The following is a 230,686-nucleotide window of genomic DNA, read 5'->3' as shown; positions in this document are numbered from 1 at the left end:
TACTTGAGTCTGAAAACTCTGATTCATCGTTACAAGCGCAGTTAAAAGCCGCAGGTATTGGCGCACAAGATAACAGTGCCAACTCAGTACTTGAGCGTTTAAAAGCTAAACAGAAGTAATCTTATTCAAGCCAGTTAACTACTTTAACTGGCTTTTTTAATAATTGACTATATGGAAATACGATATCAAAGCCTGATTTCATTTGTTCTATAGTATTGTAGTAAATCAGTATTCCCTTACTTCAGGTAGCCTTATGAGTTTTTTTAAAAAGATATTTAATAAATCATCTAACGAATCAAGAAAGTTAACAAAAGTTAATCAATTATTAGTTGGTGATATTATTGTTTTAACCGATAGCTTTGCTTTGCCTGAGTCATTACGAGGGCAAGAGTTTCAAGTTAAAGCCATTAATAGCTATGAATTTGAAGAAAGAGTGCAAACTGAATGGGCCTTAACAGGCAGTAACGCACTAGAAATATTCTTATCATTGGAAGTGGATGATATTACTGAACTTAAATTATCGTTAAAGATTCAACATGACGATGTCGAAACCTTATTTGATTTGGACAGTTTTTCCGAAATTTTTGATGAGCCTGGAAATGCCTTTTTAGAAAAAAAAGCTGACTCCCAAATCACTGGCTTGTGGAGTAGCGAACAATATCAGCAAAGCGTATTTGCAAAGGTTGGCTTTTTTCATCGTAAAGATCATCGTAGTGAGAAGCTGTCTGCCTATGAAGGAAAAGACAGCGGAGAGCAATTTGAATTATATTCATTATATAATGAAGACCAGAGTAAAGGTATTGATATTGAAGTATGGCAAGATGGCGATACTGAAGTGTGCCTAACTTTATTTAGGCCATGTAGTGATATAATTGATATGTATCCAGCAAGTTAACCGGAAACTAATATGGCGAGAAAAATTCCCGATAAATGGCAATCCTCTGTTAAAGCGATAAAGGCGGTGCAAGTCGCTTTTGATATGGATGAAAAAATACAGTTATCTATTCGCAAACAGGCACTTGAAGCAGGCTTAAGCCCTTCGGATCAAATTCGTGATATCTTAGGCTTACCAATAAACAAAAGGCCTAAGCGTCCTCGATTAACGGTGAGTTTAGCGCCTAGTGACTATCAACTTCTTGCTGAAAAATATCAGTTACAAGCTGAAGATCAATTAGAAATCAAAAAGAAACTTATGGATGATTTAATCACTCATATAAATTCAAGCAATAAGGAAGACAAAGAATAGCCTTTCAAAATCGGATATCGGAATATAACAGCTTTGTGAAAGTTTTTTTTTGTGCCATACTGCAATGAGCAGGAATAACTAACAACTTCACAAAGGATATCATTATGTTAAAAAAAATTACCGCAATATCTCTAGCTTTAACTTTAACAGCTTGCGCTAATACTGATGCACTTGATGCAAATATTACTTCTTTAACGAGTAAAGTTGATGCTTTATCAAGCCAAGTTGCTGATTTAGAAGCACAGCACCAGTCGGTATCAGCTGATGTTAAAGCCGCAAAAGCAGCTGCTGAGCAAGCTGCAGCAGATGCTAAAGCAGCAAATGAACGCATTGATAATGTTGTTGCATCGTATAAAAAATAATTACTATAACGAGTGAAATGAGCAAAAGACAATAAAAGCACCTTGAGGTGCTTTTTTATTGTCTTTTGCTAAAATAACTTCTTACTAGCAGGACTAACCTTAGAGATTATTTCGCTAATTCAACGACTAACCCGTGGGGTTTTTCAATGACAGGAAGTAGCTTTTGCCAGCTCTCACGATTTGTACCAACAAACCTTTGCATCGCTTTAGTTAAAATAGCATTGCCTTTAGTTGTCTCAAGGTCAGATAACTGCTGATGTATCTCTATTAGTTGTTTATCCCCGTTTTCAAATGACATTTTTACTGGTTGATTAACCACTCTTACCTTAGTATTCACAGGAACATTTTCATAAAGCCATTTAATATCATCATCATACATTCTAATACAGCCTGAACTAGCGCGCATACCAATGCCAAAACGTTTATTAGAACCATGAATTAGGTATTCACTGGTACCTAACCGAAGTGCATATTTTCCAAAAGGATTATTCGGTCCCGCAGGGACAACATCAGGAAGGTACTTTCCATGCTCAGCAAAATGACGTTCTTGCATTTCTTTGGTTGGACGCCAATCAGGATCTTTTCTCTTTTCTCCGATAACAGTGCTAGTTAGTGGTGTCGATAGCCCCTGCCGGCCTATGCCAACAGGAAAAACATGCACCTTACTTTCTTCCGGTGAAAAATAGTATAATCGCAGTTCCGGCAAGTTAATGACTATTCCCTTCCTCGAAATAAAGGGTAATAACATTTGATTGGGAATGACAACTTCTGAATCTATCTCAAGTAAAAAGGGATCATGTTGTGGGTTAGCGGCCAATAAAGCTAAAAAACCAACGTCATATTTCTCTGCTAACTCTTGAAAGTAATCTCCCTTGACGACCTTATGCACTTTAGGCTCGCCAATAAGACGCTTACTATTACTCTCAATATCGTATACTGTTGCGACCACAGGCTTAACCAGTAGCATTAAGATAACAAGGCTGATCGAAGTTAAAAATAATTTAGTCTTTATCATTTTCTTTATGGCCAGTAAGGTTTCATTGTTAAAGCTTTTGCTGTGGATTGATCTAATGCCGTGATAAGACTTTCACTTTTAGTTGTTAACCATTGAGTCAATTTACTTTCATGTTGTGGTAAGTGCATCAATTGTTGCTGTAATAAATTTAAAGACTGTAACTCACTGATACCCTGTTTAATGTCAAGCCAAGGCATATTGAACCTATTAACAATCTCATTTTCAGCTTCAACAAACAAGCAACTAAACCAACTTGCAGTCAACAGTGCTCTGATCAATAAACTGTGTGCTGTTAAATATAACCCAATAGAGTTAACACTTTGTGTTTTTTTTGCTCTAACTAATTCATCACTTAACTGTTTAGTGCTGCTGGTTAAATGGCTGCGTGCAAATTCTGCTAATGAGCAGTTATTGTTTGCTTTAAGGCTATCAGCAGTACACCTTTTCAGTAACAAAGAGAGTAAATCAATTTGTAAATGATTAAAACGTTCGCTATGTAATAACGCTAAGACTTGTGACTCTTTTGGATATCGACATTGACGTAATTGTAGCTTAGTTATCAGTTCATGTTTAATTTGGTTTTCTTTTTGATATGAACTTTGTTTGTTGATTAGTGAGTGAATATAGCTTGCATTTTCAGCCCAATGAATGGTTCGAATAAAATAACTAAGTTCGTTGCGAATAGCTTTCTCATTTGGAGTTAATAGTTCATCAAACAACCAAAAGCCTTGTCTAAGTAATACGAGCTGTTCACTTATTTTACTGAGCACATTTAGTGAAGGTGTTTCTACATAACGATCAACACAGAGTTGTAGCTCATTTAAGGAAAACTCTATACCGTGAGTGAAAGCACTTTGTAATGTTGCTTTTTTAGGTATTTCAATAATTGGTAATGTTAGTTGTTCAACAACCTCAATGTCATTCGCAGATTGACTTTCAACGTCAACAGTCGATGCAATACTTTCATGATATAAAGCATAGCCACGAGCTGCTTTTGTTAACTGCTCAGGCCTTAAGGCTAACTTACTAAATAGAAGTTTTGTTAACATCAATAATGCGTTAGCATCACCAGTAACCAACTCTAATTCAACTTCATATATGCGTAGTTTATTTGCGTAATCTTGGCAAGCAACCTCCCCACAATCAAAGGCAATTTCAACTTGAGCATCTGCGAAGCTAACAAGCCAAGTATAGCGAGTAAAATGAGTGGAAAATAATTCAACAATCTTTTGTTGTAATAAATTAATATCCATACTTGGTTGAAAAATATTGTCAGGAAATAGTGAAATAATAGGTTTAGCATCAACTATATCAATATTATACTCAGGCCTTTGATGTAAACCGGCAATCACAGTACCTGACGTTTTTATTGTTTGTTCGAATTGTTTAGCTTCATCATCGCATTGAGTGCCACGAGTACGTAAGGCTATTTTATTTTTACGTAATGTGAAATCAGCAGTATCAAAATAATGATTACTCAACTGTTTCTCTTGAAAAACGTAGGTGATCTCGTGTTCTGAGAGAAGTTGGCTGATAATAGTTTTTACCTGCTCTGGTTTTACCTGCTCAACACTTTCTAGTAAAGAATACTTTAATTCTATTTCTGTAACCATTATGTCCTAATTTGAGTGTATATCTATCACCTAACTAGAGTACCGTTAGTGCATGAATATGCCAATAGAGTGTTAACCATTATTTATTGTAAACTTATACCCGTTAGCATTCAAATTGCAGGATTCCAGTGGTGAATTAAATGACTTTAGAAAAGAAAATAATTCAAACATAGTCATTCTATGGTTTGATTATTTAACGCGGTATAAAATCATTTAAAACTCATCGAAGAAGCGCTTAAGCAACAACACTTCATCGTTGCTGGGAGTCTTATAAGGAAATAACCGTTATTTCATCACAACGCCTTGAATTGACATTGCTCAAGCACTATTAAACACGCATCTTGATTGGTAAAGGATATATATAGAGTGCGACCAAGATTAACTCTAGTTTATTAGGAAGTGATGAAACTTATTGATTAACTTAGTTATCACTCATTAAAAGGTATACTTAGTTAATGCGTAAGTAAATTTTTGTAAGTGATGAAGTCATTCTTAGCTTGCCATCAAAGCAGCAAACACATAATATCTTGTCCTCTTTGATTTATTTACTACATTGGTTTTTCTATGAATAACGTAATTAATGTCCTAGCATTTCTTGCTATCACTTTAACCAGCTCGTTTTTTATCTCTGCACAGGCTGCAGATAACAATTACAAGCCAGGGTATATTTCTGATGAATTATTCATATATATCCATACTGGCCCAGGTAAAAAGTATAGGATTTTAGGTACTATCACTGCCGGTTCAAAGGTTCAAATTACCGGTGCGGCAGACGATGGTTATAGTGAGATCATCGATAATAAAGATCGCACCGCTTGGGTTGAAAGTAAATATGTAACCACCCAACCAGGACTGCGCTTTGTTGTTGCAGAACTTAACGGAAAAATAGCCACAAGTAGTGATTATAGTAACCAGCTTGATGGCGAGGTAAATGAGCTAAAGAGCAAGGTTAACTTATTAACTAATGATAAGAAAAAGTTATCTGCAGAGCTTAAAAAATTAACGATAACGTTGGAAAAAACCCAAACTAAAATTAAAGATCAAGATACCAATATTAAGAAACAATGGTTTTTCAATGGCGCACTAGTGTTAGGCGTAGGTTTGATTTTAGGCTTAATTTTACCGCGTTTCTTCACTCGTCGCCGTGGCTCTATGGATAGTTGGTCATAGAGTTGAAGCTATACTAATTTTCTTATAGCACTGCTTTGAGTACTAAAAGCTAAGCTAACCATATTCAACTCTGCTAAATTTCACTCCGATATCAATAATCGTCCTTATTGATATCGGATAGAGAATAGCCCTTCGCTTAAGTTAAAACTATAGCAAAAGGTTATTAAAAACGACTTCAATACCACCTATTAAATTGACGTTTCGACTTTTATCCACTCACTCGGGACTATGCCCATAGAGTCGGTATAATGTATCCATTTATTAGGGCTAATCACTATTTTATTAGGGTTCGCATTTAACCAAGCTCCCCACCAACTAAAACTACTGTTAGCAATAATATTATGGTTACACAAACTCATTAAATGCATGTCTTGGAAAGATTGTTCACCTGAATTCCAATCAACAAACCTTACATTTTCAACATTTATATTTGCTCGACACCAAGTAATATCATCCGAAAAGATAATAAATAATGGCTTATCTACTAAATGCTCTATTTTTTTTATCGCGTTTTGATAATAAGGTAAATCACAGATACCACCTAAAGCTTTATGTTTTAAGTAATCGCCTCTGCGTATGTGTATAGCAACAGTTTCATGCTCTGATATTTCCTGGCACAGCGCTAAACTTTTGGGCTCAGTAAACTTTGGAAAAGTCAGTTTTTCTCTGATCTCGCTGGCAATTGAATTAAAATATTGTGGGTTTTGCCAAGACCCCCGGTAATAAATGGTCGTGTCTTTACTACCTAAATCAACTTCTTGATAGGAAAAGTGTAAATGTTTTTTCTCTTTAATATAGGTGCGAGGAGTGAATGGTGTATATTTTTTTATTTCTTTGCATAACTTAGTAAAAAGATTTTTAGTGCTTTGTACGGTAAGCTTTTCTTCTCTAGAACAATAGTTTTCTTTTAGATTAAAAATTCGCTCTAGTTCATAACCATTATGCAGTTCATAACTCGCCATATCATGTATATCTAGCTTAGTTGTTTCATTAAATTTATGCTTAACTGCTAAATAAAATGCATATTGGAACAATTGGTTACCAAAACCACCACACACTCTTACGACTTTCATAGGATAAATTGCCTAGTTATGATTAAAACATAACACTATATTAACAGCCATTAGTTTCACTACAAAGTGAAGACTTCTTTTATTGACAATTATCATACAATTAAACCAAGATTTACCCTGCAATTATCGTTATAATCAGTAAAATTTACTTGGAATTAACTTCCCTCTTCTAGGAACGTGGACATGACAACAAATAAAGTGGCTCTTATTACCGGTATTACTGGGCAAGATGGTTCATATTTAGCGGAACTTTTATTAGAGAAAGGTTATGAAGTACATGGTATTAAACGTCGAGCGTCTTCATTAAATACCGAACGAATTGATCATATATATCAAGATAATCATGAAAAAAATCAAAAGTTTTTCCTTCATTATGGTGATTTAACCGACTCATCAAACTTAACGCGTATTTTGAAAGACGTTCAACCTGACGAGGTGTACAATTTAGGTGCGCAGTCCCACGTAGCTGTATCATTCGAATGTCCAGAATATACTGCCGACGTTGACGCTATTGGCACTTTACGTCTACTCGAAGCTATTCGGTTTTTAGGTCTGGAAAAGAAAACTAAATTTTATCAAGCCTCTACGTCTGAACTTTATGGCGAAGTTCAAGAAATACCCCAAACAGAAACGACACCTTTTCACCCTCGCTCTCCCTATGCTGTAGCAAAAATGTATGCTTATTGGATAGTAGTCAATTATCGAGAGTCTTATGGCATGTACGCTTGTAACGGAATTTTATTCAACCACGAATCTCCCCGTCGTGGTGAAACATTTGTAACCAGAAAGATCACCCGTGCTATTGCTAATATTGCTCAAGGTATAGAGTCATGTTTATACCTAGGTAATATGGATGCATTGCGTGATTGGGGACATGCTAAAGATTATGTCAGAATGCAGTGGATGATGTTGCAGCAAGAAAAAGCCGATGATTTTGTTATTGCTACAGGTAAACAAATTAGTGTTCGTGAGTTTGTGGTGTTGTCGGCACTTGAAGCAGGGATAGAGCTAACATTCAGTGGTGAAGGCGTAAATGAAGTAGCACGAGTAAGCAGAATTACCGGAGATAACGCCCCAGCATTAAAAGAGGGTGATATTATTATTAAAGTCGATCCGCGATATTTCCGTCCAGCTGAAGTTGAGACCCTGTTAGGTGACCCATCTAAAGCGAAAGCAAAACTAGGCTGGGTACCACAAATTACAGTGGAGGAAATGTGTAGTGAGATGGTCGCTAATGATCTTAGTAAAGCCAAACAACAAGCCATTTTAAAAGCACATGGATACCAAAATTCGACTAGCGTAGAATAATATAAGGATATCAATGAAGATTTTATTAACGGGTGCAAATGGCATGGTCGGCAAGAATATTCTTGAACTAGCTGATCAGCATCAACATGTTTTTCTCTCCCCAAGTAGCAAAGTACTGAATTTACTCGACGCTGTTTCAACACAAGCGTATTTAGATGAACATAAACCAGATATGATTATTCATGCTGCGGGTATCGTTGGTGGAATTCAGGCCAATATGGCTCACCCAGTTAAATTTTTAGTCGATAACATGCAAATGGGGCTAAATATTCTTAACTTAGCTAAGCATTGCGGTATAAAACAATTTTTAAATTTAAGTAGCTCATGTATGTATCCTCGTGATGCTTTAAATCCTTTATCAGAAGAATTAATCCTTAAAGGCGAATTAGAGCCTACCAACGAAGGTTATGCGTTAGCAAAAATTGCCTCGACTCGTTTATGTGAATACATTAGCCAGGAAGAGTCAGAGCTGTCATATAAAACCATTATCCCTTGTAATTTATATGGCCGTCATGACAAGTTTTCTCCTCATAATTCACATATGATCCCTGCTGTTATTCGAAAGATAATTGATGCCAAGCAAGAAGGTTTAACTGAAATAGATATTTGGGGAGATGGTAAAGCAAGGCGTGAATTTATGTATGCCGGAGATTTAGCTGATTTTATTTTTTACGCTATAGAAAATTTTTCCCTTATGCCACAAAACCTTAACGTAGGGTTAGGCGAGGACTTCACCATCAATGAGTATTATCAACGTATTGCAGAGGTTGTCGGCTTTTCAGGTACCTTTAAACATGATTTAACAAAACCTGTAGGTATGAAGCAAAAATTGATTGACGATAACAAACTCAAGGCATTTGGCTGGTCTTACAAAACAGATTTAACTGAAGGCTTGAAAAATACAGTACAGTTTTTTTTAAATGAACAAAATTTAGGTGAGCAAGCTAATGACTAATTATTCTCTGGCAAGTAGTACTTGGGATGAGCGTGAATTTGGCGCAATTCAAAAGGTAATAGATTCAGACATGTTTACTATGGGTAAACATGTTGCACAATATGAAAAAGACTTTGCTGAATTTTTCGGTTCAAAATATTCAGTGATGGTGAGTTCTGGCTCTACCGCTAATTTGTTGATGATAGCTTCACTATTTTTCACCAAGAACCCTGCGCTTAAGTTACAGCGTGGTGACGAGATTATTGTACCCGTGGTTTCATGGTCAACTACCTATTTTCCACTACAACAATATGGCTTAAAAGTTAAGTTTGTCGATATTGACCGTAAAACACTCAACATCGACTTAGAGAAGCTAGCCGCGGCAATTACTGACAAAACTAAAGCGATATTGTCGGTAAACTTACTCGGCAACCCAAATGACTACGCCAAGATGAATGAAATTATTGGCGACCGTGATATCTTTATTCTCGAAGATAACTGTGAGTCTATGGGCGCCACAATTGAGGAAAAACAGGCAGGAACTTTTGGTGTTATGGGCACATTTAGTTCATTTTTCTCACACCATATCGCCACTATGGAAGGTGGTTGCATTGTTACCGATGACGAAGAACTTTATCATATTTTACTCTGTATTCGCGCCCATGGCTGGACTAGAAACTTACCTAAATTTAATCAAGTGAGTGGTGAAAAGAGCGATGATCCATTTGAAGAGTCGTTTAAATTTATGCTACCCGGTTACAATGCAAGACCACTAGAAATGAGTGGAGCATTAGGTATTGAACAACTAAAGAAACTACCCGAATTTATCGAAACTAGGCAAAAAAACGCACGTTTATTCCAAGACTTGTTTGCCAATCATGCCTATATAGAGATTCAACAAGAGACTGGCAAAAGTAGTTGGTTTGGATTTTCATTAGTTTTAAAAGAAAATGCCCCGTACAGCCGAGCAGAATTAGTCATATTATTAACAGAAAATGGTATTGAATGTCGCCCTATTGTTACGGGGAATTTTCTCAAAAACACTCAGGTTTTAGAGTATTTTGACTATGAAGTATCAGGCACAGTAGAAGTTGCAGAATATATCGACCAACACGGTTTATTTGTTGGTAATCATCAAAATGATATTGAGAAAGAAATTAAGCTGCTCGCTAAAGTATTGTTATAACCTTATTAATAACTTTAAACAGATAACCAGACAAGAAGATCACTTTGCAATACGCTTCAATCACCACTAGAAGGATGAGTGTTTATTGACAGGAGCCTTTTTCTGCGTACGTTTGTAGTTATCAGGAACAAAAATGAAAATATTAATCATCCCAAACCGTGGGCGCTCTTATAATGCGGTACGTCCAGAAGCTGAGTGCTATATAGCTTTAGCTGAAGCTGGGCATGACGTTACCATTATGTCTAGTGGTACTAATGCCTACATTGAAAGATACAAAAACTCCAAAGTAACGTTTATTGAGTTGAAAACACTTAAAAAACATAGCTGGGCTGTAATCAAACAAATTCGTCAATATATCAAAGCCAATAATATTGATATTGTTTATGCAACGGAATCAAAGGGCATTCCCAATGCCGCTTTTGCTTGTATAGGAACCAAGGCTAAATTAATAGTTTACCGTGGCACCTCTGGCGGCATGTATAAAACAGATCCGAGCAATTACCTATGTATGTTACATCCACGTATTAACGGTGTTATCGGTGTTTCAAGCGCGGTATCAGCGAATGTAAAAGAAAAAGTAAGAAGTGCTATCAAAGCTAACGTTGAAACTATATATAAAGGCCACGATTTAAATTGGTACAAAGAAGAAGCAGTTGATTTAGAGAGCTTAGGCAGTAACAAAAAGTACTTCAATATATTGTGTGTTGGTAGTCCAAGACATCATAAAGGCACTCACATATTGCTTGATGCCGCAAAAAACCTTAATGACATTGAGGACTTACGTATTATTTTAGTGGGTGATAACTTAAAAAAACAACCCTTTATCGACCAAATTAATAACTCAGGTATGAGTGAGCGTATTTTACAGCCTGGTTTTAGAAATGATGTTCCCGCAATTGCTAAAGCATGTGACCTGTTGATACTGCCTTCACTGAGCAAAGAAGGTTTAACGCGTACGGTATTAGAATCTCTATCAAATGGTACTCCTGTGGTGTCCTCTGCTAATGACGGTGTTGTAGAAACAATAGAAAATGGCTTTAATGGTTACCTAGTGCCTATTGGTGATGTACAGGCTATCGCAGATAAAGTAAGAATGCTTTATAACGATAGAGTATTGCTAGAAAAGCTGTCTCATCATGCGCAAGACATTATTAAAGATAAAATGTCACACCGAAAAACAGTGAAAAACATGAAAGCTTATTTTGAGAAAATTTTAGCACAAACTTAGCTATACACTCAGTAAAAGTTAAAGCAGTCATTAAACAGAAGGGGATGCTAAACATCCCCTTCTTATTTGATAACTAAGTAAAAATAAAGCAAACATTAGACCTGATAAAAGTCGCGATACCAATTGACAAAATTATCAACACCTCGGCTAACAGTCATCGCTGGTTTATAGCCCGTTGCATTAAAAAGATCATCCACATCAGCATACGTTTGATAGACGTCACCCGGTTGCATTGGCATTAAATTTTGCTTCGCTTTGATACCAATTGAGTTTTCCAGTGATCCAATAAATTCAGTTAATTTTATTGGGTTACCGTTACCAATATTATAAAGTTGGTAAGGTGCTGTACTTTGCGCGGCGCTGCCTGTTTCTACCTGCCAGTTTTTATTTCCCTGTGGAATAATATTTTGAACGCGTAAAATTCCCTCAACAATATCATCAATGTAAGTAAAATCTCGACGCATATCTCCATTATTATAAACGTCAATGCTATCACCATTTATAATGGCTTTAGTAAACTTGAATAAAGCCATATCCGGACGTCCCCAAGGGCCATAAACAGTAAAGAACCGTAATCCCGTTGTCGGTACACCATATAAATGAGAGTATGTATGCGACATTAGCTCATTCGATTTTTTAGTCGCTGCATACAAAGAGATAGGGTGTTCAACGCTATCAGAGGTAGCAAATGGTACCTTGTTATTTAAACCGTATACAGAGCTCGAAGATGCATAAACAAGATGTTCTACATCGTTATTTCTACACCCCTCTAAAATAGTGAGATGACCAACTAGATTGCTGTCTGCATAGGCCATAGGGTTGTCAATTGAATAGCGAACACCAGCTTGTGCGGCCAAATGGATAACTCTATGGAATTTTTGCATAGAAAAAAGCTGAGAAACACCTTCTCTGTCGGCAAGATTTAACTTTACAAAACTAAATAAACCTTCATTTTCTAATACTTTTAAGCGTGCAAGTTTTAGATTCACATCGTAATAATCATTTAAGTTATCTACACCAATAACTTGATGGCCTGCTTCACATAAACGTTGAACAACATGAAAACCTATAAAACCAGCTGCGCCTGTTACTAAATATTTCAAAACAATATCCTTTTCAATAATATTTCACACTAATCAGAACCAAACAAATCACGCGTATAAACTTTACTTGCTACATCCGTTAATTCATCAGCCATACGGTTTGAAACGATCACATCCGATTTATCTTTAAATTTAGATAAACTGCTAAAGACTGATGAATGAAAGAATTCTTCTTCATCTAGTTCAGGCTCATAAATAATAACCTCAATTCCTTTAGCTTTAATACGCTTTAAAATTCCTTGAATTGATGAAGCTCGGAAGTTATCTGATCCTGTTTTCATAATGAGCCGATAAACACCTACCACTTTAGGATCGCGTTTAATAATACTGTCAGCAATGAAGTCTTTGCGAGTAGTATTCGCATCAACAATAGCTCTAATCAAGTTATTTGGTACATCACGATAGTTTGCTAACAACTGCTTCGTATCTTTTGGTAAGCAATAACCGCCATAGCCAAATGATGGGTTATTATAATGAGAGCCAATACGCGGGTCTAAACTAACTCCTTCAATTATCTGTTTCGAATTAAGCTTATGTGCTTCTGCATAACTATCGAGTTCATTGAAAAACGAAACGCGCATCGCTAAATAAGTATTAGAAAATAACTTAATCGCTTCAGCCTCTGTTGAATCCGTAAATAAAACGTCAACGTCCTTTTTTATTGCTCCTTGCTTTAAAAGATTAGCCAAGGTTTGTGCTCGTACAGATTTTTCACCGATAATAATACGCGATGGATGTAAGTTATCATACAACGCTTTACCTTCACGTAAGAACTCAGGTGAAAATAGGATGTTTTCACATGAGAATTCTCTTCTAATTCGCTGAGTAAATCCAACAGGGACAGTTGATTTAATCACAATAATTGCATCTGGATTAATAGCAATAACATCTTTAATTACAGCTTCAACAGAAGAAGTGTCGAAGTAATTGTTTTCAACATCGTAATCTGTTGGTGTCGCGACAATTACAAAATCTACTTCTTGGAAAGCTAGACGAGAATCTAATGTCGCACAAAAATTTAATGACTCTTGAGTTAAAAAAGACTCAATTTCTTTATCAGCTATTGGCGATATTTTTTTATTCAATAAGGCAATTTTATCTTCATTTATATCAAGCGCAACCACTTCATTATGTTGAGCTAGCAACATTGCATTAGATAAACCAACGTAGCCCGTTCCTACAATCGCTATTTTCAATTTTTTCTCCAACAAGCCATTTCTTTTAACATTCAGTAGGCTACTAAAACTAATATTTTTTAATTATCTTATTATACCACTGCTTTTTTTTACAAAGGAAAAATTTTTATGACAGAGACTAAAAACTAGAGCTTATAAGACTGTTCTTAGTAAAAATGGAGCACAAAAGTAATAAGAATTGAACTCTGAAAAATCTAATAACAGTTCACACTTGTTATTAATTGGTAAAATGCTCTTTTAATTGGATAACTCAACCTAGCAATTACACTTTTTGCTAGGTAAAATGTTTCCTTTCGCCTTTAGTCAACCAGTGAATCTCAACTTGTTAAATTTATTTAAAATTTTATATTGGGTTATCATAACCTCCACATTCATGATACTAGGTAGTATTAACACTTTTGCCAAAGGGCCATCACCCTACTTGCCATTGCAAATGGAGCCGCTAATCGAGCTTGAGTTACAACGTTTAGCTACGGTAGCAAAGTTACCACTTTTAACAAAACCTTATCATGCCGCAACTATAAATCGTTATTTAAAAACTATTGTAGACACTCACCCAAGTTTGTATCGCCGTATAAACACCTATTTAAAACGATATAAACAAACAGCGGCATTGACCCATGCGACAGTTCAATTAAATTATGCCAATAAAGAGAACATCCTTTTACCCAATCAACGAGGGCAAATGGCTGACGCTAGTTATCAAGCTAGTTTTGCAAGTTTTTGGCAAGCGAACCAATATGTAATCATCAATGCTGGTGGTGTGTATTATGAGAACGGTGATTACCTTAGAAACAATAGTTTTGTCTCTATTGGTGCAGATATTTTTCAAGTAGATATAGGCTACCGTGAGCATTGGCTTTCACCATTTCAAGAGAGTTCAGTGCTGTTATCGACGCAAGCAAAGCCACCACTAAGCGTAACTATTAGCAACCCTAAACTAATAACAGATTTTAAAATAAAGTATGAAATGTCTATCGGCTTATTAGATGAGCAAGAGGGCATCCGGTTCGATATTGACAAGCCCGCGGTTTCAGGTGAGCCAGCTTTGCTTACCATGCATTTCAGCGCACAACCCTTTGATTGGTGGACAATTGGTTTTAATCGTACTTTTATATTTGCTGGTGGCGAAGAGAGTATTTCTTTAGGCGATATTTGGAATGCTATCATAGACCCAGTTAATAGTGATAACTGTGTTAGAGATGGTAGTGGTGACACAGATTTACAAGATTGCAGCGAAGAGTTTGGTAACCAACAAGCTTCTATTAGCAATAAATTTGATCTTAATTGGTTTGATGTGCCTTTTAGCTTATATTACGAATACGCGGGCGAAGACACTAACAATTTTAGTAATTATAAACTAGCTAACTTAGCCAACAGTTTTGGTTTATTTCTACCTTATATAGGTGACTCGCTATCGTTAAATATGGAGTTTACTACTTTTCAAAGCGCATGGTACACCCATCACATTTATGGTGAAGGTTATTCAAATGACGAAGTAAAAATGGGCCACTGGTGGGGTAGCATGAAAGATGCTAATGATTTTGTAGGTGGTGAAGCCGGCAGTGTTCGACTTGATTGGCAAAATACTGGTGACTCTCAAATATCCTTTTTATATCGCACAGCAAACTTTAACCAATCCAGTTATGCTGATTATCAACAAGCACATGAGCTAGAAATGAAGTATCACCAAGTAATTAACTCAAACTTCTTAACTTTGAAGTTATATTTAGGTAGAAACAATTATGGTGAGAATTTTGTGCAAACTGGCATATCATATACTTGGTAGACTTAAACTTACACGTTAGGAGCAAGCAACGATGAGGGTTATCACTTTTGGTACTTACGATATTTTTCATGTTGGCCATGTAAATATTATTGAACGCGCAAAACTGCACGGTGAACATCTAATCGTTGGTGTGTCTTCTGATAAATTAAATATAGCCAAAAAAGGTCGACCACCTATTTATTGTGAGGACGATCGTCAACACATTATTCGCTCGATGCGCTGTGTTGATGAAGTTTTTTTAGAAGAGTCATTAGAGCTCAAAGCTGATTACATAAAGTATTATAATGCCGATATATTAGTTATGGGTGATGATTGGCAAGGTAAATTTGACCATTTAAAAGATATCTGCCAAGTGATTTATTTACCTCGCACCCCTTCAGTTTCAACTACAGAAATTATCGAAGTAGTTAAAACCAAGCGACTATAATTTATTCCGAGCCCACTTATGACAGTTAAACGTTACTTATTTTATATCGCCCATAACTATTCTTTTGAAATACTTAGACCATTGCAGCGTGCGATACTCGCACAAGGTGATGAAGTTAAGTGGTTAGCGATTGGCCGAGAAGTTAACCTAAGTTACTTTCAAAGTAATGAATCTGTATTAAACTCTATTGATGACGCAAGAGCATACAACCCTGATGCTAGCTTCGCACCCGGGAATGAAATCCCCAATTTCATTCCCGGTTTAAAAGTACAAGTGTTTCATGGGCTTGAATGGAAAAAAAAAGGTCACTTTGTTATTCGTGATTTTTTTGACCTTTACTGTACTCATGGTCCAGCAACTACAAGCCGTTTTAATGTCTTAGCAAAAAAACATGGTTTCTTCGATGTCGTTGAAACAGCTTGGCCTAAACTTGACTATTTATTCACATCCCCTTCAATGCCAATTAAAGAGGATTTGCACGCTCTAGATAAAAAAATCATTCTTTATGCGCCAACATTTTCTCCTACCCTAACTTCTGCTCCTGCATTATTCGATGAAATAAAACGTCTAAGTGAGCAGAAAAATTATCACTGGTTAATCAAGTTTCACCCTAAAATGGCGACACAATGGCTAGAGCAATATAAAACGTTAGTGAAAGATAACCTTCAGATAATCGAATCATCAAGCATAAATGAGTTACTACAAACCGCTGACATAATGGTGTCCGACACCTCATCAGTTATCGGTGAATTCTCGTTGCTCAATAAAGTCACGGTAAGTTTAAATAATAAAGAGCCCGGTGATTACCTAGTCAATATCGACAGTGCAGGTCAACTTGAGTCAGCGATTAAGCAAGCACTTAATCCAAGCAAAAAATTAAAGGCAGAAATTAAAGCATATGCTGACGATCTTCATCCTTATCACGATGGTCAGGCGGCTCAACGCATATTATCAGCAACTGAAAACATTTTGACCAATGGTAAACAGGCTACAAAACGAAAACCATTGAATCTTTTTAGAAACTTAAAGCAAAGAAAAAAACTAAAATACTGGACTATTTGAATGAGAATTAACAGTGCATATAACTAAACCGTCTAGCGATAAATTATTTTTCATTTGACATAGTTAGAGTAACTGCGCTATTAATAGTGTACTGAATAGTTTTCTCTTAAAAAAGAATATTTATTAGCTTTCCCCGCATTTTTAAGCAAAGCTAAAAATGAAATTAAATGACTCATATGATTAAATTAATTAAGCGCATTGAAAATAACCTCCTCCTCGCACTCATCATGCGCGTCTAGGTTTTGTTGCTTCTTCAAAAGTTTAATTATTGAGAACTAAGTAGAAATAAAATAAAACCCGCGCTAACAATCGCGGGTTTTTTTATGTCCGCAGTTAGGTTAGTCGTGAATAACTAATAATGCAGACATTAGCAAAAGTTTAAAGGATAAAAAATGAGCAACCCAGCAATTAACAACGATCAAGTTATAATTTTTGACACCACTTTACGTGATGGCGAGCAAGCATTGAATGCTAGCTTGTCTGTTCATGAAAAACTTCAAATTGCCTTAGCGATTGAACGCTTAGGGGTAGATGTTATGGAAGTTGGCTTTCCAGTGTCTTCACCTGGTGATTTTGAATCGGTACAACAAATTGCACGGACCGTTAAAAATGCCCGAGTTTGTGGTTTAGCACGTGCAGTAGAAGCTGATATAGATGCCTGTGGTCAAGCGCTAAAAGTTGCTGATCAATTTCGTATCCATACCTTTATTTCAACCTCTGATGTTCATGTACAACAAAAACTAAAAAAAGAATTTTCTGACGTTGAGGCGATGGCTGTTCACGCCGTTAAGCATGCACGAAAGTACACCGATGATGTTGAATTCTCTTGTGAAGATGCGGGCCGCACTCCTATAGATAATTTATGTCGTATGGTAGAAAGTGCGATTAAAGCTGGTGCCACTACAGTCAACATTCCAGATACGGTTGGTTATACTCTACCTTTTGAATTTCAAGGCATCATAACTAACTTATTTAATCGTGTGCCTAATATCGATCAAGCAATCATTTCTGTTCATTGTCACAACGACTTAGGTTTAGCCGTTGCAAACTCTATGGCAGCAGTGCAAGCTGGAGCTCGTCAAATTGAATGTACCATCAACGGTATAGGTGAACGCGCGGGTAACTGTTCATTAGAAGAAGTTGCCATGATCATGCAAACCCGCCAGGCATTGTTAGGTGTTAATACTAATATAAATCATCAAGAAATTGCTCGTACCTCAAAACTAGTTAGCACTGTGTGTAATATGCCAGTGCAGTTAAACAAAGCCATTGTTGGCGGTAATGCTTTTAGCCATTCATCAGGTATTCATCAAGATGGCATGTTAAAAGCAAGTAATACTTATGAGATAATGACGCCTGAAAGTGTCGGTATCGCAAAAACCAAATTAAATTTAACGTCGCGTAGTGGTCGTCATGTCATTAAACATCGCATGGAAAGTTTAGGCTATAAAGAAAGTGATTATGAGATTGAAGAGTTATATGCTGATTTTTTAGCTTTGGCAGATAAAAAAGGTCAAGTTTTTGATGATGACTTAGAAGCATTAGTATTTAAATTACAGCAAAAAGATTTACAAGATTTTTTCCAGTTAGACACTATTAATGTGCAATGTGGCGATGGAGAGTTTTCTACTGCGAGCATAAAACTGATTTCAGGAGATAAAGAAAACTGCAAGATTCACGCAGCAACGGGTAACGGTCCTGTTGATGCGCTTTATCAAGCAATCAAGCAAAGTGTGGATATTGAATTTGAAGTAAAAGATTATAAAATATCAAACAAAGGCTCAGGTGAAGATGGCTTAGGACAAGCCGATTTAGTTATCATTTGGCAAGGTAGAAATTTCCACGGATATGGTTTAGAAACTGATGTGATTGAAGCGTCAGGCCAAGCATTAATTAATGCACTAAACAGCATACATAGAGCGATGACTATTGCCGATTTGAAATCCGCAAAACAAGCCTAATCGCCTAAAACAAATAAAATTAGCAGTAGCGAATCAATCGCTAAAAAGTTTCTAAAATATAAAAGGTTATAAAAATGTCCAACATAGCAATTCTAGCCGGTGATGGTATCGGCCCAGAAGTCATGGTTGAAGCTAAAAAAGTGTTAAACACAGTAGCGAGCAAGTTTGATTTTGAGATAACAACACAAGATTACGATATAGGTGGTGCAGCCATTGATAATCATGGTAATGCTTTACCTGATTCAACTATGGCTGGCTGTGAAGCAAGCGATGCTATTTTATTTGGTAGCGTTGGCGGCCCTAAATGGGCAAATTTACCACCAACAGAACAGCCAGAGCGTTGTGCCTTATTAGGTTTGCGTAGTCGATTCGACTTATTTTGCAACATGCGCCCAGCAACATTACAACCTTCATTATCTTCGTTATCTACTTTGCGTAGTGATATTTCAGAGCAAGGTTTTGATGTGTTAGTTATCCGAGAATTAACCGGCGATATCTATTTTGGCGAACCAAAAGGACGAAGAGGTGAAGGCGAAGAGGAAACTGGTTTCGACTCCATGTTTTATTCACGTCGTGAAATCAAACGTATCAGCCACCTTGCTTTTCAAGCAGCGCAAAAGCGTAATAATAAGGTAACCTCTGTTGATAAAGCCAATGTATTAGCAACCAGTCAATTATGGCGTCAAGTGGTCGAAGAAGTTGCTGTAGAGTACCCTGATGTTGAATTAGAGCATCTTTATGTCGATAACGCTGCTATGCAATTAGTTCGCGATCCTAACCAATTTGATGTAATGCTTTGCCCTAACCTATTTGGTGATATTTTATCGGATATTTGCGCCATGATCACTGGCTCAATGGGTCTACTCCCTTCTGCGAGCTTAAACAGTGACGGTTTTGGTATGTACGAACCTGCAGGTGGCAGTGCTCCTGATATTGCAGGGATGGGTATTGCTAATCCTATTGCTCAAATATTATCGACTGCATTATTATTGCGTTATAGCCTAAATCAAGACGCTGCGGCAAAAGCCATTGAAGACGCCGTATCAAATGCACTTGATAACGGTATATTAACTGCTGATTTATTACCTGCCAACGAACGTGAAAATGCAAAATCAACCAGTGAAGTGGGTGATTATATCTGTAAACAAATTGAGAGCGTATAAAATGACAATTTCTACCCCGAAAACCATGTATGAGAAATTATGGCAAAGCCACTTGGTTGAAGCAGCTGAAGGTGAAACGCCATTATTATATGTGGATCGACATCTAATTCATGAAGTGACTTCGCCACAAGCTTTTGCAAATTTACGCTTTCATAAGCGCCCAGTACGTCATCCTGAACGTACTATTGCAACGATGGATCATAATATTTCAACCCGTTCAATTAAAATTGATGCTGCTGGTGAAGGTGCTGCTAATCAACTACGTGCATTAGGCATAAACTGTAAAGAATTTGGCATTGAGCTATTTGATATGGGCCACAAGAATCAGGGTATTGCCCATGTTATTGGGCCGGAATTAGGGCTAACTTTACCTGGTACTATCATTGTTTGTGGTGACTCACATACAGCGACACATGGCGCTTTCGGCGCGCTTGCTTTTGGTATTGGTACGTCTGAAGTAGAACATGTATTTGCTACCCAGACTTTACGTCAAAACAAAGCAAAAACGATGAAAATTGAAGTTAAAGGTCATGTTGGCGCAGGCATTAGCGCAAAAGATATTATCTTAGCAATTATCGGTAAAACGGGTAGTGCTGGTGCAACAGGTTATGTAGTTGAGTACTGTGGTGAAGCTATCGAAGCGTTAAGCATGGAAGAGCGCATGACAGTATGTAACATGAGTATCGAATTTGGCGCAAAAGCAGGTTTAATAGCACCGGATCAAACCACTTTTGATTACGTGGAAGGCAAAGAATACGCACCAAAAGGTGAAATATTTAAGCAAGCTGTTGTTGATTGGACGAACCTAAAATCAGATGATGATGCCACTTTTGATGCGGTATTAACGTTAAATGCGAAAGACATCAAAGCGCAAGTGACTTGGGGTACTAACCCAGGACAAGTGATCAGTGTCGATGGTATTGTACCTTCACCGGAAGACTTTAGTGATCCCATTGAAAAAGAATCGTGTGTTAGTGCTCTTAACTATATGGGGCTAACGGCGGGTACCAAAATGACTGATATCCAAGTGAATAAAGTCTTTATTGGTTCTTGTACTAATTCACGTATAGAAGATTTGCGCGCCGCTGCCGGTATTGTTCAACAGTTTCAAGGTCAGCGAGTTGTCGACAATGTAGATGCCATCATAGTACCTGGTTCATATCGAGTAAAAGAGCAAGCAGAAAGCGAAGGTTTAGATAAAATATTCACCGAAGCTGGTTTTGAATGGCGCTTACCTGGTTGTTCAATGTGCTTAGGCATGAATGACGATGTACTTGAAGAGGGTGATCGCTGTGCATCAACGAGTAACCGTAACTTTGAAGGTCGCCAAGGCCGTGGCAGTCGCACTCACTTAGTGAGCCCTGAAATGGCGGCAGCAGCAGCAATAACGGGTCACTTCGTAGACTTAAATGCGTAACAGCCTATAACCTTATTGAGGAATTGAACATGGAAAAATTTAATACACATACAGGTTTGGTTGTACCATTAGATGTTGCAAACGTCGATACCGATCAGATCATCCCTAAACAATTTTTACAAAAAACTGAGCGTATTGGCTTTGGTGTGCATTTATTTCACGACAGTCGTTATTTAGATCACGAAGGTACGCAAGTTAACCCTGAATTTATTATCAACAAGCCCGAATATAAAGATGCTAGTATTTTACTCGCTCGTGAAAACTTTGGCTGTGGATCATCTCGTGAACACGCACCATGGGCATTACAAGAATACGGATTTAAAGTGATACTTTCATCAAGCTTCGCTGATATTTTTTATGGTAATTGTATCAATATAGGCATTTTACCCATTAAGCTTAGTGAAGATGAAATTGACCAATTATTCAAACTATCACCTAATGCTCAACTAACACTGAAGGTAGACTTACCTAATAACATCATTACTTGTGGAGAATTATCGTTTAAATTTAGTTTAAACGAATTTCAACAATATAGCTTAGAAAATGGGGTTGATAGTGTCGGTTGGACGTTAAATAAACTTGATACCATCAAAGCCTTTGAAGAAAAAATGCCTGCTTGGCAATAAGCTAAACCGTGATTTAATACAGACATATCATTAAGTCCATAAGAATAATAGAATAGCCTAGCCGAGTAACTACTTAGCTAGGCTTTTTATTTCCACTAAGACATAATGAAGGTAATAGAAAAAGCTACCAATTAGTCAATGCAGGTAAACTGAATTTTTCACCTCGAAAAGAAAGAATGACTTGTTGCGGTAATATTTTCTCTACAATCAAATCATCAGCTATGTGGTCACCTTCATAGCGATCTCGACCATTTACATTGACCCAGCCCTGGCCATCAGAAGCATAAATGTGTTGTTCAAATTGCAAACTTGGTAAAGCATTTTGTAGCTGTTGCGGCATTTGAGTCAGTGACTTAAATGCAACCTCTTCATTAGAATTGATAGGTAAGTCATATGTATTAGGGTTATTGTCTACTCTAGCACCTTTTGACTGGCTGCCAGAGGTATTTTCTGCGCTGGTTTCATCTATTGCCGCTTGAAAACGCGCTAATAAATCACTAGAAACACCTTCAACTTCGTTAAGCTTATAGTTACTACCTTGCTTACTTTCATCAGGCGAGTTACTTTTTTCACCACTAACTAACAGAGTTTCCTCCTTCTTTGACTCGTTAGTTTTATTGTCAACTGCTTGGGAAATATTTAATTCACTGTCGGCTTTGACCTTATGCAGTTTTTCAACCTTAACACGTGAGATAGTAGAGGGTGAGTGCTCTGTGCTTACATTAGGTGTTTTATCGTGGATATCAATTTCAACTTGTTCTGATTGCGCCTTCTGATCATCTGATAGTCTTTTATCATTTTTTACGATAACCTTTGCCAACTCAGTACCAATCGGCTGTGCTTCAGTCTTGCTTACATCTTCCTGGTTACTCTTTGCCAAATTTTCCTTAACAGGAGTTTGCCCCCACCAAAAACCAGCTAAAGCAAAGAAAGCAGCGACACTCAATATCGTAGAAAACATCAAAATATTATTGTAATGAAAACGACTTTCTTTTCTTGTTACCTCCTCTCCTAATGCACGTTCGCCTGCCGCAATGACAGTTTTCTTATTAACAACACTGTCATTTTGATTATAAGCCAGCATCAATGCGCTATGGCACAATAAATTAATTAGCCTTGGCACACCTTGAGATAATTGGTGAACTTTACTTAATGCCCCTTTATCAAAAAGTGGTCTTACACAATCGGCGACCGTTAAACGATGCTGGATATATTGTGCTAATTCTTGCTTAGTTAGCGGCATTAAGTGATATCTTGCCGTTATGCGTTGTGCTAATTGCCGTAAATCACGACGCTGCAATAATTGCTGTAATTCAGGTTGCCCTATCAATATTACCTGTAACAATTTTTTAGTATTGGTTTCTAAGTTAGTAAGTAAACGTAACTGTTCTAATACTTCGGGTTGTAAGTGTTGAGCTTCATCAATAATCAATAATGTATTGATATCATTTTCATGATTTTTCAGTAATTTTTCAGAAATTTTATCGGTTAAGGTTTTTAAGCTAGCTCCCGTTTTTCGGTGACGAATTTTTAACTGATCACATAAGGTAGCAAGTAACTCTTGGCAAGATAAAGTAGGGTTAAGAATAAAAGCAGCATGAGTATTTTCCGGTAATTGCTCCATTAAACAGCGGCTAATTGTCGTTTTACCTGTTCCTACTTCACCAGTTAATAGTGCAAAACCACCCACCTCACCTAAGCCATAAGTTAAATGTGACAAGGCTTCCTTGTGCCGATCACTCATAAATAAATATTTAGGATCAGGAGAAATTGAAAAAGGTAGTTCGCTTAATGAAAAAAAATTGCGGTACATGGTGTATCTGAACAAAGAAAAGAAGGTACAAAATTAACTGCTTGCATGCTAGATGTCAAAGAGTAACTAAATTTAGAGTAATTGCGCAACATTTAATTGCAAATAAAAACAATTATCATTAAGATGTGGTCAGTTAATTTCTTACCCCAAATACTTAGAAGGAATACATGGTGTTAAAAACATCTATTACGCTATTGGCACTTATTATAAGCGGCCAAGCAGTCAGCCAAGAAAACCTATCTGCAACAAATGCAATGCAAACAAGCTCTGCCGAAAAAGATATTGAGCGCATTATCGTTACCGGTAGTCGTATTGCAGAAAATATTGATGAAGTCCCTGCTTCCATCACCATAATCAGCCAAAAACAAATTGCCGCGCAGCTGAAGGTTTCCTCAGAAATCCAAAGTTTATTGGCAAACCTTGTTCCAGGCATGGCACCTAGTACTGGATCATCAAGTAATTCAGGACAAACTCTTCGCGGACGCTCTCCATTAGTAATGATTGATGGCGTTCCACAATCGACGCCATTACGTAATGGTTCTTTAGGCATTAGAACACTCGATGCCAGTGTTATTGAACGTATTGAAGTCATTAAAGGAGCGACCTCTATTTACGGTAATGGTGCTGCAGGTGGTATCATCAATTACATCACTAAAAAAGCAAATAGTGATAAGAAGCTAAGCGGTCATGCCAGTATATCTAGTCGCTTTAGTGCGGTAGAAACTGAAGATTCAATTGGGCAACGCTTTGAAGGAGGCATTAATGGCGAAATAAATAACTTCGATTATGTTCTTAATGCTAGTTACGAAGAAAATGGCTTACAACGCGATGCAGACGGTGATATTTTAGGTTTAAAATACGGTTTATCAGATGCTGTGATGCAAGATTACTTTGCTAAAGTAGGATATCATTTTGACGATGAAAAATCGTTACAGTTCACCTATAACTATTATCAATCTAAACAAGATGTCGACTTAATCGATCAAGTTGGCAATATCAATACAGGTGAAAAAACGCAAGCTATCCCATTAACTGAAGGCCAAGTCGTCTTAGGAGAGCCACAAGGTCCAAGTAACCATAATATGATGCTTAAATACGTAGATGATGAAATATTTAAGCAAACACAGTTGATGGTAGATCTTTACAGTCAAGAAGTAGACAATACTTTCTTTTACTCGCCAGTACTTGCTAATCCAGATGCAGGTTATGCCGGTGGGCAATCATTAATAAATTCAGAAAAAAAAGGCCTGCGGGTAACCTTTAATTCACTAGTTGATTTCAGCTTTGATAACGGTGACTCACTTGAAGCCACCTTCATTTACGGCATAGACGCACTGAATGATGTTACTTCACAATCTATGGTAGACGGCAGAGTTTGGGTACCAGAAATGGATATGGAAAATCTCGCTGGTTTCTTACAAACCAAGTTGATTTATAATGATGACCTCGTTATTAAATTAGGTATCAGACAAGAAGACATTGATTTAACAGTGAATGATTACAGTACCCTTAAGTTATGCAAAAGCGCTGAGCAATGTTCTGTTCCAGTCGATGTCACAGGAGACACACTAAATTATAAAGCGACCACCTATAATATTGGAATAAAATATAATGCGCTGCCATTATTTAGTCCTTTTGTTAGCTATTCACAAGGCGCTGATATCTCTGACACTGGCCGCTTATTACGCACAGCAACCGTAACCGATATTTCTCTTATTCGTACTGAAGCGTCAATTATTGATAATTATGAACTAGGTTTCAGCTCTGATTTTGAACAAGTGCACTTTGAATTTGCCACATATTTTAGTACCTCTGAGTTAGGAACAACCAATAAATTCAATGAAACTACTGGTGTTTATATGCCTGTACGAGCACCACAAGAAATTTATGGCTATGAAGCGTTAATTAATTATGACATTAACGATGCTTGGGCAGTTAATGCTACTTATAGCTGGGTAGAAGGCAAAAATACGGAAGCTGATGTTTATTTAGGGGCGAAACAAATCAGTCCACCAAAAGCGACAGTCAATGTAAACTGGAACCCTAATAGTGATATCAGTGTAGCTATCAATTATTTATACGTTGGCGATCGCAAACGATTTGAACCTGTTGATGGAAAATATGTAGGAGATCAAGGTCCTATTGATAGTTATCAGGTAGTTAACTTAAGTGGCAATTATAACTTCGCGGATGATTGGTCAGCCTTTGTTGGCGTCGAAAATTTATTTAACCAAGATTATTATCCGACAAAATCGCAAGGTTACACCTACGGTGGTTACAACATCAAAGGTCTAGGAACCACGGTAAATATGGGGGTTAACTATCAATTCTAATGGTTAATTCTAACTATTTGTAACGTTGGGCATGGTAGCCACTCCAGCTGCTATGCCAAACGGACTATCCCTGAACTTATGCTTATCTTATGATACACTTTATTTAACATTCACTTCATTTTGGTCGTACTTTGTTAATCAGCAAACCTGAAATTAAAAATAGCCAACTTAACAGTTACTTAGTCGGTGGAGCTGTGCGCGACAAGCTACTCAATCGTCCGATAAAAGATGAAGATTATTTAGTGGTTGGTGCCAGTGTTGAGCAAATGTTAAAGCTCGGTTACCAGCAAGTAGGTAAAGATTTCCCTGTTTTTTTACACCCGAAAACCAAAGCGGAATATGCCTTAGCTCGTACCGAGCGCAAACAAGGCCAAGGTTATACCGGTTTTAGCTGCTACTTCGCTCCAGATGTTACTCTAGAGCAAGATTTACTCAGGCGCGATCTAACCGTCAATGCCATGGCAATGGACCAAAATGGTGAGATAATTGATCCTTACAACGGCCAACGCGATCTTAATGACCGTATTTTACGCCATGTCAGCGACGCATTTATTGAAGATCCTTTACGAGTTCTTCGCGTCGCACGTTTTGCAGCACGTTATTATAAATATGGTTTTACCATTGCCGATGAAACACTTAACTTAATGCAAGAAATTAGCGCCAGTGGCGAGCTCAAATGTTTAACACCTGAGCGAGTTTGGCAAGAAATGCAATTAAGCTTAGCTGACGGCGGTGCTAATTCAGACATTCATACAGGCAACCCTGAAGTCTTTTTTGAAGTACTGCAACAATGTAATGCCTTAGAAGAATTATGGCCTGAACTTGCTGTTTTGTGGGGCATCCCAAACCCCGCCCTTTGGCACCCTGAAATTTGTAGTGGCATACATACCATGATGGTATTACAACAAGCGGTTTTGTTAACACAAGCCATACCTGTTGAACAAAGTGATCATAGAACGGCAGTACGTTTTGCTGCTCTGTGTCACGATTTGGGGAAAGGTATTACTCCTGATAAATTATGGCCTAGCCATAAAGGCCATGAAAAATCAGGTTTACCCTTAGTTGAACGTATCTGTAGACAGTTAAAAATACCTTCCCATTACAAACAACTTGCTTTGAAAGTTTGCGAATTTCACTTGCATAGTCATAAAGCTTTTGAACTAAAAGCCAGTACATTATTAAAAATGTTTAATCAACTTGATATTTGGCGAAAACCAGAAGAGTTCGACTTATTTTTAATGGCCTGTAAGGCTGATTTTTTAGGTCGTTTAGGTTTTGAAAACCGTGTTTATCCACAAGAGCAATATTTGCAATCCGCAGTTAAAGCAGCCAGAGCAGTGACCGCCCAACCCTTTGTTGAAAAAGGTTTACAAGGCCTAGCGATAAAAGAAGCAATGGCAACAGAAAGGCTTAACGTCATTGCAAAAATTAAAGCTGATTCTGCGTATTTAAACCCCGCTGATCAAGAATAGAATATGACTTCGATAAAACCCCTTTGTTGTTTGACGATAACGCTCGCTGAACAACATATACAAAGCTGTTCCAGCTAATTCACAGTCAAAAAATTGTATAAAATACAAACAACAATTTATTGCAGGACATTTACAAAGGACAACAACTAACTAGCACCCGTTTAATTATTATATTTAGAGCAAGTTAACTAAATAAGGTGATTAATATGACAGTGCAAATACAGTCTTCAAATAACTCCTCATCCGCTTTCATCACGGCGACTATTAAACCAAGTTGGCGTCAATCAGAATTTTATCAAAATTATAATGAACATTTAACTCCTGAACAAAAGAACACGTTACAGCAAGATGCTGATGACAAAATAGCTGCGCAAGTTGAAAAGGTAAAATCAAATTACCAAACAGCCAAAGATATTGACTTAATGCAGTCATACTATCAGCAACAGCAAAAACTTTTTGACGTCTACTTACAGACCAGTACCGATGACAGTGCTGCAACAGTGGAGAGTCCATCTGTTGCCAATAGTAGTGCGGTATCAACATTAACAGCTACCTATGCTGAATTATATCAATTACACCAGACGATAAAAGAAGGTGTCGGTCAACTACCTCGAGTTAGTGCAGCTAACCAAGGGAATGAAACAGAGCTAGGAAACTCAGTTATCCATACAAATGAAGCTATCCAGAGTACTGCTAGTCAATCATTAACCAATAAACAGCTTGATGCTTATAACAGCCTGATGATGCCAAGTACAGCTTCTTATGTTCACCTAAGTGCTTAGCAAATTGCATTTCTTTTGCACTTTGCAATAAAAATGCAATCAGTAAGACCTAATGCTTGATCGCTTTTAACAGGTTCAATTCGAGTAATAAACACTGTGGTAGCCATAACCAGAGGGTTAACGCCAAAACATAAGCAATATTGATATCAAAATAGAGTCCGATCAGACTAGATAAGTAGATTACAACCCGATTTCCGTATAATAAGTAATTCCGTTTCTTTTCAATAGTCATAATGCTCACCTTTAATATGAAGCACAAACATAGCTAACCATAAGTATGACGATGAATTGCTTGATTAACTTTAATGTGCTGTTTGTTTAACCTTGCCATTCAATAAACTGCATTTTTTAAGCCAGTTCACATATTAAATTTGGTTAACATACTAAGGTCATTTAAGTTCTGGTTTTTCTATCGTTCTAAAAGTGAGGTTTATCCGAGGCGCTGAGATTTTTTTAGTCGGGGGTAAGCGGTGTAACCAATGCTGTTGTGTAGTGCCTTTCATTACTAATAAACTGCCGGGTTTAAGTTGTAAGGAAATAACTTCTTTTGAGAGTTTATGCTTAAAAGCAAATTTTCGCTCAGCGCCAAAGCTGAGTGAGGCAATTGCCCCTTGCTCTTTCAAATCAGCCTCACCATCACTGTGCCAAGCCATGCCTTCTTCACCTGAGTGGTAAAGGTTTAGCAGGCATGAGTTATAAGTTTCATTGCTATATTGTTCAACCAGTTTTTTAAGCGTGAGTAACTCAGGAGTAAAGGGTATAGAGTATTTGGTAACTCCTGAATAACGATAGGCAAACGGTTTACCGTCAATTGTATCTGCGCACCAGGCAACTTTTCTTTTCGTTTCGATGATCTTACCAAACACTAACGCTTGATCATGGCGCCAAGCAATAGTATTAAACAGCCGCTCAAAGTAATAATTGCTATCACTATCAGGCATGATCTCGCCGTAGTAATTAACCTCACCGTCTTTTGGTAAAATGTTAATCGGCTCATCGAGCAAAGAAGAAAATAAATCCATCATTATAAGTTATCGACTATGGTTTACTTACCTATTACCCCAAGGGTTTGCGGACGTTGAAGCAGCTGCGCGCTCACGGGTTTTCTTCGCTTGCTTCATTCGTAATTCTTCAGCATCATCAAGGCTCAACGCTTTCGGTGGCCTTTGCTCTAGTCCTGAAGGTACAATGCGGTCACGGGGTGGCAATTCAAAGTTAGCATCATCTGCTTTAGGTAAGCTGTGATATTGATACATATAAAATGCTTCAACCTTTTCTTGTGCCCACGAGGTCTTTTTCAAAAACTTTATACTCGAGGCAATGCTAGGGTTTTGTTTGAAACAATTTAGGTTCATATAAGCGGCTAAGATTTCAAAACCATAATGATCAACTAAGGTGGTTAATACTGTTTCTAGGCTTGTGCCATGTAGTGGGTTATTTTTATAAATGTCTTTATTGATCATGATTATTCCTAAACGGCTTAAACTGGCAATTGTGCTATGGATAAATAACAGCGAATAGACTAATTATACCATTTGCCAGAGTGATGTCATGGTTAATCCCTTTTAGGATAAATAAAAAAGCCCCTTGATTACTTTCTCAAGTAAGACAAGGGGCTTATATTTTCTGCTTAAGTAACTAAGTCATAGTTATTACAATCTATTGCTTAGTAGCATTCACTTCTGCATCGGCATTATCAAGTGCTAGTTTATAACCAAAAGAAACATGGTGATAACGAGCGCTTGAGTAATCGTCATGTATTGCAAAGCCGAAGTTATATACCTTACCAGCTTCAATACTCACATCACCGGCTTTGTCAGATTTAAGCTTACGCTTAACTATTACTGACCAAGTACCATTTTTAAGTGAAGCTTCAACAACTGCGCCCATGCCTTTATGCATATCACGTTCTGCTAAAATTTGACCATCTTCTACTTCTTTGGTGCCTGATTTATAGCGAACAACATCCATAAATAGATTAGACTTCTGCGCTGCATCAATTTCACTTTGATCTTTTAGTTTATCCCAACCACCGAGTGCTTTACCGCCACGACCTTTAAGTTCTAACTTAGTTCGGGTTTCTTTAAGGTATTTAGTAACACCTGTACCTGAACCTGTATCGAATTTAAGGCGTTTAGCTAAATCACTGCCTTTCAGCGTATCTGCATCTGGTCCAAACGGCATAGAGTTAGCATCCGCATGACACGTGCCCCAACAACCTGCTCTGTCGGCATATTCAACATCATCAGTTGCCAGCATAAAGGCGAGTTTCATTGGATTTTCTGGGTCCATTTTCCCACCATCAACAAATGGTACTGCGGCATGTTCACCTTCTGGCCAGCTAAATCTCAAGTAAAGGTTTTCACTATCATGCGTTGCATCAATAGTTACATCAAAGCTACCACGTTTACCTGGAATAACATTTGGCTCTAGGTCTTTTTCACTTTCCCCTGAAACAATGTTGTTGCCAATGTCAGCGATTTCTTCACCGTGACACTCAATACAACGGTCACCTTTAGTAAAGGCACGTTTACCACCATGTTTACGGCCTAATATCCATTCAATAGATGCTGTACCAGGGTAAAATACGCCAATATCTATAGATTTTGACTTACCCCAGTCCACATTGATATTACTTGCAGTAGGTGCAGATTTAGCCTTAGCTGTAACCTTTCCTTTAGCAGCTCCTGCATTTGCTAATGCTTGAGCAACTGCGTCAGAAATTTTTTGCTCATTTTTAGCTTTTTCTGCCATTTTTTCTGCTTTTAGTGCAGCTTTTTCGGCTGCTTCTTTAGCTTCAACACGTGCTAAGCCGTCAATATAAGCTTGTGGCACTTCACGGATATAAGCAGGGTTTGGTGCTTCAATTCTTTCAAGCTCTTCTTCAGAAAGTTTATCGCGAACATCAGTGTGAGCAATACCTTTATGACAATCAATACAAGTTTGTCCTGTTTCAAAAGCATTCATATGCTGTTTACGTGCACGTGGCTTTTGGAATTCAGGGTTCATTGACTCAAAGTTATGACAGTTACGACATTCTCTTGAGTCAGTCGATTTCATTGCATGCCAAACACTTTGCGCTAATTCGAATCGATGTTCATTAAATTTTTCAGGGGTGTCTATTTTACCTGTTAACCAGAAAAACACCTCGCGAGAGGCCTGAATTTTACGAACCATTTTATGTATCCAAGGCTTTGGAACATGACAATCTGGACAACCAGCTCTTACCCCTGTTCGGTTTGTATAATGAATAGTTGGCGCATATTCTTTGTAAACATTGTCTTTCATTTCATGACAACCGATACAAAACTCTGTGGTATTAGTCGCTTCCATGGCGGTATTAAAACCACCCCAAAAAACAATACCCACAACAAAAAAGATAACTGCACCCGAAACAGTGGTGCCCCAAATGAGTCTACGTGACCAAAAACTTGGTTTAAAAAAGATGTTATTTGCCATACTTACCTCTAGGTAACAGACGACTTTTGATAAAAATTATTAGCTTAACTTCGACAAATCAACTAAAAATTCAGCTCTCTTCCCTGCGTTAGCTAGGGAGGTTTTCTTACCGTAATTTCTTATTATTCAAATCACAGTACGTTAAGGCGTAATAAGATCATCACCACCCTTTTTATTTTCACTAACGTTTGTTGTTTTTAAGTAATGAAAATAAAAAGGGCATGGCATCAGCCATGCCTTTAACTATTGAATCAGTAAACGTATTAACTGTTCAGCTATAGGCTGTATCGCTCTATTTAAAGGAAAGAGTACCGAGTTGACGATAGTCAATGAGTACTCTTGATGCCTAAATTGGACGATACAGCAACAAGCTGAATAAGTTAATTAGGTTTTGTGGTTCATACGGTTATAAACGTTGAACTTACCAGTTGGCGTAGTTAAACCTTTAATGCGATATAACTCTTTAAGTGATTTCGCATCGTATACTACGATTTCACCAGTAGGGTTTTTAGCATCTTTACGGTTCCAAACAGATACCCAAACTTCGCTACCATCGTTGTTGAATTCCATGTGAAGCGCTGCTTTACCTGGCTCAGTTGTTACACGGATTGTTTTAACAATTTCACGCGTTTTCTTATCGAAAACTTGTACAGATTGTTGAATTTCTGGCTCAGGATGCTTAAGTTGATCAGCCCAAACGTATTGTGAAGTTTCGTGAGTACGGATAAATGCACCAGCACCATCAGTTTCAACTTCATAACACATTTTCCATGCGTTATCTGGGTGACCAATTGGATCATTACCCCAAACAGATACTAAACCAGTACCTAAGTGAGTAGTACCGCCAACAGGACCACATTTTTCATCAATCCAGTTAGCGCCTGGACCAGGATGAGGAAGTGAATCAACATCAATTTGTGCTTCTAGCTTACCTGTTTCAGTATCAACGATAACCATCTTGTTTGATGCGTTAGCAGCAATTTGGAAGTAACGACCTGATGGATCGTAGAAACCATCATGTAAGAATTCAGAAGATGCAATGCTAGTAATCGTTAAGTTATCTAAATCTGAGTAATCAACTTGCAACATTTGACCTGTTTCTTTAACAGCAACAGTAAATTCAGATTTATTAGGCGAAGTGTAAACTGCAGCTACACGTGCTTCCTTAACGTACTCACCTTTTGTGTTGTAACCACGAGTAGTAACAACTTTAAGTGGGTTTAACGTAACAGCGTCCATGATAACGAAATGCGCAGGCCAGTAACCACCAGCAATTACATATTTACCGTCACCAGAAACTGCGATGTCACGTGCGTCATATGCCATTTTAGTTTCAGCAACTAACATTTTTTCAGGTGTTTGCCATAAATCGATTTTGTTAACTTTACCGTCACGACCAATGGTGTACCAGAAACGACCAACATCTTTTGCATGATCAATTTTATGATGCTCTGTACCTTTGATTACATGTACAGCGTAACCTGTATCAATATGAGCAATAACTTTCTTAGTATCGCCATCAACAATCGCCGCTGTACCTGCATCACGTTCGATTACAACAAAGAAGTTTTTCCAGTTTAAACCATGTAATGGCTTAGTTGGGTAATCTTTCGGAGCTACAAACTCTTTAGTGTGAGAACGCATTTGCTCTAAAGACATTTCCGGTGGAACTGGAGGAGTCATTTGAATGAAGGTTGCTAAGTTAGCAATTTCTTTTTTGCTGAATAAATCATCAAAGTTGTTCATGCCGCCTTCAGTACCTAGAGAAATGATTTTCTCTAAACGCTTCTGACCTTTTTTAAGCATGTTTTTCGGCTCAAGGTTTTTACCCGTTGCACCTTTACGTAAAACACCATGACAACCAGCACAACGTTGGAAGTAATGTAATTGAGCTTTTTCAAAATCAGCTTCAGATAACGTTGGCTCTGCAGCTGATACTGACATACTAACACCAGTAGCAGCCATGCCTATAGCTAAACCAAGTGCTGAAAGACCATATTTTACTTTTTTCATTGGGTACTCTCCAGATATTAAAAATTCTTTAATTATTAAAGGCGTTAAACAAGTTAACTAACCATGTTTTACCTATGCTTAACTTTTTAGTCGTATTCATTTAGTTGATTGGAGCTAGTTTGAGCCAATCGACTGAAATCCTGATAAAAAAGGCATCTTCAGGAAATTTTGTTTACACACTACGGTGTAAAAAGTTGATGCGTCATTTATGTAACTAAATATTACTATCAGCACTATCAGCTATATCCACTTTTGAAAATGTGATTCAGATCAAGTTTAAAAAAAAATAACTTTTAAAGAATAAACAAATTGATCGAGGTCAATAAATTGCGCTTTGAATTATAAAATAACTACTTGTTCATCAGCATTAAGCGCTACTATTCAGCCAACGTTATTAATCATTTAACCATATTTTTTTTAGGGGTATTTCATGGAGAATCGCACTAAGTCATTTATTTATGCGGCTATCATCGGCTTAATTATTGTTGCCATCTTTTTAGGTTTTTTATCAAGTATGACGAACCCCATTTCTTGGATCCTCATAGCAGTGCTAATCCTTATTCCTGTACTTTACAAGAAAAAGTCTAATCCTAATCAAGTGCAATGGCGTGAAGAGTACAGCGTTGGTATCGCCCACATTGATGATGATCATAAAAAGCTCATCAGCTTATTAAATAATTTCAGTATCGCTTATGACTACGCGATGAGTGAATCTTTTGAAAAAGAAGCATTGAACGAATTAATTAGCTATACCAAGTATCATTTTGAGCGTGAAGAAAAAATGATGGAAGAGAATGATTACCCTGATTTAATTGCCCACAAAGCGCAGCATAAAGTGATGATTGAACAAGTTGAAAAATTTGTACAACTATACAATGAAAAAGGACATGATGCGCTCGAGGAAATTGCAAGTTTCTTATCGGATTGGTTGATAAATCATATCAATGGTACCGATAAACAGTATTCTGAACACCTACACAATAAAGGCATTTATTAACACTTAATTACAGATACATACAGATGAACACACAAAAGAGCTTCCTAGAAGCTCTTTTTTTTAGTAAAAGTCAACTCGCTCAAAATGAGCAAAAACCAAGCAAATATTCGTATAAATTCGAATAAAATGATTTAAATCAAAAAAGCCCCGCACTTCCTCATCAAAGTATGATCTTTGACAAAAAACTAATCCCCTAGCCGTTATAAGGTTAAGCCAACTTAATAAAGCATAGTGGAAATAAAATGAGTCCTAATAAAATTACCTTAACCGGCTTAGCTTTCGCTACTTATTTATTCAGTCTTATTCTTGTAACAACAGCTGCTTATGCAAATGAAATCACCAGTGATGAAGTGTTATCTCAAGCACGTAAAGATGAGCTTAACCATACGGTAAAACAAGATTGTGGTTCTTGCCATGGCATGACCTTAAAAGGCGGCTTGGGACCCGCTTTGTTACCAGAAAACCTTGAAGGTAAATCAATACTGTTTTTACAACATACTATTTTGCATGGCCGAGCTGGTACCGCAATGCCACCATGGAAAACACTGTTAACCGAACAAGAAGCCTTTTGGATTTCCCAACAATTAAAAGCGGGAAAAATAACAGACAAGTGAATCAAGTAGTCAAGACAGAATATTTACTGAATATAGAAGCAAAGACTATTAGCAATAATATAGCACCATGAAAGGATAACTGATGAACACACCCTTATTAAAATTAGCAAGCGTGGCAATACTATCTAGCGTGATTGCCGCTTGCGCAAGTTACACTCCAAATGAAGTAAGCCAAATACCAGTTCGCGCCACAGGAGATATGGGTGTTGTTATTGAACGCGCCACAGGTCAAGTGCAAATTGTTAATCATAGCCACCAAGAAGTATTAGCAGAAATAGATGGTTTAGGTGATTTATCTCACGCATCGATTGTGTATTCACGTGATCAACGCTATGCCTATGTGTTTGGACGTGATGGTGGATTAACTAAAATAGACATCCTAAAAGATAAAATAGCTAAACGCATATTACAGTCTGGCAACAGTATTGGTGGTGCTATTAGCCAAGATGGCAAGTTAGTTGCGGTATCAAACTATACCCCTGGTGGCGTAAAAGTATTTAACAGTGAAACCCTTGAACTCGTTGCTACAATCGACAGTTCTGTTTTAACGACTAAACCAAAAAATAAAGATGGCAGCCCAGTTCGATCGAAAGTTGTTGGTTTGGTAGATGCGCCAAACAACAAGTTTGTTTTTAGCTTATTTGATAGCCATGAAATCTGGATTGCTGACTTTTCAACAATTGAGCAAGACAAAGCCCCAAAATTGACCAAGTTTTCTGATATTGGTTTATTCCCCTATGACGCTTTAATCAGCCCTGATGGTCGCTACTACATTGCAGGTTTATTCGGTGAAGATGGTATGGCGCTTGTTGATTTATGGCACCTAGAAAAAGGTGTAAAACGCATTTTACCTAATTACGGCAAAGGTCAGCAGAAATTACCCGTTTATAAAATGCCGCATTTAGAAGGCTGGGCAATTGCCGGCGACTACGCTTTTATGCCTGCAGTCGGTCAACATAAAGTATTAGTGGTAAATACCAAAACATGGGAGCAAGTCACCGCAATTCCTGCGCATAGCCAACCAATATTTGTCATGGCACAACCTGACAACCGACAAATCTGGGTCAACTTTGCTCACCCTGACAACAATACCATTCAAGTATTTAATACCGAAACATTTGAGTTAGTAAAAACCTTAACACCGGGTCCTGCTGTTTTACATATGGAGTTTACGCCGCGTGGCGAGCATGTATGGATGTCAGTGCGAGATAACAACGAAATTCAAATATACGATACCAAAACACAAACATTACAAAAAACACTTAAATCATCAAGCCCGAGTGGTATTTTCTTCACCAATCGCGCACACCAAATAGGCTTGTAACTATGACTAAAAGCATGACTAAAGACACCGCTATTATTTCACAACTACAGCAAGACATTATCAATAATAGCCAAAAAGGGTTTCCACTTACCAGTAAGCCTTATAAAACGATTGCTGAACAACTTGCACAAGTAAATATTGTCGCAAGTGAGCAAGAAGTATTTGATGCGATAGATGATCTTAATAAGCAAGAAGTACTTTCTCGTGTTGGGCCAGTCTTTGATCACAAAAAAGCAGGTGCCAGCACATTAGCGGCCCTTGCTGTGCCAGAAAAAGATCTAGATAAAGTTGCAGGTATTGTTAACCAATTTGATCAAGTGAACCATAACTACGGCAGAGAGCATAGTTATAACCTTTGGTTCGTGGTCACAGCTAGCGATATGGTGGCGCTGAAAAGTACGATAGTAAATATTGAATTACTTACTGGTTTACCTGTTTTAGTCTTGCCAATGGAAGCTTCATATCATATTGATTTAGCATTCAGTATCAATGTTACTGGGGTAGAAAGCCCTTTTCACAGTCAAGAGAATAAACAGTTAAAGCAGTCGAGTAAAATTTCAGGAAGCAACGATGACGTGATCAACCTGAACAATTATGAAAAAGCAGCCTTACGTGGCGCAATTGAAAAAGGCCTACCTACAGCTTTATCTCCTTATCAAGTTATTGCAAAGCAACTTGCATTGACCGAACAGCAAGTGATGATGCAAATAGCTAATTGGCAAGAAGATGGTTTGATCCGCCGCTTTGGATTAGTGATTAAACATAGGAAACTTGGCTATGACGCTAATGCCATGGTTGTGTGGAATATTCCTAATGACGACATGGATAAAGTAGCTCAGAAATTAGCTAAGTGTGCACCCGTTTCATTATGTTATCAGAGACCGCGTCGCTTACCTGATTGGCCATATAATTTATTTTGCATGATTCATGGAACCGATAGAAACTTAGTTTTACAGCAAATACGTCAAATTACCGAACAACTTGGTCTAGAGTCAATTGAAAAAGATGTGCTGTTTAGCTTTAAAGCTTATAAACAGCATGGGGCCCGTTACAGCAAAGCAAAAATTAGCAAAATCAACGCCAGCAAAAAAGACAATAGCAACGAAATAAAAAAACAAGGACAAGCCCATGGATAACAGCAGCAGTCCATCTAAGACAGCAAATTTGAGCAAGAGCCGAAAATGCCAAACCGTTGAACTTTCGGCGCTAGAGAAGCAATTAATCAACCTATTGCAGCATGGCTTACCTGTTTGTGAACGCCCTTTTGCACAAATTGCCAAAGAAATATCAAGTACCGAACAAGACGTAATAGCATGTTTAACCAAGTTACGCAGTGAAAAAGTACTAACCCGCTTTGGTCCTATGTTTGATGCGGCCAGTTTAGGTGGCGCTTTTACCTTAGCCGCTTTAGCCGTACCTGAAGCTGACTTTGATTTTGTAACTGAGCAAGTTAATAGTTTTGAGCAAATTGCCCATAACTACCGCCGTGATCATGATTTTAATATGTGGTTTGTAATCGCTACAGAGTCAACTGAAGAAATTGAGAAAGTTGTACAAGCTATTGAAAGTAAAACGGGATTAAAAGTGCTAAACGTACCCAAATTAAAAGAATTCTATGTGAGTCTATATCTGCCTGTTTAACCAAGCCATTTATTGAGAAATTAATGGTTAAAACATTTGCAGCAACAGCAGCTTATTTAAATATCACATTCAAAAGAGTCTACATTATGTCATCAATCACTCAAGAACAAGACAAACTGACCGATCAAGAAAGACAATATATTTTATTGACACAAAACGGCTTACCTATCATCCAAGAGCCATATCACGCCATTGCAGAACAAATGAACATCAGTGTTGAACAAGTGCTTTCCCTCACTAAAAGCATGCAAGAGCGCGGTATTATTAGGCGCATAGCCGCAGTGCCAAACCACTATAAATTAGGTTATCAATTTAATGGTATGACCGTATGGGATATTGATGATGAACAAGCTGAAAAGTTTGGTGATGCTGTTGGCCAATTACCTTTTGTAAGCCATTGTTATTTAAGACCTCGGTTTTTGCCTGAATGGAATTACAATTTGTTTGCTATGGTGCATGGAAAAACAGAGGAGTCAATCGCCAAGTATCGGGGCCAGATCAAAGAATTGTTAAAAGAAGTCTTGGTCACCCGCAACCATGATTCAAGTCAAAACATTATTACCAAAAGTAATGATATGTTAACCAGCACAGCAATACTGAAAAAAACAGGTTTACGATTAAAGAAGTAAATTAATCAAACCGAGAGCAAAGCCTTAGGGCAAGGTATGTAATACCAAGTCTATTAAGTTATTTCCCGCACAGCGAGAATTAAAAGGCTTAGAGGCAAGGCTTTAATTAAAGGTAATGGTTTTTCCCTTATCAAAATGAAAAACGCAGCATATAAGCATTTTAAACTCGCCCTTGGGGAGCTTATTAGCAAACTGATTACTTCGCAAAATTGGTAAAATATAGAGTAACTATATTTAATCAATTTCACTTGTTCTAAGCTCGCTAATAGTAGCTCTGAGCTGGGAATAAATTTAATAGAATTGGTATAAGATTATGTTTAGAATTTCACAGTTATTAAAAACACTTCATGATGATATGGCTGAATTTAAGCCAGTAAAAGCGGCTAGAAAGATGCCCGGTCCTGTAGTTATCTGGAATCTCATCCGCCGTTGTAACTTACGCTGCAAGCATTGTTATGCCACTTCTTTAGACATTGATTTTAAAGATGAATTAACTACTGAACAAGTTAAAGCCACCATTGATGATTTAAAAGTTGCTCACGTACCTGTGTTAATTCTTTCAGGTGGTGAACCTCTAATGCGCCCTGACATCTATGAAATTACCGCTTACGCTAAAGAAAAAGGCTTTTACGTTGCTCTATCAACCAATGGCACTTTAATTGATGAGTCAAATATCGACAAAATAAAAGCATCTGACTATCAATATGTAGGTATCAGTATTGATGGTTTAGAAGAATTCCACGATGAATTCCGCCGTCAAAAAGGCAGTTTTAAAACCTCAATGCACGCCATTAAATTGTGTAAAGAAGCGGGAATAAAAATTGGCATGCGTCTTTGCTTAACGAAAGACAATAATAAAGACCTACCCGCAATGCTCGATTTAATGGAAGAAAACAAAGTTGATAAATTCTATTTATCTCACTTAAATTATTCAGGTCGAGGAAAACGTAACGCTGAAAATGACGCTATGTTCAAGATGACCAAAGATGCCATGGAGTTACTATTTGAACGGGCATGGTCACATATCAGCCAAGGAATAGAAACTGACTTCGTAACGGGGAATAACGATGCTGACGGTCCCTTTTTATTAAAATGGGCTACCAAACACTTTGGTGATAGTCACCCCGAATGTATTGCCAATTTAAAGCAACGCTTAATCAATTGGGGCGGCAATGCCAGTGGCGTTAATGTGGCAAATATCGATAACACCGGCACTATTCATCCTGATACTTATTGGTGGAATCACCCCATTGGTAATGTAAAAACTGAAAAGTTTTCTGATGTGTGGAAAAACACCCAAGATCCATTAATGCTTGGTTTTAGAGAAAGTCCTCGACCAGTGAAAGGCCGTTGTGGCGAATGTGATTATTTAAATATTTGTGGTGGTAACACTCGAACGCGTGCTTTTGCTCAATCGGGTGATGCATGGGCTGAAGATCCTGGTTGTTATTTAAATGATGATGAAATTGGTTTTGTTCCACCACCATCAAAATTTGCCGATGAGTTAACCAACAAAGAAAACCCGATTCAATTTGTTGAAGTATAAAAGTAATAAGAAAATTTTAAGCACATTGATACAGAACAAACGAATTATTAATGACACGACACTAATTAAGCAACGGAGCCCCTCTTGAAGTGGGCTCAATAGCAATAAGGCGAGAGCATGAACACACCATCAACAAATCAGTTAAACAGCCTAGGCTCAACAGATAACGATAAGATATCAGCAAGAGGAAAATCAGTATTAAACCAAGGAGAAGTAGCCTTAGTAGGCTCTGGTCCAGGAGATGCTGAATTACTAACAATTCGTGCTATGCGCTTTATTGAGCAAGCTGAAATTGCAATTTATGACCGTTTAGTCAGTGATGAAATATTAGCGTTACTGCCTGATAATTGCGAACGATTTTATGTCGGTAAAGAGCAAGCTAAACATTGCGTCCCCCAAGATAAGATAAATGAAATTTTAGTACACGAAGCGCGTTTAGGTAAAAAAGTATTACGCCTAAAAGGCGGCGACCCATTCATTTTTGGTCGTGGTGGTGAAGAAGCAGAATACATGCTGCAACATGGCGTTAGCTGTCATATCTGTCCCGGAATTACAGCTGCTTCAGGTTGCACAACCTATGCAGGTATTCCATTAACACATCGTGGTGTTGCACAAGGCTGTACCTTCATAACAGGTCATATTCAAAACAATGGCCAACTTAACTTGCCTTGGCAAAGCTTAAGCTGTCCAACACAAACTGTTGTGTTTTATATGGGCATTAACACTTTACCTAAAATTGCTGAAAAATTAGTAGAGCATGGCCGTGATATCAATACACCAGCAGCATTAATTCGCAAAGGCACACAACCTGAGCAAAAAACATATCGCGGCACTATCGGTAACTTGGCTGAGCTTGTTGAAAAACACAACATTACCCCACCAACACTTATCGTTATTGGTGATGTAGTTAATCAACTCACAGAACAACAATTGAAAACACCAGGTTTTTTAGATGCCAATGACTATGTTCAACCTGTTACGGTAAAAATAGCTTAAGCACAACTAACGATACTGCCAGCTAACAGTCGTCATTTCAGAGGTTATCGCTCGAACGTGGTATGGATGCTATTTATTAGACAATAAACACGGTACAGGAAGTATCTTATTAGATAATGCAGGAAAATTTCCTCGTCGATATTGTCTTTCAAACATTGCTCGAGTATTGGTGCCTCATTATATGCATTGTGAGGCTGACGACTAAATATCTGAATACAAAAGGTTACCCCATGACTAAACTCCCTTTTTTACTGTCTATTTCTGCCGTACTCCTGTGCAGTTCTTTTGCTGGCAATACGGCACCTACAAAAAAGACAACTATGTCAGCCACTGAAATAGTGGCGGCAAAAAAACTTTATCAAGACAATTGTCAAAGCTGTCATGGTGTAGATAGATTAGGTGCTATGGGGCCGGCCCTATTACCAGAAAACCTTGCTCGCTTTCGCAAAAATAAAGCGATTAAGGTTATCAATACTGGTCGTGCTGCTACCCAAATGCCAGCTTTCAATAAAACGTTAACTGAGTCTGAGATTGCCAGCTTAGCAAATTATATTTATACGCCTTCAAAGGCCTCTTTAAAATGGACGGCTTCTGATATTAGTGCGTCAAAAGTACAGCACTTTGATCAAAGTAAACTGCCTAATGAAGCACAATTTGATGCTGACTTAATGAATTTATTTATCGTGGTTGAATTAGGTGATCACAGCGCGAGCTTATTAAACGGTGATACTTTTGAGCGCTTAGATCGCTTTAAAACCCGTTTCGCTTTACACGGTGGACCTAAATACTCACCTGATGGTCGTTTTGTTTTTTTTGCCTCACGTGATGGCTGGATCAGTAAATACGACATATACAACCGCAAAACCGTCAGTGAAGTGCGCGCAGCCATTAATACCCGAAATATCGCTATCTCAAGTAACGGAAAGTACTTAATTGTTGGCAACTACCTGCCTAATAATGTTGTGATACTCAATACTTCTGACTTATCACCATTAAAAGTGATTGATGCTAAAGACAGCGATGGTAACAGTTCACGCGTTAGTGCCGTTTATAATGCACCACCTCGTCATAGCTTTATTGTCGCCTTAAAAGATGTAAAAGAAGTATGGGAAATTCCTTACAGTGATGCAGGTGGCGTTGAAGTTTATAAAGGTTGGGCGCATGACTATAGAGTAGAAGCGAAAGCGGAAGGTTGGCAGGCCGACTTATCTAAAGAAGATGAGCAATTTCCCGTTCGTCGCATTAAAACCGATGATTACTTGAATGACTTTTTCTTCGACCCTGATTATATCAATTTAATTGGTACTGCACGTAACAGCCACAATGGTCAAGTGATCAACCTAGACACTAAAAAGAAAATAGCCTCGATTGGCTTAACTGGCATGCCGCATTTAGGCTCTGGCATCACCTGGAATTATCAAGATAAAGAAGTGTTTGCCTCCCCTAATATCAAAGAAGGTAAAATTACTGTTATTGATATGGAAAACTGGAACATCATTAAAGAAATTAAGACCGAAGGCCCTGGTTTCTTTATGCGTAGTCACAGCAAGTCACGTTATGCATGGACTGATGTTTTCTTTGGCCCAAATAACGACAAAGTGCATGTTATTGATAAGAGCACATTGAAAATAGTGAAAACCTTATCACCATCTCCGGGTAAAAATGCCGCTCATGTTGAGTTTACCAAAGATGGTAAATTCGTATTGTTAAGCGTATGGGATATGGAAGGTGAACTGATCGTCTACGATGCTGAGACATTGGACATAGTAAAACGAATGCCAATGAAGAAACCGTCAGGCAAATACAATGTGTACAACAAAATTAATTATGAACGCGGTACAAGTCATTAATAGTGCCTAGTTCATAAGTAACTCGCTAGTTAACAGCCTGTAACGTTATACGTCACAGGCTTTTTTTTACCTGTCAAAGTCTTTTCCGATAAAGGATCTAGTGTGTAAAGTTACTGGAGATATTGTTACTATATTGAAATTAGTTTACTCATGGCTGGTTCTTATTTAACTAATCCTTATAAATAGTAAAGCTTAGTCATCATGAACAAATAAACGATCACTAAAAACCTCTTAAACACCACTAAATCATAAAAAGGCCAGCCATTAATGTTATCCACTTTTTTTAAAACAAGACCTATCATTGATGAAACAAGCAAAGAATGGATTTTTGATACCTTTGCCTGGTGCGTAGAGCAACTTGATGGCGAGTTTTTCAAAGAAAAAAGTGAATTAATATTACCCAATAATTCGTTTTATCCCGGGAGTGCCAGCAGCGTAGAAGAAATGGCTGATAAGATTTTTTCTAATACCCTCAATTACACTGGCATGACATCATGGCCATTACACCTTGTGCCTGCCGAGAGTTTTATGCAAAAAGCGATGCCACAGTTATCTGTTAAATCAAGATTGCGCGGTGAAACTGCAAAGGTAAGCACTGTAGCCAATGCGCAGGCGAGCTCTGATACAAATTCGACTATCAGATATAAAATGGAGGGTGAAACGCTAGCACCTTCAATGCCATCGTCAATACAAGCAGAACCTACAATAGATATTGCTTTTCATCCAAGTCAGCTTAATCAACCGCAAGATTTAATTGCCTATTTAGTGCAAGTACAGGCAGGTATTTTAGTTAACCAGCATGGCATACTGCCTCCTGGCGGCGAAGAAGTATTACCGCAGACAATAGATTTGGTTGCCTGTTTTATGGGCTTTGGGGTGATTTTTGCAAATACTGCCTATCAATTTAAAGGCGGTTGTGGCTCGTGCAACAATCGAAACCTCAACCGACAACCAGCGCTGCCTGAGTTAGAAACGGTGTATGCTTTAGCCTTATTTTGCGTAATCAAAGAAGTTGATGTAAAGCCAGTAAAAAAAGCACTAAAACCTCATCTAGGCAAGGCCTTTCGCCAAGCCCATAAGGAAATTTCATTGTATTTACCGCAATCCACTAACCCTAATCATGCACGATTGATCACAGGCTAATGTTAGCTAGCATGTTTTAATAAATTTCGAGCAAGTTATCAACTAATTTAGCCGTTTGAATTCTGTGATGTTTAAGGTAAATTAGTCGTTAAACTGTCACCGCATTAATTCGATTGTCATCAAAAAAATGCGCTATTCACTTAAACGGAGTTAATGTGAAACCACAGGTTGGCGTTATATTTTTAGTGCTAGCAGCCCTAATCGCCATGGGAACAGCAGCTGCACATTTATCTTGTATCTATTTGGGCCCAGAGTGTTATGCCGCTCAAATGGCTCCTCCACTGATTGTAGAGTCAGCCATTAATGGCACCTATTTAGCACCTATAGGAACTATCTTTGCCTCGGGTATTTTTGTTGTGTTAGGCCTCTATGCCTTATCAGCTGCGGGTTTTACCGGCATATTGTTAGATAAACTGCCACTGGTAAACTATGCAATATATACCATAGCAACACTTTGCATTATTCGTGGTGTATTGCCATTACAACTCTGGCTTCGTCACCCAGAAAAAATAAGCGAGAGTATTTTATATGTCGGTATTGTTTGGCTAATTACAGGGTTATTATATTTAGTCGGCTATCGAATATGCTCTACTAAACCTACGTCAATTTTATCGGTATAACATCATGATAAATACTGTATTAAAAACAATGCGCCCTTCCTTTCTCGTGTTAACACTCGCCTGTGTTTTTTTGGGGCTAAGCACCTCAATAGCTACAGGAGCATCAATAGATAAAATTGTATTTTTTCTTATTTTCATTGGTGCTATATCTGCTCATATCAGCGTAAATACGCTTAATGAGTATCATGACTTCAAAAGCGGATTGGATTTCAAAACGATAAAAACCCCCTTTAGTGGTGGTAGCGGTGCACTACCTAATAACCCTAAAGCCGCTAAACTAGTATTGTTACTTGGCTTGTTAACATTGTTTATCACCATCGCTATTGGTATTTATTTTATTAACACGATTGGCATGACAATTCTGCCGATTGGCCTAGTGGGCTTGGTGATTATCGTCACTTATACCCAATGGTTAAATCGATTGCCGCGTTTATGTTTAATATCCCCAGGCCTGGGCTTTGGACTCTTAATGGTGATTGGTACGCATATTGTTTTGACGTTAGATTATTCATTGCTGGTTTGGCTCGTATCGCTGATACCATTTTTTCTAATCAATAACCTACTTTTATTAAATCAATACCCTGATATGCAAGCTGATGCGAGTGTAGGGCGTAATACCTTCCCTTTAGCTTTTGGTATTAAGCGTAGTAACCAAGTGTATGGCCTATTTATGTTGCTAACTTATTTATTAATCTTATTATATGTTTTTACTGGCATCCTACCAACGATAGGTTACATAGCACTACTTCCCATGCCTCTCTCTATTTTTGCATGGCGTGGCGCGATTAGACATAAAGAGAATATCGGGAAATATCCGCCACATTTGGCCGCAAATGTGGCAGCAACCATAGTCACGCCATTTCTATTAGGTCTAGCAATACTGATTGGCTAAAAACTCTAACGTTTCCAAAGGACGTTTATTAGCGCACCGAGCATGATCAAACCACCACCTATGATAGTTGTAGTCATGGGTACTTCGCTAAAGTAAACCCAACCAATAAAGACCGAAAACAAAACTTGCACATAGGCATACGCCGTTGCTTTGTTGGCGTCTGCACTATTGAGTGCCTTGGTTAATCCTACTTGACCTACTTGAGTGAATATACCCACCAAGATCAATAAACCTGTCGCAGCTAAACTAGGTACCACAAAGTCACTACCCAACATAATCATTGAAACTGGAAAGGCGACTAAAGGAAAGTAAAAAATAATGACAGAGCTGTCATCTGTTTTTGTTAATTTCTTGATAATAACATAAGCAACGGCGCTACCGAGTGCTCCCAATATGCCGGAGGTTATACTCACCCACGGATAATGCACCCCAGTATCGAGCTGTAGGTTAGGCTGAATAATAACGAATAAGCCAAGTAGGCTAACAACAATACAAGCGATCGTTGAACGCTGGATAGTTTCTTTTAGAAAGAAAACGGCCAACACGGCAGTAAATACAGGATGCAAATATTGCAATACAGTTGCTTCTGCCAACGGTAACGTTGTGACAGCATAATATACAAACATCAAGGCAAATGAGCCAACTGTGCCACGTGCAATTAAGAGTGCTTTATTATGTCCCCACATCGAGATTTTTTTACGTTTAATGTCAGCGTAACTAATAATGCCCGACACAACCGCTCTTGCCGCAACAATTTCAAGTACCGGAATACCTAAGGTGCTGACTTCTTTTACACAAGCAGCCATTAAGGCAAACCCTAACGCCGAGAGCAACATATACCAAACACTCATTGGCATTGAATTTTTTATAGTCATGAACATTGTCTGTTTTACTCGAATATAGAGGAAGTGAGGTAATACCAAACCGGTTAGCTTGATTAACAGGCGCTATTCTATCTTATTTAATGTTGGGGTGAACTAGCTTGATCAGATTTTTATGGCTAGTTAATCATATCTGATTTGGTTGTCATAAGTTAATAATCATACTAGCGATAAATCATGGTCTGATCAAAATTTACCGCTAACTTTAAAGCGATTATAAAACAATGAGATAGATCAACAAACAGAGAAAAACCAAATTAATAAATGGTAAATTTGACTAACATCAATAAAAGCATCTGTTAAGTGCAAAGTATCACAATTAAAGAGTAGAGTAGTGACTCTATTCAATTCCCTACACTTTATAAGGTTACCCTCGTGATTATTAGTAATCGTGTTAAATCTGTTAGCTTTATCATCATATCTGTTCTCATATTACTGGCGGTTATTCTCAGCTTTTTAACCAACCCTGTTCACCCAACGCCTTGGCTATTAATCGCAGCATTGTGTATGATGCCACTGATAAAGCAAAGACACATCAAACAAATAAAATGGAGCAAAGAATACAGTATCGGTATTGAATATATCGATCAGGACCATAAAAAACTGTTGCACTTGTTAAATCAATTTAGCATTGCATACGTTTATGCTCAGTGTGAAGAATTTGAACGTGAAGCTTTAGAGGAGTTAGTCAGTTATACCAAGTATCACTTTAAACGCGAAGAAAAATTGATGGAAGATTATGGCTACCCTGACTTGCCTGAACATCAAGAAGAACATCAAGCAATGATTGATAAAGTCGAAGAGTATGTTGATATCTATAATGTAGAAGGTCATGATTCACTAAAACAAGTCACCAATTTACTGACTTTTTGGTTAATAAATCATATTCAAGAATCAGATACAAAGTATCGAGATTATCTGATTGAATTAGGTGCTGACGAGTTTGATGTTTAATATCTTCTTTGTAAGCTCTCTACCTGTGTCTGTCGATAAAAACGAAATAAGCTACAGCTATCTCTTTTAGGGTTTAGCTGTAGCTTATTTCTCTTATCACACCTACACCTACTTCAAATTAGCTAGCTTTTCACGTATAGCTTGGTATCTTTGCCGCTCACATAAAGCAAAACCAGATAATTGTCTCACTTTATTACGGCCAAACAATGGTACTGACAAACCAGCAAAAAAGCGGCAATAACTTTCAATAGACAATGACTGATTTATTTTTCCATTCAGTCGCTCAGCTAACTCCCTCATACCTTGTTTTAAAGCGTCATCACTTGGCCATGGAATTTGTGCTTGCGAATGCTCTAACATTGCCACTTTGCCGCGACAAACACTACAATGGCCGCATTGTGCAGTAGTGTTTAACTTACTAACAGGATCAAAACTATTGTCATCGAAGCTATTATCATCAAAGTAACGCGCTAAATTTACCGTTAAACACGAGTCAAGCTGGAAGAAACGTACTAAGGTCGCGATGCGCTTAATTTCTTTTTCTTCATTGGCTTTAAAATAGTTACTCAGTGTTTGACATAAACTAGGATCAGCCAATTCACTGAGGTTGATTTTAAATACCTCTGTCATGCCTTTGCTTTCAAGCACGATTAATTGTTGTTCTTGCAGATATTCAAGGGCAGCAATAACGCGATTACGCTCGATACTTTTATCTTGCAACAAGGTATCAAAATTCAAACTTCCCCAGACTTTTTTAAAGTCGGTTGCATTAAAAATCCTTTGCAAGAAGTCTTTACGCTGCTCATTAAAGCTATTAACAATGTCAGCTTTAGGCTGTAACAGTTTAATTTTAAAATCAGCGAAATAAGCATAAAGCGGCTCAATCACGCCAGCTAACTCCAATTGCACTAACAGCGTTTTTAGCGGTAATTGTTTAATATTAACGGCATTCGATAGCTGTAATATTTGTAACTCCCATTTTCCTTCAGCTGTGCTGTTATGTGCGCTTGTTATAACTTCAGACTTTATCATATCTAATAGCATTTCAATGCTAGTAAACTCTGGGGTATCGCCATAGACGAAGTTTTCAACGGTATTTAAACCATCAAGGTTTGCTAAGGTAAAACACTGTGACGGCTTGCCATCACGCCCTGCCCGTCCAATTTCTTGACTATAATTTTCTATTGATTTTGGTAAGTCATAATGAATAACAAAACGTATGTCACTTTTGTCAATCCCCATGCCAAAGGCAATGGTCGCGACAATTACCTGTATGTTCCCAGCCATAAAATCTTGCTGAATTTGACTGCGAGTATTGCTGTCAAAACCAGCATGGTAAGCACAAGCATTAATACCCTGCAGCTTTAAATATTGCGCCACTGCTTCAGCCGAGTGCTGCAAAGTAACGTAAACTATGCCAGCCCCCTGCTGCGTCATAATGACTTGTTCAAGTTGTTTATTTTTATGCGCTTGACTAACAGGTAACACGGTCAAATCAAGGTTAGGACGATAAAAGCCTGTTTGCACAATATGCTCTTCTTGAATAGCAAACTTAGTCGCCATATCTTGCTTTACTTTGCGCGTTGCCGTCGCGGTAAGTAACAATACCAAAGAAATATTCAGTGCTTGGCAATAACTTGGTAACTTTAAATAATCGGGTCTAAAGTTATGACCCCATTCAGAAATACAGTGTGCTTCATCAACCACTAACATTGAGACGGGTACCGATTCAATAAACTGTCTGAAGCGTTCATTCTTAAAGCGTTCGACTGATACCATCAAGACTTTAATATCGCCATCGCGCACTCCTGCCATAACAGTTTGTGCTTCGTTGCCTTTTAATGTTGAATCAATACTTGCCGCCCTAATGCCTTTACTAGCAAGGAATTCCAATTGGTCTTTCATTAAAGCTAATAAGGGCGATACCACTAAAGTTAAGTGCGGTAAATGTACAGCAGTTAACTGATAACACAGCGACTTGCCCGAGCCAGTTGGGAATATAGACAAACTTGATTGGCCATTAAGCAGCTGAGTAATGGTTTGCTCTTGTCCAGGACGAAAACCATCGAAGCCAAATGATGATAACAGGGACGCTTTAAGATATTCGTTATCAACATAATCTTGTTGCTTGTTCATAATTTAAACCTTAAAACTAATTAAGTACCGCAATAGGTATGATAGTCTTTATCCCCATCGACAGGGGCATCTTGATAGTTTTTGGTATCAGGGGTTTCGGTATAAGGTTGACGTAGTACTGCCAAAAACTTATTTAGCGCAGTTAACTCACCCGTTTCTTGGCAACTCTCTAGTAGCGCTTCCACATGATGATTTCTAGGGATAACTACTGGGTTGCTTTTCATCATTACAGTGTGTGCAGCTTTTTTAAATGATCCAATACGATTATTCCACTGAGGTAACCAATTCTTAAGCGCTTCAACTATAAGCACTTCAATCCCACTAACATTATCTTGCTCAGTTGAAGAGTAAGTTAATGAAGCCGTTAAAAAAACAAAGGTTTGCGTATAATCTAACTTGTGATCCTTCATCAAGGTAATTAAGTCATTGATCAGTTTACCATCACCTTCTGCAGGTTCATCTATTCCTATTTTTCTAGCCATCATGCTCAAATAACCTTGCTGAAGATCTTGATGAAATTGCGTTAATAACGGCTCAATTTTCTCTATCGCTTCATCTTCATCGCCATCAACTAAGGGTAATAATGTTTCTGCTAACCGAGTCATATTCCATTGAATAATGCTAATTTGTTTACCAAAGGCATATCGGCTATTACGATCAATTGAACTAAAAACAGTCTCTGGATGATAAGCATTCATCATGGCACAAGGACCATAATCAATGGTTTCACCTGAGATAGTCGTATTATCGGTATTTAATACACCGTGAATAAAGCCCACTCTTAACCATGAGAAAACTAACGGAATTTGTTTTGCTAACACAGCAGAGAAAAATTTAAGCACTTGTTGACTGCTAATTTCATTGTCAGCTTTATTGTCTTCATCACTTTCCGATGATTTAGCAGTTAACTCAGGAAAGTGACGTTTGATGGCATAATTGGTTAACTTTTTAAGTGACTGGGTATCGCCACGTGCAGCAAAATATTGAAAGGTACCAACTCTAATATGGCTTGCTGCTACTCGTGTCACCACTGCACCATCGTAAGGACGTTCACGGTATACACTTTCCCCCGTAGTCACTACCGCTAAACAGCGTGTAGTAGGCACACCAAGGGCGAACATTGCTTCACTCATGATATATTCACGTAATGCGGGCCCAAGAGCACAACGGCCATCACCTTGACGTGAAAAATTACTAGTGCCTGAGCCTTTCAACTGAATATCCCAATACTTTCCCTGATTATCAGCAATATCACCTAACAAATGGGCACGACCATCACCCAGCTGCGGATTAAAATGTGCAAATTGATGACCAGAATATGCCTGAGCGATAGGTTTACTGCCTTCAATTAACTGATTACCGGAGAAGTATTGTGCAATTAATTCAGCATCTATTTCTTTAGTTAAAGAGATAGTTAACACTTTTGCTAGTGGTTCGTTCCATAATAATAACGATGGCTGAGCCACAGGTGTAGGCGATGTTTGTTGTGAAAATTTCTCACCAAGTGCTTGGTAGCTATTAGAAAGGTTTAAGGACATTTATTTCTCTGAGTAAAATTTGTCTTCAATACGTTGACAAAATTGTACTAGATTTTGGTACCTTTTGGCATTTTTAGTAAATTTACTTTCAAAACCATTATCAAAACGCACTGAAATAAACTCACATAAGTGCGAGTAAACAACGGCATCAAATGAGCTATGTGTGTCGCCAAAAAAGAAGTGTTTATCTGCTAAAATCGTCGATAACGACGATAAACTTTTATCTGAAATAGCGAGAATTTCTTCTGGTGAGTGACGACCAACCCCTTGACCATGAAGGTTTTTCTCAACTGATTTTCGAATAATATTAGGTAAAAACCAACGCAATGCTATAGGTAAAGAGCCAAAAAAAGCATCATTGGTTTGTGGCCAACTTTCATCCATTATCCAACGAGAATAAACCAAACACCAATACAAGCCTTCATCAAGTGACTTAGTTATTAAATGCGCTTGTGCCTGTTGTTCTGCCGTTAACTCAGCATCGATTGTTATCTGATATTTATCAGTTAAATAGCTGATAATGGCTTCAGAATCAGCAACCACTGTACCGTCATCATCGATGAAAGGTAATTTACCTTTTGGTGATTTTTTTAAATATTTGGCGCCGTATTTTACTTGGCATGGAATGTTTGCCATGCGCATAAAGAGTTCTACTTTGACAACAAATGGACTCGCATCCATCACATTAAAGCACTTACCAAAACCATAAAGTGTAATCATCAATATCCCTTACTAAAAAATAAAAAAGACCAATAAGACTGTATCTTTACACAGTATCTTTATTGGTCTTTTTTAACAAGTATTAAAATAAAGGGAAAAATTAATACGAATTTCGTACGAAATTATATTTCTGCGGCAACCACAGATATTTCTACTAATAATGCTTCTCTCGCCATTTTAGCGGCAACGCAGGCACGTGCTGGTGCATGTCCTTCTGGCACCCAAGCATCCCAAACAGCATTCATGTCAGCAAAATAACTCATATCTTTAACATAAATAGTCGCTGATAAGATGTGCTTTCTATCGCTACCCGCTTGCGCTAGCAGTGTATCAACTTTATCAAGCATGGTTTGGGTCTATTCAGTAATATCTTTGCTGGCATCTGCTGCAACTTGACCGCAAAGATATATAGTGCCGTTATGTTTTACAATTCGGCTCATTCTTTGTTTCGTTTCTTGTCTTTCTATCGTCATACGATTTATTTCTCCAACATATCAATAAATTTTTGTGATTGTTCAATAGCAACATTCATATCTTTAATTAGCACGCTAACATCTTTTTTAATGGACAACATTTCCTCTTGCAAAGCACCAACGGCTTTAGCATTTAAGTTATGTTTCAAAAAAAGGCTATTGTCTTTTAACGCGGTTAACACAGGGGCCATTTTGCTTTCTGCTCTGTGCATTGATTTGATCAATGTTTGATAACGACGCTGTGTTTCCTTCAATTTAACTGAACTCTGTCGACTAAGACTCGCACTCGATATTTGCCCTATCTCATCTTCCCACTCATCAAATAAAGCTTCAGAAACATCTTCAACTTTTTCAATGCGTGAGCTAACTAACGCTGCCGCTTCTTTTGAGTTTTCATATTGCTCTTGGATGACATTATATTGTGCTTCAAGTTCGCCACCTTCAAAGTTAGTCAGTGCCGTCATCTCTTCTAAAGCTGATTTAAATTGCTGTTGCGCTTCTTGCTGAGACTCTTTGGCATCAGCAACGCGATCAACCATGATATCTCTTTTGTGTATACCTACTTTTTCCATCGCAGAGTAATAGGCGCTCGAACATGACGTTAATGCGATAAGACTCACAATCACGCATAATTTTTGACTAAAGCTGAACATATAAATTCCCTAATATTATTGTAATTTTTTCACTTAGACCAAACGGATTAATACCAATTCAATTATTTTTCATCATCCCAAGATAAACAGTACAACATCACTGTTAATGGTATATCGTTTATGTGAATTGAACAAAATAATTATTAGTCACACATAAAAAAACCCCAGTGTTTTTCAACAATGAGGTTTCACATCAATAAATTAATTGTCGGAAAATAGTTCTCTTTGCAGATTATTTCCCTTAGTTCAAGGCGGAAGCACGGAGTTGACGTTAGTCAATGAGTACTTCCAACGAAGAAATTAGGTAAAGCAGCAAAAAAGAGCGCTAATTTTTATTCCCATTCAATTGTTGCAGGCGGCTTACCTGAAATATCGTAAACGACTCTTGAAATACCATCAATTTCATTGATGATACGATTAGAAACCAAACCTAAGAAATCATAAGGTAAATGTGACCAACGCGCCGTCATAAAGTCAATGGTTTCAACACAACGTAAAGAAACAACCCAATCATATTTACGTGCATCACCCATAACGCCAACTGAACGTACTGGTAAGAAAACAGTAAAGGCTTGGCTTACTTTTGTGTATAAGTCATGTTTATGTAACTCTTCAATGAAAATAGCATCCGCGCGGCGTAATAAGTCGGCATATTCTTTTTTCACTTCACCTAAAATACGTACACCTAAACCTGGTCCAGGGAACGGGTGACGATAAAGCATGTCATAGGGTAAACCCAATTCTAAGCCAATCTTACGCACCTCATCTTTAAATAATTCACGTAATGGTTCAACTAAACCTAGCTTCATATAATCGGGTAATCCACCTACGTTATGGTGAGATTTAATAACATGTGCTTTACCCGTCGCTGAAGCTGCCGATTCAATAACATCAGGGTAAATAGTACCTTGTGCTAACCATTTCGCATTTTCTAATTTATTAGACTCTTCCTCAAAAACATCAATAAATACATTACCGATAATTTTGCGTTTAGCTTCTGGTTCGCTTTCACCTGCTAGGCGATCTAGAAAACGCTCTTCAGCATCAACCTTGATGATATTTAAACCAAAATGATTACCAAACATATCCATGACTTGTTGGCCTTCATCTAAACGAAGTAAGCCATTATCAACAAATACACAGGTAAGTTTATCGCCAATAGCACGATGTAAAAGCATCGCAACAACTGATGAATCAACACCACCTGAAAGACCTAAGATAACTTCATCATCGCCAATTTGTGCTTTCATTTTAGCGATAGCATCGTCAATGATACTAGCTGAAGTCCATAACTTTTCACACTGACAAATATCAACAACAAAATTCTCTAAAATACGTAACCCTTGCTTAGTGTGAGTTACTTCTGGGTGGAATTGCACGCCATAGAATTTTTTATCTTCATTCGCCATAGCCCCATAAGCACAACTAGGTGTTTGTGCTACGGTAACAAAACCTTCTGGGATAGCAGAGACTTTATCACCATGGCTCATCCAAACGTCAAGCAAAGCGTTGCCATTATCGCCAATGCTGTCTTCAACTTTATTGAATAATGCAGATTGGGCAATTAACTCAACCGCAGCATAACCAAATTCTTTATGCTCAGAACTTTCAACACCACCGCCAAGTTGCTCAGCCATGGTTTGCATGCCATAACAGATGCCTAACACTGGTACGCCAGCAGTATAAACATACTCAGGTGCGCGAGGTGAATTAGCTTCGGTTACTGACTCTGGGCCACCAGCAAGGATAATACCTGTAGGGTTAAAGCCTTTAATTTGCTCTTCAGTTACATCCCAAGACCAAAGCTCACAGTAAACACCAATTTCACGTACGCGACGTGCGATCAGTTGAGTGTACTGAGAACCAAAATCTAATATTAGTATGCGGTGGTCATGAATGTCTTTGCTCATGTGTGTTTTCCTACCTTTAGCGCTCGTTATGAATAAACTTTATACTGCGTTGTTTTCGTAATGAAACAAAATCATTTATAAACCTTATTGATAATAAGATAAGTCATTTGTTTAATCACTCAGCAGCCTTGCCTAAAGCTTATTCATTTAGAGCGAGTGTATAAATAAAGAGGCCAAGCTTTCTCTTGTGAGATTCCAGCTCAGCCTATTTGAATTTGTTGATGAAACGTTTATTTCATCAATGCTTGTATTTTCTATTCACCCCAAGTTGAAAATATTGTAGTCCTAGTTCACGGCGCTAGCGCGGAGCCTAGTTCACTAGGTGAGCACTTACAACGCCGAAATTGGGCAACAATAATTCAACAAAGCTTATCCCATTCTATAGTTGGGTGCTTCTTTAGTGATAGTCACATCATGTACATGCGACTCGCCCATACCCGCTGAGGTAATTTTCATAAATTGTGGTTTAGTACGCATTTCTTCAATAGTGGCACAACCAGTCAAGCCCATTGATGAACGTATACCCCCCATTTGCTGATGAATTATAGCTGAAACTGGGCCTTTATAAGCAACGCGTCCTTCAATACCTTCTGGTACTAATTTATCTGCTTCACCATCAGTTTTTTGGAAGTAACGATCACTTGAACCATCTTTTTGAGCCATAGCACCTAAAGAGCCCATGCCTCGATAAGATTTGTAGTAACGGCCTTGGTAAAGCTCAACTTCACCTGGTGACTCTTCAGTACCAGCTAACATACTACCAACCATGACACAGTGTGCGCCCGCAACAAGTGCTTTCGCAATATCACCTGAGAAACGTATACCACCATCCGCGATAACAGGAATGCCTGTGCCCTTTAATGCTTCTACCGCATTTGAAATAGCGGTTAATTGTGGCACACCAACACCGGTAACAATACGCGTAGTACAAATTGAACCAGGGCCTATGCCGACTTTAACTGCATCAACACCAACATCGGCTAATGCTTTTGCGCCTGCAGCTGTTGCAACGTTACCTGCAATGATTTGTAAATCAGGGTATTTTTGGCGGGTTTCACTTACACGGTCAATAACCCCTTGAGAGTGACCATGGGAGGTATCAATTAATAAAACATCAACACCGGCAGTAACTAATGCATCAATACGCTCGTCAGTTCCTGCGCCAACACCAACAGCAGCACCAACACGTAAGCGACCTAACTCATCTTTACACGCATCAGGCTTTTTCTCAGCCTTTTGGTAATCTTTTGCTGTGATAAGACCGACTAACTTAAAGGCATCATCTACCACTAATATTTTTTCAATACGGTTAGTGTGCATTAAGCCCAAAATTTCTTCACGTGCAGCACCTTCTGTCACCGTGATTAAGTCTTCTTTCACTGTCATAAGTGAAGAAACTGATTTAGTTAAGTCTGTTTCAAAACGTAAATCACGGCCAGTAATGATACCGACTAGATTGTTTTTATCATCGACAACAGGAAAACCTGAAAAACCTAAGTCATCAGCTTTGTGCATGACTTGTTCAATAGTAAAGTCCGTACTTACTGTGACAGGATCTGAAACAATACCACTTTCATATTTCTTTACTTTACAAACGTTTTTCGCTTGTTCTGCAATGGTCATATTTTTATGAATAAAACCTAAACCGCCTTCTTGCGCTAGCTTAATCGCTAGGCGCGCTTCTGTAACTGTGTCCATAGACGCAGAAACCAAAGGTACATTCAAATCAATTTTACGGGTTAATTTAGTTTTTAAATCAGCCGTGTGTGGGAGTACTTCTGAATGAGCAGGTACAAGTAATACATCATCAAAAGTTAAAGCTTCTTGGGCAATTCTTAGCATCGCAACATCTCTCTAAAAGGGTTGGTTAGGGAGTGAATATTGCGGCAGAATTTTAACTGTTTTCTTGTTTTAGGTAAACCTATTTCTATTAACTTTTTATTAAAAGTTTGTAAATGTAAATGCTAAACAAATATAAATGATGGAAATGAATTGAAAGACTATCCTATTCAATAAATAATAGTGAATCTTCTCATTTATTAAGCCTAAATTTCTTTCCACTATGAGCCAACAGCATATTTTACAAATCAGTGAATTAACTAAAAAAGTACGTTTTATTCTCGAGAGCGAACTAAATACTGTTTGGTTAACTGGCGAAGTATCAAATTTTATTGCCGCTAACTCTGGTCATTGGTATTTGTCATTAAAAGATGCGAAGTCACAAGTTAAATGCGCGATGTTTAAGGGAAGTAATAGACGTGTCCGCTTAAGTAGCGGTGCAATGCCAAGTAATGGTCAACAAGTGTTAGTAAGGGCGAAGGTATCATTGTATGAGCCTCGTGGAGACTTTCAATTAATTATTGAGCATATGGAAGATGCCGGCACTGGTTTGTTACGTCAACAATACGAACAATTAAAAAATAAGCTCAATGCGCTAGGCGTATTTGATTTATCGCATAAAAAGCAGCTACCAGCGCATATTCAGTGTGTCGGTATTGTTACTTCACCGACAGGCGCTGCCGTTAAAGATATTTTAACCGTGCTTAAGCGTCGTAATCCAAATATCAAAGCCATTATCTACCCTTCGCTAGTGCAAGGTAGTTATGCACAAGGAGATATTTGTCATGCCATTGAAAGTGCAAATAATCGTAATGAATGTGATGTGCTTATTGTTGGCCGAGGTGGTGGTTCATTAGAAGACCTATGGCCATTTAATGAGGAAAGTGTAGTGCACGCCATCCATAAAAGTGCATTACCGATAATTAGTGCCGTTGGCCATGAAATTGATACGACCTTGAGTGATTATGTGGCCGACTTACGTGCTCCAACCCCCTCTGCCGCCGCAGAGCTGGTCTCAAGTGATAGCAGTGAATTGCTGAATCAATTATTCATCCTTGAACTGCGTCTGAAAAAGGCCCATCGAATCAAGTTAGATTATTTAAACAATGAAAAAAATTATTTGCAACACCGTTTATCGCAAGTACACCCCGAGCATCAATTACAGTTACAGCAACAAAAATCTGATGAATTAAGTTTACGTTTAAAACAAGCTATGCAGCGAAATATAAAACAATTGCAGTATACGCCTGTTCAGCTTAACCAACGATTACTGCAACAGTCTCCCTTAACCATCATCCAAACTAAACAAGATCACATTAACCAAAATACCCATAGGATCACTCAAGCAATGCAAAACTCCTTGCAACATAGCAGTGAAACTTTTGTGCATTTGATTGAGCAATTACAACTTGTGAGTCCACTTGCCACGATAGCGAGAGGTTACAGCGTGACTAGAAATAGTAAAAATGAAGTGATCACGAAAGTTGACCAACTCTCTTGTAACGAAGAGTTTAGCCTGCAGCTTAGTGATGGGCGAATTAATGCTAAAGTCATTTAGTATCTGTTCGCCACTTAACAGGTCTAAGTTTGCGATACAAAACTTACTACCATACAGCACAATAACTGTTATGATCTCAACCTATCTTTGTCAAAGGTAACTAATGTTATGCGTTTTAATTATCGAATTGTTTTCATCATAACTGCCTTAGTATTTACCTTATCAGCCACCCTAACGATAATTAACTATTTAACCTCAATGGAAACAACGCGGGAGCGACTAAAAAATAGTGCTTTACCGCTAACAATAGATAATATCTACACTGAAATTCAGAAAAATATTATTGAACCCAACCTTATTGCCTCAATGATGGCACACGATACTTTTTTAATTGACTGGCTATCAGAAGAAGAAGATGACGTGCAACAAATTGTGCGTTACCTAGAAGCTATTCAACATAAATACCAAATGTTCACTACATTCTTAGTGTCAGACAAAAGTCGAAATTATTACTCCGCTAAAGGAATGCTAGATAAAGTTGATGGTAAAAGTCCTAACAGTCAGTGGTATTTAGATTTTCACAAGTCCTCTGAATTAAACGAAATCAATATCGATTACAATACCAATATGGGTAGTGAACTTATCATGTTTATCAATCATAAAATTCTCAATAATGATTATCATATGATAGGTGCTACAGGTGTAGGGCTGAAGACCTCTTATATCAAAGACATGCTAAAAGTGTTTAGACAACGTTATCAGTTTTCAGTTTATTTTGTTGATGTTAATGGCAAGGTGGTCATTGCTGAACAAAACGTTAAAAAATTAAAAAACCTGAATGACATACCTGAATTAGCCAGTCAATTCACTGATATTATAGGAAAAGGAAGTCAGGTCTTCGATTACACATTAGCGGGGGAAGCATTTTTACTTAACAGAAAATATATTGATGAATTAGACTTATATCTTATGGTAGAAGCCAAAGTTAACAACTTCACTAAGGCTGCAGAAGATACCTTTTATCTCAATATATTTTTCTCGGCAATCATAACTTTACTTATCAGCTTTATCATTGTGCTATATGTGAGAAAAATTCATGTGAAATTAGATAAGTTGGCCAGCCATGATGATCTGACTGACTTGCCTAACAGACGCTGTTTTCATGAAGAGTTAGCAAAACTGTTATTGCTCAAAGAACGTAATAATAGCAAGCTATCGCTTGTGTTTATTGATATAGATAACTTCAAATATGTCAATGACACTAAGGGACATGATATTGGTGATAAAGTACTAATTTCTTTAGCAGAAATACTAAACACTAACGTTAGAAAAAGTGATTTTGTAGCTCGATGGGGCGGTGAAGAATTCATTATTCTTTTGATCGACTCTGATATTAACCAAGCGCAGATAATTGCTGAACAATTACGCTCGCAAGTTGCCCAAAGTAATCAGTTAGCCCACTACGCAGAACAGCAAGTGACTATTAGCTTAGGCGTGACATCTGCTACAGAGAAAGATAACGTCGATACGCTGTTAAAACGCGCTGATTTAGCCTTATATAAAGCCAAATCATCAGGGAAAAACTGTATTGTCTCAAGCTAAGGCTTGATAGAGTAATTCTATTACCTGCTGCTTATTCACTTGATTGAATTTAACACCAAAAGATACACCGTCAACTTGCTGTTTAAAGTTACAAACTGTCGCGTTAAATTTAATATTGTCTTCTCCCTCACTTGTTTCGACTAAAACCTCAACCGTTTTATTTTCCGCTAGCGCTAACTTTTCACCATTGATGATATCTAACTGACCACCATTAACAGATAAATTTGTCATGGTTGTTTGCCAGTAAACATCATCAATTTTAACTTTCGCTACTATCTGAGTTTCAATGCGTATAGAAGAGCGTAATTGTTGTAATGTCACAGTGGTTGGAATGTCTAATACCATAATGCGAGAGGGAATTTGTAAGGTTTGTCTAACAGTACTAATAAAGGCAACCGCGGCACCATCTCGGCCTTCAATAAGACCACGAACGGTAATCACAGTACCTTGACCAATGTATTGAGAAAAAGCACCCAGCTTTGAAGAGTCAGGGTATTCAATTAGGACATACTTTTTAGGCAAGTAACCAATAAAATAGGTGTTAAACTTTCTTTTTTGACCCGCAGGGGTAGATATATCAATAATGATCGGCGCCCCCGCTTTCAAATAAGATAAGTTACGTGCAGAAGGTTTAGTTGGATCAATTAAGATTTCTGGTTCAGCCATATTCTTCGATGAGATAAAACGTTTAGCGTGTTAGTTACCTTAGTAAAATCAAGGCATGAATGCAACTTGCTAGCTATATACCCAAGCCATTTGAAAATGCGTGTTCAGGGCGCTTGAGCAATTCATGCTTAGACCTCCCCGCAGGGCTGGAATCGACATATTCAGGTAGTTTGGGTATATAGTAAGTTGCAGTAAATCCTAATCTTTTTTATAACCTTGCGTAGCACGGGCAATTTTCTTTTGCTCTGTGTAGCTTAGTTTCTTCTTACCGGCAAATGGGTTCAAGGTATCTTTAAACTGGATACGAATAGGTGTTCCCATCATTTTTAATGACTTACGATAATAGTTCATTAAATAGCGCTTATAAGACATGGGTAATTTCTTCGCTGAATTACCATGAATAATGATAATAGGTGGGTTATAGCCCCCCGCATGCGCATATTTAAGTTTAATACGTCGCCCTTGATGTAATGGTGGTTGATGATCAAATACTGCCATATCAAGTATTTTAGTTACCATAGCCGTTGAAATACGTTTAGTTGCAGAAACAAATGCCTCTTCAACTGATTCATATAAATGACCAACACCAGTGCCGTGTAGAGCCGAAATAAAATGTACACGAGCAAAGTCGATAAAACCTAAACGTCGATCCAGCTCAGTTTTAATACGATCTTTTTCATGATCTTCTAATCCATCCCATTTATTGACGGCTAAAACAAGTGAACGACCTGCCTCGAGAATAAAGCCTAACAAGCTTAGATCTTGATCGCTGATACCTTCTTGTGCATCAATGATAAGAAGACAAACATTGGCATCTTCAATAGCGCGTAAAGTTTTGATCACTGAGTACTTTTCCACCACATCAGTAACATTTTTGCGCCTACGAATACCCGCAGTATCAATTAATGTGTACTCACGACCATTACGCTCCATAGGAATATAAACACTATCGCGCGTGGTACCTGGCATATCGTAAACAACAACACGCTCTTCACCTAAAATTCTGTTAGTTAGCGTTGACTTGCCAACATTAGGACGTCCTATTATCGCTAATTTTATTTTGTCATTTTCTTGTGGTTCATCTTCAAGCTTTTTAGCAAGTTCTTCTTCAGTCAACTCAACTTCTTTATCATTAAAGAAGGCATCATCAAACTCACCTTCACTCGCTTCACCTTCAGAGACTTTAGGTTGACCAAGCTCTTCAATATGAGGAGTTAGAGCAAGCGTTAAAAGTTGCGTAACACCACGACCGTGGGCAGCCGCAATTTGATGAACATGCTCACCTAATCCTAATGAGTAAAACTCTGCAGCAGCAGAGTCGCCATGAATGCCGTCAATTTTATTGGCAACCACAAATATTTTTTTATTTTGTTTACGTAGGTGATCTGCAATACCATGATCTGCGGCAGTCAAACCATCACGAGCATCAACTAAGAAGAGTACAGCATCAGCTTCTTCAATTGCCATCAATGATTGTTCAGCCATAAGCACATCTATGCCCTGTTCATCACCATTAATGCCACCGGTATCAATAACAATAAACGGATGTTCTTCTACTTCAGCTTGACCATATTGACGATCGCGAGTTAATCCGGGGTAGTCGGCTACAAGAGCATCTCGACTACGGGTTAAACGGTTAAATAACGTTGATTTTCCGACATTAGGACGACCAACTAGAGCAACTACAGGAAGCATGAGCACCTCAAAGAAATTACCATGCAAGCGAGTAATGCATGGTTTTTCAAACAATTATAAAAACTAAATACCAAAACTTAAAAGCAAAACCACTTAGTCAGCTTAGTTAAAAATGATATTGCTAAAAACAAGCAACGGCTCCTAATGCACTTTGCATAGGAGCCGTTATTAACTTTAGTTGCTTTCTTTTAAATAAAACAACTCATACCAGTACAGCTTATTGCGCTGCACTGACAATTTTTGGTGTACTAATAACTTGTAAATCACCATCACGGGATTGAGTGTATATTATATCATCAACAACTGTCGGCGTTGAGTATATTCCACTACTGTCGACTTGATGACGAGACACTATTTCACCAGTTTCTTGGTTAAGCCAATGTAAATAGCCTTCAAAATCACCCACCACAACATAATCATCGACAACTGCAGGTCCAGTGACGCTCCGATTTGTTAATTCAACATTACTCCAACGCTCAATGCCATTAATTCGATTAAGGGCATAAATATGGCCGCGTGTATTAGTAATATAAATATCATTACGATAAACCGAAATTTGTCTATACGATGAATATTGACGTTTCCACAGAATTCGCCCCGATTTTAACTCAATAGCAACTAAGTTTCCTCGAGCTGAAATGGCATAAACTTTATCACCAAAGACAACAGGCGCTGAATCAACATCAATAACACGCTGCAATTCTGTGGAGCCAGTCGCCTCACCAACTTCAGTTGTCCAACCTGCTTGGCCTTTTTCAAGAATGTAAACGCCTAACTCACCTTTACCAGAGCCTATTATTACGCCACCAGACGCAATAACAGGGGTACTGATACCGCGCAATGTTAAGGCAGGAACATCTTGTTCAACTTTCCATATCTCTTCACCAGTACTCGCATCAAAGCCTTTGAGTACGCCAGAAGCGGAGTTCACTACCAAAATCCCCGAGTCAATAGCAGGTGGAGTAATGACTTCCCCTTTGATTTTAGCTTGCCAGATTAGCTCACCTGTTTCCGCATCTAAGGCGAAAACATCACCATTTTCGGTGCCAAGAAACACTTTTTTCATGCCTGCTACAGGACCACCTGCAACTAAGGCAGAAACACGACTATCCCAAAAACTGCGCTCATCATGAATATCACTTAAGTCAGCTTGCCAAACTTCATCACCACTTTCTTTATCAAAAGCGACAACATCACCCTCTCGGCTGGCACTATAGACTTTGTTATAGGCAACAATAGGTTTTATCCGTGAGAAATAGTCATTAACACCATCACCTACACTTCGGTCCCATACTATTTCCACATCAAAAGCATTATCTAAATCAGAGAGTTCAGCAACTTTAGTGCTCGGGTCTTCTTCATCACTTGACGAACAAGCAAATAGGCTTGAAGACAATAAAATGATGGCGAGGGCTTTTTTCGTACTCAGGCCTTTAAAAATTTTTTTATCAAAACAACGCATAGTTTGCCTTATTAACAACAGTAAATAATCTTGTCAAATAACCTAATTAAATTACTTAACCGCAGGTTCAGCAGCATCGACGCCAGCAACAGGCAATGTCGTTACTTGTGCTAAATCGTCTAATTTAATTTGTAAGCTTGGACTTGTAGCAATACCATCAGCGGCAATTGCTGCTTGATAAGCGCTACGAGCTAGATCTTTTTTACCCTGTTGTAGGTATGCATCACCTTTGATTTCTTCAATTGCAGCGGTAAATGATTCCGGTAAATTACTATTTAAAGTAGCAAGTGCATCAGAATAGTGTTCAAGTTGAACTTGAACACGCGCTAAACGTAAACTGGCAATCGCTTTAATACCATCAGTAGGTGCAGATTCAATTGCAGTTGTTAATTGTTTTTGAACTTGTGGCCAATCTTTATGTGTGGCTGCTTCTTTAGCAAGTGCCAACGCTGTTAAGGAAACATAGCTATTATCACCATTTTCACTGATAAATTTTTCGCCATTTTCAGTAAAAGCTTTTGCATCTTTTCCACTTTGCTCAATCAACGTTTGATAATTATCTGATACAAGTAATTCTTCTTCAAATTTATTATCTTGATACACATTAAAACCGATGAATCCTGCAAGACCTAAGACAATACCTGCGATAATAGTATTGCCATTTTGTTGCCAGTAACTTTTAATCGCTTCTACTTGTTGTTCTTCTGTTTGATAAATTTCCACTACTTCACCTTGGCCAAATGCCGTTAAATTAATTCAGATAACAAGCTCGAAACTTGGGTAAATTCCACGCTTTCTTGTTCTTTTTGCCCGCGCAAGTATTTCACCATAACTTTCTCTTGGGTAATTTCATCATCACCTAAGATTAACGCGATTTGCGCACCGGATTTATCAGCACGCTTTAATTGTTTTTTCATATTGCCGCCACCACAATGACACTGCAACCTTAACTCAGGTACTTGATCACGCCATTGTTCAGCTAATTTATTAGCGGCGACTTGTGCATCCTCTCCTAGGATAACGACATAAGCATCTACTTGAGGGCGAATATTAGATACTTCTTCTAATTCCGTCAGCATTAACACTAAACGTTCGATACCTAAGGCAAAACCAAAGGCAGGTGTTGCTTTACCACCAAGCTGTTCAACTAAACCGTCATAACGACCACCGGCACAAATAGTACCTTGTGCGCCAAGTGTCGAAGTAACCCACTCAAATACAGTACGATTATAGTAATCTAAACCACGTACTAAACGTTCATTTAATACATAGTTAATACCCGCTGCATCTAAACGAGCACAAAGCGTATCAAAATGCGCTTGCGTTTCTTCACCAAAATGATCTGATAATTTAGGTGCATTAATTAACGCTTCTTGAACTTGTGGATTTTTACTATCTAATACTCTTAGCGGGTTAGTATGCATACGTCGCTTAGAGTCTTCATCAAGTAATTCCTCATGCTCAAGCAAATAAGCAATCAAGGCTTCACGGTAATTAGCACGTTCTTCATTCGATCCTAATGAATTCAACTCTAGTGTGACAAATTCATTGATACCAAGTTCCCGCCATAAACGAGAAGTTAGCAAAATAATTTCAACATCTATGTCTGGAGTTGCAATTCCAAAGGCTTCTAAGCCAAATTGATGAAATTGACGGTAACGACCTTTTTGTGGTCTTTCATGGCGAAACATAGGTCCCATATACCAAAGGCGTTGCTCTTGGTTATATAGTAAGCCATGTTGGTTGCCTGCACGAACGCAACTTGCAGTTCCTTCAGGGCGTAACGTTAAACTATCGCCGTTTAAGTCATCAAAAGTGTACATTTCTTTTTCAACAATATCGGTCACTTCACCAATACCACGTTTAAACAACGCTGTTGACTCAACAATCGGCATGCGAATTTCAGCAAAACCGTAATTGCTGGCGACCCGACGCAGCACCGTTTCAACCATTTGCCAGATATTAGTTTCACTTGGAAGGCAATCATTCATGCCACGTATTGCTTGTAGAGCCTTTTGTTTAGCCACTGAGCTGTTCTCTCTTTTTATTTCTTTTGAAGGGCTGGTAGCGTCCCTTTCGGGCCTGCTTTCTAGCACTTATTACTGTGTTATACCAAACGGATTAATTTATTAGTCAGTTTAGAGTTACATTAGCGAGTTTAAAAGGTTTACATGCGGCGTTATTGATTTTGACAAGGGAATAACCATTCTCTTCAATCAATGCCTTGCCTCTAAGGCTTTTAATTCTCGCTAAGTGCTAAATAAATCAGTCCGATTGGTATTAAATTTGCGCAGCGCGCAGTATACCTAATAATAGCAATCGAATAAACCACGGTGCTTATCGTGTTTTCATTACCTTATACGATAATTACTGATAGTTTTAATCCTTTGTTTTAATATCAATTCTATTTTTTTCATCTAGACGCTCACTCATCGAACGTGCTTTAGCGCGGATACGCTGCTCTAATTGGTCGACAAGATCCGTATTATCAAAGCGCTCTTTCTGGCGAATGCCATCTAAATAGTAACCACTTTTTTTACTACTGCCTGTTAAGCCAAGATCTGACACCATTGCTTCACCTGGGCCATTGACGATACAGCCAATAATAGATACATCCATAGGAGTCATAATATCTTCAATACGTTGCTCTAACGCATTCACTGTTGACACCACATCAAACTCTTGACGAGAACAACTTGGGCAAGCAATTAAGTTGATGCCTCGGCTACGTAATTTAAGTGATTTTAAAATATCAAAACCCACTTTGATTTCTTCAACCGGGTCAGCTGCAAGAGAAATACGTAATGTATCACCAATGCCCTGCGCTAATAATAATCCTAAACCAACAGATGACTTTACTGAGCCTGAACGCAAACCGCCAGCTTCAGTAATGCCTAAATGTAATGGGTTATCAATTTGTTTCGCTAATAATTTATACGATTCAACCGCTAAAAAAACATCAGACGCTTTAACGCTTACTTTAAATTCATTAAAATTTAACCTATCTAAGATATCAACATGACGCATCGCTGACTCTAATAATGCTTCTGGCGTTGGCTCGGTATACTTTTCTTGAATATCTTTTTCTAATGAACCACCATTGACACCAATTCGAATGGGTATGTTGTTATCACGCGCACATTCAACCACGCTGCGAATTCTGTTTTCATTACCAATATTACCTGGATTAATACGCAAACAGTCTGCGCCATACTCAGCAACTTTTAAGGCAATACGATAATCAAAGTGAATATCGGTAACTAAAGGCACGTCAACCTGCTGTTTGATTTCACGAAATGCTTCTGCTGCATCCATAGTAGGAACACTAACACGGACAATATCGGCACCGACAGCTTCCAGAGCTTTGATTTGCGCAACCGTTGCAGCGACATCAGTGGTCAATGTATTTGTCATTGACTGCACAGTAATTGGAGCATCACCGCCAACAGGTACGTTACCTACCATAATTTGGCGAGAGACACGGCGTATAATGGGTGATTCTTTAAACATAATGTATCTTTATATTTTTCTATATGTGGAGTAGTCGATAATTCAAAAATAACAGCTTAAAAAAGGCTACTCAACAATGGGTAAGTTAAATTTAGCAATATTGCCGATATCAAAAGCCGACATATCTACTGGTTGATCATTAAAAATAATACTGGTCAATTCTGGTTTTCCCACAGTAATACGAAGTGGTGCTTTACCTTGTATGGTCATGACATAACCCGACTTTTTAACACCCCAAGCGATTCGCTCACCTGTTGCATCATAAATATTTACCCAGCAATCACCCTTAAAAGTAAAGATGGCGGTACTGAGTATAGGCTCTTTTGGCTCTGTCGATTGTACGGCTTCATTAACCAATGTATTCGCTGTTGATTCAATAACCTTTGCATCATTACTTGCCTCATTGATTAGCGAATCAGTCGTTGTGTTTAACTCAGATGTTACTTCACTACTTTTTACCTTTGGTTCTGCATCATCATTAATAAACGCTGACTCTTCATTCAAAATGGCTTCAGTAGGCTCTGCTACACTATCACTACGACCTGATTGAGATGTTTCAGTAATTTCAGTGATATTTAATGACTCATCTGCCTGTTGTCTGCTTTCTTGCAGCCACCACAATACAGTTAAACCAATAAAAACCGCCACGATGAAATAGCTCAACCACATTACCCGGCTATGTTCTGCTTGTTTGGAAGTTTCTTTAGAAAAGCTCAACATTTCGCTGCGCTGAATAGTCGCAGCGTCAAGTGCATCATAACTTGCCAGTATATCTTCTACCTCAACGCCCACTAATTTAGCATAGTTGGCTAAATAGCCTCGATTGAACGTCACTGGCATTGATGGGTCAAAGATATCATTTTCAATATCTTTAACTAGTGCTACTTTTAGGTTCAGCTTACTGGAAATAAACTCTTGTGAAAGTGATAAAGCTTTACGAGCTTCACTCAGCATAGTGCCAGGACTCAACATTTCCATGAATTCATCTAGTTCAGTGACTTGTTCAGTATTATCACTTGGTTGTTCTTTATCTACTTGAGCAGCAGGGGATACATCATTAGTCATTAATATTTTTCACTGTTTGAGGATCAACCACATAGAGCTTATCGCCTATCTGGATTTTATTTTTTTCTGAAATATTATTCCACTTACGTAATGTGTTGAGTTTGACATTGTATTCCACTGAAATACTATACAAATTCTCACCTGGTATTACAGTATGTAAAATGTCTTGGGGGTTAGCCTTGTCATTATCATTATTAACTTCGACAGCCGCAATGACTTCAGCTTCTACTACGTCAGTTTCAATGACTTCAGGTAAGGCTTCAGGTAAAGGCACATCACGCGTCGCTGGTATAGGCTGAGTTGACGTTGGTTCACTGGCGATTGAAGCTACTTGTTTAACTGTGCTGACTTCTGTTACAGCAGGTACGGCATTATCTATCTTACTATTACTCTGCACCACTTTATCTACAGTCGTAGAATTATCTATTGGGTTACTTATTTGCTTATTCTTTGTTGAAGCAGTTTTTGCTACCTGAGGAGAGAGCATCACTGTGCCTGGACCATGCGGTGGTGTTGTACTTGTTGTTACCGGTGTGGTAACTACCATTGACGTTATAACGCCAGCTGTTGCTGCTTTGACAGTATTAGTTGAACCAACCGTTGAACTAACGACTTTTACACTGTTGGTAGAGGCTGTTTCCACTGATTTTTTGGGTGAAAGTTTTACTACACGCTTTTTACGAGATGTTGATAAATTTCGATTAGTTTCTTTTTGACTCAATTGATATTTCTTCGCTAAATTATCCGCGTCGATTAGTTCTAATTCATTAAGAAGGTATTGTTTTGCTTCCCATGATTGCGGGTACATCCTAACTAACATAGTAGCGTAATTTCTTGCTGTTCTACGTTGACCTAACTTCCAATACACTTTATAGGCAAGTGATAATGAATTGGCAGTAAAACGTTGTGTACTTCGTTCAAATTTTTGTAGAAAAAGTTTAGCGTCCTTGTAATTTCCCATCGCATATTGCAAACGTACCATTTGAAGTAACGTACTTGATCTATTTGGGCTGTGATAAATAGACTTATTTAAGTACATTTCAGCCTTTTCAAAGTTGTCATTCTGTAAATAACATGAGGCAAGGTTTTCGTAGCTTTCCGATACTAATAAGTAACTTGGTACGGCAATCGCTTTAAGAAATTGAACTTCTGCTGCTGCAACATTATCTTGTCGGCATAAAAAAACACCGTAATTGTTCAAGGTATCGGCACTGTCGGCTTTAATAGATAGAGCTTGTTCAAATGATTCGATAGCGAGAGCTTCTTCACCTACAGTTTCATAATAATGGGCAAATGCTGTATGCACTTCGACTAAATTAGGTGAAAATCGTTTCGCTTTTTCAAGATTAAGTTTTGCCTGCGACATATCACCCATTTTTAAATAACCTAATCCTAAGGAAATTCGCGTTACCGCCATTTCATCACGATTTGCTTGGTTTTTTACAATAGGCTCATTATTTTCAAAGCTTTGGGTAACGCAACCACTTAACAACGTCATAGAAATTGCTGTAAAAATGGTTGGAATTAAATATTTAGCCATAGCTTTATCCAAAATATGCAATGCGGTAACCGCCTCTTATTGTTATTTTTTCACCAAAAATCAGTAGACTATCTAGACTACTTTGATAGAGATAGTGTCAGCTTTGGCTTCATCTTTCAATGAACTTATTTCAGCATTTTTTGCTGCATTTAAAACACTTCGCTTAGTTCTATCAAAAACATCACCCGCTAACTGACCACAAGCCGCATCAATATCTTCGCCACGCGTACGTCTAGTGATAACCGTTAAGCCATAACTTTGTAAAACTTTATCAAAACGATCAATGCGAGAGTTACTCGAGCGAGAGTAAGGTGACCCTGGATAAGGATTAAAAGGAATTAAGTTAATCTTACTCGGCAGCCCTTTTAATGCATGTGCTAATTCATGTGCTTGATCTGTACTGTCATTGATGTGATCAAGCATGACATATTCAATAGTTGCTTGTTTGTTTGCTTTTGAACCATTGATATAACGAGCTGCCGCCGCAACAAAATCTTCCAATGGGTATTTTTTATTAATGGGTACCAACTCATCACGCAATTTATTATTAGGCGCATGAATTGAAATAGCTAAAGCACAATCGATTTTTTCTTTAAGCATATCTAATGCAGGAACAACACCCGATGTACTCACGGTTACTCGACGCTTAGATAAACCATAACCTAAATCGTTTAGCATGGTATCAAGTGCTGGAATGAGGTTTTTCATATTTAACAATGGTTCGCCCATGCCCATCATTACGATATTGGTAATCGGGCGAGTACCTGCAATACGGGTAGCGCCAATATCATTAGCAACACGCCATACTTGACCAATAATTTCAGCCATAGATAAATTGCGATTGAAGCCCTGCTGAGCCGTAGCACAGAAGGTACATTCTAATGCACAACCAACCTGAGATGAGACACACAGTGTTGCGCGGTCATTTTCAGGAATCCAAACAGTCTCTACTTCTTGTCCGCCTTCAAGTTTCAAAGCGTATTTTATAGTACCGTCTTCTGATACTTGCTTTTCAGAAATATCAGGTGCTGAGATTACACAATTACGCTGTAATTTCTCACGTAATTTCTTATTGATATTGGTCATCTGCTCAAAATCACTATAACCAAAGTGATAAATCCACTTCATGATTTGATCGGCTCTAAAAGGTTTTTCTCCAATAGACTCCAAGTACTCACGCATACTTTTGTGATCAAAATTAAGTAGGTTTACTTTTCTGCTTACATTACTCATAGAACAAACTCTCAATAACTAAGATTAAGCTACTTAATAAGTAGCTTAAAAAACAAGGCGCAAATTGTACGCTTTTTGAGCGACAACCGCAATTTTCTAAACGCTTTTAAAGGAAATTACTATCCGCTTAAAATAGCAAAAGGATTTTACTAATTGCTCAGTAAAATCCTTTTAAATACTTAATAAAATATTAAGCAATTAAACATTAACCTTTCAATCACCTACCAAAGTAAGTCAATAAAAAATGTTAATATTAAAATCAAATTAACGAGTGCGTGGGCAAATTTCGTCATCAGAGAAGAAGTAAGCAATTTCACGAGCAGCTGATTCTAAAGCATCAGAACCGTGAGCTGCATTTTCATCGATTGAGTCAGCAAGATCAGCACGGATAGTTCCTGCTAATGCTTCAGCTGGGTTAGTAGCACCCATGATTTCACGGTTTTTAAGAACAGCGTTTTCGCCTTCTAAAACTTGTACCATTACTGGTCCTGAAGTCATGAATTCAACTAAAGCACCAAAGAAAGGACGTTCGCTATGTTCAGCGTAAAAACCTTCAGCTTTTTCTTGGCTCAAGTGAATCATTTTTGAAGCAACGATTTTTAAACCAGCAGTTTCAAAACGGTTGTAGATTTGACCAATAAAGTTTTTAGCAACTGCGTCTGGTTTTACAATAGAAAAAGTACGTTCGATAGCCATGATAAGCCCTTATAATAAATTAAAATTTTAGTGTAATTAAATAGATATCAAGCTAACAAAGTGACATCTACAAATTTTGGCGCGATTATAAACGAATTAATAGCAAACTGCTATCAATAACCGCGGCTTAATTAGTCATAACTTTGTTACATCACCCGGTAAGTATCGATTAACGTTAAAAACACCATTGGATAAGGTGTTAATTGAATAAAACAGCTATTCCTCTATAGCTATGAGTTATCTAGCATAAATCTTTTTAAATCAGTATTCGGAAGTTACTTTACAATGCCATGACCATAGATTAACCATTTAATTTACTGCGATATGACATAACTCATTCGAAACGCGACACATGCTTTTTACATGATCACTTATCAAAAGAAAGCTTTTAATTAGAAATCACGTAGTCATTACAAAACCCTACTATAAATTTTAATTTACATAGAAATCTCAGAATTTTTTGCTTTTTTATCTGGTCCTTTAGTCGTAGTTGTTAGTTAACAAAGCAAAGCATTCGATAACAAAATAAGTAGAACTTTTGCTTTTTGGAGATTTACTCAATGACGCTGTAACTCAAGCTGCTTATACTTTCTTTTCATTAATCGGTAAAAAAATAAAAAAAACTCTCTCCATTTTTCCTCTAAATATCATTTTTAGCTGTTACATTTGGTCACATTGTCGAAAAAATTCTGAAATGCTTTAATAGTTCACTGCAAGTTAAAATTAAACAACTGCAGGAATATCAATGCAATTTATTAAACGTGCGCATGGTGAAGAGCAGCCATACTGGCCAGCAGGACCATTTAAAATTAGATTACCTTTTGTTCATTACCGCTGGGAACTCCCAGAAATGATACAAGGCTTTTTTATGTTCGTGGTTGGTTTGGCCATGATCCCTTTACTTCAAAGCTATTTAGGTATGCCTTATGAAGCAGCATTAGCTTTTACTTTTATTGCAGGTATCGGTTACATTTTACCGGCTGTACTCGGCGTACCCTTAGTACCCGGTTGGATAACTCCGGCCATTCCTGTGGTTTTACTCTATTTGAAAGGTTTTGAACCTGGTCCAGAAGCAATTAGAGCCTTGTTCGCTTTACAAATTGAAGTTTCGCTCATTTTTCTAATTTTAGGCATAACTCGCTTGGGCTCTAAGTTAGTGGATATTATTCCAAACTCACTAAAGTGTGGCATCATTATTGGCGCTGGTATGGCAGCAATGATGGGGGAATTAAAAGTCGGTGGTCGTATTGATGCCACTCCAATTTCATTAATTGTTGGCTCTATTTTTTCAGCCTACATTTTATTTTCTCTATCCTTTAAAAATGTTATTAATGAAAGTTCTTTTGCCCGAAAAATTGCTAACTTCGGCATGGTACCAGGAATGATTATTGCGATGATTGTTGGTTGGTCTGTCGGCGAATACCCATTACCTGTCATAGAATGGGGCATTACTAATCCTAATTTTTCATTAATGTGGGATTATTTACCTTTCACTGTTGGCTACCCTGATTGGGAGATTTTCTTATTAGCCATCCCTACAGCAGTTATTGCTTATGTTATTGCTTTTGGCGACATCCTGGTTGGTTTTACTTTAGTTAAACGTGTCGACCATATTCGCACAGATGAAAAAATTGAAGAAAATGTTGACCGTGTTCATTTAGTTACCGCCATTCGTAATGCTATGCATGCTTTTTTAGCACCATGGCCAGGATTAGCAGGACCATTATTTACAGCTGCCCACGCAACCGTTGCTGAGCGTTATGCTATGGGTCGTAAATCAATGGAATCTATATATAGTGGCGGTGCAACATTTTGGATGAGTGGTTTACTTGCACTATTTGCCTTACCGTTAGTGACTTTATTTAAACCTGTGCTCCCCATCGCACTTTCGATTACCTTAATTCTTACCGCATATATCTGCATTATGGTTGGTATGGAGCAGCTGAAAAATTCTACAGAACGAGGCGTTGCCGGTATTGTGGCCGTGACGTTAGCTATGCCGGATCCTAAGTCGACCATGTATGCTATTTTCATTGGTGTAGTACTTTACGTGTTAATTGAACGTCCTAGACTGATGGGTAAACATGACAGTAAAGATAACATTATTTTTGCTGATGAAGCTCAAGAAGAAGCGGCTGTAGTGACGAGCAATAATTCTTAGTAATAGGAGAACATATAAATGACTGCAATAAACATTTTTGAACAATATTTAGAGCCAAATGAAGCTAACTATATGGCCCTAACTCCCATTTCGTTTTTAGAGCGAGCGGCTTCTGTCTACCCAAACAAAACAGCAACCGTTAATGGTGATATTCGCCATACTTGGTTAGAAGTGTTTCAACGCTGTACCCGCTTTGCTAGTGCTTTAGCAAAACGAGGCATTGGTCGAGGTGATACAGTCTCAGTTATAGCACCAAATATTAGCGAACACTTTGAAGTGCATTTCGGTGTACCTATGAGCGGGGCTGTGCTCAATTCAATTAATACCCGTCTTGATGCAGAAGCTATTGCTTTTATACTCGTGCATGCTGAAACTAAAGTATTAATCACGGATAAAGAATTTAGCCCAATAGTAAAAAAAGCATTGCGCATGATCCCACATAAGCCTTTAGTTATTGATATTGACGATCCTCATTTTAACGAAGGCCAATTAATTGGTTCGTTAACCTATGATCAGTTGTTAGCGGAAGGTGATAGTGACTTTGAGTTGATACGCCCTAATAATGAATGGGATGCTATTTCTCTAAATTATACCTCTGGCACAACAGGCGATCCAAAAGGGGTAGTTTATCACTATCGTGGCGCTTACCTTAATGCCGTCAGTAATGTGATGTCATGGAGTATGGGTGAGCATCCAGTCTACTTATGGACCCTGCCAATGTTTCATTGTAACGGCTGGTGTTTTCCTTGGTCGATTGCGGCAACTGCTGGTACCAGTGTCAGTTTACGTCATGTGCGTGCAGAGCCAATCTTTAATTTGATTCAAACAGAAAAAGTGGGCTATTTTTGTGGTGCACCTATCGTATTAAATATGCTTAATGGTGCTGATGCTTCATTAAAAGCTGACATCAACCATCCAGTGAAAGTAATGACTGCTGGCGCTCCACCTCCAGCTTCAGTGATTGAGGGTATGGAAGCTTCTGGTTTTAAAGTAACTCATACCTATGGTTTAACTGAAACCTATGGCCCTTCTGTTGTTTGTGCTTGGCATGACGAATGGAACGAAGAGAGTGCAGAGAAGCAAGCCAAATTAAAATCACGCCAAGGGGTTCGTTCGCCAATGCTTGATCAATTAATGGTAGCCGATCCTGAAACCTTAGAGCCTATGCCGAAAGATGGCGAATCTGTTGGGGAAATTTTTATGCGAGGCAACCTAGTGATGAAAGGGTATCTTAAAAACCCTTCAACCACGCAAACGGCTTTTGATGGCGGTTGGCTCCATTCAGGTGATATAGCGGTTTGGCACAGCGATGGCTATATTGAAATAAAAGATCGATCTAAAGATGTCATTATTTCAGGGGGTGAAAACATTTCTAGCGTAGAAGTAGAAGATATTTTATATCGACACCCCAAAGTTCAAGAAGTGGCTGTGGTAGCTAAAAAAGATGATAAATGGGGAGAAACTCCTTGTGCGTTTATTACACCAATGCCCAACATTGACATCACCGAAGAAGAAATGATCGCATTTTGTCGCGATAATATGGCACATTTTAAAACGCCAAAAACCATCGTATTTGGTGAACTACCAAAAACATCAACAGGTAAAATACAAAAGTTTGTTTTGCGTGCACAAGCAAATAAGTAGTATGACGACTTTCTAAATAGTAGTTATATACTCGAACGGCTGCAAACTACATGACCCTGTATAGAAGTTGTTTAAGTATAATCCCTCCCAACCTCCTACTATTTTTTGGGCTGGCTTCTGGCCAGCCCTTTTTTTATAATTATTTTATTGTTTAATTAGATACAGGTGATTAATGTTTTTACAGCAAAAACTGTCCCGTACTTTCTTTTCTGCCATCGCCTCTATCTTACTCGTATTACTGATTGGTATTTATTGGTATTCAGTGCCATTAATTAATAAAGAAGTCTACAAAATTGAAAAAAATGCCAGTCGCTTAGTGTTAAATAACGTCTTCGAATTAGCCAGTACGATGCAACTCAATCTAAAACCTCGTAAAGAAGAGGTCGTCCATAGACTTCGTCAAATAATAAAAAATAGTGTCATAGCTAAGACTGGCTATCTTTTCATTTTTGATGAACAAGGCAATATGCTGCATCACCCCAACCCCAATATTAATGGTACTAACGCGTTACTACTTAAAGATCCAAAAACAGGTAAGCCTATTTTGCAAGAGCTTATTGCGGTTGCCGATACAGGAAAGGAACTAGAATATCTTTGGGATAAACCTAGCGATGCCAATAATTATAGTTACCGTAAGTTATCCTTAGTACGACACTTACCTGAATTGGGTTGGTATATTTGCTCTTCAGTCTATATTGACGAATTGCAAAGCAGTGGAAAACTGCTGAGCCAACGCATTTTAACCATGGGTTTTATAGCCTTCATGTGTGCTATTTTTTTAGCGTTAATTTTTTCGTATTGGATAACTAAGCCTATCAATACGCTGGCGCTAATTGCTCGAAAAGTGAGTCAAGGCGACCTAACCGTAACCAGTGGTATATCTCGAGCCGATGAGCTAGGGATCTTGGGTAAAGCATTTGATGATATGGTAGAGCAAATGCGTGAAAACATTGAGATGCTTGATTTAAAAGTTGCCTCACGAACGCAAACATTGGCTACAACCAATGCGCAATTACAACAGGCACTGAGTGAAAGTCAGCAAGCGCAACAGCAATTAGCACAAGTACAACATATCAATGCAGTTGGCCAACTTGCAGGAGGGTTAGCCCACGATTTTAATAACATACTCACTATTATTTTAGGCAACTTGCTCGCTGCGCAACAAGATAATGAGCACAATAAAGCGTTATTATTACGCCTACTTCCAGCAATAAAAGCTTCACGTAAAGGAAGTGACATAACTAACCGTTTATTAGCCTTTTCACGACGACAATATTTGGTTCCCTGTAGAGTAGATATCACCGCATTAATTGAGGAGACCATCGAATTATTGAAGGGTTCTTTACCTAGCAAAATCACAATTAACGCTAATTTTTCCAGTGAAGACTTACAAGTCTATGTCGATGCTAACCAGTTAGAAAACTGCTTAATTAATTTGGTACTAAATGCAAAAGATGCCATGCCAAACGGGGGGGTTATCACACTTATTATTAGTAAACGCATTGTGGATAACGTTTTACAATTTGATGAAGACGTTGCTTTAGGCGAGTACCTTGATGTCACTATTATTGACGATGGATGTGGTTTTTCCGATCAAGCGATAAACAAAGCATTCGAACCTTTTTTTACTACTAAGGATACTCATCAAGGTTCAGGTCTGGGCTTAAGTATGGTCTTTGGTTTCATTAAACAGTCACAAGGCTACATTCGCATTGCCAATCAAGTAAATGGTGGCGCTAAAATATCATTTTTACTCCCCTTACTTAATTGTGAAAAAGAAAAGTTAACGTCAAAAGCAGTATTCGATGATCATAAAGAGATAACGAAGGAGACAGAGTTTTCCAATAAGCTAATATTATTAGTAGAGGATGACCATGATGTTCGCGCTATTATTAGAGAACAACTGATATCATTTGGTCTAAATGTTATCGAAGCAAATGATAGTGATGAAGCAGAACAACTTATTGATACTATCAATGACTTATATGGTATGGTTTCAGATATTAGTATGCCGGGTAATAAGGATGGATTTGAACTGGCTACCTTGCTAAAAAGTCACTCTCCTACTTGTAAAATTGTACTCATGAGTGGCTATTTTCAACAGTACAAAAAGCCAGATGAAGACACGCCTATTTTGTTAAAAAAACCTTTTGCGGCAAGTCAGTTATTTCAAGCATTACAATAAGAAGAGTCGAGGTGATGACACTTGTGAATACTAAACCTTTAATTTACGTTATCGATGACGAAGCAGACATATGTGACTTAGTTTGTCAAGAACTTGAGCGCTATAACTTTACTACACAATCATTCACCACAGGCGAACAAGCCTTAATCGCGATAAAGAAACAATTACCAACACTTTGTATTATTGACCTTGGCTTACCTGATATGGATGGTTTGTCCTTAGTGAAACAGCTTTTTGACGATAAAAAAATTGGTGTCATCATTTTATCTGGTCGAAATAGCTTACCCGATAAAGTACTAGGCTTAGAGCTAGGTGCAGACGATTATATTGGCAAACCTTTCGATCCACGAGAACTCGTTGCTCGGGTAAAAAGTATCATTCGGCGAATTGTCGTCAATGAATTACCAACCAAGACACTTCATACCGCATGTTTTGGTGATTGGACATTTGCCCAATCAACACTCACTTTAGCCAACAACAAAGGCGATAGTTTTATGCTGAGTGCTGCAGAAACAGAAATATTAATGGTCTTATTAAATGCTCCCAGACAGATATTGTCGCGAGAACGTTTATTGAGTGAAGATGCAACGTCTTTTGATCGAAGTATTGATGTGAGAATGTCGAGGTTAAGAAAAAAAATAGAAGATGACCATAAAAACCCAAAAATAATAAAAACAGTATACGGTGCTGGTTATATTTTTACTTTGGACGTTATTTGGCAATAAGAAGTCTAGTTACGACTAAAAACAAACAGAAGTATAAATTAATTGGTTCAGTTTTTCTCTCTTTGGTTTACCAAGTCAGCCCAACTCTGTAAAAACAGAATTGGGATTAACTAGTCATATTCGTTAACTACAAACTCGTTCTACGATACTGCCGATATTCTGGCTTCCAAAAATTATGTTCAATTTTTGCTAACAGCTCATCATTCGTTAATTCCAAGGCTAAGCCTTGTTCAAAAGCAACCTTAGCTATCGCAAAAGCAATATTTTTACTTAACTGTGCAATAGACGTTAAAGGTGGCAATAACTCTGCAGACTCATTATTTGCAAGTGGTGACGCTGCTGCTAAGGTTTCACTGGCAACTTGTAACATCTCATCCGTTATCCGACTAATATTTGCTGCCACAACGGCTAAGCCGACACCTGGGAAGATATAACTATTATTACATTGAGCAATGGGGAATGTTTTTCCTTGGTACTCAATGGGTTCAAACGGACTACCTGTCGCAATAATGACTTCGCCTTGTGTCCAATTAATAACTTGGCTAGGTGTTGCTTCAACTTGACGAGAAGGATTACTTAACGGGAAAATAATTGGCAACTGGCAATGAGACTTCATTGCGGTAATGACTTTTTCTGTAAATAATCCCGCCTGGCCTGAAACACCAATGAGAATATCGGGTTTAGCGCCATGCATAACTTCAACCAATGAGGCAAACTCGCCGGCAATATCCCATGTGCTAATAGCTTCATGGCTTTGTACAAGTTTTTGCTGAAAATCACGTAGATCTTCCATTCCTTGTGTTAATAAACCAAACCTATCCACCATAAATACTTGGCTACGCGCTTGTTCCGCATCAATGCCTTCATTGATCATCTGACTAATGATTTGTTCTGCAATACCACAGCCAGCGGAGCCTGCGCCAACAAAAGCAACTCTTTGCTCTGATAGTTTTTCACCTTTGCTGCGACAGGCTGCCAGCAAAGTCCCCACAGTAACCGAAGCCGTTCCCTGAATATCATCATTAAAACAACAAATTCTATCTTTATAACGTTGTAATAAAGGCATGGCATTAGGTTGTGCAAAATCTTCAAATTGCAGCAAAACATTAGGCCAGCGGCGTTTTACTGCGCTGATAAATAGTTCCACAAATTCATCATAAGAATCTTGATCGATGCGTTTATGTCGAGCGCCCATATACATAGGGTCATCTAATAGTTTTTGATTGTTAGTACCCACATCAAGCATGACAGGCAAAGTATGTGCCGGGCTAATACCACCACAAGCTGTATAAAGAGACAGCTTACCAATTGGAATTCCCATGCCGCCAATACCTTGATCACCAAGACCTAAAATGCGTTCACCATCGGTAACTACAATGACTTTGACTTTATTTTTAGTCGCATTGCGCAACATGTCATCAATATTAAACCTATCTTCATAAGAGATAAATAAACCACGCGAACTTCGGTAGATATCAGAAAATTGCTCACACGCATCCCCCACCGTTGGGGTATAAATAATGGGTAGCATTTCAGCTAGGTTATTTTGAACTAATTTAAAGAATAACGTTTCATTATTATCATGAATTGCACGTAAGTAGATATGCTTATTGATGTTAGTTTGAAAACAGCTGTATTGACGGTAGGCACGTTCGGCTTGTTCATCAATACTTTCAAAACGTGGTGGCAAAAGCCCCGTAAGGTTAAAGCTACCGCGTTCTTCTTTGCTAAACGCGCTGCCTTTATTCAGTAAAGGGGTTTCTAATAATGAAGGGCCGGCATATGGGATATAAAGTGGGCGTTGTGATTGAGGCATTTGGATGACTACTTATTTGTTTTGTGAATAATCGAAATAGGTGAAATTAATGGTGCAAAGTATATACCCGCTCGACTTCAAGATGCAAGTTTGGGAATACTGAGAAACTTCATTTCTAGGTGCATCAATAAAGTCATGGCATTCCTTTATAAATCGATGCAATAACAAGGTGATGTTGCTCTATGTCCCCCTTCAACTGGCTTTTAAAAGACTTTACCCTGCATTATTCATTTTAAGAAGAGAATCACTATTTTTTGCATTGAACACCTCGCCTTAAGCCTGTTAAATTCCCATTGAATTCAGCACCTTGAAGTGGTGCAGGGAAAAGTGATTTTGTTCCTGCTGCAAAACAAGAGAATAATTGAATATATTAAAAAATAAGAATTATGAGCTGAAACAGGTGGAAAAAATTGATTTCACCATGTGAAACTAGCCCCATTTTAAGCAACAATAATTAAAGTGCAGCTAGCTGTTGGGTTAAAACTAACATGGTCAAAGTCATCTGGTAAGCTCAACAGTACTAATCAACTTCTGCCATCCAGGCCAGCTGAATCGCTTCTAATACCCGTTCGCCGCAATGCTTGGGATCATCTTCAAAACGATCCAAATTAAGTACCCACTGCCTTAAGTCGGTGAAGTGCAGTTTAAAGGGATCTACGTCAGGATATTGTTCTATTAAGTCCAATGCTATTTCTTGTGAATCACTCCAAAGTAGTCCTGCAGCCATGATGTTTTCCTGTAGTAAATAGCGTCACTTTAGCCAGCGTATTCTTTTAAGCTAACAATAAGCTTGACACTAAAATAACAAATGAAAGAAAAAGAAATCTACAATTAACATTAGTATAAGCCAAATGAATAGCAACCTTGCTTTTCGACAAAAAGGGCAATCAGTATGCCACCATTTTTTTATATTTTTCTTCATTATCACTCCACACGATACATCTTACCTCAAGGTTAAGGTATTCAGTGATTAAAACCATAAAACTAAATTAGCCGCTAAAGCACAAAAGAAGCAATACAATGCTAACATACATGAGATAAATAGTTTTAAATTCCATTTATAATGAATACGACATAAGCATATAGGGCTGTAACATGGATTCTTTTGATAAGCATATTTTGAGTATTTTACAAAAAGACTGCACTCTATCAACCAGTGATATCGCCGAGCGAGTAGGTTTATCAACGACTCCTTGTTGGCGCAGGATCCAAGCGATGGAGAAGTCAGGTATTATTAAAGGAAGGGTAGCTCTAGCAGACCCAGAAAAATTGAATGTCGGTTTATCCATTTTCGTCATGGTAAAAACCAATCAACATAACCCTGATTGGCTAAATACTTTTGCTAAAGTTGCGGAAGATTTTCCTGAGATTGTCGAGTTTTATCGTATGAGTGGTGATGTAGATTACTTACTTCGCGTTGTGGTACCAGATATGAAAGCCTACGACCGATTTTATAAAGAGCTTATCACTCGCGTCGATTTTTCTGACATTAGTTCCAGTTTCGCTATGGAAGAAATCAAGTACACAACAGCTCTACCTGTGGATTATATTTAACTTTTAAAGATCGAAAACTCTAATGACTGTTAAACAGTATTTATAATACAGTTAATTAGTGACCCTATGAATACCGATAAGTTATTCGATAGGGTACCGCAACTTAATTAACGAGATTATTACTGTTATTAACTACTAGAATTGTGCAGTGACATTGAAATAATACCCTTCGTACTCATTTCTATTTTTTTTGTTAATCACTGAATTATAGCCCGTTTGTACTGAATAATTCTGATTGATGAAGTAATTAGCACTCACCCCATAAGCATCATCTTCGGTAAAGAAAGCTGTGATAGATGTTTTTGTATCATAATAATAACTGCCATTAATACTCCAGTAATCCTCAGAAAATAAATGGTCACTATTATCATGAAGATATTCACCACCAATCATGAGATAACTTTGCTTCCCTAGGCTAAAAAAGTATTGAGATGACAGTTGGTTAATATCAAAATTGTCACTCGCATTATAACTAAAGCCAATATAATCAGTGCCCTTTAGTTGCCAGTTATAGCTCACAGTATAGCCACAAATATTATCAAAGTTTTCTTCACAACCTGCACTGATAAGAAAGTTATCAGAAAATAAATACCCAATTAAAAATGAAAGATCGCTATCATTATGATCATAATTAAAATCATTCCACTTACCTGTCGACTCGTTATAGTCATAGCTAGCACCAATGATGAAACTATTGACTACCCATTGCCCACCGATACCAAAGGTATTAATGCTTGAATCATAATTAGCGTCCCGTCCATGTATTAAAGATGAGCCGTCCCTATTCTGATTAACCGCCGAAGCAAAGACATTACTGCTGGTATTGATGTAAGCAAACTCATTTAACGGACCGAGTGCTATCTTTTCGTCAAAATAATATATACTCGATAAAGCAAAATTATCTGAATCTCCCTTATGGTAAAACCCATATTCTGGTGCATCGGCAAAGTAACTGTCATGAGAGTATGATAGTGTCGTAAATGATTGGTAACTTTCAGCAACAACTTGGTTACTGAGCAAGATAGTCATTAAGGCTGATAGTTTTGATAGTTTCTGCATGTAAGATCCCTTTAATCGTAATATCCATATAAAACAAAGTGAATATGCCAGCTGCTACTTATGCCGTCTACTAATACATTAAAATCTTACACTTTTCATACAATTAGAAGAGCAAAGCAATATAGCTGTATAAGTGCAGCGAAAATGCTCCTTGATTGGCCGCCAGTATAATCATAAAATATCACCCAGCACTTTTTCTTACCTTTTTGCCGATTTATCATGAGCACAATAAAATTCTCGAGCACAGAAATAGAACAGTTAGTCACTAAGATTCAATGTTACTTTGCCAAAGAGTTAGATCAAGATCTTGGTCAATTTGATGCAGAATTTTTACTCGATTTTTTTTCTAAAGAAGTTGGCGGCCACTTTTATAACCGTGGCTTATTTGATGCTCAAGCCGTTATTGCCGCTAAACTGGATAATGTTAGTGAAATGGTACAAGAAGGCATTAGTGAAATAGAAAAGCCTATTAGTTAATACGGTACTAAATAGTACTAAAATCCCTTTAGTATTAAATCCTGCCAATCAATATTAATAGCGGTGATAAAAAAACTCGCCGAAGCGAGTTTTAATTAAATATCAATAACTAGGATGATACTACATTATTAATTATCTTTAACTGTCACAGGCATTTCGACCACTTCTTTTACTGCCTCAACTTCGAAAACGGCTTCTGTAACTTCCACCGCTACTTCTTCTACAATATCGAGCTTGGTTTCTGTCATATTGACAGGCTCAGCCGTTTGAACTGACACAGCTAACGCTTGTTTTTCTGCCTCTTTTTCAGCCTGTTTTTGTAAGGCTAATGCTTGTTGCTCTGCTGCTTTTTTTGCCTTAGTTTCTAGTGCCAGTGCTTCTTTTTTGGCTTGTTCTTTAAGTGCTAATGCTTTTTGTTCTGCTGCTTTTTTTGCCTGCGCTTGTAATAATCGCTCTTTTTCAGCAGCATGTTTACTTTCAACATGTGATACTGCTTCTTTATAGGCCTGTAAGCGGATCAACTCAATATCCTTACTTTGCAGTTGTTTATTAAGATCTGAGTTCTCAATCACCAAGGCATCATATTTTTCATTCAAATTAACTAACTGACTTTTAAATTCAGTTCTAAGACTTTCTGTAGCCGCTGAAGATTGACTGTTATCACTTCGTAAAGCTAATACAGCAGCATTTGCTGTAGTTAATTTATCTTTTATAGTGCTTGCTTGTAATGCTATTGCTTCTACTTGTTTTGTCATTGCTAAGTTACGAACATCAGCTATTTCTAAAGACTCAGAGACTGTATGCAATAGATTTTCTTTATCAAGAAGGTATTGCTCATAGGATTTACTATTGGTCTTCTTTAGAGCATTAACTTCTTTCGAGATATGATAAAGGTGAGCAAGCTCAAATTCAGCAAGTTCTACCGCCGTTTTGATTTCTTCCTTAGCACGAGGAGTAGCAATAATAATTGCATTCGCATTACTTCGTGCTGTTAATAACTGCTGGTGACTAATAGGAACATATTTAGCCAAGCTTTTTTTCTTTATATAGGCAATATCTGAATCAAGCTGACCTAGCGCATTGACACGCACAGTACGCACTTCTAATGCGTGCATATCAATAAGTAATTCGGGCTGTCCTTCTTGTGCTTTACTTACCTTACCTTCATCAATGTACTCAACCAGATCATCAATTCTTTCATTAATTTTATTATAATCTTTAGTGTAAATTTTAGCAGCGCCAATTTCTTTTAATAACAATTGTTGGCTAAAAGTAGCGGCCAAAGTGCTTTCTGCTGTTTCTTTAATACTGTAGGAAAATTTCAACTTTTGATTTGCAAGAGCAATATAGTTGGTGATTTCCTGTTTAGCTTCTTTATATTGCTCAGTATCAGTTTGAAAAACATTTAATGAGGATGTGCCGTTTTGACCAATATCCATATACTCTTCGGTCGCATTATCAAACTCTTCAACCGCTTGTTCAAAAGTACCTGGAGCAAAATAAGCGAGTTGATCTTTTCTACCTTGATTAATATCATCCTTTAACTTGTCGAGGGAGATTTTCGCTTCAACAAAGTATTTAGTTTGTTGGTTAACTTCAGCATTTTTAGTAATTACCGGTTTATCAGTTGACTGACAAGCTGTCAAAATCGATAATCCTACACAAGCCAAACAAATGTTTAAGGTTTTCATTTAAGGTCCTTTTAAGGTCAATTTCTAACAAAAATTTACATATTTTTACAAATTATAACGCGAATACATTTCAGCTATCAAAAAATATTCTACCTATTTTAGTAAAATGACCATTTAAGTGCTTATCTATAATAAAAATCATAAAGAACAATAACAAATGGCATAAAAAAACTCGCTAAAGCGAGTTTTTTTAATAGTGTAATACCTTATACCAGGGATATAACCCATATCGACAGTCAGTGCTTAATCTTCAGCTTTCACCGGAAAACCGCGATCTCGCATTAATGCTTCAACTTTCGCATCTCGGCCTCTAAACGCACGGTAAGCTTCACTCGGATCTACGGCATTGCGAACACTAAATAAATGCTCTACGAGTTTATCAGCAACATTTTTATCGTAGAAACCGCCAGGGGCCTGTGCAAAAGCTTCAGCAGCATCAGACGTTAAAACTTCAGCCCACATATAACCATAATAACTTGATGCATAACCTTCACTACTAAAGATATGACCAAATTGAGGAGTACGATGGCGCATAACAATTTGTTTTGGCATATTTAATTCTGCTAATGTTTCACGCTCAAATTTGTCTGGGTCAATACCCGTTGGGTCAACAGTATGAAACTTCATATCAACTAAAGCAGAGGCTAAATACTCGGTCGTGCTAAAACCTTGATTAAAGGTTGCTGCTTGTTTTATTTTAGCAATAAGCGCTTTTGGCATTGCTTTCCCCGTCTTGTAATGTACAAGGTAGTTATCAATCACTTCATCAGTTGATAACCAACGCTCTAACAATTGCGATTGAAATTCAGTGTAATCACGTACGCCAGAATTAAGTGTTGGGTACTCAACTTTTGAAGCTAAGAAATGTAACGCATGACCAAACTCATGGAAGTAAGTTTCTGCATCCGACCAAGAAATTAACGTAGGCTGACCGGCAATGCCTTTAGAAAAATTAGAGTTGTTCGAAGAGAGTACATTTTTCTTACCATCAAAGGTAGTGTGAGAGCGATAGGTAGTTGCCCATGCACCTGAGCGTTTTCCTTTACGAGCAAACGGGTCTAAATACCATAGACCAATATGCTCACCGGAGGTTTTATCTTTTACTTCCCAAACTCGAACATCTTCATGAAATACAGGTACTGAACCATCAGTCACTTCACTAAACTTAAAGTTAAATAAGCGCCCTGCTACATAAAACATCGCTTCACGTAAATTATTCAGCTGTAAATACTGCTTAACTTCATCTGAGTCTAAGTCATACTTATCTTGACGAACTTTCTCCGCATAAAAACGGTAATCCCAAGCTTGTATTTCTTCTATGCCATCTTGTTTTTTGCCAATCGCTAACATGTCAGCAACTTCTTCATCAACACGTGCAATAGCTGCTGGCCACACAGACTCCATCAATGCGATAGCATTCTCTGGTGATTTAGCCATGCGATCTTCTAAGCGCCATGAAGCGTAGTTTTTATAGCCTAATAAGCCAACGCGTTCATGACGTAACTGTAAAATTTCTGCGATGATGGCATTATTATCATACTGATCACCATTATCACCACGGCTGTAATAGTTTTGCCAAACCTGTTTTCTTAACGCGCGTTCTGTTGAGTAAGTTAAAAAGGGGTCCATTGAGGATCGAGTATTAGTAATAGCATACTCACCTTCATGATCTCTTTCAGTTGCAGCGGCGGCGGCAACATTAATAATAGACTCAGGCAAACCACCTAACTGTGCTTTAGTTAAGTAAACAACATAACTTTCTTCATCAGCTAACACGTTATTACCAAACTTAGTTTGTAACTGCGCTAAACGTTGGTTAATTTCAGCATAACGCTTCTTATCGCTGTCATTTAATGTCGCTCCATCACGAGAAAAACTATTATAGGTTAATAACACTAAGCGCTGTTTTTCAGGGCTTAGTGCTTTAACTTCAACCGAATTATAAACGGCTGAAATACGCTCAAATAATTTTTTATTTTGTTTAATCGTGGAAGAAAAAGTAGATAATTTGGGTGCTAACTCTGTTCCCATCTCTCTAAATTCACTACTTGATTTATTCGAGCGCCAAATGCCGTAATAAGTGAAAATTCTATTTAAATCAGCGCCTGCTCTTTCCATAGCAACAATCGTGTTTTCAAACGTTGGTGCTTTAGGGTTATTCGCGATAACTTCGATTTCAGCTAAATTAATCGCCATCGCTTTTTCCATGGCAGGTACTAAGCCGGCTAACGTCACTTGATCAAACGCCGGAACACCTTGAAAAGGTCCCGTCCATTTAGCTAATAGAAGCGCTTCTGACTCCTTTGCTGATTGAACAGAAGCAATTGTTTTATTGCTCGTGTTAGCTGAAGATTGCTCGTCACTAACTTGTGTTGCTGTTGAACAGCCCATTAAAATACTAGAAACTAAAAATGCTTTGATAAACAGGGGTTTCATTGAATATTCTCTTTTTATAGTAATTGCCATTACTATATCAAGCATCAAGTAGAGGGGATATATCGGTAATAACCGTCTACCGCAATATCTACGCGGTTAATCTCATTTATACCCAAACAACCTCAAGCTCCAGTTTTCTGGCTGGATTAGAAATGCTTTTAGGCAGGACACTGATTGAAGGAATAGGTTACGACGAACAAAAAAGGCCGACTACCTAAATAGCCGACCCAAGGGGAGTGGAATTATAACAAGTCGATGAAGAGACCTTCTCAGTCCTTAAGAAAGTAGACTCAATGATTTGATATGGGGTTGGGAGCTCCCCTAAAACTGTACCGAGCAAATCCTCACTCGTTAATTTCTTACTTTTTAGTTGCCGCTGTCATCGTCGCAGCTTTTTTAGCCACAAAATCAACTAACTCTTGCTCCGTCAATGATTCATCGGCATTACTATCAATCTTTGTAAAAGACTTTACTAACCATTCGTTTTTTCCATCAACAACTTCTTGTCGACTTAACATGCCATTTTTATCCATATCTAACGAAGTAAAAGTAAACTTATCGTTTGGCTCTTTTACCTCTTCAATCGCTTTTTTAATGGCTTCTGCGTTAGCCGTGTTCTCGGCATTTACAACGGTATTATCTTCATTAGTGTAGGCTAAGTCATCGTCAGCATTGACTAAAAAAGATGCCATACTTACGGCTACTACAAATGCGGTTACTTGCGTTAAACTGATGCTATCCATGGTGAATCCTTTTTTAATATGTAAGCGTTTTATAAACGCTGTTAAATTCATTATCATCTAAGGATTAGCATAGACTGTGCCACACACAGCAAGCAGTTGATTTAATTACACTTAATGGTTAATTATCTCATTAGAAACTTGCCAAAGTGTCACCAAATAACAACACAATAAAATATTACGAGTTATTGTAAGATAAAAAACCGACACAAACCAAAATAAAGCACCATTTTACAACAACTTAAACAACAAACATTTACCACTTATACTTGTCGCAAAATAAAGACAGTCTTGTTTTTATGATATTTTTGACATACAAAGAGCATTCAGGTGTAACCAAGGTAAAGAGCTCAGGCTAGATTTTATGACTTCTCATAACGACTTAAAAAAAAGTAAGCAAGTACCAAGAAAATTATCACTTTCTTTTTTTAATTTTAGCCAATCAGTGCTTAATAAAGTTTCTCTTAAGAAACTAACATTAATTGGTTTTACCTTCGTCGCAATGCCATTAGTAATGGCGTTAATTTTTGGCGCAAATAAAGCCAGTGAATTAGCCAAAAAAAGTACTAACGCTATTTATAATGTTGCGCAATTAACACAGCTTAACAGTAAGCTTGATGACACAATTGCCAAACTAGAGCGCTCTGCAAGCCAATTTGTCGTGCTTAAAGACAATGAGTTATTGGCAGTATTTAGTGATCAACACAAAGTATTAAAAGATATCATTCAAGAAACATCGGCTAAACAGCAAGATAAAGTACTAAAAGAGCAGCTAACCTCGCTGCAAGGCGAAAGTGAGAGAATAAAAGAACTGCTGTTAAACGACAGTATCGATGCTTTTTCATTAGAACAAATTCAACAAGAATTTGAGCCATTACAACTTATCAATGCCCAGCTAGACAAACGCAGTACTTTTGTTGTTAACCAGCAGGTTTTAGATATACAACACAGCACCGAAGAGATTAGCGATAACATTCTTGAACGTTTATATATTATTCCGATCACTTTGCTCATTGCCGGTATATTTATCATTTTGATCACAAAACCGTTGAAACGACTAACAGATAAAATTCAACTGCTTGAACAAGGAAATTTTGAACAAGAAATCAACTTACACGGTCCTGCTGAAGTCAGAGAAATTGCGGATGCGCTAGAGAATATGCGCCAACGTCTTCATGCTCTAGAGCTACAAAAGTCGAGCTTTATCCGTCATATATCCCATGAATTAAAAACACCACTTGCTGCAATCAGAGAAGGTACTGAACTTATTTATGATAACAGTGTTGGCCCACTCAATGAGGATCAACAAGAGATTTGCGATATCATTCGCGTCAGTGTTAATCGTTTACAACGACTAATTGAAGACTTACTTGATTTTAATATTGTCCTTGATTCAACCAGCCTTCATGGGTTAGAGAAAATTAGTTTATCTGGCTTAATAAATGATGCATGTAATGTTCGAAAACTTGATATTAAGTCAAAAAATTTAATCATGAAGTGTAATAACAGTCCGTATTTTATTTATAGCAACAGTAAACAACTCAGTGTCATTTTAGATAATATTCTCTCCAATGCGATAAAATATTCCCCAGTAGATGGAGAAATCACCATAACGTATAGCAGCACCAAGGAGTGCATAACCATTAATATAATTGACCAAGGGCCAGGAATAGATCCTTCGCTGAGCGACAAAGTATTCGATGCTTTTTATCAAGGTAAAGCACCAATCAATAGTCAAATAAAAGGCAGTGGTTTGGGCCTTACCATAGTCAAAGAGCTATTACTTCGCCTTAATGGTAATATCAAAGTTGTACCAGCAAGGAAAATTAGCGCTGCCAATGAAAGTGGCGCCTGCATCACTATCACTTTACCTAATACGCAAACAGATATTGAATTATGAAAAGAGATAACCTGAGGGTAAAACAATCAACAAATAAGCCGATTAAACAGTGTTTTTCAATCGTATTTATCTTGCTGTTAACTAGTTTATCAACCGCTTGTCAAGTAACTGAGCCAGCGGTTATTAGGCATATTGAGAATACTGATGCTAGCGATTCAATTGAGTATAGCCAGTACTATTTAATATTAAAGACCCTGAATAATAGACAGCTTTTGTTAGAAGAAAAAAAACTACTGTCCTTAATGGCTAGCCAGTCCAATGACAAAACGCTTAATCAAGGCAAACTCATTTTACTTTATAGTTTGCCAAACCCTGGACTCTATCAGCCCTACAAAGCAAAAAGCTTGCTCAATGAACATTTATTAACCAGTAATAATATGAGCCAAGGTGACTTAGCTTTTATTATGTTATTAAGAGATCAATTAAATATTCAGCTTCGTTTACTTGAAAAACAGGCGCGCTCAGATAAGAAATATAATGAGCAATACGATCAAGATAGCAACACCATTGAACAATTAAAGCAACAACTAGAACATGTAAATAAGCAACTGATACTGCTAAAAGAAATTGACAAAAACATTAATGAGCGTGGCTAACAGAGAGAACATTTTATGAGCCTAAGCAACCAAGCACTGACCAGTAACTCAGCCAAAATACTGATAGTAGATGATGATCCAAGTTTATTACGTTTACTTGGTATTCGTTTATCTGCTGCAGGATATGATGTTGAATCGGCTGCCAATGCAAAAATAGCGTTAGGAAGATTACAGAATTTTATTCCTCAGGTGGTGATAAGCGATCTACGCATGGAAGGCATGGATGGTATGGCTTTATTTGAACAAATTAGAATACAGCACCCTAATATCCCTGTCGTCATTATGACTGCTCATGGCACTATTCCTGATGCCATTAACGCCACTAAACAAGGTGTTTTTAGCTTTTTGACAAAGCCATTTGAAAGCCAAGAGCTACTAGATACTGTCGAACAAGCCATACGTTTACAACCTTCACAGAGTGAGAAAACCAGCGAAACGGAACTATGGCGTGATAGTATCATTAGCCGTAGTACTGTGATGACTTCACTATTACAACAAGCTAAACAGGTAGCTAATAGTGACTTTAGTGTCCTTATCCATAGTCAAAGCGGTACAGGTAAAGAGCTACTAGCAAAAGCAATTCACCAAGCGAGTAACAGAAAAAATAAAGTATTCACCGCAATCAATTGTGCTGCCATACCTGAACAACTGCTTGAGTCTGAATTGTTTGGTCACATTAAAGGAGCATTTACTGGCGCAGAGCGTAATCACCAAGGTCTATTTCAAGCAACGGATGGTGGTACTTTATTCTTAGATGAAATTGGTGACATGCCACTTAGCTTCCAGGTAAAACTCCTACGCGTTTTGCAAGAGCGAGAAGTTAGGCCGGTAGGTAGCACTCAAGCAGTAAAGGTAGATGTTCGCATTATTTCAGCAACGCATGTGAACTTAACAAATGCGATAAAGGCCAATACATTTAGAGAAGATCTGTACTATCGACTGAATGTTGTTGAGTTAGAGTTACCCACTTTGGCGCAACGACGAGAAGATATTCCATTGTTGGTACAATACTTTTTAAACCAAGCAGTTGCTCGCTCAAACGTCCCTATCAAAAGTATCAATCAAGAAGCCATGGAACTACTTATTAGTGCTCCATGGCCTGGTAATATCAGACAGCTTCAAAATGTTATAGAGCAAAGTATTGCACTGTCTAGTGAAAGTGTTATCAGTGCAAATTTAGTAAAAAATGCCCTGCGTGATGACTCAACCCAATTCCCATCTTTTCAGCAAGCACGAGAGCATTTTGAGCGGGATTATTTATCAAAGTTATTAAAAATTACTGCAGGAAATGTCTCACAAGCTGCTCGAATTGCTCAGCGAAACCGTACTGAGTTTTATAAACTATTGAATCGACATCATCTAGTCGCTGAATCATACCGAGAAGAATAATTATCTAAGCCCGCTCCACTTGAAGATGCCCGTTTTAGGTTTATAAACGCTTTATGCTACGTTATTGATCTCGACAATAGAATAACTATTCTCTTCAATCAATGCTTTGCCTAAAAGGCGTTTATAATTCGAGCTGTATGCTGCATCTTCAAATGGAACGGGTATATGTTCATCAGACGAGAACTAAACCTTTAGCGCTCACCTGTCAGGTAACCTATTGATTAACTGTATTAAGTCTCTAGGTTAGTTGTTAATATTTTTTTTACACCATCAAGATAAGCATCGTATTTTTTCCAGTTACCTACCGATTTATTATTAATTGGGCTACGAACTTGCAGCGCACTAGCCGTAGCGACTGGCGCTAAATTTTGATGAATATTAATACAGTCTTCTTGCCAAGAAAGATCACAAAACTCAATAAGCTGCTGGGCTTCTTTGATAGGATCGTTAACCAATTTCTCATAATTAATTAAATAAAAGTTCTCAGGAAAAAGTGCTAACCACAACTCTGCGAGCTGTTTGAATAATAAATAGAATTCTGTCGTAGTTTGCAGATCATACGCATAATTGTAATACGATTGATTGACGGAAAAAAGCTGCCTGAAATTACTGACAATAGTATCCAGTGGATTTCTATCTAAGCAGATAATTTTAGCCTTGGGTAATGCTTGTAAAATGAAACCAACATACAAGACATTTAACGGCATCTTATCAACAAACTTTGCCGTTTTTCCCGTTATCGCTCTCGTACTGTCAATATACGCCTTACCTAACTCTTTAAAATTAATAGCTTTTGTTGCTGCGACTGTCTCTGCATCGATCACACGGTTACTTGTGCTTTTAGTCATTTTTTTAACCAGTAAACCAAAGTGCTGTAATTCCCCTGCGCTCGTCACATCGCTATGTTGTGAAATTATTCGCTCAACCAAGGTTGTACCTGATCTTGGCATACCCACGACAAATATTGCTTCCTTAGTATTAAAGCCCTGAAACGACGAAGCCTTGCTATTTTTAAAGTGCCTTGCAAGGCTCTCAAATAGCGATTTATCTTCATCAATACTGTACTTTAGCTTTTCAAGCTTGAACTTTTTAGCCGCTTGCAAATAGTGAAATGCTTTATCAAACTCTGCTAAGGATTCGTACTCACGTGCGAGGGCATGGCCAATATGCAACCTATCATCTGCATGTTTTGTTTGTTTAAATAATTGCTCAAGTTGCGAGATATGATTGCACTCTTTTGATATGCCGCCTAAACCTGTTAATGCCGAATGTGCTTTATAATAATTTGGCGCCATTAAAATAGTTTTTTCATAGGCTGCTCTAGCACCATCAAAGTCGCCAATAAATTTTAATGACGCACCTAAATTAAAAAAATAAGTTGGATTTTTATCATTGATAGCCACTGACTTTTTAAATAACTGAACGGCTTTTTCATGTAACCCTATTTGGCTATACGTTACACCAAGGGTGTCTAAGGTTAATGATGATTGAACTGTTGATTTAGCAATTAATTTGGCGGCAATTTCAGCAAAGTACAGCGCTTCAACATGATTATTATCAAGGGCATGATGTTTCGCAAGTTGCGATAGATATTCGAGATTATTAGGAGCAAGTGCATTAGCTTGTTTTATTAACTCAATTGCTTTTGCCAAATTGTGATGAACACTAGCTATTATTGCTAATAAAAAATAGGCATCAGCAAAGTATTTATCTTGCTGCAAAATTAACAATAAATGCTGATGAGCTTGTTGATACAAACCTTGATTCAATGCTTGTTGTGCTTGTTGGTGTAATACTTTTATTGTGCTAGGCATGCTTCAACCACTTAACTTTAACTTTAATTTTAATTTTAATTTTAACTAACTGAATAATAGCTTTTTTAAGTTATTACTGCTTATAAAAAAAGGTGCGGTATTATTTAGTAAACTAAAATAATACTACACCTTTGTATGCTTATTGCTTTGAGCTAAGTAAACACTTACAAATCAAATAAGTACTCAAAACGCGCGCCAATTTTACGTGGCGTCACTAAATAGTGACCATAATTACGTTGAATTGCCGGGTCGTTTGCCGTTGTGATATCACCAACATCGCGACGGACCGAACTATAGGCATACTTATCAAACATATTATCTACGTACAAAGTTACCGACCAAACATCTTCAGAGAAGCGCGCCGACATATTACTTAAGGCATAACCAGGCAAAGCTTCACCATTATTTCGTAGCCCAACTTTAGAATAAACATCACTTTGGTAGGTTAAACCATAATTAATGTCTAGACCGGTTCCACCAAAGACTTCAGTAGAATAAGTTGCACCTAGTGAAAATTGTTGCTCTGGTGAGCCCGGTAAACGATCTCCAGTAAAACCAATATCAGGTACATCATCACTAGTCAATTCCGCCTTTGTATAAGCGTACGTTGCATAGGCGATAAGGCTATCAGTCAACATCGCTCTACTAGATATTTCAACCCCTGACGCTTCAGCTTCACCCGCGTTAGAGGTATATGGTTGTTGACCTACTACTGTCGCGCCTTCAATTTGAGCATTGTCCCACTCCACCATAAAGAGTGCAGCATTAAAGTGTAATTGGTTACTAAACCAAGTACTCTTAAAGCCTAACTCGTAGTTTGTGGTGGTATCAGGCTCATACAATAATTCATCTGGCTGTGCACAAACACTCTGTTGCTGTCCAATATCTTCATCGCAAGCTGCGATTCCGTTAGAGCCACCAATTCTAAAACCTTCACTTATTGTTGCGTAGGCCATGACGTCATTACTGAATTGATAACTAGCATTAACCTTAAATAGGCTGCCATCATCATCAGCTGTCGACTCCATTAATTCTATATCAATGAAAGTTGCATCATAACTCGCATCATAAATTGTGTTTAATAAAGGTAAATCAGCATCCGATTGAGCGACGACGTCATATTGATAAAAACGTGCTCCTAGCATTAAGGTTAACTTATCGGTGACGCTATAGGTGATTTCACCAAAAATTGCCGACTCAGTGATTTCTGCTTTATCCACCGAAATATACTCTAAAGAGTCAGGGCGTAATTGCTCAGCTCCAAAGTTATCAATCGCGTATTGATCAAAACCTGGGGTAAATTCACGACTGTCGTTAAAGCTTTCAAATTTATTATAATAAGCGCCAACGATCCAAGAGAATGCCGAATCCCCTGTAGAAACTAAACGAATTTCTTGCGTGAAGTTTTCAGCTTCATCAACTTCTCGGGTAAATGCAGAGAAACCAGGGAATTCTTCATAACTATAATCTAAACGAATGAGTAAATCGGTTTGATCTCTTTGGCCAAGCGCTTCAAATTCTGAGTAACCGGTTGCAGAAGTCAGCTCAGCAAAACCTAAATCAACGGTCATTTCTAAACTAAGCAAAGTATCTTCTTTATCTCTTGGTTCTTGATAACGATAACCAGACTCATACTCCCCCATGACAGTAGATAAAGGGTTCGTTTCACTCAAACTATTGTTATGAACAATAGAACGACCACCAATTTCTTGTTTTTGATAGAAATAAGACAAGGTTGCATCAAAAATATCATTTGGTTGCCAGCGAATCATCGCTTTTGCCGTTGTTGTTTGCTCAAAATTAGCGTCTGGCACTTGCCTCATGTTACTGTCAACGGCATCAGCATCTGACCAATCAGGATCGGGTAATGAAACGCCGCCTTCACGAACCACATAGTTATAATCAATATAACCAGGCTCATCCAAGTAGTTAACAGCAAAACGTACCGCTAATTCATCGTCAATAAGTGGCGTATTAAACACAAAACCAGCTTCACCACCGGTATCATCACTTTCAGATAAGGTGAAAACATCACCATAAAGCGATCCTGAGGTTTCATCTAATATCGGTTTATTAGGTAAATAACGGATAGCACCACCAAGCGTGCCGGCACCATATAAAGTCCCTTGTGGACCAATTAAAACCTCTACACGTTCAACGTCAATAAGCTTCATATCAACAACAAGCGGAATTTCGCCAATGTAAGTGGCAACAGTACCGGCATCAGAATCAGGACCGGAAGAGTTGGTATTTAAACCACGAACAATAATCGGAGAGCCTGTGCGCCCTCCTTGATCAGCAACACTTAAACCCGGGACCCAACGAGCCACATCAGACAACTGAGTGATATTTTGATCTTTCATCACATCACCATCCAGTGCGGTGATATTTAAGGGAGCCTCTTGCACTGTCGATGCTCGGCGCGAAGCAGTCACTTGGATACGCTCAATACCATCCGTGGCAGATTCTTTAACAGCTTCTTCTGCATAACTATTTACGGGTACAGTCAAGGCAGAACTCAATGCTAAGCATATGGCAGACTTGTTAAATACCTGCGATTTTATTACTTTCATGTGGTCTATTCCGAAATTTTATATGTGTGGCTTATAGCCACTTATTACGTTAGTTATTTCACTATTTTATTGTTCGATTGTTTGATTGTTTGATTGTTTGATTCAAACATCAAGATTATTATGAAAGAGCACCATGTCATGATGATAAATTATTGGATTTATGACAGCTATTTCATCTTAACCTGAATTATATATGGTTATGCAGTTTTATTGAATAACTACCTACAGATAAACGTAAAATAAAAACTTTAGAAAATTAGGAAAAAACGCACTATTGAGTTCACAGTTGCTTCAATAAATTTAATCTTTGCTATTTCAATAAGTTTACTGGATTATTTTTTGCGTAACTATTGTTACTAAAGGTACATACAAAGCGGAAAAAAGAATGAGTACTGAGTTAGACACTAATCTCCTGCTGTCTAACACTAATGAAATCGTAGACCGAGTAATAAAACCGAATACCACCACGACTTGAACTAGTTTGCTTAACTCAAGGTGAGCCTTAGCCTTAATTCTACAAGCAGTAGCTTATCAATAAATGCAGGTAGACTACGGGCGATTAGTCCACCTAGACTGCACAAATTAACCTGTTTAATTGGCCGATAAAGTAAAGTCAATTTCTCTCACTTTTATATTCACGCCAGCATCAAACAACGCTTGAAAAAAGTCAGCCTCTTGGCAATATTCCACTTGTCGACAGACAATCACGTATTTAAGTACGCCTGACTTATCACTTTGAAGTGCTGCTTGATTAAACCAATACAAAGCTTGACTGAGATCCTTGTCAATATATTCACCGTTCAAGTACATTTGGGCTAAGTTTACTTGTCCTGGAGCAAAGCCTAACTGAGCGGAAGCACTAAAACGCTCAAAGGCTTGTTGCAGATTATTTTCTAGATAGTCTGATTTAAGCAAACTAAGACCTGCCAGGTTTTCACGCTTACCAGGAATATACAAGTTAGTACTTAACTCTGTTTCAGGATTATTTATATAATTACCAAACAACATATTGTTATCCGGTCTTTTAATCATATAAATTGCACTAGTGTCATGCATTGTCTTGAGCTGCGTTAACGTTAAATCATAGCGTTTAGACTCAAAGTAATCTTTGTATCTTAGCTGACCATAACGAATGCTGTCTTTTAGTGCCTGCTGGCGAAGATAAAATATATTGCCATAAAGTAGGGTAACCACATCGCCGGTGATATCGACTACTTTCGCGATTCTATATTTTTCATTTGGCCTGAGGTTATCACTAAGGATTCTGAAGTCTAAAAAGTATATATCATCTACTTTAGGATTAGCTAGGTAGAATAAACTGTCATCATTTTCTTGTTTAGACTGAGTAGACTTTTTATAGATAAATAAGCATAGTATTAAGAAAGTTATGATTTTTAGCACGTTAGCAACAGTAAAATATTGGCGGTTGAACCAACCATTCTCAGGCCTAATTTTTATTGTTGCCTTTATCGTATTATCCACTCCGCTTCTTTTCCTTACCCTATCCATTCACCATCCCCAATTTTTATGTGGCAATAACTGATACCAACCTGTATAAAAAGCAATAATTAGCCCCATTTCGCTCACAAAATGGGGCTTTGATGACTAATTAAGTAACCTAGCTTGTAACCAAGCTGAAATATCTCTTAGCTGATCTGGTAACACTGAATGATCCATAGGGTAATTTTTCCACGTCACATCATAGTCAGCAGCTGTTAATAAGCTATTTGCCATTTTCCCTGCACTCATTGGCACCACATCATCTCGCTCACCATGGTTTTGTAAAATGGGCGTTGCTGCATTAGCATGATGACAGTTTGCTGGTAATGAGTCTGACGTAGGTAAATAACAAGATAAAGCCAAGATGCCGGCCAAGCTTTGCCCAAAACGCAAACCGGTAAATAAACTTAAAACACCACCTTGGCTAAAACCAGCCAAGACGATATTTTTAGCTGCGATACCCGAATCAATCTGCTCTTGAATTAACGCCTGTATTTTTTCTTCTGAGGCTAAAACACCGCCCATATCAGCACGCTTATGTAAATCTAGACTTTTGATATCATACCAAGACCGCATAACGTAACCTTGGTTAATGGTTACCGCCTGCTCAGGTGCATGAGGGAAGATAAAGCGTATACCGTGATTTTCTGGTAAAGAAAATATAGGGACAATAGGTGCAAAGCCTGCGCCCGAGTCTCCCAAACCATGCAACCAAATAACACAGGAAGTTGCTGGATTTTCAGGCTCTACGGTAATTCGTTCAAGTGATGGTACTGACATAAAGTTCAATATTTATTCGTTAATAAAAAGATGCCACATCATAGCAATCGTTAGTGTCTGTGGCAAAATTGCATTTATAAGCATTCAGCATCATAGTAATTGCCCAACATTGCTTTGAAAATAATCTAAAAATGTTCTGGTTTTACTGGCAACATGACGGCTTTGGTAAAGCACACTTAGGCGCTGAGCAACACTCTCATGACTTAAAGATAGTCGTTGAAGGGATTGCGCAGGTGAACTACTTTTTAAAACACTATTTTTTAACACATAATCAGGTAACTTACACAGTCCTAAGCCCTGTTCAGCCGCACGTAGACGCATTTCTGGACTAGATAAAACCACTCTGCCGTTAACATTAACTTGCTCAATGTTATCGCCATGACGAAAGTGCCATGGCTGACCTTCCTCATCTTGTATGCAGTCATGTTTATTCAGATGCTCTGGCTTAAAAGCTTGCTCTTGAAGCAAGTTGCCTTCTATTCCCGACAACTTGCTCGGTGAATAATAAATCGACTGTGGAAAACTCAGTAGTTCTTTAGCGATCCAGTTTGTTGTTGGTAACGTTTGTTCGTGTAAAACAAAACAAAGATCAAACTTGGGATCAAATTCAGGTACTGATCCTGAGTAATGTTGACAATGTAAATGAATTTTAGGATATCGAGTTAAAAAGTCGCCAATCAACGTACTTATAATTTGATTAAAAAACTCAAGAGGTAATAATATATTCAACTTACCTTGTGGTTGATGCAGTGATGAGGAAAGCTCCTCTTCTACCTTAGCCAGTGCATCTATGTGCTCTTTACTAGCACAAAAAAGTAATCGACCGCTATCAGTAAGCTCTTGCTTTCGGGTTGTGCGTAAAAGAAGTTCACAGCCAAGCTTTTTTTCTAACAATACTAAACGTCGGCTTAACTTCGATTTTGCTATACCTAGATCTTTTGCAGCTGCGGTAAAAGATCCCGCTTCCACTAAACTAACAAACAAATGCAAGTCATCTAAATTACTCAATTTGCTATTTCCTTTTGATTGTTTCATTTTTAGAACAATGAATCTCATTAAACACGTCTAATAATGCAATTGCAACTTCAGTACACTGCAGTTTCTAACTAATCACCGACGAGAACCGCTTGTGAATACAATTTAGTTAGCAAGTAATCAACGATCTTTTACCAAGTATTCGATCAACATTAACTCAACAAACAACAAGGTGGAGAACATCATGAGCACAGAAACATTGATTAAGGTTAAAGAAATCTTAGCGGAGCAATTTTCACAAGAAGTAGAGCAATCTTCAGGTAAGGTATTAATAGATTTTTATGCACCATGGTGCGCACCATGTAAAATGCTCGCACCTGTTGTAGAGCAAATAGCACTCGAACATGAAGATATTAAAGTCGTCAAAATCAACGCGGATAACAGCCAGGAATTAATGGCTAAGTTTGGTATTCGTGGAATCCCAACATTATTGTTAATGAATAATGGCGAGTTAATGGCTACGAAAGTTGGCGCCGCTTCTGTCAGTCAAGTTAAGACATTTGTTCAACAATAATGACTTCCTGGTTTATTGGTTAGGCTATCAATAGCTGCTAGCCTAACTATTTTCGTTTACTCGACAATATTTTTTACTATACCTTGATCTATTTCGGACATCACTACTGACTATTTATTACAATCATTCTTAACAATGATGTCGTAATTATCTTAGATGTATACAAGGCACGAAAATGATGCAAATCACCGATTTAAAAACAGAACAAAAGATCCCACCGCTATTACGCTTAGGTTTTAGACCCTTCTTTCTAAGCGGAGCCTTATTTAGTGTTTTAGCTATTGCCCTTTGGCTTTTAATATATAAAGGAACAATAGGCTTATCTCCATTAGGTGGCGGTTATTGGTGGCATATCCATGAAATGGTATTTGGCTTTGGCGGCGCAATCATTGCAGGGTTCTTATTAACCGCCGTGCAAAATTGGACGGGGGTAAGAGGTGCTCAAGGCACTACATTGCTCGCTTTATTCATACTTTGGCTAGCGGGTCGACTTTTGCTAATAGTACCTGATTTGCTTGGCTCAACACTAACGAGCCTAATTGACTTACTTTTTTTGCCTGCGGTTGCCTATGTCTTAGCAAAACCTATTATTGCGATGAAGCAATACCGTAATTTGTTCTTCGTTCCCCTGCTCGCTTTATTCACTATCGCTAATTTAGAAATGAATTTAGCAATACACTACCCTGAAACCTTTAACAGCGTTTATTCGGGTTATGCTGGGGTTATGTTAGTGACCTTTTTAATGTCTGTAATGGCTGGTCGAGTTGCTCCTATGTTTACAGCCAATGGTACTAAAACCGCAAAAGCAGCACCACTTCCATGGTTAGATAAAGCAGCCAATGGTAGTTTAGCTATTGCCATGTTTAGTCTGTTATTACAGCCTATCGTTGGCTTTTCGGCGACATTCTTTGGCATATTGCTTATCGTTGCCAGTATATTTCAAACAATGCGTTGGGTGAGATGGCGTCCTTGGATCACTTTGCATGTACCTCTTTTATGGTCACTTCACGGAGCAATGAAGTTTATCTGTTTTGGTCTATTTGTGCTTGGCGCAAGTTATTTAATTCCAGAAGTGCCAAGTAATCATGTCTGGCACTTATTAACTGTTGGCGGTATCGGTGGATTAATTTTAGCCATGATTTCACGTGTTTCCTTAGGTCATACTGGTCGCCCATTAACGCCACCAAAATCAATGTCAATTGCCTTTGTATTAATAAACTTGGCAGCGCTAGTACGTGCTTTTGGCCCTTGGGCCTTCCCCGACAAGACATTATTATTTATTGATATCAGTGGCGGTTTTTGGGTTATCGCTTTTGTTATCTTTATTGCTGGCTACGGGCCTATGTTATTAAAAGCAAGAAAAGATGGTCGACCTGGCTAGAGTATCTTAAACTAGGTCTTCGTGCTGGTACAAATATAGAATAATAAGCTAGGAAGTTTCATATAACTCCCTAGCTTTTTTTTAACTAGCGAAATAATACCAAGTCCATTAAGTTATTTCCCACTCAGCGAGAATTAAAAGGCTTAGAGACAAGGCATTGATTGAAGAGAATGGTTATTCCCTTGTCAAAATCAATAACACTGTATGTAAGCCTTTTAAACTCGCCCTTGGGAGCTTGTCAGAAAAGCAATAACTGCACAAATTTGTTATAGCTTTTCTGACTTAGCTCTGAGGTGGGAATAAATTTAATGGAATTGGTATAAGTGATAAAGCAACCCAATATATAAAAAGGTCAACACTATGAACGCTGTTTTTTTAGATAAACAAACCTTCAGTTCTACCATCGATTTTACAGCGATTGAACAGCAAGTAACTCAGTTAGTTTGTTATACCAATACATCGCCTACCGAGGTAATATCACGCTGCCACAATGCAGATATAATTATTACTAATAAAGTACAGTTAACAGCAGAAATGTTATCAGCTTTGCCACACGTAAAGCTCATTTGTATTAGTGCAACGGGTTATAACAATGTCGATATTGATGCAGCAAGTCATTTAAATATTGCCGTAACCAATGTAAGTGGTTATGCAGGCTTATCTGTTGCGCAATATGTTTTTGCTCAATTACTCGAATATTATCAACAAACAAGTCATCATAATAGCAATACGGAACAAGGTTTATGGTCAAGTAATGATACGTTTTGCTACCACGGCAATAGCATTAGCGAGCTAGCAGGAAAAACACTCGGTATTATCGGTTACGGGAGTTTAGGTAAAGCAGTTGCTAATATCGCACAAGCTTTTAATATGAAAGTAATCATTAGTGAACGCCATCAAGCAAGCGCTATTCGTCCAGATCGAGTTTCTTTTGAACAAGTTATAAAAGAAGCCGATATTATCAGTTTACATTGCCCTCAAACATCTGACACTCAAAACTTGATTAATGAAAGCGTATTATCTTGCATGAAAAATACCGCCGTATTAGTCAATACAGCTCGCGGTGCATTGATTGATGAGCCAGCACTTTTGACCGCATTAAAAACGAAGGAAATTGCCTATGCAATTTTAGATGTATTAACACAAGAGCCACCTTCTGCGGATCACATATTACTTCATAACCAATTAAGCAACCTAAAAGTGACTGCGCATATCGCTTGGGCTAGCCAAGAAGCTCAACAGCGTTTAATTGCGTTGCTCAGCCAAAATATTTTGGCTTTTGCCCAAGGTAAAAGATTAAATCGCTTAGCGTAAATTAACTCCCCCTAAAAAGGAATAAGTAAATTTCACTGCAAGTTACTTACAGCTTTGTTATCTTAACCTTGGGATAAACCATTTGCGTAACAAAGCATGAAACTAAAAAAAGATACAATTAAATATTTACCGCTAACCGCAGAATTCTATTCACAAGTTATTAAACTCGCGAATTCAGTTCATGGCGATGGTTATTTAGATAAAAAGAAAGTTGTTGAGTGGACCAATAAAGGAATAGTGAATGATATTAATTGTAGCTATGTTGCTTTGCTCGATGATCAGCTTGTTGGCTTTCGTAGTACTTATTCAGCCAAGCAATGGCAAATCGATCAATGGTGTAGCCCAGAATTATGGCAAGTAGATAGCCATAAGTGTTGTTACTTTAAATGTAATACTGTTGATGAGAAGTACCGTGGATTAGGCATTGGCAAACAACTATTACAACATGCCATTAAAGCAGCACAACAACAAGGCGCTCAAGCGGGTATAAGCCATTTATGGAAGCAAAGTCCGAATAATAGTGCTGTAGCCTATTTCAGTAAATGTGGCGGAAAATTAATAAAGTCTCATCCAGATAAGTGGAACGAAGAGAGCAAACAAGGCTATAACTGTATTTTATGTGGCCATGATTGTCATTGTGAAGCAGCAGAAATGATTATTCATTTTAACATTTTAAAATCCTAACACCTTGATATTTAACAGCTGTCAGTTAAGTGTCACCTATATGTCGTGGTACATTTATCAACTCTGACCTAATAATATGACTGAAAGCAGTCGCAAGTTATCGATTTGATACAACTTTTCTTAACCACTAAATGGTGATGGGATTACTTTCTTTTTAATCCTAATTGGCAATACCTACAATTACCTTTAACGATAATTTATTGAGGCAATAGCCAATCAATCTGTTTAAGGTCATGCTTAGCTAACCAATCATTAGTTTTAGAGAAATGTTGGCAGCCAAAAAAACCTCGATAAGCGGACAGTGGCGAGGGATGTGGTCCCGCTAAAACAAGATGTTTATCTTGGTTTATGTTTTTTCCTTTCTTTTGGGCATGGGCTCCCCACAATATAAAGACACACCCTTGATTATGTTCATTTAAGGCGTTAATAACCTGCTCAGTAAAAGTTTCCCAACCTAATTTGGCATGAGAATGGGCGTTTGCTTGCTGCACAGTTAATACGGTATTTAACAGTAAGACTCCTTGTTCTGCCCAAGATGTTAAGCAGCCATGCTTTGGGCTTTCAAATCCCGCTACATCGGTCGTCAACTCTTTATAAATATTAACCAGTGATGGTGGAACTTTAATTCCCTTTTGCACTGAAAAAGCTAAACCGTGAGCTTGATCTTTTCCGTGATAAGGATCCTGTCCAAGGATAACCACTTTGGTTTCAGCTATATCAATATGTTTAAAAGCATTAAATACATCATCCTCTGCAGGATAGATTGGAATATCGGACGCCCTTTGTTTTGCCACTTCCTTAATTAAACTTTTAAAGTAGCTCTGTTTAGCTTCACAAGCAATTAGCTGCTGCCATTGGGGTTTTATCATCATGCTGTCTTGCCTTTATCGGTATGTTATCTCTGTGCTAATAGCAAAAAAGCTATCACCAATAGTGATAGCTTTTATATTGAACGTTATACCCAAGCCACTTGAAGATACGTCCCCGCAGGGCTGGTTTAGAAGCGCTTTATGCTGCGTTATTGATTTCGACAATAGAATAACTATTCTCTTCAATCCATGTCTTGCCTAAAGGCATTTCTAATTCCAGCTGAAATCTGCATATTCAGGGAGTTTGGGTATATATCTTAATTTATGTAACGCTGTTAACCATTATCAACTCAGTGACACTCCAGTGACTGAGTGTTTATCTAAAGAGCTTAAAGCTTAACGTAAAAGGTAGCTACGTAAATCACTAAAGTTAGCTGCAAGATCTTTCGATAAGATAGGCTCGCCCGCACAATCGGCAAGCTCTTTTGGTAAACCTAGCGGCTGACCAAGAATACTCTCAACAACTTCTTTAAATTTAGCTGGATGTGCAGTACCTAAAAAGACACCAAACTCTCCTTCAACAGCACTGTATTGTAATGCTTTATATGCTACAGCAGCATGTGGCTCACTAATGTAACCTAATTTACTAAGCTGTATAACGGTTGATTGCGTTTGTTCTTCATCAATAGATACTGAGCTTACACAGCCTTGTTCAACAATGCCGTTCTTAAGCATATGCTCAACACGTGGCCAGTTATTTGGATTACTCACATCCATTGCATTTGAAATAGTAGCCACTGTTTCATTAGGTGTCCACTCACCTGTTTCTAAGTAACGTGGCACAGTATCATTAGCATTGGTTGCAGCAATGAAACGTTTAATTGGTAAGCCCATTGCTTTGGCAAATAAACCAGCAGTTAGATTACCGAAATTACCGCTTGGTATAGAGAATACGATACTACTTAAATCACTCTTTGCTCGTGATAACTGCGCTACAGCTTCAAAGTAGTAACATACTTGCGCTAATAATCGACTGATGTTAATTGAGTTAGCCGAATTTAAACCGATAGTATTTGCTAACTCTTTATCATCAAAAGACTGTTTTACCAGTGATTGACAATCATCAAAATCGCCATCAATTGCTAATGTTTCAATATTGCCACCTAAGGTGGTAAACATTTTTTCTTGCAATAAGCTAATTTTGCCTTTTGGGTACATGATGACAACGCGGATATTATCAATACCATGAAAAGCATGAGCAACAGCTGCGCCAGTATCTCCTGAGGTGGCTGTTAATATGGTTAAAGGTTTAGTTTCACCTGTTGCTTTAGCATCCTTAGCAACAAAGGCTTGTAAACATTTGGCCATAAAGCGGGCACCAAAATCTTTAAATGCTAACGTAGGCCCATGGAACAATTCTAAAATGGCACGTTCTGGGCTAATAGGTTGCAACAACGCAGGAAAGTTAAAAGCATCAGTAACGATATCTGTTAACTCGGCTTTTGTTAGATCTTCCTCAACGAAAGGCAGTAATATTTTAACGCTTCGCTCTACCAAAGGCATTGCTAAAAGCTCTTCAATATTATCAAGCTTTGGCATTTCGGTAGGGAAAAATAATCCCTGATTTTTACCTAACCCTTGTTTGACTGCTTGAGCAAAAGTAACCTGCTCATCATTTTCTTTTAAATTATAATATTTCACTGTCGTTCCTAATAATCTGTTCACAAATACTGTTTAGCTATGTGCTTGTATGTTATCAAAGCACATAGTCATTAAATTTCTGTTGCGCCAACATCATCAACTTTACAGACATGGACAAAGCCTAAAGATGTTTGTAAATAGTTGTCTTGTAACCATTGAGCAAACTGCTGTGCTTGTTTTTCACTATCGCAAACACAAAATAGTGTTGGTCCTGAGCCTGAAATTCCAACAGCTAATGCGCCTTGCTCACTCAAATAATCTCGAGAGGTCTTATATTTAGGTAACAAATCAGTGCGATATGGTTCTGCAATCACATCAGTTAGCACTGAAAATGCTTGGTTTTTATCTTGACGGTGGCATGCATCAACAAATGTTGCTAAATTTTGTCCATAGCTGATAACGTCACTACGACTATACGCGGTAGGTAACACGTCTCTTGCTGCTTTTGTCGATACTTCTATGCCAGGGTATGCCATCACATAATAACAATCATCAAAATCGGGTAAAATGCGCGAGATCACATTTTCGTCCGGTACCATTAACTGCAAACCACCCAAATAACATGGCGCTACATTATCATAATGCAAACTACCACTGATTTGCGCTTCCATTTGACCTGTCATTTTTAACACAACATTTTCATCAAAACTAAAGTTATGAAACTTAGCATAAAAAGCATTCAAAGCGGCTAGTGCGGCCACGACAGAACAGGCACTTGAGCCCAAACCACTACCCACAGGCATTTTTTTATCTAAGGTTATGGCAACAAAAACTGGTGATTGCTTGGCACTGATTAATTGCTCATTAAATAATAACAAACAAGACCAAACAATATTATCTTCCTTATTACTTGGTAATTTATCAGCAAAGTTACCAATTACCGTTAGACTACTCTCATTACTGTTTGTTGCATTGACCGTGACTACATCACCTAATAAAGTACCATCAACAGGCTTCACTGCTAGCCCTAACACGTCAAAGCCAACACTAACATTACCTATAGAGGCCGGCGCAAATACCGAAACACATTCGTTACTAACAGACATTAGTGCTGTTGCTCCCAAGCTAAAGTTCTTAATAAATCACCAAAAACACCCGCTGCAGTTACCGCCGCACCAGCACCATAACCACGTAAAACAAACGGTAATGGTTGGTAATAACGACTGTGAATAGCCAAAGCATTTTCGCCATCTTTAATACTATATAACGGGTGATCTGCACCAACAGTTTCAATGGAAACTTGGCATTTTCCATCAATGATATTGCCGATATAACGAAGTACTTTCCCTTCAGCTTTTGCATTGGCTACGCGCTCAGAAAAATCATTATCAAGCTTAGTTAAGTTACCCATAAACTGACTAACATCACCACTAGCATCAAAATCATTCGGTAGTACAGATTCAATATTAATATCTGATAACTCCAATTGCATACCGGCTTCACGGGCCATGATCAATAGTTTACGCGCAACATCCATTCCACTTAAATCATCACGAGGATCGGGTTCTGTAAAACCATTTTCCTTTGCAATAGCTGTCGCTTCTGACAACGTCATGCCCTCTTCTAATTTACCAAACATATAAGATAAAGAACCAGACAATACACCTTCAAAGCGCTGCAATTCATCGCCAGCTTTAATTAAACTTTGTAAGGTATCAATCACAGGTAAACCCGCACCGACCGTTGTTTCATATAAGAAACGACGATTAGTTTTTTGAGCAGTGCTACGAAGCTCTTGATAATATTCCCAAGAATCAGTATTTGCCTTTTTATTCGGCGTAACAACATGAAAACCTTCCGCTAGATAATCAACATAACTCATAGCCAATGTTTCATTTGATGTAGAGTCAACAAAAACGGGGTTAATTAAATGATTATCACGAACAAAAGCCTTAAGATTATCGACATTAACTTCTACCGCTTCGTTCGCGTTTGTCATAACGTTTTGCCAGTTATTCAAATCAATGCCTTCTTGGTCAAACACCATACCTTTAGAGTTAGCAATTCCATATACTTTCAAGACGATATTTTGTTTTTTCAAACTCGCTTGTTGACGAGATATTTGTGCGATTAGCTCACTACCAACAACACCACAGCCAACTAAGAAAACATCAATTGTTGGTTTATGAGAAAAGAAGTTTTGATGGCTTACTTTCATCGCATCCATGCACTTTCGTTGTTCCACAACAACAGAAATACTACGTTCTGATGAATCCTGTGCAATAGCAACCACATTAACTCGAGCTTGTGCCAATGAACTAAAGAATTTAGCTGCCACGCCTCGTTGATGGTGCATGCCATCACCAACAAGTGAGACAATTGATAACTCGCTTTTTAATTCTAAAGGCTCAAGTAAGCCATTTAGCAATTCTAATTCAAATTCATCATGCAAACTTTGTTTGGCTCGTGCTGAATCACTTGAATAAATACAAAAGCTAATGCAATACTCACTAGAAGATTGACTAATAAGCACCAAAGAAATATTTTCTCTGCTCATAGTCGCAAATACACGACTCGCCATACCTACCATGCCTTTCATACCAGGTCCCGACACATTTACCATGGTTAGGTCATCAAGGTTAGAGATAGCTTTTACACGCTTTTGCTGATCATTCTCATTAGAGATTAAAGTACCAGGTGCGCTTGGGTTACTTGTATTCTTAATTAAACAAGGAATGTGGTACTGAGCAATAGGACCAATTGTTTTTGGATGTAAAACACTGGCGCCAAAATAAGATAGCTCCATGGCTTCTTGATAAGATAGATAATCGAGTAACTTTGCCTCTTTTATATAACGAGGGTCAGCGTTGTAAACGCCATCAACATCAGTCCAAATTTCGCAACATTCAGCTTCAGCACAAACAGCTAAGACGGCTGCCGAATAATCAGAGCCATTTCGACCCAATGTAGTAACCTGGGGTACTGCATCATCATTTTCTGCATTGACACCAATAAAGCCCGGCATTAATGATATTTGATTTAATTCAGTATATTCACTGCCAAATTTCTCTTTCGATAGCACTAAATCAGCTACCGCGTTAAGAGATGATTGGTTGGTGTTTAAGAACTTTTCTGGCGATAACAATGACACTTGTATATCAGATGCTTGTAATACAGCATCAAGAATTGCCACACTTAAACGTTCACCAGTACTGATAATACGAGCACGAATATGATCAGGGCAATAAGTCAGTAATGTTGCACCTTGCATATAGCGAGAAATTTGATGTTCATAGTTAGCTAATGCTTGTTCACAATGCTGATTGTTGAAATGACTAATACTTGCGGATAAATCCTCGATAATAGTATTAATTGCACGCTTAAAGTGACCTAAATCTGTAATTACTTTTTCTTCATCGCTAATATTTTCTGCCATCGCAACTAAGTGATTAGTTACGCCTTGCGGAGCTGATACCACTACAGCAAGTTTTGATGATTCGCTTTTATTTTGGATAATATCGGCAACTTGACGAAAACGCTCTGCTGAAGCTAGTGAAGAGCCACCAAATTTAAGTACACGCATGTTTTCTTCCTTTATAAAGAAATAATGAATAAAGTCACTCTCTGCTTTTTGAAATATATAAGCGATTAGAGTTAATACTCTTCATTATAAGCATAAAAAAGCCCGTAACCTTTTCAGGTCACGGGCTTCGATAAAATTTTAACTTTTACACGTTAGCCAGCGACCGCCATCCTAATTAGGGTGGTAGTGATTGTAATAATGGTAATGTGGCTTGTGTTAATTTTCATAGCCTTAAAATGCCTTAAGTTACAGTAACTGTCAATCTTTAATGACAAATAAAACTAAATAAAAAGTTATATTTTATGCATAATAATTTAAAATGCAACAATAACGTGTTAACTCAGACACATACTTATTCTAGGTCAAGAAACCAGTTCAGGAGCACTACACACTTGATTTCGTCCCTGTGATTTTGCTTGATACAAAGCGCTATCGGCTTGGGTAATCAGTTCCTCATAATTTGACTCATTACAACTCAGTTGAGCAACGCCTAAACTAACCGTTACATTGATCACTTGGCTATTATAAGTTAGCGGTGTTGTAGCAATTACTCGACAAATACGATGCGCTAGTTCCATGGCTCCTGCAGAATCAGTTTCAGGTAAAATAATTGCAAACTCTTCTCCACCATAACGACCAAAGGTGTCTTCCACTCTTAATAAAGCGCTTATTAATGCACTTACTTCAATTAACACCATATCACCACCTTGATGGCCATAATTGTCATTGAGTAATTTAAAATGGTCTAAATCAAGCATTATCAATGATAACTTTTTATCATGACGCCGTGCTTTTGCGTATTCTTGCTCTAATGAGTCTTGCCAATGCCTTCGGTTATAAATTTGTGTCAAACCATCTATACGACTTATTTGTGCAATCTCAGCTAAGGTCTTTTGTAATTGCATTTGATAATGACAAGCATCGGTAACATCTTCAATTAAGATGCAAATATGTCTGTCTCTAGTATCACTTTCAATGGGTAAAAAGGTACAGTTTTGTGCCATAAACTCACTATCAGTTGTGATAGGGCGAGTATGCGGTAACTCGAATAGATGATGCCTTTGCTGCCAAGAACAAAAACTCGGTGTATTTAATTGTAAAACGGAACTAAGTTTACGAGATAACCAACGTTGCGGAAGCTCTGGAAATGCAGTAAAAATCGATTTTCCGATGATATTATCTGTAATTTTGTCGGTATGAACTTGCAAAAAGCGATTCCACAGAACAATATTGAAATCAGCATCTAGAACTAAAACACCTGTATTTAATTGGTCAGTGATTTGGCTATTAATTTGTTCAAATACCAACTCATTTACAACAGGTACATTGGCATCTATTGGTGTAGTAAATAGCTTATTATTAGACATTAAAATTCTTCCAAAACACGATCAAGTACATATTTAATATTCGTTATCGCCGTCTCTGGGATCAATATAATCATATTGCAATTAAACGAGTAATCAGTCACTTGATAGTTAATATTTACTTTCAATGCTAAATTCCAAGTAAAGGGCATTTGTTGTAAATGTTCAGATAAAATTTCCTGTACATTAGGCAATAATTTCGGCGCATTATAAGATAATTGATTATCGATTTGTTGAGCAAAAACATTAAGAAAAGTTGTTGTTAGAATTGAACTAATATCAATTAGTTGTTCATCCTGAGATAACTCATCTGGTTCATATCCCAATAAATCAGCAATACGACCTGAATCTTCTTCTTGGTAAATCAATAAAGACTCACCACGAATACCTTCATAACCAAAAAAGCCTTGGCTTACAACCGCTATAGTATTCTTTCGCTGGCTCAACGTGATCATCAGTTCAGAAGCTTCTACACTTTCAATGCTCGGAACTTTCAAATAAACAAAAGTATCAAGATAACGGGCAAGCTGATCACTTGCTTGTCCCATAGCAATATTAATAAGCTCTTGTAAGCAATCTTGCTGGTCTTCAGTTAGGTGAAATTCATTCATATAAGACCATGTTGCTGCAAATTATTAAGTAATGCATCTGATTGTACCGGCTTACGCATAAACTCTTTTGCTCCTAGTGCTTTTACCTTGCTTTGCATTTCAGGTTGGATATCTGCTGAAATAACAAAAACGCTACAATCAAGGTTTAATTTTTGTATACCTTGTAAAACACCAATACCATCAATACCAGGCATCGTCAGATCAAGAAAAAGAATTTCAATACTATTATCACGCAGGATTGTTAGCGCTTCTGCTCCATTACAGGCGATTTGAACGGAGTCTTTCCATTCTTGAGGAAGGCTTCGAAGTACTTGCTTTCTGGCCATGTTTGAATCATCACAAATAAGCACCGATGGGCTCATAGAAGGAGGGACCTTATATTATTTTATTGTAGATAATTTACCCTAAATAAAAGCAATTGTTAATCAACAATTCATTTTTTTAACAAAATTATGAAGATAGTTCATTTAGAAGGGCGAAACGCGTACTTTTTACATGAAATCACTCATGTATATAAGTAAATCGACGACTGCAAATTGAATGAACAGTCATCGTATATTTAAAGGGGAAATCGTGATTTTAAATAAGAGCAATAAATAAGAAAAAAATGTAATGAATTACATCGAAAAAAGGGCGAAAGCACAAGCCAAAGAGAATAATGCTGAGCTGATATACACAGTGAAAATTTTGAGACTATCGAGATTAAATTTCATCACATCACCTTTTCAGTTTAACTAATAAGTAAAAAGAGTTAATGAAGCGATTATAATTTATGGCAACAGTAAAAAGTGTAGTTTACCGTAGTTAAATTGTCTTAGTTTGTGACAAGGATCATTGATCCTCTAGTATTTTAGTGAACTTTAGCAAGGAAGTTGCCAATGTAGTTGCGATTGATAAGTAGAAAGCCACTTTTTGGCGACTTGATAGTTTGGGCAGAATTTTTCAACAAGCTGCCAGAAACTTTTAGAATGATTTAAATGTTCTAGATGACATAACTCATGAATAATTACATAATCTATAACGTACGAAGGCGTCATCATCAAGAGGTAATTAAAACTAACTTCCCCTCTATTATTGCAACTCCCCCATCGCGCTCGATACTGGCGAATATTGACCTTGACAGGTTTCAGCGATATTTGCTGACTAATCAGCTCTAGACGCTTAATGATTATTTGCTCTGCTTGCTGCTTAAAGTAATCTTCTAGCTGCTTTTTAACCTGTTTAGCTCTGGCCAACGGCTCAGTTAACTTAGCGCTAACTTTTTCACTTATCGCAACATTGAGCTGCTTCGCTGCCGAGTGCAGACCATTATTCGACTCTATTTCAGAAATTGCCTCATGACAAAAATAGACTTCAGATTTTTTTGCGACATAGACATTGAGAGAAGCCTCCTCTCCTAAGTAGAGTAAGTTTGAACCATGTCTATAACTGCATGATTTAGGCGTTTCTTGTTGTTCAACTAACTTATTCTTTAACCAAGTTGATTTTTCTTGGATAAAAACATCAATAAAAGCTGTTGTCACATAATAAGGCGCTCTCACTGTCACTTGACCATGCTTCACTTGCAGGGCTAGTGTTTTTCTACGCTTACTGCGAATAAGTTTATATTCAAGCATAGGAGGTTAACCACAACACTTTATATTCAACTAACTGGCTTCACTAAGCTTTGTGGCTGATACTTTAGCTTTACTCTTTTTGGCTTTAACTGCTGGCTTTTTTTCTTCGCTCTCAACAATCTCAACGATAGGTGCGTCAGTTATTTTTCCAACTGACTTTTTGTTAGCTACTTTGGCAGGCTTTTTAGCTAATAAGGCAACAAGTACTTCTTCTCTATGTTGCGCTAAGAAAATACTCAACTCTTCATTGGCATCATCACTTAACTCCACCGAAGATTGAGAGAACATCAGGCTTAAGTTATCAGCCATATCCAACATTTTGTCATATTCATCAGCTGATTTTTTATCCATAAATGTTTTCGCCTCTACCCCGTTTCTAATTACTACAAACCGACTTTCAACTGCCATTAGATTTCTCCATCCCTACATTTTGAATTAATTAATAACTCATAACCTTGTTAAAAAATTAATACTTGAAGCATTAAAATAACGTTTACACAAATAATATTGACAAGAATAGCATAGTCAAGACAAAAACTGTATATAAAAACAGTTAAGTAAAATGGCATTCAATAACATTGCCCATGATAGTTGTTAAAAAACAAGTCAATCATCGCAAGTTCAATCGCTTCTCCCACAGCTTTCCTATGTCAAAATATCACCAAATGTAAATGTTAATGTCACTACTACACAAGGTTTTCTAACGAATAAACAAACAATCAATAACTTAAAGAATATGCATTATTTAACGCTTGATTTTTGCTTACATCCTCTGGGCAAATAGATACAACTTTTAACCAAAAACAGTCCACTATTATGATGTGCCTTGCATAACTAGGCTCAATAAAACGCTAACGATATTAAATAATACTATGGAGAATTACCATGACTACAATCAAAAAAACATTACTTGCTCTTGCCGCTTCTTTACCTTTTTTAGCTGTTAGTTTACCAAGCCATGCAGTAATGACACCTTATATGGAAAATGCCTTAATAAATGTTTGTAAAGCAGCCCAGAGCAATAGTGTTATAAAGCTCAATAACACTACAAAATCATATCGTATAAAAACAAAAACCGTCGCATTAAAATTAATGTGTAACGGTGAAGATGTCATTACTTTTGCAGAGAACAGTGGTGCAGATAGAACGGCAGCCAAATTACAAAAAAGTATAGGTAACGTGCAAATCACCGATGTTGCCGCATTGTCAAAAGTTCAAGTAACTTTTTAAAGTGACGATTAAATAAGAACGCTCAACAGGGAAATATTGAGCGTTCACCTTTTTATCTTTTGCTTAATAATGTTTCTCATCTAACCATTGTACCCATAGACTAAACAATCATTACTCACCAAAAACCCTTTCAAACCAAGACCTATTGTCTACTTTTTCCTGTAAACACTTTTCTGAAGTCATTATACCGTCTCGCACTGCGGGATAAATTATAGTATTGGCACACTTATCTGTTACCGCGTTTCCAGTTTGTTGTTCAAAAAGAGTCACAACGATACTTTCTGGTTTAGCATCAATTTTATTAACAACGCCCTGTTTTTTCATAAAATCTGCAAATAAAGGCAATGCACCACTACTCCCGGTTAACCCTGTTGGTTTATTGTTATCCTTTCCTAACCAAGTTGTTACTAGGTGCTTGTTGTCATAACCGATAAACCAACTATCACGCAAAGCGTTACTTGTCCCTGTCTTACCTGCAACTCTCTTATTATCTAACCGCCATGTTAGTGATCTAGCTGTGCCCTCTTGCGTGACTTTTGCTAAAGCATAATCAAGTAAATAGGCAGTATTTGATGATAACCGCTGCTCAGTTAATTGCTGATTTTGCCAGAGTGTCTCATTATTCGAAGAGAGTATTTTAGTAATGGTATGTGCTTTTTGATAATAGCCATGATTAGCAATTGCTAAATATAACTGGTTAATTTCCAATGGCGACATATTAATGGCACCTAATAAAACAGAAGGGCGCATTTGAAGACTAGATTGGTACCCTAAGCCTTTTATAGCATCAGCTACACTATCTAGCCCTAAACTCATGCCTAAATTAATAGTAGGGACATTCAGAGAATAAACTAAGCCTTCAATTAACGACACTTGCCCTCGATATTTACCATCATAGTTCTTCGGTTGCCACTTTTTGCCTGTACCGTTTCGAAGTGTAATCGCCTTATCATCTAAAATAGTGGCGAAATTATATTGTTGATACTTTTCGAGTGCCGCGGCATAAATTGCTGGTTTAATTAAAGAGCCGATATGACGTTTTGCATTAAGTGCTCGGTTAAAGCCAGCATAACCACTTTCCCTACCGCCAACGAGCGCTCTTATTTCTCCGCTTGCAATATCAGTGACTACCATTGCCGCTTCTAGGTCTTTCTGTTTGTATTTACGTTCTAGCAAAGGTAACTGCTTGGCAACGCTTTGCTCTAACAGTTGCTGGCTTCGGTGAGAGAAGCCTGTAAATACTTTTATGCCTGATTTTTGAGTAAAACTCGATAAGTGCTGATTCAACTCGGCATTAACGAGTTGTAAATAAGCGGGATAATTTTTATTGGCCAATCGCCGACTTGATCTAATAGATAATGTCGACTCTGCTGCCTCTTCAAAATCGGCCAGTGATAATAAGTGCTGTTCAAACATCAATCTAAGAATAAGATCTCGGCGCTCTACTGCACGTTGTGGATGACGCCAAGGATCATAATAACTTGGGCCTTTAACTTGGGCGATCAACAAAGCCATTTGAGCATGACTCAATTCATTGATTTTTTTTCCAAAATAGAACTGTGAGGCTAGGCCAAAACCATATACACCATTGGCATAATTTTGTCCCAGATAAACTTCATTAATGTAAGCTTCAAGGAGTTGATCTTTACTGTATCTAAACTCCAAGATCAGCGCCATGAGTGCTTCTTTAATTTTTCTGGAAAGTGTCCGCTCTCGATTAAGAAACATATTCTTTGCGAGTTGTTGCGTTAACGTACTACCCCCTTGTACTGTTCGACCCGCACGAATATTACTGAACAGTGCTCTGAAAATACCAATAGGTGAAACACCATGATGATGATAAAAATTTCGGTCTTCAATTAACAGTAATGTATCAATTAACTGACTAGGAAGCTCTTCTAACGCCACCAATACACGATCTTCCTTATTATCAGGAACTAAACGTGCTAATAACTGTGGTTCAAGCATCAGTGTGCTAACGGCTTGCTGATCTACACTCAGCGCCACAACAACCCCTTTAGCCACTTCAATACTGAGTTGCTGCGCATAACTCGCACCATCGGCAAAGTCAAAAGGACGTTGAAAAATATTCAAACGATCTGCGGACTGCGAGAATTGTCCTACTCGAGTAGCAAATTTAACTTTATGATAACCATTCACTTTCAATGACTGAGCAATTTCTTCCAGACTTTCCTGTTCACCCAATTGCAGTCTTTTTATTTGGCCATAAACTTGTACTGGTACTTGCCAACGCTGACCTTCAAACTTTTTTCTTACCTTCGCATCAAGGTAAATAGAGAAAATACCTACCGTAAACAAAGTGGCAATCATCAATTTGCCTAACGTTACCGCTATTCGACGTATTAAAGATTTTTCGTTCGATACTGAACTGCTGCGTTTTGTTGCTTTAATTTTTGACATTATTTTTCGATATACGGAGACTGTTGTTTTTTACTGATTATTTTTACAATCGAAAAGTAAAATACTCTTCAACTTCAAAGTTAGTTATTCTTTTATATGACGCTTCATTTTATTGGTTGCCTTAGCGTTGATAGGATCGTCTGGCCAATAATGCCTAGGATAACGGCTTTTCATGTCTTTTTGCACTGCTTGATAGCTTCCAGACCAAAATTTAACTAAATCTTGTGTTACTTGAATAGGCCTTTGCGCGGGTGAAAGTAACTCTAACAATAAGGGTATGCCTTGATTTTGTTTACTTATTCCGGCAAAAACGCCAACACTAGGTGTTACTGTCAGACCATATAATTCTTGCATAGGTAATGAAACTTTTGGAGATTCATCTTGAGAATAACTAATAGGGCAATTTCTTCCGGTAGGTCCAATATAAACCGTCGGCGCAGCCTCTTTTAATATTTTTTGTTCTTGATAATTTAGCAAAGATAATAACATGTGAGATAAATCAAGTTTATCAAGCTGCGCTTTAGTTTTTATACTTCCAACAAAGGGAGCAAACCAAGTTGCGAGTGTTGCCAATAACATCTCATCATCAATAACCGCTAAACCATATTCTGGAAAGTATTTATTCAACCATTGCCAACGTGCCTTTAGTGCTAGATCGTTTGCTTGCCAAGATAAGAAACCAACGCCCTTTCTCATCACTAACTCACACCACATGGTGCTAATTGATTCGGCTGTTATTTCTTGTTTTAATGGCTGCTCTGATAATACTATTGCGCCGAGTGATGTTTGCCTTTTAGCGAATATTCTCCCGCTCTTATTATCAAAGTTTGCTACGTCTTGCTGTTTTATTTGTCCTGCAAAAATATCAGTTATTTCCTCCAGGCTAATCTGACTGGCTAGTCTGACATTTAACTTGCTACCAAGCTGACTCGTTTGAGCGATAACCATAAAGTCTTCACTGGCTAAAGCATCTTGCTCGTTTACTGATGCCCCTTTGCCATTAACACAAATAAAATCGCCATGATTCCCGCGAGATTTAGCGACACGTTCAGGGTAAGCATAGGCGAGTAAAGTACCTGTTTTCACCGCATCAATCGCATGTATACTAAAGCGTAATTGTACATTTTGAGCAAGACTGTTTGCTTGCTGTAAAATTCGTTCAAACAATGGGTTTTTATTACGTTTAGGTTGAATAAGTAGCTGTAAACGATGCATTAGATCACAATCATATTTAGCCTGTTCGCCTTTTAAAATATCACGTTCTTCGAGTAGAGCTGCAATTAAGCAAGCCAATAGCGTAATACTTTCTCCTTGCGCCTTTGCCATTAAGATCATATGAGCAAAACGAGGATGGCAAGGCAAAGCAGCAGCTTCTTCACCGTGTTTAGTCAATAAGTATTTCTCATCAACAATATCTAGACTTTGTAATTCTTGCCATGCTTGATATTCTTTATTTTTACTGGGCAACTCCAATAATGGTAACTCAGCTAAAGCAGTGACCCCCCAACGAGCGGCTTCAATGAGTGTAGGTAGTAAATCGGCTTGTTGAATGTCATTCGCACTGTGCAATGGCCTACGTTCAAAATCATCCTTGCCATATAAACGAATACAATGCCCTGGCATTAAACGTCCCGCTCGCCCAGCTCTTTGCACAGCCGAAGCTTTTGATATCTGTTTTTGCATTAGCTTATTCATCAAACTAGCACTGTCATAAATTGCGACTTTTTCGAGCCCACAATCAATCACAAGGTCAATACCGTCAATTGTCAATGATGTTTCTGCAATATTTGTAGCCAATACAATTTTACGAACCCCATTAAGGCAAGGAGCGATAGCCTGCCGTTGCTCCTGCAAACTCAGCTCGCCAAATAAGGGGCAAATTTTTATACTTTCCGTTTGATGAGAGCGCAAACTTTCAAGTAAAAAATGAATGTCTGCTACACCAGGTAAAAAAACCAAGATTGAGCCTATGTGAGTATGCATTTTATCTTTGATAACGGTTAGTGCATGTTCACGCCAACGTTGATGGCTCTTTGGAGCTTGATAGCTTATCTCTATTGGATAACTTCGCCCTTCACTGTTCATGAGCTGAGCATCCGGTAATGCTTGGGTTAAATAGTCAATATCTAACGTTGCAGACATTAGCAGTATTTTTAAATCTTCTCTCAATGCTGTTTGTACTTCACGGGTAAGAGCAAAAGCTAAATCCCCCTGCAGACTACGTTCATGAAACTCATCAAAAACAACTAATGCGGTATCTAAAAGTTCTGCATCTTTTTGAATGATCTGCGTTAATATACCTTCAGTAATAACTTCAAGACGCGTGTTCGCTGATGTTTTACTATCGTTACGTAACCGATAACCAATCGTTTCCCCTACTTTTTCCTCGAGTTGCTTGGCTAAAAATATTGCGATATTTTTAACAGCCAAACGTCTGGGCTGTAGCAAGTATATTTTCTTATCAGCTAAACTTGGCAATGCTAATAACCATAAAGGTAAACATGTAGATTTACCCGCTCCCGGAGGAGCCGATAAAATAAGGGTATTATGCTGATCTAGGTTTCGGCAGAATTGTTGCTTAATTGCTTCGATAGGGAGAAGAGTAGTTACTGTCATCGACAAAATAAAATTATTGTAAACATACTTACCATCATAACAATTATTAGTCGCTGGGCATATTACCAAACAGTTTAATCAGTTGAAAAAGAAGATTAGCTTGGCAACTAGAGTTAGGACTTGCTTTTCACTTAAGTGAACATGGTTAGCCTTATACTGAGCGACATATTGACACTATGAGGGAGTTTATTGGCCTACCTCTTAATTTTGAGCTAAATAAGTGTAAAAACAAAGGAGAATAAATGGATATTTTACATTTATTTTCCTTACATTTAGGTAAGTTTTTCCAGAGTATATCGGCAGTAACGCGATAAATAGCAACAAAAACATGTAGTAACCTCATAACTACAATAACGGCTGCGAGATAGTAAAAAATCAGTAAGAAAACTTGCAAAAAAAAATATATCTGCTTACTTGGCAAATTAATTAAACACTGTTATTACTAAACATTCCCCTTTTTTAATCAGAAGACAATCAGAGAGGAAAAAGCATGCAACATTCGGCACATGGAAGTTACATCATTGAACAACAAAGTAATATTTTATTGGTTGATGTACAAGAACCGTTTAATGACGTGACTGCTGAAAAATATCACCAAGATATAAAACAGCTAACAGAAAAAATGACGGGTGAACCATGGGGGTCATTAATAACCTTTCGTGGCAATAGTGTTTTTACTCCAGATGCCGAACAACAGTTAAGAGAAACAACACAATACCGACAAGAAAAAGGCATGATTGCTATTGCTGTTGTTATTTTAAATAGTGCCTATGCCGATATGCAACAAATGCAATTACAGCGGATTTACCATGACTGTCAGATAGAGTTTCATGTTTTTAGTGATAATGAGAATGCCACCGACTGGCTCAATGATTATATTCAACAAGCCAATTTATTAACAAATAAGCAACGAAAGGCATAACGTATTAATTAACATGACAATCTGATTAAAAAACTACATTATAATGAGCTACCAACCTAATTAGCTCATTATAATATGATACTTCAAGTAAAACCCGCTACATTGATTAAGCGTTATAAACGTTTCCTAGCCGATATTGAACTTAACGATGCTGAAGAGACAACTATTCATTGTGCAAATACAGGTGCAATGAAAGGGTGCGCAGAGCCTGATGATACCGTGTGGTATAGCACATCAAGCAACAAAAAACGAAAGTACCCTTTTAGCTGGGAGATAACCCAAAGTCAAAACAACCATTTTATTTGCGTCAATACTTTGCGTGCCAACCAGCTAATAGAAGAAGCACTGTACCGAGGTGTAATCAAAGAGTTATCTGGTTTTACTGATTTAAAGCGGGAAGTAAAATACGGCAATGAAAACAGTCGGATTGATTTTTTAGCTACTTATAATCATGTTCCTGACGCTTATATTGAAGTTAAATCAGTCACCTTATTGGACAATGGTCATGGCTACTTCCCTGATGCGGTGACGACCCGCGGACAAAAACACTTACGTGAACTAATGGACATGGTTGCTCAAGGTCATAGAGCTGTCTTATTATTTGCGGTTTTACATAGTGGTATTAATGATGTTGCAGCCGCTAGTCATATTGACCCAACCTATGCAAAATTGCTGAAAGAAGCCTTGCTTGCTGGTGTTGAGATAATCGCCTATAAAGCAACTTTTTCACTAAAACTCGGTGAGGTTGATATTAATGTAGTAGAAAAAATTCCTTTTATTGAACGATAAAGATTGACTAGTCCTAGTAAAACTTGCTAAAAAAGCTTGCTCAAAATTTTTAAATAACAGTGTTAAAAATTTCACTTTCATTAACCTGTTGATAATATTAAATAAAATATTTATTTTAGCTGATTTGTTGATTTTTATCATGAGCGACACAATATAGTCCTGATTCATCGGGTCATATATAACATATTGGCACTTACAACAAAGGCATATTGTCACGTAAAACGTGATATATTAATGAATTGCCTTGGTCTATGTAGCATTGGGAGAATAAGCATGCCAACAAATAAACACAAGCCACTAGGTATCCTTGCCTTAGCAGGCGTTGCGCCGTATCAAGAAAAAGCTGGCGAAGAGTACATGGATGAGCCACAGCAAGAGCATTTTAAGAAAATATTAGATGCTTGGCGTGTACAGTTACGTGAAGAAGTTGATCGTACCGTAACGCATATGCAAGACGAAGCAGCAAACTTTCCAGATCCTGTGGATAGAGCAGCTCAAGAAGAAGAGTTTAGTCTTGAATTACGTACACGAGACCGTGAGCGTAAACTTATCAAGAAAATTGAAAAAACCTTACAATTAATTGAAGATGACGATTTTGGTTTTTGTAAATCTTGTGGCATAGAAATTGGCATTCGCCGTTTAGAAGCTCGTCCTACAGCAGATCTTTGTATTGAATGTAAAACGCTAGCTGAAATTAAAGAACGCCAAATGGCTGGCTAATTGCCAGTTAGCCTTAGCTAGTTTTCACTCGACATAGTTTTGTATGCAAAACGTGCATAACAAGCGACCACTAGAGCCTAGAAAGGCTCAACAATATCGTGGTCGCTTTGCGCCATCTCCTTCTGGTTTCCTTCATTTTGGCTCCCTTATCGCTGCTTTAGCGAGTTTTCTCGATGCAAAAGCGTTTGTTAACGATTATGGTGAGCATGGAAAGTGGCTTATTCGCATTGAGGATATAGATCCACCTCGCGAAAAGAAAGGCGCTAGCGCGGCAATATTAACAACCCTTGAAGCCTATGGGCTGCACTGGGATGAAGAAGTACTGTATCAAAGTACACAATCACAATATTACCGTGACATATTATCTACTTTAGCACGACAAAAGCTAAGCTATTATTGTCAATGCACTCGCGCCCAAGTCAAGGCTATCGGCGGCATCTATCAAGGTCATTGTCGTACCGCTAACTGCCAATCTACTGACAGCGCCACTAGACTCATTAATCAATACGGTTTACATCAATTTAGTGACCTTTTTCAAGGTGAGGTGGTTTGCAATAAAGCATTAGCCAATGAAGACTTTATTATTCATCGTAAAGATGGTTTATTTGCCTATCAACTTGCAGTCGTTGCCGATGATATTGCGCAAGGTATAACCCATGTTGTTAGAGGTTGTGATTTACTCGAACCAACCGCGCGGCAACTGACCTTTTTTCAGACCTTACACAATACTTTTTTACCATGCAAAACGCCACAATACGGTCATATTCCTTTAGCTATAACAAGTGAGGGATATAAACTTAGCAAGCAAAATAAAGCGCCCGCAATTAATAACGCAAACCCACAGCCAGCACTAATTGCAGCACTCAGCTTCTTAGGCCAAGCACCTATGCCAGAGTTAACCAGTGCTAACGTCGAAGAAGTTATTCAATGGGCGATAAATAATTGGCAACGACACCGAGTACCTAAAACTCTCGAGATAAACATAGATTAAGTTCAACGGTACTACGAAACGCTTTATCCTATCTTAATAAAGGAAATATTATGTCTACAAACACACACAATACTATTGTAATTACAGGAGCTAATCGTGGCATTGGTTATGCTATAGCTAGGTTTTGCCAACAACGTGGTGATACCGTTTATGCACTTTGTCGTAAAAGCTCTAAAGACTTAGACTCTCTTGGGATAAACGTAATAGAAGATATAGAAATAACGAAGCAAGACAGTATCAATAAAGTGGTATCAGCACTGAATGGCATTAACATTGATTTATTAATAAATAATGCAGGAATTTTACGAGATGAACAGCTGAGTCATCTAAACAAAGATACGATTATTGAGCAGTTTAATGTGAATGCACTTGCGCCTTTATGTTTAAGCCACGCTTTATTAACAAATTTATCTTCAGGTAGTAAAATAGCCTTTATCACTTCTAGAATGGGCTCTATTACCGATAACACCTCTGGAGGAAGATACGGTTATCGCATGTCAAAAGCAGCTCTAAATATCGCTGCTGTATCATTGGCACGAGATCTTACCGAGAACAATATCTCCGTCGGTATTTATCATCCAGGTTATGTACAAACTGAGATGGTAAACAGTAATGGTTCATTAAGTAATGGTGACATCAGCGCGAACGTAGCGGCTGAGCGATTAATTACCTTAATGGATGATTTAACCATGTCAGATTCAGGTGTATTTAAGCACTCAAATGGTGAAACATTACCTTGGTAACTTTAATATAACGAAAGTCCTATAGGATAGAAAAATAAGCAGTCTTTCTCATGCTTATTTTTCTAGCTATATTTTGCTGGTTTTTCACGCTATTTACCACAACGGTTATTCTCTTTTGCCCTACACTGTTATATCATTGCGCCACTATTTTATGTCTGTATTAAAGGCCTGTGACTATCAAAAGCGTTATTAATTTATGCAAAAAAGTTTTCTCCAAGAAAGTGAGTAAAGCTCCCGCTAAAACGACTCCTAAAAAAGACGCAAAAAAAAGCGCCCGAAGTAACACGACTGTTACCACTGCATCCTTTGATAATCCATTGATTTTCTCGCGCGATCAGCATCCAGTTTCGCGCAAATTTCTTAGCCCCAATGCACTTAAAGTTCTATATCGCTTAAATAAGGGCGGTTTTGATGCCTACCTTGTTGGTGGTGGCGTTCGTGATATTCTATTAGGTTTGAAGCCTAAAGATTTTGATATTGCAACGAATGCCACACCTGATGAAATTAAAGAATTATTTAGAAACTGCCGATTAATTGGTCGACGTTTTCGGTTGGCGCACATTGTTTTCGGTCGCGAAATCATTGAAGTTGCTACTTTCAGAGGCCATCATAATAATGCTTCTGAACAAGCAAAAAGTTGTAAAAAAACATCTAAACAAAGTGAAGATGGCATGCTGTTGCGTGACAATATATATGGCACTATCGATGAAGATGCAGAGCGTAGGGACTTTAGCATCAATGCCTTATATTACTCGGCGAAAGATTTTAAGGTCTATGATTTCGCTAATGGTGTTCAGGATGTAAACGATAGAGTGATCCGTTTAATTGGTGATCCCGAAACACGTTATCGAGAAGACCCTGTTCGTATGCTACGGGCAATTCGCTTTGCCACTAAGCTTGATATGAAAATCTGTGATGAAACTAAGGCACCGATTAAAGAACTTTCCTCATTAATGGCCAATATACCGGCAGCACGCTTATTTGAAGAATTCTTAAAAATGTTTATTTCAGGCAAAGCCGTGGCAAACTTTGAGCAATTACGTCGTTATAATCTCTTTGGTTATTTTTTCCCTGCTGTAGATCAAGCGCTTAACAATGAGCAAAACGAGCAACGTTTTTTACTCGATTTTATTATGTTGGCGATGGAAAATACCGATAAACGCATAAATAACAATCAACGAGTTACCCCGGCATTTTTATTCGCGGCTATGCTTTGGTACCCCTTGCAAAAGCATATTCAGCAAATTAAAGTCACCACTCAACTAACGCCACAGGATCTATTTTTTGCAGCGTTGAATGAAATAATGCCCGAGCAGCAACGTAGTATTGCCATACCTAAAAGATTCCAATCAGTCATTAAAGATATTTGGATTTTGCAAGATAAGTTAGCTCGTCGCGAAGGCAAGCGAGCCTTTAAAGCGTTAGAGCATCCTAAATTTAGAGCCGGTTATGACTTTTTATTATTACGTGCCCAAATAGAAGCAACACCTGAATTGAACGAATTAGCTCAATGGTGGACAGATTTTCAAGACGTGTCCAATGAAGCACGTATTCAAATGATCAAAGGTGTGAAGTTGCCACAAGGTTCAAAACGACGTCCAGCAAAAAAACGCCGCAAACCCGCTGCAAAACCACCTGAATCTTAACGGCAAACAAATGCAAAAAAAAATAATGGCGTACATCGGCTTAGGTAGCAACTTATCCAACCCTAGAGTTCAGGTAGTTAATGCCGCTAAAGCAATGGGTAATATATCGGAAAGTAATGTCATATCATTATCGTCTTTATATTTAAGTAAACCTATGGGTCCTCAAGATCAAGACGATTACATCAATGCAGTCATTGCTTTAGAGACTAGTTTATCGGCGCTTGAATTATTAGATGCTTTACAAGGTATTGAAAACTCAGCGGGTCGTGTGCGCAAAGATAACCGTTGGGGCGCACGAATTCTCGATTGTGATATTTTACTGTACGGTAATGAATCCATAGAAAATGAGCGGTTAACCATTCCTCACTATGGCATGAAACTGCGAGAATTTGTGCTACTTCCATTAGCAGAAATTGCACCTTCATTACATTTACCAGACGGTAGTACAATCAGCGAACTTGCTAGTAAAATCAGTAATAATGGTATAGTAAAATTATCATTATCAACATAATGAATATTAAAACTATAATCCTTAACAGTATACTCATTAACGCTAACCGCTAAATAAACTAATTAACCTATTCGGAAAAGTCATGGCTAAAATCACTACTGCAAGCTTACTCAACATGAAACAGCAAGGCGAAAAAATATCAACTATTACCGCCTACGATGCCAGCTTCGCAAAACTATTTGATCAAGCTGGCATACACGCCATTCTGATTGGCGACTCTTTAGGCATGGTATTGCAAGGTCAAGACAGTACATTACCAGTGACCATAGAAGATATGGCTTATCACACCCGTTGCGTAAAGCGAGGCGTAGAAGAACCCCTTATCATTGCTGACATGCCATTTATGAGCTATGCCAATGAAGAGCAAGCTTTAGCAAATGCTGCCTTGTTAATGCAAGCGGGTGCTAGCATGGTAAAAATAGAGGGAGGTGCTTGGCTTAATGGTACCATCACTGCGCTCGTTGAGCGCGGTGTCCCTGTTTGTGCTCATTTAGGTTTAACGCCACAGTCAGTCAATATATTGGGTGGCTTTAAAGTACAAGGCCGCGACGATAATAAAGCCCAACAAATGATTGCTGATGCAAAAGCACTTGAAGCAGCAGGCGCTCAATTATTGGTGCTTGAATGCATTCCTGCGAGTTTAGGTAAAGCCATCTCGCAAGCGCTTACTATTCCAACTATCGGTATAGGCGCGGGTAAAGATACTGATGGACAAATTTTGGTCATGCACGATGCCTTAGGTATCGCCTGCAACTATATGCCGAAATTTTCGCGTAACTTCTTAAAAGATACCGGTGATATTAAAAAAGCCATTGAGCTTTATATTAGTGAAGTCAGCCAAGGTAATTTCCCCGGTGACGAACATATATTCAAATAATCATTACAAACAAGTAAATTGACTTCAAATCTGTAAATGCACATATACAGAAAAATTAATAAGATACTAACAATAACAAACTTATACCAAATAACGGCAAGAAAAAATTATGGAAACAGTCAGTAAAATTAATGAATTACGTGAACAAGTAAAAGCATGGCGTCAGCAAGGTTTAACCATTGCTTTTGTCCCTACTATGGGTAACTTACATGCAGGTCATATTTCGTTAGTGACTGAAGCGCATAAGCACGCTGATAAAGTTGTTGCCAGTATCTTTGTCAATCCTATGCAGTTTGGTGTAAACGAAGACATTGAGAACTACCCGCGTACCATGGCTGATGATCAGCAAAAATTGACAGCCGCAGGTACCGATTTACTGTTCACACCAAAACCTGACATTATTTATCCAAAAGGTTTAGCAAAACAAAGTTTTGTAGAAGTACCAAATATCTCAGATGGTTATTGTGGGGAAAGTCGCCCAGGTCATTTTCGCGGGGTTGCTACCATTGTCTGTAAATTATTTAACTTAGTACAACCAGACGTAGCATGTTTTGGCTTAAAAGATTATCAGCAGGTACAAGTCATTCAAATTATGGTTGAAGACTTGTCGATGCCAATTAAAATCATTCCCGTAGCAACTATCAGAGAAGAAAGCGGATTAGCCCTGAGCTCCCGTAATGGTTATTTAACGGCAGAAGAAAAGGCGACAGCGCCAGCCTTGTACAAAAGTTTGCAATGGTTAGCAGAACAAATAAGAGCAGGCTATGCTCAGCAAGACAGTATTGATTTTATTGGCTTAGCTAAACAAGCAGCAAAAACGATTAATGATGCAGGTTTACATACTGATTACCTCCATGTTTGCCACGCTCAAACATTGCAACCAGCAAGTGAAGATGATACTCAGTTAGTTATTTTAGCGGCAGCACACTGTGGTAAAGCTCGCTTAATTGATAATTTGCAAGTCAATCTAGCCTAGCCGTCTTTGTTTATGGTAAGCAGTTAACATCGTAATAATGATTGATAGTTCATTAAATCCTTGCGTTATAGTTGCAAAGAAAAATGATAAAAAGTCGATTTTACGTTTCTACAAAGATAACCATTATCCGGCGAGATTCATTGGCTTAGATCGTTGTTATCTGCTTAAGGTAGATAACAATATTGTAGCGAGTGTAATTATCTCACAGGGTAATAAATCGCAGCAGCTAGATCCAAGCATTACAAGTAATAACGAGCTAAATCTGCAGCAAAGTAAAGCACCATATTTTTTACATGCCTTGCTGGTAACGCCAAAGTACCGAAGACTAGGTTATGGTGAATACCTGCTAAGACATGTGATGATGAGGCATCAATCGTTAATTTGCTTTGCACAAGAATCTCATAGTCAGCTGTACTTAAATAATGGCTTTACCAAGATTGCAGGTAATGTATTTAACCAATGCTTACCCCCTGATTTAATAAATCGATTTCAACGATATTCAAAAAAGAAACCTGACCTAAAAGCCTTCATCTGTCATTGCTGAGTGTAAAAAAACCAGCTGACGACAAAAACTATAACCACTGTTTTTCCTCACGTTCTTGCTTATTGGCAATGATGGCGTAAGTTTACTTGCCATTTAACAACAGCAATACTGAGCCAAGTGGTGATGACAAATGGCGCGGTAAATGCAGGTATTGATATCATTTCAAATCCCCTAGTGAGCAGCACAGTAAAAATAAGAGCAAAAAATATAAGCCAATACCTAGTAGGATATCGATCGGCAAGCGCAATTGCGACCAAGCAGCTATTAAAGCTATAGAGCCCTAAAGTGGCTTTTTCTTGGGAGAAGCCAAACGTAGTTGCAACGAGTAAGCCGGTAATCGAGCCCAAAACGACCCATACCACCGTTTTATAAGAACTACACAGCAAGGCACAACAAAACACCACACCTGAAAGCCAGTTACCTTGTAACATAACCTGCCCTACACCACGGAAAACACCAAAAAATAAATCAATGGGAGAGTTTGATATTGGGCTAACAAGCTCTACTGGGCTAACCATTGTTATTCCAAAAAAATCAATGAGTAAAACAATCACCCATATGGTAAGTATAAAGGGTGCTGTCAGTGCTGGAGTGCTAGACATTTTGCTCATCATAATATGCATAAGGAGTGCTGAAAAAGCACCACCAACGATCACTAAGACGAGAGAGATACTGCTAAGCGGCAATAGGGAAAACACTGCAACTCCCACCAGTGCAGCATTGAAACCATAAAAACCTCTTTTTACACAATCAGAATCATAATTGAGTAACTTAGCGGTTACTAAACTCGATAAAAGTGCCAAGACGCCCCCTAATAACATCGTAGGTGAATTGATTCCAATACCAATAATGAATAAAAGTCCGGTGCTAAGGTTTGATTGCAACATGATTTGGGCTGAACTGCTTAAGAAACATTTAGTGAAATGCTCAAGGTAGTGGTTCATGAAAATGTATTACCCGAAACTATTGGTAGGAATATCACTATCAACAATAAAAATATGACAATGACATCTCTTCACGATGACCCCTCAGCAAAAGAGTGCTTTTTTGGGGGTATCAGCCACTGAAAGCGATCAGTAGCTAATGATTAAACGTTCACAATTAGTCGTTACAGAGATATTTTAACGTTGTGATAACTTGTTCAACCGAGGTAGCCCATGCTTGTGCGGAGGCATCCACTTCTTTTAACGGATGAATTAGTTCTTCACTATGAAGGGTGATATAAGGCTTATTTAATGCAGCACAATAACCGGCATCAAAAGCGGCATTCCACTGTTTATATTTATCACCAAAACGGATAATAGCAATATCACAACGCTCAATAAGCGTTTTTGTTCGTATGGCATTCACTTTTGCCGATTTATTATCACGCCAAAACTGCTCGACTTCAGCGCCAAGGTGATCACCTGCACTATCACTGGTTTCATGATGAGTAACCGCAGAAGAAAACACGATATTTAAATCACTTTCTTGGCAACCTTGGATAATTTTATCGCGCCAATCAGTATGAATTTCTCCGGAAAGGTATACATTTAATTTCATTGTTAAGCCCTCATTCTATTTAGCTAAAACTATAGCTATCCATAGTACATTAATTATTAATTATTCAATATATGGTGAGGGTGGAATAACATTTCACTATATGAAAAACAATAAACGAAATGGTATCGATGAGCTAAAAACGGCACCACAAATAAAAAGCCCTTCTATCGCTAGCTAACGATAGAAGGGCTTTAGACACACCAATCAACAAGCATATATGCGTTAATTGTGCCTTTCTTCTAGTTGAGACTTAGGAAGCATGGCATTAAGTGCAATAGCAACTAAGCCACATAGACTAATACCTGTTAGGCTAAAATCATCATTACCAATAGCCATACCACCAATGCCAAAAACTAACGTAGTTGAAACAATAACTAGGTTACGTTGCTCTGCTAGATCAACTTGAGCTTTCACAAGTATATTCATCCCTACCCCTGCAATTGAACCAAAAAGTAGAATTAAAATACCGCCCATAACTGGGGCTGGTATGGTTTGCAGTGCTATACCGAATTTTGCAACAAATGCTAAACCAATAGCAAAAGCAGCAGCCCAAAGCATAATTCTAGGATTGAACATTTTAGTAAGCATTACCGCACCTGTTACTTCAGAATAAGTAGTATTTGGTGGCCCACCAAATAATGCGGCCAGAGAAGTAGCCAAACCATCACCTAATAGCGTGCGGTGTAAGCCCGGCTTTTTAGTGTAATCCTTACCCGTTACACTACCGATCGCGATAATATCACCCACATGTTCAATCGCAGGTGCAATGGCTACAGGTAACATGAACAGAATTGCAGTTAAATTAAACTCTGGCGTGACAAAATTAGGAATGGCAAACCATTCACTATTTCCAATAGCTTCAGTACTGACCATACCCATTACTGATGCCATGATATAACCAACAAAAACGCCAGCCATAATTGGAATTAAACGAAAAATTCCTTTACCTAAAGTAGCAACTAACAATGTAGTTATTAATGCCGACATAGAAACGATTAAAGAGTCAGCGTAAGGAAACAATACCGCTGATCCATCACCCGCTTTACCCATCGCCATATTCACGGCTATTGGCGCAAGACTAAGTCCAATGACCATAATAATAGGACCTGTTACGACAGGCGGCATTAATTTATGCAAAAAGCCGGCACCACGTATCGCAACAATACTGGCAATCACTACATAGACTAAACCCGTAACGAATAAAGAGCCCATAGCAACCTCAACTCCCCAGGTTTGAACTGAGTAGGCAATTGGAGCGATGAAAACAAAAGATGATGCCAAAAATAGTGGCACTTGCTGTTTGGTAATAAATTGAAATAGAATAGTACCTATTCCTGCCGTAAATAAGGCGACACTTGGGTCGAGCCCAGTGATTAATGGCATTAATACTAATGCGCCAAAAGCAACAAACAACATTTGCAGCCCAGCAAGGGCATTACGCCAAGTTGGTTGGTTAAAGCTGCTATTATCTATAGAAGGTTCCGACATGAATCGTCCTATTAAGTGGTTTTATTATTTATTTTTTGGTAACTAATTAACAGCGTTACTTAGTACCAAATATTTTATCGCCTGCATCACCAAGACCAGGGATGATATAGCCACTTTCGTTTAAATGATCATCAATCGATGCTGTATAGATATCTACATCTGGGTGAGCATTTTGAACCTTTTCAATGCCTTCTGGCGCTGCAACTAAAACTAGAGCACGAATATTTTTACAACCAGCTTCTTTTAATATATCGATAGTGGCATTCATTGAGCCGCCAGTAGCTAACATTGGATCGATGATTAAAGCTAAGCGTTGATCTATATCACCAGCTAATTTTTCGAAATAGGTCACAGGTTCAAGTGTTTCTTCATCACGATAAAGACCCACTACACTAATTTTTGCACTCGGCATAAGCTCTAATACACCGTCTAACATGCCTATACCAGCACGAAGAATAGGCACTACGGTCGCTTTTTTACCGACTAAACGTTGACCGGTAATTTCACCGTCCCAGCCTGCCATTTGGAAATCTTCCAGTTGAAGATCTTTAGTTGCTTCGTACGTTAATAAGGAGCCGACTTCCGCTGATAGTTGACGAAAGCTACGAGTGCTCATGTCCTTGGCGCGCATTAGGCTAATTTTGTGTTGTACTAATGGGTGTTTGATTTCTTGTACTGACATGCGTTTTAATCCGATGTGAAAATTTCGCTTATTTTCACATAAATCAGTCTGATATTGGAGTGATTTTAAGTATATTTATCTACTTTAATTAGCAAGATCAAAGAAAGTAAGTAGTGATAATTGCTAACGAGAAAATTATTTCTCGTTAGCAATAGTGGAGTTTTATTTTCTGAGATAAATTTACAATTAATTAGTCTCAATATTGAGTAAGTTTGCAGGAGAAAATTGATCCGTTAGTACCGGGCTATCATCGGGCCAATCTTGATGTATTGCCGTTGACTCAATACTTTTATAAAGTTGTCTTGCATCGACACCAATAGCCAGTAACTGAGTAGCTAACTCATTAATAATATTATTCTTTGCAACTTCCCACTGTTTTTTCTCAAGATTTTCATCGAGCCCGTTATTGCGAGCAAGTATGATTCGATTACTATTATCAGGATTACTTACCTGATAATAATCACCAAAAACAGCTTTGTAAGTGGCTGACTCATAAGCATAGAGCTTACTAGAAGAAAAAGTGTTCGCCGTAAGTATGCCCTGAGGAGAAAGTAAACGTTTGGTTTCTTCTAAGTACTCTTTGGTCATTAAGTGCTCTGGAATATAATCACCATTAAACGCATCAAGTATAATCCAGTCATATTCTTTCTGCTTTAATAAAGCTCTTTTGACAAATACTCGACCGTCTTGACTGTATGTTTTTATCTGATCATTTTCCAAATAGCCAAAGTATTGTTGAGCAACTTTAATGACACTCTTATCTATTTCTACGTTATCAATGTAACTTTCAGGCAATAACTGGTGTAAAGTATTTGACATTGTGCCGCCGCCTAAACCAATGATCAAAATACGTTTTGGTTCAGGGTTAATTAATAAACCGGTAAGCAATTGTTTAGTATAATTAAAAACCAATCGTTGCGGTTGGCTTTTCAGAAAGCAGCTCTGCCGTGTTTTAGTGCTCTTAACATTAAATTTCAAGCAACGTAAATCCCCGTTATCTTCCACGAGAATATTTCGATATAAAGAACGCTCATTATGAATCACCTCAGCCATTGCATTATTGGTAAGCCAAATAGCTAACACAATACAAAGGCTTTTGATAAGTTTACCCGCTGATTTAAGCATGACGGATATCTCGCTCTACTTTCGTTTTAAATAAACTCGCCTTAGCTTTGGCAACGACAATAGTAATGAAACCTAATAGGCTAAGTATAAGACTCACACTGACCACAATGGTGTTTATATCAAACCATAAGACCAGATAAAAAGAAGTAATAATAGTACCTAAAGCACTGCCTAAGGTAGAAACAAAGTATAATTTCCCAGCGACCTGACCACTTTCATTAGAGTTTCTAACTAACAATCTAACCGAATAAGGGGATAACATACCTAAAATAATCGTTGGCACAAAAAAGAGTGCTGTCGAGGCAAGTAGTGAGCCGTAACGAGAGTCTTCAACGGTCAAAAAAATACTCTCCATTAACCAAGTACTTGATGTGGCAATGGGTACTAAGGTCATTCCAGCAATAATGAAAATAGCACCATAACGGGTAAGTGAGGCAGAGCGGGTGGAAAACTTCCCCCCTAGTAAGTAACCTAACGCTAAACTGAGCATAAAAACCGTGATGATACTGCCCCAAATATGGACGCTACTGCCAAAAAAAGGAGCAAGAATCCGACCGGCGAGCAGTTCAATGCACATGATGGAAAAACCACTAGTAAAAGCAAGGAAATAAATAAATAGGTTGCTGTAATTAACTGAATTTTTGAATTCTTGCATGTTTAATATAATTATTATTATGGAAATTTATATAAACACTGTAAATTATTTTTTCGAATTTGGGTAGTCAACAACGTTATCTTGCTTGTTGCTTGTAATACTTAATCGCTACCTGCTATCGCTATATATTCCGTTGAAGCTGGAGTCAAACTTATCAACTCATCTTAAAATAGCCACTAGATTACTGATTATCCTCTCCAAACAAAGCGCTACAATACCTCTATGACCGTGAGGCATCATAACTATCATTATCTTTCCAACGTAACATCACGCGTGTCTACAGTGAACAAATAATTAACTATCTTAGTCCTTGGCGTTAAATATGCTTAATTTCGATAGAAATATGTGAAAGCTGCGGCAAGATTTCCTTTAAAATACCTTCATATTCACCTGAACTCAGTGGCTGCGCAGATGTGACTTTAAGAATAGCTGCTTGGTGAGCTGTCGCTATTGCCCATACATGTATATCATTGACCACAGTGTTTTTGTCGCTTAATGCTTTGGAGACTTTTTCTAATGATGATTTTTTTACCGACTTATCAAGAAGAATATCACTAGACTCTTTAACTAAACTGTAAGACCAGCGTAAGATCACTATAGCGCCAACAACTCCCATTACGGGATCCATCCATACTAAACCAACATATTTTCCCACTAACAAAGCAACAATGGCCAATAAAGACGTTAGCGTATCAGCCAACACATGAAAGTAGGCTGCTTTCATATTGTGATCATGATGGTGATGGTGCTCTCCATGATGATGGTGATGATCATCATGGAGTATAAATACAGAAGCAACATTAACCACTAAACCTATAATGGCAACCACTATCGCCTCATTAAAGTGAATGGATTGTGGTTCTAATAGCCGTTGAACCGACTCTATTATCATCATCAAGGCGACTATAGCTAATGCAATAGCACTGGCAAAACCACCTAAAGAATTTACCTTGCCAGTTCCAAAACTAAAGTCCTTATTGTTTGCATGTTTTTTTGCATAAGAATAGGCGAAAATTGCAATTAAAAATGCGGCAGAGTGAGTACCCATATGCCATCCATCAGCAAGAAGTGCCATGGAGCCCGACCAAGTACCAGCTGCAATTTCAAGTACCATAATCACTGTGGTTAACCAGAAAACAGTTTTTACCTTATTTTCATGGAGTTTATTATCAATACCGAAATTATGAGAATGTTCCCATTGAATACTACTATCACTTTCCATTAAAGATCCTGAATTGTAAAATTTGCATCACTTAGCAATAGCATATATTTTACAGCTAAAATATACTACCCCCCTGTATATAACTTTACTAAAAGGAAAGAGATGTCGCATACCATTTTAGGCAAAAAAAAATTACTCAGTCGCGTTAGGCGCATAAAAGGTCAGTCCATTGCTTTAGAAAGTGTTTTAGAAGGTGAGCCTGACTGTATGGCAGTTTTACAACAGGTTGCAGCTATTAAGGGTGCTGTAAATGGACTAATGAAAGAGGTATTAGAAGGTCATTTGAGAGAACATTTAACTATCGATAACTTGAGCCAAGAGGAAAGAACAGAAGAAGTTGAGCAAGTTATTACCGTTTTAAAGAGCTACTTAAAATAAAATAATAAAAATACACTCTTTAGAGAAATTCTCTGACTTATATATCAGAGATACACTTTTTACACGGAAATAGGCATCGATCAGATTTTGATTGTACAGTGTAAGACAAAGACTGAACTTATTTACTATATAGCAGTGTTCATAACGAAAAGCATTTCGAAGGTTATCTATGTGATTGATACAATAAGAAGTTGAAGTAGGTATTGAAAATGGTGGGCCTTCGCAGACTTGAACTGCGGACCTGCCGATTATGAGTCGGATGCTCTAACCAACTGAGCTAAAGGCCCATTTTCATATGTATGGCCTGGTTTTTCTAATGCGTTTGGCAGTGCAATCAAATGAGTGAACTAACAAAGCGGGTGCAGTATAAGCATTTTTTATTTTGTTGTCACCTAATGAACTTTAAATAATTGTGTTTTTTTACTGACAGCTTATTTCTTAAGCAAACTGAGGAATCTTCGCGCTAAAATCGATAGGTCAATCCGACACTCACCTCACTCTGGACCCAAATATTACTCGAAATATATATTGCGCATACTTCATCACAGAATATTGCGCTATCAGAGTTAAAGAAGGTTCCATAGACACGACCGTCTAGCCTTAGCTTTAGCCGTTCACTTAAATCTATTTTAGAAGCTAAGCCTACATTCAAGGAAAAACGAGTTTCATCACTTAGTTGCTTATCACTAGGAGCAAGGTGAGTTAACCCCAAGCCACCAGTAAGATAAAAAGGCACAGGACCTTCAGAGATAGGGACATTTCCACCTAAATGGACATAAGTAATACCAAGACTGGTATTACTCGCCGAAAAGTCATCCGATTCAGAAAAGTTGGTATTGTAATGACTTATTAATAATTCGCCTTGCCGTTTTCTATCGAACGACCAAGCGGTTAATAAACCGTAACTCACCTCATCATTTAATTCTACACGATTATGTATTTCATTTTGGCTAGTATCAAAATCACCACCAAAACGATATCCAATCAATGGAGTGACTTCAAGCTCTAATGCTTGTTTTGCCATAGTGGGCATAGATATGAGGGAAAGAACACAAAGCATTGCTAACATAACACGCATAGAATTTCCTTATCTTAGAAAGTAAAAAGAGTAAGCTAGGGCTACTAACTTACTCTTTATTATGTATATTTAAAACTGTATTTCAAATATTTTAACTTTATTCACCATCTAAGAAGCTTTTCAGCTGCTCTGAACGAGATGGATGACGCAATTTGCGTAACGCTTTAGCTTCAATTTGACGAATACGTTCGCGGGTAACATCAAATTGTTTACCAACTTCTTCCAAGGTATGATCAGTATTCATATCAATACCAAAACGCATTCTAAGTACTTTAGCCTCACGAGCAGTTAACCCTGCAAGTACTTCATGAGTCGCCCCTTTAAGGTTTTCAGAAGTAGCAGAATCAACAGGCAGTTCGCCACTACCATCTTCAATAAAGTCACCTAAATGCGAGTCTTCATCATCACCGATAGGCGTTTCCATTGAAATTGGCTCTTTAGCTATTTTCAATACTTTTCGAATCTTATCTTCAGGCATTACCATGCGCTCAGCTAACTCTTCTGGCGTTGGTTCACGTCCCATTTCTTGTAACATTTGACGAGAGACACGATTTAACTTGTTAATCGTTTCAATCATATGTACTGGAATACGAATGGTACGTGCTTGGTCGGCAATAGAGCGAGTGATTGCTTGACGAATCCACCAAGTTGCATAGGTTGAAAATTTATAACCACGACGGTATTCAAACTTATCAACAGCTTTCATTAAGCCAATATTACCTTCCTGGATTAAATCAAGGAACTGTAAGCCACGGTTGGTGTATTTCTTCGCAATTGAGATAACTAAACGTAAGTTAGCCTCAACCATTTCTTTCTTAGCACGACGAGCTTTTGCTTCACCAATAGACATACGGCGGTTAATATCTTTAATACCGTGAATGTTAAGGTGTGTTTCTTCTTCAATTTGATTCAGTTTGTAAATACAACGCTCAACATCATGCTCAACATTGCCTAACTTAGCTGAGTATGGATTGCCTGCAGACTTTTCTGCATCAAACCATTCTTTTGAAGTTTCATTGCCTGGGAATATTTTAATGAATGTCGTTTTAGGCATGCCAGCACTAACACAATGCTTCATAATCAAACGTTCTTGAACACGCAATCTGTCCATCATGCCACGCATGTTTTTAACTAATCGATCAAATAACTTAGGAATTAAACGAAATTCTTTAAAGACGTCAGCAACCACATCAATAGCGTCTTGAGCGTCTTTATGACCTCGACCTTTCAATTTAACTATTTTAGTTGCATTCTCATGAGCTTCGCGAAGTAAAGTGAATTTTTCACGTGCTAGTTCTGGATCTGGCCCCGTATCTTCATCTTCTTCATCATCTTCATCATCTTCAGATTTTTCATTATCTTCATTATCAAGATCTTCTTTAGATAACTCACTACCGACATGGGTCGCTGCAGCAGCAACATCATCATCTTCAGCATCAGGGTCTAAAAAGCCAATAATGATATCAGTTAAGCGAACTTCTTCTGCTTCAAAGTTATCCCACATATCTAACAAGTAGTTTATTGCTGGTGGGTATTCAGAAACACTACGCTGAACTTCTTTAATGCCTTCTTCAATACGCTTAGCAATGACAATTTCGCCTTTGCGCGTTAGAAGTTCAACAGTCCCCATTTCACGCATATACATACGTACCGGGTCTGTTGTACGACCAATTTCACTTTCTACCGTTGCAAGTGCTTGCGCTGCAGCTTCTGCTGCATCTTCATCAGTATTCCCTTCGCTCATCATCAAGGTGTCTTGATCTGGCGCATTTTCAAATACCTGAATACCCATATCGTTAATCATACTAACGATATCTTCAACTTGATCAGAGTCGATTATGTCTTGTGGAAGATGATCATTAACCTGCGCAAACGTTAAATAACCTTGTTCTTTACCTTTGGTTATCAGGTCTTTAAGTCTAGATTGAGGGGCTGGTTCCATTGACGAGTGTCCACCTGTATATTATAAATATGGGATGTAAAATATGCGCTGAAAACATTAGTAAAAGCTAATAAATGACGCAATAAAGCCGGAAATTATAGCGAATTATTAAATCAGTTACCAGCAAATATCCTGTCTTAATCGCTTGTTAACATTTAACACTAATATAATAGCGTTAATTTCTTTTATACTTGCTAAGTATAGCTAAAACTAAGAGTTAAGCATTTAATATTGCTTGTAACTCTTGCTTTTCCTCAGCAGTCATCTGTCCAGTTCGTGCCTTTTGTAATAATACTTCAGCGCGTTGCTCAACAAAGTTATTCAATAGCTTTTCAATACTATCAAGAAACACATCAGTTGCTGCATCGGCTTCAACGTGATGCTGCCAACACATCAACTTTGCTAATTGTGAACCTTGCTCCGTACCACGAAAATATTCAAGTAATTGCGGTGACTTTATATCAGGGTTATTCTGACAAACACTCAACACTTGAATTAACAGTGGAATTCCAGGTGCAGTTAAAGGCTTTAACACACTAAGTTCACCTAAGCTATTTGCTATATGGGGATGTTCTAACAATAATGCAAGGGCTAATCTCACCGGGGTAACTTTTGTACGCTTTTGTGATACTTTCTTTTCTGGGCTAGCATTTAATTTTCGCAATTCGATCATACGTTTTTCGCTTGTGACACTAAAACGTGATGCCATTTCATCAATCATTGCATTTCTTAATATGCTGTCCGGCATTTTTTGAATATAAGGCTGAAGTTTATCAATCAGAGCAACTTTTTCTTCTGTACTAGAGGCAGGGTTATCTTCTAAGAATTTATCGAAAATAAACTTTGAAAGTGGCATTGCATGATCTAACAGAGTTTCGAAAGCCTGCTGACCTTGCTCTCGAATAAGTGAGTCGGGATCTTCATCATCTGGTATAAATACAAATTTCAACGAAAATCCATCTCGTATAAGTGGTAAGGCATTCTCCATTGCACGCCATGCAGCATCACGTCCTGCCCTATCACCATCATAACAACAAATAACATCAGGCACGGTACGAAATAGGGTTTGGAGCTGCTCAAACGTTGTCGCAGTTCCTAACGAAGCAACCGCATAATCGACACCATGTTGAGCTAATGCAACAACATCCATATAACCTTCAACAACTATCAGACGCTTAAGTTTTTTATTAGCCTGCTTAGCTTCATGCAATCCATAAAGCTCTTGTCCTTTATGATAAATACGTGTTTCAGGTGAGTTCAAATATTTGGGTTTTTCATCTCCCAATACTCGCCCACCAAAACCAATGACTCGGCCGCGCTTATCACTGATTGGAAACATGATACGTCCACGAAAACGGTCATAAGGACGTTGTTTATCTCCTGAAATTGCCATGCCAAGATCAATCAATTGTTGATTAGCTTGACCATTACGTGAGAAGGTATTCATCATACCATCCCATGCATCACTTATATAACCAATACCGAATCGCTTAACAACCTCACCACTAAGACCTCTGCCCTTTAAATATTCAATGGCGGTCTCTTTGTCACTAGCTACTTTCAATTGTTGCTGATAAAAACGACTGATCTGCGACATTAATTCGTAATCATCTTGTTTTTGTTGGTAAATTTTCTGCTGCCGACGCTGCTCTGCCGGACTGGCTGTATTTTCTTCTCGGACAACTTCCATACCGCAATGGGATGCAAGCTCTTCCACCGCATCAACAAAGTCTAGACGATCAAACTCCATCAAAAATGAAATAGCATTACCGTGTTCACCACAACCAAAGCAGTGGTAAAATTGTTTATCTTGGCTAACAGTAAAGGAAGGTGATTTTTCATTATGAAATGGGCAGCATGCTTGGTGATTTTTACCTGCCTTTTTCAACGGCACTCGGCTATCAACCAACTCAACAATATCAGCTCTGTTAAGTAAGTCATCAATAAATTGTCGAGAAATGCGTCCAGCCATAATGTTTAAGCGTCACCGTCAAAGGAAAATTATACCAAGCGGACTAATTTATTGATCACTTAGTGAGAATTAAAAAGGCTTAAAGGCAAGGCATTGGTTGAAGAGAACGGTTGTCCCCTTGTCGAAATCAATAACGCCGCGTATAAGCTTTTTAAACTTACCCTCTGGGAGCTCATTAGCAAACTGATAACTTCACAAAAAATAGAAAATATAGAATAACTATATTTAAAATATTTTGCTTGTTCTAAGCCCGCTACTGAAGCTCTATGTTGGTCAATAAATTAACCCGCTTGGTATTACACTCGTATTCTACACAATACGAGTAAGAATGTAGTTGGATTTTTTTACTTTCAGTTAAAGAAATCTTAAAAATAAATCATAAAAAAACCGTAACAGCCAAAGCCGCTACGGTTTTATTTAATTCACTAACTATAGTATCAGCAATTAAGCTACAACTATAAACCTTGCAGGCTTGTTCTCACTTGACCGCTTACCGCGCCCATGTCAGCTTTACCTTGCATTAAAGGTTTCAACACCGCCATTACTTTACCCATATCAGCCATAGAAGCTGCTCCAGACTCGGTAATTGCTTTGCTTATTAATTCATTGATTTCTTCTGCACTAAGCGGTTGCGGCATGAAAAATTCTAAAGCAACAACTTCAGCTGCTTCTTTCTCTGCCAATTCTTCACGACCACCTTCATTGAACATTTTAATTGACTCTTTACGCTGTTTAACCATTTTAGTTAATATAGCGATAATATTGTCATCTGTTGCTTCGGTATCATGATCAATTTCTGCTTGCTTAACTGCAGAAAGCGCCATGCGAATAACACCTAGACGCAATTTGTCTTTGGCTCGCATAGCAATTTTCATTTCATCTTTGAGTTGTATTAGAAGTGACATCTATATCAATCTCTTAGAGATAGTTTTACTAAGATAATTCTTAGTACATGCGAACGCGACGAGCGTTCTCACGAGAAACTTTCTTCGCAGCACGTTTAACAGCAGCTGCTTTCTTACGTTTACGTTCCCAAGTCGGTTTTTCATAGCTTTCGCGACGACGAACTTCTGAAAGGATTCCTGCTTTTTCACATGAACGTTTAAAACGACGTAATGCAACGTCAAATGGTTCGTTTTCTCTAACTTTAATTACTGGCATGTACTTTATTACCTTAGTGTATCTATATAAATTGGTGATTGATTTCGGCTCGACAGCAAAATTTTTGCAATGTTTTGCCCCATCTACACCCGCTCTATCAAAAATGGGTGACGTATTCTACTGCTAAGCGAGTACGAATGTAAAGATTAATTTAAGGGTTATCGATCTTTCGTGGGTTGAGTTTAGTTACTTCATCTGGGTTTTTATAGAAAGCTGTATTGATAACTCTTATCTAATTTCCCACTAAATGCTGGCAAATATCAGATGAGTTAATTCCCTTGATATTTAATCTTATAAAATTTAACCAAAGAGAGCCGTTTTTTTAAATCCGCTGGTGTCTATCTTATAAACACAGTAAAATTGCCTCAACAATAATTGCTGTGTTTTGAGCCAGTAATTATTCGTTACTTTTCCTACTTTTTTGAGATTATATTTTATGCGTATTTTGGGTATTGAAACGTCATGTGATGAAACAGGTATCGCCATTTATGATGACGGTCTAGGTGATAGTCCTGGAGGTATACTTGCCCATCGTTTATATAGTCAAATAGCAGTTCACGCAGATTACGGTGGTGTAGTTCCTGAACTAGCTTCAAGAGATCATGTCCGAAAAACTATCCCTTTAATTAAAGAAGTTTTAGACGATGCCAACCTTACCCCGCAAGATTTAGATGGCGTTGCCTACACAGCGGGTCCAGGTTTAGTTGGTGCACTATTGGTTGGCTGTTCCATAGGCAGAAGTTTGGCTTATGGATGGGAATTACCCGCCGTACCTGTGCACCATATGGAAGGTCACCTGTTAGCCCCTATGCTCGAAGACGATGTGCCCGAGTTTCCATTTGTTGCTTTATTGGTTTCTGGCGGTCATACCATGCTAGTACGTGTCGATGCGATTGGCGAATACAAACTACTCGGTGAATCGGTTGATGATGCTGCCGGTGAAGCCTTTGACAAAACAGCTAAGTTACTCGGGTTAGACTATCCAGGCGGACCAGCTTTATCAAAAATGGCTGAAAGTGGTGTAGCTGGCCGTTTCAAATTACCTCGCCCCATGACCGACCGTCCGGGATTAGATTTTAGCTTTAGTGGTTTAAAAACCGCAGCAGGCACCTTAGTACGCAAAGAATGTGAAAATTTATCAGATAGCGATCTTAAACAAACCCATGCTGATATTGCTAATGCGTTTCAGCAAGCTGTGGTAGATACCTTAGCAATAAAATGTAAACGAGCCCTGCAACAAGAAAAGTTGAACCGATTGGTAATTGCTGGTGGTGTAAGTGCAAATACAGCTTTACGTGAGAAACTTGGCGTAACTACAAAGAAGTTGGGCGGTAGTGTGTTTTATCCTCGTCCAGAGTTTTGCACTGATAACGGCGCTATGATCGCTTATGCAGGTTTACAGCGTTTAAAAGCAGGAACCGATGCCGATTTAACGTTTAAAGCAAGCCCTCGATGGCAGTTAGACTCACTGCCTTCAGTCAAATAACAAGCAAGTAAAAGGTACTAAGTACAGCCCTGAGTTTTGCACTACTAACGATACAGGGCGCTATGATTGCTTAAGGCAGGTTTGCAGCGTTTAAAAGCAGGAACCGATGCCGATTTAACGTTTAAAGCGAATCCTCGATGGCAATTAGACTCACTGCCTTCAGTCAAATAACAAGCAAGTAAAGGGTACTAAGTACTGCCCTGAGTTTTGCACTACTAACGATACAGGGCGCTATGATTGCTTAAGGCAGGTTTGCAGCGTTTAAAAGCAGGAACCGATGCCGATTTAACGTTTAAAGCGAATCCTCGATGGCAGTTAGACTCACTGCCTTCAGTCAAATAACAAGCAAGTAAAAGGTACTAAGTACAGTCCTGATTTTTACACTACTAACGATACAGGGCGCTATGATTGCTTAAGGCAGGTTTGCAGCGTTTAAAAGCAGGAACCGATGCCGATTTAACGTTTAAAGCAAGCCCTCGATGGCAGTTAGACTCACTGCCTTCAGTCAAATAACAAGCAAGTAAAGGGTACTAAGTACTGCCCTGAGTTTTGCACTACTAACGATACAGGGCGCTATGATTGTTAGGGAACCTAGTTCATCAACATACTTTGTAGTTTTAGATACTCTACTTTGTTTATAGAGAATTCATTAAATTTTATGGGTGATTTTACTTTCTGTACCTTTGAGCAAGCGCTTAATATTATCTCGATGTCGAAATATTATTAGAGCGCTGAGCATCAATGTTGGATAAACATATAACGGTTTTAAAAAATAAACATACAGTGGTGCAACGGATACCGTAACTATCGCAGCTAAGCTAGAGTATTTGGTGAGTTTCGCCACACATACCCAAGTCAAGATTAATAACCCTCCCAACGTAAAGCCAATAGGTAATAATGTACCCAGTGCAGTTGCTACCGCTTTTCCACCTTTGAAATTGAAAAAAATTGGGTACATATGCCCTAGACAAGCAGCAACGCCAATAACACCTAGGTAAAGAGAATCGATTTTTAAAAAATACGCTCCCCATACAGGGATAGTACCTTTTAAAATATCAAGAAAAAGAACGATTGCAGCAGTAAACTTATTGCTCATCCGCAACACATTAGTTGCGCCTGGGTTATTTGAGCCCGTCGTTCTAGGATCTGGTAAACCTGAAAATCGGCATACTAATATAGCACTCGAAATAGAGCCTATTAAATAAGCAGCAATGATCATAGCGAGCGTAAGTAGCAACATCTAAATGACGAAATCCATCGTTAAGTACTAAAAGGTTAATATTCTATCTTCATCTCTGCTAGTTTTTCTAGCACTTCGCAGGTAAAATCCTAGCTTATTTTGTAACAATTGCCTAAGTACTGCAATAGTTCTTCTAACAACATAACAGGTAAATCATGGATAAGGTGTACATTAAGGGTTTAAGTATCCAAACCACTATTGGCTTTTTTCAATGGGAAAAAGAGATAAAGCAAACCTTGGTCATTGACTTGGCTATGGGTTGGAATACTGCTAACGCAGCGCTGAATGACGAATTGGCAAAAACATTAGACTATGCCGATATCTCAGTAGCGATAGAACGTTTTGCCAACGACAATCCTGTTGACTTAATTGAAACCCTTGCTGAACGCTTAGCTGGTTATCTAATGACACAGTATCAAATACCTTGGCTAAAACTATTCATTGGTAAACCCGGTGCAGTTCATAATGCCCAAACTGTTGGGGTTGAAATTGAACGCGGTAAGCAAAGTATTGAGAAAAGCTCTTAATGGCTCAAATCTATATTTCATTAGGCAGTAACATTAACCGCGAGCATTATGTTAAACAAGGTTTACTCTCATTGGCTGCTGCATTTGAACTGCCTTTTGAACAGTTAACATTATCTTCCTTATTTGAAAGCAAGGCTGTTGGTTTTGATGGCGCCGCTTTTTATAATATGGTGGTAGGCATAAAGTGTTCACAAAATGTTGAAGAAGTAGCAAGTATATTACGCACCATAGAGTTTGCTCATGGTCGTGATCATAACGCTAAGAAGTTTAGCCCGCGCAGCTTGGATCTTGATTTATTATTATTTGATGATTTAGTTATTGATCAACCCGCTCAATTGCCCCGAGAAGAAATAACTAAGAACGCGTTTGTTTTATGGCCGTTGAGTCAAGTTGCACCTGAACTTATCCATCCCGTTGTAAAACAAAATTATCGAGATTTGTGGCAACACTACAATAAAAGCAGCCAACAACTTAGCATTGTCGCTAATTGCTGGTAATGACAATTATCATTAAACTTATTTACCCAAAAAAATAGTAAAGGACAACTAACCTCCCATGAGCGCTTTAGAAATATTTATCCTTGCCTTATTACAAGGCTTAACAGAATTTTTACCCATTTCCAGTTCGGCCCATCTCATTTTACCTTCTCAAATTTTAGGGTGGCAAGATCAAGGTTTAGCCTTTGACGTTGCCGTTCATGTCGGTACATTATTGGCTGTAATGATGTATTTTCGTAAAGAGCTTGGTGCTATGGCAGTTGCTTGGTTAGGGACGGTAGGAGTTGGACCAGAAAAAGGGCGCGGAGGATTTGATGCCAAATTATCTTGGTGGATTATACTCGCAACGATTCCTGCTGGCTTATTTGGCTTATTAGGTAAAGATTTTATCGAAGAGCACTTACGGTCTGCCTTAGTCATCGCCATGACTACCTTACTATTTGGTTTCCTTTTGGGCTTTGCCGACATAAAGGCAGGTAAACGAACTGAACATAAACCTATGGAGAAGTTGGGTCTTAAAGGAGCAATGTTAATTGGTTTAGCACAAGCTGTTGCTCTCATTCCTGGTACTTCTCGTTCGGGTATCACCATGACCATTGGCTTAATGTTAGGTTTAAGCCGTGATAATGCCGCCCGTTTTTCATTCTTACTGTCTATACCAGCTATTGCTATGGCTGGTAGCTATTTAACATTAAAGCTTATTTTATCCACTGAAAGTGTTGATTGGTTTGCTATGGGATTAGGTAGTTTAATAGCTTTTATTAGTGCCTATGCTTGTATCCATTACTTTCTTATTTTACTAGAGAAACTGGGCATGATGCCATTTGTTATCTACCGATTAGCTCTTGGTCTTGGCTTACTTTGGTTTATCTTAGGATAAACCTTAAGTTAGCTAAATTCATCGTTGCCTAACACCCATTGTATATTAACAGAATCAACATTTTACCAACACATTTGAGAATAAAAGTATGATTGCCATTACCCTAGATAATTTTCAGCAAGTCGTTGTTGAAGAATCAAAAAACAAGTTAGTCCTCGTTAGTTTTTGGGCTGAGCAGGTACCAGAAAGTGTTGAATTACGAGATAAACTAGCAGCCAAACTATCAAACTTAAGTGAGCACATCACTTTTGCCACTATTGACTGCCAAAGCCAAGGACAAATTGCACAACAATTTGGAATTCAAGGCTTACCAACGGCAATTTTATTAAAAGATGCCCAGCCTCTCGATGGTATTTCAGGCCAACAAGACGATGCAAGCATAGCTAAGTTTTTAGATAGCCACTTACCCAAACCTGAAGATATATTATTATCTCAGGCAAAAGCCGCACTTAGTGATAATCAACTAATTGAAGCTCAAAACATCATCACACAGGCCTATCAAATCGATAATAGTCGTGCTGATATTAAGTTAGTGCTAATTGACATTTACTTGCAAACAGGAAAAACCAGTGAAGCGAAAGCATTATTAGATACCATAATGATGGTTGACCAAGATAGTGATTATCACGCTTTTTTAGCCAAAGTAGAATTAGCAGAACAAGCTGAAAACTCCCCTGAAATTCAAGCGTTAGAAAGGCAATTAAAAGCAACGCCTGATGATATTAATGTTAGCCAGCAACTTGCTACTCAGTATAGCCAAGTTAATCGTCAAGAAGATGCGCTAATTATACTATTCCGTTTAGTACAAGCGGGCGATGAGCATACAAAAGAAAGAAGCAAAGAGTTATTTCTCGATGTATTAAAAGCTTTACCTGATGGTGATCCTCTTGCAGCCAAGTTTCGTAGAAAATTATATACCCTAATGTATTAACTGCTTATTACTGAAGCCTGTGTTTCATAAGCTTACGAGCAATAATAATATGACACAGGCCTTTAATAAATATTAAGAGACTGGTTCATTAATTTGTGGTGGCCATTGACTTGTCCCTGTATGTACCATGTGATTTACCCCTTGCTCAAATATTTTTTCGCCTACATACGCTGAACGTTGAGGCCTGCTAATAAGGTAGCCTTGGATATTCTTTACCCCTATAGATTTCAACAGTTCTAATTGCTCTACTTGCTCAATACCTTCAGCGACCACTTTTAATTCCAGTTTTTCCGCCATATCAACAATCGAATGTAATATTTTACTGTATTTACTATTCTGTACTGCTTCAGACACAAAAAGCTTATCTATTTTTAGAACGTCAACTGGTAAGTTAGCCAATACTGATAATGAGCTAAAGCCTGTACCAAAGTCATCAATGGCAATCATTACACCTTGAGCTTGAAGTTTTTTAAGTTCATCAAACAATTCATCAGGTGCACTAATAAAACAACTTTCTGTTATTTCTAACATTAAAGCACATACCGGTAGGCCCGTCTTAGAGAGGGTGTCCATCACCCAATCATACAGAGGTTTATGCTTTACCTGAATGGCAGAAACATTTACCGAAATACGTGCCTTTTTCATGCCAGCGCTATACCAAGCCGCCATTTGGCGACATGCTTCCTCTAAAATCCAGTCCCCTAATTCAAGAATTAGAGTAGAGTCCTCTGCAATAGGAATAAACTCATCTGGGGTAATAGTTCCTTCAACAGGGTGCTGCCAGCGCACTAGAGCTTCAAAGTAGCTTATCCCACAATCATCAATATTGATAATAGGTTGAAAGGTTAAGAAGAAATTAGATGAGTCAATCGCGATACGCATTTCATCAAGCAAATAGTGGTAACGACGCATATTTGACCCCATTTCAGGGGAGTAAATACGATAGACTCCACGACCATCTGTTTTGGCTCGATACATAGCAACATCGGCCATTTGTATTAAAGCATAAGGTTTATCAGCACTATCAGGATATATAGCAATACCAATACTTGCACTTATTTTGATGGTTTTGTTACCTAAAATAAAATCCCTTTCTAATTCTTGTAGTACATCAATGGCCACATTAATGGCATGTTCTGGGCTTTCTAGTTGCTGAATAAATAATGTAAATTCATCCCCCCCTAAACGCGATAAATTATATTCAAGCGCACTATCATCTTCCTTAAAGTTAAGCTTTTTTCGACGTACAATCGACTGTAATCGTTCAGCTACCTGAATCAGTACCTCATCACCAAACGAATGCCCATAGGAGTCATTAACCGACTTAAAACCATCAAGATCAATAAAAAGCAAAGCGGCTTTAACTTCTGTGTCAGCTAGAATTGTCAGTTGTTCATTGATATGTTCTAAAAAATGGTAGCGATCAACCAACTTAGTTAGTTTGTCGCTGAAATGATGTTCCTCTGCTTTTAACTTATATTCGTCACTGATCTGCTGTAGGAAGTCTAAGGAGTGGCTTAAAGCATTCAAATTTCCCGCACTTTTTTTTGTACTGTGATTTAGCTGGTAAGTGTTAATAATATTATCAACTTTATGGCAGAGTGGCTCTACCTCCAAGCCCACTTTTTTGCTGTAATAAAATGCATTAAGCACAACTGAAGTCAACGCCATAATAAATAATGCAATAAAAGGAAGTGTTATATCAATTAACGAAGCAATTAAAAGCTTTTCAAAGGAGAGCAAGCTCACTTGAGCGTTTCGTTGCTCCAATGTAATAAAAATTTTGCCTTGATATAAAAAACTCTTTGGCTTTAACAGTACGGTTGTAATTAATTTTTCATAGTTATTTAACGCAATCAGATCTTTTTTATCGACACTAACAGCCTCATCAAGCTGTACTAGTGCTGTATTTTTTTTTGTCATAGATGCAAGCAACAAAACATAAGTTAAAAGTACAAATACTGCTATAAATAGCGCATTTAGCTTCCAGATCTTAGTGCTTGCCAGCCTCATAATAATAATATCCCCATAAGATAAATAATATCTGATTTAATAATGACCATTAAACTACAATAAACGTAGAAACTAAATGCTTTTTAACTATATAATTATTAGGGTAAATGCTCGCTTGCTAGGTAATCATGTGACTGCATTTCTTGTAAACGACTTAAGCAACGCTTAAATTCAAACGCTAAACGGCCGCCACTATATAAATCATCTAATGGCAATTCAGCTGACATAATCAACTTCACATTTCGTTCATAAAATTCATCAACTAACGCAATAAATCGGCGAGTGGTATCATCACTATCAGGCCCCATCTCTTTTACATTAGCCATTAAAACCGTGTGATAAAGTTGACTAATCTCCATGTAGTCCCCTTGACTTCGGGCACTTTCACACAGCACTGAGAAGTCAAAATACACCACGCCATCACTGACTGAAACGGTTTCTAGTGGGCGATTATGAATATAAATAGATTGCCCAGCTTTGCCCTCGTCAGTTGAGAGTTGTTTGAAGTAATGCACTAAATTTTCATCTGCTTGTGCATCAAGCGGATAATGAAAAATCTCTGCTTGCTCTAAGGTTCTTAAACGATAATCAACGCCACTATCAACATTAACAATAATAGTATGCTTGTTGATAAGTTTTATTGCTGGTAAAAAACGCTCTCGTTGTAAACCATTGCGATACAGCTCATCAGGTATAATATTAGATGTCGCGACTAAGGTGACATTATGGGCAAATAGCTCTTCAAATAACGTGCCTAAAATCATAGCGTCAGTAATGTCAGAAACAAAGAATTCATCAAAACAGATAATTTGTGTTTCATCGGCAAATTTCTTAGCAATAATTTTCAGTGGATCCGACTGGCCTGATAAACCTTTAAGTTCCTGATGAACTCTGTGCATAAAACGATGAAAATGCACGCGCATTTTATTGTTAAACGGTAAGCTATCAAAAAAAGTATCGACTAAATAAGTCTTCCCTCGACCAACCCCTCCCCAAAAATACAAACCTTTGACAGGTTCTACTTCTTGTTTTTTGTAAACTTTTTTCCAACGATTAAGTACTTTTTTAAAGCCAGATACCGCTAAGGGTTTACTTTGTAAGTCGTCGTATAACCTTTGCAGCTGAATGACCGCATTTTCTTGTGCTGCATCAAAGAGAAAATCATCTCTGGTTAAATCTTGCTTATACTTATCAATAGGAGATAGCTTTATCATTGAGAGCCTATGTTTTTTGAATCAATTATTAATATGGGTAAATACACTTGAAAAATAAATTATTACTCAGATATTTTTACTAAGTAAATTGTTTAGATGGTAGTATAATCTAACTAAGTGGCATATTAATAGCCGTCACCAGTCAAAGTGCATGGTTTCAATGGAAATTAAAATCGTTTTTAGCGAGTAAATAATTTAAAAATAGTTATTCTATGCTTTTATTATTTAACCAAATATAAAGTGATTTTACCCCAACGAAAAAGCGCTTGATTAGTCATGGTTTTAAAGCAATCGAATTAATTTCTATTTACAATGTAAGGTACACCCTATGAATGTAGTAATAGCTCTAGTCATTTTTATCATCGGCGGCATTAGTGGTTTTTTCGCAAATCGTCTTCTTTCTAGTACAAGCCAAGAACAGCGTAAGTTAGCTGACCAAGTCAGCAAAAGTGAAGCCGCTTTAGATCAATACAAGCTAGATGTTGCCGAACATTTGGACAGTTCAGCCAAATTACTTGACCAAATGAATAATACTTGTCAAACGGCCATGAAGCAGATGCAAGAAAGCACTCAGCTATTGCAAAAAGCCACTACAGTAGAAACTGATGGCATGCCATTTTTCTCGGCTGAAACTCAGCAGCAGCTAGCACAAACAGCAACATTACGTCACCAAAAGCGTGATAACGATACTGCAGAAGCTATTACAGAAGCACCTCTTGATTATTCTGGTAACCCAAGTGGTTTATTTGCCGATCAGAAACAAAAAGTTACAACTGCGGTGTAAATTGATACATGAATAACTGAACTAAAGCTTTTTAGTTCAGTCTATTTAGGAGTATTTAACAAAGTTAACTGAACCGCAGTTAACTTTTTTTATTGGGTTAACAATAAATATCGGAGAGCTCTTGAATATGAAAAACTCATCTAAATTATCTAAATTATCTATCGTCATCAGTGCTGCATTATTCTCATCAACCCTAGCACTCACTAGCGCTCCTGCATTAGCTAATTTGCCTACACAAGTCGATGGCCATGTAATGCCTAGCCTTGCTCCTATGCTCGAACATGCAACACCTGCAGTAGTCAGTATATCGGTTATAGGCACTCAGAAAGTACCACAACAAAATGTACCTGACGCTTTTAAGTTTTTCTTTGGTAATAAAGGTAAAAATCAAGGACAACCTCAACAAAGACCATTTCGCGGGTTAGGCTCAGGTGTCATTATTGATAGCGATGAAGGCTATGTTGTTACCAATAACCATGTCATAGAAAACGCTGACAAAATAATGATCACTTTAAAAGATGGTCGCCAGCTAGAAGCGAAAAAATTAGGTAGTGATGCGAAAAGTGATATTGCCTTATTACAAATTGATTCTGATAACTTAAGTGAAATAAAATTAGCCGATTCAGACAATTTACGTGTTGGAGATTTCACCGTCGCTATTGGTAGCCCATTTGGTTTAGGGCAAACCGTCACCTCTGGCATTGTTAGTGCCCTTGGCCGCAGTAATCTAAATATTGAACATTATGAAGACTTTATTCAAACTGACGCCGCGATAAATAGTGGTAACTCTGGCGGTGCTTTAGTTAACTTACGTGGTGAATTAATTGGGATAAATACCGCAATATTAGGCCCTAGTGGCGGTAATGTCGGTATTGGTTTTGCTATCCCGAGTAATATGATGCATAACCTAGTTACACAAATTATCGAATTTGGTGAAGTACATCGCGGCATCCTAGGTGTATCTGGGCGTAGTGTTAATAGCGAGATTGCCAAAGCAATGGAGTTAGAAACTAACCAAGGTGGTTTTATTGAACAAGTGATGCCAGACTCAGCTGCTGACGAAGCAGGCATTAAAGCGGGTGATGTAATTATTGCGGTAAACGGTAAAGCAATTAAGAGTTTCTTTGAATTACGCGCTAAAATCGGATCAATTGGAGCAAATAAAAAGGTTAAGTTAACCGTCATCAGAGATGGCGATGATAAAATTTTTACCGTTAAGTTAAAGCAAGATCAAAGTGCTGACATTGCTGCCGCGAGTATTCATGCTATGTTAGATGGAACTCAGTTAGAGAATGACACCAAAAAACAAGCAATTATTATAGAGAAAGTTGCCGAGGGCTCTCCTGCTCAAATGGCTGGATTTCGAGCTGGTGATATAATCACTGGTGTTAACCGAAGCCGTATCAAAGATATTGCTCAATTACGTGATTATCTCAAAGGTAAAAGCGGTGTATTAGCACTAAATATTATTCGAGATAACCATGCTCAGTACATAATGATCCGTTAATACATCTTTCGTCATCACTAATCCTCTATCTTAAGCTGATCATGTTGAACCAAGCTATGCAATAGCTTGTAAGATTATGATCAGCTTTTTTATGTTACACTGAAAATATTGGTACAACATAAAATAAGACAGCCTTTGAAACTCTTCTCTTCTATCAAATATACGATTACAGCAATAAGTTACGGCGTACTAATCGCGGTCATATTATTGCTCCTTATACCAGGGTTAGTGCCTGGTTTAAATGACACCAATTTAGCAACAAGTCTTTTTAAAGGTAGCCAAGCACAGCAAGCACCACTTTCGTTTGCCAAAGCAGTGAGTATCGCCAGCCCAGCTGTCGTTAATATTTATTCTCAACAAATTGAAGTAAATCCGCAGTACGGTAGAAAACCACGTAAGAGTACTCGATTAGGCTCAGGGGTTATTATGGACACCCATGGCTATATATTGACTAACTTACACGTAATTCGCCAAGCAGACCTTATTCAGGTGTTACTTCAAGATGGCCAAGTATATCCCGCCGAGCTTATTGGTTTTGATCATTATACTGATTTGGCGGTGCTGAAAGTAAGTGCTAACAACTTGCCAGTCATACCGCAAAAAGAGCAGCAAACTTCGCTAGTTGGCGATATTGTGCTGGCGATTGGTAACCCACTAAATTTAGGTCAAACCGTTACCCAAGGGATAATTAGTGCAACGGGCCGTAATGGTTTGAGTAACACAAGTTATCTAGAGTTTTTACAGATGGATGCGGCTATTAATGAAGGTAACTCTGGCGGAGCACTTATTAATAGCAATGGTATTTTAGTTGGTATTAATTCAAGAAAATTCACCCAGTCAAATCCACAACTATCAATTCAAGGAATATTCTTTGCTGTCCCTTACCAGCTGGCTTACAAGGTAATGAAACAAATCATTGAAAATGGCAAAGTGGTACGTGGCTGGTTAGGCATTGCCACCAATCGTTATCATACAGAGTTAAAAGGCTTTGTTGTTGAAGAAGTCATGGAAAATAGCCCTGCTAAAGCAGCCGGTATACAGATAGGCGATATAGTGTATCAGATCAATAATGAGTCAATTAATAGCGTAACAGACGCACTAGATATTATTGCTGAAACCCAGCCAAACACTGAGTTAACCTTCAAAATTTACCGGCAGGGAAATACCATAGAGGCTAAAGTTAAGATAATTGAGTTAACTAACTAATATCAAGATGATTGGTTATCGTTGAACAAGGAAGTTTTCCAACATGGTTACCCATAAAAAAAGGCAGCTAGTCATTATACAGCTGCCTTTTTTATTAATTTTAACTACTAACTTTATTTAATAGTACTACAAGCTTTTATTGCCTGTTCTGTCTATGAATCTAATTCCAGTAAATATTTAACTAAGTTTTGGTAGTCTTGCTCAAAATTGTTACGATCTAATTTTGCCGGATCAATTTTATATTTACCATTAACAATAATTGTTGGCACGCCGGTTAATGCTCTTTTAGCTGTCATATTTTCCTGATATTTCTTCATTGATTTCGCTTGTGAGTTAACGCTAAAGCTTTTCATCAACTTATCAAATTTATCACCATCAGCACCATTTAATACAAAGATATTGCGTAAATCTTTTTCTGTGGTGATTACAGCACGCTGTACATGAATATAGTTAAATAGCGCACCAATTAATTTATCTGAGTCGCCGAGTTGTTCTGCGACAACAGTTGCTTTAGTGATCATTTGTTGAATTTTAGGGCTGGCTGCGCGAAGAAAATCAACATGGTTGCGTTCAAAAGAAGCGTCCTTAGGTAAACTCTTTTTAAGGTTATGCATAATAGGCTCAAATTTAAAACAATGGCCACAATATACGGAGAAATACTCTCTTACTTCTTTTTTCTTAGTTACCGTCTCATTCACTTTAGTATATTGCTCGCCCTCAGTGTATTGTGCAGCAGTGGCGCTTAACGATAAAGCCAACAACGGCAGTAACAAAAGAGATTTTAGTAATTTATTCATTTTTATTTCCTAAAGTAAAATTGCCCAATCAACATAATCAACATAAGTCACTTATAGTACTTATTTATTATTAGTAATGAAGGCTAAAAATTATTCAAACTTAACGCTGGTTGCTGCAATGCTGACATTTGCTCTTTAAGCATTAGTATTTGCTGTTCCCAGTATTTCTCAGTGTTAAACCAAGGGAAATTTTGTGGGAATGCGGGATCATGCCAACGTTTACATAACCACGCCATATAATTAACAACACGCATCGTCCTTAATGATTCTATCAAGAGAAGCTGATCATTTTCAAACGTAAAGAACTCTTCATACCCCATTAATAGTGTATCAAGTTGTAACAATTGCTGTTGTCTATCCCCTGATAACATCATCCAAAGGTCTTGAATCGCAGGCCCAGTTCGACAGTCATCTAAATCAACAAAATGTGGTCCTTCGTCGCGCCACAATATATTACCGGCATGACAATCACCATGTAAACGAATCTGTTGCATATGCTGAGCTGGTAAATACTGCTCAGTGGCTACTGTAATGACTTGATCCAAAATAGTATAAAAAGGTGTTATTAAACTTTTGGGAACATAATTTGAAGCAAGAATACTCTCACGTGCTTGTAAAAGTAACTCATCACTATTAAAACTTGGCCTATGGTGAAATTCCTTTTGCGATGAGACTGAATGAATGCGCGCAATAAAGCGACCCATCCATTCTAACTGATCCAGGTTATCAACCTCAAAAATTCGCCCTCCTCGACAAGGGAATACCGCAAAGTGATAGCCTTGATGCTCAAATAAACTCTGCCCATTTATTTTAAGTGGCGCAACAATGGGTAATTCTTGCTCAGCCAGCTCAAAAGAGAAGTCATGTTCTTCATATATTTGCGCAAGTTGCCAACGTTGTGGTCGATAAAACTTGGTCACATATTTGACCAAGTTATCATCATGAAATTGATAAACACGATTTTCATAGCTATTAAGCGCTAATAAACCACTATCAACACTAAACCCCGCGCTCTCTAAGCCATCGATAATTAAATCGGGTGACAAGGCACTAAAATCAAATGATGCCATTAGCGTTTATTAAAAAATCGGCTTTCTTGCTCGATTTTCGCATCACCTTCTGGTGATATTTGCTCAACAACAAAAGATATATCATTCATATACCCTTTTAACTCATAAGGATCAACGGAAACACTGATAGGCAATGTAAAAACGGTTGCAGCCTCAACGGTTACTTCTTGCTTGCCATGCCACTTGGTATTCTCAATGCCTTTTACCGACAATTTATAAGTATTATCTGTTTGTGACATATTGAGTATTTTTAATGTATACACATTTTCAATATCGCCATTAAAGTTTTCTCTCGCTAATTCAGTACGATCACGAATAATATCTAACGATAATGGCACACGATTAACAATTTCAAGTATTAACATGGTCGTCATTATGACAAGTAAGACCGCATACCCGATAAGCTTAGAGCGTACTAAATGCACTTTTTTACCTTGCAATTCATGCTCTGTGGTATACCGAATAAGACCTTGCGGATAATTCATTTTAGTCATAACCCCCGAACACGCATCAACGCACGAACCACAGTTGATACACTCGTACTGCAAACCGTTTCGGATATCTATACCTGTAGGGCAAACCTCAACACATAAGTTACAATCAATACAATCACCAAGCCCCATTGCTTTATGATCTTGTTTACGACCACGAGCACCGCGTCCTTCGCCACGCTCCGCATCATAAGCGACCGTTAGCGTATCTTTATCAAACATAGCAGACTGAAAACGCGCATACGGGCACATGTGCAAACAAACGGTTTCTCGCATCCAACCTGCATTACCATAAGTGGCAAACGTGAAGAAAGCTAAAATTCCCGCCATCATTACACTCGTATCTAGCGTGAATACGTCGATAAATAATTCTTGCATCGGTGAAAAATAACCTGCGAATGTCATCGCAGTGAATAAAGAGAATAATAACCAGGCACTATGTTTTAAGGTTTTTCTTATGACCTTATTACTCGTCATTTTTTGCTTATCTAACTTCCTGCGTTGGTTAGCCGTACCCTCAATTTTTTCTTCAAACCAAATAAAAATAAAAGTCCACACGGTTTGCGGACACATGTAACCACACCAAACTCGTCCTAAGAAAGTCGTAACAAAAAAGAGCAGAAATGCACCTAAAATAAAGAACCATGCTAGTAAGGTTAAATCTTGTGGCCAGAGAGTTAGACTCCAGATAGTAAAGCGCTGTTCGCTGATATCGAATAATACGGCCTGATGACCATTAAACTGAAGCCATGGAAGTATCAAAAAAAACGCGAAGTAAACCAGGTTCATACGCTGTCTTAACTTTTGGAAAAAACCCGACACTTTACGCACATATATTTGGTCACCGGGCTTATAACGTTCTTTACCAGTATTTTTACTACCATGAATTTTGACATTTTTTATGGGAATATGCTGCTCTACCACAGGCTTATTGGTCTTAGGCGTAGAGGATGATTGGTCGTTTGCTCTCACGATATATCCTTGTTAAGCGAAAATGATGACTAAAAAATAATGACTAACGAGCTACTAGCTAGTAACAAAAAGATAAATGATTTTATTAACAAAAGCCGACAATAGCTAATAATTTATACCTTAAACCGACTATTTAATATAAAATCCTCTCTTCACATTTTATTATATGGCATCTTATGAAGCATTTATTGATCTTAATCGTGGCCGCATCACTCTATTTACATTTTTACCCAAATGAAAAAGTAACTGAGTTTTATGAGCAGCAGAAGCAATCTTTGCTTGATAACTTCGGCGATATTAATGACACCAAAGCACGTTTGAAGGCCGATAAAATTTACCTAGATTTAGAGGAAGATTTAGCGGGCTTTTCAGAAAAAGAAATTGAGCGTTTGAAAGAAATGACTTCATCAAGGAAGAATGTAAAGGAATTTTACGAAACCATTTGTCAAACTGAGACACGAGATATTGACTTTCATATCACCAATCAAAAGAAAGTATGCTCGACAATAAATCGCTACACCAATATGCTTTAAAGCTTAGATTTAAAGCATATTGCCCAGTCCGATACAGAAAAATTATATTAACTAGCAGATAACCTAATGAGTAAGTTAGCAAAATTATCACTCGCTTGCTCCTGCTCAGCATGCTGTTGGGCTTTTATCTGCCAAACGCCATTCACCATCACATCTGATACCGGGTTTTGCTGACTAGCAAAAATCATACTATCAAGTAAGTGTTGATTAGCATTAGCAAATAACTTGGTGCTATCCATGTCCAGCACTAATAAATCGGCCTGTTTGCCAATGGCTAAGCACCCTGTATTACTATTAGTACTCTGCGCTCCCCCTACCGCCGCTCGTTGCCACAAGTTCTGTCCAACAGAGGCTTCTTCTTCTGAAGCTAAAATAGCGCGTTGTTGTTTAATTAGGCGCTGTGCGTATTCAAGCCAACGTAACTCTTCAATCGGGTTTACTGAAATGTGGCTATCAGAGCCGATGGCAATAGTCCCTTTTTCTGCTAAAAACTCTGTCGTTGGAAAGATACCATCACCTAAGTTAGCTTCAGTTGTCGGGCAAATTCCAGCAATGGCCTCTTTAGTGATAATACCTTTTCGTTCGGCCTCATCAATATGCGTTGCATGAATTAAACACCAATACTTATCGAGCTCTACATTATCAAGTAGCCATTGCACAGGTCTTTTGCCAGCATGAGCTAAACAGTCATCAACTTCTTTTTGTTGTTCGCTAATATGAATATGAATAGGCGCTTGGTTATCTATGTTACGTACATGTTCTACTGCGCTAAGCAATGATGCTTTATCTACGGCTCGTAAGGAGTGCGGCGCAATCCCCACATTCGTATTCGTATATTGTTCACTTAAGGCAAAACAATCACTAACTAATTGATTAAACTGTTTAGTTGAATTAATAAATCTTCTTTGTCCTTCAGTTGGTGCTTTCTCACCAAAACCACTGTGTTGATAAAGCACCGGTAAGAGGGTTAGCCCGATACCTGACTCTTTTGCTGCCTCGAAGATTGCTTGTGCCATGGTTGCTAAACTGGCGGATTTTTCTGCTTTCACACTTGACTCATAAGCACTACCGTCAAGATCATGATGTAAATAATGAAACTCTGCAACCCGGGTATAGCCCATTTTTAGCATTTCAATGTATAACTGCTTTGCAATATTTTTAGCATCAGCATCGGTTAACTGAGCCAAGAACTGATACATTATTTTTCGCCACGTCCAAAAGCTGTCTTGTCCTTCACTTCCTTGCTCACTGAAACCAGCAAAAGCACGCTGAAAAGCATGAGAGTGACAATTGACCATACCAGGGATCACTGCACCTTTGGCGACTTCTGCCCCTTCAATCATGCCAGCATCTATTGCCGTAATAAGTCCCTGCTCTATGGTGATAGTTTGTTTACTTGCCCAACCATCGTTTAATAAAATATTTTCTGCGTATAATTTCATATTTTTCTACTAATTTATGCTACTTAATTTGCTATTTTTATCTAGCTGAGTAATTTACCTAAAAAGACATTCGATCTCGCTATATCAATTACTTATCCTGACTGAAGTCTGCTAAACTCTGCACAAATGCAAGTAATTTCGCTTTCACTTGCTCTGCCTTTAATTCATTATATTGTTCGTTTGATTCATCCATATAGGTACGCTGCGATAGCTCTAATTGAATGGCATGAATATTATTTTCTGGACAACCATAACCACGGGTAATATACCCACCTTTAAAACGACCATTTACTACAGTTGAATAGGGAGATAGGTCAAGTTGCTCAACTTTATCAATCAACTCCGAGCTACAGCTTGCCCCATCGGCATTACCAAAGTTAAAGTCCGGTAGTTGACCTTCAAAAAATCGAGGGACATGAGACAAAATTGAGTGAGCATCAAGCAAAACTACTTTGCCATACTTTGCTTTCATATCACCTAACGTATTTTGCAATGCTTGGTGATATGGTTGCCAATAACATTCAATTCTTCGTTTAATTTCAGCCTCATCAGGTTCTTTACCCTTAATATATAAAGGTGATAGATCAAAGGCCGTTGTCGGGCAAAGCTCTGTGCTATTTGCTCCTGGGTACAAATTTACGCCATCAATATTTCTATTTAAATCGATCACATAGCGGCTGTATTTAGGTTTAATAATTGAAATGCCTAGGTCTTGAGCAAAATCATAGAGCTTGTCCATATACCAATCAGTGTCTGGAACCTTATGCCCAATGCTTGTCATTTTACTGGCTATGTTGTCGGGAATTAATTGCCCGTTATGTGGCATGCTAATCAACATAGCAATATTACCCGTGCTTAAGTCATAACTTGTATTCATACTATCCCCTATAATTGGCCATCACCCAAATTGTATATACAACTTATCAACCCTAATTTATCACGCGTTAGTTACTCTGGGCAAGAACAGATGGAATTCTTTTCTTTTACTCGTTATAGGTAATAAATTTTGATATGTTTGCTAATACACTATTTAATAGGTATTTCCTATTGTATCAATAGATTTAATAGATTTTACTTAAAATAGTTGAGCTATCATAATAGCTGCATCTTAATGAATTGAACCAAGCAACGGCTTGGTAAAAATGACAACTAAACCTAAAGGATTTCAATATGTTTACTGATATTACCGGTCAAAAAGTTCCTTCAGTTACTTTCCCAATCATAGCTGGTGACACATGGATTTCACGCAATTCTGAGGAAATTTTTGCCAATAAAACTGTCGTAGTTTTTTCATTACCGGGGGCATTTACACCAACATGTTCATCATCTCACCTACCACGATACAATGAGTTAGCAGCTAAATTTACAGCCAATGGTGTTGATGAAATTGTGTGTATCTCTGTAAACGATACCTTTGTAATGAATGCTTGGGCAAAAGATCAAGATGCTGAGAACATTAGCTTCATTCCCGATGGTAATGGTGAATTTACCCAAGGCATGGGTTTATTAGTTAATAAAGCAGAGATTGGCTTTGGTAAACGCAGCTGGCGTTATGCGATGTTAGTTAAAAATGGCGTAATTGAAAAAATGTTTATTGAGCCAGACTTACCAGGTGACCCTTTTGAAGTATCAGATGCAGATACTATGCTTAACTTTATTAACCCTGAAGCAATTCAAAGCACTGAAGTAGCTATTTTTACCAAACACGGTTGTTCACATTGTACCAAAGCTAAAGCCCTGTTAGCTGAGCAAGGTTTACAGTATGAAGAATTAGTACTCGGCGAGAATACAACTATTACGGCAATGCGAGCGATTTCACATGCCGATACTACACCACAGGTATTTATCGATGGTAAGCATATTGGTGGTAATGATGAATTAACAAAATATTTTAGCTAGTCGATTTTTACTTACTAGCTGTTAAATACTAAGCTTCCCCAATAAAAACACAATAATGATATACTATCGTTATTGTGTTTTGTGTTTATACGCTACGACTAATTCTGAGTAACTAGTCGTAGCGTGACTTATTGGAATAAATAATGGATAACCAGCCTTACAACCCGCTTCATGGTATAACGTTAAAAACTATAGTCACCGATTTAGAAGCCCACTTTGGTTTCGAGACGTTAGGTCAACATATTAAAATTAAGTGTTTTACTGATAACCCGAGTATTCAGTCGAGTTTGAAATTTTTACGAAAAACACCTTGGGCTAGAGAGAAAGTTGAGCAACTTTATATTAAGAATAAAAATAAAATGCAAAACTAATCGAAACAGAGTCGTTTTGCTTTCTATATGACTTTACAGCAATCATTTGTACCTCAAATAAAATAGAACGGAGAAAGAGCTGTGGCTAGGTGATTACACTAGAGTAAACTTATTTATTGCGCTGCTTGATGTCAATTTATTCTGCGATAAATTAAATACATTTCAGCCCACAGGCTCAACAAACGATTGCTTAGACTAAAAAATTTTCTCAGCTAACTATTTATTCTATGATATATAGTCAGACATGCTATCAAATCACTAGCAATATTTAGCAAAATATCTAATGATGTCTTCAATATCCATTAAAAATAAATAACTTATGTCTTTAGCAACACATTATATTTTAACTTGGCAATGCCCAGACAATAGTGGTGTACTGGCCCAAGTATCACAAAGCCTTTATTCTCACGGTGCATTTATTACCGAAACCTCTCAATATAGTGACCCTTACAGTGAAACTTTCTTTTCACGCATTGCCTTTGACGATCGTAATTTAACAGTTTCCAGTAGTGAGTTTGTCAAAGCATTAGATGAGTTAGCCAAGCCACTTGCTATGCAATATCAATTACGTAAACGTGCAGATGTGCCCAACGTACTTATTGCGGTGTCAAAAGACGATCACTGTTTAGTTTCATTATTAACGAAGTGGCGTGCCGGTGCCTTACCTATCAATATAGTTGGTGTTATTTCTAATCATCAAGATTGCCAAGAGCTCAGTGAATGGCATAATGTGCCATTTTATCATTTACCTATCACAGCTGAGACCAAGCACGAACAAGAAGCACAGATTACTGGCTTAATGAAAGAGCTCAACATCGACTTATTAGTGTTAGCCCGTTATATGCAAATCCTTTCAGATGATTTGTGTCAACAATTACAAGGCAAAGCTATTAATATCCATCACTCTTTTTTACCTAGCTTTAAAGGCGCTCGCCCTTATCACCAAGCCCATGCACGTGGCGTTAAAGTGATTGGGGCAACAGCTCATTATGTAACTGCAAACCTTGATGAAGGGCCAATTATTGCTCAGGAAGTTAAGCCTATTAATCATACTTTTACCATAGAACAAATGGTTCATATGGGTCATGATTTAGAAGCAACTGCATTAAGCCATGCAGTAAGAATTCATGCTGAGCAGCGTGTTTGTGTGAATGGTGATAAAACGGTTATTTTAGCATAGTGTTAACTGAGTCAGCATTGATTCGAATATTTGCACAATATTTAAGCAGGTTTCTGTAAGTAATTTTGTACAGCCGTCAACTCCCCCTGACGGCTAGTATTTTGCTAAATAGAGATAAAATTGGCCTAAGAGTCCGCTTTGTGATTAAAATTAGCTCATAACCTATTTTAATAAAAAGTCCTGCTCATGATTAATATAGAAAAAATTCATCACGTTGCTTATCGATGTAAAGACGCGAAGGAAACAACCAACTGGTATAAAGACAAGCTCAACATGGATTTAGTGCTCGCCATTGCTGAAAATGAAGTGCCATCAACAAAAGCGCCAGATCCATATATGCATATTTTCCTCGATGCAGGTAATGAAAATGTATTAGCATTTTTTGAGTTACCTAACTCACCAACTATGGACAGAGATCAAAATACTCCTGATTGGGTGCAACACATTGCTCTTCGGGTGGCGAGTTATGATGCTTTAGTATCAGCTAAAGAAGAGCTTGAAAGTAAGGGTATAGAAATATTAGGTCCAGTAAATCATGGCGTATTTAAATCCATCTATTTCTTTGACCCAAATGGCCACCGTTTAGAGCTTGCTGCCGATACGGGTACTGAAGAGCAATATAAAGAACTTAATAAGGTTGCGCATGAAATGATTGAAGAATGGTCTGTAACTAAGCGTGCACCGCGCCATGCTGCTTGGTTACACGAGCAAGATTAACTTACTTGTAAGACTTAATTATTCCTCTACTTATTTTTCCTATATAAAACTAAAAAGCACCCTAGTTAATTACTTCGGTGCTTTTTCTTTACTTGGAAAAAGTTAGCGATACACGCTAACGGCCAAAATTACACTTCAAATCCTTTTCATCATTATTTAGCAGTAATGACTATGTCTTCGAACGCAAACTTAGTCTCTGACTATGCCCGTATAGTTAAAACGCAATCAGAATTAACCCATAAAAGCACGCTGCTCGCTATGATAAAATAGTAAATAATAGCGATGATAGAGATACTATCACCAGTAACTCTTGAGCAATTTGCAAATTTATAGGTAAATGAGTAATAAAAAATAATTATTGGAGAAAGCCATGTGGAACCAGACTGAAATAACATTGCAAGCAAGAAAGCGCGGCTTTCATTTAATTACTGATGAAATTTTAAAGCAGCTGTCAGAGCTGAATAAGGTTAATTGTGGCATTCTTCACCTTTTTATAAAACACAGCTCTGCTTCTATCACCCTCAATGAAAATGCCGATCCAACGGTTCGCTCAGATATGGAAGCACATTTTAATCATTTTGTGCCTGAAAGAGCGCCTTATTATCAACATACTTACGAAGGTGATGATGATATGCCTGCACATATAAAAGCCAGCTTATTAGGTAATAGCTTAAGTCTACCTATCAGTCATGGGCAATTAAACATAGGTATTTGGCAGGGGATCTACTTAGGTGAGCATAGAAATCATGCCAGTAACCGAACGATTGTCGCAACTATCAATGGTGAGTAAATCGCTAAGAGATAACAGGCGAGATTCTCGACTACGACTAAAATAATGATTAAAAGTCTATTTTTCCATTATTTTAGTCTTCTTCTAGAACATGCGGCCCAGCATAGTTATCAAAACGAGAGAACTGCCCTTGGAAGGTTAATGGCACACGACCAATAGGCCCGTTACGTTGCTTACCAATAATGATTTCTGCCATGCCTTTAAACTCACTATCATCGTGATAAACCTCATCACGATAAATAAACATGATTAAATCGGCATCCTGCTCTATCGAACCTGATTCACGTAAATCGGAGTTAATTGGACGTTTATCGCTACGTTGCTCCAAGCCACGGTTTAACTGAGAAAGTGCCACTACAGGAACTTGCAGTTCTTTCGCTAACGCTTTTAGTGAACGCGATATTTCGGCTATTTCTAATGTACGGTTATCAGAGAATTGTGGTGCACGCATTAACTGTAAGTAATCAATCATGATCAGGCTGATACCGCCATGATCTCTATGTATTCTTCGCGCTCTTGAACGAACTTCCGTTGGTGTTAAGCCGGCAGCATCATCAATAAACATCTTGCCTTTTTCCATGAGTAATCCCATGGTTGAAGATAAGCGAGCCCAGTCTTCATCTTCTAACTGACCAGTACGAATTTTAGTTTGATCAATTCGGCCTAAAGAAGCCAACATTCTCATCATAATTTGATCTGAAGGCATCTCTAAACTGAAGATAAGTGCGGGATGATCTTGAGTCATAGCAGCATGCTCAGCCAAGTTCATCGCAAAGGTCGTTTTCCCCATCGAAGGACGTGCAGCAACAATAATCAAGTCAGATTTTTGTAGGCCTGCCGTCATTTTATCTAAATCCGCATAACCACTTGGTACACCCGTTACACCGCCAGATGGCGCTGAACAAAGCTTTTCGATACGATCGACTGTCTTCTCTAATACGGTATTTAGGCTTTCAGGGCCTTCTGATTTGTTAGCACGTTTTTCAGCAATAGCGAAAACTTTAGTTTCGGCAAAATCAAGTAACTCAGCACTGGTACGACCCTGTGTATCATAACCTGCTTCAGCGATTTCATTCGCAACACTGATCATTTCCCTGGTAACTGCACGTTCACGAACAATATCAGCATAAGCAGTGATATTTGCAGCACTCGGGGTATTTTTCATCATCTCGGCAAGGTAAACAAAACCACCTGCATCATCGAGTTGTTGATCGTTTTCTAACGCTTCTGATAAGGTAATTAAATCAACGGGTTCACCTAGTTCAATGAGCGCCCCAATCGTTTCAAAAATAAGGCGGTGAGAACGGCTATAAAAGTCATCTGCAACCGCTCTTTCTGCTACGCGATCCCAAGTTTCATTATCAAGTAACAAACCACCAAGTACCGATTGCTCAGCCTCTAGAGAGTGCGGTGGTACTTTTAATTCATCGATTTGTTTGTCTTTAATAAATTGCTGTTCTTTGGCAAATTTACGTGGCTTTTTGTCGGCCATTACCTTTATCCTACTTTGCTACATCACCATACTCGTACTTGTTCTTCCCATTACTTTAATTAGAATAAAACAACACATACGAGTATCTAAAAAGGAGTGCTAATGTAGCAGAATTTGCCCAATCGGAATATAAAAGTTTCGTTTAAAAAAGCCCAGGCGTTAAAAAATTTATTTACTGCTTACTTCGATATTACCGCTAACCGTTGACACTCTTACTAAAGCACTGCCATTAGCCGTTTGAAAATTTAATGCTGCGCCTGGCCCGTATTCATCATGCTCTGTTTCAACCTGGGTAATATTATTGTCTATATCGCCACCAACACTCGATTTTAGACTAAAATCAGCATCGACTCCCTTTTGAAAAGTAAATGCTAAATCGCCACTAACGGTTGAAGCCTTAAGTAAAGCTTTCTCATTTAAGTTGAGCTTTGCTTGTAAATCTCCACTTACCGTTCTGATCCTTAGCTCTACTATTTCAGCTAAATTAAGCTCACTTTGGCCAGAGACATTATTAAAAAAAACTTCCTTCGCTTGACTGTGAATGTCAACGTCACCGCTGACCGATTTAATTTCTAAACGACCTGTAGAGTTTTTATCCGTTATATCACCACTTACTGCTGATAACGCCACTTTCCCGGTCAGTTCATTGCTATTGATATTGCCACTAATACTACTAAGTTCAACATTTTGCGTTACGTTTTTTGCCAAAACATCACCGCTAACTGTTATAACTTCAACCCCGCCGTGCAAGTTTGATAGATGAATATTGCTGGAAACACTCGAAGACTTCATACGTATATTTTTTGGCATAAAAACAGTAATTTTTGAACCATCAGCACTCCAATTATCCATGCTAGAATATTCAACATTAATAAGCACTTGTGCACCTTTCTGTTCAAAAATGAGTTTTTCTGCATCATCGTCGAGTGTGCCAGTAACGGATATTTTATCTTTATTCCACCCCACTACATTAATAAAACCACTGTGATTATTAATCGAAACATTGGTGACATTTTCGCTGGATAAGCTCTTGGCGATTTCAGTATCTGCCATTGATTGTGCACTTAGTAGTATACAAGTAGACATTGTCATCATCGTTGCACACTGCTGTATTATTCTTGTTAAATTTTCCATAAGAGCCTCTTTCGTAGCTATTTATTTCTGTGTTAGCAAAACTGATTTAGTTAACTGTACTTGGCGTTAAGCTGATCATTAGCTAAATTACTTGATATTGGCGATATAACTGCTGTAGCAGCTTTAGTTCTTGTTGCTGTGTAAAGTCTAATAAATTAAGTAAGTCGACATTGTTTTCATCCGTTAATAGGGCTTTTTTTATTGATGCTCTTGCATCTGCTAATTGCTTTAATTCTTGCTGCATTGCAACGGGCAGTTTATCTGTGGTCGGCTGACCATAACTTGCTAATAATGTCTGCTTTTGTTGCTTAAAACTTTGTTGCATAAAATTAACTAACTGTCCCTGCGTAATGCCACTATCACCTTGTGCATTTACCAATGCTGCGCCACTGTTATCCTTTATGTCAGGTGAAAAAGTAAACCATGACAATAGGACTACCAGTGCTATAGAGGCGGCCCAGGCTCCTGGCACAAAGGTATTACGCTGTTGGCCTACCTGGCTTTCTTGGCTTTTCTGGCCAATAGCCCGCTCTATGCCTGGCCACAAATCTCGTTCGGGAATCATTTCATTTGGTAACTTTTCCACTAGCACAGCAAGGCTTTTATCAGATACGACCTTTGCTAAGCCTGCACTTTTTGAAGTTACTGCTTCTTGAGGTATGTCTTTACTCATGGTTTATTTCCTCCTCAATTGATACAAAACCATTTGCTATCAATGATTCTTTTAATAAACTTTTTGCTCTGTGATATTGGGATTTACTTGAACCTACAGCCATTTTTAACATTGCGGCAATTTCCTCATGGCGATATCCCTCTACAGCAAACAAAACAAAAACTAAACGGGCGCGCTCAGGTAAACAGGCAATATGTTGGTCTAACATAGTAAGCATTGAATCATCAGTTAACCCGACATGAGGCTCTGCGACATTTGCCCCTTGCTCTTCAATACTAAAAACACGTTGTAGCCAGTTTTTATGTTTACGTAAGTGGCCTAGCACTACATTGGTCGCAACACTATATAGCCAAGTACTAAATTTACTTTCGCCACGAAAATTATTAATTTTTTGCCACAACACGACAAAAACTTCTTGGCAAACATCTTCAGCACTGTCTTTGTCTGCTAACATTCGCCAGCACAAGGCATAAATTCGTCGATGATATTTTTCATAAAGTTGATAAAAAGCAGTTTGTGAGCCTTGCTTGGCTTCTATTATCCATAACGATTCATCATCACTCTCACCAGAGTGAACAACTTTATTGGCACTTAAGCGCGCCTTTATATCAATCACTTGCTTATCTTGCTTTGTTTGGCTATCCAAAAGCTAAAGTCTCTATCTGATTCAAAATAATTTCCCCTTTTAGCTATCTACATTAAGATGAGATATTAACTAAGATACCTTACACGATAAAAAGGTTTAAAGAGTATTTGATAAAAGGTTGGTGAAAATCGATTAAACATAACTTTACACTACCCTCTTTGTCCTTAGACGTATTAGATTAGTTGATGTTTGTCATTTACAAGAAATATAGAGATGACACAGCCCATCAAATTATGGGCACAAAAAAAGCGCCCGTAGGCGCTTTTTTTTTACGTTCTCTACAAAAGAAGAAGTATTTACTTCTTACCAAGTGCAGCAAAACGTTTGTTGAATTTATCAACACGACCACCAGTCTCAGCAGCTTTTTGCTTACCAGTGTAGAATGGGTGACAAGCAGAACATACGTCTAAGTGCATGTCTTTACCAACAGTAGAACGAGTCTTTACAACATTACCACAAGAACAAGTTGCATTGAATTCAACGTAATTAGGATGGATATCTTTTTTCATGGGAACCTCTATCTCTTTAAAGAGAAATTGGGCGCATCGCCACTTAGCCATTTACTTATTGTTTACTTACAAGAATATATTCTTAGAAAATTGATTCTATCAGGAAACCGAAATGCCAAGCACCATACGTAGTTAAAAATTAATGGGGGCGAATAATAAAGGATAGCCTGATTAACTGCAACATAAATAAGCTCAAAGTGGCTAAAAAAAGACATCTTTAGGTTATTTAGGGCATAAGCGATATTGTTACTTGGCAGTATTCATTACACGGGGCAAAATAGCGCTAACCATTATCAACTATAATCAGTTAATTAACAGTGCCTGAACAATACATTCAAGTTGCCATCCCTGTTCCTATGCGACAGTTATTTACTTATCGAGTACCAGAAACACTAAGTTCTCCCGCGATTAAAGTTGGTGAACGCGTTGCTGTCTCTTTTGGTCCGAGAAAAGTGATTGGTATTGTTATTGATGCACAAGCACAATGTGATTTTGAAGTAAGTAAGGTAAAAGATATTACAACTCGCCTCAACGATAACTTCAATTTAAGTCAGTCACTGGTTAGCTTTTTACAATTATGTGCTCATTATTACCACCACCCTTTTGGCGATGTTTTCCAGCAAGCCTTGCCTATTTTACTGCGAAAAATTGAAAATATTACCTTAAGCCCTCCCATGGTGTGGCAAGCACAATGCCCACGCGATGATACCAATATTATATTAGATAAATTAAAGAAGAAAGCTGCAAAACAATTCGCTCTTTATCAAATAATTAGCAGCCACCATGGTATCAGCTGGGTAGAATTACGTACATTAGGCTATAGCAAAACTCAACTTAACGCTTTACAGAGTAAAGGGTTAATTATTGAAAAAGAACAGCTGGCCGAGCAATATACTTGGCAAGAAGACACGCTTAATCAAGCTGACAGATTAGTACTTTCCAGTGAACAAGCCATTATTGTTAGTGCTATCAACCATTCTTTAGCACAGTTTTCCTGTCATCTAATTGATGGAGTGACTGGCAGTGGTAAAACAGAAGTCTATTTGCAAGCTATGGAAGAGGTTCTAGCCAATAATCAGCAAGTACTAGTGATAGTGCCAGAAATAGGCTTAACACCTCAAACATTAAATCGTTTTGAGCAACGTTTTAATGTGCCCATTGCATTACACCACTCAGGACTAAATGATAAAGAACGTTTGGCCACCTGGCTAAGTGCTCAGCAAGGCAGTGCCGCTATTGTTATTGGCACTCGTTCAGCCGTTTTTACCCCGTTACATCGTCTTGGGCTGATCATTATTGATGAAGAACATGATTCCTCATTAAAGCAGCAAGATAGCTTTCGCTACCACTGTCGAGATATGGCTATTTTGCGCGCAAGACAATTAAATATCCCAATAGTTTTAGGCACTGCCACGCCTAGTTTTGAATCATTACAAAATGCGTTATCGGGAAAATATAGCTACCACCAACTAGTCAATCGCGCAGGTAAAAGTAATAAAGCCAAAATAGCCCTTATTGATATGAACCAGCAACAAGTCGAGTTTGGCTTATCTGGTACGCTTAAACAAGAAATGAAACAAACCTTAGCGCGTGGTGAACAAGTATTATTATTTTTAAACCGTCGAGGTTATGCACCAGCAATAAATTGCCAAGAGTGTCACTGGCTTGCGGAGTGCCAACGTTGTGATAAACCTTATACTTTACACCAAAAGCAGCAACTATTGATTTGTCATCATTGTGGCAGTCAAAAACGTATTCCTCCCCAATGTCCTAGTTGTGGCAGTATTCGTATCGCGCCGCTAGGCCAAGGAACAGAGCAATTAGAGTCTCGATTGGAAGACTTATTTCCTGAGAGCTCCATTGTACGTATAGATCGAGATAGCACACGTAAAAAAGGGGAATTGACAAAATTATTACAAGAAGTCAGTGATAAGAAACATCAATTATTAGTTGGTACACAAATGTTAGCTAAAGGACATCACTTCCCTGATGTCACATTAGTCGCAGTGCTCGATGTTGATGGTGCTTTATTTAGTTTTGATTTTCGCGCAAGTGAGCAAATGGCTCAATTACTCATTCAAGTAGCTGGTCGAGCTGGTCGTGCAAGTAAACCAGGCAAAGTATTAGTGCAAAGTAGTTTTGTTGATCATCCTTTATTACAAGATTTAGTACACAATGGCTACCACCATTTTGCCCATCAAGCACTCACAGAACGACAGCAAGCCCGGTTACCACCCTATACTTTTCAAGCTTTATTACGAGCGGATGCTAATTATCCTTCTTACCCAGAGAAGTTTCTACGAGCTTTAACGCTACAATCATTAGATGGCTGTGAGTTTGCTGGTCCGGTCCCGGCAGCAATGGAGAAAAAAGCAGGGAAATTTAGGTATCATTTGATCATACAAGCGACATCACGAAAAGTTTTACATCGCGGAATATTGCAATTACTAGCACAAATTCCTGACAATGAATGGCTGGGAAAGGTTCGTTGGAGTTTGGACATTGACCCTATCGATCTTAATTGGTAACAAAAAAGCCTAAGGTAACCGTGTTTTTTTATGTCAGCTCGGTTACACTAGCTAAAATTTTCCTCTTAGCGACTCTCCGCACTTCATGGCTAATCAAGATTACGTTTCCCGCGCCCCCGCAAAAAAGAAAAAAAATACTCGCAATGGTAAAAAAGCGTCAAATAACGCTAGCGGCATCCCCCTTAAAGCGAAACTAATTAGCTTATTACTCATAGTACTCATTGGTGTATTTTCATATGGCTTGTGGTCGTTAAAAACAGATCCCAGCACGAAGACACCATTAATTGAACCAATAAAAACGACAAAAGACAAAAAAGCATCAAGTAAAACAGATGAATTACCTAAGCCCCCTAAAGAAAAGTGGACTTATGTTAAAGATTTAGAAACTAAAGAAATTGAAGTCGGTGAATATAAGGTTGAAGAAAAAGGGCCTTACAAAATGCAATGTGGTTCATTCAAAACACAAAAGCAGGCAGAAACCCTAAAAGCACGCATTGCCTTTTCAGGACTTGAAGCGCAAGTAAAAAGTGTGACAGGTAAAAATGGCACTTGGCATAAAGTTTTCTTAGGCCCTTACCCGCGCAAACGCCTTGCTGAAAAAGATAAACACAAACTCAAACGTAACAATATTAATTACTGTCAAATTTGGTTGTGGCGATAATTATACCCGTTACCATTCAAAGTGTAGGATTTCAGTGGGAATTAAAATGACTTTAGGCAAGAAAAATAATCTAAGCATAGTCATTCTATGCTTTGATTAATTAACGCCGTATAAAGTAATTTTAAACCCATCGAAGAAGTGCTTGAGCAACATCACTTCATCGTTACTGTGACTTATAAGGGAATAACCCTTATTACATCACAGCGCCTAGAATTGAAATAGCTCAAGCACTCTGAAACCTGCATATTGATTGATAAAGGGTATTATATTCATCGCACTCCTTGAAAAACCAGTAAAGATCCCAATTACATTAACATCAAAGAATTGAGTTAAAATGAGGTTAATGTGACTACTATCGTTTCAGTTAGACGTAATGGCAAAGTGGCTATTGGTGGTGATGGTCAAGTATCACTTGGCAATACCGTAATGAAGGGAAATGCCCGCAAAGTACGCCGCTTATATAATGGTAAAGTTCTAGCTGGTTTTGCCGGTGGCACCGCCGATGCTTTTACATTATTTGAGCGTTTTGAAAGTAAGCTTGAGCAACATCAAGGCCATTTAACTAAAGCCGCCGTAGAGCTTGCCAAAGACTGGCGAAGTGATCGAGCATTGAGAAAACTTGAAGCTTTACTTGCAGTCGCTGACGAAACAGCATCATTAATTATTACCGGTAACGGTGATGTTGTTCAGCCTGAACATGATCTTATAGCTATAGGCAGTGGCGGCAATTTTGCCCAATCAGCCGCAACAGCGCTCTTAGAAAATACCGAATTAACTGCCAAAGAAATAGTAGAAAAGTCGCTTACTATTGCTGGTAATATCTGTGTATTTACCAACCAAGAACAGACTATAGACGAATTATAGTCTAAGCAGAAACTGATTAATATGCTGCCTGAGTATGAGTAAATAACTCCTTGGGCAACAACGAGGAATAAATAATGTCAAATATGACCCCACGTGAAATTGTTCATGAATTAGATAGCCACATTGTTGGTCAAAGCGATGCTAAACGCGCGGTTGCCATAGCGCTAAGAAACCGCTGGCGTAGAATGCAGCTTGATAAAGGTTTACGTAACGAAGTAACGCCTAAAAATATTTTAATGATTGGCCCAACGGGTGTAGGTAAAACTGAGATAGCTCGTCGCTTGGCAAAACTTGCCAATGCACCATTTATCAAAGTGGAAGCAACTAAGTTCACTGAAGTAGGTTATGTGGGTAAAGAAGTAGAAACTATTATTCGTGATCTTGCCGATATGGCAATAAAGTTAGTGAAAGAAAGTGAGATGGACCGCGTTAAACACCTTGCTGAAGAAGCTGCTGAAGAGCGAATTTTAGACGTTCTTTTACCTCCAGCTCGTGATGGCTTTGGTAATGATGAAAAAAGTGATGATAGCAATACTCGTCAAATTTTCCGTAAAAAATTACGCGAAGGTAAATTAGATGATAAAGAAGTTGAACTTGATTTAGCAGCACCACAAGTGGGTGTTGAAATCATGGCACCTCCTGGCATGGAAGATATGACTTCTCAATTACAAAACATGTTCCAAAACATGTCTAGTGATAAAACAAACAAGCGTAAACTTAAGATTAAAGATGCCTTAAAAGCTTTACAGGAAGAAGAAGCCGCTAAAATAGTTAATCAAGATGATATCAAACAAAAAGCGATTGATGCTGTAGAGCAAAATGGTATTGTTTTTATCGATGAAATTGACAAAATCTGTAAACGTGCTGATAACTCAGGTGGTGGTGATGTCTCTCGTGAAGGTGTACAGCGCGACTTATTACCATTAGTAGAAGGTTCAACCGTCAGTACTAAGCATGGCATGATCAAGACAGATCACATCTTGTTTATTGCTTCTGGCGCTTTTCAAATGACTAAGCCATCTGACTTAATCCCTGAGTTACAAGGTCGTTTGCCTATACGGGTAGAATTGCAGGCATTAACCGCTGATGATTTTGTGCGCATTTTGACAGAACCCTTTGCTTCGCTTACAGAGCAATATATCGCTTTACTCGCGACAGAGGGAGTATCAGTTAACTTTACCGATGACGGCATTAAGGCCATTGCAGATTCAGCTTGGCAAGTGAATGAGACAACTGAAAATATTGGTGCTCGTCGTTTGCATACTATGATGGAGCGTTTGGTTGAAGATTTATCGTTCAATGCTGACCAACACAGTGGTGAGACGATCAGCATAGATCAAGCTTATGTAAATAAGATATTAAGTGATGTCGTTAAAGATGAAGATTTAAGTCGTTTTATTCTTTAATAACAGAGTACTTATCCTTGGTACCTATAGGGCTAATTTACCCGCCATTAGGTACCGAGTAGCTAATAAAGAAAAAGGTTGGATGATTTACTACCATGATAATTACTGGTTTTATTATAGATAATACCTTGCGCAATCTAACGATTGAGTTTTCTGCTGACGCGAATATCGCCAATACTCAACTAAGCTTTGAATATTTGCGTATTAGCGCGGATGAAAATTCAGCTAAAAAGAATAAAGCCGGTCAAATTCAAGTAATTAGTCATAAAAAGAATGTACTTTTAGCCGGTATTGAAAGTGTCGCTAAACATGGTTACCGCTTACGCTTTGATGATGGCCATAGTGCAATATTTAGTGAAGAATACCTGCAAACTTTGACCCTCGAATATGAAAGGCGATGGCAGGATTATTTAAGTGACCTCAAAGACAGCGGTCATTCTCGTGAAGCAATGATAGACTTTAAACAGTTATAAAGTCAGCAAGCTTAATCAATATTAACTTCACGTTTTATACCTAAAAAAATGCCCTAACGCATAATGCGTCGGGGCATTTTTATTTACATTATTGAAAAGATAATTTTATACCGTAAAGCGGCTAACCTCTGTGGTAAGCACTTGCGCCTGTTGAGACAGTTCTTCACTCATTTGCTCATTTTGTTTAGCTGAGTCACCTGATTGCTCAGTTACATCCCTGATCATCACGACATGTTGGTTAACTTCTGAAGCAACGGTGCTTTGCTCTTGTATCGCCGTGGCAATCGCACTATTCATATCCATAATCAACGCAACATCTTGGGTTATTTCATCAAGCATTGCCCCAGCAGAGCTCGCTTGCTCAGCACTTTCTTCACCTTGACTACGACATTGTGCCATCAGGGTAACTATTTCTTGAGTTCGTTTTTGTAATAAACCTATAATTGTTTCTATCTCTTGCGTTGAATCTTGTGTTCTACTAGCAAGCGTTCTCACTTCATCAGCAACCACAGCGAAACCACGACCTTGCTCGCCAGCTCTTGCCGCCTCAATTGCCGCATTTAATGCCAGTAAATTTGTTTGTTCTGCAATACCACGAATAACACCCAAAACCGACGCAATCGTTACACTCTCCTTTTCCAGTTCTTTAACGACATTTTCTGAATCCAATAGTTTATCTGATAGCTGGCCAATTTGGTTTATGGTTTGCTCTACCCCATCTTTCCCTTTACCCGCATTACTATTGGTTAACTCAGCTTTATAGGCTGCTTCTCTCGTATTTGTCGCAATTTCATCTACCGTTGCGACCATTTCGGTTACGGCTGTAGCCACTAGATCTGTCTGTTGCATCTGAGTTTCAACGCCCTCATTAGCATTGTAAATATTTTCAGCTAGATTTCCTGTGGCAGTATTAAGTGTTGTTACAGAATGATTTACTTCTACTATAAGTGATCTAAAGTTAGTTAACATATGGTTAAACACAGTTGCCATCTCAGATAACTCATCTCCACCACTGACATCAACTTCAATCGTTAAATCATTACTTTGAGCAATGTTATTCATAGTAGTTTGTAAGCTGCTGATTCGATTTAAAATACTCTTACCGATTAACCAAGCACTAACTAAAGCAACGACGAGCACAATGGCAAAAAGACTGTAAGCTAAGGTATTGATGAATTTAACATCTTCTTTCACGGCGGCTTCACTATGCAATAGTAATTTTTTCAATTCATTATCGACTTGATAAACGACATTACGCATTTTATTTCTGCTGCCCATTGTATCGTTATAACCGAGTTCTTTTTGAGATATCGCTAAATTTAAGAAAGCATTTTTGTAGGCATTGATAAGTTTGCTAACTTCCTGCTTTTTAGCAAAAGAGAAACTACTTGCTTGCACAGAGGCCAGTAATTTACTCACATTATTATTGAGTTTATCGACATATTTTTCATCAAGACGTAACATAAAATCTTTTTCGTTTCTTCTAAGCTGTAACATCTCACTACGCAGACGATAGTTATCTTTACCAATAAGCGTCTCAACGCTATGTACAGCTACTCGTAGCTCTCCATACAAACCCGACTTGGCATTTAAGCCGATCTTCTTTTGTAACGCGACTAGGTGAGAAAACTGATCTTGATATTGAACAAGAATATTTCCCATACTCGCCAATTCAGGCATAGAAAGACCAACGTCGGCAAAGTCATCCGATAACATATCAATTTGACGTTGCACATTCTTCATCTGCTCATTGAATTGGTCTGCGTTTTTCAATTGCTTGTGAGCAGAGAAATCTTTTTCTTCGTGTCTTAATTCAAGTACTGACGCTTTAATATTACCGATGCTTTTTGCAATATTAATATCATGTTGTAGAGCCGAACTTTCATAATTCAGTAGCACTAACATAAGGATCATGGCCAACACTAAGATAGCAGTATTGGCAATTAATTTATTCTTGATAAGCATAGGGTTTAACCTTAAAAATTTTAACATATATTGTATAAAGCATGAGTTAACGGAAATTTAATCTATTACTAGTCAATTTCTCTTTGTCTTTTTCGGTGTAGTTTCTTGTGGTCGTGGCAAGGTGATACAGCGTTCATTGAGTATCAATGAACGCTTGTAGCGCTTTCAGTATCTACTATAGCTCTGTATCGGTAACTACCAGGTTTTGTTTAGTTTTAAATACTCTATTACAACCAAATAGCTGTTCAAAATCAGTTATAACAAAAAATATATTTTACATTGTTTAGGAATAATAGAGGGTTACAAATATTTCAACTCACTTGTAAACTTGAATTATTTTTTCTTAAGATATCGCACTAACTTACTTTCAGGCAAAGGCTTACTGACAAAGTAACCTTGTACAGCGTCACAACCTAAATGACGCAGTAGGTTGAGCTGTTCAACCGTTTCAACACCTTCAGCTAAAACTCTTTTACCTAAACCATGCGAAAGGTCTACCATTGATTTAACAATCGTCATATCTGAATCATTAATTGCGACTTCATTAATAAAACTTCGATCTATTTTTATTTTATCTATAGGTAAGTCGCGTAAATATGCTAACGAAGAATAACCGGTGCCAAAGTCGTCAATAGAAACTTTAATTCCCATATTTTGCAGTTTTACAATACTATCCATTGCCCTAGTGATATCAGTCATCACTACGTTTTCAGTAATTTCTAATTCAATATATTTGGAAGGGATACCATATTTATTCAGTAACATTTGAATATTGGTAACCAGCTGTTCATTTTGAAACTCGACCGCCGTTATATTTACCGCTATAGCCACACGTCTCTTATATTGTTTGAACCAGCGTTCGCTAGCTAAGCAAGCTTTAGTTAAAATATAGTTATCAAATTCATTGTGCATGCCTAACGATTCAAGTTCAGTTAAAAAGTCTCCTGGTGACAGCAAGCCCTTCTCAGGATGCTGCCAACGAACTAAAGCTTCGACCCCTTCTAGTTTATTGGTAAATAAGTTTAATTGCGGCTGGTAGTAGAGTATGAACTCATCATTTGCAATTGCCGATCTTAACTGTTTCTCCATCAAGACTAAATGTCGCCCTTGCGCCTGCATACCCTCTTCAAAAGCTACGGAAGGAATATTATTGGTCTCAGCGTGATGTAGTGCAAGGTTGGCTTTTTGTAATAGGTCTTCCGATTTATCAGCATCATCAGGGTAAAAACAATAACCGACACTACCTTGAATTGTGATTTCTTGTTGCTCATAACGAAAACAACGCTCGATAAGTTCATGAATATGACTCACCGCTCTGTCGACGTGTGATGATTGTTCAAATTCAATAACAAACATAAAGGAGTCGCCGCTCAAGCGACCGACCGCTTGGGGTATGAATACACTTTGGTTCAGACGATTGGCGATCTCCCCTAATATGTAATCTCCAACTTTTAAACCATAGGTATCATTTATAAATTTAAACTGCTTTATGTCAATTAAAAAAATAGCCAGTTTTAACTGTACCTTATTTCTTTGATTGACCTGTGTCAGCTCTTGCATTTTATCTGACAACTTTGCCATCACTTGTCCGCGATTAAGTGCCCCAGTCAATGAGTCATGCTTACCAAGGTATTGTGCTCTACTGATCGCACTCAATGTGGCAAAGCGCTCAGCGCCTTGCATCCAAATAAGTAAGGTAAAACCAAGGATACTATGTGCGGCAACATCAAAATATAAAAGAAATAACTCTAATTGATGAAACCAAGGCTCCGTAACAGCAACAATTGAAATGAAGGAATGTAATAAAAAGCGCAAGCCAAAAATGGCAGAAAAACACATTAAAACTTGGCTTGAAAAATAGTTCTTTTTGTCAAATAGAAGATAACAGCCTAAAGAAAGAAAAGTACATCCAAAGATGAAACTAGGCAGGCTTATTGTTAAATAAAAGTGATTAAATGCTTGGCTTGGATCAAAAGCAAAAGCGACAGTCGAGATAACGCTAAGTAATACAATGACAGCAACCCCCATCATTAATATTTCTTTAGACAACTCTTTATTTTTTTTTGCTATATAAATGCCAAAGATTAGGAAAATCAAGAAGGAATACTGGCAAATTTGTAGTAATAACTCCGCGAATACTTGCCAAGAATCACTGGAAACATTACGACTAGAATAGGGAACAAATGACTTGATTAAGTAACTAACATTTAGTGCCGCTAAACTCATTAACCAATATTTAACATATTTACGCGAAAAAGTGCGATAAAAAATATAGAAGACAAATATTAGTACTGAAAAAACCACAGTTTGTGTCGAAAATAAAAAAGTTCGTGGTGTTATATATTCAATCATGTAGAAAATTTGGTCATAGCTATTTAATATACCTTTCAGGAACGTCTATTTTGTTAAAGTACTGTAGGCTAATTCTGTAAACACGAGTGCTATTAAAGAGGCTTTTATCTTTAAATTCAAGTCCTAGTCAATAAATATATAATAGGTTTTATTATTAACATAACAATATATACTGACATAGCCCCTAATCTTCAGACTAATGAGAACTGACATGCAATATAATACCTCTGAATTATGTGACTTTTACGCCGATTTGATTGATGTTGTTGATCCCATTTTTTGTAATTATGGTGGGCGGAGCTCATTTGCTGGAAAAGTGGTTACGTTAAAGTGTTTTGAACATTTAGGCTTGATCAATGAACTGGTTGCCTTCAATGGTACAGGTAAAGTATTAGTTATTGACGGTGGTGGCTCGACTAGACGAGCACTTATTGACTTAAGTATTGCCCGATGTGCTGCTAATAATGGTTGGGAAGGGATTATTTGTTATGGCAGTGTACGTGATGTAGATGCTTTAGAGAGCCTAGATATTGGCATACAAGCCCTTGGCGCAATTCCTGTCGGCGCAAGTGAAGAGGATACTGGAGAAACAGATATTGCGATCAATTTTGCTGGAGTGACCTTATTACCTGATGACCATATCTATGCTGATAATACGGGTATTATATTATCACCTGAAGCATTAGATCTTGAATGAATTGCAGCCTAACTACAATAGTGATCTCCGTCTATTCGCTTTAGTAGATAGATGGTCTAACTTCTGGCGGAATAGATTCAGGGTGTTGTAAATACCACTTCTCTAACCAAATTTCCACCTCCTCGGGTACGACGCCTGGGTGAATAATATCTCCCTGAATTAATTCACCTCCCATAGCGATATAAGCCTCCGAGGCATCATGCCTATCAATATCAGTACCAATAAGTGGGATTTTCATACTACGAGTTAATGTCACAAGTGAATTTGTAATGGCCTTATCTACCCGATTACTACTATCATTGGTTAATTGTTGGCAATTTATTTTAAGTTGATGAATTGCCATTTTTCTGACATAGCGTAACGATTCATAACTGCCAGAAAAATTAGCAATGGAAATTTTGATATCCAATGATTTCAGTTGATCGATGATAACTTTAACGCGATGACTGGCACTAAGCATTACTTTCTCACTCAGCTCAATCATCAAGTATTTACCAGCAATGTCATATTCTGATAACTGCTGCTCAATATAATCAACTAAATCCACTTCAAATAAGCTTTCATTAGACAAAGTAACAGAAATACTTTGATGTACGCCTATTCGATGCAAAGTATATAGCGTTGAAAATGCTATGTTAATCATATGTTTTGTTAAGAAATATAGCTCTCCGCTATGCTCAGCAAGCTCTGAAAATTCATCTAACTCTAATGGTTTAATAACATTATTTTCATACCAATGAACCTTTAATTGAAAGCCTGCAATTTGCTGATTCTTGACATTGACTTGCGGCTTTAAATAGCAAAATAGTTTTTCTTCTTGAATATCTTTACGAATGGCTTCCATTCGGGCAAGTTTAACTTGGTTAAATGAAATGCTGCTATTGTCAAAATAATTAATTTGCCGTTGTTTCTCTATGCCATTAAGTAAAGCATCGCCAGCATGAGCGGTTAGTTCATTAAAATCATCACCATTCTCACCTGAAAGAGCAATACCAAAAGCCAGCTCAAAATTTAAAGAAAAGCTTTTAAAGCTCATTGCATCGGGTACACCATCAGCTAATTGGTGACACAATTCATTAAGTATACTTTTATCATCAAAACGACTATCCGTTAAATTATAAATAACCAAAAACTGTAGGCTTTGTAAACGAGCAATGCGCACAGGATTAGACTCAAGTCCAAAGTTTAATAAGCTAATATCTTCTGCAATTCGTTGTTGTAAACAGTACGCGAGCTGCAACAGCAACAAGTCAGAATTATGAAACCCCAGTAAACTATTTACTTGCTGAAAGTTAATAGGCTTGAATACAACAGCAGCATAACGCTGCCCAGTGTCAGCCTTGATAGCTGCTTGAAACGCTTTTAGGGCATGCTGCGCTGTTGGTAAATTTGTTGTCGGATCTTGGGTATAAGAAATCAGCTCCTCAGCACTAAGAGCAATCCTATTGTCATTAAGGGCGCTTGGGTTAAAGATTTTATCAAGACAAAATAAAGTTAAAAACAAGGCAGTAATAACGGCAATGATATAGCAAACGACAACGATCAAACTAATAGGTAGTTTATCACTATAGAGTTGTGCAAAAAGTGAAGAGAGAGCAACAATTACCATTACAATAATCAGTAATGTAAAGTACTTTGCATTTGAACGATTCATAAGTAATCACCTATCCGAGGAGATTATGTCAAGGCAAGTTGCTACCCTAATAAAATAATGACCTTTTGTACAGAGATACTAGTGGCTGTTGAACTTTCGCGGTTAAATTTTGTTCGAGATAAAAGCGTTTTAATCGCGGCGAGTAGTGTGTAGCCTAGTTACTCTAAGCAAATACTATTCAACAATGAGTAAGACGCTTTTAGCCGAATCCTTCGGACAGCGTTTGTTGGTCATTTTGACGGCGTTATCGCCCTTTTATGTGGAATAACCACATGACAAAGGCTCCGCCTTGTATAAATACCCAACAAAACGCTGCAAAAACAATCTCGAAAGATCAACAGACCCTAAATTATTAACGTATTATTTTTGTTGAAGACTCGTCTTATTCTGGCCAGCATTAGACAGCTGAGCGTATTCATCTTCAACAGTTAAAAGGCATCAACTAAAAAAAGAAAGCCATTCAAATTGTCACTAGACCAGTAACGTTTTAACTGCTTATTACTGGTAATTAGCATAGCTATAAATTTTTTATAAGCGGACTTGTCTTGATTTTCAAAACACTTTTGACATATAGCTTTTAGTCGACCTTTTCCTTTCAAGCACTCTTGAAAGATAATACTGTAGTTGTTAATTAATGGACTAATTAACTCGGCATGGATTAACAGTTGTTCCATCTCATTCGATTTGGCATAAATTGATAAACGTTTTAATCTTTCTTTTGCAAATTCTTGCTCACGGGTAGCAACTAGTGTCATCGTATCGACTAATAATTTATTTTCCCTACGGATAGAGGAACTGTCACGTTGCTGTGTTATGAGTTTTCTCTGTAATTTCTCTGAACGAAAAAAGAAGTAAATACTAATTAATACAAAAACAAGTGTTATAACTGAAACAAGAAACATTAAGGTACCTTAGAAGAATTAACTTGCGAGATATTAACAGATTCAGCAATGCGTGCCAAAAATAGATACGGGTCAATATCTTTAAAATCAGCCATATTTACAGAGTATTTCATTGCGACAGTAAAATCGCCTAAATTTGCAAAGGATCTTGTATTTATCGCTTGCACTAGTTTATCAAGTTTATCATTTGCTTCTTGATTACTTTGATGCTCAAAAAGCAGTAAATACTCCCCTTCATTTAACATGCCCACATAATCAAAGTCTTTAATGTATTCGTTGATTACGCTGGCCAAATCTTTAGTCACTTCATCAATACTTTTCTTATTAAAATGAAAAATAATTTCCTGCCAATTTTCAACAACAAGATAACCAACATTCAGAGGGTATTGAAATTTTCTGGCCTTTTTGAAGACTAATTGATAGTTAAACTTTGTTTGCATAGGAGTCGGCATAGCGTAGCTTGGCTTTTCAACTTCCTCATAGGCCAAATTTACTTTTTTCACTCTTAATTTCCAAAACAGTGCAATTATGATGAGTAATAAAATAGACGTAACTGCTGATAAAGTAATAATAACTGCTCGTTGTTTTTGATACTTTCCAGTAAAACTGCTCGATAATTCGCTGCTTTCTGCTAATTTAACAGCAAGCCGTTTTGACTCTTCAACAGGTTCAACTCTGGCTACTTTGCCCACAGCTAGATGAGATAACCCCTGCACTATACTGAAGGATTTCTTTTTATTATTGAGTTTAAAAAGTAATATTTGGCTATATTTGTCCCGCCAGCGATAAGCCAATTGATAATTGCCTTGCGAAAAATACATTTCTGCAACCATTCGATAAAAGCCGGTATATTCCAAAGCGATGTCCTTGCCATTAAGCAGCTTCACTACTTCAACTAATAAGCCATAACCCTCGCTAATTTGGTTATCGCTTAATTTAGCACTTACCAGAGCAACTGACGCCTCTATTCGTTCAGCAAGCATATTATGTTGATTAAAGATATCAATTGCTTGTTGTAAAGGTTCAAATGCCGCACTAAATTGCCCTTGTGCTATTAACACAATGCCTAACCACCTATCGGCATGAGCAGCATTAATCGTTGCACCATTGTGAAGTGCAGACTTTTTAGACTCCCAAAAAACATTATATGCATCATCAAACCGCTGTAAATAAAAATAGGCATACCCTAAATATAAGTAGGTTTGAGCAATATTCTTTTTTTGTCCCATTTCAAATCTTAATTTTAAAATTTTCAACTGCATCGTTAGCGAGGTTTGGTAGTCACCTAGATGGTGATAAGCCAATGCCAAAATAGTTAATAACTCGATATGCTCTGTCAGATCACTTTTACTAATACTCAATTCAACTTGTTGTAAGTCAACTAAAGCTTGCTGGTGTTTTCCTAACATTGAAAATGCGACACTCCGGTAACTTAACGAGAGTATTCGATATTTAATACTACGGCTATATTCACTATTTCTAACAGCTTCTTGAGTTACTTCTAACAGCTTTTTATATTCTTTTTTAGCAACATAGACATCTGCTAATTTGAACAATAGTGCCAGCTTAATTTTTTTATCTAAGCTATTGGCAGCTAATCCCTTCTTGGCAAAGTCAAAAACTTCATTAATATTTCCTTGATTGCTAGCAACCCTTGCAGAGAGTAAATAAACTTTGGCAAGAATATCATTTGAGTAATACTGATGATCGTTAATGATTTTTTCAGACAGGGAATGTACCGTATCAAAGTCAATGCCTTCATCATTTACTTTCGATAGTTGCTGTACTTGATTACTTAAAACAGCTTGCTCTGAAGCTGGTTGAGCAAGCGTTATAGCGATTAAAAAAAAAGAAAATAACTGCACTTTTAACATAAATACAAAAAACAGAAAAAACCTTTTTATCGTCATATCTATACCGTTAGTAATTGAAAAATCAAACATTGGATCTTATCCAATAATACTCATCACTCTTTTTACCTTATAAAGGTAAACAAAAGTAGCCTTTTCTGTTTACATTTATTGGATTCGTCTTATAATAATGAGATTGAGCTACCAAGCTTGATAAGGGCAAATCTAATGAAAGTTAGAGACGCAAAGTTACCGGTCTAAAGGGAAACCTATGATAGCGGGACTGCAATTTTTGATATAGTGGGGGCTTATCTTAATTTGATAATTCACTATCTGTTTCTTCCGGTTTCTTTGCGTGGCCTCTTCCTCGAAACTTCTGAATTTATCACTCGGCTTCCAACAGTAATAATCGATTAACTAAGACTTATAAGTCACTAATAAATATTCTAGTGTTGCATCTACGTGTGGAAGTAAGAGCCTAACGTCATATTTTCTAGAGCAGGCTCACACTAAATCTATCATTACTGCTTAGAGCGTTTACTTTATAGCTTTGTCACACCATTACTTTTGTCATTTATATACTGTGTTATAAGTTTATCCAACATAGACAATGGCATTGAACCATGCTTGAGTAGCTGATCATGGAACTCTCTTAAATCAAAATGTTCACCTAATGTTTGTTCAGCTTCTTTTCGTAAACGCTTAATAGTTAATTCGCCAATTTTGTAAGATAATGCTTGTCCAGGCCATGAGATATATCGGTCTATCTCTGTTTTTACATTATGCAAAGACAAAGCCGTATTACTGGCTAAAAACTCCATAGCTCGTGCTCGACTCCATCCTTGGGTATGCATTCCGGTATCCACAACTAAGCGGCAGGCGCGCCACATTTCATAAGTTAAACGGCCAAAGTTGTGATAAGGATCTTCATACATACCTGCTTCTATGCCTAGGTATTCAGAGTATAACCCCCAACCTTCACCAAAAGCTGAAATGTAAGTTCGATTCCTGAATTTAGCAACATCCTTCATTTCTTTTGCCAGCGATATCTGCAAATGGTGTCCTGGCACAGCTTCATGCAAAGTTAGTGCAGTTAAGACATAAAGTGGTCGTCGGTCTAGTCGATAAGTATTGACCCAATAATTCCCGGGTTGGTCATCTCGTGCTGAACCGGCGTATCGTCCAGTAGTGTATTTAGGTGCAATATTGTCTGGTACAGCCATCACACCATAAGGCGTTCTTGGTAGGGTTTTAAATAAAGAAGGTAGTTTTGCATCCATCTTTTTAGCAATAAAAGAGGCTTCTTTTAATAACTCTGTTGGCGTGGAGGCATAAAATTGAGGGTCTTTACGTAAAAATTCAACAAATTCACTGAAGCTTCCAGAAAAGTTTACCTGTGCAATGATGGCTTCCATTTCAGCTCGGATACGTTTAACTTCTGCCAATCCCTGCTGATGTACTTGCATTGCAGTCATAGGTAATGTGGTATAATGTTCAAGCCTATTTTGGTAATACTCTTTGCCATTAGTTAGTGAACTAGCAGCAATATTATCCCGAGCATTTGGCTGATATTCATTAACCATAAAATCGTAATAAGCCTTATATGCTGGCATCACTTTAGCACTTAATACTTGCTTAGCTTGTTGTCGTAACTCTTCCTTCTGACTTGGCTTAATAAATACTGACATTTTACTAAATGGTTGGTAATACGAACTTTCAGTGACATCTTCTTTTATATAAGCCGCAATTGATTGTTCAAATCCTTCAAGGACTACTTTCGGTTGGCTAATACCTGCTTGCAAACCTTTCTTCATCCAATAAATTTGTTGAGAAAAATACGCAGGTAGTAAAGATAAACGCACTAAATAATCTTGATAATCCGCAAAGGTTTTAAACTCTACCTGCTTAGAAATGTTAGCAATCCACACATGAAAGCCCGACTCTGCGGTAAGCGGCATGTAGTGTTCATTGTTAGTGTAGCTATCTAACTGGTTTTTTAAACTGTAGCTGAGCACAGAAAAGTTTATTTGATTCTCTTGTGTCAACTTTTCATTATCTAATGCGATTAACTGCTGATAAATAGCCAAACCTTGTTGATATTGCGCCAGTAGAAATTCCTCTGATAAATCAGGTAGTTTAGCGTTATTACCTGCAATCTTAGGTTGATTAAACGGACTTGACTTTAAATAAAAAGCTTCATGAGTCTGAATAATATCGGCTAGTTGTTGATCCGTACTAATATTCTTTTCTGTTGAGTTGGCTGCATAGCTGTAATTTATCAGGCAGATATTAAGCAGTAAAAACACTATGTGAGTGGCGAAGTTTTTCATTAAAAGTACTCAAAATAGGAAGGAGCATGATAATGAAATATCATCATGCCAAAATAGGGGTTTAGTAATAAAGCTATAACTTGAAAAAAAGTTCTCTGTATACTTTTAATTCAGCAATTGATTCTTTGATGTCGTCTAAGGCCAAGTGAGCACCTGTTTTAACAACAGACTCTAATACTTCAGGTTTCCACCGTCTCGCCAGCTCTTTTATTGTACTAACATCTAGGTTTCGGTAATGAAAGTGGTCTTCAAAATCAGGCATGTATTTATTAATAAACCGTCTATCTTGGCCTATGCTATTACCACACATCGGTGACTTTCCTTGTGGAACCCATTCTTGAACAAATGCCAAGCTTTGTTCTGTTGCTTGAGCCAAACTCACATTACTGTCGCGGCAACGTTGAGTTAATCCTGAATTACCATGATGTTCAACACACCAAGGGTTCATATTATTCAACACATCATCAGTTTGGCTAATAGCAAATACTGGCCCTTGCGCTAAAATATTTAACTGACTATCAGTAATAATGATAGCGATCTCTAAGATTACATCTTCAGCAGGTTCAAGCCCTGTCATTTCCAAATCAAGCCAAATTAAATTACTGTCGTTACCTGCCATAACCTTCCCTTAAAAAAATGCACAAGCATTCGTATATAATTGTTAGTATAATACGCCAGAACCAAGTCGGGTCAAATTAAATGTTGGATCAAATTAAATCATATGAATACATTACATGGCTAAGGCAAAAAAACTGACCAAGGGTCAGCAAAGGCGTATTAAAGCCAATCATGATAAAAAGCTTCAAGGCAAAAATGCTAAAAATAAAGATAAAGTGATATGGAATGATGATGATTTAGCCGCTCCTGAACATGGGGTTATTATTAGTCGATTTGGCCAACATGCAGATGTTGAAAATGAGCACGGTGAAATATTTCGTTGTAACTTACGCCGTTCCATAGGCTCTCTGGTATGTGGCGATAAAGTACTATGGCGTTTAGGCAAAGAAACTCAGCATAGCATCACAGGTATCATTGAAGCTGTACATGAACGTGACTCAGTACTGAGCCGTCCCGATGTTTATGATGGTGTTAAGCCTATAGCCGCAAATATAAGTCAAATTCTGATTGTCTCTTCAGTATTGCCTGTTTTTAATAGCGATATTATTGACCGATATCTGGTTGCTGCGGAACAAACAGGAATTACTCCTGTCATTGTTTTGAATAAAACAGATTTATTGAGCAGTATTACCAGTGATGAGCAAGAGAAAATAGCCCAGCAATTAAAAATTTATCAAGATATTGGCTATCAAGTACTTTACGCTAGCAGTAAATCGCGAGATGGCATTAGCGAACTAAAAACGCAGCTTTCACAGCACACTAGCATTTTTGTTGGTCAATCAGGTGTTGGAAAATCGACCTTAGTTAATGCACTTATGCCTGATTTAGGACTATTAACACAAGAGGTTTCGGAAAATTCAGGCTTGGGTCAACACACCACAACCGTGGCTCGCTTATACCATTTTGATGAAGGTGGTGATTTAATTGACTCCCCCGGAATTCGCGAGTTTGGCTTGTGGCATTTAACACCTGAACAAGTTTGCCATGGTTTTGTTGAATTCTCTGACTTTCTTGGCTTATGCAAGTTTAGAGATTGTAAACATCAAACCGATCCCGGTTGTGCGCTAATCGCCGCAGGGAAAAATGAACAGATCAACCCAGCTCGCTTAGCAAGTTTTCAACGTATATTAGCCAGCCTCAATGACAATAAATTAACCTCACGCTTTAATAATTAAGGAAAAATGAGTGTCTTCAAAAAATAGTTTTAGCGATAAAATCAAAATCACCCTCCAGTACATTATGCCCAAGCATGCTATTTCTCGTTTAGCAGGCAAGTTAGCCGAAGCTAAAATGGGATGGTTAACCACTAAGCTTATCAGTATGTTTATTAAGGCTTATGGTATTAATATGAATGAAGCCAAGCTCAAAAAGGCCAGTGACTTTGACACCTTCAATAATTTTTTCACTCGCGAACTAGAAGAAGGTGCGCGAACTATTAATAATGACGAAAGCACTATCTGTTACCCTGTTGATGGGGCAATTAGCCAGCAAGGAGATATTATTGACGGCCAGCTTATACAAGCAAAGGGCTTCAACTATAGCGTAACGTCTTTGCTCGGTGGAGACGAAAAAACAGCAGCACCTTTTCAAGGTGGAAAATTCTCTTGTATCTATTTAGCACCAAAAGATTATCACCGGATTCATATGCCAATTGCTGCGACTTTACGAGAAATGATTTATGTGCCAGGTGAGCTATTTTCAGTGAATCCTTTAACCGCTCGAAATGTACCAGATCTGTTTGCGAGAAATGAACGCGTAGTTGCTATTTTTGATACTGAAATGGGTGAGATGGCCATGGTATTAGTTGGTGCTACGATTGTTGCAAGTATAGAAACAACTTGGGCAGGTACAATTACCCCTCCCGCAGGAAAAGATATATTTAGATGGCAGTATCCTAAAGATGGGGCTGATGCGATTACCTTTAACAAAGGTGATGAGATGGGTCGCTTTAAATTAGGATCTACCGTTGTTAGTACCTTCGCACCTAAAATGCTGGCTGATTTTGCCCCTGATGCGGGTCCGGGTAAAGTAACTCGACTAGGTGAAGTTTATGCTTCACTTGATCAAAGTAAAACATAACGGGCAATAAACAGACATCAAACAAAACGGTTGCTCATTTAGTGTACTCAATATAAGCTTAGAGTAAATACGATCTGATTCGTATATTCTTTACGCTTATATTCAATAACTATATAAATAAAATTACAAAATAAGGGACAAGTACATGGCGCAAGAAAATCCTACAGTAAAACCTACACAGGCTGAGTTAACTTTACTTAATGTGCTGTGGAAGATGGGTCCCGCGACTGTAAGACAAGTCCACGAAGTAGTTAGCCAAACACAAAAGACAGGCTACACAACGGTATTAAAAATACTACAAATTATGCATGACAAATCGCTTGTTATACGCGATGAGAGTAATCGTGCTCACGTGTACGCTGCAGCCAACAGCCAAACTCAAACTCAATCATCACTTATTAAAGATTTAATCAGTAAAGCTTTTGGAGGCTCTACTTCAAAATTAGTCATGCGTGCTATTGATGATTCAACTAGCGAACAAGAAATTAATGATATTCGCCAGTTATTAAACTCCTTAGAAAAGTAAGAAAAATAAACTTTAACTATGCTTGAACAATTATTTAACAGTCCTTTTTTATATAGCTTATCGCTGACCTTAGTGCATTTTTTATGGCAAGGTTTTTTTGTGGCATTTATTTTAAAGTCGCTGTTATTTATAATTGATAAAAACAAATCAAAGCTGCGTTACACATTAGCAACATTGGCAATGTTATCAAATGCATTGCTTGCCATGCTCACCTTTACCATGGTGTACCCTGACACGAATGCGGGCATAAATAGTTACCTCAGTCCTATTCCCTTAACAAGCTTAGTTAATGAGTTAACTCAACAAAATGCCCTGTTAACTTATCAGGAACTAATACCTTCTGTTTTAGCTTATTCATTGCCTTATATTTCATTACTATGGTTAGTGACCATTATAATTCTGTCTAGCAAGCTACTCATTGAAATTCGTAATGTAAATAACCTACCAATGCATTCGAGTATATCTCCCTCTTTGGCTTTATCGGCACGGTTTGATGAATTGGCCAAACAAATAAAGTTAGCAAAAACACCAAAACTACTTATTTCTCTCAAAGCAGAAGTACCCATGGCAATAGGATGGTTAAAGCCAGTGGTATTACTACCAGCGAGCATGGTGACTGGTTTAAACTCAGCTCAACTTGAAATGCTTATTTTGCATGAACTTGCACATATCCGTCGCCATGATTATTTAGTTAATTTTTTACAAACATTGATCGAATTACTCTTTTTCTTCCATCCTTGTGTGCACTGGATTGGTAAACAAATGCGTAATGAACGTGAGTATTGTAGCGATGATATTGCTGTTCAACATTGTGGGGATGCCATAGCATACGCACATACCCTAACTGATACTGCCTCTTTATGCGCTAAAAACCACTTTCATACTATTCCAACCATGGCAATGGCAGCATCAGGAGGGGATTTAAAAGAAAGAGTACTTCGCCTTGTTGATCACCATTGTGCACCAACAAATAATACGAGTAAGTGGTTAGCTGCAGCAAGCCTACTTTTTGCGCTTGCATTATTGAGCGTAAATCAATTATTGACTATGCCTTTTGCTCAACAGCTGAACAACCAATTTCCTTGGCAAGAACAATCTATTGTTAGTAGTAATTTTGCCAGCAAAGCCATTACAGCAATGAACTTTAATCAAACCAATAGAGACAATCAGAGTGCAACGCTATTAAATGACTCTATTGCTCAGCAGCTGCTTCGCAGCAAAGACTCACAACCTATTGATTCAGCCACAGAAATAGCCGAACGTCAGCGTATTTCAACTTTACCAGTAAATAATGAAGCTGGATTTACTGCAGCTATTGTAGAACCTATTGCCATCAGTAATGATCAAAACGTCATTAAAACAGAAGCTGCAATTGAATATAATAAGCTCGCTACTATTAAAACTCACAATAAGGTAGCTTCAGCTGATAACCAAGCCTTAGCGAATATAGAAGAAAACATTCCGAGTAATAGCAGTGCAAGCACTCTACTGCCAGCGACAAAGTCTGACTTGTTAAGTGCCAATAATAGCTTATCGTCTTCCACTAAGGTGCAACAACTAACGACAACAAAACCACTAGATACATTAACGCTATCGTCGAATGAGACAAGCAAGTCAATGACACAGACAGCTCTGATAAATGAGCAGGCCTCAAGTAATAAAAAAGATGCATACCGTCAACTTTCTTATAAGCAAGAAGTTTACAAACTAGCAGAACAAAATAAGCGCTATCAAGCTTCAAGTGCCATTAGCAAAGACAATAAACTAGCACCAAAGGCACTTGACGTAGCACCATCGAAAAATGAAGCCGTAAAAGTAGCAACTTCATTTGAAGCAAAATTACTCAATTCTATTAATCCTGTTTATCCAAATCTTGCAAAACGTCGCGGCTTAGAAATGGAAGTTAAAGTAGATTTCACAATAGATCGCGATGGTAAGGTTAAAGACATTAACTTTTCCCAGCAAAGTAAGCTGATTTATTTCAAATCAGCTATTCGCTCAGCTATTCGTAAGTGGCGATTTAGCCCGGCAGTGATAAACAATCGTAAAGTTGAAAGTAAAATGAGTAAAATATTCTCTTTCAGCTTACATGCCTAGTAATCAAAACAAATAAGATTACGCCCAACCGCGTAATATTTTAGCTGTATTTCCTGAAATAACTAAAACCAAGTATTCAGAAAATAGGTATATTTTGAGTAAACACTACATGTTTAATCCACAAAATTGCATCGGTGATAATCAGCCAGATGAAATGTCCCTTTTTTGGCAAAAAGGCCAATTTGAATTTTTTTCTGGAACGGATGGAGTAAACATTCACTATGCCCAGTTTATTCAAGAGAAAGAAGAATACCTTACAATAGTTATTGTACCAGGCCGTTGTGAAAGCTACTTAAAATACCAAGAACTGGCATTTAATTTATATTGCCAAGGTTACAGTATTTTTATTATAGATCATCGAGGTCAGGGGTTGTCAGGAAGAATGCTGCAAAACCCCAACAAAGGTTATGTTACTAAGTTTCAAGACTATGTTGATGACTTAAAATATTTCATCGAAAATATTGTCATGCCTCAATCATTGGAAAAGCCTTACTTATTAGCTCACTCAATGGGTGGTACCATTGCAACACGCTATATGCAAGACTGCCCTAATGCAATCAAAGCGGCTGTGATCTCCTCACCCATGTTGGGTTTTTATTCTGCTTTCTTACCTAGTAGTTTAGCTAAGATGTTGGTAGCAATTAAACTGAAGTTCAATAATATAATCAGCAAGACTCCTTGGTACTTTTTTGGGCAAAAAAACTACGCTCCTAAAGGTTTTACTGAGAATAAATTGACTCATTCTACAGAACGCTATCACTCTTTTGTCAACTTATATCAAAAGAATAAAACCATCCAACTCGGTGGCGTTACCACTCACTGGTTAGCACAAAGCATCAAAGCTCAAAAAGAGCTTTTTGCTAAAATGACTCAGCTTAAAACACCTATATTGTTACTCCAAGCAGGTAGCGATACTATCGTTTGCCAACAAGCACAAGATGACTTTTGCCAGCAGTTGCATACCTTACGACCACAATCATGCCCAAATGGGCTGCCAATTAGAATTGATAACGCCTTTCATGAACTATTTTTCGAAACCAATGAGTTGAGAAATAAGGCAATAACACAAAGCCTTGCTTGGTTTAAGCAGCATAACTAGTGCTTTATAGGACTTTAAACGAGAGGTAAAACGCTATTTAGACTGGCCACTTTGCACTACAGAGCTAGGATCTTGATGAATAAAAACTTCACAAGGTGTAAATGCTTGGCAAATTTCCGCCTCAATCTCATCGCCTATACTATGCGCTTCTAATAAAGATAAATGATCACTTAACTCTAAATGAAATTGAATAAATCTTTGTGCCCCTGACTGTCTCGTTCGAAGCTCATGAATACCCATTGCTTGCTTATGCTTCAAGACAATCGTTTTTATTCTCGACAATTCTTCGTCACTTAATTCGCTATCCATCAACTGGGATACACTTTGGATCATAATTTGGCCTGCACCAAAGACAAGGTAAAGAGCAACGAGTATGGTGAAGACACCATCAGCTTGTAACCATATTCCTTGACTCAATATAACTGCAGCTAAAACCCCCAAATTTAGAAACAAATCAGATTGGTAATGCAATGCATCACCACTGATAATAATTGAGCCAGTACGCTTGATTACGTAGCGTTGAAAGGCAACTAAAATAAGTGTTAATGCAATAGAAATAATGGTTACCCAAATAGCAACTTCACTTCGCATGATCACTTGCGGATTAAGCAACCGAGATACGCCACTAAAAATTAGCAATATAGCAGAGCCAAGCACAAAAGAAGCTTGTACTAACCCCGCTAAACTTTCAGCTTTACCATGTCCGAAAGTATGTTCTTTATCTGCTGGGGCCAAAGCAAATCGTAAGATGACTATGCTCATTATCGAAGCAAATAAATCTAAAATAGAGTCTGTGGTAGAGGCAAGCATGGCACTAGAGTCAGTAACAAGCCAAGCATACAGCTTAATCAATACTAAAATCAAAGCAATAGAAGTGGAAAATATTGCGGCTAAACGAACCCAAAATGCATAATCATCTGTTGTGCTTTTTGTTGCCATAGCTAATCCTTGGAAAATTAAAGTTTGAACGTCAGTACTCGTTAACCGAATATTAATAAAGAGATAGTTAAGGTATTGAATTATAACATCTAAAAAATTTAAATAGTGCAAGATTACTCATCTTTATTGATCCGTTACAAATTTAGCTTTGAAAGAATGCTTGTTGTAAATGAATTGACCATTAAAAGCTGTAAAAATCATCGCTAGATAAATATATATTAAGCGGAGTACAGGTTAGTTATAATAACAAAAATTTAATTACATGATGATTGATATGCTAGATGTTGTTCTTTTTCAACCCCAAATCCCGCCAAATACAGGTAATATAATTCGCTTATGCGCAAACTCAGGTTTTCGATTGCATTTGATTGAACCATTAGGTTTTGATTTAGATGATAAAAAACTACGCCGTGCGGGGCTAGACTATCATGAATTTGCCGCTATACAGCGCCATGCTAGTTTTGATTCATTCATTGAGAAAGAGCAACCTAAACGCGTATTAGCAATCACCACTAAGACCGATAATTTTTATGGTGATATCAGTTTTACTACCGGTGATTATTTGTTGTTTGGTTCAGAAACCGGCGGGTTACCAGAGGAAGTGCGGGCAAAAATTCCTGATGAAAATAAACTTAGAATTCCAATGCTAAAAGAAAGTCGTAGTATGAACCTATCAAATGCCACAGCCGTGATAGTTTATGATGCATGGCGCCAATTAGGCTTCCCTAACGCCGTATAGAAAAAACTTATAAAAATCAAAGGGTAACTGTAAATAAAACTAGTGAATTTACAGTTATTCCAATCAGTATTTATTTACTAGCAAATGAGCTTATTCAAATTTCTTATCACGAGAAAGTAAATCAGCGGCTGCTAATTTGGCATTTTTTCCACAATAAAGTACTTGATAGACTTGCTCAACAATTGGCATTTCAACATCATGTCGCTGAGCTAGCATGTAAACTTCTTTAGTATTTCGGTAGCCTTCTACGACTTGTCCGATATCAGTTATTGCTTGTTCAACTTCATTGCCTTGACCTAGTGCTAAGCCAAATCGGCGATTGCGTGATTGATTATCTGTACAAGTTAATACTAGATCACCTAGACCTGCCATCCCCATAAAAGTCGCGGGTTCAGCATTTAGTGCTAAACCTAAACGAGTCATTTCAGCTAATCCACGAGTAATTAATGCGGTACGAGCATTAGCACCAAAGCCAATGCCATCAGCAATTCCAGCGGCAATAGCGATCACATTTTTTACTGCACCACCAAGTTGCACGCCTATAAAGTCTTTATTAGAGTAGACACGAAAACGCTTTTCGCAATGCAGTAAGTCAGATAATTCTGCCACAAACTCATCATCTTCAGAAGACAATGAAATGGCGGTTGGTAAGCCTGAAGCCATTTCTTTAGCAAACGTTGGCCCAGATAACACAGCTAAAGTCATATTATCGCCAAGTACCTGTCTCGCAACATTCTGCAATAAATCACCTGTTTGTGGATCTAGCCCTTTAGTTGCCCAAGCAATTTTTGCATTGTTGGTTAACATAGGTTTAATTTGCTTTAACATATCCGCAAAGGCATGACTTGGTACGACTACCAATAGATTATCACTAGCTTGCACTGCTTTTTCTAAATCGGCTTCTATCGCTAAATTTTCAGGAAAAGGACAGCCCGCAAGATACTTATTATTTTCTCTATCTTGCGACATAGCGGTGACATGGTGTGCATCACGTCCCCATAATAAGGTTTTATGACCATTTCTGGCTAAACAAATTGCTAGAGCGGTGCCATAAGAGCCTGCACCCAGCACAGTAATTTTTGCAGCTAAAGACATATATAACCCTAATTTTTAAGCTAATGATATTTTTTTGATTATTGCTATTAACTAGTGTGTTTCGCTGCTTTGTGCCACGTTCTCTTGTGTTGCACGTTGTTGTACGTAAGAAGCGTATAAACCTTCAAAATTCACAGGTGACAAGTTAAATTGTGGGAAAGAACCACGGTTAACTAAACTGGCTACTGTTTCACGAGCATACGGAAATAATGTAGTTGGACAGAAAGCGCCAATAGTATGTGCCAATTGTGCTTCAGGTAAATTACCAATTGTAAAGATACCTGCTTGCTGAACTTCAGCTAAAAAGGCGGTTTTCTCTTCAACTGTGGCAGTAACCGTTACCGATAAAACAACTTCGTAAGTATTATCAGCTAACTTAGTTGAACGAGTATCAAGATCTAATTGGATTTCAGGTTTCCAATCTAGTTGAAATACAGCTGGAGAGTTGGGTGTTTCAAAAGAAACATCTTTAGTATAAATACGTTGAATGGCGAATTCTGGAGATTGTTGTGCTGCTTCACTGTTTTCTACTTGGTTTTCTTCAGCCATGAGTGGCTCCTTTAATATATTTTTTTAATTGAATTTATTATTTCGCGTCTAATAGCGCGTCTAATTGATTGGTTCTTTCTAGGCCGACTAACTGATCACAACCGCCAATATGAACATCATTGATAAATATTTGTGGCACTGTATAACCGCCATTACTGCGTTCAATCATGGTGCTACGCATTGCCATATCAGCATCAATTTTAATTTCATTATATTCTGTCTGCTTACTCTTTAATAAGGCAACAGCATGAGTACAATAAGGGCAATATTCTTTAGTATATATTTCAACTTTTGCCATGTTAATCACTCTTTATTTTCGATTTTAAGGATAACGATGATTGCGTTAAATAGGTTATTTAGCAACAGGTAACCCTGCGCTAGTCCAGCTATTCATACCACCTTTAAGCACACTAGCTCGAGTGAAGCCACCTTTATATAGGTCATTAGCAATTTGCACAGCACTCATACCTGCAGCACATACTACTATGATGGGCTTGTCTTTATATTTTTCAAGACTAGTAAAGTCCTTTTTGTTAATTTTTTCACTAGGTAAGCTGATTGCATCAAGGATATGCCCCGCTTTAAACTCCTTTTCTTTGCGGATATCCAGTGCTATACCTTCTTCCTTATTCATCAAAAAAGTTAGATCTTGAGTACTAATTTGTTTAATTGGTGACATTTGCATTTTAATTGTCGTAACGATGATCATGACCACTAAAGCAACCCAAATCGCGCTCAGCATGCCATTATTGCTTGCAAAAGTAATTAATTGTTCCATAAATAAAGCTCGTTTTTATCAAATTTCGAATCGGCACATTATACGCAAATCACTTAGAATTGCGAGCATATACCGCAAGGCCAAACTTAGTAACTCTGTGCGGAACATTTCTATGTTAAATCCTTAGTGAATAAGACATTCTGAGGGTGTACAATACTTGCTCACAAATACTTACGATATTAAATTTAACGGGGAAAATAATGGCGAATAAGAAATCAACGGTACTGATGATTCTAGATGGTTGGGGATACAGAGAGGAAACAAGCTCAAACGCTATTCATCAAGCAAATACGCCAGTGTTAGATGATTTAAAAGCCAACTACCCCAATATGCTGATCGATACTTCAGGCATGGCCGTAGGACTACCTGATGGACAAATGGGAAATTCGGAAGTGGGCCATGTAAATTTAGGCGCCGGTCGTGTGGTATATCAAGATTTCACCCGTATTACCAAAGCAATCAGCGACGGTGAATTCATTGAAAATCAAATACTATGCGAAGCTGTTGATAGTGCTGCATCAGACAATAATGCAGTCCATATTTTTGGTTTACTTTCCCCCGGAGGCGTCCATAGCCACGAAGATCATATCTTCGCCATGATGGAGCTAGCCAAAAAACGTGGTGCTCAAAAGGTTTATTTACATGCTTTTCTAGATGGACGAGATACTCCACCACGTAGTGCACAAGCGTCGTTAGAAAAAGCGCAACAAAAATTTTCCGAACTATTTAATGAGCCTAATGCTGGTGAAGGCCAAATTGCTTCTATCATTGGTCGATATTATGCGATGGACAGAGATCAGCGCTGGGAACGGGTTGAGGCAGCCTACAACTTGATGGTCAATGGCGAGAGTTTACATCAATATAACAATGCGCTGGATGCACTTACTGCAGCATATGAACGTGATGAAAATGATGAGTTTGTAGGCGCTAGTGCAATTACAAACGCGGCAGGTAACACCATCGAGGTAAATGATGGCGATGCGTTAATTTTTATGAACTTCAGAGCAGATAGAGCGCGCCAATTTAGTCGTTGTTTTACCGAGAAAAACTTCAATGGATTTGAGAGAAAACGCATTCCAGCAATAAGCAATTTTGTTATGCTAACCCAGTATTCTGCTGATATTGATGCCCCTTCAGCATTTGCTCCTGCAGCACTCAATAACGTAATGGGCGAATGGTTAGCGAAACATGATAAAACTCAACTGCGTATTTCTGAGACAGAAAAATATGCCCACGTTACTTTTTTCTTTAGTGGGGGCAAAGAAGACTTGTTCGCTGGTGAAGAACGTATATTAGTACCTTCACCCGATGTTGCAACATACGATTTACAGCCTGAAATGAATTCAACGCTTCTAACAGATAAACTCGTCGCAGCTATTGAAAGTGGCAAATATGACTTTATTGTGTGTAATTATCCAAATGGTGACATGGTTGGGCACACAGGTAGTTTTGATGCTGCCGTAACAGCCTGTGAAGCGGTTGATACCTGTGTAGGGCGTGTTGTTAAAGCCGCACAAGAGCATGGTGGTGAATGTTTAATTACTGCTGATCATGGCAATGCTGAACAAATGCAAGATGCGGTATCAGGCCAAGCACATACGGCTCATACCTGCGAACCAGTACCACTTATCTATGTTGGCCGAAATGCCTCACCAGCTACCTCTGGTACCTTAAGTGATATTTCACCAAGTATATTGCACTTAATGGGAATGGAGCAACCTCAAGAGATGACGGGTTCAGTACTTATGCAGCTAATCAAGTGATGATAAATTAAGGTTTAGAAAATTTATAAACTATCACTATGCCACGTTAAGCGGTGTACTTCTTAACGTGGTATTGGTTGAAAAGCGTTCGTTTAGGCGAACGTATCCATGTACTTTTTACCAACACTCTTTATGTAACGTCTTTTTTCAAACTGATAACACAGATAATTTTCAAGCCAGAATTTTAGGGGAAATGAGCCGAGTATTATCATCATTACAGACTTTTTTAAGGGAATTGCCATTGATAAAAAATACACCTTAATTAAAATTATCTCAGACGTCCAAGTACAGCACCTTGATGTCGCTTAGGTATAAGTGATACATTGGCTTTGATTTATTTCCATCATCAATTATGAGACTCGTTTATCCACACGTATTTAGCAAATAAGCGCCTTCCTCAAATCGCGACAGCAATCATAGTAATACTAAGTTTTTTACTTGCTTTACCCTTGCAAGCGGAACAAAGTAGCCGCAATGAAAGTGCGCAAAAAAAGAACCGTGCAAAACTTAGTGATGTGCAAAATGCTATTGCCAAACAAGAGTCCAATATTTTTGATACGAATAAACAACGAAGTAGTTTAGAGCAACAATTAAAAAATGATGACTTAGCCATTGCAACAGTAGCCAAGGCACTCAATAAAATTGAAACTGATTTAGTATCAACTCAAGAGAAAGTGTCTGCTTTAGCAATAAAGAAAAAACAGCTGACAGTTGCTAAAAAAAGACAAGAGCGATTATTATCGCAACAATTAAGAGCGGCCTACACAACAGGTCAACATGATTATCTCAAATTATTGTTAAACCAAGAACAAAGTGAAAAAATTCAACGTACCATTAGTTATTATCAATACTTAAATCAAGCAAGAACCAAAGAGATTGATAGCTTTCAAGCGACTATTGCCCAGTTGCTGGAAGTAAGTACAGAGCATCAAACACAAATTGATCATTTGCAAACACTTAAAGATGAGCAATTGCAGCAAGATGTTAAATTTCGTCAAAGTAAAGCACTACGAAGTCAAACCTTAAAAAAATTAGGCCGCAAGCTACTTTCTAGTCAACAGCAATTAGATAAACTAAAAGCAGAAGAAAACAATTTAAACCAAGCTTTAACTAAGTTAGCAGCACTAATCCAAGCAGAAATAGATTTATCAGGCCTAAGTAAGTTAAAACGTAAATTATCTTGGCCTGTTAAAGGGCGTATTTTGCACCGTTTTGGTACCCGAAAACAAGGTTACTTAAAATGGAAAGGCGTTTTAATTAGTGCGCCAATAAGCAGACAAGTACAAACGATTCATAATGGTAAGGTATTATTTTCAGATTGGCTTAAAGGTTACGGCTTATTAACGGTAATTGATCACGGTAATGGCTACATGAGCTTATATGCCCATAATCAGACGTTATTAAAATCAGTAGGTGATCGTGTTGAAACCGGCGAGCCCATTGCGCTGATTGGTCAAAGTGGCGGTTTAGAGCAATCAGGCCTTTATTTTGAAATACGTCATCAAGGTAAGGCACTCAACCCTAAACTGTGGTGTCGATAATGACGACAGTCATTTTAAATGAAATTGGTCACTATAAATGATGATAAAGCAGATTAACTTGGGTTATTTATTTACATCTTTGCACTAACACTTTATATTTTTTAACTAAATGACTGCTACGCTTTCTTATTATAATAATTAAAAAGATACCTATTATCCTGTGCTTATAACTCTCCTTAACATAATATCTAAACGCTCATTTTTATTAACATGCACTCTATTTAGTGTTCATTGCATTGCTCAAACTGCCCAAGTTGCAATCGTTATAGATGATATGGGCTACCGTTATACCGATAAAGATGCGTTAACGTTACCGGGAGCCATAACTTATGCTTTCCTGCCGCATACTACTTACGGTAAAAAACTTGCACTGCAAGCAAACAGTGCTAATCATGATGTACTTATTCATGTACCTATGGAGTCTGAAAATCAAAAAAAATTAGGTCCTGGAGCACTAACAAGTCATATGGACAAGCAAGCATTTAGCCAAAGCTTAACAAGGTCTTTTGATGAAATTCCGTTTGCTATTGGTATTAATAATCATATGGGTAGTTATCTTACACAGTTATATCAACCTATGGCTTGGACCATGACTTTTTTAAAACAAAATAATTTGTTTTTTTTAGACAGTAAAACTAGCCCGCATTCAAAAGCGCAACAAGCAGCTATTGACTATGGTGTGCCCGTGAAGGCAAGGCATATCTTTTTAGATAATCAATTGACCGATCAGTATATTAGTCAACAATTTAAGCAACTCATTAACTTCGCGCTAAAACACCAAACCGCTATTGCTATTGCCCATCCGCACCCTGAGACAGTAGCAACACTAAATAAACTCATACCAACATTAAAATCACATGGAATTGAGTTGGTGCCTCTATCACATTTATATCAAACATCAGCTAATATGATCATTAATTCTACGGTGACAGAGTAAGTTCTTGGATTTAAGAAGCTTTAGCATATCAATTATATTTTGATATTATTTTCTCGTAAAACTTGATACAAATATTTAACAGGTATCGCATAAGTAATGCCGCTAGGATTACTAATAACCGCCTCTTTAGTTGCCTGTACAAAAACTTTATTGATTATGCCGACTACCTGACCCGTTTTCATATCATACATCGCACTACCGCTATTTCCAGGGTAAGCCGTCGCATCAAGCTGGTAAACTAAATAAGGATTTCTCATACGTTTAAGCATTTTTAAATTTATTTGCCCGGCAGAAGCCGCAGGAATAACGGTAGGAGTAATACTTGCGATCATACCTCTATGAGTGACTGGATATAGCCCCAGTACACCACCTATAGGAAAACCAGTAAAAGCAATATAACTGCCATCTGCATACAAGTCTTCACTGGCTAAAGTCATTGCAGGCAAGGCAGGTCCTGAAACTTTTAAAACGGCTAAATCATATAAATTTGATGTTGCAACAATTTCTGCCTCTCTTACCTTAGCATTTTTACCCGAGCCAACAAAAACTGCCATTTTTTGCAATAAACTTTCATCTAATAAGGTTGGCAATACATGGTCATTGGTCACAATATAACGGCCATCACCGATAACAAAACCAGTGCCACGTAAAATATTTTGTGGTCGACTCGTCGGAGTATGAATTCCGATACCAACAACCGATGGTTTAACTTTAGCAACAACATCAACAAAGTCTGCTTGCGCATATGGCGTAAATAATGAAGTGAGAATGAGCAGTAAGGTGATATGTATAGACATAATTTTTCCTAAGTATAGTTAGCTATAGTTGTTATCGGGCACAAACATTATCTTGCTACAAAATGCTTTATGATTATAGTTGGCATACCGTATTTTTCACGAAAATATCATCAGGTATAAATGGTATAACACTATCGTATAAAATATAGGTGAATAGCGAGTGCTTGATTTTCAAGTGACCGACGAAAGAAGTCTGATCTGTTTAACATTTTGGAGCAAATTTAAAAAGAAGCTATTTAAATCAAGATTAACATGGAAACTAATGATATAGCTCATTAAATTATAAGCATTTATTCCATCTGTTACTTGCCTATGTAATGCTTTCACAGTCATAATAGCGTTGCGAAGAAATGCTACATATTAATTTCAGGACGATAAATGACTTCCTTGGTTCACGAGCTTATAAGCCAAAGTGTACAACGCTCTCCCGAAGCAATTGCACTGCAAGTTAAAAATACCTGCCTAAGCTATGCCCAGCTTTATAAGAAGGTAACTGAAGTGGCGCAAGGTTTTGCTTCACTTGATATTACCCAGGGTGATCGCATTGGTATTTACTTAGCAAAAAATCAAGAAAATGTTCAAAGTATGTTTGCTTGTTCTTTACTAGGCGCTGTTTTTGTTCCGATTAACCCTGTATTAAAAGCTCAACAAGTTTACTATATCGCAAATGACTGTCAGATAAAGTTACTAATCACCAATCGCTCTAGGCTCACAGCACTCGCTGCTCAAATTGATAGCTTGACAGAATTAACGACAATCATTGTAATTGATGCCAATGAACATGAACTAGAAAAAATGACATTTGCTAAGTCTTTTAATCTCATTAGCTGGCAGTCTATTCTATCTCCAATAACAGCTCAAATTAACTTACAGTGCTCATTATCCTCAGACGATCTTGCTGCCATTTTGTATACCTCAGGCAGTACAGGTCAACCCAAAGGTATTATGCTCAGCCATACTAATATTGTACTTGGCGCAAAATCTGTTAGTCAATACCTAGAGATGACAGCTAACGACAATATCCTTGCTCTATTGCCGCTAAGTTTTGATTATGGCCTAAACCAACTCACCAGTTGTTTCTTAGTGGGAGGAAAATGTGTCTTACTCGACTACTTATTAGCCAGTGATGTGGTAAAAGCTATTGCTAACTATAACATTACAGGCTTAGCAGCGGTGCCTGCTCTTTGGATACAATTACTCAAAGTAAGTTGGCCAATAAATACCGCACAAACCGTGCGTTACTTCACCAACTCGGGTGGTGCATTACCTTTAAAAACACTCTCAACATTGCAAGATAAAATGCCAAAAGCTAAACCTTATCTTATGTATGGATTAACGGAAGCTTTTCGTTCTACTTTTTTATCTCCAGCCGAAATAGACAATAAGCCAGACTCAATAGGCAAAGCAATACCCTACGCCGAAGTCCTAGTGTTGCGTGAAAATGGTAGTACTTGTGATGACGATGAAGTTGGTGAATTAGTTCATGTTGGGCCTCTAGTAGCGTTAGGTTATTGGCAAAATGAGACCGCGACAGCAGAAAGATTCAAAGAAACTCCCAAGCAAGCCATTAATATTAACAATGATTATTTAGCTGTATTTTCAGGGGATTATGTTAGGCGAGACAGTAACGGTTTTCTCTATTTTGTTTCGAGAAAAGATACCATGATCAAGACATCTGGTTATCGAGTGAGTCCAACCGAGTTAGAGTCTATACTGTTACAACTGCCTGAAGTAACTGAAGCCGCAATAATTGCCAGCCCCTCTACGGATCTTGGTCAAGCCATTATTGCCATAATAGTCACCACAAATGAAAATCATCAGTCAGCAAGAAAAAGCATAATGAAACATTGTTTATTAAATTTGCCTAATTACATGGTACCGAAAGAAGTTGTTTTTTTATCCGAGCTTCCCCGCAATGCCAATGGTAAAGTTGATATTACATTACTAACAGCAACGCATAACAAAAATTACATTTCAGTTAATTGAGCATAATGGACAACAATATGAATCTATCAACGACAATTTTAACGACATCACTCAAAGATTATTGTTCTTCGAATGGTGAAATTGTCGTGGGCAATCATCCTTTAACTCATATCGAAAAACTCGTTTCAGGAACGCCATTTTATGCCTACGATCGACAACTTATTATAAATAGAGTTAAGCAGCTAACAGATGCCTTACCAGCAAAAATCTCATTACATTATGCGATTAAAGCAAACCCTTTGCCTAGCTTAGTACAGCTAATGGCAACACAAGTATCAGGATTTGATGTTGCTTCAAAAAAAGAAATGTTATTAGCAATGCAAACAGGCATGCCAACAGACAAGATTAGCTTTGCAGGCCCAGGAAAAACGGTTGAAGACATTGAAACAGCCATTATCGCAGGTGTAACTTTACATGTTGAATCTGCAGGTGAAATAGCCAAAGTAGAACTAGCCGCCAAGCAACTATCAGTTAAAGCAAATATTGCCATCAGAATAAACCCTAAATTTGAACTTAAATCTTCAGGTATGAAAATGTCTGGCGGCGCAAAACCTTTTGGTATCGATGAAGAGCAAGTCCCTGATATTCTCCAAAAACTAAATTTAGAGCAAATTAATTTACGTGGCTTTCATATTTATTCAGGCTCACAAAACCTTAATGCCGATGCTATTATTTCAGCACAGCAGCAAACCTTTATGTTAGCTGAAGAATTAGTTGCATTATCACGAAAAATCACCAAAAGAAAAATTGACTACCTTAATATTGGTGGTGGTTTTGGTATTCCGTACTTTGCTAAGGAAATGTCATTAGATGTCAAAGCAATAGCTAATAGCTTGCAGATACTTTTGAAAAAGCATAAAGCATTAGTTGATGATTTAGAAGTAATCATAGAATTGGGCCGATATCTGGTCGCTGAAGCCGGCATTTATGTCAGTAAAGTCATTGATAAAAAGATTTCTCGTGGTACTAACTATTTAGTTTGTGATGGCGGATTACATCACCATCTTGCTAACTCCGGTAATTTTGGGCAAGTAATCCGAAAAAACTACCCAGTAGCAATAGGAAATAAACTCAATGGAGAGGTCCAAGAACTGGTGAACATCGTTGGCCCCTTATGTACTCCGCTAGATATATTAGCTGATAAAGTATTGCTACCTAAAGCAACTATTGGAGATTATGTGGTCATTTTTCAATCGGGTGCCTATGGCTCATCAGCCAGCCCCAAAGACTTTCTTAGTCAGCCTCAGGTCAGTGAGCTTTTACTTTAAATTTTATCTTTGCATAATTACAGTTACGTTGCCTAAACGACTAAACTGAAATTAGCTTAGTTATTTACAATTTCACATGGAATAAATAATGAACTGGAATAAACGATTATTAGACACACCTGTTATTGGTGATATCACCCAAAAAATTGCCTCAGCTAAGGCAAATAGAGAAGCCCATAGCATTTCAGATCATTTCACACAATTTTTACAACCATGTGTTGCCATCAATCAAATTTTAAAAGAAGAAGCATTTAAAATTCGACATAATGTTTACTGTGAGGAACTCGCCTTTGAAGATGTTAGAGACAATGGCCAAGAAGTAGATGAATTTGATCAGCAATCAATTTTTTCTCTAATCAAACATAAACCGTCAGGCACCTTCACTAGCTGTGTTCGACTAGTAACATCAAGTGGTCCGGATGAATTACTTCCAATTGAGAAGTATTGTATGTCATCAATCACTAACAAAGACCTTAGCCCTGAACTGTTTGATCGTGATGAAATAGCTGAAATATCACGCTTAGCTGTCAAGTCTGACTTTCGCCGACGTAAGGCAGATAAATATAAAGGCTCTAGCACAGGAGTAATCAGTGAAGTTAGTTATTCTGAAACCGAATTGCGTTGCTTTCCTTTTATCGCCGTCGGCTTATATATGACGGCAGCTACTATGTGTATAAATACTGGTATTCGTCACGTATATGTCATGATGGAACCAAGACTTGCCCGCAGCATGAAATTTATTGGCATAAATTTTCAGCAACTTGGAGATCCTATTGATTATCATGGCATTAGGGCTCCTTATTATATTAGCCCTGAAATTTTTATGAAAAACCTCTCACCTGGTTATAAAAGCCTTTTTAGCACCATTGAGAAAGATATTGGCTCACAACTAAGCCAATTTAAGTTAGTCTAATAATCACACCGGATAGCCGCTAAGTACCCTTTATGTCACACAAACTAACCTCACTTATAGAAAACGTATTAGCCACACATTCAAGTTTATCATTTGATCCACAGCAACTATCTCAGTTTATGCTTGGCACAGAAGGTTTCACGTGTTTTGAGAGTAAGCAAAGGCAAGTATTTGCGATTATCACACTAACCCACTCACATGAAATCAAAGCCCTACTCGATTTGGCCAATCACTGTGCGACAGATGAAGAGCTGGCTTTTTCACTTTACCCTATTAGCACTGGTAACAATTGGGGTTATGGAACCAGCCAACCTTCAGGCACAGCAAAGAACATTATTCTTTTGGATTTAGGTCAGTTAACCGAAATAAAAGACTTTGACAATGAACTAGGTTTAGTCACTATTGAACCAGGGGTAACCCAACAGCAATTGTGCGATTATTTGCAGTTACATAATCACGACTATATGGTGCCTGTTACAGGAGCAGGACCAGACTGCTCTATTTTAGCCAATGCAATAGAGCGTGGTTACGGAATAACTCCCTATACAGACCATTTCTCTGCGGTAAACAGTATTCAAGGGTATTGGGCCAATGGTACCCCTTATCAGTCAGCGGTTAATGAATTAGATGGCAGTGATGACAAGGTTGTCGATAAAACATTTAAATGGGGACTTGGTCCCTATTTGGAAGGATTATTCACTCAGTCTAATTTTGGCATAGTGAGCCAAATGACCATTCGATTAGCCAAGAAAAAAGCCGATTTCACTTCTTTTTTTATCCAAATGCAAGATGATGCTTTACTTGAACAAGCAGTGCCATTAATACGTCAAGTGTTACAAGACTATGAAGGTATTGTTGGCTCAATTAACTTGATGGATCAACGCCGTTTACTATCAATGTTTGCCAAAAACCCCAAGGGTAATAATAGCCATCAAGTGATGGAAGATCAGGATATTGAGAAGTTAACTAAAGAATTACAAGCACCGAATTGGACCATTGTAGGAAGTATTTACGGCAGTGTCGGTGTTGTCAAAGCTGTTAAAAAAGAAATTAATCGTATTTTTAAGCAGCTACCTTGTAAGCGTATATATTCAAATAGCCTGATAATCGTTGTAGCAAATAAAGTTATTAAATACATCCCCTCATTAATTATTAATAACGTGCCGCCTCTATCCGTAGCCGTAGAGCAACTTGACTCGTTTAATAAGGGCAAAGAAATAATGCTAGGCACACCAAATAAAGTTGCCTTAAAACTCGCTTACTGGCGTCACCCCCGAGCAGAAGAGTTTAATAAAAACGAATTATCACCAGGAAAAGACGGTTGTGGTTTACTTTGGTATGCGCCATTAGTAACGATGAAAGCTAAGAAAATGCGAGAATTTGTCAACTTTGTTAGAGAAACGTGTCCAAAATATAATATCGAACCTTTTATTACTTTTACTAATCTAAAACACGACTGCGTCGATAGTACCATTCCTATTGTTTTCGACTTAAGTAACCCTCAGGCTGTCGCCGATGCGCATAATTGCTTAAAAGCTCTGGTAACAGAAGGGCTAAAGAAAGGGTTTGTTCCCTACCGTCTTAATATAGATCAACAACAGTGGTTACTAAATAAAGACACTGACTTTTGGCAAACAGTTAATCAAATAAAAACTAGCTTAGATCCACACAATATCCTCAGCCAAGGAAGATACAATCCCCACTAATTAACTTAGGTATTGTTTGCATATATATTAACTAAAAAAGCCCAATAAGCTCGAGCCTATTGGGCTTTTGAATGAAACATTTCACTAAGTGGCAGCTTGGTGCTAATAAAGCATTGAAGCACTAGGGTTTAAAATTGACAGCAACCCTAAACGTTCTAAATCACAATAATCAACAGCATTTTCAAGCATTGCTTTATCAATACAAATAGGCTCTAATTGCTCTTTAGTCAACAAGTCACTGTAATCAAGGTTTTGTTCTTTAAACACTTGCTGCTTACTCATTACCCTTTTAGCAATATATAAGAGCTGTGTTTCTACAGTGTACTGACTTAGATCGTCAATATCCTGATCACGAATAGGCGCAAAAATACTATAAGGTAGCTGCCATTGTTTTAATAATTCAGCAGAACATTCTCCAAAAGTAAAGCCTAAGATATCTTGTTGCTTCACCCAAGGTAATAAGTTGATATCCAAACTTTCGCAAGCACGTTGTTTTTCTGTAGCAATTTGATGAATAACTAATTCACCTAAATTATGTAACAAGCCTAAGATGAACAAGCGTTCAGCATTAACAATGCCTAAACTCGTGCCTAAGAACTTCATCAACAACGCACAATCAACACTCTTTACCCAAAACTCATCAAGATAATCTTGGTTTGCATCAATATTTTTAAAAGCTTCTGTCGTAAAATAGGCAATAACAAGATTATAGACTTCGGTAATACCCAACACTAAGACAGCCTTAGATATAGTATCTATTTTACCTGGATAACTAAAAAATGGGCTATTCGCCAATTTTAATACCGTGCCTGAAAGGGCTGGATCAAGCAGAATTACCTCTGAAATATCGTCGATGGTCGATGATTCATCATCAATCAATTCTCTAATTCTAACAAAAGAGTCTGATAAAACAAAAATTTCACTGGCTTGCTCTACATAATCATCCGCGGTCATCTTGTTACCTTTAATACTCAGTCTAAAAATTCAATATATTAAGTTGTCGAACATAAATGTTCGATCATTCACTAGCTATAGAAAGCGCCATTTTCAAGTTCAACTTACTAATAGTCAATACTTATTTGATATGAGGTAAATTTTCTCATATTGATTACCCCTTTATCAAAAATCAAATACTGGCCTTTAATACCTAATAACACTCCAGTAACGGTTTCTGTTTTATCAAAATTAAAAGAACTAATTTTGGTTAAGTACTCACTTACGGGGTAATGAATATCTTGCACACTTTCATTGAGCTCTTGTATTGCATCACTGCCAAATTTGAGCCTGAGTTGTGATAGGCGCATACTAATTTCAGGGATTAACTCCTCTGCTCTCGCTTTAAGATCTATAGGCTCTGGCTCACCTTTTAACATAGCCCGCCAGTTTGTTTTATCACTAATAAACTCTGCCAATGCTGTTTCGACCAGCCCCGACTGTAAGCGAGTACTCACTTTAAATATTGGTAACGCTTGACAAGCACCTTGATCAATCCAGCGAGTAGGCAACTGTGTATGTCGTGTTATGCCAACTTTCAATCCAGAACTATTGGCTAAATAAACATAATGATCAACCATACAATTATTTTCACCCCACTCAGGCTCACGACAAGTACCTAAATGAAAATGACAAGTTTCAGGTTTCATAATACATAAGTCACATTGAGCAAGTTTAGCCATACATGGGTAACAATAACCCTGGGAGTAACTTTTTTTGGTGTGCTTTCCACAGTGTTTACAAGCTATAGTGCCAGAAAAGTGCAAGCTTATTTTTTTTCCTATTAAGGGGTTTAGCTCGATACTCTGCTTTGTACCATCACCATTGAGGCTAGCTAAAGGTAATTGATATTGAACTAAGTTATTACTATCAAGTTGTGCGGTAAGTTTTTCTACTGAACCGACATCACTAATTGGCATAGTTGCTCTCTATTTTTTATTAGGGTTTAATCTTTTTTGTTTTTAATGGGACTTTTCTAACAGATATTTTTCACTAGAACTGTACTTTTTTTCGTGTTTTTTTGATGTCCTTACGATTGGCCTTACCGGTTAATCGTCTTTGCACTGAGCCTTTCGTTGGCTTGGTCGCTCGTCGTATTTTTTGTACAACCATTACCGATTTAATGAACTCTTTCAATCGTTTTAGCGCATCGTCTTTATTCATTTCTTGTGTTCTAAAATTTTGCGCTTTAATAATCACCACCCCCTCTTTAGTCACTCGACTATCTTTAGAGGCTAGTAACCTTTCTTTATAAGCCGCCGGCAAAGAAGATCGTTTAATATCGAATCTTAAATGAATAGCTGTTGCCACCTTATTTACACGCTGGCCGCCATTACCCATTGCTCGTATAGCGCTAAGCTCTATTTCCCAATCAGCTAAATGGACATTGTTTGATATCTCAAGCACTTTTATTTACCATTTAGATACCTTTCACATTGATACTAGTAATTATCACGTTTTATGACAGAGAAAAACAAGGTGAACACCTGGTGGGTTTACTTTTTGCGTTGTAGCGATAATAGCTTATACGCAGGTGTTACCACAGATATCCTTCGTCGCATTGATGAACATAATAACAGTAAACTTGGTGCAAAATATACCCGAGCAAGACGTCCCGTGCGCTTGGCTTATCTAGAGGAGAGCGATAATAAAAGTACTGCATGTCAAAGAGAGTACCAAATTCGTCACCTAACCAAAGCAAAAAAAGAACAGTTAGTAAGTAAATATAGCCAAACCAAGCAGGTCTGATCAGCTAGGTTTATGCACTTTTTTTCGATTTCACACTAAAGTACTGTTAGAATGCTGCGGTCGAATGTCGTTTACTCACCAACTGAAGTTGCAAAGATGTCTATTAAAGAAATGTTTATTGAGAATTATTGTCCCATTAGTGCTGATAGAATCAGCTTTACACGCCAGCAAGGCAGCGATTTTGCGAAACAAGTAGCGGATGACTTTAACCCTCTACATAATATTGATGCTAAACGTTTTTGTGTGCCAGGGGATTTACTATTTTCAATAATAATCGCCAAGTCAGGTCTACACAAAAAAATGACCTTCGATTTTTCAGGCATGGTTAGTGATGATGTCCATCTTACCTTCCCTCAAAACATTGATAATAGTTTTAACATCAAAGATGATAAAGATAAAACGTGCTTAAGTGTTCATGTTAGTGGCGATAAAACACATGAGCCAGCTCTGATTAATGCGCTGACCAAAGCCTATGTAGATTTTTCTGGTCATACTTTTCCAGATATTTTAGTGAAACTAATGGCTGATAATAGCGTGATGATTAACCCTGCTCGTCCAATGGTAATGTATCAATCAATGTCTATTGATTTACATACCTTAGAAGCTGACACCGTTACCTTACAATTAGCGAAAACGAGTTTATTAATTGAAGGAAAACGCGGTGATGCGTGGCTTGAATTTGATTTGTTATCAAATGATAAAGTTATCGGCCATGGTAAGAAACATATGCTATTGAGTGGCTTGCGTAGCTATGAGCAAGAAACGATTGACACTATGGTAAATCAATACCGTGATAGTAAAAAGAATTATCAAGCATAAGGTAATTTACTGAGTATACTTCTGCTCAAATGTCTCTTGCTGTTGTAATTTGTCCTCGCTACAAAAAGCAAAAACGTTAATATTTTTAGGTCGCTGGCACTTAAGAGGTTGCTGATAAAACTGCAACCAAGCCAGCCTTTTATTTCCCTGATACTTTGATTTAATCACTATTGCACTATCTTGGTTAAATATTGCCACCTTCTTCATTGGCTTGAGTGTTATCTTATTTAACTTGGCATAATGGGCAGTACTTTTCTTTTGCTTTTTACTTTTCTTTTTTTTTGTTCCATATTTCGACTTAAAGGCAGACAAAGAGCTATTTTCACACTGCCACCACTTTTCTCTCGCTTTATCTTCCTTTACGCGCAAAGCTTGTCCTCTTTTTAAAGAGTAGCTTTTACGTTGCATCATTTGAGCGTTATGCAGTTTTTCTAATAGAGGTTTACACCTTTTTTTAGCAAATGTATTTGCACTAAAAATCAATAATAAAATCACCACACCGGTATATAGAATCGTAGGAAAGGTAAGGTTTCTCATGATAGCAATCCTTGCTAATGTAAATAACTTCGCCAAATAAAACTTGGCAAATAACTTTAGTATCTAAAGTCTCCATTTTTTAAATATAGGCTAGACTTTACCTTTTACCAAGTATCATTAAAGGGAGTTTAGTGATGAATAAATATGTTCTACAGACTTTGTTGACCTGCATTTTATCAATTCACTGGTCTATAGCTGCACAACAAACGCCTTACAAATTAAAGCCTAATATTCAACATGGCGTGAGCTACCAAAAGGTCGATGACATTAGTCAGTATTATGTTTCTGAAAAACTTGACGGCATGCGCGGCTATTGGGATGGAAAACAATTACTCTCCCGCCAAGGGAATATAATTCACAGCCCTAGTTGGTTTACACAACACTGGCCAAAACTTCCTATGGACGGAGAATTATGGCTTGGCAGGTATAAATTTCAGCTGCTACTTTCTTGTGTAAAAAAGCAAGTACCGGTTGAGAATAAAACCACCAGTTGCTGGAGAGATGTCCGCTTTATGATGTTTGATCTTCCTGAACATTCAGGGGATTTCAATGAGCGTGTAAAGAAGATGCGACTGTTAGTAATGCAAAACCCATCGGTTTACTTAGCCATGATCAATCAGGTGAAACTTAAAAACTTAAGTGATCTAGAGCAAAAGCTTGATGAAGTCATCGCGGTTCAAGGTGAGGGCCTAATGTTACATCTCGCCAGTGCTCACTATCAAAAAGGTCGAAATCCTGCATTAATGAAACTGAAGAAATTTCAAGATGCTGAAGCAACGGTAATTGGTTACAGCGAAGGAAAAGGAAAGTACCAAAATCAACTTGGTGCAATTCAAGTAAAAACAAGCAATGGAATAATTTTCAAGATAGGATCAGGTTTTAGTGATGCTCAGCGAGCCAATCCGCCCCAAATTGGCTCTATCATAACGTTTAAATATAATGGACTAACACAAGCGGGTATACCAAGGTTTGCCCGTTTTTGGCGAATCAAAACAACTGAATAATTAACAGCCCCATTTATCCTCTCACACTGTCCTGTTATTTCGGCTGAAAAGTAAATATAAGCACTTTGAGGCCTTTCCCTTCATGCGCTTCCTTAAATACTTCAGGGTTTTCAAGACGTTGTTCAAAATGACAATCTGAACATTCTCGCGCAACCTCTGCTTTTAAAAAGTTTTCATCTAAATCCGGTGAATTTAAACATAACATCAAAGTAGCCCCCGGATTCATCCACTGTGGAATACGGCGAATGATTTTAGCGTAATCGCGTTGAATATTTACACTCCCTTTTTGAAATGACGGGGGATCGCACACTAAGATATCATAGGGACCATACTTTTTGATCCGGCTATTGGATTTAAAAATATCGACCCCTTCAAAAACTACCTGCTTACCTTGCTTCTTTGCCAGCTGATTAAGTTGATGGTTTTCTCTACCTTTACTTAATGACGCTTTACTTAAATCGATATTAACTGCTTTAGTAGCACCGCCCGCAATGGCGCTTAAAGAGAAAGCACAAGTATAAGCAAAAAGATTAAGTACACTTTTTCCTTCTGAACGCTCTTTTAACCATTTCCTGCCATTACTCATATCCAAAAACAAACCACTATTTTGTGCTTTGCCAAACTCAATATGATAATTCAGTCCTTGCTCACGAACGATAGTATTACTTATGGATTCTCCTAATAATAATTCAGTAGGAGCAAATTTTTCATAACGATGTTGTACTTGCACCGAGCGACACTCTTTAATCAAACCTTTAAGTGCAGCCGCTTGTTCTGCTAGCCAGTTGCTATCGACCGCTTGATATAAGGTAATCAGAATAACAGGAGAAAGCCAATCGACATTGACATGACTTAAATTGGGATAGGCGTGTCCACGCCCATGAAATAATCGTTGAGCGTCGGTAAAGTCTGTGCTGGAAATATGTTCTATCATGGCTAAAATATCAGGTAATTAATAATAAAAAACGCCGAATAATAACATTTACTATTCGGCGTTTATATCGTTTAAATGTTTTAGTTAGAATCCAAAGAGATTAGCAGCAAAAAACTTTGTTGCCACGGTATTAACAAAAATAAGCAGCACAATCACAGGAATAAAAGTCCCTAATGAAAAGTTAATATACTTTTCTACCCAGGAACCTTTGTAGTTTTCGTTACCTATACTTAATTCTTCAGATAACTGCTTTTTCTTCCAACGGTAACTAACAAAAACACACAACAAAAAGCCATTAAGAGGAAGAATAGTGTCATAAAACACATCGTAAATGACATCAAACAACGACTTAGTACCGCCAGCATACGAGGTAAATTCAGTGAAAAATGACACCATACCAAAAGAAGCCGTTGCAAATAAAGTTAAAACACCTGCAGTCACAGTTAAGTAACCTAATGCTTTTTTACGACTGTGTTTTTTCTCAGTGACTAAATATGAAACAGGTACTTCAATAATGGAAACCAAAGAAGTAATCGCAGCAAAAAAGACTAATAAGAAAAAGAATGTAGCTACGGCACTAGCGCCGACATAACCTAATGAGGTTTGCAATGCTAAAAATATTTTAGGCAGGAAGGTAAAAATTAATGATACTGAGCTATCACTTAGCTCACTTGGGTTAACCTCCGGATTAAATGAAAAGACCGCTGGTAGAATCATCAAACCGGCAATAAATGCCACACTAGTATCAGTAATAGCCACTAACTTAGCGGAGTTGGGGATATTGGTTTGTTTATTTATATATGAGCCATAGGTTATTAATATTCCCATTCCTAAAGACAACGAGAAAAAAGCTTGTGACAAAGCCCCATTAACAACACTCGGTGTTATTTTGTCTATCTCAGGTACCAGGAAAAAAGTAACCCCTGCCAAAGCATTATCAAGAGATAATACAAATAGCACCATTAAAATGAGCATTACAAGCAATGCCGGCATTAGTATTTTTGCAGCTTTTTCAATACCGTCTTTTACCCCTGCCGCCAAAATAAAGCTCACGATCCCTGCAACACCGATCAGAGCTATATATAAATAAGGGCTATTAATAAACTCGCCGAATCCCTCGGCACTTGCTAAGTAATCTAAATGCCCTGTTACCGTTAAGGCAATATAGCCGAATATCCAGACCGTGATAACCATATAAAAAACAGCTATCATAAAAGGAGTTAATACCCCTAAAAAACCTGCTGCTCCCCACAACTTGCTACCTTGACTCAAGGTTTTGAATGCTCCTACAGGCTCTTTAGCCGTATTGCGCCCAACGGCCATTTCAGCAATCATCACAGGCAAACATATAAGAAAAACAAATAACGCATACATTAATAAAAATGCACCGCCACCATTTTTAGCGGCATTTACCGGAAACCCCACTAAATTACCAATACCTACTGCAGAGCCTGCAGCGGCTAAAATAAAGCCAATTCGTGAGCTAAAATGCTCTCTAGAAGCTGACATACTTACCCTTTTATAATTATTATGATAACGCGATAAATTAGATCATTTGATGCTAACAAGCTTTTTTAGCTTTGTCTTCTTTTTAGCTAAGCTTTACTTTTACCAAACAAATAACAATGTGTAAATCTGTAAAGTTGAATTGCTTACACTCATGATTTGTAATGTTAAGATTCCTCCGCTTACAAATCATCCAGACTTTCTTATTTGCTCACTTGCCAGTGAATACTCTCTGTTAAAGATGAGGTTAATTATTTATAGTCTGTTTTTCTAGCCTAAACTAAGCCGCTTTACGTTATTTTGAAAATAGTTTTGGATTCATAATAGCTAAAATACTAGTTGCTTCTTTCTCAGCAAATTCAGCAGCTTGAGTCAAGTCATCTACAGTTAAACCCAGTGGTTGGCAGAACGATTCATCAATTACATCAGCATATGAAAACTCTTCGCCATGGCTATCAATAAGCGCTAATCTAGAAGCTAAATTCAAGATTTTTACATCTTTATTAATCTCGATAGAGGATGCAGCATTGAAGTGCTTAATGGGTAAAATTATTTTTTCAGGAATTTGCCAGATTTTTAATAAGTCCGCAGAGATGTCTGTATAAGTAAAACCCAACACATTTTCTTGCAATTGCCACGGCAGCTGAGTTTTATCATATTTTTCACATTGCTGAGCAACTTCTGGGTTTATTTTAGCAACGAGTAGTTCTCCAAAGTTTTGCAACAATCCCGCTACGAATAAGCGTTCGATATCGCGTATACCGGCAGAAATAGATAAATTTTTCGACACCAGCCCACAATAAACACTCATTCGCCAAAAGCGCTTTAAATCAATGGCTTGGTTTTCAAAGTGCTTAAATGCAGTCGCCGCGACATCAACTAACATCATATTATATATGGCTTGTGTGCCAATGATGGTAATAGCACGCGAGATAGTACTGATTTCACCAGGGAAGCTATAAATGGCACTGTTGGCAATTTGTAACAAACGCGAAGTCATCGATGGGTCTATACCAATAACATCAGCAAAATCTGAAATTTCAGAACTCTCATCTGCCATTAATGCTTTTACTTTAAAACAAGCGTCAGGTAAAGCAAACGAGCCGTTAGCTTGTAATGCATAATCATGTGCGTTCATTATCATCCTTAGAAGTTAATCCTTTAAACGAGAGGCGTAAAGTGACCCTCATCAATGTAAACTCTGTAAATATTAGTAAAACCCGCCAGCTTAATTAAACGGTAAGCCGCCATCTTGCTTGATATGTTCAGTTACTATATAAGTACTTGTTTGCGCAATATCAGTGAGGCCACCAATCTTTTCTAAAACAAGTCTATAGCTTTCGATATCAGCAAATCGTATTTTTAATAAATAATCATAGCCACCTGCTACTAAATGACATTCAACAACTTCTTTTATAGTAAGCACTTCTTTATTGAAGAGTTTAAAAGAATCTGACGTTGTTCTGCTTAAGGTTACTTGAACAAATGCACTCATACCAAAGTTCAATTTTCTAGCATTTAAAAAAGCACCATAACGCTCTATATAGCCTTCCATTTCTAAGCGTTTTACTCTATCTAAACAAGGGCTAGCGCTCAAATTTACTTTTTTTGCGAGATCGACATTTGAAATCCTGCCGTCAGCTTGTAAGGTAGAAAGGATCATCAGATCAATACGATCTAAGGGTTTTGTTTTGTTATTACTCATGTTCACACTACTTAGTAGGGAAGTTAAGTGATATTGCCATAGTAAACTCAGTAAAAATAGTAAAAAAAACGCGAACGATACTTTAAAGTATTCGTTCGCGTTTTATTTATTCAAACCCTAAAGCATTGACTAGCATTCAGGTGTTCAGACTATTTAATCTTCTTCGACTAAAGTCATCAATGATGTGTTGCCTCCTGAAGCAGTAGTATCAATACTAACCGTTTTTTCAGTTACCAAGCGCTGAATCATAGTATCAAAATATTCAGAGGTTATTACCGGTAAAATAGCTCCGTGACGTAATGCTAGTTTCTCACTAATATAATGTTTAATTTCACAGCCACTATCAACAACCACCCCCGATAAAGCGGGGTGAGCTAGCATGGCTCCTAAATGGCATTGTTTCGCTACTTGAAAGACATCTTTACCTGCGCCTGTCGCAACAAATTTATCTCTAAATTCCAGTGCTTCTTGATAAAACAAATCAGAAACAACAGCGATAACAGTATTACCCGTGGCCAATGAGGTAACTATGGATTGCACCCAGAAATGGAAGCTGACATTCTCATCTGCGTAACAAATAATGTTACCGCGATTTTCTAAATAAAGAACATTTGATTCCCCCGTTGGACCCGGTAATTCTTGTGGCTTTTTCAAACGTTTTTCAATGTCGATAAGCTGTGTACGTGCTAAAACGAGGGTATGGTTTAAATCGTCAGCTAAATCATCAACAATTTCAACATGCGCTATTTTAGCTAATAATTGGCGAACACACGAAATTCTAGTATTTAACTCTGTTGAACGCCACGCCTTCTCCGCCCAATTAGCTTTATCCATTAAATGATTTGCTTGATGATTCTCAGCAGCATCACCAGATAAAGTCATCACTTTATCTGCAGGAAAGTTGAAATCATCTTCATTGGGTGTTGCTTTCTCTTTCACTAAACGTGTTAAATAATGTGGCCCGCCCGCTTTAGGACCTGTGCCAGAAAGGCCTCTTCCACCAAAGGGTTGCACACCAACAATAGCACCAATCATATTACGGTTTATGTAGATATTACCTGCACGTGATGATTTAGCTAAATTAATAGCTCTATGTTCAATACGCGTATGAATCCCCATGGTTAAGCCAAAACCAGTGCCATTAATTTCATCGACAACGCTTTCAATTTCATTGCCTTTAAAGCGTACAATATGTACACAAGGGCCAAATACTTCTTGCTTTAACACACTGATGTTATCAATTTCATACAAACGTGGCGCAAAGAAGAAGTGGCCATCTTCATCAACAACATCCTCAGAGAATTCACATTGATATAACAATTTACCATGTGATTTCATATAGTCAGCATGAGCATTGAGTGCATCAAGAGCTTTTTGATCTATAACAGGACCAATATCGGTACTTAATTTTGCGGGGTTACCAATGTGTAATTCAGCCAACGCACCTTGGAGCATAGTAATGACATTATCCGCAATATCTTCTTGTAAAAAGAGGACACGTAACGCTGAGCAGCGTTGGCCTGCGCTTTGAAAACCTGATGAAATAACGTCATCAACAACCTGTTCTGGTAAAGCGGTAGAATCGACAATCATGCAGTTTTGACCACCCGTTTCAGCAATAAGTGGCACCTGATCGCCACCACGGTCTGCGAGAGTTTGTGAAATTCGAGTACCCGTTTCTGTAGAGCCGGTAAACATAACTGTTTGAATGCGGCTATCAGGAATAATAGTATTTCCTACGGCACTACCGCGGGCAATAACGGCTTGCACTACGTTTTCAGGTAATCCAACTGACTTCATCAACTCTATCGCTCGAAGTGCAATTAAGCCTGTTTGTTCTGCAGGTTTTGCTAAAACAGTATTACCTGTAGCAATTGCCGCAGCAACTTGTCCTAAGAAAATCGCCAGAGGAAAGTTCCACGGGCTGATACATAACACCACACCGCGAGCCTCTAATCTTTCATCTTCACTTAATTCTATGGCACGCGCCGCATAGTAACGACAGAAATCAACAGCTTCGCGTACTTCATCAATACCATCTTGAGCAACTTTACCCGCTTCTTTGATACACATTGCAATGAGCTCATCCATATGACGCTCTAATATATCACCAATGCGAGAAAGTAAGGCGGCACGCTCTACTGCAGGTGTTTTTGACCAAGTTATAAAGGCAGCTTCAGCATTATCTATCATCACTAACATTTCATCGTGGCTTGCATGGCGATGGAAGCCAATAATTTCACTACGATTTGCAGGGTTCATTACCGCATTGACACCTTCAGGCAACTCATTTTTATTTAAGAGATGATCAACAAACCAATTATCTAACGACGACTTGAGTGGGATTAATTCATTAATATCTGTTAGATCTAGGCCTTTTGAATTATCCCGACCTTTTTCATCTTTCTCTTCACCACGATACAGGTCAATGGGCATGATGATTTGATTATTATACTTGGCTTTGAGGCGTTGCGTTTTTTCTACCGGATCTTCCAGTAATGACTCAACCGGTTGACTCTCATCAACAATTGCATTAACAAAAGAGGAGTTAGCACCATTTTCTAACAAGCGACGTACCAAATAGGCAAGTAAGTCTTCATGATGACCTACGGGTGCATAAATTCGACACTGAATACTTTCTTCTTTAACAATTTGGTCATACAAAGAATCCCCCATGCCATGTAAACATTGAAATTCGAAACCAGCCTTATCATCACCCGCTAATTCAACAATAGTTGCTGCCGTGTAGGCATTATGGGTAGCAAATTGAGGGTAAATGGTATCGCGATATTCCAATAATTTATTGGCACAAGCATGGTAAGAAACATCGGTAGACGACTTACGGGTAAAGACTGGAAAGTGAGTCAGACCATCTTTTTGAGCATTTTTAATTTCAGTATCCCAATAAGCTCCCTTAACGAGGCGAACCATCATTTTTCGTTCAGTACGTAATGTTAAGTCACGCAACCAATCAACAACATGAATTGCGCGTTTTTGATATGCCTGTAGAGCTATACCAAAACCTTGCCAGTCACCAAGATCGCTATCTGAAAATACCGCTTCGATAATATCTAATGAAATATCTAAACGCTCTGACTCTTCAGCATCAACCGTTAAACCAATATTGTATTGCTTAGCTTGTAAACAGAGTGCCTTTAGTTTAGGAACTATTTCTGTCATTACACGCTCTTTATGAGAGAACTCGTAACGTGAATGGATAGCAGAAAGTTTAATTGAGATACCTGGCACTTTACGTGGGTCATTCTTACCTGACGCAACAGCAACTTCACCAATAGCAGTAATGGCATCTTGATAAGCTTTAAGGTAAATACTGGCATCAGCCATAGTACGCGCCCCTTCACCTAGCATATCGTATGAATAAACATAACCTTGCTGCTCTTTAGTAGAGGCACGTTCAGTAGCAGCTTCAATGGTTTCCCCCATAACAAACTGTTTGCCCATTATTTTCATAGCATAATTCATTGATTTACGAATAACAGGCTCGCCTAAACGACCAACAGTTTTCTTGAGTAAACCAAATTGTTCTTTTTTACGCTTATCTGCATAGTCAACCATAGAGCCGGTAAGTAATAAGCCCCACGATGAAGCATTTACAAATAAAGAGTCACTTGCACCTAAGTGTGAGCTCCACTGCCCTTGAGAAATTTTATCGCGAATAAGCTCATCTTGAGTATGCTTATCAGGCACGCGTAATAAAGCTTCAGCCAAACACATCAATACCACACCTTCTTCTGAAGAAAGTGAATATTCATTGAGCAATGAATCGATTGCACCATTGCCTTCTTGATCTTGACGTATTTTTAATACCATTTTTCGCGCTCGTTCCCAAGCACGACTTCTTGCACTAACATTTACTTCGGCAGCAGGTAAAATATGATCAACGGCAACATTTTCATCAATGCGATAGAACTCACGAATCTTTTGTCTTATCGGACAATCTGTAATCAATGAACCAGTAAATAGCATAACGTTTCCTCAAAATGCGACAGGTAATAATCCTGCTTTAGTTATAGTCTTTATTTCCACTAACAAGCATATTATTAGTAAATAATAGTATTGAATTTATGTGCGCATTCTAGGATAACCACCACAGGATGTGCTGGTTATTTTCAGGCTTTTATACCCTTTTATATGGCATTTTAGAAAATTAGCAGTATAAAAAACTGCAAAATATTTTTTTAAACTCTATAAGGGAGATCAGAGAATTATTATTTATGGATCTGATGAGTAATATAATTTTTGAATTATATAATCATTTGTATCTTGAGATGACATAGGCTTGGCAAAGTAGTAACCTTGCCCATAAACACAATCCATTTGTTGCAACAATTCGGCATCAGCACAGCTCTCAATACCTTCGCCAACGGTAGACATTTGTAAGTTATGAGCCAAATCAACAATGGTCCTAATAATGGCACGATGATTATTATGCTCGTCGACATTACTGATAAAGGAGCGATCTATTTTCAGCACATCAATAGGAAAACGATGTAAATAGCCTAGGCTTGAGTAGCCAGTGCCAAAATCATCAAGTAATATTTTCACGCCCATATCTTTCAATGCTTGCATATTAGTCAGCACTATATCGGCATTTTCTAATAAGGCACGTTCCGTCAATTCTACACGGAGATGATGAGGAGCCAAACCAGTCTTTTTTAATACTCTTTCAATGTCTTGCGGTAAACTGTTACTAAAAAACTGCTTAGAAAATAAATTACAACTAACGTAAAGGTCGTCACAGCCTAACTCTTCATGCCAACGTTTCAACTGTTGACAAGATTTTTCGATGATTTGGATATCTATTTCTTTAATTAAATCAGTTTCTTCAGCCAATGGAATAAAATCATTCGGATAAACAAACCCACGTTTAGTGCTTTTCCATCGAGCCAGTGCTTCAAAACCTTTAAGCTTTTGATCATCAAGTTTAATAATTGGTTGGAAATAAGGAATAAACTCCTGCCAAGCAATCGCTTCTCGAATGTCCGCTTCAAGGCTTAAAGCATTCTGTACTTTTTGATGCATACTGTCGTCAAAAATTTCATAGCGCCCTCTGCCATTATCCTTAGCATGATACATAGCAGTATCGGCATCTCTAAGCATAGTATCAGCATCGGTATATCGTTTATTACTAAACGAAATTCCTATACTAGTCCCTGTGTAAACTAACTGATTATCTATGGTAAAAGGTTGTTGAAGGAATGTGGTGATACGTTCAGCTACTTCAAAGGCTTCATCATTACTTTGCAAGTCTTCGATTAGAATAACAAATTCATCGCCGCCTAAACGAGCAACCGTATCTACTTTTCGAACAATAGCCAATAATTCTCGTGCTATTATTTTCAACAATACATCGCCAGCATGATGTCCTAAACTATCATTAACTACTTTGAAGCGGTCTAAATCTAAAAATAAAACGGCGAAAGAAAAGTCATCTTTGCGTTTTGCACAGGCAATGGCATGATTAAGTAAATCAAGGAATACTGTTCGATTAGGTAAACCAGTCAAGCTATCATGAGCGGCGGTGTGTTTTAATAGTTTCTCCGCTTGTTTACGATGGGTAATTTCATCTTCAAGCGCAAGTGTTCTTAGCTTAACTTGCTGCTCTAATAACTCATGACTTCGTCTTTCAAAATCAGCAAGCTCTCGACGTTTAATAGCTGCCGATACATGGTTAGAGACAAAGTTGAGTAATTCGGCATCTTGTTGATTGTAGGTGGTTTTATAATAATAACTCTGTAAAACCATGACACCTAGTAACTGACCTGAATAAATTAACGGTACGCCTAGCCAAGAGTGAATGTCATCTTGTGGCTTTTTAGTTTCTCCTTCAAGGTGGAGTGCCATCATTTCTTGGTAGGTAAGTAATACCGTTTCACGACGCCGTAATACTATCTCAGAATATCGATTTGAAAGTTTTCTCGGTTTAAAGTCTTTGGCTAAACTAGATGATTTTTCATCGACATAATAAGAAAAGCGTAAGGTATCTGTATCTTTTTCATATTTAGCAATATAGAAGTTCTTAGCATTAATCAACTGACCAATAATGTTGTGAACCTTGCTATAAAATGTATCAATATCGAGCTCAATATCAGTCGTTAATTCTGAGATACGATATAATGATTCTTGCAATAACTCTGACTTTTCCCGTTCGCGAATTTGAGCCATCAATTCTTTGGTACGCGCATTAACCGCATTTTTTAAACGTTGTTGATCTTGTAAACGTACCATAGCACCAACAACATGCTGGGCCGCGAACGTAAGTAAGTTCAAATCACTGTCGTTATAACGAATTTTTTCATCATAACTTTGTATTGTGATGGTTCCTATTACTAAACCATTTTGCAGTAATGGAACCCCCAACCAGTCGGTCCCACGAGAACCAAACTGTTTGATTTTATAATGTTCAAATAACTGCTTCTCTAATTCTGGCGTTAATAATAATGGCTGCTTTGATTCAATAACTAAATTTGTAAATGAGCCCTCATAATCTTGATAATCAATGATACCTGCCGGTTTTTCATCCTTTTCATCAAGAAAATAAACAAATTCTAAGGTTTCAAAAGTTTGATCATACAGTACAATAAAGCAGTTTTTCGCGGTCATTAATGAAGCGATAGTACTATGCACTTGCGGGTAAAAGCTCTCAAGATCATCGCAGTCTTGAGACAGTTGGTTTAATTTAAAGAGTGCGGTATAGCGAGCTTGTAAGTCAGCATTTTTTTTCTCTAGAAAATCAACATTGCCAGAAAGATCAGCAATGCTTGCCTCCTTGGCAAGTATTAGCTGTTCTGCTTCTTGAGTTGTGATAGCCTGTTGCTCTTCTGGTTTCAAAATTACCATACCGTTTAATTATTTATTCATACATCTATCAGTACGTTATAAAACAACTATTAAGAATAAGTTACTTATTGCTGTGCGTCGACTTTAGCTGCCTTACTAATTTCTTTTACTCTATGTTTATTACCACAAATAGCCGCTTGTTTTTCATCTCGATAGTAACGTATATCAATACAATCTTGCTGATAACGACGCTCTAATTCAGTACGGATCAGCACGTCACCCTTAGTATTGATAATGCGTTTATGTAAAGCTTGGCATTCTTGAATTTGCTCTGATGCTAAAGTCACATCTTCACAAACATTATCTACACTTGAACAACTTGATAACAAGCCAATAAAAGGTACCACGACTAAAACTATTTTATTCATTTAACTATTCCATTACATTAAGAAACAACTTGTTACTGCAAACTATTATACCCAAGCAAGACCAAATAGCGAGAGGCTAAATAGTTATTAAGAATATCAATTAATTACTACAAAACAACACTTTTACAGCTGAATTTTTAATCATATAACTTAACAATTTATACTGGTTACTTCCGATATATTTAACGCTCTACTTTCACCGTCTTTGAGTAATTTATCTAACGTTATTCTGCCTATTGAGTGACGGTGCAATGCAACAACCGGATTTCTGAAACGTCCAAACATTCGCTTTATTTGATGGTAGCGCCCTTCCGTTAACATTACTTGTGCTTCAAATTGAGAAACAATAAGCAAAGTTGCTGGCTTGGTCGTTATCTTCTCGTAAGAGAAATACATCCCCTTTGCAAAGGCATCAACATAATCTGCTGTCAATGCATTTTCGAGTGTCACTTGGTAACATTTAGAGACCTTGTGCTCAGGTGACGTCAGCCGCTCAGACCAACGACTATCATTTGTCAGTAGTACAAGTCCTGACGTATTGAGGTCCAGTCGTCCAACAATATGCAAACTGTCTAAAATTTCTTGCTCATATTGTTCTGTTAGTAAATCAATCACTGTTTTATGCTTTTCATCCTTGGTCGCACAAACCACACCAATCGGCTTATTCAGCATAATATAGTGAGCTTGATTCGCCTGAAGCACATCACCATCCAAAACAATGTGCGAAAATCGATTTACAAGCTGAGCAATATCAGTTGCTATAGCGCCATCAACATACACGCGCTTTTGCGCTAAAATCAACTTCACTTTTTTACGATTAATTTGGCATAAATCACTAATCAAACGGTCTAACCGCGCGGTATTAATAGCCATATTATTTAAAGAAACTCATTACTTAGATACTAGCCAAAGATTGCTGCTGTGCAATTAAATTAAGAACTTTTCGTAATTTAGCCTGAATATAGCCAGCGAGTACTGCTGGTTGAGTGACTAATAAATCCATTTCTGATGCTGTTATTGCAATCGTACACAGCAATTGCTGAAAGCTCTCATCAAAACAACAAATGACATCATCAGAAAAGTGATGAATGTTAACGCTACTATCCGATGACCGACTCAAGGATTTTTTACATTGAGCAAAACTTGCTGGTGTTTCTAGGGATAATTGAATAGTCAAAATGCTCTCTTCATCGCCGTACCAATTGGCTGTTAACGTTTGAAAATTAAATTGCGCTTCCAGCTTGTTAGTCACTGACGTTATGTTGTTAAATTTATCAACTAAAGCCTTGTTTGCGGTTATTGTTATCGGTAGCGTTTCGGTCATCTTTTTACTCTTTATCTTATATTTTTCAAAATTGCAGACTATTGCTTAAGACACCTCAGCCACAATTTTAATCGCTATTCATTTTAGCCCATATCATAACCGCGTTGCCTACAAACTTCAGCTTGTTCACCCAAAATCAGTAAAGTGTTGCCATTAAACTACTCCACAAAGTAATTGGATAACATTACAGCACATTACAAAAGCAAATAATGATAACCATAGAGATAAGTTAAGAGGGGAAAATAAATCAGTAATCTATAACCCAACTATAGTTACTTCCGAACATCCCCCGTTAAAAGCGAACAAGCTGAGATATAAAAAAAAGCACAAAAACCATAACCAACTGATTTTAAAGAACTTAAATACTTGGCACAGTTATTTCATTATCTTTATCATCAATTAAAGATAACAGTGAACATATATGAAAATAGCATTAACGAAAAAACAGCCTTGGAAAAAGTGGGGCATCATTGTCAGCTTCTCACTAGTACTGTGTTACGCCGGTTATAGCGTCAGTGGTAAAGCAACAAAATCAATTCCTCTGCAAGACTTAAGCTTTCAAACAGTGGTTCAAGGCGATTTAGATATTTTTGCGAATGCTTACGGAGAATTTGCTTCTGCAAAAGAACGCCTTTTAACTGCGCCTGCATTAGGCAAAGTATCAGAAATTTTAGTTCGACCAGGTACTAAAGTTACCCCTGAAACTATAATTTTGCGTTTATCAAACCCTAAGTTAGTACAAGAAGTTAATGCTGCCAATGGGCAACTCGCTCAGCAGTTAGCGCAAAGAGAAGCCTTTAAATATGAACAACAAAGTGAGCGTTTAAACTATCAAGGTCGTATTGCGGATATTGAAGCTGAAATTGAAAAAGCCGAACTTGAGCTTTCAGTGAACATGAACCTGATGGACTTAGGTGTTTCCTCTAAAATAGAATTACAACGTGCTAAACTAGCGGTAAAACAAGAAAGTAAACGACTTGATTTTGAAAAGAAAAAATATAAACAATTTATCGAAATGCAAAGTCACCAGCTAACCCAGCGCGATATCACCATCAAGCAGCAACATGCACAAGTTAATTTACTTGAGCAGCAACTTGACGATATGAAGGTAAAGGCGGGGATTAATGGCTCATTGCAAACCTTAGAAATTGAATTAGGTCAAAGTGTTCAATTAGGTCAATCGTTAGCAAAAGTAGGAAGCGATGAAGTATTGATTGCTCGTTTACGCTTACCACAAAACCAAGCTGACCAAATAGATATTAATGCCCCTGTATTAATTGATACCCAAAAGGGCATTATCAAGGGCCATATAACGCGCATCGAAAGTGTTGTTAATAGCGGCTCAGTGCTCGCAGAAGCCGTCATCGATGAAGAGCTTACTTCTAATGCCCGCCCTGCTTTATCAATTTCAGCACAAGTATTTGTTAGACATCAACAAGGAGCTCACTATATACAGCAAGTACCAGGTTTGCGCCCGCGCAGCAAACAAAGCCTGTTTGTTCGCGATACGAGTAATACATTAATTCAGAGAGATGTCACTTTTGGCCCATTGTCAAAAAATAAATTAGTGATCACTTCAGGGTTACAACCTGGCGACTTACTCGTCAGTAGCGACACACAAAAATACAGTAAATATCCACAACTTCAGATAATTGAATAGCTGCAATGAATTACCAGTGCATACGCAAGCCGTCATTAGACAACGAACGCATTTTGAAAACGTATAAAAATAACAATGAAGCTGCAAGTCAACAGCTAAAAAAATTAAGGAACACCCCATGAAAAATATAGTTACTATGTCAAATATCCACAAACGTTACGACAGCCAGCAAATAGAAACTCATGCACTACAAGGTGTTAGTTTAAAAATCAATCAAGGAGAGTTTGTCGCTATTACAGGTCCTTCTGGTTGTGGTAAGTCAACATTGCTTTCTATCATGGGTTTGATGGACTCAGCGACTGAAGGAGCCTACCAACTCGCCAATATTTCAACAGCAGGTTTAAAAGTAGACCAACGCACACAAATTCGTAATGAGCATATTGGCTATGTCTTTCAGTCCTTCAACCTAATAGATAGCCTGACAGTATTTGAGAATGTTGCCTTGCCACTTGAGCATAGAGGTTGTTCAAAAAGCGAAATAAAAACGCGCGTTGAAACCGTATTAACACAAGTTGATATGTTACACCGCCAGCATTATCGGCCGAATCAATTATCAGGGGGGCAGCAACAACGTATTGCAATCGCTCGCGCACTTGTCGGTAAACCTGATTTGATTCTAGTTGATGAGCCAACAGGTAATTTAGACAGTAAGAATGGTGACCAAGTCATGTCACTTTTAGAGCAACTTAATAAAGATGGCTCTACCATTGTCATGGTAACTCATGATAGTCGATATTCACGTTGTGCTAGTCGTCAAATTCAATTGCTCGATGGTCAAATTGTTTCAGAGATTAATGCGGGGCTCAGTCCACAACGTGAGAACAATGAAAAATCATTACAGGGGGTTGCATGAGTTTATTCAAGAAATCCTTATACCAAGGCATAATTCGAGTATTTTCATTACCTCGCTTAAGTGTTCCGCTAATTTTGACACTTGGCTTAACGTTAGGGGCAGTGTTGAGTGTTATTTCAATTTCATCAACCTTGCTCTATCAACCATTGCAAGGCGTTAAAAATGAGGCACTATTACAAACTTTAGACTATCGTTTCAAAATGTCAGATACCTTAAGTGTTTCCTATTGGAATATGAACCGCTTAGCCGACTTTGGCGAGAAATTTAGCGACTTAGGTGAATGGGCTGGAGTTGCACCTTCAGAGCAAGATGTTGTAGTAAACAATACAACGTTTGCCACGACCCGTTATGATGCTTCAAGTAATATTCTTTCAGTATTGGGTAGTCAATTATTATTCGGCGATAATGTCACTCTTGAGTCGACAGAACAATATGTATGGATTTCAAAGAGCCTTTGGGAAAATGCTTATGCTGGCGTTAAATCAGTCATAGGTAAACAAATCACTATCACCAATCAACAATATATTATTGCTGGGGTTATTGAAGATGTCATGGCGATAAAAAGTACCCGTGCAGTGTTGCCACAACAAGTCTGGTTTATCGCCAATTTAGCCAAAGTTAAAACACAAACTGACTCAGTCGGTAACATTAGTAACGATATTGATACTCTGATTTTAAAATCTGCAAATGGCCAAGCGCAATTGCCATCGCAAGCACAAGTTGATGCCTGGTTAGAAGATTATGTCACCCGAAACGTCGATGGTGATCAGGTGCAAATGTTTATGGACTTCATGAATAATACAACAAAAGAAGCAAAAGGCAGTAGCTACCGAAGCAACATGTTGGGTGAAACTGAAAGTTTACTTATCGCATTATTTACCGCGGTTATTGGGCTATTATTAATGGCAACCCTTAATTTACTCAATTTATTCATCGCACATTATCAAGGAAGAACAAAAGAATTTGCTATTCAACTCAGTTTAGGTGCAAGCTTAACCAAAGTAAGATTATTAGTATTACTTGAAAACCTACCTAGTTTTATTTTAGCAGCCATCACAGGTTTATTGGTCACGGGCTGGGCAATAAAAAGTTTACCGTTGATTGCTGGTGATAGTTTACCAATGATCGACGCCATCAGCATTAATAGCACCACCATGCTCGCCTCAATCGCCATTATTTTTGTGCTTAGTGCACTCTTTAGCGCCCTTGCCTTGGTCGATATAGATAAACAGGCGCTAGGCAATAACTTAAATAGCAGTGGCAAAGGAATACAAGCACAAAGTAATCAATGGTTAAGTCGAGCATTAATGATAGTGCAACTTTCAATTGCATCAATATTACTGACCGCATCTGTAATGATAGCAATGCAAAGTTATCAAGCGGTATATCAAGATACGGGTTACGACATTGGTAATAGTTATGAAATTGGCGTAACGGTTAGTGATGAAGAATATATCACTCAATTGAACACCTTTGATTCTTACGGCAAAAGTGAAGCTAAACAATTTCTTGATAGTATATCAAACCTGATAGAACAAGAAGTAAGCAATAGCCAAGTTATTATCCCTAATTATGGTCCTTTATCTGACTCTTTACGTGTCAATGCCTTTCGTGATGAGGCGTCAGGAGAGCGTGTTATTCACCAAATAAAAACCTTAGGGGCAGAGTATTTTTCAACCTTTAATATCCCCGTGTTAGCAGGGGCGAATGTCAGCCAAGCCCAAATAGATAATGATGAAGATAGAATTGTTATCGATGAGAATATGGCCAAGACCTTATTTTCAAATTTAAGTTACCAAGAGGTTATCGGTAAAACGATTCAAATGAGTCCCGACGGTTCAACGCCGCCATCAATTGTTACTGGGGTGGTAGCCAATACGTTAAGTCAAACAGGTAGTGCCGAAACAATAGATTTACCTTCGGTGTACTCTCATCGAATAAGACCTGGCTCTACTATGCAATTTACTGTGATGTTACCTGCAGGAAGAACCCTTACTCCAGCAATGTTAGAAAGCGAAGTTAAGCGTCAATTCCCACGGTTAACTAATTTAACCGTACAATCATTAAAGGATATTTGGCAGAGGCAGACATTAAATCAACGGCTGAGTTTATGGATAGTGCTTGCGATGACAGGTTTAACGCTGTTTCTTGCTGCTATTGGTGTTGCGGGATTAACACAAATGACCACAAACCACCGAAAGTATGAACTTGCTGTTCGCATGGCAACGGGCGCCAAACAAGCTAAATTGGTAAACTTTATTTTGAAGGATGCTTTGTCAATGTTAGTGGTAGGTTTAGGGCTAGGTTTTATTATTTCTGTTTTTGGTTATCAAAAAATATCACAAAGCTTAGAAATGTTACCT

Annotated in this window: 199 protein-coding genes, 1 tRNA gene, 2 pseudogenes and 1 riboswitch (2 of these 203 cut by a window edge); of the genes and pseudogenes, 99 read left to right on the top strand and 103 right to left on the bottom strand. The window is 37.8% G+C overall.

Annotation, left to right across the window (positions count from 1 at the left end; all coding sequences use genetic code 11):
* The 4 genes from ND2E_RS19665 to ND2E_RS19680 form a co-directional block, all read left to right on the top strand.
* Positions 1–119 carry the 3' end of a PspA/IM30 family protein gene (locus ND2E_RS19665; RefSeq protein WP_033092074.1) on the top strand. Its footprint begins 571 nt before the window's first position, so only the last 119 of its 690 coding nucleotides appear in the window; its start codon lies off the left edge, out of view; the stop codon is at positions 117–119.
* 134 nt (positions 120–253) lie between these two features.
* On the top strand, positions 254–895 hold the full coding sequence (locus ND2E_RS19670; protein ID WP_033092073.1) for a hypothetical protein: 642 nt from the start codon (positions 254–256) through the stop codon (positions 893–895).
* Positions 896–907: 12 nt separating this feature from the next.
* Positions 908–1,246 (top strand): hypothetical protein, encoded by a 339-nt coding sequence (locus tag ND2E_RS19675; RefSeq protein WP_033092072.1) that lies wholly within the window; start codon positions 908–910, stop codon positions 1,244–1,246.
* 104 nt (positions 1,247–1,350) lie between these two features.
* Positions 1,351–1,608 carry an Lpp/OprI family alanine-zipper lipoprotein gene (locus tag ND2E_RS19680; RefSeq protein ID WP_033092071.1) on the top strand — a complete coding sequence of 86 codons (258 nt, stop codon included), beginning with the start codon at positions 1,351–1,353 and terminating at the stop codon, positions 1,606–1,608.
* Between the two features lie 106 nt (positions 1,609–1,714).
* Here ND2E_RS19680 and ND2E_RS19685 read toward each other — a convergent pair whose 3' ends face one another.
* Together ND2E_RS19685 and ND2E_RS19690 are read right to left on the bottom strand one after the other, a co-directional pair.
* Positions 1,715–2,623: a L,D-transpeptidase family protein gene (locus ND2E_RS19685; protein ID WP_033092070.1), complete on the bottom strand. Its 909-nt coding sequence runs from the start codon at positions 2,621–2,623 to the stop codon at positions 1,715–1,717.
* Between the two features lie 5 nt (positions 2,624–2,628).
* Complete coding sequence (locus ND2E_RS19690) at positions 2,629–4,236, bottom strand: CYTH domain-containing protein (RefSeq protein ID WP_033092069.1); 1,608 nt, start codon at positions 4,234–4,236, stop codon at positions 2,629–2,631.
* 564 nt (positions 4,237–4,800) lie between these two features.
* On the opposite strand from ND2E_RS19690, the gene ND2E_RS19695 reads away from it, so the two are divergent.
* Positions 4,801–5,406, top strand: coding sequence for a TIGR04211 family SH3 domain-containing protein (locus ND2E_RS19695; protein WP_033092068.1), 606 nt, complete (start codon positions 4,801–4,803; stop codon positions 5,404–5,406).
* Positions 5,407–5,594: 188 nt separating this feature from the next.
* Here the strand turns inward: ND2E_RS19695 and ND2E_RS19700 are convergent, their stop codons facing one another.
* A complete protein-coding gene (locus tag ND2E_RS19700; RefSeq protein ID WP_033092067.1) occupies positions 5,595–6,479 on the bottom strand; it encodes an alpha-1,2-fucosyltransferase in 885 nt (294 codons plus the stop codon).
* 183 nt (positions 6,480–6,662) lie between these two features.
* Between ND2E_RS19700 and gmd the strand changes: the two genes are divergently transcribed.
* The 4 genes from gmd to ND2E_RS19720 all read left to right on the top strand — a co-directional run bounded on the left by gmd (position 6,663) and on the right by ND2E_RS19720 (position 11,135).
* Complete coding sequence (gmd, locus tag ND2E_RS19705; protein WP_033092066.1) at positions 6,663–7,787, top strand: GDP-mannose 4,6-dehydratase; 1,125 nt, start codon at positions 6,663–6,665, stop codon at positions 7,785–7,787.
* 13 nt (positions 7,788–7,800) lie between these two features.
* Positions 7,801–8,742: a GDP-L-fucose synthase family protein gene (locus ND2E_RS19710; protein ID WP_033092065.1), complete on the top strand. Its 942-nt coding sequence runs from the start codon at positions 7,801–7,803 to the stop codon at positions 8,740–8,742.
* Entirely contained in the window at positions 8,735–9,907 is a 1,173-nt protein-coding gene (locus ND2E_RS19715) for a DegT/DnrJ/EryC1/StrS family aminotransferase (RefSeq protein WP_033092064.1), read from the top strand. Before ND2E_RS19710 ends, ND2E_RS19715 begins: the two co-directional genes overlap by 8 nt.
* A gap of 133 nt (positions 9,908–10,040) precedes the next feature.
* On the top strand, positions 10,041–11,135 hold the full coding sequence (locus ND2E_RS19720; protein ID WP_033092063.1) for a glycosyltransferase family 4 protein: 1,095 nt from the start codon (positions 10,041–10,043) through the stop codon (positions 11,133–11,135).
* Between the two features lie 95 nt (positions 11,136–11,230).
* On the opposite strand, the gene ND2E_RS19725 is transcribed toward ND2E_RS19720, so the two are convergent.
* Entirely contained in the window at positions 11,231–12,238 is a 1,008-nt protein-coding gene (locus tag ND2E_RS19725) for an NAD-dependent epimerase (protein WP_033092062.1), read from the bottom strand.
* A gap of 29 nt (positions 12,239–12,267) precedes the next feature.
* On the bottom strand, positions 12,268–13,434 hold the full coding sequence (locus tag ND2E_RS19730) for a nucleotide sugar dehydrogenase (protein WP_033092061.1): 1,167 nt from the start codon (positions 13,432–13,434) through the stop codon (positions 12,268–12,270).
* 433 nt (positions 13,435–13,867) lie between these two features.
* Between ND2E_RS19730 and ND2E_RS19735 the strand changes: the two genes are divergently transcribed.
* The 7 genes from ND2E_RS19735 to leuD all read left to right on the top strand — a co-directional run bounded on the left by ND2E_RS19735 (position 13,868) and on the right by leuD (position 21,879).
* Positions 13,868–15,223 carry a capsule assembly Wzi family protein gene (locus ND2E_RS19735; RefSeq protein ID WP_190277791.1) on the top strand — a complete coding sequence of 452 codons (1,356 nt, stop codon included), beginning with the start codon at positions 13,868–13,870 and terminating at the stop codon, positions 15,221–15,223.
* Between the two features lie 31 nt (positions 15,224–15,254).
* On the top strand, positions 15,255–15,650 hold the full coding sequence (locus tag ND2E_RS19740) for an adenylyltransferase/cytidyltransferase family protein (RefSeq protein ID WP_033092059.1): 396 nt from the start codon (positions 15,255–15,257) through the stop codon (positions 15,648–15,650).
* A gap of 18 nt (positions 15,651–15,668) precedes the next feature.
* Complete coding sequence (locus ND2E_RS19745) at positions 15,669–16,712, top strand: CDP-glycerol--glycerophosphate glycerophosphotransferase (protein WP_033092058.1); 1,044 nt, start codon at positions 15,669–15,671, stop codon at positions 16,710–16,712.
* A gap of 392 nt (positions 16,713–17,104) precedes the next feature.
* Positions 17,105–18,673, top strand: a complete 1,569-nt coding sequence (leuA, locus tag ND2E_RS19750; RefSeq protein WP_033092057.1) for a 2-isopropylmalate synthase — start codon at positions 17,105–17,107, stop codon at positions 18,671–18,673.
* 74 nt (positions 18,674–18,747) lie between these two features.
* On the top strand, positions 18,748–19,836 hold the full coding sequence (leuB, locus tag ND2E_RS19755; protein ID WP_033092056.1) for a 3-isopropylmalate dehydrogenase: 1,089 nt from the start codon (positions 18,748–18,750) through the stop codon (positions 19,834–19,836).
* A 1-nt stretch (position 19,837) separates the two neighbouring features.
* The gene (gene leuC / locus ND2E_RS19760; protein WP_033092055.1) at positions 19,838–21,253 is read left to right on the top strand and encodes a 3-isopropylmalate dehydratase large subunit; all 1,416 of its coding nucleotides are present in this window, start codon (positions 19,838–19,840) and stop codon (positions 21,251–21,253) included.
* A gap of 29 nt (positions 21,254–21,282) precedes the next feature.
* On the top strand, positions 21,283–21,879 hold the full coding sequence (gene leuD, locus ND2E_RS19765) for a 3-isopropylmalate dehydratase small subunit (protein WP_033092054.1): 597 nt from the start codon (positions 21,283–21,285) through the stop codon (positions 21,877–21,879).
* A gap of 124 nt (positions 21,880–22,003) precedes the next feature.
* Here leuD and ND2E_RS19770 read toward each other — a convergent pair whose 3' ends face one another.
* Positions 22,004–23,692 (bottom strand): AAA family ATPase, encoded by a 1,689-nt coding sequence (locus ND2E_RS19770; RefSeq protein ID WP_033092053.1) that lies wholly within the window; start codon positions 23,690–23,692, stop codon positions 22,004–22,006.
* Between the two features lie 170 nt (positions 23,693–23,862).
* On the opposite strand from ND2E_RS19770, the gene ND2E_RS19775 reads away from it, so the two are divergent.
* The 3 genes from ND2E_RS19775 (at position 23,863) to ND2E_RS19785 (ending at position 28,279) form a co-directional block, all read left to right on the top strand.
* Positions 23,863–26,025: a TonB-dependent receptor gene (locus ND2E_RS19775; protein ID WP_033092215.1), complete on the top strand. Its 2,163-nt coding sequence runs from the start codon at positions 23,863–23,865 to the stop codon at positions 26,023–26,025.
* A gap of 137 nt (positions 26,026–26,162) precedes the next feature.
* Complete coding sequence (locus ND2E_RS19780; RefSeq protein WP_455549940.1) at positions 26,163–27,497, top strand: multifunctional CCA addition/repair protein; 1,335 nt, start codon at positions 26,163–26,165, stop codon at positions 27,495–27,497.
* Between the two features lie 206 nt (positions 27,498–27,703).
* Complete coding sequence (locus ND2E_RS19785; RefSeq protein WP_033092052.1) at positions 27,704–28,279, top strand: hypothetical protein; 576 nt, start codon at positions 27,704–27,706, stop codon at positions 28,277–28,279.
* A gap of 389 nt (positions 28,280–28,668) precedes the next feature.
* Here ND2E_RS19785 and ND2E_RS19790 read toward each other — a convergent pair whose 3' ends face one another.
* From ND2E_RS19790 to ND2E_RS19805, 4 genes are all read right to left on the bottom strand, one after another.
* On the bottom strand, positions 28,669–29,304 hold the full coding sequence (locus tag ND2E_RS19790; RefSeq protein ID WP_223303502.1) for an alpha-ketoglutarate-dependent dioxygenase AlkB family protein: 636 nt from the start codon (positions 29,302–29,304) through the stop codon (positions 28,669–28,671).
* Between the two features lie 24 nt (positions 29,305–29,328).
* The gene (locus ND2E_RS19795; RefSeq protein ID WP_033092050.1) at positions 29,329–29,742 is read right to left on the bottom strand and encodes a VF530 family protein; all 414 of its coding nucleotides are present in this window, start codon (positions 29,740–29,742) and stop codon (positions 29,329–29,331) included.
* Between the two features lie 196 nt (positions 29,743–29,938).
* Positions 29,939–31,738 carry a NapC/NirT family cytochrome c gene (locus ND2E_RS19800; RefSeq protein ID WP_033092049.1) on the bottom strand — a complete coding sequence of 600 codons (1,800 nt, stop codon included), beginning with the start codon at positions 31,736–31,738 and terminating at the stop codon, positions 29,939–29,941.
* A gap of 384 nt (positions 31,739–32,122) precedes the next feature.
* Positions 32,123–33,751: a cytochrome D1 domain-containing protein gene (locus tag ND2E_RS19805; protein ID WP_033092048.1), complete on the bottom strand. Its 1,629-nt coding sequence runs from the start codon at positions 33,749–33,751 to the stop codon at positions 32,123–32,125.
* Positions 33,752–34,181: 430 nt separating this feature from the next.
* Between ND2E_RS19805 and ND2E_RS19810 the strand changes: the two genes are divergently transcribed.
* The 12 genes from ND2E_RS19810 (at position 34,182) to ND2E_RS19865 (ending at position 46,003) form a co-directional block, all read left to right on the top strand.
* Positions 34,182–34,748 carry a bacteriohemerythrin gene (locus ND2E_RS19810; protein WP_033092047.1) on the top strand — a complete coding sequence of 189 codons (567 nt, stop codon included), beginning with the start codon at positions 34,182–34,184 and terminating at the stop codon, positions 34,746–34,748.
* Positions 34,749–34,990: 242 nt separating this feature from the next.
* Positions 34,991–35,362 (top strand): c-type cytochrome, encoded by a 372-nt coding sequence (locus ND2E_RS19815; protein WP_052056178.1) that lies wholly within the window; start codon positions 34,991–34,993, stop codon positions 35,360–35,362.
* 82 nt (positions 35,363–35,444) lie between these two features.
* Entirely contained in the window at positions 35,445–36,686 is a 1,242-nt protein-coding gene (locus ND2E_RS19820) for a cytochrome D1 domain-containing protein (protein WP_033092046.1), read from the top strand.
* A gap of 2 nt (positions 36,687–36,688) precedes the next feature.
* Positions 36,689–37,822, top strand: a complete 1,134-nt coding sequence (gene ahbB, locus ND2E_RS19825) for a siroheme decarboxylase subunit beta (RefSeq protein WP_052056177.1) — start codon at positions 36,689–36,691, stop codon at positions 37,820–37,822.
* Positions 37,815–38,327 carry an Lrp/AsnC family transcriptional regulator gene (locus ND2E_RS19830; protein WP_033092045.1) on the top strand — a complete coding sequence of 171 codons (513 nt, stop codon included), beginning with the start codon at positions 37,815–37,817 and terminating at the stop codon, positions 38,325–38,327. The genes ahbB (ND2E_RS19825) and ND2E_RS19830 overlap by 8 nt, the downstream gene beginning before the upstream one ends.
* Before the next feature lie 86 nt (positions 38,328–38,413).
* Positions 38,414–38,956, top strand: a complete 543-nt coding sequence (gene ahbB, locus ND2E_RS19835) for a siroheme decarboxylase subunit beta (protein WP_033092211.1) — start codon at positions 38,414–38,416, stop codon at positions 38,954–38,956.
* A 313-nt stretch (positions 38,957–39,269) separates the two neighbouring features.
* Entirely contained in the window at positions 39,270–40,502 is a 1,233-nt protein-coding gene (gene nirJ, locus ND2E_RS19840; protein ID WP_033092044.1) for a heme d1 biosynthesis radical SAM protein NirJ, read from the top strand.
* A gap of 117 nt (positions 40,503–40,619) precedes the next feature.
* Positions 40,620–41,498, top strand: coding sequence for a uroporphyrinogen-III C-methyltransferase (gene cobA, locus ND2E_RS19845; protein ID WP_150113688.1), 879 nt, complete (start codon positions 40,620–40,622; stop codon positions 41,496–41,498).
* Positions 41,499–41,728: 230 nt separating this feature from the next.
* Complete coding sequence (locus tag ND2E_RS19850) at positions 41,729–43,348, top strand: nitrite reductase (RefSeq protein ID WP_033092043.1); 1,620 nt, start codon at positions 41,729–41,731, stop codon at positions 43,346–43,348.
* A 267-nt stretch (positions 43,349–43,615) separates the two neighbouring features.
* Positions 43,616–44,491, top strand: coding sequence for a hypothetical protein (locus ND2E_RS19855; protein WP_033092042.1), 876 nt, complete (start codon positions 43,616–43,618; stop codon positions 44,489–44,491).
* A gap of 155 nt (positions 44,492–44,646) precedes the next feature.
* A complete protein-coding gene (locus ND2E_RS19860; protein ID WP_033092041.1) occupies positions 44,647–45,111 on the top strand; it encodes a hypothetical protein in 465 nt (154 codons plus the stop codon).
* A 4-nt stretch (positions 45,112–45,115) separates the two neighbouring features.
* The gene (locus ND2E_RS19865) at positions 45,116–46,003 is read left to right on the top strand and encodes a prenyltransferase (protein WP_033092040.1); all 888 of its coding nucleotides are present in this window, start codon (positions 45,116–45,118) and stop codon (positions 46,001–46,003) included.
* 5 nt (positions 46,004–46,008) lie between these two features.
* Here ND2E_RS19865 and ND2E_RS19870 read toward each other — a convergent pair whose 3' ends face one another.
* A complete protein-coding gene (locus ND2E_RS19870) occupies positions 46,009–46,884 on the bottom strand; it encodes a DMT family transporter (protein ID WP_081961948.1) in 876 nt (291 codons plus the stop codon).
* 375 nt (positions 46,885–47,259) lie between these two features.
* Between ND2E_RS19870 and ND2E_RS19875 the strand changes: the two genes are divergently transcribed.
* On the top strand, positions 47,260–47,838 hold the full coding sequence (locus tag ND2E_RS19875; protein WP_033092039.1) for a bacteriohemerythrin: 579 nt from the start codon (positions 47,260–47,262) through the stop codon (positions 47,836–47,838).
* A gap of 108 nt (positions 47,839–47,946) precedes the next feature.
* Here the strand turns inward: ND2E_RS19875 and ND2E_RS19880 are convergent, their stop codons facing one another.
* The 7 genes and pseudogenes from ND2E_RS19880 to guaB form a co-directional block, all read right to left on the bottom strand.
* A complete protein-coding gene (locus ND2E_RS19880) occupies positions 47,947–49,974 on the bottom strand; it encodes a RecQ family ATP-dependent DNA helicase (RefSeq protein WP_052056176.1) in 2,028 nt (675 codons plus the stop codon).
* 20 nt (positions 49,975–49,994) lie between these two features.
* Entirely contained in the window at positions 49,995–51,512 is a 1,518-nt protein-coding gene (locus ND2E_RS19885; RefSeq protein WP_033092038.1) for a protein adenylyltransferase SelO, read from the bottom strand.
* On the bottom strand, positions 51,513–52,232 hold the full coding sequence (locus ND2E_RS19890) for a glutathione S-transferase family protein (RefSeq protein WP_033092037.1): 720 nt from the start codon (positions 52,230–52,232) through the stop codon (positions 51,513–51,515).
* 122 nt (positions 52,233–52,354) lie between these two features.
* Positions 52,355–52,705, bottom strand: a pseudogene (locus tag ND2E_RS22135) (RidA family protein).
* Between the two features lie 5 nt (positions 52,706–52,710).
* Positions 52,711–53,358, bottom strand: a complete 648-nt coding sequence (locus ND2E_RS19895; protein ID WP_052056175.1) for a DUF2959 domain-containing protein — start codon at positions 53,356–53,358, stop codon at positions 52,711–52,713.
* Between the two features lie 332 nt (positions 53,359–53,690).
* Entirely contained in the window at positions 53,691–55,268 is a 1,578-nt protein-coding gene (guaA, locus tag ND2E_RS19900) for a glutamine-hydrolyzing GMP synthase (protein WP_033092036.1), read from the bottom strand.
* Positions 55,269–55,637: 369 nt separating this feature from the next.
* Positions 55,638–57,110: an IMP dehydrogenase gene (gene guaB, locus ND2E_RS19905; protein WP_033092035.1), complete on the bottom strand. Its 1,473-nt coding sequence runs from the start codon at positions 57,108–57,110 to the stop codon at positions 55,638–55,640.
* Between the two features lie 220 nt (positions 57,111–57,330).
* On the opposite strand from guaB, the gene xseA reads away from it, so the two are divergent.
* Both xseA and ND2E_RS19915 read left to right on the top strand, forming a co-directional pair.
* A complete protein-coding gene (xseA, locus tag ND2E_RS19910; protein WP_081961947.1) occupies positions 57,331–58,665 on the top strand; it encodes an exodeoxyribonuclease VII large subunit in 1,335 nt (444 codons plus the stop codon).
* A gap of 108 nt (positions 58,666–58,773) precedes the next feature.
* Positions 58,774–60,207: a sensor domain-containing diguanylate cyclase gene (locus ND2E_RS19915; protein ID WP_033092034.1), complete on the top strand. Its 1,434-nt coding sequence runs from the start codon at positions 58,774–58,776 to the stop codon at positions 60,205–60,207.
* Here the strand turns inward: ND2E_RS19915 and ND2E_RS19920 are convergent.
* From ND2E_RS19920 to ndk, 10 genes are all read right to left on the bottom strand, one after another.
* Positions 60,199–60,873: a PilZ domain-containing protein gene (locus ND2E_RS19920; protein WP_033092033.1), complete on the bottom strand. Its 675-nt coding sequence runs from the start codon at positions 60,871–60,873 to the stop codon at positions 60,199–60,201. The genes ND2E_RS19915 and ND2E_RS19920 overlap by 9 nt on opposite strands.
* A gap of 198 nt (positions 60,874–61,071) precedes the next feature.
* Positions 61,072–62,568: a ribosome biogenesis GTPase Der gene (der, locus tag ND2E_RS19925; RefSeq protein ID WP_033092032.1), complete on the bottom strand. Its 1,497-nt coding sequence runs from the start codon at positions 62,566–62,568 to the stop codon at positions 61,072–61,074.
* Positions 62,569–62,785: 217 nt separating this feature from the next.
* Positions 62,786–64,030 carry an outer membrane protein assembly factor BamB gene (gene bamB / locus ND2E_RS19930; RefSeq protein WP_052056174.1) on the bottom strand — a complete coding sequence of 415 codons (1,245 nt, stop codon included), beginning with the start codon at positions 64,028–64,030 and terminating at the stop codon, positions 62,786–62,788.
* 51 nt (positions 64,031–64,081) lie between these two features.
* On the bottom strand, positions 64,082–64,753 hold the full coding sequence (locus ND2E_RS19935) for a YfgM family protein (protein ID WP_033092031.1): 672 nt from the start codon (positions 64,751–64,753) through the stop codon (positions 64,082–64,084).
* 23 nt (positions 64,754–64,776) lie between these two features.
* A complete protein-coding gene (gene hisS / locus ND2E_RS19940; protein WP_081961946.1) occupies positions 64,777–66,057 on the bottom strand; it encodes a histidine--tRNA ligase in 1,281 nt (426 codons plus the stop codon).
* 352 nt (positions 66,058–66,409) lie between these two features.
* Positions 66,410–67,540, bottom strand: coding sequence for a flavodoxin-dependent (E)-4-hydroxy-3-methylbut-2-enyl-diphosphate synthase (ispG, locus tag ND2E_RS19945; RefSeq protein ID WP_033092030.1), 1,131 nt, complete (start codon positions 67,538–67,540; stop codon positions 66,410–66,412).
* 66 nt (positions 67,541–67,606) lie between these two features.
* Positions 67,607–68,605: a RodZ domain-containing protein gene (locus tag ND2E_RS19950; protein ID WP_033092029.1), complete on the bottom strand. Its 999-nt coding sequence runs from the start codon at positions 68,603–68,605 to the stop codon at positions 67,607–67,609.
* On the bottom strand, positions 68,598–70,145 hold the full coding sequence (gene pilW, locus ND2E_RS19955) for a type IV pilus biogenesis/stability protein PilW (RefSeq protein WP_033092028.1): 1,548 nt from the start codon (positions 70,143–70,145) through the stop codon (positions 68,598–68,600). Before pilW ends, ND2E_RS19950 begins: the two co-directional genes overlap by 8 nt.
* Before the next feature lie 72 nt (positions 70,146–70,217).
* Entirely contained in the window at positions 70,218–71,378 is a 1,161-nt protein-coding gene (locus ND2E_RS19960; RefSeq protein WP_033092027.1) for a bifunctional tRNA (adenosine(37)-C2)-methyltransferase TrmG/ribosomal RNA large subunit methyltransferase RlmN, read from the bottom strand.
* A gap of 264 nt (positions 71,379–71,642) precedes the next feature.
* Positions 71,643–72,074, bottom strand: coding sequence for a nucleoside-diphosphate kinase (gene ndk / locus ND2E_RS19965; RefSeq protein ID WP_033092026.1), 432 nt, complete (start codon positions 72,072–72,074; stop codon positions 71,643–71,645).
* Positions 72,075–72,819: 745 nt separating this feature from the next.
* Between ndk and ND2E_RS19970 the strand changes: the two genes are divergently transcribed.
* The 4 genes from ND2E_RS19970 (at position 72,820) to ND2E_RS19985 (ending at position 78,789) form a co-directional block, all read left to right on the top strand.
* Positions 72,820–74,235: a permease family protein gene (locus tag ND2E_RS19970; protein ID WP_033092025.1), complete on the top strand. Its 1,416-nt coding sequence runs from the start codon at positions 72,820–72,822 to the stop codon at positions 74,233–74,235.
* An 18-nt stretch (positions 74,236–74,253) separates the two neighbouring features.
* Positions 74,254–75,879 carry an acyl-CoA synthetase gene (locus tag ND2E_RS19975; protein ID WP_033092024.1) on the top strand — a complete coding sequence of 542 codons (1,626 nt, stop codon included), beginning with the start codon at positions 74,254–74,256 and terminating at the stop codon, positions 75,877–75,879.
* Positions 75,880–76,051: 172 nt separating this feature from the next.
* Complete coding sequence (locus ND2E_RS19980) at positions 76,052–78,064, top strand: cache domain-containing protein (RefSeq protein WP_052056173.1); 2,013 nt, start codon at positions 76,052–76,054, stop codon at positions 78,062–78,064.
* 23 nt (positions 78,065–78,087) lie between these two features.
* On the top strand, positions 78,088–78,789 hold the full coding sequence (locus tag ND2E_RS19985) for a response regulator transcription factor (protein WP_223303501.1): 702 nt from the start codon (positions 78,088–78,090) through the stop codon (positions 78,787–78,789).
* 127 nt (positions 78,790–78,916) lie between these two features.
* On the opposite strand, the gene ND2E_RS19990 is transcribed toward ND2E_RS19985, so the two are convergent.
* Both ND2E_RS19990 and iscX read right to left on the bottom strand, forming a co-directional pair.
* Positions 78,917–80,605 carry an NAD-dependent malic enzyme gene (locus tag ND2E_RS19990; RefSeq protein WP_033092022.1) on the bottom strand — a complete coding sequence of 563 codons (1,689 nt, stop codon included), beginning with the start codon at positions 80,603–80,605 and terminating at the stop codon, positions 78,917–78,919.
* 520 nt (positions 80,606–81,125) lie between these two features.
* On the bottom strand, positions 81,126–81,332 hold the full coding sequence (gene iscX, locus ND2E_RS19995) for a Fe-S cluster assembly protein IscX (protein WP_033092021.1): 207 nt from the start codon (positions 81,330–81,332) through the stop codon (positions 81,126–81,128).
* 368 nt (positions 81,333–81,700) lie between these two features.
* Between iscX and ND2E_RS20000 the strand changes: the two genes are divergently transcribed.
* Positions 81,701–82,159, top strand: a complete 459-nt coding sequence (locus ND2E_RS20000) for an Lrp/AsnC family transcriptional regulator (RefSeq protein WP_033092020.1) — start codon at positions 81,701–81,703, stop codon at positions 82,157–82,159.
* Positions 82,160–82,294: 135 nt separating this feature from the next.
* Here the strand turns inward: ND2E_RS20000 and ND2E_RS20005 are convergent, their stop codons facing one another.
* A complete protein-coding gene (locus ND2E_RS20005; RefSeq protein ID WP_033092019.1) occupies positions 82,295–83,218 on the bottom strand; it encodes a putative porin in 924 nt (307 codons plus the stop codon).
* Positions 83,219–83,437: 219 nt separating this feature from the next.
* Here ND2E_RS20005 and ND2E_RS20010 point away from each other — a divergent pair, with 219 nt between their 5' ends.
* Positions 83,438–83,695: a DUF2164 domain-containing protein gene (locus tag ND2E_RS20010; RefSeq protein WP_033092018.1), complete on the top strand. Its 258-nt coding sequence runs from the start codon at positions 83,438–83,440 to the stop codon at positions 83,693–83,695.
* A 128-nt stretch (positions 83,696–83,823) separates the two neighbouring features.
* Here the strand turns inward: ND2E_RS20010 and ND2E_RS20015 are convergent, their stop codons facing one another.
* The 3 genes from ND2E_RS20015 to ND2E_RS20025 all read right to left on the bottom strand — a co-directional run bounded on the left by ND2E_RS20015 (position 83,824) and on the right by ND2E_RS20025 (position 88,565).
* Positions 83,824–85,386: a hypothetical protein gene (locus ND2E_RS20015; RefSeq protein ID WP_033092017.1), complete on the bottom strand. Its 1,563-nt coding sequence runs from the start codon at positions 85,384–85,386 to the stop codon at positions 83,824–83,826.
* Positions 85,387–85,629: 243 nt separating this feature from the next.
* Entirely contained in the window at positions 85,630–87,822 is a 2,193-nt protein-coding gene (locus tag ND2E_RS20020; protein ID WP_052056172.1) for a M3 family metallopeptidase, read from the bottom strand.
* A 359-nt stretch (positions 87,823–88,181) separates the two neighbouring features.
* Positions 88,182–88,565 carry a hypothetical protein gene (locus ND2E_RS20025; protein ID WP_033092016.1) on the bottom strand — a complete coding sequence of 128 codons (384 nt, stop codon included), beginning with the start codon at positions 88,563–88,565 and terminating at the stop codon, positions 88,182–88,184.
* A 361-nt stretch (positions 88,566–88,926) separates the two neighbouring features.
* Between ND2E_RS20025 and ND2E_RS20030 the strand changes: the two genes are divergently transcribed.
* From ND2E_RS20030 to ND2E_RS20040, 3 genes are read left to right on the top strand one after another with little or no spacing between them, the layout of a single operon-like run.
* The gene (locus tag ND2E_RS20030) at positions 88,927–90,462 is read left to right on the top strand and encodes a HAMP domain-containing sensor histidine kinase (RefSeq protein WP_033092015.1); all 1,536 of its coding nucleotides are present in this window, start codon (positions 88,927–88,929) and stop codon (positions 90,460–90,462) included.
* Positions 90,459–91,058: a hypothetical protein gene (locus ND2E_RS20035; protein WP_033092014.1), complete on the top strand. Its 600-nt coding sequence runs from the start codon at positions 90,459–90,461 to the stop codon at positions 91,056–91,058. The genes ND2E_RS20030 and ND2E_RS20035 overlap by 4 nt, the downstream gene beginning before the upstream one ends.
* Positions 91,059–91,073: 15 nt before the next feature.
* Positions 91,074–92,447 (top strand): sigma 54-interacting transcriptional regulator, encoded by a 1,374-nt coding sequence (locus ND2E_RS20040; protein ID WP_052056171.1) that lies wholly within the window; start codon positions 91,074–91,076, stop codon positions 92,445–92,447.
* 230 nt (positions 92,448–92,677) lie between these two features.
* Here the strand turns inward: ND2E_RS20040 and ND2E_RS20045 are convergent, their stop codons facing one another.
* The 5 genes from ND2E_RS20045 to ND2E_RS20065 all read right to left on the bottom strand — a co-directional run bounded on the left by ND2E_RS20045 (position 92,678) and on the right by ND2E_RS20065 (position 100,122).
* A complete protein-coding gene (locus ND2E_RS20045) occupies positions 92,678–94,261 on the bottom strand; it encodes a tetratricopeptide repeat-containing sulfotransferase family protein (RefSeq protein WP_033092013.1) in 1,584 nt (527 codons plus the stop codon).
* Positions 94,262–94,425: 164 nt separating this feature from the next.
* Positions 94,426–96,834 (bottom strand): TonB-dependent receptor, encoded by a 2,409-nt coding sequence (locus ND2E_RS20050; RefSeq protein ID WP_033092012.1) that lies wholly within the window; start codon positions 96,832–96,834, stop codon positions 94,426–94,428.
* 591 nt (positions 96,835–97,425) lie between these two features.
* Complete coding sequence (locus tag ND2E_RS20055; protein WP_052056170.1) at positions 97,426–98,316, bottom strand: tetratricopeptide repeat protein; 891 nt, start codon at positions 98,314–98,316, stop codon at positions 97,426–97,428.
* Between the two features lie 123 nt (positions 98,317–98,439).
* Positions 98,440–99,114, bottom strand: a complete 675-nt coding sequence (locus tag ND2E_RS20060; protein WP_033092011.1) for an alpha/beta hydrolase — start codon at positions 99,112–99,114, stop codon at positions 98,440–98,442.
* A gap of 90 nt (positions 99,115–99,204) precedes the next feature.
* Positions 99,205–100,122, bottom strand: coding sequence for a LysR family transcriptional regulator (locus tag ND2E_RS20065; protein WP_223303500.1), 918 nt, complete (start codon positions 100,120–100,122; stop codon positions 99,205–99,207).
* Positions 100,123–100,333: 211 nt separating this feature from the next.
* Between ND2E_RS20065 and trxA the strand changes: the two genes are divergently transcribed.
* The 4 genes from trxA to ND2E_RS20085 all read left to right on the top strand — a co-directional run bounded on the left by trxA (position 100,334) and on the right by ND2E_RS20085 (position 104,042).
* Positions 100,334–100,663: a thioredoxin gene (trxA, locus tag ND2E_RS20070; protein ID WP_033092009.1), complete on the top strand. Its 330-nt coding sequence runs from the start codon at positions 100,334–100,336 to the stop codon at positions 100,661–100,663.
* A gap of 175 nt (positions 100,664–100,838) precedes the next feature.
* On the top strand, positions 100,839–102,044 hold the full coding sequence (locus ND2E_RS20075) for an NnrS family protein (RefSeq protein ID WP_033092008.1): 1,206 nt from the start codon (positions 100,839–100,841) through the stop codon (positions 102,042–102,044).
* Positions 102,045–102,404: 360 nt separating this feature from the next.
* Positions 102,405–103,358: a D-2-hydroxyacid dehydrogenase gene (locus tag ND2E_RS20080; protein WP_033092007.1), complete on the top strand. Its 954-nt coding sequence runs from the start codon at positions 102,405–102,407 to the stop codon at positions 103,356–103,358.
* 96 nt (positions 103,359–103,454) lie between these two features.
* Positions 103,455–104,042, top strand: coding sequence for a GNAT family N-acetyltransferase (locus ND2E_RS20085; protein WP_081961944.1), 588 nt, complete (start codon positions 103,455–103,457; stop codon positions 104,040–104,042).
* Between the two features lie 197 nt (positions 104,043–104,239).
* On the opposite strand, the gene ung is transcribed toward ND2E_RS20085, so the two are convergent.
* The 10 genes from ung to ND2E_RS20130 all read right to left on the bottom strand — a co-directional run bounded on the left by ung (position 104,240) and on the right by ND2E_RS20130 (position 114,074).
* Positions 104,240–104,911, bottom strand: coding sequence for a uracil-DNA glycosylase (gene ung / locus ND2E_RS20090; RefSeq protein ID WP_150113695.1), 672 nt, complete (start codon positions 104,909–104,911; stop codon positions 104,240–104,242).
* Between the two features lie 336 nt (positions 104,912–105,247).
* Complete coding sequence (gene thrC, locus ND2E_RS20095; RefSeq protein WP_033092005.1) at positions 105,248–106,552, bottom strand: threonine synthase; 1,305 nt, start codon at positions 106,550–106,552, stop codon at positions 105,248–105,250.
* Positions 106,553–106,623: 71 nt separating this feature from the next.
* Positions 106,624–107,598 (bottom strand): homoserine kinase, encoded by a 975-nt coding sequence (gene thrB / locus ND2E_RS20100; RefSeq protein ID WP_033092004.1) that lies wholly within the window; start codon positions 107,596–107,598, stop codon positions 106,624–106,626.
* The gene (thrA, locus tag ND2E_RS20105) at positions 107,598–110,075 is read right to left on the bottom strand and encodes a bifunctional aspartate kinase/homoserine dehydrogenase I (protein WP_033092003.1); all 2,478 of its coding nucleotides are present in this window, start codon (positions 110,073–110,075) and stop codon (positions 107,598–107,600) included. The genes thrB and thrA overlap by 1 nt, the downstream gene beginning before the upstream one ends.
* 152 nt (positions 110,076–110,227) lie before the next feature.
* Complete coding sequence (gene thrL / locus ND2E_RS23570; RefSeq protein WP_223303510.1) at positions 110,228–110,302, bottom strand: thr operon leader peptide; 75 nt, start codon at positions 110,300–110,302, stop codon at positions 110,228–110,230.
* Positions 110,303–110,437: 135 nt separating this feature from the next.
* On the bottom strand, positions 110,438–111,442 hold the full coding sequence (locus ND2E_RS20110; protein ID WP_052056169.1) for a GGDEF domain-containing protein: 1,005 nt from the start codon (positions 111,440–111,442) through the stop codon (positions 110,438–110,440).
* The gene (locus ND2E_RS20115) at positions 111,442–112,050 is read right to left on the bottom strand and encodes a hypothetical protein (protein ID WP_033092002.1); all 609 of its coding nucleotides are present in this window, start codon (positions 112,048–112,050) and stop codon (positions 111,442–111,444) included. The genes ND2E_RS20110 and ND2E_RS20115 overlap by 1 nt, the downstream gene beginning before the upstream one ends.
* Entirely contained in the window at positions 112,047–112,412 is a 366-nt protein-coding gene (locus ND2E_RS20120; RefSeq protein WP_033092001.1) for a response regulator, read from the bottom strand. The genes ND2E_RS20115 and ND2E_RS20120 overlap by 4 nt, the downstream gene beginning before the upstream one ends.
* Before the next feature lie 498 nt (positions 112,413–112,910).
* Positions 112,911–113,666, bottom strand: coding sequence for a M48 family metallopeptidase (locus tag ND2E_RS20125; protein WP_033092000.1), 756 nt, complete (start codon positions 113,664–113,666; stop codon positions 112,911–112,913).
* A 30-nt stretch (positions 113,667–113,696) separates the two neighbouring features.
* The gene (locus ND2E_RS20130) at positions 113,697–114,074 is read right to left on the bottom strand and encodes a YebG family protein (protein WP_033091999.1); all 378 of its coding nucleotides are present in this window, start codon (positions 114,072–114,074) and stop codon (positions 113,697–113,699) included.
* A gap of 477 nt (positions 114,075–114,551) precedes the next feature.
* Here ND2E_RS20130 and ND2E_RS20135 point away from each other — a divergent pair, with 477 nt between their 5' ends.
* Positions 114,552–114,896: a DUF3718 domain-containing protein gene (locus tag ND2E_RS20135; RefSeq protein ID WP_033091998.1), complete on the top strand. Its 345-nt coding sequence runs from the start codon at positions 114,552–114,554 to the stop codon at positions 114,894–114,896.
* Between the two features lie 111 nt (positions 114,897–115,007).
* Here ND2E_RS20135 and mrcB read toward each other — a convergent pair whose 3' ends face one another.
* Together mrcB and hrpB are read right to left on the bottom strand one after the other, a co-directional pair.
* A complete protein-coding gene (gene mrcB, locus ND2E_RS20140; protein ID WP_033091997.1) occupies positions 115,008–117,317 on the bottom strand; it encodes a penicillin-binding protein 1B in 2,310 nt (769 codons plus the stop codon).
* Positions 117,318–117,401: 84 nt separating this feature from the next.
* Entirely contained in the window at positions 117,402–119,933 is a 2,532-nt protein-coding gene (hrpB, locus tag ND2E_RS20145) for an ATP-dependent helicase HrpB (protein WP_033091996.1), read from the bottom strand.
* A gap of 490 nt (positions 119,934–120,423) precedes the next feature.
* Between hrpB and ND2E_RS20150 the strand changes: the two genes are divergently transcribed.
* The 10 genes from ND2E_RS20150 to ND2E_RS20195 all read left to right on the top strand — a co-directional run bounded on the left by ND2E_RS20150 (position 120,424) and on the right by ND2E_RS20195 (position 128,652).
* Positions 120,424–120,855: a hypothetical protein gene (locus tag ND2E_RS20150; protein ID WP_033091995.1), complete on the top strand. Its 432-nt coding sequence runs from the start codon at positions 120,424–120,426 to the stop codon at positions 120,853–120,855.
* Positions 120,856–120,930: 75 nt separating this feature from the next.
* Positions 120,931–121,644, top strand: coding sequence for a DNA/RNA nuclease SfsA (sfsA, locus tag ND2E_RS20155; RefSeq protein WP_033091994.1), 714 nt, complete (start codon positions 120,931–120,933; stop codon positions 121,642–121,644).
* 273 nt (positions 121,645–121,917) lie between these two features.
* A complete protein-coding gene (gene dksA / locus ND2E_RS20160; RefSeq protein WP_033091993.1) occupies positions 121,918–122,364 on the top strand; it encodes an RNA polymerase-binding protein DksA in 447 nt (148 codons plus the stop codon).
* Positions 122,365–122,407: 43 nt separating this feature from the next.
* A complete protein-coding gene (gene gluQRS, locus ND2E_RS20165; RefSeq protein ID WP_033091992.1) occupies positions 122,408–123,355 on the top strand; it encodes a tRNA glutamyl-Q(34) synthetase GluQRS in 948 nt (315 codons plus the stop codon).
* Positions 123,356–123,405: 50 nt separating this feature from the next.
* Positions 123,406–124,098: an SDR family oxidoreductase gene (locus ND2E_RS20170; protein ID WP_033091991.1), complete on the top strand. Its 693-nt coding sequence runs from the start codon at positions 123,406–123,408 to the stop codon at positions 124,096–124,098.
* Between the two features lie 221 nt (positions 124,099–124,319).
* Positions 124,320–125,744, top strand: coding sequence for a polynucleotide adenylyltransferase PcnB (pcnB, locus tag ND2E_RS20175; protein WP_081961942.1), 1,425 nt, complete (start codon positions 124,320–124,322; stop codon positions 125,742–125,744).
* A gap of 10 nt (positions 125,745–125,754) precedes the next feature.
* Positions 125,755–126,255 carry a 2-amino-4-hydroxy-6-hydroxymethyldihydropteridine diphosphokinase gene (gene folK, locus ND2E_RS20180; protein WP_033091990.1) on the top strand — a complete coding sequence of 167 codons (501 nt, stop codon included), beginning with the start codon at positions 125,755–125,757 and terminating at the stop codon, positions 126,253–126,255.
* A gap of 82 nt (positions 126,256–126,337) precedes the next feature.
* Positions 126,338–127,132, top strand: a complete 795-nt coding sequence (gene panB, locus ND2E_RS20185) for a 3-methyl-2-oxobutanoate hydroxymethyltransferase (RefSeq protein ID WP_033091989.1) — start codon at positions 126,338–126,340, stop codon at positions 127,130–127,132.
* A 109-nt stretch (positions 127,133–127,241) separates the two neighbouring features.
* Complete coding sequence (gene panC / locus ND2E_RS20190) at positions 127,242–128,108, top strand: pantoate--beta-alanine ligase (protein WP_033091988.1); 867 nt, start codon at positions 127,242–127,244, stop codon at positions 128,106–128,108.
* A 37-nt stretch (positions 128,109–128,145) separates the two neighbouring features.
* Positions 128,146–128,652 carry a GNAT family N-acetyltransferase gene (locus ND2E_RS20195; RefSeq protein ID WP_033091987.1) on the top strand — a complete coding sequence of 169 codons (507 nt, stop codon included), beginning with the start codon at positions 128,146–128,148 and terminating at the stop codon, positions 128,650–128,652.
* Between the two features lie 59 nt (positions 128,653–128,711).
* Here the strand turns inward: ND2E_RS20195 and ND2E_RS20200 are convergent, their stop codons facing one another.
* The 7 genes from ND2E_RS20200 to dmeF all read right to left on the bottom strand — a co-directional run bounded on the left by ND2E_RS20200 (position 128,712) and on the right by dmeF (position 135,366).
* Positions 128,712–129,596 carry an urea transporter gene (locus ND2E_RS20200; RefSeq protein ID WP_081961941.1) on the bottom strand — a complete coding sequence of 295 codons (885 nt, stop codon included), beginning with the start codon at positions 129,594–129,596 and terminating at the stop codon, positions 128,712–128,714.
* 157 nt (positions 129,597–129,753) lie between these two features.
* Entirely contained in the window at positions 129,754–130,194 is a 441-nt protein-coding gene (locus tag ND2E_RS20205) for a YtoQ family protein (protein ID WP_033091985.1), read from the bottom strand.
* 222 nt (positions 130,195–130,416) lie between these two features.
* Positions 130,417–131,682: a uracil-xanthine permease family protein gene (locus ND2E_RS20210; RefSeq protein ID WP_033091984.1), complete on the bottom strand. Its 1,266-nt coding sequence runs from the start codon at positions 131,680–131,682 to the stop codon at positions 130,417–130,419.
* A 55-nt stretch (positions 131,683–131,737) separates the two neighbouring features.
* The gene (gene upp / locus ND2E_RS20215; protein ID WP_033091983.1) at positions 131,738–132,364 is read right to left on the bottom strand and encodes a uracil phosphoribosyltransferase; all 627 of its coding nucleotides are present in this window, start codon (positions 132,362–132,364) and stop codon (positions 131,738–131,740) included.
* 186 nt (positions 132,365–132,550) lie between these two features.
* Complete coding sequence (locus ND2E_RS20220) at positions 132,551–133,489, bottom strand: spermidine synthase (RefSeq protein WP_033091982.1); 939 nt, start codon at positions 133,487–133,489, stop codon at positions 132,551–132,553.
* The gene (locus ND2E_RS20225) at positions 133,482–134,144 is read right to left on the bottom strand and encodes a fused MFS/spermidine synthase (RefSeq protein WP_033091981.1); all 663 of its coding nucleotides are present in this window, start codon (positions 134,142–134,144) and stop codon (positions 133,482–133,484) included. The genes ND2E_RS20220 and ND2E_RS20225 overlap by 8 nt, the downstream gene beginning before the upstream one ends.
* 316 nt (positions 134,145–134,460) lie before the next feature.
* Positions 134,461–135,366 carry a CDF family Co(II)/Ni(II) efflux transporter DmeF gene (gene dmeF / locus ND2E_RS20230; protein WP_033091980.1) on the bottom strand — a complete coding sequence of 302 codons (906 nt, stop codon included), beginning with the start codon at positions 135,364–135,366 and terminating at the stop codon, positions 134,461–134,463.
* 102 nt (positions 135,367–135,468) lie between these two features.
* Here dmeF and ND2E_RS20235 point away from each other — a divergent pair, with 102 nt between their 5' ends.
* Positions 135,469–135,744, top strand: coding sequence for a metal/formaldehyde-sensitive transcriptional repressor (locus ND2E_RS20235; protein WP_033091979.1), 276 nt, complete (start codon positions 135,469–135,471; stop codon positions 135,742–135,744).
* Between the two features lie 210 nt (positions 135,745–135,954).
* On the opposite strand, the gene ND2E_RS20240 is transcribed toward ND2E_RS20235, so the two are convergent.
* From ND2E_RS20240 to rpsU, 6 genes are all read right to left on the bottom strand, one after another.
* Positions 135,955–136,031, bottom strand: a tRNA-Ile gene (locus tag ND2E_RS20240).
* A gap of 176 nt (positions 136,032–136,207) precedes the next feature.
* Positions 136,208–136,822: an outer membrane beta-barrel protein gene (locus tag ND2E_RS20245; RefSeq protein WP_033091978.1), complete on the bottom strand. Its 615-nt coding sequence runs from the start codon at positions 136,820–136,822 to the stop codon at positions 136,208–136,210.
* Between the two features lie 97 nt (positions 136,823–136,919).
* The gene (rpoD, locus tag ND2E_RS20250) at positions 136,920–138,764 is read right to left on the bottom strand and encodes an RNA polymerase sigma factor RpoD (RefSeq protein WP_033091977.1); all 1,845 of its coding nucleotides are present in this window, start codon (positions 138,762–138,764) and stop codon (positions 136,920–136,922) included.
* Between the two features lie 217 nt (positions 138,765–138,981).
* Positions 138,982–140,736, bottom strand: coding sequence for a DNA primase (gene dnaG / locus ND2E_RS20255; protein WP_033091976.1), 1,755 nt, complete (start codon positions 140,734–140,736; stop codon positions 138,982–138,984).
* A gap of 455 nt (positions 140,737–141,191) precedes the next feature.
* A complete protein-coding gene (locus tag ND2E_RS20260; RefSeq protein ID WP_033091975.1) occupies positions 141,192–141,641 on the bottom strand; it encodes a GatB/YqeY domain-containing protein in 450 nt (149 codons plus the stop codon).
* Between the two features lie 40 nt (positions 141,642–141,681).
* Positions 141,682–141,897 (bottom strand): 30S ribosomal protein S21, encoded by a 216-nt coding sequence (gene rpsU / locus ND2E_RS20265; protein ID WP_011045067.1) that lies wholly within the window; start codon positions 141,895–141,897, stop codon positions 141,682–141,684.
* Between the two features lie 436 nt (positions 141,898–142,333).
* On the opposite strand from rpsU, the gene tsaD reads away from it, so the two are divergent.
* Positions 142,334–143,383 carry a tRNA (adenosine(37)-N6)-threonylcarbamoyltransferase complex transferase subunit TsaD gene (gene tsaD, locus ND2E_RS20270; RefSeq protein ID WP_033091974.1) on the top strand — a complete coding sequence of 350 codons (1,050 nt, stop codon included), beginning with the start codon at positions 142,334–142,336 and terminating at the stop codon, positions 143,381–143,383.
* 649 nt (positions 143,384–144,032) lie between these two features.
* Here the strand turns inward: tsaD and plsY are convergent.
* Positions 144,033–144,623, bottom strand: a complete 591-nt coding sequence (gene plsY / locus ND2E_RS20275; RefSeq protein ID WP_081961940.1) for a glycerol-3-phosphate 1-O-acyltransferase PlsY — start codon at positions 144,621–144,623, stop codon at positions 144,033–144,035.
* A gap of 155 nt (positions 144,624–144,778) precedes the next feature.
* Between plsY and folB the strand changes: the two genes are divergently transcribed.
* The 4 genes from folB (at position 144,779) to ND2E_RS20295 (ending at position 147,458) form a co-directional block, all read left to right on the top strand.
* On the top strand, positions 144,779–145,150 hold the full coding sequence (gene folB / locus ND2E_RS20280; protein ID WP_033091973.1) for a dihydroneopterin aldolase: 372 nt from the start codon (positions 144,779–144,781) through the stop codon (positions 145,148–145,150).
* Positions 145,150–145,647, top strand: coding sequence for a 2-amino-4-hydroxy-6-hydroxymethyldihydropteridine diphosphokinase (folK, locus tag ND2E_RS20285; protein ID WP_033091972.1), 498 nt, complete (start codon positions 145,150–145,152; stop codon positions 145,645–145,647). Before folB ends, folK (ND2E_RS20285) begins: the two co-directional genes overlap by 1 nt.
* Positions 145,648–145,705: 58 nt before the next feature.
* Complete coding sequence (locus ND2E_RS20290; RefSeq protein ID WP_033091971.1) at positions 145,706–146,527, top strand: undecaprenyl-diphosphate phosphatase; 822 nt, start codon at positions 145,706–145,708, stop codon at positions 146,525–146,527.
* Positions 146,528–146,615: 88 nt separating this feature from the next.
* Complete coding sequence (locus ND2E_RS20295) at positions 146,616–147,458, top strand: tetratricopeptide repeat protein (RefSeq protein ID WP_033091970.1); 843 nt, start codon at positions 146,616–146,618, stop codon at positions 147,456–147,458.
* A gap of 72 nt (positions 147,459–147,530) precedes the next feature.
* On the opposite strand, the gene ND2E_RS20300 is transcribed toward ND2E_RS20295, so the two are convergent.
* A complete protein-coding gene (locus ND2E_RS20300; RefSeq protein WP_150113686.1) occupies positions 147,531–149,381 on the bottom strand; it encodes a putative bifunctional diguanylate cyclase/phosphodiesterase in 1,851 nt (616 codons plus the stop codon).
* 188 nt (positions 149,382–149,569) lie between these two features.
* Positions 149,570–150,685 (bottom strand): cell division protein ZapE, encoded by a 1,116-nt coding sequence (gene zapE / locus ND2E_RS20305; RefSeq protein ID WP_033091968.1) that lies wholly within the window; start codon positions 150,683–150,685, stop codon positions 149,570–149,572.
* 328 nt (positions 150,686–151,013) lie between these two features.
* On the opposite strand from zapE, the gene ND2E_RS20310 reads away from it, so the two are divergent.
* The 3 genes from ND2E_RS20310 (at position 151,014) to ND2E_RS20320 (ending at position 154,182) form a co-directional block, all read left to right on the top strand.
* Positions 151,014–151,469 carry a YhcB family protein gene (locus ND2E_RS20310; RefSeq protein WP_033091967.1) on the top strand — a complete coding sequence of 152 codons (456 nt, stop codon included), beginning with the start codon at positions 151,014–151,016 and terminating at the stop codon, positions 151,467–151,469.
* A gap of 127 nt (positions 151,470–151,596) precedes the next feature.
* Positions 151,597–152,976, top strand: a complete 1,380-nt coding sequence (locus ND2E_RS20315) for a Do family serine endopeptidase (RefSeq protein WP_033091966.1) — start codon at positions 151,597–151,599, stop codon at positions 152,974–152,976.
* 135 nt (positions 152,977–153,111) lie between these two features.
* A complete protein-coding gene (locus ND2E_RS20320) occupies positions 153,112–154,182 on the top strand; it encodes a trypsin-like peptidase domain-containing protein (RefSeq protein ID WP_033091965.1) in 1,071 nt (356 codons plus the stop codon).
* A gap of 152 nt (positions 154,183–154,334) precedes the next feature.
* On the opposite strand, the gene ND2E_RS20325 is transcribed toward ND2E_RS20320, so the two are convergent.
* The 3 genes from ND2E_RS20325 to ccoG all read right to left on the bottom strand — a co-directional run bounded on the left by ND2E_RS20325 (position 154,335) and on the right by ccoG (position 157,512).
* Positions 154,335–154,979, bottom strand: a complete 645-nt coding sequence (locus ND2E_RS20325) for a thiol:disulfide interchange protein DsbA/DsbL (RefSeq protein ID WP_033091964.1) — start codon at positions 154,977–154,979, stop codon at positions 154,335–154,337.
* An 83-nt stretch (positions 154,980–155,062) separates the two neighbouring features.
* Positions 155,063–156,049, bottom strand: coding sequence for a serine/threonine protein kinase (locus tag ND2E_RS20330; RefSeq protein WP_033091963.1), 987 nt, complete (start codon positions 156,047–156,049; stop codon positions 155,063–155,065).
* Positions 156,049–157,512: a cytochrome c oxidase accessory protein CcoG gene (gene ccoG / locus ND2E_RS20335; protein ID WP_052056167.1), complete on the bottom strand. Its 1,464-nt coding sequence runs from the start codon at positions 157,510–157,512 to the stop codon at positions 156,049–156,051. Before ccoG ends, ND2E_RS20330 begins: the two co-directional genes overlap by 1 nt.
* Before the next feature lie 176 nt (positions 157,513–157,688).
* Between ccoG and ND2E_RS20340 the strand changes: the two genes are divergently transcribed.
* Entirely contained in the window at positions 157,689–158,045 is a 357-nt protein-coding gene (locus ND2E_RS20340; RefSeq protein ID WP_033091962.1) for a hypothetical protein, read from the top strand.
* Positions 158,046–158,092: 47 nt separating this feature from the next.
* On the opposite strand, the gene ND2E_RS20345 is transcribed toward ND2E_RS20340, so the two are convergent.
* On the bottom strand, positions 158,093–159,487 hold the full coding sequence (locus ND2E_RS20345) for a formimidoylglutamate deiminase (RefSeq protein WP_033091961.1): 1,395 nt from the start codon (positions 159,485–159,487) through the stop codon (positions 158,093–158,095).
* A gap of 88 nt (positions 159,488–159,575) precedes the next feature.
* Complete coding sequence (gene hutG, locus ND2E_RS20350; protein WP_033091960.1) at positions 159,576–160,364, bottom strand: N-formylglutamate deformylase; 789 nt, start codon at positions 160,362–160,364, stop codon at positions 159,576–159,578.
* A 293-nt stretch (positions 160,365–160,657) separates the two neighbouring features.
* On the opposite strand from hutG, the gene ND2E_RS20355 reads away from it, so the two are divergent.
* The 5 genes from ND2E_RS20355 (at position 160,658) to ND2E_RS20375 (ending at position 164,444) form a co-directional block, all read left to right on the top strand.
* On the top strand, positions 160,658–161,386 hold the full coding sequence (locus tag ND2E_RS20355) for a glutathione peroxidase (protein ID WP_033091959.1): 729 nt from the start codon (positions 160,658–160,660) through the stop codon (positions 161,384–161,386).
* Positions 161,387–161,529: 143 nt separating this feature from the next.
* On the top strand, positions 161,530–161,757 hold the full coding sequence (locus tag ND2E_RS20360; RefSeq protein WP_033091958.1) for a VF530 family protein: 228 nt from the start codon (positions 161,530–161,532) through the stop codon (positions 161,755–161,757).
* A gap of 319 nt (positions 161,758–162,076) precedes the next feature.
* Positions 162,077–162,937, top strand: a complete 861-nt coding sequence (gene purU, locus ND2E_RS20365) for a formyltetrahydrofolate deformylase (protein WP_033091957.1) — start codon at positions 162,077–162,079, stop codon at positions 162,935–162,937.
* A 186-nt stretch (positions 162,938–163,123) separates the two neighbouring features.
* The gene (locus ND2E_RS20370; protein WP_033091956.1) at positions 163,124–163,654 is read left to right on the top strand and encodes a VOC family protein; all 531 of its coding nucleotides are present in this window, start codon (positions 163,124–163,126) and stop codon (positions 163,652–163,654) included.
* 370 nt (positions 163,655–164,024) lie between these two features.
* Entirely contained in the window at positions 164,025–164,444 is a 420-nt protein-coding gene (locus ND2E_RS20375; protein WP_033091955.1) for a secondary thiamine-phosphate synthase enzyme YjbQ, read from the top strand.
* A gap of 73 nt (positions 164,445–164,517) precedes the next feature.
* Here the strand turns inward: ND2E_RS20375 and dnaB are convergent, their stop codons facing one another.
* The 5 genes from dnaB to rpmE form a co-directional block, all read right to left on the bottom strand.
* Entirely contained in the window at positions 164,518–165,936 is a 1,419-nt protein-coding gene (gene dnaB, locus ND2E_RS20380) for a replicative DNA helicase (RefSeq protein ID WP_052056166.1), read from the bottom strand.
* A gap of 168 nt (positions 165,937–166,104) precedes the next feature.
* Positions 166,105–167,070 (bottom strand): DUF4097 family beta strand repeat-containing protein, encoded by a 966-nt coding sequence (locus ND2E_RS20385; RefSeq protein WP_033091954.1) that lies wholly within the window; start codon positions 167,068–167,070, stop codon positions 166,105–166,107.
* Positions 167,071–167,152: 82 nt separating this feature from the next.
* Positions 167,153–167,743 (bottom strand): hypothetical protein, encoded by a 591-nt coding sequence (locus ND2E_RS20390; RefSeq protein WP_033091953.1) that lies wholly within the window; start codon positions 167,741–167,743, stop codon positions 167,153–167,155.
* Positions 167,736–168,356: an RNA polymerase sigma factor gene (locus ND2E_RS20395; RefSeq protein ID WP_395858392.1), complete on the bottom strand. Its 621-nt coding sequence runs from the start codon at positions 168,354–168,356 to the stop codon at positions 167,736–167,738. The genes ND2E_RS20390 and ND2E_RS20395 overlap by 8 nt, the downstream gene beginning before the upstream one ends.
* 329 nt (positions 168,357–168,685) lie before the next feature.
* Positions 168,686–168,898 carry a 50S ribosomal protein L31 gene (rpmE, locus tag ND2E_RS20400; RefSeq protein ID WP_033091952.1) on the bottom strand — a complete coding sequence of 71 codons (213 nt, stop codon included), beginning with the start codon at positions 168,896–168,898 and terminating at the stop codon, positions 168,686–168,688.
* A 317-nt stretch (positions 168,899–169,215) separates the two neighbouring features.
* Here rpmE and priA point away from each other — a divergent pair, with 317 nt between their 5' ends.
* The 5 genes from priA (at position 169,216) to ND2E_RS20425 (ending at position 174,830) form a co-directional block, all read left to right on the top strand.
* A complete protein-coding gene (gene priA / locus ND2E_RS20405; protein WP_033091951.1) occupies positions 169,216–171,426 on the top strand; it encodes a primosomal protein N' in 2,211 nt (736 codons plus the stop codon).
* 85 nt (positions 171,427–171,511) lie between these two features.
* Positions 171,512–172,087: an SPOR domain-containing protein gene (locus ND2E_RS20410; protein ID WP_033091950.1), complete on the top strand. Its 576-nt coding sequence runs from the start codon at positions 171,512–171,514 to the stop codon at positions 172,085–172,087.
* A 345-nt stretch (positions 172,088–172,432) separates the two neighbouring features.
* On the top strand, positions 172,433–172,951 hold the full coding sequence (gene hslV / locus ND2E_RS20415) for an ATP-dependent protease subunit HslV (protein ID WP_033091949.1): 519 nt from the start codon (positions 172,433–172,435) through the stop codon (positions 172,949–172,951).
* Positions 172,952–173,025: 74 nt separating this feature from the next.
* Positions 173,026–174,357, top strand: a complete 1,332-nt coding sequence (gene hslU / locus ND2E_RS20420; RefSeq protein WP_033091948.1) for an HslU--HslV peptidase ATPase subunit — start codon at positions 173,026–173,028, stop codon at positions 174,355–174,357.
* A gap of 95 nt (positions 174,358–174,452) precedes the next feature.
* A complete protein-coding gene (locus tag ND2E_RS20425; protein ID WP_033091947.1) occupies positions 174,453–174,830 on the top strand; it encodes a gamma-butyrobetaine hydroxylase-like domain-containing protein in 378 nt (125 codons plus the stop codon).
* 105 nt (positions 174,831–174,935) lie between these two features.
* Here the strand turns inward: ND2E_RS20425 and ND2E_RS20430 are convergent, their stop codons facing one another.
* Both ND2E_RS20430 and ND2E_RS0121120 read right to left on the bottom strand, forming a co-directional pair.
* Positions 174,936–176,795, bottom strand: coding sequence for a methyl-accepting chemotaxis protein (locus ND2E_RS20430; protein WP_033091946.1), 1,860 nt, complete (start codon positions 176,793–176,795; stop codon positions 174,936–174,938).
* Positions 176,796–177,128: 333 nt separating this feature from the next.
* On the bottom strand, positions 177,129–179,021 hold the full coding sequence (locus tag ND2E_RS0121120; protein WP_190277790.1) for a putative bifunctional diguanylate cyclase/phosphodiesterase: 1,893 nt from the start codon (positions 179,019–179,021) through the stop codon (positions 177,129–177,131).
* Between the two features lie 337 nt (positions 179,022–179,358).
* On the opposite strand from ND2E_RS0121120, the gene rraA reads away from it, so the two are divergent.
* Complete coding sequence (gene rraA / locus ND2E_RS20435) at positions 179,359–179,844, top strand: ribonuclease E activity regulator RraA (protein ID WP_033091945.1); 486 nt, start codon at positions 179,359–179,361, stop codon at positions 179,842–179,844.
* Between the two features lie 40 nt (positions 179,845–179,884).
* On the opposite strand, the gene ND2E_RS20440 is transcribed toward rraA, so the two are convergent.
* A complete protein-coding gene (locus ND2E_RS20440) occupies positions 179,885–181,498 on the bottom strand; it encodes an EAL domain-containing protein (protein WP_033091944.1) in 1,614 nt (537 codons plus the stop codon).
* A gap of 145 nt (positions 181,499–181,643) precedes the next feature.
* On the opposite strand from ND2E_RS20440, the pseudogene ND2E_RS23250 reads away from it, so the two are divergent.
* A pseudogene (locus ND2E_RS23250) lies at positions 181,644–181,871 on the top strand (hypothetical protein).
* Positions 181,872–181,926: 55 nt separating this feature from the next.
* On the opposite strand, the gene ND2E_RS20445 reads toward ND2E_RS23250, so the two are convergent.
* From ND2E_RS20445 to orn, 4 genes are all read right to left on the bottom strand, one after another.
* Positions 181,927–182,400 carry a hypothetical protein gene (locus ND2E_RS20445; RefSeq protein WP_190277789.1) on the bottom strand — a complete coding sequence of 158 codons (474 nt, stop codon included), beginning with the start codon at positions 182,398–182,400 and terminating at the stop codon, positions 181,927–181,929.
* Complete coding sequence (locus ND2E_RS20450) at positions 182,400–184,343, bottom strand: tetratricopeptide repeat protein (protein WP_033091943.1); 1,944 nt, start codon at positions 184,341–184,343, stop codon at positions 182,400–182,402. The genes ND2E_RS20445 and ND2E_RS20450 overlap by 1 nt, the downstream gene beginning before the upstream one ends.
* A 115-nt stretch (positions 184,344–184,458) precedes the next feature.
* Positions 184,459–184,541, top strand: a riboswitch (cyclic di-GMP riboswitch).
* 251 nt (positions 184,542–184,792) lie between these two features.
* Positions 184,793–186,580, bottom strand: coding sequence for a DUF885 domain-containing protein (locus ND2E_RS20455; protein WP_052056164.1), 1,788 nt, complete (start codon positions 186,578–186,580; stop codon positions 184,793–184,795).
* A 73-nt stretch (positions 186,581–186,653) separates the two neighbouring features.
* Positions 186,654–187,199 (bottom strand): oligoribonuclease, encoded by a 546-nt coding sequence (gene orn, locus ND2E_RS20460; protein ID WP_033091942.1) that lies wholly within the window; start codon positions 187,197–187,199, stop codon positions 186,654–186,656.
* A gap of 115 nt (positions 187,200–187,314) precedes the next feature.
* Here orn and rsgA point away from each other — a divergent pair, with 115 nt between their 5' ends.
* From rsgA to ND2E_RS20485, 5 genes are all read left to right on the top strand, one after another.
* Complete coding sequence (gene rsgA / locus ND2E_RS20465; RefSeq protein WP_033091941.1) at positions 187,315–188,373, top strand: small ribosomal subunit biogenesis GTPase RsgA; 1,059 nt, start codon at positions 187,315–187,317, stop codon at positions 188,371–188,373.
* 64 nt (positions 188,374–188,437) lie between these two features.
* Positions 188,438–189,277, top strand: a complete 840-nt coding sequence (gene asd, locus ND2E_RS20470; protein WP_033092189.1) for an archaetidylserine decarboxylase — start codon at positions 188,438–188,440, stop codon at positions 189,275–189,277.
* A 145-nt stretch (positions 189,278–189,422) separates the two neighbouring features.
* Positions 189,423–189,803: a BlaI/MecI/CopY family transcriptional regulator gene (locus ND2E_RS20475; protein WP_033091940.1), complete on the top strand. Its 381-nt coding sequence runs from the start codon at positions 189,423–189,425 to the stop codon at positions 189,801–189,803.
* A 99-nt stretch (positions 189,804–189,902) separates the two neighbouring features.
* Positions 189,903–191,900, top strand: a complete 1,998-nt coding sequence (locus ND2E_RS20480; protein WP_223303499.1) for a M56 family metallopeptidase — start codon at positions 189,903–189,905, stop codon at positions 191,898–191,900.
* A gap of 109 nt (positions 191,901–192,009) precedes the next feature.
* Positions 192,010–192,999: an alpha/beta fold hydrolase gene (locus tag ND2E_RS20485; protein WP_223303498.1), complete on the top strand. Its 990-nt coding sequence runs from the start codon at positions 192,010–192,012 to the stop codon at positions 192,997–192,999.
* 33 nt (positions 193,000–193,032) lie between these two features.
* On the opposite strand, the gene ND2E_RS20490 is transcribed toward ND2E_RS20485, so the two are convergent.
* A complete protein-coding gene (locus ND2E_RS20490; RefSeq protein ID WP_033091937.1) occupies positions 193,033–193,938 on the bottom strand; it encodes a cation diffusion facilitator family transporter in 906 nt (301 codons plus the stop codon).
* A gap of 274 nt (positions 193,939–194,212) precedes the next feature.
* On the opposite strand from ND2E_RS20490, the gene trmL reads away from it, so the two are divergent.
* Positions 194,213–194,677, top strand: a complete 465-nt coding sequence (gene trmL, locus ND2E_RS20495; RefSeq protein ID WP_033092188.1) for a tRNA (uridine(34)/cytosine(34)/5-carboxymethylaminomethyluridine(34)-2'-O)-methyltransferase TrmL — start codon at positions 194,213–194,215, stop codon at positions 194,675–194,677.
* Positions 194,678–194,767: 90 nt separating this feature from the next.
* On the opposite strand, the gene gpsA is transcribed toward trmL, so the two are convergent.
* Genes gpsA through ND2E_RS20515 form a run of 4 tightly spaced genes read right to left on the bottom strand, consistent with a single transcriptional unit; the run spans position 194,768 to position 197,099 of the window.
* Positions 194,768–195,772 carry an NAD(P)H-dependent glycerol-3-phosphate dehydrogenase gene (gpsA, locus tag ND2E_RS20500; protein WP_033091936.1) on the bottom strand — a complete coding sequence of 335 codons (1,005 nt, stop codon included), beginning with the start codon at positions 195,770–195,772 and terminating at the stop codon, positions 194,768–194,770.
* Between the two features lie 51 nt (positions 195,773–195,823).
* The gene (gene secB, locus ND2E_RS20505) at positions 195,824–196,321 is read right to left on the bottom strand and encodes a protein-export chaperone SecB (protein ID WP_033091935.1); all 498 of its coding nucleotides are present in this window, start codon (positions 196,319–196,321) and stop codon (positions 195,824–195,826) included.
* Between the two features lie 37 nt (positions 196,322–196,358).
* Complete coding sequence (gene grxC / locus ND2E_RS20510; RefSeq protein WP_033091934.1) at positions 196,359–196,619, bottom strand: glutaredoxin 3; 261 nt, start codon at positions 196,617–196,619, stop codon at positions 196,359–196,361.
* Positions 196,620–196,673: 54 nt separating this feature from the next.
* Entirely contained in the window at positions 196,674–197,099 is a 426-nt protein-coding gene (locus ND2E_RS20515) for a rhodanese-like domain-containing protein (RefSeq protein WP_033091933.1), read from the bottom strand.
* 200 nt (positions 197,100–197,299) lie between these two features.
* Here ND2E_RS20515 and gpmI point away from each other — a divergent pair, with 200 nt between their 5' ends.
* The 3 genes from gpmI to ND2E_RS20530 all read left to right on the top strand — a co-directional run bounded on the left by gpmI (position 197,300) and on the right by ND2E_RS20530 (position 201,340).
* Positions 197,300–198,862 (top strand): 2,3-bisphosphoglycerate-independent phosphoglycerate mutase, encoded by a 1,563-nt coding sequence (gpmI, locus tag ND2E_RS20520; RefSeq protein ID WP_190277788.1) that lies wholly within the window; start codon positions 197,300–197,302, stop codon positions 198,860–198,862.
* 449 nt (positions 198,863–199,311) lie between these two features.
* A complete protein-coding gene (locus tag ND2E_RS20525) occupies positions 199,312–200,403 on the top strand; it encodes a murein hydrolase activator EnvC family protein (RefSeq protein ID WP_223303497.1) in 1,092 nt (363 codons plus the stop codon).
* 160 nt (positions 200,404–200,563) lie between these two features.
* Entirely contained in the window at positions 200,564–201,340 is a 777-nt protein-coding gene (locus ND2E_RS20530) for a divergent polysaccharide deacetylase family protein (protein ID WP_033091931.1), read from the top strand.
* A 32-nt stretch (positions 201,341–201,372) separates the two neighbouring features.
* On the opposite strand, the gene ND2E_RS20535 is transcribed toward ND2E_RS20530, so the two are convergent.
* Positions 201,373–202,137, bottom strand: coding sequence for a S1 family peptidase (locus ND2E_RS20535; RefSeq protein WP_033091930.1), 765 nt, complete (start codon positions 202,135–202,137; stop codon positions 201,373–201,375).
* A gap of 378 nt (positions 202,138–202,515) precedes the next feature.
* Between ND2E_RS20535 and ND2E_RS20540 the strand changes: the two genes are divergently transcribed.
* The 4 genes from ND2E_RS20540 (at position 202,516) to ND2E_RS20555 (ending at position 208,010) form a co-directional block, all read left to right on the top strand.
* Entirely contained in the window at positions 202,516–204,123 is a 1,608-nt protein-coding gene (locus ND2E_RS20540) for an acyl-CoA ligase (AMP-forming), exosortase A system-associated (RefSeq protein WP_033091929.1), read from the top strand.
* Between the two features lie 17 nt (positions 204,124–204,140).
* On the top strand, positions 204,141–205,391 hold the full coding sequence (locus ND2E_RS20545) for a pyridoxal-dependent decarboxylase, exosortase A system-associated (protein ID WP_033091928.1): 1,251 nt from the start codon (positions 204,141–204,143) through the stop codon (positions 205,389–205,391).
* A gap of 88 nt (positions 205,392–205,479) precedes the next feature.
* On the top strand, positions 205,480–206,304 hold the full coding sequence (locus ND2E_RS20550; protein ID WP_033091927.1) for a PEP-CTERM/exosortase system-associated acyltransferase: 825 nt from the start codon (positions 205,480–205,482) through the stop codon (positions 206,302–206,304).
* Positions 206,305–206,336: 32 nt separating this feature from the next.
* On the top strand, positions 206,337–208,010 hold the full coding sequence (locus ND2E_RS20555) for an FAD-binding protein (RefSeq protein ID WP_033091926.1): 1,674 nt from the start codon (positions 206,337–206,339) through the stop codon (positions 208,008–208,010).
* A gap of 102 nt (positions 208,011–208,112) precedes the next feature.
* Here the strand turns inward: ND2E_RS20555 and ND2E_RS20560 are convergent, their stop codons facing one another.
* The 3 genes from ND2E_RS20560 to arfB form a co-directional block, all read right to left on the bottom strand.
* Positions 208,113–208,964, bottom strand: a complete 852-nt coding sequence (locus tag ND2E_RS20560) for an HDOD domain-containing protein (protein WP_033091925.1) — start codon at positions 208,962–208,964, stop codon at positions 208,113–208,115.
* A 107-nt stretch (positions 208,965–209,071) separates the two neighbouring features.
* On the bottom strand, positions 209,072–209,923 hold the full coding sequence (locus ND2E_RS20565; RefSeq protein ID WP_033091924.1) for a DUF2797 domain-containing protein: 852 nt from the start codon (positions 209,921–209,923) through the stop codon (positions 209,072–209,074).
* A gap of 73 nt (positions 209,924–209,996) precedes the next feature.
* The gene (arfB, locus tag ND2E_RS20570) at positions 209,997–210,410 is read right to left on the bottom strand and encodes an alternative ribosome rescue aminoacyl-tRNA hydrolase ArfB (protein ID WP_033091923.1); all 414 of its coding nucleotides are present in this window, start codon (positions 210,408–210,410) and stop codon (positions 209,997–209,999) included.
* Positions 210,411–210,464: 54 nt separating this feature from the next.
* Between arfB and ND2E_RS20575 the strand changes: the two genes are divergently transcribed.
* Positions 210,465–210,752, top strand: a complete 288-nt coding sequence (locus tag ND2E_RS20575; RefSeq protein ID WP_033091922.1) for a GIY-YIG nuclease family protein — start codon at positions 210,465–210,467, stop codon at positions 210,750–210,752.
* Between the two features lie 96 nt (positions 210,753–210,848).
* Complete coding sequence (locus tag ND2E_RS20580) at positions 210,849–211,571, top strand: DUF3581 family protein (protein ID WP_223303496.1); 723 nt, start codon at positions 210,849–210,851, stop codon at positions 211,569–211,571.
* Between the two features lie 6 nt (positions 211,572–211,577).
* Here ND2E_RS20580 and ND2E_RS20585 read toward each other — a convergent pair whose 3' ends face one another.
* Entirely contained in the window at positions 211,578–212,108 is a 531-nt protein-coding gene (locus ND2E_RS20585) for a hypothetical protein (protein WP_033091921.1), read from the bottom strand.
* Positions 212,109–212,242: 134 nt separating this feature from the next.
* Here ND2E_RS20585 and ND2E_RS20590 point away from each other — a divergent pair, with 134 nt between their 5' ends.
* On the top strand, positions 212,243–213,112 hold the full coding sequence (locus ND2E_RS20590) for a DNA ligase (RefSeq protein WP_081961938.1): 870 nt from the start codon (positions 212,243–212,245) through the stop codon (positions 213,110–213,112).
* A 34-nt stretch (positions 213,113–213,146) separates the two neighbouring features.
* Here the strand turns inward: ND2E_RS20590 and ND2E_RS20595 are convergent, their stop codons facing one another.
* The 9 genes from ND2E_RS20595 to ND2E_RS20635 all read right to left on the bottom strand — a co-directional run bounded on the left by ND2E_RS20595 (position 213,147) and on the right by ND2E_RS20635 (position 225,810).
* Entirely contained in the window at positions 213,147–214,046 is a 900-nt protein-coding gene (locus ND2E_RS20595) for a class I SAM-dependent methyltransferase (protein WP_033091920.1), read from the bottom strand.
* An 84-nt stretch (positions 214,047–214,130) separates the two neighbouring features.
* Positions 214,131–215,555 (bottom strand): sodium-dependent transporter, encoded by a 1,425-nt coding sequence (locus ND2E_RS20600; protein WP_033091919.1) that lies wholly within the window; start codon positions 215,553–215,555, stop codon positions 214,131–214,133.
* A 292-nt stretch (positions 215,556–215,847) separates the two neighbouring features.
* Entirely contained in the window at positions 215,848–216,690 is an 843-nt protein-coding gene (locus ND2E_RS20605) for an HDOD domain-containing protein (protein ID WP_052056162.1), read from the bottom strand.
* A 90-nt stretch (positions 216,691–216,780) separates the two neighbouring features.
* Positions 216,781–217,257: an Lrp/AsnC family transcriptional regulator gene (locus tag ND2E_RS20610; RefSeq protein WP_033091917.1), complete on the bottom strand. Its 477-nt coding sequence runs from the start codon at positions 217,255–217,257 to the stop codon at positions 216,781–216,783.
* A gap of 153 nt (positions 217,258–217,410) precedes the next feature.
* On the bottom strand, positions 217,411–221,244 hold the full coding sequence (gene putA / locus ND2E_RS20615) for a bifunctional proline dehydrogenase/L-glutamate gamma-semialdehyde dehydrogenase PutA (RefSeq protein WP_033091916.1): 3,834 nt from the start codon (positions 221,242–221,244) through the stop codon (positions 217,411–217,413).
* 246 nt (positions 221,245–221,490) lie between these two features.
* On the bottom strand, positions 221,491–224,118 hold the full coding sequence (locus ND2E_RS20620) for a sensor domain-containing phosphodiesterase (protein ID WP_223303495.1): 2,628 nt from the start codon (positions 224,116–224,118) through the stop codon (positions 221,491–221,493).
* Between the two features lie 65 nt (positions 224,119–224,183).
* Entirely contained in the window at positions 224,184–224,486 is a 303-nt protein-coding gene (locus ND2E_RS20625; RefSeq protein ID WP_033091915.1) for a hypothetical protein, read from the bottom strand.
* 150 nt (positions 224,487–224,636) lie between these two features.
* Entirely contained in the window at positions 224,637–225,359 is a 723-nt protein-coding gene (locus ND2E_RS20630) for a pseudouridine synthase (protein ID WP_033091914.1), read from the bottom strand.
* A gap of 22 nt (positions 225,360–225,381) precedes the next feature.
* The gene (locus tag ND2E_RS20635; RefSeq protein ID WP_033091913.1) at positions 225,382–225,810 is read right to left on the bottom strand and encodes a hypothetical protein; all 429 of its coding nucleotides are present in this window, start codon (positions 225,808–225,810) and stop codon (positions 225,382–225,384) included.
* A 421-nt stretch (positions 225,811–226,231) separates the two neighbouring features.
* On the opposite strand from ND2E_RS20635, the gene ND2E_RS20640 reads away from it, so the two are divergent.
* From ND2E_RS20640 to ND2E_RS20650, 3 genes are all read left to right on the top strand, one after another.
* Positions 226,232–227,470 carry an efflux RND transporter periplasmic adaptor subunit gene (locus ND2E_RS20640; protein ID WP_033091912.1) on the top strand — a complete coding sequence of 413 codons (1,239 nt, stop codon included), beginning with the start codon at positions 226,232–226,234 and terminating at the stop codon, positions 227,468–227,470.
* A gap of 118 nt (positions 227,471–227,588) precedes the next feature.
* Positions 227,589–228,323 carry an ABC transporter ATP-binding protein gene (locus ND2E_RS20645; protein WP_033091911.1) on the top strand — a complete coding sequence of 245 codons (735 nt, stop codon included), beginning with the start codon at positions 227,589–227,591 and terminating at the stop codon, positions 228,321–228,323.
* A protein-coding gene (locus tag ND2E_RS20650; RefSeq protein WP_033091910.1) for an ABC transporter permease crosses the window boundary here: on the top strand, positions 228,320–230,686 show its 5' portion. The gene runs 126 nt beyond the window's last position; 2,367 of the gene's 2,493 nt are visible here — the first part of the coding sequence; its start codon is at positions 228,320–228,322; its stop codon lies beyond the right edge, outside the window. Before ND2E_RS20645 ends, ND2E_RS20650 begins: the two co-directional genes overlap by 4 nt.

Origin of the sequence: Colwellia psychrerythraea (assembly GCF_000764225.1) — a bacterium.
Classification (GTDB): Bacteria; Pseudomonadota; Gammaproteobacteria; order Enterobacterales; family Alteromonadaceae; genus Colwellia; species Colwellia psychrerythraea_D.
This window is presented reverse-complemented; position numbering and strand designations above follow the sequence as displayed.

What these genes read in the sequence shown, in the direction of transcription:
- ND2E_RS20150 (WP_033091995.1), top strand. Translation starts at nt 120,424, where the DNA reads ATGCAACATTCGGCACATGGAAGTTACATCATTGAACAACAAAGTAAT.
- ND2E_RS20645 (WP_033091911.1), top strand. Translation starts at nt 227,589, where the DNA reads ATGAAAAATATAGTTACTATGTCAAATATCCACAAACGTTACGACAGC.
- ND2E_RS20125 (WP_033092000.1), bottom strand. Translation starts at nt 113,666, where the DNA reads ATGCTTGAATATAAACTTATTCGCAGTAAGCGTAGAAAAACACTAGCC.
- hutG (WP_033091960.1), bottom strand. Translation starts at nt 160,364, where the DNA reads ATGAATACAAGTTATGACTTAAGCACGGGTAATATTGCTATGTTGATT.
- ND2E_RS20025 (WP_033092016.1), bottom strand. Translation starts at nt 88,565, where the DNA reads ATGGATAGCATCAGTTTAACGCAAGTAACCGCATTTGTAGTAGCCGTA.
- sfsA (WP_033091994.1), top strand. Translation starts at nt 120,931, where the DNA reads ATGATACTTCAAGTAAAACCCGCTACATTGATTAAGCGTTATAAACGT.
- ND2E_RS19720 (WP_033092063.1), top strand. Translation starts at nt 10,041, where the DNA reads ATGAAAATATTAATCATCCCAAACCGTGGGCGCTCTTATAATGCGGTA.
- ND2E_RS20620 (WP_223303495.1), bottom strand. Translation starts at nt 224,118, where the DNA reads ATGGTAATTTTGAAACCAGAAGAGCAACAGGCTATCACAACTCAAGAA.
- ND2E_RS20010 (WP_033092018.1), top strand. Translation starts at nt 83,438, where the DNA reads ATGAGCACAATAAAATTCTCGAGCACAGAAATAGAACAGTTAGTCACT.
- tsaD (WP_033091974.1), top strand. Translation starts at nt 142,334, where the DNA reads ATGCGTATTTTGGGTATTGAAACGTCATGTGATGAAACAGGTATCGCC.
- ND2E_RS19685 (WP_033092070.1), bottom strand. Translation starts at nt 2,623, where the DNA reads ATGATAAAGACTAAATTATTTTTAACTTCGATCAGCCTTGTTATCTTA.
- ND2E_RS0121120 (WP_190277790.1), bottom strand. Translation starts at nt 179,021, where the DNA reads ATGAGTTTAGCGGCACTAAATGTTAGTTACTTAATCAAGTCATTTGTT.
- ND2E_RS20220 (WP_033091982.1), bottom strand. Translation starts at nt 133,489, where the DNA reads ATGCTTAAATCAGCGGGTAAACTTATCAAAAGCCTTTGTATTGTGTTA.
- ND2E_RS20550 (WP_033091927.1), top strand. Translation starts at nt 205,480, where the DNA reads ATGAACTGGAATAAACGATTATTAGACACACCTGTTATTGGTGATATC.
- ND2E_RS20555 (WP_033091926.1), top strand. Translation starts at nt 206,337, where the DNA reads ATGTCACACAAACTAACCTCACTTATAGAAAACGTATTAGCCACACAT.
- cobA (WP_150113688.1), top strand. Translation starts at nt 40,620, where the DNA reads ATGAACACACCATCAACAAATCAGTTAAACAGCCTAGGCTCAACAGAT.
- ND2E_RS20590 (WP_081961938.1), top strand. Translation starts at nt 212,243, where the DNA reads ATGAATAAATATGTTCTACAGACTTTGTTGACCTGCATTTTATCAATT.
- ND2E_RS19990 (WP_033092022.1), bottom strand. Translation starts at nt 80,605, where the DNA reads ATGCCTCAATCACAACGCCCACTTTATATCCCATATGCCGGCCCTTCA.
- ung (WP_150113695.1), bottom strand. Translation starts at nt 104,911, where the DNA reads ATGATAAAACCCCAATGGCAGCAGCTAATTGCTTGTGAAGCTAAACAG.
- ND2E_RS20210 (WP_033091984.1), bottom strand. Translation starts at nt 131,682, where the DNA reads ATGTCGGAACCTTCTATAGATAATAGCAGCTTTAACCAACCAACTTGG.
- ND2E_RS20120 (WP_033092001.1), bottom strand. Translation starts at nt 112,412, where the DNA reads ATGAGCCCATCGGTGCTTATTTGTGATGATTCAAACATGGCCAGAAAG.
- ND2E_RS20060 (WP_033092011.1), bottom strand. Translation starts at nt 99,114, where the DNA reads ATGTCAGTACCATCACTTGAACGAATTACCGTAGAGCCTGAAAATCCA.
- ND2E_RS19950 (WP_033092029.1), bottom strand. Translation starts at nt 68,605, where the DNA reads ATGACTAATGATGTATCCCCTGCTGCTCAAGTAGATAAAGAACAACCA.
- gpsA (WP_033091936.1), bottom strand. Translation starts at nt 195,772, where the DNA reads ATGTCTTTAGCTGCAAAAATTACTGTGCTGGGTGCAGGCTCTTATGGC.
- ND2E_RS20445 (WP_190277789.1), bottom strand. Translation starts at nt 182,400, where the DNA reads ATGTTTCTTGTTTCAGTTATAACACTTGTTTTTGTATTAATTAGTATT.
- ND2E_RS20585 (WP_033091921.1), bottom strand. Translation starts at nt 212,108, where the DNA reads ATGAGAAACCTTACCTTTCCTACGATTCTATATACCGGTGTGGTGATT.
- dnaB (WP_052056166.1), bottom strand. Translation starts at nt 165,936, where the DNA reads ATGGCCGACAAAAAGCCACGTAAATTTGCCAAAGAACAGCAATTTATT.
- ND2E_RS19880 (WP_052056176.1), bottom strand. Translation starts at nt 49,974, where the DNA reads ATGAACAAGCAACAAGATTATGTTGATAACGAATATCTTAAAGCGTCC.
- ND2E_RS19970 (WP_033092025.1), top strand. Translation starts at nt 72,820, where the DNA reads ATGCAATTTATTAAACGTGCGCATGGTGAAGAGCAGCCATACTGGCCA.
- upp (WP_033091983.1), bottom strand. Translation starts at nt 132,364, where the DNA reads ATGTCAGTACAAGAAATCAAACACCCATTAGTACAACACAAAATTAGC.
- gmd (WP_033092066.1), top strand. Translation starts at nt 6,663, where the DNA reads ATGACAACAAATAAAGTGGCTCTTATTACCGGTATTACTGGGCAAGAT.
- ND2E_RS20375 (WP_033091955.1), top strand. Translation starts at nt 164,025, where the DNA reads ATGTGGAACCAGACTGAAATAACATTGCAAGCAAGAAAGCGCGGCTTT.
- ND2E_RS20410 (WP_033091950.1), top strand. Translation starts at nt 171,512, where the DNA reads ATGGCTAATCAAGATTACGTTTCCCGCGCCCCCGCAAAAAAGAAAAAA.
- ND2E_RS20245 (WP_033091978.1), bottom strand. Translation starts at nt 136,822, where the DNA reads ATGCGTGTTATGTTAGCAATGCTTTGTGTTCTTTCCCTCATATCTATG.
- ND2E_RS20040 (WP_052056171.1), top strand. Translation starts at nt 91,074, where the DNA reads ATGAGCCTAAGCAACCAAGCACTGACCAGTAACTCAGCCAAAATACTG.
- ND2E_RS19980 (WP_052056173.1), top strand. Translation starts at nt 76,052, where the DNA reads ATGTTTTTACAGCAAAAACTGTCCCGTACTTTCTTTTCTGCCATCGCC.
- ND2E_RS19670 (WP_033092073.1), top strand. Translation starts at nt 254, where the DNA reads ATGAGTTTTTTTAAAAAGATATTTAATAAATCATCTAACGAATCAAGA.
- der (WP_033092032.1), bottom strand. Translation starts at nt 62,568, where the DNA reads ATGCTTCCTGTAGTTGCTCTAGTTGGTCGTCCTAATGTCGGAAAATCA.
- ND2E_RS20110 (WP_052056169.1), bottom strand. Translation starts at nt 111,442, where the DNA reads ATGTCTAATAATAAGCTATTTACTACACCAATAGATGCCAATGTACCT.
- gluQRS (WP_033091992.1), top strand. Translation starts at nt 122,408, where the DNA reads ATGCAAAACGTGCATAACAAGCGACCACTAGAGCCTAGAAAGGCTCAA.
- ND2E_RS20345 (WP_033091961.1), bottom strand. Translation starts at nt 159,487, where the DNA reads ATGAAATTATACGCAGAAAATATTTTATTAAACGATGGTTGGGCAAGT.
- ND2E_RS19855 (WP_033092042.1), top strand. Translation starts at nt 43,616, where the DNA reads ATGTTATCCACTTTTTTTAAAACAAGACCTATCATTGATGAAACAAGC.
- ND2E_RS20235 (WP_033091979.1), top strand. Translation starts at nt 135,469, where the DNA reads ATGTCGCATACCATTTTAGGCAAAAAAAAATTACTCAGTCGCGTTAGG.
- ND2E_RS19805 (WP_033092048.1), bottom strand. Translation starts at nt 33,751, where the DNA reads ATGAAAAAAGTAAAATATGGTCTTTCAGCACTTGGTTTAGCTATAGGC.
- rsgA (WP_033091941.1), top strand. Translation starts at nt 187,315, where the DNA reads ATGGCTAAGGCAAAAAAACTGACCAAGGGTCAGCAAAGGCGTATTAAA.
- ND2E_RS20540 (WP_033091929.1), top strand. Translation starts at nt 202,516, where the DNA reads ATGACTTCCTTGGTTCACGAGCTTATAAGCCAAAGTGTACAACGCTCT.
- ND2E_RS19815 (WP_052056178.1), top strand. Translation starts at nt 34,991, where the DNA reads ATGAGTCCTAATAAAATTACCTTAACCGGCTTAGCTTTCGCTACTTAT.
- ND2E_RS20050 (WP_033092012.1), bottom strand. Translation starts at nt 96,834, where the DNA reads ATGAAAGTAATAAAATCGCAGGTATTTAACAAGTCTGCCATATGCTTA.
- ND2E_RS20455 (WP_052056164.1), bottom strand. Translation starts at nt 186,580, where the DNA reads ATGAAAAACTTCGCCACTCACATAGTGTTTTTACTGCTTAATATCTGC.
- ND2E_RS20370 (WP_033091956.1), top strand. Translation starts at nt 163,124, where the DNA reads ATGATTAATATAGAAAAAATTCATCACGTTGCTTATCGATGTAAAGAC.
- ND2E_RS19735 (WP_190277791.1), top strand. Translation starts at nt 13,868, where the DNA reads ATGGAGCCGCTAATCGAGCTTGAGTTACAACGTTTAGCTACGGTAGCA.
- ND2E_RS20430 (WP_033091946.1), bottom strand. Translation starts at nt 176,795, where the DNA reads ATGCTTATCAAGAATAAATTAATTGCCAATACTGCTATCTTAGTGTTG.
- ND2E_RS20640 (WP_033091912.1), top strand. Translation starts at nt 226,232, where the DNA reads ATGAAAATAGCATTAACGAAAAAACAGCCTTGGAAAAAGTGGGGCATC.
- ND2E_RS20325 (WP_033091964.1), bottom strand. Translation starts at nt 154,979, where the DNA reads ATGAATAAATTACTAAAATCTCTTTTGTTACTGCCGTTGTTGGCTTTA.
- ND2E_RS20625 (WP_033091915.1), bottom strand. Translation starts at nt 224,486, where the DNA reads ATGAATAAAATAGTTTTAGTCGTGGTACCTTTTATTGGCTTGTTATCA.
- xseA (WP_081961947.1), top strand. Translation starts at nt 57,331, where the DNA reads ATGAGCCAACAGCATATTTTACAAATCAGTGAATTAACTAAAAAAGTA.
- purU (WP_033091957.1), top strand. Translation starts at nt 162,077, where the DNA reads ATGTCTTTAGCAACACATTATATTTTAACTTGGCAATGCCCAGACAAT.
- ND2E_RS19895 (WP_052056175.1), bottom strand. Translation starts at nt 53,358, where the DNA reads ATGTTCAGCTTTAGTCAAAAATTATGCGTGATTGTGAGTCTTATCGCA.
- gpmI (WP_190277788.1), top strand. Translation starts at nt 197,300, where the DNA reads ATGGCGAATAAGAAATCAACGGTACTGATGATTCTAGATGGTTGGGGA.
- rpmE (WP_033091952.1), bottom strand. Translation starts at nt 168,898, where the DNA reads ATGAAAAAAGATATCCATCCTAATTACGTTGAATTCAATGCAACTTGT.
- leuB (WP_033092056.1), top strand. Translation starts at nt 18,748, where the DNA reads ATGTCCAACATAGCAATTCTAGCCGGTGATGGTATCGGCCCAGAAGTC.
- ND2E_RS20355 (WP_033091959.1), top strand. Translation starts at nt 160,658, where the DNA reads ATGTTTACTGATATTACCGGTCAAAAAGTTCCTTCAGTTACTTTCCCA.
- ND2E_RS20200 (WP_081961941.1), bottom strand. Translation starts at nt 129,596, where the DNA reads ATGAACCACTACCTTGAGCATTTCACTAAATGTTTCTTAAGCAGTTCA.
- ND2E_RS19690 (WP_033092069.1), bottom strand. Translation starts at nt 4,236, where the DNA reads ATGGTTACAGAAATAGAATTAAAGTATTCTTTACTAGAAAGTGTTGAG.
- orn (WP_033091942.1), bottom strand. Translation starts at nt 187,199, where the DNA reads ATGGCAGGTAACGACAGTAATTTAATTTGGCTTGATTTGGAAATGACA.
- folK (WP_033091990.1), top strand. Translation starts at nt 125,755, where the DNA reads ATGCAAAAAAAAATAATGGCGTACATCGGCTTAGGTAGCAACTTATCC.
- grxC (WP_033091934.1), bottom strand. Translation starts at nt 196,619, where the DNA reads ATGGCAAAAGTTGAAATATATACTAAAGAATATTGCCCTTATTGTACT.
- ND2E_RS20080 (WP_033092007.1), top strand. Translation starts at nt 102,405, where the DNA reads ATGAACGCTGTTTTTTTAGATAAACAAACCTTCAGTTCTACCATCGAT.
- ND2E_RS20015 (WP_033092017.1), bottom strand. Translation starts at nt 85,386, where the DNA reads ATGAAAACCTTAAACATTTGTTTGGCTTGTGTAGGATTATCGATTTTG.
- ND2E_RS20475 (WP_033091940.1), top strand. Translation starts at nt 189,423, where the DNA reads ATGGCGCAAGAAAATCCTACAGTAAAACCTACACAGGCTGAGTTAACT.
- ND2E_RS19960 (WP_033092027.1), bottom strand. Translation starts at nt 71,378, where the DNA reads ATGAGTAATGTAAGCAGAAAAGTAAACCTACTTAATTTTGATCACAAA.
- ND2E_RS20170 (WP_033091991.1), top strand. Translation starts at nt 123,406, where the DNA reads ATGTCTACAAACACACACAATACTATTGTAATTACAGGAGCTAATCGT.
- dksA (WP_033091993.1), top strand. Translation starts at nt 121,918, where the DNA reads ATGCCAACAAATAAACACAAGCCACTAGGTATCCTTGCCTTAGCAGGC.
- ND2E_RS20020 (WP_052056172.1), bottom strand. Translation starts at nt 87,822, where the DNA reads ATGAAACCCCTGTTTATCAAAGCATTTTTAGTTTCTAGTATTTTAATG.
- dnaG (WP_033091976.1), bottom strand. Translation starts at nt 140,736, where the DNA reads ATGGCTGGACGCATTTCTCGACAATTTATTGATGACTTACTTAACAGA.
- ND2E_RS19920 (WP_033092033.1), bottom strand. Translation starts at nt 60,873, where the DNA reads ATGGCTGAACCAGAAATCTTAATTGATCCAACTAAACCTTCTGCACGT.
- ND2E_RS20295 (WP_033091970.1), top strand. Translation starts at nt 146,616, where the DNA reads ATGATTGCCATTACCCTAGATAATTTTCAGCAAGTCGTTGTTGAAGAA.
- ND2E_RS20000 (WP_033092020.1), top strand. Translation starts at nt 81,701, where the DNA reads ATGGATTCTTTTGATAAGCATATTTTGAGTATTTTACAAAAAGACTGC.
- ND2E_RS20225 (WP_033091981.1), bottom strand. Translation starts at nt 134,144, where the DNA reads ATGCAAGAATTCAAAAATTCAGTTAATTACAGCAACCTATTTATTTAT.
- ND2E_RS20560 (WP_033091925.1), bottom strand. Translation starts at nt 208,964, where the DNA reads ATGACCGCGGATGATTATGTAGAGCAAGCCAGTGAAATTTTTGTTTTA.
- ND2E_RS20330 (WP_033091963.1), bottom strand. Translation starts at nt 156,049, where the DNA reads ATGGCATCATTTGATTTTAGTGCCTTGTCACCCGATTTAATTATCGAT.
- ND2E_RS20425 (WP_033091947.1), top strand. Translation starts at nt 174,453, where the DNA reads ATGATAATTACTGGTTTTATTATAGATAATACCTTGCGCAATCTAACG.
- pilW (WP_033092028.1), bottom strand. Translation starts at nt 70,145, where the DNA reads ATGGCTAAATATTTAATTCCAACCATTTTTACAGCAATTTCTATGACG.
- asd (WP_033092189.1), top strand. Translation starts at nt 188,438, where the DNA reads ATGCCCAAGCATGCTATTTCTCGTTTAGCAGGCAAGTTAGCCGAAGCT.
- ND2E_RS19795 (WP_033092050.1), bottom strand. Translation starts at nt 29,742, where the DNA reads ATGATCAATAAAGACATTTATAAAAATAACCCACTACATGGCACAAGC.
- ND2E_RS20390 (WP_033091953.1), bottom strand. Translation starts at nt 167,743, where the DNA reads ATGAGTAAAGACATACCTCAAGAAGCAGTAACTTCAAAAAGTGCAGGC.
- leuC (WP_033092055.1), top strand. Translation starts at nt 19,838, where the DNA reads ATGACAATTTCTACCCCGAAAACCATGTATGAGAAATTATGGCAAAGC.
- ND2E_RS20385 (WP_033091954.1), bottom strand. Translation starts at nt 167,070, where the DNA reads ATGGAAAATTTAACAAGAATAATACAGCAGTGTGCAACGATGATGACA.
- ND2E_RS20205 (WP_033091985.1), bottom strand. Translation starts at nt 130,194, where the DNA reads ATGAAATTAAATGTATACCTTTCCGGAGAAATTCATACTGATTGGCGC.
- ND2E_RS20045 (WP_033092013.1), bottom strand. Translation starts at nt 94,261, where the DNA reads ATGCCTAGCACAATAAAAGTATTACACCAACAAGCACAACAAGCATTG.
- plsY (WP_081961940.1), bottom strand. Translation starts at nt 144,623, where the DNA reads ATGTTGCTACTTACGCTCGCTATGATCATTGCTGCTTATTTAATAGGC.
- ND2E_RS20035 (WP_033092014.1), top strand. Translation starts at nt 90,459, where the DNA reads ATGAAAAGAGATAACCTGAGGGTAAAACAATCAACAAATAAGCCGATT.
- ND2E_RS19915 (WP_033092034.1), top strand. Translation starts at nt 58,774, where the DNA reads ATGCGTTTTAATTATCGAATTGTTTTCATCATAACTGCCTTAGTATTT.
- ND2E_RS20610 (WP_033091917.1), bottom strand. Translation starts at nt 217,257, where the DNA reads ATGAGTAATAACAAAACAAAACCCTTAGATCGTATTGATCTGATGATC.
- ND2E_RS19745 (WP_033092058.1), top strand. Translation starts at nt 15,669, where the DNA reads ATGACAGTTAAACGTTACTTATTTTATATCGCCCATAACTATTCTTTT.
- ND2E_RS19865 (WP_033092040.1), top strand. Translation starts at nt 45,116, where the DNA reads ATGATAAATACTGTATTAAAAACAATGCGCCCTTCCTTTCTCGTGTTA.
- ND2E_RS19675 (WP_033092072.1), top strand. Translation starts at nt 908, where the DNA reads ATGGCGAGAAAAATTCCCGATAAATGGCAATCCTCTGTTAAAGCGATA.
- ND2E_RS20195 (WP_033091987.1), top strand. Translation starts at nt 128,146, where the DNA reads ATGATTGATAGTTCATTAAATCCTTGCGTTATAGTTGCAAAGAAAAAT.
- ahbB (WP_033092211.1), top strand. Translation starts at nt 38,414, where the DNA reads ATGTCATCAATCACTCAAGAACAAGACAAACTGACCGATCAAGAAAGA.
- ND2E_RS19710 (WP_033092065.1), top strand. Translation starts at nt 7,801, where the DNA reads ATGAAGATTTTATTAACGGGTGCAAATGGCATGGTCGGCAAGAATATT.
- ND2E_RS19740 (WP_033092059.1), top strand. Translation starts at nt 15,255, where the DNA reads ATGAGGGTTATCACTTTTGGTACTTACGATATTTTTCATGTTGGCCAT.
- ND2E_RS19890 (WP_033092037.1), bottom strand. Translation starts at nt 52,232, where the DNA reads ATGATTACACTTTATGGTTTTGGTAAGTGCTTTAATGTGATGGATGCG.
- ND2E_RS20300 (WP_150113686.1), bottom strand. Translation starts at nt 149,381, where the DNA reads ATGACAAAAAAAAATACAGCACTAGTACAGCTTGATGAGGCTGTTAGT.
- ND2E_RS19715 (WP_033092064.1), top strand. Translation starts at nt 8,735, where the DNA reads ATGACTAATTATTCTCTGGCAAGTAGTACTTGGGATGAGCGTGAATTT.
- ND2E_RS19785 (WP_033092052.1), top strand. Translation starts at nt 27,704, where the DNA reads ATGACAGTGCAAATACAGTCTTCAAATAACTCCTCATCCGCTTTCATC.
- zapE (WP_033091968.1), bottom strand. Translation starts at nt 150,685, where the DNA reads ATGATAAAGCTATCTCCTATTGATAAGTATAAGCAAGATTTAACCAGA.
- mrcB (WP_033091997.1), bottom strand. Translation starts at nt 117,317, where the DNA reads ATGTCAAAAATTAAAGCAACAAAACGCAGCAGTTCAGTATCGAACGAA.
- putA (WP_033091916.1), bottom strand. Translation starts at nt 221,244, where the DNA reads ATGCTATTTACTGGTTCATTGATTACAGATTGTCCGATAAGACAAAAG.
- ND2E_RS20075 (WP_033092008.1), top strand. Translation starts at nt 100,839, where the DNA reads ATGATGCAAATCACCGATTTAAAAACAGAACAAAAGATCCCACCGCTA.
- ND2E_RS19695 (WP_033092068.1), top strand. Translation starts at nt 4,801, where the DNA reads ATGAATAACGTAATTAATGTCCTAGCATTTCTTGCTATCACTTTAACC.
- trmL (WP_033092188.1), top strand. Translation starts at nt 194,213, where the DNA reads ATGCTAGATGTTGTTCTTTTTCAACCCCAAATCCCGCCAAATACAGGT.
- ND2E_RS20005 (WP_033092019.1), bottom strand. Translation starts at nt 83,218, where the DNA reads ATGCAGAAACTATCAAAACTATCAGCCTTAATGACTATCTTGCTCAGT.
- ND2E_RS20545 (WP_033091928.1), top strand. Translation starts at nt 204,141, where the DNA reads ATGAATCTATCAACGACAATTTTAACGACATCACTCAAAGATTATTGT.
- nirJ (WP_033092044.1), top strand. Translation starts at nt 39,270, where the DNA reads ATGTTTAGAATTTCACAGTTATTAAAAACACTTCATGATGATATGGCT.
- bamB (WP_052056174.1), bottom strand. Translation starts at nt 64,030, where the DNA reads ATGCGTTGTTTTGATAAAAAAATTTTTAAAGGCCTGAGTACGAAAAAA.
- ND2E_RS20635 (WP_033091913.1), bottom strand. Translation starts at nt 225,810, where the DNA reads ATGACCGAAACGCTACCGATAACAATAACCGCAAACAAGGCTTTAGTT.
- ND2E_RS20440 (WP_033091944.1), bottom strand. Translation starts at nt 181,498, where the DNA reads ATGAATCGTTCAAATGCAAAGTACTTTACATTACTGATTATTGTAATG.
- thrA (WP_033092003.1), bottom strand. Translation starts at nt 110,075, where the DNA reads ATGCGTGTACTTAAATTTGGTGGCTCTTCACTAGCTTCAGCAGAGCGT.
- ND2E_RS20580 (WP_223303496.1), top strand. Translation starts at nt 210,849, where the DNA reads ATGTCTATTAAAGAAATGTTTATTGAGAATTATTGTCCCATTAGTGCT.
- secB (WP_033091935.1), bottom strand. Translation starts at nt 196,321, where the DNA reads ATGGCTGAAGAAAACCAAGTAGAAAACAGTGAAGCAGCACAACAATCT.
- ND2E_RS20485 (WP_223303498.1), top strand. Translation starts at nt 192,010, where the DNA reads ATGTTTAATCCACAAAATTGCATCGGTGATAATCAGCCAGATGAAATG.
- ndk (WP_033092026.1), bottom strand. Translation starts at nt 72,074, where the DNA reads ATGGCTATCGAACGTACTTTTTCTATTGTAAAACCAGACGCAGTTGCT.
- ND2E_RS20605 (WP_052056162.1), bottom strand. Translation starts at nt 216,690, where the DNA reads ATGAACGCACATGATTATGCATTACAAGCTAACGGCTCGTTTGCTTTA.
- folB (WP_033091973.1), top strand. Translation starts at nt 144,779, where the DNA reads ATGGATAAGGTGTACATTAAGGGTTTAAGTATCCAAACCACTATTGGC.
- ND2E_RS20260 (WP_033091975.1), bottom strand. Translation starts at nt 141,641, where the DNA reads ATGTCACTTCTAATACAACTCAAAGATGAAATGAAAATTGCTATGCGA.
- ispG (WP_033092030.1), bottom strand. Translation starts at nt 67,540, where the DNA reads ATGTTTAAAGAATCACCCATTATACGCCGTGTCTCTCGCCAAATTATG.
- ND2E_RS20115 (WP_033092002.1), bottom strand. Translation starts at nt 112,050, where the DNA reads ATGAATGAATTTCACCTAACTGAAGACCAGCAAGATTGCTTACAAGAG.
- ND2E_RS20515 (WP_033091933.1), bottom strand. Translation starts at nt 197,099, where the DNA reads ATGGAACAATTAATTACTTTTGCAAGCAATAATGGCATGCTGAGCGCG.
- ND2E_RS19820 (WP_033092046.1), top strand. Translation starts at nt 35,445, where the DNA reads ATGAACACACCCTTATTAAAATTAGCAAGCGTGGCAATACTATCTAGC.
- iscX (WP_033092021.1), bottom strand. Translation starts at nt 81,332, where the DNA reads ATGGCTGCAGGACTACTTTGGAGTGATTCACAAGAAATAGCATTGGAC.
- ND2E_RS20595 (WP_033091920.1), bottom strand. Translation starts at nt 214,046, where the DNA reads ATGATAGAACATATTTCCAGCACAGACTTTACCGACGCTCAACGATTA.
- folK (WP_033091972.1), top strand. Translation starts at nt 145,150, where the DNA reads ATGGCTCAAATCTATATTTCATTAGGCAGTAACATTAACCGCGAGCAT.
- panC (WP_033091988.1), top strand. Translation starts at nt 127,242, where the DNA reads ATGGAAACAGTCAGTAAAATTAATGAATTACGTGAACAAGTAAAAGCA.
- ND2E_RS20575 (WP_033091922.1), top strand. Translation starts at nt 210,465, where the DNA reads ATGACAGAGAAAAACAAGGTGAACACCTGGTGGGTTTACTTTTTGCGT.
- panB (WP_033091989.1), top strand. Translation starts at nt 126,338, where the DNA reads ATGGCTAAAATCACTACTGCAAGCTTACTCAACATGAAACAGCAAGGC.
- rpsU (WP_011045067.1), bottom strand. Translation starts at nt 141,897, where the DNA reads ATGCCAGTAATTAAAGTTAGAGAAAACGAACCATTTGACGTTGCATTA.
- ND2E_RS19800 (WP_033092049.1), bottom strand. Translation starts at nt 31,738, where the DNA reads ATGGCAAATAACATCTTTTTTAAACCAAGTTTTTGGTCACGTAGACTC.
- ND2E_RS19810 (WP_033092047.1), top strand. Translation starts at nt 34,182, where the DNA reads ATGGAGAATCGCACTAAGTCATTTATTTATGCGGCTATCATCGGCTTA.
- leuA (WP_033092057.1), top strand. Translation starts at nt 17,105, where the DNA reads ATGAGCAACCCAGCAATTAACAACGATCAAGTTATAATTTTTGACACC.
- leuD (WP_033092054.1), top strand. Translation starts at nt 21,283, where the DNA reads ATGGAAAAATTTAATACACATACAGGTTTGGTTGTACCATTAGATGTT.
- ahbB (WP_052056177.1), top strand. Translation starts at nt 36,689, where the DNA reads ATGACTAAAAGCATGACTAAAGACACCGCTATTATTTCACAACTACAG.
- ND2E_RS20085 (WP_081961944.1), top strand. Translation starts at nt 103,455, where the DNA reads ATGAAACTAAAAAAAGATACAATTAAATATTTACCGCTAACCGCAGAA.
- ND2E_RS19830 (WP_033092045.1), top strand. Translation starts at nt 37,815, where the DNA reads ATGGATAACAGCAGCAGTCCATCTAAGACAGCAAATTTGAGCAAGAGC.
- ND2E_RS19850 (WP_033092043.1), top strand. Translation starts at nt 41,729, where the DNA reads ATGACTAAACTCCCTTTTTTACTGTCTATTTCTGCCGTACTCCTGTGC.
- ND2E_RS20135 (WP_033091998.1), top strand. Translation starts at nt 114,552, where the DNA reads ATGACTACAATCAAAAAAACATTACTTGCTCTTGCCGCTTCTTTACCT.
- hrpB (WP_033091996.1), bottom strand. Translation starts at nt 119,933, where the DNA reads ATGACAGTAACTACTCTTCTCCCTATCGAAGCAATTAAGCAACAATTC.
- ND2E_RS20030 (WP_033092015.1), top strand. Translation starts at nt 88,927, where the DNA reads ATGACTTCTCATAACGACTTAAAAAAAAGTAAGCAAGTACCAAGAAAA.
- ND2E_RS19680 (WP_033092071.1), top strand. Translation starts at nt 1,351, where the DNA reads ATGTTAAAAAAAATTACCGCAATATCTCTAGCTTTAACTTTAACAGCT.
- ND2E_RS20315 (WP_033091966.1), top strand. Translation starts at nt 151,597, where the DNA reads ATGAAAAACTCATCTAAATTATCTAAATTATCTATCGTCATCAGTGCT.
- rpoD (WP_033091977.1), bottom strand. Translation starts at nt 138,764, where the DNA reads ATGGAACCAGCCCCTCAATCTAGACTTAAAGACCTGATAACCAAAGGT.
- hslU (WP_033091948.1), top strand. Translation starts at nt 173,026, where the DNA reads ATGTCAAATATGACCCCACGTGAAATTGTTCATGAATTAGATAGCCAC.
- ND2E_RS19790 (WP_223303502.1), bottom strand. Translation starts at nt 29,304, where the DNA reads ATGATGGATTTATTTTCTTCTTTGCTCGATGAGCCGATTAACATTTTA.
- ND2E_RS20130 (WP_033091999.1), bottom strand. Translation starts at nt 114,074, where the DNA reads ATGGCAGTTGAAAGTCGGTTTGTAGTAATTAGAAACGGGGTAGAGGCG.
- ND2E_RS20450 (WP_033091943.1), bottom strand. Translation starts at nt 184,343, where the DNA reads ATGTTTGATTTTTCAATTACTAACGGTATAGATATGACGATAAAAAGG.
- ND2E_RS20565 (WP_033091924.1), bottom strand. Translation starts at nt 209,923, where the DNA reads ATGCCAATTAGTGATGTCGGTTCAGTAGAAAAACTTACCGCACAACTT.
- ND2E_RS19870 (WP_081961948.1), bottom strand. Translation starts at nt 46,884, where the DNA reads ATGTTCATGACTATAAAAAATTCAATGCCAATGAGTGTTTGGTATATG.
- ND2E_RS20360 (WP_033091958.1), top strand. Translation starts at nt 161,530, where the DNA reads ATGGATAACCAGCCTTACAACCCGCTTCATGGTATAACGTTAAAAACT.
- rraA (WP_033091945.1), top strand. Translation starts at nt 179,359, where the DNA reads ATGCAATATAATACCTCTGAATTATGTGACTTTTACGCCGATTTGATT.
- ND2E_RS19975 (WP_033092024.1), top strand. Translation starts at nt 74,254, where the DNA reads ATGACTGCAATAAACATTTTTGAACAATATTTAGAGCCAAATGAAGCT.
- dmeF (WP_033091980.1), bottom strand. Translation starts at nt 135,366, where the DNA reads ATGGAAAGTGATAGTAGTATTCAATGGGAACATTCTCATAATTTCGGT.
- guaB (WP_033092035.1), bottom strand. Translation starts at nt 57,110, where the DNA reads ATGCTAAGAATTGCCCAAGAAGCTTTAACTTTTGATGATGTATTACTT.
- thrB (WP_033092004.1), bottom strand. Translation starts at nt 107,598, where the DNA reads ATGTCTGTTAGTAACGAATGTGTTTCGGTATTTGCGCCGGCCTCTATA.
- trxA (WP_033092009.1), top strand. Translation starts at nt 100,334, where the DNA reads ATGAGCACAGAAACATTGATTAAGGTTAAAGAAATCTTAGCGGAGCAA.
- ND2E_RS19770 (WP_033092053.1), bottom strand. Translation starts at nt 23,692, where the DNA reads ATGTACCGCAATTTTTTTTCATTAAGCGAACTACCTTTTTCAATTTCT.
- ND2E_RS20340 (WP_033091962.1), top strand. Translation starts at nt 157,689, where the DNA reads ATGAAGCATTTATTGATCTTAATCGTGGCCGCATCACTCTATTTACAT.
- ND2E_RS19700 (WP_033092067.1), bottom strand. Translation starts at nt 6,479, where the DNA reads ATGAAAGTCGTAAGAGTGTGTGGTGGTTTTGGTAACCAATTGTTCCAA.
- ND2E_RS20630 (WP_033091914.1), bottom strand. Translation starts at nt 225,359, where the DNA reads ATGGCTATTAATACCGCGCGGTTAGACCGTTTGATTAGTGATTTATGC.
- guaA (WP_033092036.1), bottom strand. Translation starts at nt 55,268, where the DNA reads ATGAGCAAAGACATTCATGACCACCGCATACTAATATTAGATTTTGGT.
- ND2E_RS20290 (WP_033091971.1), top strand. Translation starts at nt 145,706, where the DNA reads ATGAGCGCTTTAGAAATATTTATCCTTGCCTTATTACAAGGCTTAACA.
- ND2E_RS19885 (WP_033092038.1), bottom strand. Translation starts at nt 51,512, where the DNA reads ATGTCCTTAAACCTTTCTAATAGCTACCAAGCACTTGGTGAGAAATTT.
- ND2E_RS20490 (WP_033091937.1), bottom strand. Translation starts at nt 193,938, where the DNA reads ATGGCAACAAAAAGCACAACAGATGATTATGCATTTTGGGTTCGTTTA.
- ND2E_RS20535 (WP_033091930.1), bottom strand. Translation starts at nt 202,137, where the DNA reads ATGTCTATACATATCACCTTACTGCTCATTCTCACTTCATTATTTACG.
- ND2E_RS20600 (WP_033091919.1), bottom strand. Translation starts at nt 215,555, where the DNA reads ATGTCAGCTTCTAGAGAGCATTTTAGCTCACGAATTGGCTTTATTTTA.
- ND2E_RS20310 (WP_033091967.1), top strand. Translation starts at nt 151,014, where the DNA reads ATGAATGTAGTAATAGCTCTAGTCATTTTTATCATCGGCGGCATTAGT.